Below are 230,686 nucleotides of genomic sequence, written 5' to 3' on the forward strand. Positions count from 1 at the left end.
GAGGCGGCGCGGGCTCGATCGGCATCGGCGCCTCGGCGCAGGGCACCGGCCTCGGCCTCTCGCTCATCTCCGGCGCCATCGCCAACGATACGGACGCGGTAGTCTCGGGCGGTACGCTCACCGCTTCGCGCGATGTCGCGATCGGCGCGCGCTCGGCCGGGCAGATCGTCACGGCCGCCGTCAGCGTCGGTGCCGGCGGCACGGTCGGCATCGCCGGCTCGATCGCCAATTCCGTCGCGGCCAACGATGCGCGAGCGCTCGTCAGCAATGCCGTCATCGAGGCCAACAACAACGTCCTCGTCCACGCGAGTAATGCCGATTCCATCCACACCGTCGCCGGCGCCGTCGGCGTCAGCCTCAAGGCGGCGGGCGTCGGGCTTTCGACCGTCGTCAACGTCGTGCGCGGCGAGACGATCGCGGCCGTGGACGGCGGCTCGGTGGTCGCACGCGGCGCCGGAGATGCGGCGACCGTCGACAACGGCAAGGTCGCCACGGCCTATGCGTTCAACCTGGAGAACTTCGCCAAGTCGGTGGTTCTGATCCCCGCGAACCTCACCAACGGCACGCGCCTCGTCAGCGGCCTTTCCGTCGGTGCGGTCTCGCAGCAGAAGGTCTCGTCCGCCTCGCTCGCTGTCGGCGTCGCCATCAATGCGGACACCATCGTCTCGGTCGCAGGCGCGGTCAGCCCCGTGGTCAACGTCCTGGGCGGCAAGACCGAGGCGCGGATCGACGGCGCCTCGATCAACACCGCCGGCGCCGACAACCGCGATGCGGACGTCGCTGTGACGGCATCCTCCAACACCTTCGCGCAGAACGCCGTGGTCGCTGCGGCGGGTGCCACCGGCGTTGCCGGTGCCGGCGCCTTCGTCTCCAACATCATGGAACGCGAAACCACGGCCGTCGTGCGCAATGCGGCCATCGGCGCGGCAGGCAGCGTCGGCGCCGTGGACGTCGTGTCGAACGCGGTGATGGACTCCTCGAACCTCGTCGCGGGCCTGTCGGTGGGTCTCGGCGCCGTCTCCGGCTCGATGATCGTCAACGTCTTCGACGCCGATACGACCGCGCAGCTGTCGGGCGGCAGTCTTACGGCACGCGCCCTGTCGGTGAAGGCGGACACCGATACCGGATATCTCGGCGTCGCGGGTTCCGGCGCGGGCGGCGCGCTGGCACTGGCCGGCGCGATGAACGTCTCGGTCAATCTCGGTTCCACCAAGGCGCTCGTCGGCGCCGGCAATGTTTCGACCTCTCTTCTTCTCTCCGAAGATCTGAAGGTCTCGGCTCGGGCCTTCGACGAGCAGTACGCGTCCGTGGTGGGCGGCGCGGTTTCGGCGGGCGGCGGCAGCGTTGCCGTCGCCGGCATGCTCAACTTCTCGGTCCTGCTTTCCGATACGATCGCCTCGGTGGATGGCGTCTCCGGATCCATGCGCAGCGTCGACGTCGACGCCACCCATTCGGTTCTCCTGATGCCGATCACCGGCGGCACGGGAATCTCGGTCGACGGCGTGGGCGTCGGCGCCGCCGCAAATGTCATGCTCACGAAATCGACCGTCGCGGCCGAAATCGTCAACAGCTCCTTTGCGACCACCGGGTCGGTCAAGGTCGCAGCGCTCGGCCAGCGGCAGATCGAGATGGTGACGGCGACGCTCGGCGGCGGCGCGGGCGCCGGCCTCGGCGCGTCGGTCGGTATCGTCGTTGCCGGCATCCGCATGTCGGCCGATGCCGAGAACGAGCTCGGAAGCACGCTTTCGGGCGCGAACCGGCAATCGAATCAAGATGTCGGAAGCTCGCAAGGTGCGGACTACGTCGCGCAGGGCGGCGGGACGATCGAGCCGGGATCGGGCAATGCGAACGCCAGCGGGCTGCGTCGGCAGAACGTCGTCACGAATGCGGTCGACAGCACCAAGCAGGACAAGGTCATCGCCCGGATCGAGGGCGGGTCGATCACCGGCGGCGTGACCACGGTGAACGCGGACTCGCGGATCAAGATCTCCAATTTCGCGCTCGGCGCGGGCATCGGCGGATCGGTCGCGGGCGGAGCGGCGCTCGGCTTCACCTTCGTCAACCAGCACGTCCAGGCAGGTGTCTCGGGCACGCACAGCTTCGGCTCGCTTTCCGTGGCGGCGCTCTCGAGCGGCATCAACGGCGCGACCAGCCGAAACCTTTCGGCCATCCAGAACCGCAAGGTCGAGGACGGCACGACTTCCGGCGGGCGCTCCATCGTCACCGACGGCGACATCAACGTCACCTCGATCGCGGGCGCGGGCTCGCTCGTCGGCGCCCTCGGCGCTGCGGTCGCGGTATCCTCGCTCGACAGCACGGTGAAGGCGAGCGTCGGCGGATCGGTGACCACCAATGGCCGGCTGGCGGTGAACACCGGCGATACGACTTCGGTGCGCTCGAACGCGATCGGCGTCGCGGTGGGTGTCCTGGGCGGCGGCATCGGCGTCTCGATCGCGGTCGCCGAGCGTGGCACGAACCTGACGTCGGAGATCAGCGATTCGAGCACGATCACGAACGCCTCCGGCGTCGAGGTCGGCGCGCTTTCGACCGGACGGGCCGAAACCCTCGCGGTTGCGGGCGGCGCCGGCCTGATTGGCGCGGGCGCGGGTGCGACGGCGACCTCTCTCGACGATACGAACGTGACGGCCCGGATCGGCGCCGGCGCGACGCTCTCCTCGATCAAGGCGGGCGGTGTCGCGGTCGCGGCCTCCGCAACGCCGACCGTGAAGGCGGAAACCTTCGGCGTCGCCATCGCCACGGGCGGTGCCGTCGGTGCATCGATCTCGGTGGCAGAGGCCAGCAACACGGTCACCGCGTCGATCGGGAGAGGCGCTACGATCCAGTCCCTCGGCAAGCTCTCGGTGACGGCGGACCTTTCGAGCCCGGCGGGAACCGGGATCTATGCCCGCTCCGTGGCGGGGTCCGGCGCTCTCTATCTGGCGGCCCAGGCGAGCGTCTCGCGCGCCCTCAGCACGGGCCGCGCCGGTGCCTCAATCCTGGACGGCGTCACGATCGATACGCGCACCCTGGCCGGCGGCGCGGAGACCGGTCGCGGCGACATCGAGGTCGCGGCCCGCAGCGCCACCCGTCAGCAGGCCGACACCACCGGTGTCGCAGTCTCGCTCGGCCTGTCCCTCGGCGCGACGGTTGCCGAGGCGAAGTCCGACGTCGAGACCCGCGCCTCCGTCGGGGCGAATTCCGACATCCGGGCCCGGAATCTGTCGATTTTCGCGACGGGAGACGATAGGAATGTCGCATCCGCCATCGCGGGCGGTGGAGGCCTCGTCTCGGGTTCTGCCGCGGTCGTTGTCACCGCCAACCGCTCGGTCGTGGAGGCGACTCTCGGAAGCGGTTCGGCCAGCGACAAGGTCTCCCTGACCGGCACTCTGTCCCTGAATGCCTCGCATCTTGCCGGTATCGGCGGCAGCGTCAGCAGCGTGAACGCCGGTGTCGTCGGGGCCAGCGGTGCCCGCGCCCAGCATTCCGTGTCGTCCACGGTCATCGCCGCGATCGCCGCCAATGCGGAGGTCGCCGCAGCCGATCTTGCCGTCTCGGCGATGAACCGCACCCACCGCCTGTTTGCGGGCGAGGCGGCGAACCAGATCAATTTCCAGACCGGACGGTCGTCCTTCAACGGCGACACCGCCGGCTGGAACCTCGATTCGGGATCGGGCGGCATTCTCAACCTGCCGGCCGGTGAGAGCCGGACGACGATCTCGCACACGACCCATGCGACGCTCGGCGACAATGCGCGCGTCACGCTCGACAAGCCAAGCGGCCGCTCCCTCGCGGCCGTCACCGCCGCCAACGAGATCGTCGTTCACGACAAGGTCCGCCTGGACTCGGGCGGCCTGATCGCGACGGCCGATACGCGCACCTATCTCGACGTGACCAAGAACGAGGCGAAGGTCGGTCTCGGCGCCGGAGCGAGGCTCGTTCTGCCGAACGGCAATGCGGCGCTCTCCGCCTACGACAACGCGCATCTCGACCTGCGGGCCGCGTCGACGACCTATGGCCTCGCCGGAGCGCCGACGGGCCACGCGCAGATCGACTATCGCCGGACAAACCTCGTCGATCTCGGCGAAAGCGCGCTCGTCGAGGCGAACAGCCGCAACGATATCCTCTCGGGCAATATCGCGATCGCAGCGGGCGCCTCGCTCGACGCCAATCTCGCCTCCACGCTCTCGCGTGTGTCGGCCCGTGCGACGGTGGACCTCTTCAACAAGACGGTCATCGCTATCCCGACCGTGCCGAACCCGCTCGTCGACATCTCCGGCAATTCGACGATCCGGATCGCCGATTCTGTGATCACCGACACCGGTGTGCGCGCCGCCGGCGACATCACCCTGACGGCCACGCGCGGGCTCGTCGATGCGAGCGCGGTCGGAACCGGCAAGGACATCTACCGCGAGAGCCTCGCCACCGTCGTGAACGGCGTCGCCTCGCTGTTCGGGGCCGACAACATCACCTTTGACTACAAGGGTGGCTCGGCGCGCGTCGCAGGCCTCGGACTGGCCCCGATCGATGGCGACGTCGTGACCGGTATCGCGCGCCGGAAGTCTCTGACGATCGACTACGCGACGAATGATGCGAACGCCCGGCCGATCAACGGCGCCGCGTGCCTCACCTCGATCAGCATCTGTCTCGCCCTCACGCCCGAGGGGTCGATCGGCTTCGCCGAGACGACCGGTCTGCCGCTCGGCACGACGATCGTCGATCGGCTGAAGGAACTGCGCGAACTCCTGTCGCAATACGGGTCGGACCCCGTCGCTTCGGCCGCCTATCGCGGCGAGATCAGCTTCCTCGAGAAGAAGCTGGTCGCCCTCGGTCTTTCGCGCGACGGTTCCAGCGGGTCCTATTCCGTACCGACGGTCTTCGACGAGAAGACCGCCGAACTCGAACTCGCGAGGCAAGCGCTCAACGGCATCGGCGGCGGCTTCGACACGAGCACCCGCACGGTGGTCACCAATTCGGGGAACGCCGCCACGGCCGGCACCACCATCGGAACCAGTGCTTCGACGGTCGAGACATCGGTTGCGAACGGCAAGGCGGCCGCGGACAGCATCCTTGCCGGCGCCTCGACCCTCAGCGGCTACGATACGGACGCAACCCGCGCGGCCAACGCTGCCGACGCTGCCGAAATCAACCGTCTGACAGGTGTCAATGCCGGGCTGGCGAGCGACATCGGCTCGGCCCGTCAGTCGCTGGCCTCTGCCCGGCAGGCGATCGCCGATGCCCGGACCGAGATCGAGGCACAGCAGAAGATCATCAGCGATACGCAGAAGGCGATCGGAGACCTGCCCTTCGGTTCAGCGGCTTCCGCGGTCTCCGCGCTGGAGGCGAAGATCGAGACGGCCCGTTCGGCGATCGTCACCTCGACGGCGACGATCGAGGCGCGCCTTGCCGACGCCGACACCCATGCCGCGACGATCGAGACGAAATCTGCGAGCGTCGCCTCGAACCTGCAGTCCATCCAGAGCCGCCAAGAATCCATCGTCGGACGCTCCAACAAGGGCACGACCGGCGATACGACGATCGTCGCGGCGATCGGCGGACAGCAGACGAACCTCGAGACGGCCCGCTCGAACGCCGCCACCTCGTCGGCGACGATCGCGACGAACGCGGGATCGATCGGCACGGCGCAGACGAATTCCAGCTCGGCCTTCAGTTCGGTGCAGGGCTACGCGACCTCGCGCACGACGCTCGCCTCGACCGTGCAGACGCTGGAGACCGGGTTCGCCAACAACGCCTACTCCAAGGTGAACCCGTCGGCGCCGACGACGAGCGCCGTCACCGTGGAGGACACGGTGGTCCGCCTCGGCGACATCAACGTCTTCGCCGATCAGGTCACCGGCAACGGACTTCTGTCCGCGCCCGGCGATGCCGCGATCAGCATCGTCAACAACACGGCCCACACGCTGAACGTCGGCAATCTGACCGTGGACTCGGAGTCCGGCGGAACGGTTCGCTACAACGGCGTCACCGTCAACGGCGCTGCCGACATCCAGCGGATCAATGTCGACAAGACCGCTCCGGTCGGCCTCACGGTCGTCAGCTCCACCACACAGGGCGTGTCGGTGCCGGCGATCACGATCCAGAGCAATTACAACGTCGACAGCGCCACCTATTACGATGCCAATGCCACGCAGCTCTGGCGCAGGACGGCGAATCCGGCACCCGATATCGTCGTCCTGAAGGACAAGGCGTTGTCGAACGTGCGCGGCGCCGTGCGCATCCTGTCGGAGGCCGGAAACGTCTATGTGCGCGGTTCGGACGATCCGAACTTCGTCTCGATCGCGGCGGGTTCGGTCGACATCACGGCCAAGAACGGCGACTACGTCCAGGGCTTCACCTACGGCTTCGAGCATGTCGGAGGCGATCCGGCCTATGGCAAACAGACGGGCATGGGCATCCTCGCGAACGGCGCGGTCAACATCAGCGCCCGCTACCTGAACATCAACTCGACCATCCAGAGCGGCATCGCCGATTGGGGCGTGACGATCCCGGCGGCACCGAAACTCACCGCGAGCGCGTCCACGCTCGGCGTCTCCGGGACCGTCATCACCTCGCTTCTCGATGCCTACAAGCGGGCGGTGGAGCAGGATCCGGCAACGGCGGTCGCAATCAGCGAACTCGAGACCGGTCTCTGGTTCGACGCGGCCGGCAATGGCGGGGCGGGTCGGCTTTCCTTCACGATCGACTATGCGAAGGGCAAGGGTCTCTCGGGCAAGTTCACCCTCGACGACACGGTGCTGAACATCCCCGCCACGATCGGTCGCCCCGGCAAGATCGAGGTCTCCTACGACACGGCGCTGGATCGCTACATCGTCGACGGCACCAATGTGCGCGGCGGCTTCATCCAGATCTTCGGCCAGATCATGAACACGTCGGGCACCAGCGGCGCGCTGAACGTCCTCGACGGCTACGGCCAGATCGCGATCAACAATCTGGGCTCGCGGGACGTCGTCATCGGCAAGCTCGATGCGGGCGAGGACCCGACCGGAACAGGCCGCGGCGTCGCTGGGCGGATCGAGCTCACCGACATCTACAGCGTCAGCACCGGCAATGCCGCGAAGCCGGTCACGGCGGTCCGTACCGTCTTCACCCGCGACAACGGCAAGGTTTCGAGCAAGCGCGAGGTCGGTTACCTGACGGCCACGGGCATCTTCGAGGTCGATGCCGGCGGTACGACCACCACCGTTCACGACGCCCGGATGGCCGGCTACGATCCCCAGACCGGCCTGCGCTACAACTGGACGACGGGCGTCGACAACTCGACCAAGGTGCGGACCCACTACAAGGGCACGGAATTCTTCGGAAATTCCGACTGGCGGACCGACCCGGATCTCGAGGTCGTCTCGCGCGACACCACCCAGCTCAGCTCCTATCGCCTGAAGGATGGAACCTACGTCTCGCTGAACACGGCGACGGGAGAGGTCCCCAAGACCTACAGCAACGGTGCGACGACGAGCGAGCTCGTCGACGACTGGCGCGACTGCAACTGGTGGACCCTTTGCATTGCGGCCGACTACAACTTCATCATCGAAGACGTCATCCCGACGAAGACGATCACGACCCATACGCTCAAGGCCGACAACCGCATCGCGGTGAACTTCATCGGCTACGACACCGGTTCGGTGACCGTCGCTTCCGGCGGCAGCGTCGTCCTCAATGGTGCGGTGAACAACAAGACCGGCTCGACCACCATCTCGTCGAGCGCAGGCTCGATCGTCCGGGAAGGCACGTCGCAGCGCATCTCGTCCAAGGACATCAGTCTTTCGGCAGCGGGTTCTGTCGGCGGTCTCGGGCTCGGTGAAGCCATCGCGGTCGACATGACCGGCGGCCTCAGCGGCTCGGCAGGAAACGGCAATTTCGTCGTCGACGCGAGTTCGGCGGTGGCGATCGGAACGATCACGGCTTCGGGCGATGCGCGCGATCTGAAGGGGCGCGTCGTTCTTAGTGCCTCCGGCTCGATCACCGGCAACTTGAACTCGAAGATCGAGGCGCCGCGCGTCGAACTGACGTCGCGCTACGGCTCCATCGGCTCCACGAGCAATCTTCTGACGGTCAATACGGGCTATGCCAACGGTTCGGGCGATCGCCCGTTCGGCGATCCGGCCAAGGGCGAGAACGTCAACGCCTATTACGGTCTCAAGGTCACGGCGGCAGGCGATATCGGCCTCCGGTCGACGTCGTGGAGCGGCAATGCGGACGGCTCCATGCTGGTCGACCGCGTGGTTTCGGGCGGTGGCAACGTCTCCCTGTCGACGCCGGGTGCGATCCTCGACAACAACCCGATCCAGTCGATCGACACCCGCACCTGGAACGAGCTCGTCTCCTACTGGAACTCGCTCGGGCTTCAGTCCGGTGCGGCGAACTCGGCAAAGGTCCAGGCCGTCATCGACGCCTTCCAGAACCAGATCACGTCGGAGAAGCTGATCTTCGATCAGTTGCAGGCGCGCACCGGCTCGGGCGTCTACGATCGGAACTTCGCGTTCGCGATGAACGCGGCGGAGCGCCAGGCCTTCGTCGCGACGCTGGGCCTGCCCGCAACGGCGACCACGGCCGAGATCGATGCGGCGGTGACCGCCTACGAGGCGCTGCAGACCGCGCGCTATCACGACTTCGAGGCCAAGCGGGCGACCCTCACCGGGACCTTCGGTGCCGATGGGAAATATACCGCCAGCAATGGCGAGATCGCCGCGAGAAGCCAGGGGGCCATCTGGACCGACCGCGAACTCGCCTTCTCGCTTTCGGCGGGCGCCCTGAAGACGATCACCGGTACCAATCCGGTGCTGAAGGCGCCCAACGTCTCGGGACGCACCGTCACGCTTTCGGCGGACAAAGGGCTCGGCGAAGTCGCCAGCACCGTCGTCATCCCGATCGACGTGCGCCCGCAGGATCTGACGGATGCGCAGAAGGTGGCTCTCGCCACGGCCGAGCGATCGGACTTCCTGCCCTATACCCAGGGCGGCCCGCTCCGCATCTCCTCGGTGCGGATGCTCAACGTCGACGCGCTCGATCGCCTGAACGTCGCGGTCTCGAGCGCCGGCACGAACGCCTCCATCGCCTCGCTCGGCGACATCCGGTTCGGCACGGTTTCGGTGACCGGCGAGCTGCGCGCCAAGGCGAGGGGATCGCTCGTGAACGCCCTGGGCGCGGACGCCCTGTCGGCGGGCTCCTACGTCCTCGAAGCGTCGAACGGCGGCATCGGCTGGAGCCGTGCGCTCGACGGAACGCTCGTTGCGGGCCAGTTGCGCCTGAAGCCGGTGAACACCACCGGCACCCCCGGCCAGTACCGGGGAGCGATCGTCGCCCGTGCCGCGGAATTGGTCGATCTCTCGGTCGAGGGCGACGCCAATATCGATACGGTCTATTCGCGCAAGGACGTTTCGATCGATGCGGACGGAGATATCCGCAACGCCAGCGGTGACCAGCTCATTAACATCCTCGCCGAGACCGTGACGCTGAAGGCGGACGGTTCGATCGGTTCGTCGACGAACCGCCTCAATATCGGCAACGGGCTGAACGGCGCGGTCTCCGCCGATGCCGGAGGATCGATCCATCTCTACGGGCCCGACGGCTACAAGCTGACGCTGGACAGCGTCATCGCGCGTGGTGGCGTGCTCGACGTCATGGCTGGACAGTTCGCGCCGAGCGAGCTCCTCGTCCGCGGCAGGCTCGATGCGGGGGCAAACGCAAATCTGACGGCCACGGGGCGCATCGCCTTCGGGGCGGGCGGGCTGCTGCGTTCCGGCGCTGGCGCGGTCCTGACGGGCGGCTCGCTGCGCATGATCGAGGGCTCCTCGGTCACGGCCGGAGGGCAGATCACCGTCGCGACGCAGGGCAATGCGCAGGTGACGGCGCTGACCTCGGCGCAATCAGCCCCGGACGCCATCCGCGTGACGGCTGGCGGGCGGATCCTCGCGGGCACCGGCCAGAACAGGGTCGACCTCAAGGCGAGCGCGCCGGGCGGTGGCGTCGTCCTTCAGGCCGGGCTCGGCATCGGCGACCGCGGCGTGTCGAACACCACGCTGGCCGACGAGACGGCGGCGAACGGCCCGAACCCGCTGCGCATCGACGCGGCCTCGCTCGATGCCGCAAGCGGCGGTGCCATCGCCGTCCGGATGCTGCGGGACGTGACCTCGTCCTCGATCCGGGCTGCCGGCGATATCGACCTTCTGGCCGATGCAGGTCTGCAGTCCGCTCTCCTGCGGTCGGCTCAGGGTTCCGTCCGCATTCTCGCCAAGGACGCCGCCACCATCGCACGCATCGAGGCGGCCGGCGCCGTCTCCTTCACCGGTGGTGCGACGGCGAGGATCGACACCGCCCTCTCGGGTGGCTCGCAGCAACTGATCGCGGAGAACGACCTCGCTTTCGGGTCGCTGCAGGCGACGGTCGGAGACATCGCCGCGACGTCGCGCACAGGTGCGATCGACGGCACTTCGGTCAAGGCCGGCGGCAGCGTGTCTGCCACGGCCAAGCGTTCCGTCACGGCGGACATGATCGATGCGGCTGCGAACGTCACGCTCACCGCCGGCCAGTCGATCGCGGTCCGCCAGACGACTGCCGGAGCGGGCGTCTCGGCGGATGCCGGGACGACCCTAACGGCTGGACGTATCGCCAGCGGGGCATCGCAGCGGCTGGTCGCGGTCGACGACCTCACCTTCGGCTCGCTCGACGCGAGAGCCGGCGATATCGCAGCGACCTCGCAGGCAGGTTCGGTGAAGGGCAGGGCGGTGACGTCGGGCGGCCGCTTTGCGGCAACCGCGAAGCGCTCCGTCCTCGTGGACACGATCGGCACCGGCACGAACGTTCTTCTCGGCGCGGGCGACGCCATCGACGTGCGCCAGATCGATGCCGGAACGAGTGTCGGGGCGGATGCCGGTACGGTGTTGACGCTCGGCCGCGTGATCAGCGGCGCCTCCCAGCTTCTGGGTGCGGTGGGCGACATCGCCTTCGGTGCGCTCGATGCGAAATCCGGCGTCATCGCCGCGACGTCGCGGACAGGTTCGGTCCAGGGCAGCTGGGCGGTGTCCGGCGGCCTCTTCGCCGCGAAGGCGAAGCGCTCGATCGTTCTGGACAGGATCGGCACCGGCACGAGCGTTTCGCTCGGTGCGGGCGAGGCGATCACGGTTCGCGAGACCGATGCCGGAACGAATGTCGCGGCGGATGCCGGGACGAGGTTGACGCTCGGCCGCGTCACCAGCGGCGCTTCGCAGGAGCTCGTCGCAGTGAACGACCTGGCCTTCGGAACGCTCGAGGCCAAGGCCGGCGATATCGCCGCGGCCTCGCGGGCGGGCTCGGTCGAGGGGCGGTCGGTGACGGCGGGCGGTTTCTTTGCCGCAAGTGCGAAGCGCGCGATCGCCGCGGATGCGATCGGCACCGGCACCAGCGTCTCGCTCGGTGCGGGCGAGGGGATCGCGGTCGGCAACACGGTGGCGGGCACGAGCCTGACCGCCGATGCCGGCTCGACACTCAGCGCCAGCCGGATCGTCAGCGGCGGTTCGCAGAGCCTGACGGCGAACGGCGATCTCGTCTTCGGCTTCCTGAAGTCGATCGGGATTTCGGCGGATGCGGGCGACATCGCCCTTCTGTCTCGCAACGGGGGCGTCTTCGGCGGCTCGACCGGAACCATCGATGCCGCTCGCGATCTCTCCGTCGAAGCGCGGCTCGGCCTGACATTCGAGAAGCTGACGGCCGGGCGTGACATGCGCATCCGGACAGGCGGCGACCTCAAGGGCCAGGACCTCGCGGTCGGCCGGACTCTTGACCTCTGGGTCGGGGGCACGAACGGCGTGAAACTGCGCAAGGTGACCGGCCGCGACCTCACCCTGTCGGTCGCGGGCCCGTTCACCGTCGAGACGGTCGCAACCGCGGACCGTGTCGGCTTCCACACGCCCGAACTGCAGATCGGAACGCTCCAGTATACGGGGAACACCGTACTCGGGCTCGACATCACGGGCTTCGAGGGCGCGATCGCCCGCTATGCGGCGCTCACCGTGGATGCGCCGGCGATCGCGATGAAGCAGCTCTTCGTCACCGACAGCCGCTTCCGCACGAACGCCTTCTCGGTCACGCTGGCCGACGGGCGCGTACCGGGCTCGATGGAATGGCTGACCCCGTGGCGGACGGTCTGGATGAACAATCGCTTCCAGCAGCCGACACTCAGCCACAACGTGCAGCTCTACAAGCCGAGCGGTTCCTTCGCCTTCGATCAGCTCGGCAATCGCACCGCGACCACATCCTACGTGGTTCGCTACGGCCTCGGTTCGAACATTCACCAATTGTTCAACGGCGAAGCCTACCTTGGGGCAAGCTTCATCCGTAACTTCGAGGCGGCAATGCAAGACCCGTCCAACGACTTGCCGGGTCTTGAGGGGCGGGAGCGTTCGCTCCTTGCTCCCAACTTCACAGCGATGATGAACCGCTTCCTGCGGACCGGCATGGGCTCGGTGACGAAGGCGCTCGAAGCGCCGGCGGTCAATCTCGGCGCCGGACCCGAAGAGGGCGAGAACGAGGCGGTTCTGGAAGAGGCGGCGCTGCGTTAGGCCGGGGGGCCTTCGCCTGCGGGAACGAAGCTTGGGGAAGCATGAGATGGTGCATGGGGGCATGAGGCGTCTGGCTTTGGGCCTGACGACGGGGACGGCGCTCGCGCTTTCCGGCGCGGCGATGGCCCAGCAGGTGCCGGCGCGCATCGATCCGGGCGCGATCCAGCAGCAGACGCTGGAGACACAGGGCCAGGCCTCGGCGCCGCTTTCCGTTCCGGGAAGCGAGACGGACGGTCTCGTCAGGCCGGAGGTTCCGCCCCCTCTCGTGTTCCCGGCGGGCGGACCGACCTTCCGTCTGAAGGCGGTGGAATTCGGGTCCTCGTCACTCCTGCCGCAGGCCGATCTCGACGCCATCGCGGCCCGCTATGTCGGACGCGACGTCGACCTGTCGCAGGTGCAGTCGATCGCCAACGAGGTGAACGCCCTCTACGCCGACCGCGGCTACGTGACGGCGAGCGCCATTCTGCCGGCGCAGGATCTTTCCTCGGGGCGGCTGCAGGTGCAGCTGGTGGAGGGACGCACCGGCAATGTCAGCTATGAGGGACGCCGCACGCTGCGCGAATCCTATCTGGCCGGTGTCGTCAGGCTTCCGCCGGACAGCGTCGTGGACGCCCCGGCGCTGACGCGCCAGGTCGACCGGTTCAACCGCACGAACGCCGCGCAGATCCAGGCATCGCTCGCACCGGGCGCAGGCTTCGGGCTGACCGACATCAACCTCGCGGTGATCGAACCGCCCCGCAACACGCTTCAGGTCTTTGCCGACAATCTCGGCGTCGAGACCGTGGGCGAATACGAGGGCGGCCTCCTCTACCAGAATTACGGGCTTCTCGGCCTCGACGATCGCCTCACGGCCTACGGCCTCTACGCGGAGGGCAACCTCTTCGGCAACGCCTCGTACAATCTGGCGGTCACGCCCTGGGGCACGCGCGTCGGCGTCAGCTATTCGCGATCGGCCATCCGGATCGTCGACGGGCCTTTCGTCGATCTCGACGTCGACGGCGAGTCGGAGGTGGTCTCCGCGAACCTCTCGCATCCCCTCTACAGTGCCGGGCCCTATCTGCTCCTCGGCAATCTCGCGACGTCCTACAGCCAGTCGCAGACCAATCAATCCGGCGTGCGCATCACCGACGACGAAACGGTGAAGGGCACGGCCGGCTTCTCGGCAAGCTATCTCGGGCAGATCTTCAGTCTCACTTTGTCCCCGACCCTTTCTCTCGCCAGGGCCGACATCAACATCACGGGCGAGGAACTCGAATACGAGCTCTTCCAGATCTCGGGCAGCGGTTCGGTGCGGCTCGACGAGGAGACGCTTCTCGTCGCGCGCGGCACGGGGCAGTATGCGAGCGCGCGGCTCCTTCCCGGCAGCGACCTCTTCCAGATCGGCGGCCCTGCCAGCGTGCGGGGCTATCCGTCGAGCGCCGCCTCGGGCGATTCGGGCTACTTCTACAATCTGGAACTCCATCGCAGCCTCGGCCGCTTCGTCGAGGGCCTCGAGGGCTTCGTCTTCATCGACAACGGCACGGTCTTCTCGGAATTCCCGGCGAGCCTCAGCCTCACATCCTTTGGGGCGGGCCTCAACTACAGCTGGAACGATCGCCTGCGGGCGGAAGTCTCCCTCGGCATTCCGATCGAGGATGCCGTCGCCGACCAGAGCGACCTCTCCATCTACGCCCGGCTCGTAGCCACGGTCTTCTGACAGCCACTCCGACCTGCCGGATGCACGAAACGATCATCGAAAGAGCGACATGTCCAAGACCACGACGACGAGCCCCGCCGACAATCCGCTGTTCTACGCCAATCCCGTGCCGCTCGACCGCGAGAAGCATCGCGAACTGAAGCTCGGATCGGGTGAGCCGGATTACGGCTATGCGAGAGGCGCGCATTTCATCCCGGCGCTGATCGACGAATTCTCGGCGGCCTCGCGCGAGATGCCGATCCTCTTCGTGCCGGGTGCGAAGGGGCCGACGGCCGTCTTCATGGTCGGGCTCGAAACGGGCCGCAGCCGCCTCGTGAAGGCCGATGGTTCCTGGGCGCGGCCCTATGTGCCGGCCTATCTGCGGCGCTATCCGTTCATCCTCGGGGAGGTGGAGGGCCAGGATCCGCTGGTGATGATCGACGAGGAGAATTCGGTTCTCTCGCTGACCGAGGGCGAGGCGCTGTTCGGCGAGGACGGCGAGCCGAGCGCGGCGCTGAACAACGCGATCGGCTTCACCAACGAGTTCTTCGCCGCCGGCAAGCGAACCGAGGCCTTCATCGAGCTTCTCACCTCGCTCGACCTCTTCCGTCAGATCACGATCGAGACACGCGCTGCGGGGGCTGAGGTCCAGACGATCCACGGCCTCCTCGCGGTCGACGAAGGCAAACTCTACGAACTGTCCGACGCCGATTTCCTGAAACTGCGCGACGAGCGCGTGCTCTCTCCGATCTTCGCGCACTTCTTCTCACTGACGCAGATCGATCGCCTGCGGGACGAGGTTCAGGCCTGACGGCGCAGAGCCCGGCGGGTCCTGTCCGAGACGGGAACGTCGGCCGATGCCGGACCGAGCGCCGCTCTCACAGCGGCGCATCCGGCATCGGCTGGCTATCGAACGCGCCTCGCACGGACTGGTCGAATTCGACGCACGCCCCTGTCATCAGGCCGGACTCGGCGGATGCGAGGAAGGCGATCGCGCGGGCGACCTCCTTCGGATCGACCAGCCTGCCGTTCGGCAGATGAGCGCCTGCGCGGTCGAGCCAGTCTTCGCCCGCCCCGTGATAGCGCTGCTGAATGGTCTTTTCGCCTTCACTCGCCATCCAGCCGATATTGAGCGCATTCACCCGGATCCGGTTGTTCAGGAGGGCATAGGCGGTGTTGCGCGTCAGCGTATCGAGGGCGCCTTTCGACGCGCAATAGGCCGCGATGAAAGGTTGGCCGGCATGCGAGGAAACCGACGAGACGTTGACGATCGACCCTTCGACCTTCGTCTCGCGCATCAGTTTCACGGCCTCCTGCATCAGGAAGAACGGCGCGCGGACATTGACCGCCATGATCCTGTCGAAGAGGTCCGGATCAGTGTCGAGGATGGTGCCGCGATCGGTGATTGCGGCGATATTGGCGAGTACGTCCACCCGGCCGAAGCGGTTCCTCGCGCAGGCGATCACGGACCGGCAGGCCCCCACATCGGCGAGATCGACCTCGACGAACGCGACCGGCGTCCTGAAATCGGCTTCGATGGCATCGGCGACCGCCGTCCCCTTCGCCGCATTGCGGCCGCAGATCACGAGCCCGGCGGCGCCGCGTTCGGCGAAGAGACGGGCGACCTCGGCGCCGAGCCCCTGCGTGCCGCCGGTGACGACGGCGATCGCCCCGTCCAGTCGTCCCATGTCCTGTCCTCCCGATTGATCGATGGGCCGGTCCCGCGTATCGAATGACGGCGGGGCCGGCGGTTCAGTAGAGTGGCTCGCCCTACGAGCGGCGGCGCTCGTCATAGGCCGCGATCGCCTCGGCGAAGGCTTCGGGCGCCATGCCTTCCGTGAGCGCCTCCAGCATCCGCTCGGCCTGGTTCTTCGGTGCGAGACCGCCCTTCGGCGGATCGCGGTCGAGATTGGTCGGGAAGGCATAGCCCTCGGCCGATGTGGCGACGGCGTTCCGCAGGTCGCGCTCGCTGGCACCGCCCTGTTTGGCCTCGATCAGCGCCGGATAGAGCGCGATGGCCATCCGCGAGCGATCGACCGTTTCCATGGCTCGCCCGAAGGCGGACGACACCTGGAGAAGGTTCGCCATGCGCCGGATGTCGGCGGAGCGATTGGTGCCCGCGCCGTGCATCAGGGCCGGGTTGAAGAAGACGGCGTCGCCCTTCTTCAGCGGCAGCTGCACGTGATGCTCGGCGAAATAATCCTGAAATTCCTTTCGGCCGAAGGCGAGATAGCCTTCGAAGAAGGTCTGCGAATAGGGCAGGAACAGCGTCGGCCCGCTCTCCAACGGCATGTCGCAATGGGCGACCGCGCCCTGCAGCGTCAGCACCGGTGAGATGGCGTGGATGTGGGAAGGGTAGGCCGTCATCTGCTCAGGCGTCATGAAGCCGAGATGATAGTCGCGATGCGGCGTCTGCGCGGCCCCGCCCGGGTTCACGCGGTTGATCTGCGCGGTCATCTGATAGCCTCGCCCGAGCCACGCCTCGGATGCCAGTGCGATTGCGTCCGAAGCGTAGTAGCGGGCGAAATTCGACGGGTCCGCGAGGCAGTGCTTTTCCACCGCGTTCCAGACCCGGTCGTTGGCGCCGGCCTTTGCGAAATGATCGCCGCCGCCCCCCGAGGTGCCTGCCTTCTCGTCCTCGATGATCCGATCGAAGATCGCCGTCGCCGCATCGAGCGCCTCGATGTCGGTGATGGCGCCGCGAATGACGAGAACGCCAGGCCCCGACATGAAGAGCTCGGCCCATTCGGCCATCAGCGTCTGACGCTCCTGCGCATCGCCTGCGGCGGCGCGGACGCGGTTTCCATCGTAGATCGGAATGTTCTTCGAGATCTCGGCGGCGTTCGGCCAGTCCTCTGCCTGCGTCGTGCGCGAGACCTCCCGTCGGAAGGTCTCGAAGCTGCCGCTGTCCGCGTCGAGCCAGATCCTGTTGCGGCGCTCGGCGCCCTTGGTCATCGCATCCATGTCTCGTCTTCCCGGTCTTGGTTTCCCTTCCGCAATCATCGCGCCTTTCCCCTCGGCGCGAAATCGGGCAAAACCCTCAGAAACACCTCAAGAGCGATGCTTGCCCATGCGCTGCCGGTTTCCCATGAAGGACGTCGCGTTTCAGTCGGGTCTGAGCCTCGCAACGGTCGACCGGGTCCTCAACGAGCGCCCGGGCGTGCGGGCGACGACGCGGGCGCGGGTCGCTGCCGCGGTCGAAGAGCTGGAGCGTCAGTACGGCGCGGCCGGGTTCGCCGGTCGACGGCTCGCGATCGACATCGTGATGGAGGCGCCGCGACGGTTCAGCGATGCGGTACGATCGGCCTTCGAGGCCGAGATGCCCGGCATGCGGCCGGCTTCGGTCGCCGCGCGCTACCACCTCGCCGAGCGGATGCGCGAGGGCGACCTCGCCTCGATCCTAACCGCAATTGCAAAGCGGGGCAGCCATGGGGTGCTTCTCAAGGCGCCCTCGACTCTCGCGACGGCCGAGCACGCGCATCGGCTCACCGCAGCCGGCATTCCGGTCGCAACCTATGTCACCGACATCGCGCCCGATTGTCGGATCGCCTATGTGGGCATGGACAACCGCATAGCCGGCGCCTCGGCGGCCCATCTGATGGGGCATATGCTGGGCGGCACGCCTGCGGGGGTCCTCCTCAACCTGTCGAGCGCGTCTTTTGCGGGCGAGACGGAGAGGGTCGCCGGCTTCCGCGATGTCCTCACCCGGCGCTTTCCGGCTCTTACCGTCGAAACGGTCTCGGAGGGCCACGGCGTCCACCGCGAGACGTTTCAACATGTCGTCGAAGCGCTATCGCGAAATCCGGCGCTGACGGCGGTCTATTCCGCAGGCGGCGCGAACGCGGCGATCCTCGAAGCCTTCGCCCACGAGCGTCGTCCGATCCGCGTCTTCGCCGCGCACGATCTCGACGCCGCCAACCGCAGGCTTCTGAAGGAGGGGCGTCTTACCTTCGTCATTCACCACGACTTCCGGCAGGACGCCCGCACCGCCTGCCAAGTGTTTCTCCATCACCACCGCATGCTCCCGACGCAATTCGCCGCCGCACCCTCGCAGATCTGCATCGCGACGCCCTACGACGTCTGAGCTCGAGGGACAGAGCGGCCGGTTCGTCGGACGTTTTGGGAAATGTGGAAGTCTAAGGGGAGGGCGACGCGTGAGGCGCTACCGCCGCGCCGGGTGTCTTTCGCCAAGATAAGGCCAACGACGGTCGTTCGAGCCATCCGATCCATCGGACGGGCACGAATGGAGTATCTGGAGTGCCGAATGGTATTTTGGAACGGCGCGCGCCTCAGGATAAAAATGGGTACTGGACCGTGGAGATCGCGCAGTGACGGCGATCTCTCTACAAGCCACTGATATCGCGGACTTTTCGGAAGAGCAGCTTCTCGAACCGAGACGACTGGCGAGAAATATGAACGTCGCGTTGCATTGCTCTTGGCAAACCATCAGCTCGGTGTGGCGGTAAATCGTGGCATGGCCCTACTCGGTGGTCCGGCGTGAAACTCGGTGCAGGGTGGGCCTGAAGCGCTCCCCGTTTTCCGACTGCCCGGCTGGAGACTGTCATGGGGGCGCTCGTCCGATTCACGCCACAATTCCCCGTAGCTTGATGCGCTATCGAACCGTGTCTCTTCAACCTGCTGGAGTAAGTGTCCCCTTCGATCGCCTTTTTGTGGACTGAAACACTCGACTTTCTTTTGGCGCGCGGCATGTCTGTTCGCGCTGGTAGCGCGACGGTCACCGGGACGTGCCAATCCGAGTCCCTCTTCACCCGTCCGGTCGACTTTCAGGCGAGAGGGGGAGTGGGAGAAAGCCGATGCTCAACGCGATCAAGAGCTTCTTCGAAAAGTCCGGGAAAATGCCGGCGGACATCAAGGCAGCGACCTGTGGGCTGACCGAGGCCGACAGGGCCGCTCTCCTTGAAGACATGCGCCATGCCGACGCTCTGGAGCCAGGGCTCGGGGAGGATCTCGCCCGATACATCATCACCGGGACGCCCGAGACCGTCATGCTTCGCCTGGAAGCTCATCTGAAGGCATCCCGCGAAGCGGTGTTGGAACGGATGGCCGCCGAGCCGTTTTTTTATGGTCCATACGACGCCTCGACTGCGGAAAAGCAGAGACTCGAAGCCATCTGGAAGCAACGCGTGGCACCCCGTGCCCACATGATGCTGACGCCCGAAGGCTGGGACGAGCCGGCGATTCTTCGCTTCGCCCAGATCGTTCTGAGCGTCGAGGCCCATCCTCGCTACCGCCATGGGTCGGGTGGAAAACTGCCTGATATCCTGAAAGGGTATTTCGAACTCGTCGACCGCTTTGCTGGCCAGAGCGACATGAGGGATCTGGTGACCGGCCGTTTCGCCAAAACCGGCCCGCTGACGGTGGAGCGGATGCTTGGCCTGATCGCTTGTTACGATTTGCCACCGGCTCGTTTCCTGGAAGTTCTCTACCCCGATGGCATGTATGAACGCTGGAGAGGGAAAAGCGTTTGGCTCGAACTTCCCGATCTCGTCGACGTTCTGCGGCGTCAGCCGGAGATCGTCGGAGAGGGACTGGCGTTTCTCGACGCGAAAGCCCGTCAGGATCTGATGCGCGAGGTGCTTCGGCTGGGTCTAGCCAGAGAGGGCGAGGGGAGCGAAGCCTATCGCGAGATCGCCTTCCAGATGGCCGGGGATGGATCGGCGGTCGTGCGGCAGGCCGCGGTCGCGGTTCTGCGGGAGATCGGTGTCGGACCGATCCGACATCGCATCGACGCGGCGCTCGCCGAGAAGAAACCGGCGGTCCGCAAGCCTGCGGTGATGCTTCTGGCGGCGCTCGGCACGGACGAGGCGCGCGACGTGCTCGCCGCCCACCAGCCGAACGAGACGTCGAAGCCACTGATCAAGGAGATCGAGACCGCGCTGGTGCTCCGCGAGACCCTGCAACCGGCGGGCGCGGCCGAGGCGAGCGAGCCTCCCGAAGACGGGCCGCAGGGATATCACACCTTCGACGGTCGGCTGATCGCCGCGCCTCCTGCCGAAGAGAGCGATGTGCCGTCGGTGCCAGCGGATCTGGAAGAGGAGTTTCGCACCGTCTTCGCAGATGCGGACGCTGCGGCACGGGCCGAGCACGATGCCCTTCCCCCGCCCGATCCGCAATCGAAGCACACAAGGAAACCCTACGAGTCGCCGTTCAAGGCAGAGGACCCGGCGCTGGTCATGACGATCCTGCGCGGTGGATCGATCGACGAGCGATCGAGGCGACATGTCCGCTATCTTCTCCAGGATCCGTTTAACTGGAACCTGTCGAAGTCCAGGAAGAACTACCAGCAAGCACTCCGGCGGATCTGGGCACGGCCCGACGTGTCACTCGAGGCGCTGACCCGGGTGGGGATCGTTACGAGCAACGATTATGACCACTACCAAACCCTCGTGCTCAGCTGGCTCTGTGAACATTATGCCAACTCGCAGGATCTTCTGGAGCGGGTCGAGCGTCTGAACCATGGGGCGGATCTTCGCCGGGTGTTCGCCGAGATCGAGCGACGTGGCATCAATATGCGGCAAGCCGTCGAGACCATCCTCGAAAAGGCATACATTCTCCATTCCGGCGATCAGCAGCTCGAAAACCCGACGATCTGGGCGGCCTTCATTCCCTATCTGGACATCCTGACGAAGCAGCTGGAACGCGGCAAGGCATCCCGATACGACGAGCGGTATGAGAGCAATACCCTTCGGCTTCTCGAGCTCTTCCCGGAATTGCCAGGGCGCCTGCTCGCGCCGGTCCTGTCGAGAGCCTTCGATTCCGATCGCCAGATCAAGGCGAGGGCGCGTCTGCTTCTGGGCCGATTGTCCGGTCTGACGCCGATCCTGGCGCGATCCCTGGCGGACGGCAAGGCCAAGATGCGGATGGACGTCGCACGCTGGCTCGGCGAGCGCGGCGAAACGGATGCGATCGAGCCGCTCAAGGTCGCGGTCGCCAAGGAAGCTGACGTATCGGCCAAAGCCGCGATGATCGCGGCGCTTGCCAGGCTCGGCTACGACATCTCGGAGTATTTCTCGCGAAACGCCCTGATCGAGGAGGCCGAGGCTGGCCTTGCCAAGACCAAGGTCGATTATTCCGAGCTTTTCGACGTCGACAATCTTCCCATACTGCACTGGGCCGATGGCGAAACGGTGGATCCGCTGGTGGTCAGATGGTGGTTCGCACGATCGCACAAGCTGAAGCAGCCCGGTGGCGACCCGCTCCTGCATATGGCGATGAAGCGGTTGCGGCGATCAGATGCGGAGGCCCTCGGCCGGAGCGTCTTCACGGCCTGGATCGCGTTCGACACGCAACGGGCGTCGGCCGAGGAGGCCGATGCCATCGCCGCGCGCGACGCGCCGCAGCGTGCCGCCTCCATGCAGCGCTATTACAAGGACTACACCGAAGCCGATGCCTATGCGCAGATCCGCAGCGAGGTGCTGAACAAGCTCGCCTTCTCCGCGCAGCCGCATCGCGGCTTGCTTGCCCTCACCCGCTTCATGCCGCCCGTCGAGATGGCGCGGATCGGACGCCGCTATCTGAAGGACTTCGGCAAGCGCTCCAATCAGGCCCGCTCGATCCTCGAGGCGATGGCGGCCAACCCCGAACCTGCGATCATCCAGGCCTTGCTCGACGTCTCCAAACGCCACCGCCAGCCGGGCGGACGGCGGCTCGCCGGCGAACTCGTCGACCGGATCGCCGAAGACAAGGAATGGACGCGCGAGGAACTGGCCGACCGGGTGGTGCCGACGGCCGGTGTCGACGAGACCGGCCGCCTCGATCTCAGCTTCGGGGAACGGGCCTATTTCGCTCAAGTGGTTCTGGACAAGAAGGCCGAACTTGCGCTCCAGCTCTTCAATCCCGAGGGCAAACCCGTCTCCTCCCTGCCGAGCATCAAGGCGTCCGATGCCCCGGCGCCAAAACCGCGCGGCGAGGGCGGCGGTCCGGATGGGGACGAGACCGAGGACGAGGCGACCCAATTGAAGGGCGCCAAGGCGACCCTGTCGGCATCGCGAAAGGAGCTGAAGGAGACCATCGTCAACCAGAAGGCCCGGCTGTTCGATGCCATGTGTGTGGAACGGCGCTGGCCGGTCCTGGATTTTCAGGCCTTCATCCTCGATCATCCGGTGCTGAAGCGCCTTGCCGAGCGTCTGGTCTTCGAGGGTCGCGACGCGAAAGGCGAGATCGTCGCCCTGTTCCGGCCGATGGAGGACGGCAGTCTGACCGATGTGGAGGACGAGCCGGTCGATCTTTCGGACTTCGCCGAGATTTCCATCGCCCATCGCATGACGGTGGGCGAGGCGGCGGCCAAGGCCTGGACGGAGCATTTCGACGATTACGAAGTCGTCCCGCTGTTTTCCCAATTCTCAAGGATTGCGCCGACATTCGAAGGCGAAGACGCCCATCGGACCGCGATCACCGATCGGCGCGGCCACATGATCGAGGCGTTGAAGCTGCGGTCGGTGGCCGACAAACTCGGCTGGCGGCGAGGATCGGTGGAAGATGGCGGTGCCTTCACCGTTTACGAGCGGCATTTTCCCGCGCGCAAGATGGCCGCTATCATCGACTTCTCCGGCGACTTCATCGGCACTGACGCGGACTTCGCACCCAATGCGGCGCTCGATCAGCTGAGATTCGTGCCGATGCGCGGCGAGGATGCTCTCGCCTATTCCAAGGAGATCGCCCTTGGCTCCGTCCCCAAAGTGATGTTGGCCGAAGCCCTCGGCGACTACCATGCCATGGCCGAAGCCGGGACCGGCTTCGACGCCGACTGGGAAAAGAAGGTCTGGTAACGAAATGAGCGTTTCGCCGAGCACCGACACCGTCACGCCGGGTCCGATCCGCTCTCCCGCCGAGACGCTGTTTGCGGAAGAGCTTGCCCGGCTGGAAGACAGCGACGAGGGCCGCCGCCCGCCCGGATGGCGCTTGTCGCCCAAGGCCGTGCGCGCGTTCGTGCTGGGCGATCCGGCGCGGTCGATCTCGCGGAAGTTCTTCGGCGACGACGCCCTGGTCGAGCGGGCGATCGTCTCGCTCATGGGCGAGCAGGGACTGATGCTGGTCGGCGAGCCCGGCACGGCGAAATCGATGCTGGGCGAGCTCTTCGCCTCGGCGATCTCCGGGGTCTCGGACCTGTTGATTCAGGGCTCGGCCTCCACCCCGGACGACGCCATCCGCTATGGCTGGAACTACGCGCTTTTGATCGCGGAGGGGCCGAGCCGCCGTGCGCTGATCCCATCGCCGGTCATGCAGGCGATGGAGGCCGGACAGATCGTCCGGGTGGAAGAGATCACCCGCTGTCCGCCGGAAATTCAGGACGGATTGATCTCGATCCTGTCGGAAAAGGTCGTGGCGATCCCCGAGCTCGGACGCAACGCCGCGATCCGCGCGGCGCCGGGCTTCAACGTCATCGGCACCGCGAACTTGCGGGATCGCGGCGTCAACGAAATGTCGAGCGCCATCAAGCGGCGGTTCAATTTCGAGACCGTCCGCCCGATCGCCGATCGCGATTATGAAATGCAGCTGATCCGCGAGCGTGTCGGCGCGCGCATGGCGGCGCAAGGCATCGAACCAAGGCTGGACGACCACGTCCTCGACGTCCTTGTCGGCGCCTTCAGCGAATTGCGCACCGGACGCACGAGCGAGGGCGTGACGATCGATCGGCCGGTCGCCGTCATGTCGACCGCCGAAGCCGTCAACGTCGCCCATTCGGCGAGCCTCGAGGCGGCATTCCTGTCGGACGGCCCGGTGACCGGCGGCCACATCGCCCGCCAGATGGTGGGCATCATCCTCAAGGACGACGACAACGACATCGCCCGGTTCCGCTCCTATGTGGATCACGTGGTGAAGGAGCGCGCCCGTGCCGACCCGGCATGGCGGGACTTTCACGAGGTCGCCCGGACCCTTGCGCGATAGGCTGGAGCCATGGCGAACGGCGTTCCAATCGAGGCGGTTGCGCCCGGCGGTTCGGACACTGAGCGTGAACGTCTGCGCGATTATGGCCTGCGGCTGGTCTCAGGGGCCGATGGCGTCCATCATTTCCCGATCCGGCATCACAGCCCGGCTTGCGCCCTGCATCTGAAACGGGCGCTGGCGGAGCTGCGGCCCGATGTGATCGTTCTCGAAATGCCGGCGGATTTCGGCGAGCTCGTACCGCTGCTTCTGAAGGCCGAAACCGTGCCGCCGGTGGCGATCGTCGCCGTCAGCGAGCGATCGGACAAATCGCGGGAGGCGGCCCTGACGCCATCCGTGCTCGGCTACTGGCCGATCTCGGCCTCCTCGCCGGAATGGGTGGCGATGAAGGCGGCGAAAGCGAGCGGGGCGCGGCTCGTCCTGGCCGATCTTGCCAGCGGCTGGCGCCTCGCCGACGAGGCGCTGTCACCCTCTGCCGAAGAACCGACCCAAGGCGACGACGAAGCGGGCGACGACGAAACGGGGGCGCCCGGATCGGAGTCGAAGACGCGGCTGGCGGGCGCGGCTGACCCCGGGGCCCCGACCGTCCTTACCGGTGACGGTCTTCTGAGCTATTCGGCCTATGCGGAAAGCCTCGTGCGGCGAACCGGGTCCCGGGATTTCAACGAAGTCTGGGACCGGCTGTTCGAGTCGCGGGCCGGCGAGGACGACTGGCGCGGGTTCTTTTCCGACGTCGGTGCCCATTGCCTGCTGTGCCGCGAAACGACTTCGCGGGCCGACATGGCCGAAGACGGAACGCTCTCCCGCGAGATCGCCATGCGCGCGGCGATCGCGGCGGCGAAGGCGGAGGCGGGCGGCGGCACGATCGCGGTGATCCTCGGCGGATTTCACACGCCGGCCATGCTCGATCCGCCCATCGAACCGGAACCAGCAGGTGATGGGCGTCCCACGATGCCCGCTCACGGCAGCCCGTCGCGCAGCTATCTCATTCGCTACAGCGAGGACATGCTCGACCGGCTGAACGGCTATGCCAGCGGAATGCCGAGCCCCGGCTATTACGCCCGGCTGATGGCGGCATCGGACACGAGCGCGAGCGAGGCCGGTGATCCTGCCGGCCAGCCCGCCGACGATGGCACGCCAGCGCGAAACCTTGCGGCCGAGACCCTTCTCGAACTCCGCCGATCCATCCGGGAGGCGCGGCAGGGCCAGGTCCCCGCCCTCCCTTCGGTGATCGAAGCGGTCCGTCATGCCGGTGATCTCGCGACGCTGCGCGGCCTTCCCGGTCCGGGGCGGATGGAGATCTTCGACGCCGCGCGCTCCTGCCTCGTCAAGGACGAGCTCCACCTCTTCGCCTCGCCCGTGCTCGCCCGTCTGCGGCAGATCATGGCCGGCGACAGTGTCGGCACCGTGCCGCGTGACAGCGGTGCGCCGCCGCTGGTGGCGGATTTCCGGCGGAGGGCCGCAGCCCTGCGCTTCTCGCTGGAATCGATCGGCGAGCGCAGCCGCGAACTCGATATTCACCGCAAGCCGCAACACCGGGCCGCAAGCCGCTTTCTCCACGCGGCAAAGCTCCTCGACACGGGCTTCGCACGCATCGACCGCAGCGCCTCGCTGAGGTCCGGCCCGGGCCGTCGTCCGGTGCTGACCGAAGTCTGGACCTATGCCTTCAAGCCATCCGTCGAGGCCCGGCTGACGGCGCTGGCCGGCATCGGCGACAGCCTCGAAACCGCCTGCCTCACCGTCCTTGCAAGGCGGATCGCCGCGCTGCGCGATGCCGGACGGGGCGACGATTGCGAGGCGGCAGCGGCGGTGCTCGTCGACGCCGCCAAGGCCGGGCTCATGGGAAAGAGCGCCGCGCTGGTGCCCCATATCGGCGAGGCGATCGCGTCCGACGCGGATTTCTGCCGCGTGGTCGGGGCTCTCCAGCGGCTGGAAGCGTTGTGGCGCGGCAGGCGGGTTCTCGGGCTGGAGCGCGAGGGCGCGCTCTTTCCGCTGGTCGCCTCGGCCTATCGCCGGGCGGTCGACCTGATGGCGGGGCTGACGGAGACCTCGCCCGAGCGCGCCGGAGAGATCGGCCGGGCACTTGCCGGGCTCTATCACCTCGTCGACCGTGTCGCCTCAGGCGGCGAAGGTGCCGGCGACCCAGGCGATACCAGGCCTACGCTGATCGATCCGTCGCTGTTCGACGAGCGCATTCGCACGCTCCACGGCGCCGACACCTCGCCCTATCTTGCCGGTGTCATCTCGGCGATCGCCCATCTTGCCGGCTGGGCCGAGCCCGAGGCCCTTGCCGAGACGATCCGGGCGGGGCTTGCCGCCGACACCTTCGACGGCGCCACACGCTGCGCCCCGCTTGCCGGCGCGATTGCCGTTTTGCCGGCGCTGCTGCGCCGGGCGGGCGGTGTGATCGACGTCGTGGATCAGCATTTCGAAAGCATCGACGAGGATCAATTCGTCGCCCTCCTGCCGGCCTTGCGCAGGACTTTCAGCGCCCTCGATCCGGACGAGGTCGATGCCTTGGCGGGACGTGTCGCGGAGATGAAGGCGCTGGGCGAGCCTCTCGACCTTGCGCCTTCGGAGATCGGCGAAGCCGAGATGCTGGCCAATACCCGCCGGGCCGCCGCGCTGGCAACGATCGTCGAGCGCCGCGGCCTCGGCGCGTGGCTGGACGGCGTAATACGGGCAGGAGAAGAGCGATGAGCAAGCCGGACGCGCCTGCCGAGAACGCCCCTCAGAGCCGCAGCCCCCGACGCTGGCGCCTTGCCCTCGGGCGCTTTGCCGAAAACCAGATGAGCGCCTGCATGGGGGATGGCGGCCCCTGTCTCGGCGGCGCTGATGCGCGCATGGACCGGGCGCTCGACCATGTCTATGGCCGCGCCTATCAAAAGCGCGGCCTCAGCCTCGATCTCGGCGCGGCCCGTCAGCGGCAGAAGCGCTCCGCCAGCCTCGATCCGACGGCGATGACACTGCCCGACTGGCTCGGCGAGATGCGGGACCTGTTCCCTCAATCGGTGCGCGAGGACGTTCAGGGGCATGCCGTCGGCGATTTCGGCATGCATGAGATCCTCGCCGACAAGACCGCGCTCGCCGAGTTGTCGCCCGATCCGCATCTCCTGGCAACGCTCCTGTCCCTGCGCGATCGCTCCGATCCGGCGGTGGCGAACCTCATCCGGCAGGTGGCGCGCCGTGTCGTCGACGATCTCCTCAAGCGGCTAAAAACCCGCACGACGCCGGCCCTGACCGGCAAGCGCAACCGTGTCACGGTGACCTCGCGCAAGGGCTCTGCCCGCGACATTGCCTGGAACGCCACGATCCGCGCCAATCTGCGCAACTGGGACACGGAGCGTCAAAGGCTGATCGTCGACAAGATCCGCTTTCACGGCCGCTCGCGCCGGCATCTCCAATGGGAGGTCGTCCTGTGCGTCGACCAGTCCGGCTCGATGGCACCCTCGCTGATCCACGCGGCCGTGATGGGCGCGATCTTCGCCGGCCTGCCGGGCATCAGCGTCCGCTTCGTCGTCTTCGACACGTCGATCGTGGATCTGTCGGACCAGATCGGCGATCCTGTGGATCTGCTTCTGTCGGTGCAGCTCGGCGGCGGCACCAATATCGGCAAGGCCGTGTCCTATTGCGAGGAAGAGCTCGTCAAGGTCCCGACACGCACCCTGTTCATCCTCGTCAGCGACTTCTACGAGGGCGGGCCTCCCGGCGCGCTGGTCGCGGCCGTCAAGCGGTTGGCCGAAGCCCGCGTCAGGATGCTCGGCGTCGCCGCCCTCGACGAAACCGGCCGCGCGGACTTCGATAAGGCCATGGCAGGGCGCCTCGCCGATGTGGGCATGCCGGTTTCGGCGGTGACGCCGGATCGTCTGGCCGACTGGGTGGGAGAGCAGCTGGCATGAGCGCCGGTCCGTCCCCGACCCATGCAGCGGACGCGCCTGCGACCGGCCTGACGACGCCGGCATCAGCCGTTCGCAGGGCCGCCGCCACCCTCGACGACACGATCCTCGAAGCGGCCGCATCCCGCGGGCTCGTGCGGCGGGCGGCACGGGACGCCGCGAGCGGCAAGAGCGAGATCACCGGCGAGGACGAGGCCGCCGTCAGCTTGAGGGTCGACGGCGAGACGGTGGTGCTGACGCCAGCCGGCCTCAAGGGCGCGACCTGCACCTGTCCGGCAACGTCTGTCTGCCGGCATGTCCTGACCGCGATCATCACCCTGCGGGATGGCGAGGCATCAGGCGAGACATCGGCAAAGGACGAAGCGTCGAAAGAGAGCGTCGCCGAGGAAACGCCGGGGCCGTCTGCCGCGACGCCGCCCTTTCAATGCACCCCCGCCGATGAGGCGGAAATGGCGCCAACGGATGCGCCCCGGCCGGGCGATCCGGACGTCCCGCCAGGCCGGACATCGGCGCCGGAGGGCGGCGGCGCAATCGCCGGCGAGATCGCCGCGGTCTCTTCGAGCGAGATGACCCGCGCCTTCGGCCGAGCGGCGCTGCGGGACGCCGAAGCCCTGTTGGCGGACCTGTCCTCTGCCGATGAGACCGTATCGGCGGAGCTGACGGCAACGAAGGCGGTGATCCATATTCCCGGCCATCCGCCCGTTCATTTCGTGCGCGGCGGCGGCGCTGCCGGGATGATCACCAAAGGCGCTCCGAATTCGGCCGAGGTGAAGACCCGCTTTGCGGCCGCCCTCCTCGGCGCAAGGCGGGTGCTCGCCGGCGAGGCTTTGGCGATACAGCCATCGGGCGACACGAAGCCGACCGACAGTCGGCGGCAGGGCGACGACGCGCGGCGCAGCGGCCAGACGGCCTTTCTCGCCGAGGTGCGCTCGACCCTTGAAGACTGCGCCCGCCAGGCGCTCGCGACGGGTCCCGAGGCGCTGCAGGACCGGTTGTTCGATCTGGCACTCTCCTCACGCGCCGATGCCCTGCCGCGTCTGTCCCGCCTCCTCCTCGAGATCGCCGGCACGATCGAGCGGAGGCGAGACCACGCCCCCGGCTACGAGCCGCTGGCGGCGCTTCGCACCATCGCCGAAGCGGCGGCGCTGACCGTCGCTCTCGGCGCCCGGCCCGACGATCCGGTCCTGCGCGGCGCGACCCGCACCGAACCCATCCCCCTCGGCCCGGTGACGCTTCTCGGCTGCGGACTGGAAATCTGGCGCATGCCGAGCGGCAGCCGGGGCGTGACCGCCCATTTTCGTCAGATCGTCACGAGGGTGGCAGGATCGGAGGCGCCCTTGGAGGACGGTGCGGGAGACCTCGCGCAAACCGGGGCAAGACCGCGCCTTCGCCGGATGCTGACCGCGACCCTTGCCCGGCCCGCCGGGCAGGACCCGAGCTTCGATCCAACCCGGGCGGCCAAGGAGAGCCCGGTCTTCGGCCACTCGCTGGAGCGTCTCGCCGGCTCGACCTTTAACCTGTCGGACGCTGCGGTCGGGCCGGAAGGACGGCTGTCGCTCGGCAAGGCGGCACGAGCGACGATCCTTGAGGAAAGCTGGACGGCAGCCGCGTGTGGTGCGGCAGGCGGGGTGGCCGAGACGGCGATGGGCGAGGGCCCCGACAGGGCTGGCGAAGGCCCGCTGACCTTCGCAGAGTGGCAGAACCGCCTGACCATGGAGGCCTTCGCCGACGATCCTCATGCGGGGACGGAGCTGATCGCCCTGTCCGGCTTTGCCGCGCCGTTTTTCGACCCGCTGGAGCAGACGGCGATCCTGCCTGCCCGCGACGCCGACGGCACATGGTCGGAACTCGCACTCGAAGGGTCGGGCGAACGGATCGCCGCGATCCTCGCACGGATCGAGGCGATCGGTGACATGGGCGCGCCCATCGTCCTAGCGGTCCTGCCTCGCAGGACGGGAGATCGGATCAGGCTGCGGCCGCTGGCCTATGCCGTGCTGCCGGGCGCGCCGCCCACCAAGCCGAAAGGCGTGTTGTCCGCTCTTGCCGGAAGTCTTCGCGGCCAGTGGTCCGCGCGGCAGGGCGCAATCGGTGCTCCTGCCCCAGAGGCCGAATCCCAAGCCGGCAGACTCGTCATCCTCGATCTCCTGCCCGATCTCCCTTGGCACTGGGCCGACGACGGAGCGCGCTCACCCCTTCATCCTGTGCGTCGGGGCAAAGGCGCAGATGAAGTCTCCGGAGCGGCCGAGGAGCGGGCGGCCGCGATGCGGTTTGTCCCGGCAGGCCGGGTTGCCAGTCTCTCGGATCGGCTGGTCGCGGCCGCCCTCGACGATGGTCTCGCGCTGAGCGAGCTCGGCGGCAAGATGCGGGACACGGCACGGCTCGCCAGGATGCGCCAGACCGCCCGGCGACTGGCGGATACAGGCCTTGCGCCACTGGGAACCGCGCTCGACGCACTTGCTGGAGCGAGTGACGCCGCCCGTGCGAACGCCCTCTTGCGCTTCGTCCATTTGGCGACGCTATACCAGACCCTCGATCCCCGCGTGCCGCTTCTCCAAGAGCGACGGGACGGCGCGCCGCGGGTGTGAGACCGTCCGTAAATGCACCCGCGATCGGGGACGCGCGTCCTTGGCGACGACTTGGCGAACAGCTTTCGCCGGCAATGGCTCGGGCAACAGATCACCTGAACCACTTCGAACGACGATCGCTCCCTCGGCTGCCGGCCGATTCCGCACGCAGATCCTCCGAACATCGCCCACGTCATGCGATGGGCTTGTCCTGCAACGCGGCGGAAAGGCGGAACTGTTGCAAAGCCGCGACTCTCGCGAAGAAAGCTTTTATCGATTCCGGCGAACGAGTGAGCGCTCACCTGACTCGGCGCTTCATCGACACTCCCGCCGGAAGCAAATGAAATCAGACGGTAAATATGATCGTCAGGATCCACTTTATCCCTCGCGGATGCCTGGAGCGGCGATCCCAGTCTTGAGCGCTTCCAATTCATTGCCGTTGCAGGCGAAATTCGTTCTGCTAGTCGAGCGGTATCGGCAGAAGCGGAGCGTCCCTGCAACCGTCGGAAAGAGTGCGTCCACCGTGCAAAACGATCGAACGAACAGGATAGGTCAAGTCGCACCCGGCGCGGTGGAGCGGTGCCGGCCGTTGATGCGTTCCGTTCGGCCTGACGGGATCGGCGCCGCCGGAAGCGGTTGCCGGACGCACGCCGCCCGGACCGAAACCTGCCGGAGGGGGACATGCCGGCGGTCCTGAACACGATCTTCCAGTTGCATCGGCGCTCCCTGCTATGGACCGTGATGAAGATCGTGCGCGATCATCAGACGGCCGAGGATCTGGCTCAGGAGACCTATCTGAAGGCGCATAGGACGCTTGAAACGCGCGCGATCGAGCATGTGGAGGGGTTCCTCTTCCAGACGGCGCGGAACCTCGCGCTGGATCATCAGCGACGCGCCAAGGTGCGGAACCGTTACGAAACCCGCGACGCGGTCCGCGAAGAGGTCGAGGCTGTCGCCTTGTCCGGTCGTTCGGTCGAAGACGACCTGATCGAGCGTCAGCGCCAGCAGGCATTGGAAGCGGCATTGGCGGACCTGCCCCTGCGGGCTCGAACCGCCTGGACGATGGCGCAGCTGGAAGGCCGGACCTATGCGGAGATCGCCGAGCATTTGGGCGTCGCGCGAAACACCGTCTATAACGACATCAAACGGGTGATGGGGCATTGCCAGGATGCGCTTGCGCGGCTCGATCGGGACTGAAACCCGAGAGAGCCGCCTGGCGAACCGGACAGCGTGCACCACGGAGTGGATCGGATCTGCTTCGACTGCCGTAACGGGCGGCGCAGCGAGAGTTTTTGTGACGGGCGGTCCCGTCGAACGTCTCACGAGTATGGGCATCCGAACAACGGAACGGCGGATCGACTAGGTGGGACAGAAACCGACCGAGGACTATGGATCGGATGGCGAATACGTCCATCCCGATGCCGCGACGGATCAGGCGCTCGACTGGTTCATGCGTCTTCAGGACGACCGCGACCCGGAAACCTTCGCGCAATTCGAAGCCTGGCGGCGCTCCGACCCGCGCTGTGAGGACGCTTATGCCCGGCTGTCCGCAATGCATGGGATGGAAGCGCTGCGCAGAGCGAGCGAAAGCGATGCGAGGCGGCTCGGATCGAGCGTCCCCGCGCCGGTCCTCGCCTTCGACGATCGCAGAAGGGCAAAGCCGAGATCGTGGAGACCGGCGATGGCAGGCCTTGCCGCCGTGCTGCTGGTCATGATCGGCTGGCAGTACGGCCCCGAGGCGGTCCTGCGGTGGCAATCGGACTACATGACCGCGGCGGGCCAGCGCGACACGATCACCCTTCCCGACGGCTCGACGGTAGCGATCAACACGTCGACGGCGATCGCGCTCGACTTCTCGGATGGCCGGCGCCACGTCTCGCTGCTCGAGGGCGAGGCGTTTTTCGACGTCGTGCATGATCCGGCCCACCCCTTCGTCGTCGATGGGCCGTTCGCTGAGGTCGAGGTCCTGGGAACGGCGTTCGGCGTGCGGACGGACAGCGAGCGCGATACCGTCGTGCTCGAGCGGGGAAGCGTCCTCGTCAGCCGCCGGGGCGAAGACGCGCTGCTCGAACCGGGACAGATGATCATGGCGAGCGCCGCCGGCCTGTCGGCCGTGGCCAGCGCCGATCTCGATCAGTCGCTCGCCTGGCGGGACGGGCGCATCGTGTTTCGGGACCGGCCGTTCGCGGCGGCTCTCGACGATCTGGAGAGGTACTACGGCGGGCGGGTCATGCTAATGACGGATCGGGCGTCCGGGCGCCTCGTCAGCGGGCATTATCGCATCGACGATCCGGACATCGCGATCCGCACTTTGGCGCGATCCGTCGGCATCGACGTGACCCGCTTTCCCGGTGGCATTCTAATCTTGCGCTAAAAACTCAACTTTTTTTGTGACGGCGCCGACCCTTCATCGTCCTTGTCATCGAGGGCCGAGTTTTCGCGCGGTGCGATGGCAGCCCTTCGTATCGGTTTGAGGGGCGTGGGACATGAGTGATCGGGGGATCGCGGAACGCAAGGGGATTTGGACGGCGAGCGCGGACCGGCGGACGAAACAAATCGCCGCGGTGCTTCTCGGCTCGACGATCGTCGCCCATGGCGCCCTCGGCATCCCGCTGATCGACCGCGCGAGCGCCCAGGAAGCGGCGCAGGCGGTGCGCTTTTCGATCCCGGCCCAGCCGCTTTCCTCCGCTGTCGATGCGTTCAGCCGCGCCACCGGCTGGCAGGTCGGCTACCCGTCCGATATTGCGCGATCGACCACCAGCCGCGCCGTGTCGGGCACGATGACGCCCGGTGAGGCTCTGCGGAGGATGGTCGCGGGCACGGAGGTCGGTGTGAGCGTCACCGGCCCGACGAGCGCGGCCCTCGTGAGTTCGGCTGCGGCGGAAGACGGCGCGATCGCCGAAGACGGCTCGGTGATGCTTGATATGGTCACGGTCGAAGGGCAGGGCGAGACGACCGAGGGGACCGGGGCCTATACGACGCCCCAAATGGGCACTGCGGTCGGTCTGCCGCTATCGATCAAGGAAACGCCCCAGTCCGTCAGCGTCGTCACCCGCCAGCGGCTGGAAGATCAACGGCTCGATTCCACTGCCGACGTTCTGAAGACGACGACCGGAATTCAGGTGCAGGAGTGGGACAGTCAGCGCACCGAGCCGTTCTCACGCGGCTTCTATCTCAACACGTTCCAGTATGACGGTGTCCCGGTGAACAATCTGGACGCCATGTATGGCGAGCACCGTTCCGACACCCTGCAATACGATCACGTCGAAGTGCTGCGCGGCGCTTCGGGTCTTCTGACAGGCACGGGCAATCCGTCGGGGGCCATCAACTTCGTTCGCAAGCACGCCGACAGTCGGGTCCTGACGGGTGAGGTCACCACGAGCTATGGTTCGTGGAACGACTTTCGGGAAACGCTCGATGTCACCACGCCGCTCAGTGGGGACGGCTCGGTACGCGGGCGCTTCATCGGGTCCTTTAACGATCGGGAGTCGTTCCGGGACCGCGAGGACTCCGCCAGCGGCCTCCTCTACGGCATCATCGATGCGGATCTGACACCGGACACGAGGTTGTCGGTGGGAGCGGAGCACCAACGTCGCGAGCTCAACGACAACATCTGGTCGGGCCTCCTTCCGTATTTCAGCGACGGGACGCGAACGGACTTCAGCCGCTCGTTCAACACCGCCCCCGACTGGGCATTCTGGGACACCGAGAACACGACCGTATTCGGCAGCCTGGAGCACAGGTTCGACAATGACTGGGTGGTCGATGTCGATGCCACCCATCTCATGCGCGAGGGCGAAGCCAAGCTTCTCTATGTCAGCGGACAGCCTGATCCCATCACCGGCGCCGGTGCAGAACCCTGGCCCGCCTGGTTCCATCACGAAGCGGCCCAGACGGTTCTCAGCGCGAAGATCACCGGCCCCTACGAACTCTTCGGCCGCCAGCACGAGTTCTTCTCGGGAGTTCTCTACGATCACACCCACGAGGACTACATCTATCACGGCGCCACGAACTTTGCCCCGATCGAGAGCATCTTCGATTGGTCGCCCGCCTCCTATCCCGAGCCCGAATGGGCGAAAGGTTCCCTGCGCGTTCAAAAGATCGAGCAAAAGGGTGCCTATGCAGCCACCCGTATCAGCCTCACCGACGCGCTGAACGTGATCGGCGGGCTTCGGTACACCCAATACGACACATGGCAGGACCGGCGCTCCGTCGTGAGCGAGCAATCCGATGGCAGGGCGACGCCCTATATCGGCGCCACCTACGACCTGAACGAAACCTATTCGCTCTATGCCAGCTATACGAGCGTCTTCCGCCTCCAGAATGAGCGCGACATCCGCGACGATTTTCTCGAACCTGTGACGGGCAGCAACACGGAGGCCGGCGTCAAGGGAAGCTGGTTCGACGAACGCCTGAACGCGTCCGTCGCCGTGTTCCGAACGCTGGAAGACAATGTCGCCATCGCCACTGGCGAGAGGATCCCGGGAACCACGCAATTCGCCTATCGCCCTGGACAAGGAATCGAGACCAAGGGCGTGGAAGGAGAGGTCTCCGGCGAGCTTCTGCCCGGCTGGAACCTGACGCTCGGAGGAACATATTTCGAAAGTCGAGATGGTGAAGGCGTGGAAGTCAACACGACCCTTCCACGCTCCATCGTTCGCCTTTTCACGACGTACACACCGGAAGGGAACTGGAGCAATCTCACCATCGGCGGGGGCGTGAACTGGCAGGGAGAGACCTATCTTCCGATCACGACCGCAGCCGGAACCTCCCGTCTCACGCAGTCGGATTACGCGACCGTCAGCCTGATGGCCCGCTACGACTTCAACGAAACCTTCTCCGGTCAGCTGAACGTGGAGAACCTTTTCGACAAGAAGTTCGTCCAGATCCTGGAAGGCGACGAGCAGATCAGCTTCGGCGCCCCTCGCAGGGCCTTGTTTCGCCTTTCGGCGAAGTTCTGAACGCGTGCCCGACCTTGTCCAAGATAAGCGCACGCGATCGATCCCATGCCCTCGCGGGATCGATCGCCGGGCTTTCATCGCGTCCCTGATCGCGACGCTCTCGATCGGGATGGCTCGAAATGCGGTCGCGGACGACGCCTTTCCGGTCACCATCGACCATGCCTTCGGCCGTACGACGATCGAGCGCGAGCCGGAACGGATCGTCACGTTGGGATGGGGCGGGGAGGATGCCGTCGTCGCGCTCGGGAAAGTCCCGGTCGCGATGACCTACTATCCCTATTGGCAAAGTGGCATCGCGGAATGGAACGAGCCGCGGATCGGCGCATCAAAACCAGTCCCGCTTGGCGGCATGATCGACTTCGAAATGGTCGCGCTTCTCAAGCCCGACCTGATTCTGGCGGTCTTTTCCGGTGTGGACGAACTGGCCTATCGAAGGCTGTCCCGGATCGCCCCAGTCGTCACGTTCGAGAAAGGGCCATGGCTCGCCGACTGGCGGGCCCAGATGCGCTTGGCCGGGCGGGCCTTGGGCCGGGCCGAGCTCGCGGCACAGCTGATCGCCAGAACCGAAGACGTGTTCCGGCAGCTTCGCCGATCATATCCCATCCTCCAGGGGCGCAGTGTCGCGTTCATGACGAACTTTCCCCTTCAAGCGGGGGTGGATGTTTATCTGAAAGGTGACAGGCGCCTTTCCGCCCTGGAAGAGCTCGGGCTCCTCGTGCCGCCAGCCATTCGGTCTCTCGGAAAGGCGGGAGGCGGTCGCTATTCCGTATCTCTCGGCATGGAGACCTTGCCGGATATCGATGCGGACGTCGTCGTCGCATGGTTCCAGCAGGGACTGGACATTGCGCTCATCCAGCAGCCGATTCTGAAAATGCTGCCGGCCATTCGCGAGAAGCGTGTCGTTACGCTCGATACGCCAGGGGAAATCTGGTCGGTCCTGGTGCCGACCGCGATCTCGATCGATCGACAGTTCCCGCATCTGGCTCAACGCATGGCCGAGGTTTTGGAGAATGCTCGGAAATGATGGCTGAACAAGACACGTCGCCCGGGAGAAACCATCCCGTCGTCACCGTTGCACCAGCCCTCTCGGGTTTGGCCGATCACGGCGACCATGACGCCTACATCGAGGACTACTTCTTCGCCACGGTTGTGTCGGCCTATCGCCTGACGCCCGCGACGATCCGGGTGGTTCTGCGGGTGGCGGGGCATGAGCGCTATGTGCCGAGCGGCCATCCGGACGAGTGGGTGCGGCTTGCCTTTCCCCCGGCTCCCGGCGAGGCGGTGACGTTGCCGGAATATCGCGAAGGGCGCTGGGGCCGGTTCGACGGATCAAAGCCCTGCCCGAGCCGGCCCTATACGGTGCGGCGCTGGAACGGGGCGACCGGCGAAATGATGGTGGACATGGTGGTCCACGAGGGCGGCGTCGCCGCAAGCTGGGCCATTGGCGCGAAGGCCGGCGACATCATCGGCATCTGCAACCCGGAAGGGCGGTTCTGGCTGCCCAAAGGCAGCCGCTGGCTCCTGATGCTCGTCGACATCACCGGCCTGCCTGCTGCGGCGCGCATCCTGGAGGAGCTTCCGCAAGGCTTTCGCGCCCTCGTCCATGTGGAGGTGCCGAGCCAGCAGGACATTCAGCTGCTGGCAAGCGGAGCGGATGCGTCCGTCATCTGGCATGTCTCCCACGGGCCCCGCCCCGGTCGCTCCAGCACCACCGAACTCCCCCGCATCGCGGCAGCGATCGACGCGCTGCCCGAGGGGCCGGGCTATGTCTGTATTGCCGGCGAGGCCAAGGCCGCGTCCGCCGCGCGCCGACACTTCCGCGACACGCTGGGGCAGCCCAGGACCCATATCGACGCGGTCGGCTACTGGATCGAGGGGCAGGCCCGCACATGAGGGCGTCGGCGGCGATGAGCACGAAGGAAGACGCTGCGCCTTCCGTCAGTGGAGCGTCGGAGCGGAGCGCGCCCGCCCCTGCGACCGGCATCCTGCGCAGCCGGCGCGTCCTGCTTCTGGCCGTCGGCCTCCTTCTTGTCGCCGCGTTGTCGCTCGCGAGCCTTCTCGTCGGGGCACGGCCGATCGCACCATCCGTGGCACTCCAGGCGCTCCTTCACTTCGACCCCACCTCGTTCGACCAGATCGTCATTCACGACTATCGCCTGCCGCGCACGGTTCTTTCGCTCCTCGTCGGGGCGGCCTTCGGCGTGTCGGGCGCACTCATCCAGTCCGCGACCCGAAACCCGCTCGCCGATCCCGGCATTCTCGGCGTCAACGCGGGCGCCGCCTTCGCGGTGACGCTCGCCGTCGGCCTCTTCGGCCTGCGCTCGGTCAAGGCGTATCTCTGGTTCGCCCTTGGGGGTGCCGCCCTCGTCACGCTGGCGGTCCATGCGCTCGGCACGGTGGGTCGAGGGGAAGCGGACCCGGTGCGGCTGGTGCTGGCCGGCACGGCCCTGTCGGCGGTTCTGGGCGGCATCGGCTCCGGCCTGACGCTTCTCGACCCGCAGGCCTTCGACGCGCTTCGCTCTTGGTCGATCGGCTCGGTGGCGGGCCGCGACATGGGTGTCGCCGTCACCGTCGCGCCCTTTGTCGGCTTGGGGCTCGCTTTCGCACTGCTTCTCGCCCGCCCGCTGAACGCCCTCGCGCTCGGGCAGGATCTGGCGGCGACCCTCGGGGCGAATGTCGCGCATGTGCGCCTTGGCGTGGTCGTGGCGGTGACGCTCCTGGCCGGGGCCGGCACGGCGGCGGCGGGACCCATCGGCTTTCTCGGCCTGATGGTGCCGCATGCCTTGCGCTGGCTCGTCGGGCCGGACCAGCGCTGGATCGTGGCGCTCACCGTCCTCTACGCCCCAACGCTGCTTCTCCTCGCCGACATCGTGGGGCGGCTCGTTCTGTTCCCGGGCGAACTGGAAGCCGGCATCGTCACCGCCTTGATCGGTGCCCCGGTGCTGATCGCGCTCGCGCGGCACCGACGGGCAAGCGGCCTGTGAGCGGCGGCATCGTGAAGGGCCGCGCCCTCGTTCTGCGCCTGGGCCGGGAGCGCGTCAGCCTGCGCTTCGAGAAACGGGGCCTTATCGTCGGCGGGGTCCTCGCGGCGCTCGGGCTTCTCCTCGCCGCCTTCGCGCTGACGTTCGGCACCTATCCGATCGTCGTGAGCGGCATCGTGCGAGCCCTTCTGGGGGGAGGTGACGAGATGGCGCGGACGATCGTCGTCGAATGGCGCCTGCCGCGCGTGGCGCTCGCCCTTCTTCTGGGCGCGGCGCTCGGCATGAGCGGTGCGATCTTCCAGTCGCTGACGCGCAACCCCTTGGGCTCGCCCGACGTCATCGGCTTCTCCGCCGGGTCCTATAGCGGGGCGCTTGTGGTGATCCTTCTCTTCGGGGGCGGATACGCCGAGACGGCTCTCGGCGCGCTTCTCGGCGGGCTCCTGACTGCCACGGCCGTCTACCTTCTGGCCTGGCGTGGCGGCATGCAGGGCTTTCGCCTCATCATCGTCGGCATCGGTGTCGCCGCCATGCTGTCGGCCTTGAACGCCTGGATGATCCGCGAGGCCGAGTTGCAGGTCGCCATGTCCGCCGCCGTCTGGGGCGCGGGCTCGCTCAACGGGTTGGGACCCGAGCAGCTCTGGCCGGTGGCCGTCACGCTGGGGCTTCTCCTTCCCCCGATCCTTCTCCTCGCTCCCGCCATGCGCCAGCTCGAACTCGGTGACGACGTGGCGCGTGCCACCGGCGTTCAGGCCGACCGCACCCGCCTGGGCCTGACCTTTCTCGGCGTCGCGCTCACCGCCCTTGCCACCGCCGCCGCAGGTCCGATCGCCTTCATCGCCCTGTGTGCGCCCCAGATCGCCCGGCGCCTTTCCGGGGCAGGTCATGTTGCACTCGTCCCCTCCGCCCTCGTCGGCGGCTTCCTTCTGCTTTCGGCCGACCTCGCGGCCCAGCACGCACTGCCCGTGCAGCTTCCTGCCGGCGTCATGACGGTGAGCCTCGGCGGCCTGTACTTCCTGTGGCTTCTCCTGCGCGAAGGGCGCCGATGAACGAATTCGCCCCCACCGGCCTTGCGGCCCGAGGCCTCACCTTGCGCTATGGCGAGCGTGTGATAGCCGAGCATCTCTCGCTCAGCCTTCCGAATGCCGGCTTCACCGCCATCGTCGGACCCAATGCCTGCGGCAAGTCCACGCTTCTGAGAGCCTTCGCCCGGCTTCTCCTTCCGCAGGCGGGCAGCGTCGTTCTGGACGGACGAAACATCGCCGCGCTGCCGGCCAAAGCGCTTGCCCGCCGCCTCGGCCTCCTGCCGCAGTCGGCTCTGCCCCCCGACGGCATCACCGTCGCCGATCTCGTGGCGCGCGGCCGCTACCCGCACCAAAGCTGGCTTCGGCAATGGTCGAGAGCCGACGAGGCGGCCATCGGCACAGCCATGCGGGCGACGGGCACCACTGACCTTGGCCATCGGCAGGTCGACGAACTTTCGGGCGGCCAGCGCCAGAGGGTCTGGCTCGCCATGGTGCTGGCGCAGGAAACCCCGATCCTGCTTCTCGACGAGCCGACCACCTTTCTCGACATCGCCCACCAGATCGAGCTCCTCGACCTCCTCGCCGATCTCAATGCGGAAGGGCGCACCGTGGTCGCCGTGCTGCACGACCTCAACCAGGCCGCCCGCTACGCATCGCATCTCGTCGCGATGAAAGACGGCGCGGTGGTCGCGGAAGGCCCGCCGGGCCGGATCGTCACGGCCGAACTCGTCGAGACCGTGTTCGGCCTGCCCTGCGTCGTCGTCGCCGATCCGGTCACGGGCACGCCGCTCGTCGTGCCGAAGGGGCGCAAGGCGTCGGTGATCGACGCGCCCCCTTCCGCAACGCCGGCATCGGTGCCGGCACCGGCGGATTCCTCATCCGCCGCAGGCCCCGCTGGCCCCTTGAACAGGCCCGGCTCGTCTTGTCTTGCCCGAAAGCCGCATCATGCCTGATCTCCTGCGGCGCTTTGCGTCCTATTACCGCCCGCATCGCCGCCTGTTCGCGCTCGATTTCTCCAGCGCGGTTGCCGCCGGCCTCCTGGAACTGGCCTTTCCGGTCGCGGTGACGCTGTTCATCGACCGCCTGCTTCCGACCCACCAGATCGGCATGATCGCGCTGGCCTCTCTTGGCCTGTTCCTCGTCTATCTGGTCAATTCCGGCCTCCAGGTCGTCGTCACCTATTGGGGCCACATGCTCGGGCTGCGCATCGAGACCGAGATGCGCCGCAAGGCCTTCGACCATCTGCAGACGCTCTCCTTCGGCTTCTTCGACGATCAGAAGACCGGCCATCTCGTCGCACGGCTCACCAAGGATCTGGAGGAGATCGGCGAGGTCGCCCATCACGGGCCGGAGGACCTGTTCATCGCCGTCATGACCCTCGTCGGCGCGCTCGCCCTGATGCTGTGGGTGCATGTGCCGCTGGCGCTCCTCACGGCCATCATCGTGCCCGTCACGGCGATCGTCACCACGGTCTATGGCCGCCGGATGACCGCCACCTGGCATGCGCTCTACGGCCGGGTCGGCGAGTTCAACGCACGGATCGAGGAGAATGTCGGCGGCATCCGCGTGGTGCAGGCCTTCACCAACGAGGACCACGAGCGGGCGCTGTTCGCCGAGAACAACCGCAACTATCTTATCACCAAGCTCGAAGCCTACCGCGTGATGGCGGCGTCCCTGTCGCTCTCCTACCTGTCGATGCGCTTCGTGCAGGTCGTCGTCATGCTGGCCGGGGCCTGGTTCGTGGTGCGGGGCGAGCTGACCGCCGGCGGCTTCGTCGGCTTCCTGCTTCTGGTCGGGGTGTTCTTCCGGCCGATCGACAAGATCAACGCGATCATCGAGACCTATCCGCGCGGCATTGCCGGCTTCCAGCGCTACACCGCCTTTCTGGATACGCGGCCGGACATCGCGGACCGCGAAGGCGCGCGCGATGCCGGGCGTTTGAAGGGCGAGGTCGCCTATTCCGGGGTGCGCTTCGGCTACGCGGCCGACAGACCGATCCTGAACGGTCTCGACCTTTGCGTGCGCGCCGGCGAGACCGTCGCCCTGGTCGGCCCGTCGGGTGCGGGCAAGACCACGATCTGCTCGCTGTTGCTGCGCTTCTACGAGGTGACGGGCGGCGCGATCACCGTGGACGGGATCGACATTCGCGACCTGACGCTGGCGTCGCTGCGATCCAATATCGGCATCGTCAGCCAGGACGTCTTCCTGTTTGCCGGCACGATCCGCGACAACATCGCCTATGGCCGGCTTGGCGCGAGCGACGCCGAGATCGCCGAGGCCGCCCGACGTGCCCGGCTGGACGGTGTGATCGCGGCGTTGCCCGACGGCTTCGACACGGTGATCGGCGAGCGCGGCGTCAAGCTCTCGGGCGGGCAGAAGCAGCGCCTCGCCATCGCCCGCATCTTCCTGAAGAACCCGCCGATCCTGATCCTCGACGAGGCGACCTCGGCGCTCGACACCGAGACCGAGCGCGCCATCCAGCGCTCGCTGGCCGATCTGTCCCAAGGCCGCACCACGCTGGTCATCGCGCATCGCCTCGCCACCATCGCCCATGCCGACCGCATCCTGGTGGTCGAGGACGGCCGCGTCACCGAAGAAGGCGGCCACGCCGACCTCCTGTCGCGCGAGGGCGGCCGCTACCGGCAGCTGCACGAGGCGCAGACCGGCGACGCTCCGCACCGGCTGGCGATCGCCAACGATACGATCGCCAACGACACGAAGGCCGAAGCGTCGCCAGCGACGCTTGCGGGGAAACAAGGAGGACCGAACCGATCCGGCTGACACGGCAATCCGAGATCGCCGTCGACCCGAGGGCGATCCGGCCCTTCCACGTCGTCACGCCGACACAGCCGGAACTCTTGCGCGGAGCCGAGGAAGACTACAACGAGGTCAGACGCCACAGCGCGATCGAGCATAAGACGCCGATCGAGCCGATGAAATGCTCAGGCGACGTGGTGTCGGCCAGACCTGCAACCCCTAAAAATTCTCCAGCCGGACGGACCAAAAAAGGGAAGCGCTTCAAAGGAGGGAACGACCAAAGTGCCCACTGGTATCAGGGAATGGCGCACCCGACAGGATTCGAACCTGTGACCTCTGCCTTCGGAGCGTGACTTCTTGTGTTTTCCCGAGATTTCCAGTGATCGCTCGACTATACCTAAATAGTTGATTTTCTTATCATATTGCTGTTTCTCTTGATTGTACGGCGGCGCGGTGATCGCCCGAGATTACCGCCCGCGTGCTACCCCGGCGCTACCCAGCGCGGTCAAGAGATGGCGAACGAGAAACTAACAAAGAAGGTGGTGGACGCGCTTCTCCCGCAGGCCAAAGACTATGTTGTCTGGTGCGGAAAGCTCCCCGGTTTCGGATGCCGCGTGCGCCCAACAGGGCATAAGACGTTCATCGTCATGTATCGCGTGGGCGGGCGGAACGCGACAACCAAGAAAGTCACCATCGGCACTTATGGCAAGATCACCGTCGAGCAGGCGCGAGATGACGCGAGCAAGGTGCTCGCCAAAGCCGAACTGGGTGAGGATGTCGCCGCCGAGCGCGCCCGCGTGAGGGCTGAAATGACCGTCTCGCAACTTTGCGACGAGTATCTTCGGGAAGGCGTGGACCACAAGAAGGCGTCCACCATCGAGAGCGACAAGAGCCGGATCGAAGCCCATATTCGGCCTCTCTTGGGCACCAAGCGGATCGGTGCGGTGACACGGGGCGATATCAGCAAGTTCCTGCGCGATGTGGCTTCGGGCAAGACGGCCCGTCCCAAGAAGCCGGGGAGGCGCGGCAGTGGCGTGAAGGGTGGCAGGGGAACCGCGACCCGCACCGTCCGCTTGCTCGGCGGCATGTTCACCTACGCCGTGCGGCGCGACTATCTCAAAGAGAACCCCTGCCGGAACGTGCTGCTCTACAAAGATCGCAAAGGCGAGCGCTTTATGACGACCGAGGAGTTTCGGCGGCTGGGCGAGACGCTGACGCTTGCCGAGACAGAGGGCCTGCCGTGGGCCTTCAACGAAGGCAAGAAGGCCAAGCACCGACCCGTCCGCCCGGAAAACCAGCGCGAGGTGTTTTCGCCACACGTCACCGCCGCGATCAAGCTCTTGATGCTAACGGGCTGCCGCTTGCGCGAAATCCTGCATCTGCGCTGGCAGGATATTGACTTCGAACGCGGCGTTCTGAACTTGCCGGACAGCAAGACCGGCCAGAAGAAGGTGCTGCTGGCCGGATCGGCCCTGGCGATCCTGTCGGACCTGCCACGCAGTGGCGTCTATGTCATTGCCGGAAACGACCCCGAGAAGCCGCGTGCTGATTTGCACCGGCCTTGGGCACGCATCATCAAGTACGCAGGACTTGATGGGTTACGCCTTCACGATCTGCGCCATTCCTACGCCTCTATCGGAGCGGCGAGCGGCATCGGACTGCCAGCGCTTGGAAAGCTGCTCGGTCATAACAATCCGTCCACAACGCAGCGCTATGCGCATCTTGCCGACGATCCGTTGCGGCGAGCATCGGAGGAGATTGCCGACACCATCGCTGCCGCTATCGGGAGTGTGGCCTCAGAGCAACGCGCGCAAATTTCTAAAGACGAAACATCGCCGCAGCTTGGGGGACAAACAGCGAACGCGGGTATATCCTAGAGCCGGGGAATGCCCGGCGATCTTTGGAACAGGAGAAAGCCGGGATGAAGTCCATCTACCTCAATCGCAAGCAGGCCGCCCATTACGTCACTGAAATGTGGGGCGTGCCGTGCTCCTACAAATGGCTGGCCAAGCTCGTTGTCGTCGGCGGCGGCCCGAGGCACTGGAAATGGGGACGGGCCGTTCGTTATCGTGCTGACGCACTGGACGCATGGGTGTTCGGTCGTATGACTGGCCCCTTCGCCTCCTCAAGCGAGGCTCACTTGCACCTTCGCTCTTTCTCTTACCTGAAAAGCAGCCAAGGCCTGCCGTTCGAGGAGGCCTAATAGATGCGCGAAGGAAAATTTTCTGAAGAAAATTAACTAGTTGACACCATGTGGGGGTCTGGTTTGTATTGGAGGGGCGAGGATGGCTCGCCCTTTCAACGCCAACTGAAAGGACCAATCCCATGGCCGACTTCGACACCGAAGACAACTTTATCCTCATCCCCGCCGTATCGGGCGGTGGCGCGCTGGTACGCCGCAGCCAGATCGCGGGCGGGCGCGCAAACGGCGCAGACGGCGCAATCGTCTATCTGGCGGCTGGGCCGAGCGTCTACACGACCGCGACGATTCCCCAGCTCGCGCGCTATCTCGGCGCAGAGGTTGCGGACATCCGCCGCGAGTAGCCAGCACCGCCATGCACCATCGGAGTTCCCCGATGGTGCATGGTCGCGCGGGAGGGCATGCCCGTGAAGGCCCGCAAAAACCCCACCGACGAACAACTTCTGCGGCGCATGCAGCATGAGCCTATCGCACCACATGATCCCCGTGCTCGCAATGATGCCTATTGGGCCTTGCGCCACCAAGGCTACCCCGCAGCGCTCGCCCGCCGCGCCCTTCGGAACACACCGCCGCGCTTCTACCGTGAAGAAGTGAAACTCTCGGGCGAGTATATTGACGACATCGATCCCGAGGACCTGCTGATCGTCCCGAAGGTGAATGTAGAGGTGCAAAAGCTCGCCGTTCTCGTGCGACCAGACCTCACCGAAGAGATCGCATTGAACGCACCGGCATGGGCAACCGAGTATACGATTTGGTCAGAGGCGATTTCGGGATTTGGCGTCCGAGTCCGGCCAACAGGCGTCAGAACATACGTCGTCATGTTTCGGATCGGTGGACGCGGCCCGCAAGGCAAGATCAGTCTCGGGAAGCCGGGCGTCCTATCCTTCGACCTCGCGAAGCGCATGGCACGTGAAGTCCGATTGGAAGCCTTGTCCGGAACCGATCCGCGGCCGATGCACAAAAGCGGCGAATTGCTGCGGCGCGCGAAATGAAAAGGGAGCCGTCTCGGCCCGGTTCCCCTTCGTTACCCCAGACGCTGCGAAACACCGCTGAAACGAGCGACCTTTGTTGTTGAGTACCCGTGAGTCTGCTGCCAGCGCCACGCCTGAAACAAAGAGATGAAACACGCGAGACAAATGAGAAATGCCAGCGAGACAGCATGAAACGGGTCATTGCCACCGTGGAATCGTGTTTTCGATATTTGCTGGCGACTCTGTATGTCTTTGCAGCGAAACGGATTGAGCCAGAGGGCTCCGTCCAAACGCTCTCTTCGCCGGGGTTGTAGCCGGGCTCAGTCATCGGGAAGAGTATAAGGGTAAAGCGCCGGCACCCCCCCCCTCTCCCCCTTACCATTTTCATAATGGTAACCAGAAAAAATCCAAGGAAATGATCAGTTTAGAGGACCAATAAAGATCGGAACAGGTGATCGAACACAAAGGACATGAAAACCCAGGTATCAGACAACGGGTCTTCTCACAGTGATATGCTGCTGAGAAGACCCTTTAATCAATCTCTAGGCCCTTCCCACTCTCCGGCTTCATACCGTCGCCAAAGCTCCCGCCGGACCCGATGCCACCTGCCTTGTTCGAAGGTCTCGGAGTAGCGCCAAGCTCGATCTTCCTCGATGAAGGCAATTTCCTCAGCACGCGGGCCATACTTGGCGACCAGATCGTCAGCCACGGCTTTGATATCACCTACGGGGATCAGCCGGGGCCGGATACTCAGCTCCCATGTGTGCCAGAGTAGCGTCCCCCAAATGGGCGAAGTGGCTATTCCGCCAACTATCCAGCCGGAAAGCTCCACCAGCAGCCCCGCACCATCGCAACTTATCTGAATTTAAGATACCTGAAAATCAGATATAGATGAAGACCCCATCTGGAATCAGGTGGGGTAATTCGTGGTCAAGACGCTTGGCACCGAGCGCCATAAGGCCCTGATCGCGCTGCTGATTGAGAAGCGCGAAGCGGCTGGACTGACGCAAAGCGACTTGGCTGCGAAGCTGGGCGAATATCAGTCGTTTGTTGCGCGCCTCGAAAGCGGGCAGCGGCGGGTGGATGTGGTGGAATTCTTGGAACTGGCGGAACTGCTCGGGTTCAACCCCGCGGACGCCATTCAAGCTCTTAGCAAGCATGGAAAACCGAGCTAGCGCACAGCGGTCGGAAGACAATTATTGAGTTGGGGGCAGACGTCATATGGACGACGCGTTGAACAAATGGGCCGCTGAGATCATCCGTCATGGTCTCTTCTCGGAAGAGGAGGTGACGGCGCTGCTTGGTCGCGTGGCCGAACGAGAAGCCAGAGGCAAGTCCACAGCCTACGTGACCTGCCTCGTGCGGGATAGGGAAGTCCAGCTCAAATCAGAGGAAGGCGTCAGGCAGTTGTGGCTTGCTCGCATCCTCGGCAAGTATGGCTATCCGGCGAAACGCGTCGCAGTCGAGTATCCCGTCACATTCGGACGCGACACCTCGAAGCGGGCGGACATTGTCATCTTCGACGCAGATCGTCCCACGGTTCCCTACATCATTGTCGAGGTGAAGCAGGGCAATCTGCGAGACGGTAAGGAACAACTCCGTTCCTATTGCCACGCTACCGGTGCGCCCTTGGCTCTTTGGAGCAACGGTGTTCTAGACGAAGTCTGGCACCGCAAGAACCCCAATTACTTCGTCCCGATCCACCACCTGCCCACTGTGACACAGACGATCGAGGACATCGTCAACGAGCCGTGGACCATTGCGACCCTCATTGAAAAAGAGGAGGAGCGCGACCGGGAGGGGTCCAAGGCTCGCTCACTTCGCGACCTGATCGTTGAACTGGAAAACGAGGTGCTGGCTAATGCTGGTGTGGACGTCTTCGAAGAGGTCTTCAAGCTCGTTTTCACCAAGCTTTACGACGAGATGGCCTGCCATCGGGGCAGCTACCCTTATCTGCGCTTCCGTAACAGCAATACGGCTGCGCAGCTCAAAGAGGCCATCCAGTCCCTGTTCAATGAAGCGAAGGCAAAATGGTCCGGCGTCTTCCTGGAGGACGAACGCATCCGGCTTTCAGCGGATCACCTTCAGGTCTGTGTCGGTTCGCTTGAGGAGTGGAAGCTGTTCAACTCCAACCTCGACGTGATCGATGATGCCTTTGAGTACCTGGTGAACAAGTCGTCGAAAGGCGAGAAGGGCCAGTATTTCACGCCGCGCTGGGTCATCGACATGTGCGTGAAGATGCTGAACCCGCAGGAAAGTGAAACCGTCATCGATACGGCTTGCGGCTCCGCAGGCTTCACGGTCCATGCCATGTTTCATGTCTGGCGTCAGATCATCAAGGAGATGGGCCTACCGGACTCGCATCTCTTCACGATGGATAAGAAGCCGGCGCGCTGCGAGGACTATGTACGCAGCAAAGTCTTCGCCACTGACTTTGACGAGAAGAGCGTTCGAGTAGCCCGATGCCTCAATCTCATTGCTGGCGACGGCGAAACCAACGTGCTGCACCTCAACACGCTCGACTGGACCAAGTGGAATGAAACAGTCAAACAGGACGAGTGGCAAGACACCTACAGCGAAGGCTGGACACGCTTCCGCAAGCTCAGGACCAGCAAGAAGGATTCCGACTACCGACACTTCAACTTCGACGTCCTGATGGCGAACCCGCCATTTGCGGGAGACATCAAGCAGAGCGACATGCTCGCATCCTATGACCTGGCGCATAACGCCAAGACCAACAAGATGGAAAAGGCCGTTGGTCGCGACCTTCTTTTTATTGAACGCAATCTTGATTTCATTCGGCCTGGCGGGCGAATGGCTATCGTGCTGCCGCAAGGCCGTTTCAACAATTCATCGGACCAACGCGTCCGCGAATTCATCATGGAGCGGTGCCGCGTTCTCGCGGTTGTCGGACTTCACCCGAACACCTTCAAGCCGCACACCAATACCAAGACGAGTGTTCTATTCGTTCAAAAGTGGAATGATAATCCCGCTGAAGGACCGCTATGTCCTCGGATATCCGACTATCGCATATTCTTTGCAACGCAGCAGGTAGAAAGCGTCAATAACAGTGGCGACAAAATATACGTTCGCAATGAAGACGGGAGCTTTAAGCGCGATGCGCATGGCCATTTCATTGTCTCACACGACCTCTTCAATCATGACGGCCTTACTCGTGACGGAATTGCCGAAGCGTTCATAGAATTCGCCCAAAAAGAGAAGCTGGCATTTGCGGAGAACATCGGCGTCGTGCAATCGGCCACCAGCGAGCCGCCGCCTAGCCAGGAAGACAACTCTCCGCGTGACAACGATCTTGGGGGCCTTTCGCTTTCATCGCTCTCGCTTGCGGATCTCTACCGAGAACAGCCACTAACATTTGTTGCCACGCTCTCTGATGTTGAGGCGGCAGAGCGGATGGACGCGCAGTATTTCCGACCATTGTTTTCGGAGATTGAACGGCGGATGAAGGCGGTAGGCAATGCCGTGCCGCTGGGTGACATACTCACCAAAAATGCAAGAGGCAAACAACCGATTTACGCAGAAGCTGGCCTACCAGTCATAAACTCCAAGCACGTCCGAACGAACAGAGTAATACTAGAGGACAATCGTACCGCAATTGAGCTTGGATCGCCTGTTGTGATTCAGCACGGTGATGTGTTGTTGAACGGAACGGGCGTTGGAACAATTGGACGAGTTGCACCATACCTGCATGACCAAAAGGCGCTACCGGATAACCATGTCACAGTGTTGCGGACGGATCGCGTCGACCCGATATTCCTCGCGGTTTTCCTGAACAGCGAGCTCGGTCAATGGCAGATCGAGAGGCACATCAAGGGCTCGTCTGGGCAGATTGAGCTGTATCCAGCAGATATAGCCCGCATCGTCATCTGGGATGCGCCGAAGGACGTCCAAATGAATGTTCGCGACGCCGTCCTCTCGGCTTTTCAGCAGGAGCAACGCGCCTTGAATCTGCTGGATGCCGCAAAGCACGCCGTTGAGATTGCGGTCGAGAGCGGTGAAGGCACAGCCATGGCCTATCTCGATCAGCAGGAGGGGGCCGAATAATGGCACTTCCTCCTCACGCCGTAGATTGGATGGGCCGCGCCGAAATTGACTACCTTGGCCCGTTCGTGAAAGCATGGGCGGCATTTAACGCATGGTATCGCCACGACAGCGGCGAGGCCCAGGAACGGGCAATGCTGAACTATGCCGTTTCTAATCACAACAGCCGCCTCCGACGCAGGGTATTGCCGCTCCTGCAGAATGGCAATGTGACGGCGGACTCCCAATCGTTGAAGCAAGCGATCAGCGACCTTCAGATAAAGCTGGACGCCATTCACTTCGAGGTCACCAGGAAGAACGGTGGCGTAGAACGCGTTTCGCTCCGGCAGGTGTGCATTCGCCCACGGCCAATTAACGTTGAGAGCCGCACGCGCAACAACCACCAATATCGGGTTCGAAAAATCGCAGGCGGTGACATCGAACTCACGGTTACCGCGACTGTGTCTGGCGTGGTCCGATTCCAGCATGTGCAGCCGAGCTATGCGCCCGAGGACGTATACGCCCAAGCAGGATTTCTTGCTTTATCGGGTGCGCAGCAGGTGACGCTTCGCGAGCTATATGAGGGCTGCAATCCACGCCCGATGGTTGACCTCGTTCAAGGTGGCGGGCCTGCGCTTCAGGCCGGGGCAATGGCATTCCAGTGCACCCAGGAAGACTTACTCGCGGGTCTCGTAGAGACTATCTACACGATGCGCAATGCGCTGCTTCATGGTGAAGTCGATCCGGACCCGCAGGTTCTTTCTTGTTATGAACCTGCATACCGTATCGTCATGCAATTCTTGAAATCTATTCAGTAGGGCTGTGCAGACGTGACGAAGTTGAAAGGCCCAAAGTTCATTCAGTATTTCCAACCCGTCATTGACGGATTGCGTGACCTTGGTTCATCGGCAAAGCCGCGTGAGGTCTACACCTGGATTGCCGAGCACCATCCCATTCCCAAGGAAGAGATCGAGAGCACGACCAAAGGCGGTCAGTCGAAATTCGAGAACAAAGTCGGGTGGGCGCGCTTCTATTTGGCCAAGGGTGGGCTGATCGACACCGAGCAACGCGGCGTGTGGGTGCTCACCGAGAAGGGGCGCAAGGCAAACCTCTCCCACGAGGAAGCATACAACCTCTTCAAGTCAATCCATGATGGCTTCCAGCGCGAGGATGGCCAGCCTGGCGAAGCAGAGACCGAAAAGACGGTCGACGAAGCCGACGCCAGCGCGCCGGATGAAAAGGCCTATCTCAACCAGGACGCTATCCAGGAAGAGCTTGTGCGCATCCTGCGCGGTATCACGGACAAGGGCTTTGAGGAGTTGTGCGCCCGCCTCCTTCGGCACATCGGCTTCGAGAATCTGAAGGTTACGGGCCAGACCGGCGACCATGGCATTGATGGCGAGGGGTTCCTGCTCATCAACCGGTTCGTCCGCATCAAGGTCATGTTCCAGTGCAAGCGTTACGCAGGCACGGTGCAGGTCAAGGAAATCCGCGACTTTCGAGGCGCGATCCAGGGCCGCGCCGAACGCGGCATCTTTCTGACGACAGGCACCTTCACGAAAGGCGCCCGCGAGGAAGCTGCGCGGGAGAATGCGACCGCGATTGAGCTGGTGGACATCGACCGACTGCTAGAACTGCTGATCGAGGAGGGGCTTGGCGTGCGCGAAACCAAGGCTCTGACGATAGATCGCGATTTCTTCTCGCCTTATCAGAAGGCGCTTTGATCTCGGCATGCAGATTCGAGACCTACCAGCGCCGGTCACCGCATCTAAGGCCGACTGGCTCGCCGGAACCACATGGCTGGGGTTCACGCCAACCGAGGGCGACCTAACCGCTCGCAACAAGTGTCAAAGCACGATCCAACGGCAGTTCGGCGGCGGCTACGTCATCGAGTACATTACTGAACAGTTCAGTGAGCCGAATCCAGGATTTGAGAATGACCCGGCATATCTCACCGAGCGGGAGGCTCATCGGGCTTTGGCCGGTCGGCTAATCGCCGTCCACAAGCTGCGCACGACGGCTCGCTCCCTTGAAACGATCCTCGGCGCAGAGGAATTCAAGCGGCTCCAGGACATGTGGGCGCAGGGCGGCAAACGGTATCGGTGGTCAGTCGCCTTTCCGATTGTGGAAAGCTACGAAATCGTCGGTCGCCCCAAGGCGAAGGACGTCTTGGGCGAAGCTGCCTATCGGCGACTTTACCAACGGTCATCGGCCACGCTTCGCACCCTCACCGATGAAGAAAGGCGGCTGATCGCTGACCTCGAACTGCACCAGATCGCAACGGCGAATTCATGGATCGGTATTGAGGACGAATTCAGGCTGGCCGAGGCCAGCGAGATCAATCCCGAAGTTGAACGAGCCATCGGCCGGGACCTTGCGGCGCTTGAAGGCATGGAAGCCGAGCGGCTGGCGAAGGTGAAGCGACGCGCAGCTTGGATTGCCGACCGGTTCATTCGAGAGAGGCAAAGGGCCGGGACGATCACTTGCGACGACTGCGCTTTTGATCCGAGAGACCTGGCGGCGGAATTGGGAGTGAAGCCGCGCGGCTTCTTGGATGTCCACCATAAGAACCCGTTGGACGAGGGAATTAGGTATACCACCACTGCAGACTTCGCGCTGCTTTGCCCAACCTGTCATCGCGTGGAGCATGTCAGACTTCGGAAATCGAAGCGCCAAGTCGCTTCCTGAGGGCGTTGGCCTTCTGCTCCAGCCCACCCAGGAAAGCACCCGTTCCCTTCCCTCGGGTCCGCCTTCTACAGCGCTATGTGGGGCGCGAAGGCGGCTCCGAGGAAAGCGAACTACCCTCAGCTCTCTATCTCTAACTCTCTATAGGGATGGAGCCAACGGCGTCGCGGCTGGCAGAAGCTGTGGAAAACGTCAGCAGGAATCGACCGGTGGAGCGTGCTACCCCGGTGCTACCCGAAGCATTTCAGGAGTTAGCGTCTAAGAGCTAACCCCTTGAAAACATTGGCGCACCCGACAGGATTCGAACCTGTGACCTCTGCCTTCGGAGGGCAGCGCTCTATCCAGCTGAGCTACGGGTGCCTGGGCGCGATGTCGTCGCGTGTTCGCAGCCATAGCGGATCGGGGATTGGGGGGCAAGGCATGAGTTGCGGGCAATTGCCTAAAGCTCGTCGGCCGTTGTTCGCAGGCGGGTAGAGGGCCCCTTATTCTTCCGCGTGAAGGGAGAGATCGGCGACATCGCGAGTGTCGAAATCGGGAGCCTGTTTGGGAACCGGTTTGGGCCGCGAAGGCCTGTCTCCTGGAGCTTCGGGCTTCAGGGACGCGACAGGCTCGGTCTGTTCGGCGATCGGGAAATGGTGGGCGGTGAGAGACTCGAACTCCCGACATCCTCGGTGTAAACGAGGCGCTCTACCAACTGAGCTAACCGCCCGCGCCTTTTCCTTAGGGGCTCGAGCTTTCGCGCGCAAGATCCCGGCCGGGATCGGCTTCGGATCGGCTTCGGATCGGTACGGAATGTTCGGAGCGCAGTGGGGTGGGGCAGGGCACGGCAGTGCGTCGGGCGCAGCGGGCGCCGGCTCGGCGGGTCTCGCCCGCCGCTTGCCGGGCGGGCGGGGTTTGTGGCTGCGGTTTAGGTCGTAAGGCCTTGCGCCCCTCGCTAGCCGCAACGCCGATCTTCAGGCGTGCGGTGCCGAGAGTTCGCGTCCGGCCTCGGTCAGATAGGGGGCGAAGAGGCTCATGATCTGGGCGGCGCCTTCGTCGATCTGCTCGCGCGTGGGTTCCTCGATGCCGTGTCGGCTTCGCAGGTGGTCGATCCAGTAGGTCGCGATGATCCAGGCATTGACGATCGTCCGGTCGATCCGCTCCTCGGGGATCGCGATCAGTCCCCCTCTCTCCATGTCGACGACGGCCTTTCGGGTGAGGAGAAGACCTTCGTCGCTGACCTCGCGCAGGCGCGAGCGAAGGGCGGGGGCGAGCCGGAAGACAGCCGCGCCGTCCCGGTAGAAGAAGCGCCATTCCCACATGATCCGGAACCAGCCGGTGAGATAGGCGCGGTAGCGCTCCACGGCCGCCTGGTCCTCCTGTGGAACGACGGCGGTGCGCAGAAGCTCGTCCGAGAAGCGGTCGAAGAGCGCCTCCAGCACGTCCTCCTTGCGCTTGAAGTGATAGTAGAGATTGCCCTCGTTGATCCCCAGGGAGCGGGCGATCTCGGCGGTCGTCACGCTGGCCGGTCCGCGCGCGTTGAAGAGTTCGCGGCAGACATCGAGGATCCGCTCCCGCGTCTTCGTTCGTGGGCGGGGCGTGGTCGCGCTTCGGCGAGGGGATGGGCGGGCAAGACTCATCGTTTCATTCTAGCGACTCGCGATCGCGGCGCTACCCGGCGCGGATAGGCAACGGGGACCCTAAGCGACGCGAGCACGAATTCCTTCAGGAACCGTTCGACGCGGTGGCCTTGACGAAAATAAGGTGTTCACCTTATTTTTTACGTCATCGACTGGGGAGTTCACCACCATGCCCGATCCGTCCGATGATCACGACCGGAACGAAGTGCCGAGAGTGCCCGGGGCGGGGCGCGCGCCCACCGCTTCGATCGATCTCGACGTGATCGTCATCGGCGCGGGGCTCTCCGGCATCTGCGCCGGTCACTACCTGCAAGAAAAATGCCCCGAGCTGCGCTACGCGATTCTCGAGGGCCGGGAGAGAATGGGCGGCACCTGGGATCTCTTCCGCTATCCCGGCATTCGCTCCGACAGCGATCTCTATACCTTCGGCTTTTCCTTCCGGCCCTGGACCGAGGACAAATCCATCGCCGACGGGGCGTCGATCCTTAACTACCTGAAAGAAACGGCGCGGGACGAGGGGATCGAGAACAAGATCCGCTTCGGCCACCGGGTCGTCGCCGCCTACTGGAACAGCCGAACGGCGCGCTGGCAGGTGGAGGTGGAGAGCGGTGAGGAGCGCCGGCGCAGCGTTCTCACATGCCGGTTCCTCTTCGCCTGCTCGGGCTATTACGATTACGCCACGGGGTACAAACCCGAGATCCCGGGTCTCGATACCTTCGCCGGGCCGGTGATTCATCCCCAGCACTGGCCGGCCGATCTCGATTATGCCGGCAAACGGGTGGTGGTCGTCGGCAGCGGGGCGACGGCCGTCACACTCGTTCCGGCGATGGCGCAGACGGCGGACAAGGTCGTCATGCTGCAGCGCTCGCCGTCCTACATCGTCTCGCTTCCGGCGAAGGACAGGACGGCTCTGGCGCTGAAGAAGCGCCTTCCGGCAAACCTCGCCCACCGCCTCGCGCGATGGAAGAACATCCTCGTTTCCATGGGGTTCTACCAGTTCGCGCGGCGACGTCCGCAGAAGATGAAGGAGTTCGTCATCTCGCGCGTGCGCCGCCAGCTCGGGCGGGACTATGATGTCGAAAAGCACTTCACGCCGCGCTACGATCCCTGGGACCAGCGGCTCTGCCTTGTGCCGAACGGCGACCTCTTCAAGGCGATCCGTTCGGGCCGGGCCGAAGTCGTGACGGGGACCATCCGGCAGGTGAGCGAGCGCGGGATCGACCTTGCCGACGGCACGCGGATCGAGGCCGATATCGTCGTGACCGCGACCGGGCTCAAACTTCAGATGCTGGGCGGAGCCCGGCTTTCCATCGACGGTGTGCCGGTCGATCCGGGCGAGGCCTTCATGTATCGCGGCATGATGCTGTCCGACGTGCCGAATTTCGCGATCTCGATCGGCTATACCAACGCATCCTGGACGCTGAAATGCGAGCTGACCGCGCTCTACGTCACGCGGCTACTTCAGAGGCTCGACGCGCGTGGCGACGACTGGTGCATGCCGAAACGGCAAAGCGATATGGGAGAGGCGCCGCTGATCGATTTCTCTTCGGGCTATATCGAGCGAAGCCGCGATCTTCTTCCGCGGCAGGGCGAGCATCGTCCCTGGCGCCTGCACCAGAACTACATCCTCGACTATCTCACGCTGGGCTGGGGGCGGACCGACGATGCGGCCATGCGGTTCGGGCGACGGGATGAGGACGGGAGAAAGGCGGCGTGATGGGTGACGATACCAAGACCGCGCGGGCGAAGGGGCCGATCATGTTCGCGGGGCGGACCGCGCTCGTCACGGGCGCGGCGAGCGGCATCGGACGTGCCATTGCCGTCTCGCTCGCAGAACGGGGCGCTGCGCTCGCGCTTGCCGATATCGACGAGGCGGGGCTTGCCGCGACGCGGGGCCTTCTGCGCCCTGGCACCCATGCGACGCTGCACCCGATCGATCTTGCCGACAAGGACGCGATCGCGGCGCTGCCGGGTGCCGTCATGGCGGAGCATCGTAGCGTGGATCTCCTCTTCAACGTCGCGGGCGTTGCCATCGGCGGCAGCTTCGAACAGGTGGACGCCAACGATTTCGACTGGCTGATGGAGATCAACTTCTTCGGCACCGTGCGCATGGTGCGCGCCTTCCTGCCCGTCCTCCGGCAGGCATCCGAGGCGCAGGTCGTGAATATTTCCAGCATCTACGGCATCATCTCGCCGCCGGGACAGGCGGCCTACAGTGCCAGCAAGTTCGCGGTGCGGGGCTTCTCGAATGCCCTGCGTCACGAATTGCGTCGCACCTCCATCGGCGTCAGCGTCGTCCATCCGGGCGGTGTCGCGACCGAGATCGCGAACAGCGCGCGGCTGCCGACCGGCGTGGACGAGGAGGAGACGGCCCGTCAGCTCGCCCGGATGAACCGGATGCTCAAGATGCCCGCGTCGAAAGCCGCAGAGATCATCGTCGAGGGGGTCGCGAAGCGCCGGTCGCGCATTCTCGTGGGAACGGATGCAAAGGTCGCCGCGGTGCTCGAGCGCCTCATGCCGGTTTCCTATATGAAGACGCTGGACTGGCTGATGAGGCGTGCCTCGTGACCTCCGTTCTCGCCGTTCTCCTCATCGTCATCTGTCTCCTGGTGCTTCTGGTGCTCGCATCGGCGCTCTGGACCGCGCGGATCGCTCGCCGGGTGGAGGCCGCCTTGCCGCCGCGCGGTCGGTTCCTCGAGATCGGTGGAGAGCGACTGCATTATCTGGAGAAGGGGGCCGGCCCTCCGATCGTTCTCGTTCACGGTCTCACCGGTCAGCTGGGCAATTTCGCCTATGCGCTGCTCGAACCGCTGGCGGTTCGTCATCGGGTCGTGCTGGTGGATCGGCCGGGCTCCGGTCACTCCACCCGCAAGGTCGATCGCAAGAGCGATCTCGCGCTTCAGGCCGGGATGATCGCGGAGATGATCGATCGGCTGGACCTCGGCCGGCCTCTGGTCGTCGGCCATTCCCTCGGAGGTGCCGTCGCTCTCGCTCTTGCGCTCGATCATCCGCGGAAGGTCTCGCGCCTCGCCCTGATCGCGCCGCTCACCCAGCCGACCCGCGAGGTGCCGTCCGTCTTCCGCCTGCTCACCGTACGGCCGCACTGGCTGCGCGTCGTGACCGCCTGGACGCTTGCGACCCCGCTCGCGATCCTGTCGCGGCGCAGCGTTCTCGAAACGGTCTTCGGACCGGATGAGGCACCGAAGGATTTCGGCCTTGCGGGCGGCGGGTTCTGGTCCCTGCGCCCGGCGAGCTTCATCGCGGGGTCCGAGGATCTTCATGCCGCCGCATCCGATATGGATGCGCTGCGGGAGCGTTATGATGCGCTGCAGGCCCCGGTCGACATCCTCTTCGGACGCGAGGATCGGATCCTCGATCCGGAGCGACATGGCCAGGCGTTTGTCGGGCAGGCCGCAAATGCCCGGCTCGAACTGATCGATGGCGGGCACATGCTTCCCGTCACGCGCGCGAGCGACGTCGCGGGTTTCATCGAACGTATCGCCGCGCTCCCACCGGTCGCGGACGCGCCCAAAGGTTCTGATCGATAGTCGGACGATTCGAGGGCCCGGCGCGACTGCCGCTCTCAGCGAGCGCCGCATTCGCCTTGTGCCACGACCTCGTAGCCGTCGCGCCGCGCCATGCAGGCATTGGAGAAGGTGCGCTCGTCATTGCCGGACCTTGCACAGACCGGGGCATATTCCATGGTGCACATCATCGCATCCGAAGGCGCGGACGGGGCTGCCGGCGGAGGCGCGGGCTCGACCGGAGCGCATGCGGCGATGAGCAATCCGGCTGAGCCCAACAGGGCGAGACGCAAAAGCATGGTGCCTCCTCGTTCGGGAAATCTGCCGAGCCGCCTCAACTCGGCTCGGATGCCGTGATCACGACGTCTGGCACCCTGCGATCGATGACAGGATACTCTACGATCCGGCCTCAAAGGCCCCTCGTCAGGACCTGCGGCCGAAGCGGAGATCCTGTTCGATCGAGAAGGGCGCGCCGAGGCGGATCTTGTAAATCTGATAGTTCTCCATGATGCGCTGCACATAGGAGCGGGTCTCGCCGAACGGAATGCGCTCGATCCAGTCGACGACCTCGTCGATCGATTTGCCACGCGGGTCTCCGAAGCGCTCGATCCACTGTTTGGCCCGGCGTGGACCCGCATTGTAGGCAGCGAAGGTGAGCACGTAGGAGCCACCGAAATCGGAGATCTGCTCGCCGAGGAAGCGGGCGCCGAGGGTCGCGTTGTAACCCGGATCGGCAAGGAGCCGGCCCTCGGAATAGGGAAGTCCCATGCGTCCGGCAACGGCCCTCGCCGTGCCCGGCATCAGCTGGAGAAGGCCCAGCGCGCCGGCGCCGGAGCGGGCTTTCGGGTTGAAGGCGCTCTCCTGCCGGGCGATCGAATAGGCGAGAGCCTTGCCGGCCGACGAGATGTTCGCGCTCGCCGGGATGACGCCGATCGGATAGGCGAGGGCGGGTGCGTCGACGCCGCGATAGCTCGCGAGCTTTCCGACGGTCAGCGACAGATTGTGGTTGCCGCGTCGCTCGGCCATCACGGCGAGGAGAGCGAGCTCGCCGGGACTGTCGAGTTCGCGCGCGAGGTCGCGGTAGAGGATGTCGGCACGCCAGTCCGACCCAATACCTTCCAGCCTGTGGATCGCCTGCACCGCCTCCCGGCTTTCGAATCGCTGGCGTTCGCTCCCCGAAGGATTGGGATAGGCGATCTGCCTCGGCGAATTGCCGAGCCGGGCCATCGCGAGCTGTCCGTAGAAGGTGGTCGAGTGCTTGGCGGCTTCGGCGAAATAGCCGCGCGCGTTGCCGCCACCGCCGGCTTCGGCCGCGCGGCCCAGCCAGTAATAGCCGCGCGAGAGGCTGATCGGCTTGGAAGAGACCTTCAGGATATTGGCGAAGTGGGCGTGGGCGGTGCGCGCGTCGCCGAGAAAGCGCAGGGCGATCCAGCCGCAGTGGAACTCGGCTTCCGCCCGCTCCACGTCGTCCTGCGCCGTGTGCCCGGCGGCCACCTGATAGGCGAGCTTTGGGTTGCCGAGGTCGAGAAGGTCGCGGGCGATGATGCGCCGCTCGTTCCACCAGGCATCGGGGTTGATGAGGACGCGCGGATCCTTCGGCGCGCGCAGGAGGAGGTTGGCGGCATCCGACACGCGCCCGGATTTGCGCATGTGCTCGACGAGCGCGAACTGGTAGCCGGTGGCGCGCTGGTCCGAGGGAACCTGATTGAGAAGCGCGCCCGCATTGCTCTCGCCGCGGATGGCGGCCGACCAGGCCCGGAAGAGCGAGCTGGCTTCGGCGAGATTGCGCACGCGGTCGGCATCGGAAATTCGGTCGCGGTAGAGGAGCGCCGCCATCCGGTGGCGGTGGTCGTCCCGCGTCAGGACCTGGGAGAAGTTCGAGAGAACGGCGCTCTCCATCGAACGATCGAGGGTCTCCTCGCGCCACATGGCGGAGATCAGCGCACGCGCCCGTGCGCCGTCGCCGGTCTGCAGATAGGCACGCGCGAGCGCCATCTTGCCTTCCGGGCTCTCGGGGGCACCGGCGGAGAAGGCGCGGATGACGTTTGCCGGCGGCTGCTTCTCGCGCCAGAGCGCCTTTTCGGAATTCTCGCGCAGGGTCTTCATGCCGGGCCAGCCGGCAAGTTCGGCGGAGGCTGCGGCGATCTCGTAGGACGGCACGTTGCTCGCGCCCGACAGGGCGATCGCCCAGGCGAGGATCTTGTGGTCGAGCGAGCCGCGGCGCATGCCCTCGCGGATGGCGCGGGCCTTGCTCTCGTTCCGGTCGGAAAGCGCCTGGAGCCCCTCCTTCAGCTCGCCGCGGATCGGCCGCACAGCCTCGGCCCTCGCACCGCCCGCTGCGAGCGATGCCGCAAAGGCGCCGGCCGTCACCGGAAGAGCGCTCGACGCGGTTCGGTTGATGAGGGGATTGGCCGGCGCGGTCACCTCGCGTCCGAACCGCCAGGGATCGACGGCGCTGTTCGATCCCTGCGCGAGGGTCGTGGAGCCCGTGGTGATGCGGTCCGTCTTGGCCGGACGATCGACCGGGATGGGCACGGACTGCGCGAAACCGGGGACCGTCGCCGTCACGAGAAGCGAGGCGGACAGAAGGAGGCTGATCTCAGACCTGGCGAAGAGCTTCATGGGGCGCAGTCGACCTTTCGTATCCATGTCTGCCGACGAGTTCCGGCAGGCGGCATCCGCGAGGGCATGGAACCGGCCGTCGGCGCATGCCTCTTCGGTCCATCCTGACCGGTGCTCGAATGGTTTCGGAACCTCTCACGACCACACTTAAGGACCGGTTACGACAATTGGGATAATCGGGTCGCAAGCCGCGTGCCGCAAGATGTCGGTCGAGGCAAGAAAACGTTTCCGTTCAGATGGATAGATGTCGAAGCCTGCGATGGTGACGGCAAGACACGGTTTCGTCACCCTTTCGCCCGCCGATCTCACGACCGCGTCAGACAAGCGGGCATTGGCATTTTGTCCTGCGAGAGTGTATCGGCGACGAACGAAAACGGATCGGCCTTCCGAAAGGGTCGAGAGGAGCCGTGACGATCGCGACAGCCGATCGCCGTTCCGGGGAGAGTGGAGAGACCATCATGTTCAAGGGATCGATGCCGGCGACCATCACGCCGTTCACCGAGGACCTTCAGGTCGACGAGGCGGGGTTCCGCGAGTTTGTCGAGTGGCAGATCGCGGAGGGCTCGTCAGGCCTCGTGCCCGTGGGTACGACCGGCGAGACGCCGACGCTGAGCCACGACGAGCACAAGCGGGTCATCGAGATCTGCATCGAGACGACGAAGGGCCGGGTTCCGATCATCGCGGGCGCCGGCTCCAACAACACGGCCGAAGCGATCGAGCTCGCGACCTTCGCGCAGAAGGCGGGCGCCGATGGCGTGCTCGTCGTCACGCCCTATTACAACAAGCCGAACCAGCGCGGCCTCTACGCCCATTTTGCCGCCGTCGCGAAGTCGGTCTCGATCCCGGTCATCATCTACAACATTCCGGGCCGCTCGATCATCGACATGACGCCGGAGACGATGGGGCGTCTTTCCTCCGACTTCTCCAATATCGTCGGCGTCAAGGATGCGACCGCGAAGATGGACCGCGTCTCGGAGCAGCGCCAGCATTGCGGCAAGGACTTCGTGCAGCTCTCCGGCGAGGACGTGACCGCGCTCGGCTTCAACGCCCATGGTGGTGTCGGCTGCATATCGGTGACGGCGAACGTCGCGCCGAAGCTCTGCGCCGAGATGCAGGCGGCCTGCGCGGCCGGGGACTTCGCCAAGGCCCTGGATTATCAGGACCGGCTGGCACCGCTCCACAAGGCGCTGTTCATCGAACCGAGCCCGGCCGGCGTCAAGTATGCGCTGTCGCGCATCGGCAAGTGCCGCAACCTGATGCGCTCGCCCATGGTGCCGGTGGAAGATGCGACAGCCGAGATCATCGACGCCGCTCTCGCCCATGCCGGCCTGACGAATTGAAAAGCTGCGGCCTCGGCCCAATCTCTCCTTCCTGATACCGAGGAGAGAGCCGGGGCCGAACGGCCTGCCGCATAGGGTGATATGGCCAAGAAAAAGAAGACGTCCGGAAGCAATGTGGCCGCGGAGAACCGCAAGGCCCGCTTCAACTATGCCATCATCGATACGCTCGAGGCCGGCCTTCAACTGACCGGCACCGAGGTGAAGTCCCTGCGCGACGGCAAGGCCTCCATCGCGGAAGCCTATGCGACGGAGGAAGAGGGCGAGCTCTGGCTCATCAACTCGAACCTGCCGGAATATCTTCAGGCCAATCGTTTCAACCACAATCCGAAGCGCCGCCGGAAGCTCCTCGTCCACAAGGCCCAGTTCAACCGGCTCGCGGGTGCCGTGCAACGGGACGGCATGACCCTCGTGCCGCTGAAGATCTATTTCAACGAAAAGGGCACGGCCAAGCTGGAACTCGCGCTCGCCAAGGGCAAGAACGCGCCCGACAAGCGCCAGACCATCAAGGAACGCGAGTGGAACCGCCAGAAGCAGCGGCTCATGAAGGACGCGTGAGCCGGAAGGCGACCTCTCAGCTGGCTGGATAGCTCGCGAAGATTTCCGAAGTCCCCTCCCGGCGGGCCAGCAAGACATCGAACGGCGTATCGCCGGTTCCCATTCCCGGCGCATCCTGCGGCATTCCGGGAACGGTGAGACCCAGGACATCGGGTCTCTCGGCGAGAAGCCGGTCGATATCGGCGGCAGGAACGTGGCCCTCGACGACATATCCCTCGATCAGTGCCGTATGGCAGGAGGAGAGTTCCGGCGTGAGGCCGGCCTCGATCTTCTTCGCGTTCAGTGTGGCAGCAGGCAGATAGTCGACCGTCGGCGCATAGCCGTTCTCCCGCAGGTGCTCGACCCAGGCCTTGCAGCAGCCGCAGCCGGGCGTTGCGAAGACCGCGATCGCCCGACCACGCGGACCTGCGAAAACGGCAGTGACGGGTGCGAGGGTCGAACCGACCAAGGCGGCGAGGCCGAGGCCGAAGGTCCGGCGGTCGATCGAATGTGGCGTCATGGTGCGGCTCCCGTTCTGGTGATGCGATGGCATTCCGGTCGTTCCTTGCGCCGCCGTCAAGCTGAGACCGCCTTCCGGCCGGCCTCCGGCGGACCCTTCGTGAAAGCGAGAATCAGCAGTCCTGTGAGGAAGAACGCGACGATCGCGCTCATGCCGATGCGAGCGGCCGTTACAGGGTCCGTTATGGTGGCCGCGAGAGCGGTGAGGGCCGCGACGCTCGCGGGAGCGAGGAAGCTCGTCGCCCGGCCGACCAGAGCGTAGAAGCCGAAATAGCGTCCCGCTTCGTCCGGCGTGACGCTTTCGGCGAGCCATGCGCGCGAAGAGGCCTGGACGGGGCCGAAGGCGAGCCCGACGAGGAGCCCCCAGAGGATGTAGATCTTCTCCGATGGCCTTGCGAAGAGCCCCGTTCCCTCGGCCGGCGCGAAGGGGACGAGGCCAAAAAGGGCGCCTTGCGGCCCGGTCGAGACGAGGCCGATCGTTGAGAGTGCGAGGGCGGCGACGGAGATGACGACGAGCCGCTTGGAGCCCAGGCGGGTCGCAAGGGCGCCCGCGAAGATGCATCCGGGGATCGCCGTGAGATTGAGGATCACGCCGAAGAGGCCGATCTCGATGATCGACCATCCGAACATGCCTGCCGCGAAAGCGCCGCCGAGGACGAGCAGCGCGTTGACGCCGTCCTGATAGATCATGCGCGCGATGAAGAATTTGAGGAGTTCGATCCGGCCTCGGATCTCGCGGGCGGTCGCCTTCAGGTCTCCGATCCCGGCTTTCACCGCGACGCGAAACGTCTGGCGCCGTGCGCGGTCCGGGACGAGGAGGAAGAGCGGCAGGACGAAGACGGCATACCAGAGCGCGGCGAGCGGTCCGGTCGCCCGCGCGCCTTCGCCGGCCGCAGGGTCGAGGCCGAAGAGCGGCGACAGGCCGAAGAGCGTCAGGCCCGTCTCGGGCGAGGCGGCGAGGAAGCCGAGCGCGAAGACGAGGAAGACGATGCCGCCGGCATAGCCGAGGCCCCAGGCCGTGTTGGAGACCCGGCCGATGCTGTCGCGGGCGACGAGACGCGGCAGCATCGCATCGTTGAAGACGATCGAGAACTCGGCGGCGATCTGGGCAAGCACGATCGCGACGACGACGGGAAAGAGAGGCGATCCGGGTTCGGCGACGAACCAGATGGCGACGAGGCTTGCGATCTGCACGCAGGCAAGGCCCGCGATCCAGGGCTTTCGCGGTCCCGCGCGATCGGCGATCGAGCCGAGGACCGGAGACCCGAGCGCGACGCAGATGCCGGCGAGGGTCGCGGCAAGGCTCCACGCGGTCTGGCCCGTTGCGGGATCGGAGGCGAGTTCGGAGACGAAATAGGGCCCGAAGACGAAGGTGATGACCACCGTGAAGAAGGGCTGGGCGGCGAAATCGAAGGACATCCATCCCCAGATGGCGGGGGATTTCAGCGGTCTGTTCCCGGGCTGGCCTTCGGTGCCGGCGGTCATGGACGCGTCTCCGTCTCGGAACTCATGAAGGACGGCCACTCCTACCAGCCGGCTCCCGCCTGTTCCAGTCCGACAGGTACCCGTCACTTGCCGATGCAGAATTCCGAGAAGATCACGTCGAGAAGATCCTCGACGCCGACCGCTCCCGTCAGCGCGCCGAGGCGAGTGGAGGCCCGGCGCAGGGTCTCGGCGCCGATCTCCGGAGGCAGCGTCTCCGCCTCCACGAATTCGCGCAGGATGCGGCTCGCATCGGCGAGAAGCTCGCGATGCCTGAGGCGCAGGGGGATCGCCGACGAAGGATCGCCCGCCGCCTCCCGCGCTCTCGCCGCGATCGCCTCGACGAGCGGCGCGATGCCGGCTCCGGTCTTCGCCGAAATCGCGAAATCGTAGCCGCCGTCCTCGAGGCGATGGCGCAGCGGATGTTCGCTCTCGCCGCCGGTCGCCATGTCGATCTTGGTGCGCACGGTGATGACGTTTCGCGCCGGCACGTCCTCGGCATCTTCGCCGAGGCCGGAGGCATGGCCCATGGAGCCGAAGGACGGGCGGACCGCGGCGAGGAGTGCCTTCACACGCGACAGAGGTCCCGGCGTGTTCGCGGGGTCTTCGAGGGCGAGAATGAGGTCGGCCTCGTCCATCGCCTTTCGCGCGCGCTCGATGCCGATCGCCTCGACCTCGTCGCCCGCCTCGCGGATGCCGGCGGTGTCCGACAGCACAACCGGAAGCCCGCCGAGATCGAGGGTCACCGAGATGACGTCGCGGGTCGTTCCCGGCACGTCGGTGACGATGGCGGCATCCCGGTCGGCCAGGGCGTTGAGAAGGCTCGACTTGCCGGCATTCGGCGCCCCGACGATCGCCACCTTGAAGCCTGATCGCAGGATCTCCCCGCGCTCGGCCCCGGCGAGATGAGCGTCGATATCCTCCCGGATCTCGTCGATCGAGCGGCGGACGCCCGCATCGACCCCATCGCCCACATCGCCTTCGTCGGCGAAGTCGAAGGAGGCCTCGATCATGGCGCGTGCCTGCGTCAGGCGATCCATCCAGGCTTCATAGGTGCCGCGCAGGGCGCCCTCCGCCTGGGCGAGCGCCGCCCGCCGCTGGCCCTCGGTCTCGGCCGCCAGAAGATCGGCGAGACCTTCCGCCTCCGTCAGGTCCATTCGTCCGTTCTCGAAGGCGCGGCGGGTGAATTCGCCGGCTTCGGCAAGGCGCACGTCCCCGATCGCGGTCGCACTTTTCAGAAAGGCAGCGACGACCGCTCGCCCGCCATGGAGATGGAACTCCGCGATGTCTTCGCCCGTGGCGGTTCGCGGCCCGTCGAAGAAGAGCGCGATGCCCCGGTCGATCGCCCGCCCTTCGCCGTCGCGAAAGGTGCGCAGGCTCGCTCGGCGCGGGGCCGGCAGGATGCCGGCCATGCGCTCCATCACGACAGCGGCCTTCGCGCCGCTCACCCTGACGACCGCGACGCCCGAGGGCAGGGAGCCGGACGAGAGGGCCGCGATCGTATCGGAATGCATGAAGAGGCCCTTGTCGGCGCGTGGAACGGGATATCGGGCGCAAGAGACCAGTTCGCGGCCGGGCATGCAAGGCTGATGGACAGGGCGTATGCCGGTGGCCGAGCGCCATGATTTGCTATTCACGACTTAAGAATTCCGCGTCCGCCTCTCGACAAGCGGCGTCCGGAAAGCAGCTGTGTGGGAAGAGGGATGAGACGTGCCGGCCGTCATGGGGCGGCGTTTTCGGAGACGACGATGAGCCAAACCGATCTGACCTGGGCCGTCCCGGTCATGCGGGCGGGATATGCCGGGCGCGGATTGACCTATCTGGCGGTCGCCGGATTCTCTCTCTACGCCATCTGGTGGGGCAGGGAGGCCGAAGGCACCCAGTCGGCTCTCGCCCGTCTGGAGACCTCGCCGGGCGGGACGCTCGTGCTGTTCCTCATCTTCATCGGTCTCTTCGCCTACGCGGTCTGGCGCCTGGTCGCGTCCTTCTACGACCTCGAATGTCGCGGCACGGGCCTGAAGGGGATCGCCGCGCGTCTGGCGATGGTCGTCACCGGCCTCATCCACCTCGCCCTCGGGGTCTTCGCCTTCTCGCTCCTGTTCCTCGGATCGGGCGGTTCGGGCGATGGCAGCACCACGCGCCAAATCGTGCGATGGATCTTCGGCGTGCCGGGCGGGCGCTATGTCGTCATGGCCGTGGGGGCGGTCATCGCCATTGCCGGCGTCTACTACGCCTATAAGGGATGGTCGGGAAAATATCGCGAGCATCTGCGGGCCAATCCCGCGACCCTCCGCTTCAACTTCGTTCTGCAGGCCGGTCTGATCGCGCAGGGGATCGTGATCTGCATCGTCGGCTTCCTCTTCTTCCATGCCGGCTGGACCTTCGATCCGAACGAGGCGGGGGGAACGAAGGAGGCGTTTTCCTGGCTGACGCGCCAGAGCTATGGCCGCGTTCTCGTCGGCGCGATCTGCGTCGGCCTTCTCGGCTTCGCGGTGTTCTGCTTCGTCAATGCCCGCTACCGCATCGTGCCGCGCGTCACCGGAGACGACGTCGAGACGATGGCCGCCAAGCTGCGGGCGATGGCAGGGAACTGACGGATCGAAGACCGTTATCTGCGCCGGCGGGTCGGCGCATGGAAGTCGGGTGGCTTACCGTGGATGAAGCGCAGGAAGGTCGCGAGCTCCGGCTGGTCACGAAGCGCGATCTCCTCGTCGGCCATGCGTGCCAGTTCGTGATTGGCGTAGGTCGCATGGATCGTCCGGTGGCAGATCGGGTGAACGGGCTCGGTAGTGCGCCCGCCGCGGCTCTTCGGCTTGGGATGATGCCATTCGACCCGGCGGCCGAGCGGCCTGTCGCAAAGCCAGCAGGTCCGCTCCTCCTCGCGTCGGGCGGGCGGTCCGGCGGCTTCGCGGTTGCTGAGGCGTCGTTTCGGCATCGTCCCGAGATATAGCGACCGGACCTCGTCTCATCGAGACGGACGGGCTGCGTCATGACGCGCGCGCGCCCTCGCTGCGGCTCTGTCAACGTCCCCCTGTCCGGGGCCGGCTCGCAGCCGCTCGCCTTGCGTGTGCCGGGCGCCCGTGAAAGGCTGGAGATCCCGATTCGCGCGATTATTCAGGAGATGATCGATGGCTGCCTTCGAGAGCTTCCTCAACACGATCAGCGGGATCATCTGGGGGCCAATCACCCTCGTCCTGCTTCTGGGAACCGGCCTCTATCTGACGATCGGCCTCAGGGCGCTGCCCTGGCGCCGGATCGGCACGGGTTTTTCGCTTCTCTGGTCCGGACGGGCGACGGATGCGAGCGCGAAGGGCGAGATCACGCCGTTCCAGGCCCTGTCCACCGCGCTTGCCGCGACGATCGGCACCGGAAACATCGCGGGCGTCGCGACCGCGATCACGCTGGGCGGTCCCGGCGCGATCTTCTGGATGTGGGTCACGGCGCTCGTGGGCATGGCGACGAAATACGCCGAAGCCGTGCTCGCGGTCCATTATCGGCGCGTCGACGAGAACGGCAACTATCTCGGCGGGCCGATGGTCTACATCCGCGACGGCCTTGGCGAGAAATGGGCCTGGCTCGCCTTCCTCTTCGCCCTTTTCGCAACCGTCGCCGCCTTCGGCATCGGCAATACGGTGCAGGCCAATTCCGTCGCCGATGCGATGCAGACCTCGTTCGGCGTGCCGGTCTGGATCACCGGCCTCGTACTCGCCGTCCTCGTCGGCGCAGTCGTCCTCGGCGGCATCAAGCGCATCGGCAGGGTCGCCGAGACGCTCGTTCCGCTGATGGCGGCGGTCTACGTGCTCGGCGCGCTCGCGATCATCCTCATCCATATCAACCAGTTGCCCGGCGCGTTCGCGATGATCTTTACGGATGCCTTCACCGGAACGGCGGCGACGGGCGGCTTCGCCGGCGCCGGGGTTCTCGCGGCCATCCGCTACGGCGTCGCGCGCGGCGTCTTCTCCAACGAGGCGGGCCTCGGTTCGGCCCCCATCGCCCATGCGGCGGCACAGACCAAGAATCCGTACCGTCAGGGTCTCGTTGCGATGCTCGGCACCTTCATCGATACGATCATCGTGTGCACCATGACGGCGCTCGTCATCATCATGAGCGGTCTGTGGACGAGCGGGCAGACCGGGGCAGGGCTCTCGGCCTCCGCCTTCACCCAGCAACTGCCCGGACCCGGTGGCTGGCTGGTGACCTTCGGGCTGATCGTCTTCGCCTTCACGACGCTCCTCGGCTGGTCCTATTACGGCGAGCGGACGGCCACCTACATCTTCGGTCCGAAGGTGGTGCTCCCGTTCCGCGTTGTCTGGGTCGTCGCGGTCTTCGTCGGGGCGATCGGCCAGCTCGGCATCGTTTGGCTCATCGCGGACGTGATGAACGGGCTGATGGCGCTGCCGAACCTCGTCGGGCTCGTCCTGCTCTCGCCGGTCGTCTTCAAGCTGACGAAGGAGGCGGTGGCGAAGGGGCGCTAAGTCCCGATCGTCAGTCGGAACGCGTCCGCCGCACTTCTCCCGCCGGGCGCCGGCTCCATATTCGGCTGCCCCGAAGCATCGTGAGACCGGATGGTCCTCGGGTCGGATCTCGGCCCGGGGCTCCGACGATGCTTCACCCGTAGCGGCGTTCAGACAGTGAGTGGCAATGGCGTTCCCGACCTTCGGCCAGAAGCGCAGGCGAAAGCGCAGATCCGAGAAAGCCAAGCGGTCCGAGGTGGGCGCACCCCCAGGTGAACTCGTCGCCGATCCGGAGGCGGAAGCCTCCACGCTTTCGGTGTTCGGGATCGGGAACGGGCGTCACGAGAGGATCGAGAATACCGACATCGAAACCGCGCTCGCCAAGCGGGAGGAATGGCCGCTCGTCTGGATCGATCTTTCAGGTTTGTCCGACATCGATCTGGTGCGCCGGATCGGCAGCGCCTTCGGTCTTCACGACCTTGCCCTCGAGGATGTCGTCAACACCGATCAGCGGCCCAAATGCGACGCCTACGAGAACCATACGTTCTTCGTCATGCGCATGATCGATACCGAAGGACGCTCGAAGCAGTTCTCCATGTTCTTCGGCGACGGGTTCGTCCTGTCCTTCCAGGAGTCCAAGGGCAGGGATTTCGAACAGGTCCGAAAGCGAATCGAGAAGGGCGCGCCCCGCCTCCATACCGGCCGTTCCGACTATCTCGCCTATGCGCTGATCGACACGGTGGTCGATACCTACTTCCTGGTGATGGATCCGCTGACGGAAAAGATCGATCGTCTGGAGGAAGAGATCTTCGAGGACGTGGACGTGGTCCAGGTGCCCGAACTTCACGCAATGCGGCGCGATCTCCTGCACATGAAGCGTCTGATCCGGCCGACCCGCGACGCTCTCAATGCGCTGATCCGTCTCGATCGGCCCTGGCTCTCGGAGGAGACGAAGGTTTACCTCGCCGACGTGCAGGACCATTGCGACCAGCTCATCGATATCGACGACACCTATCGCGACAATGCGAGCGGGTTGGTCGACCTGCACATGACGCTGACGGCCGCCAAGACGAACGAGGTGATCAACCTCCTGACCTTCGTCTCGGCCATCTTCATTCCTCTCGGCTTTCTCGCCGGCCTCTGGGGCATGAACTTCGATCCGACGATCTCCCCGTGGAACATGCCCCTGACCCAGTCGCCCTTCGGCTATCCGATCGCGCTCGGCATCATGCTGGTGATCGCCATCGGCCTGCTCGTCTATTTCAAGAAGAAGAAGTGGATCTGAGGCCATGCTGAAGGATCAGGCCCGCGAGGTGCTCGACGATCTCGCCCGCAAGTCCCGCGTTCAGATCGAGCCGAATGGCGAAGCGCAGACGCTTGCCCAGGCGCGGGCGATGACCGCTTCGATGGCGGACTATTCGGGCAGCGCGCCCGACAGCGTGATCTCCGAGGATATCGAGGTTCCCGGAGGCGACGGCGATATCCCCGTGCGCCTCTACCGGCCGGCTATGGTCGAGAGCGCGCGTCTCCTCGTCTGGTATCATGGCGGCGGCGCGATGGCGGGCTCGCTCGATGGTCACGACAAACCTTTGCGCCAGCTCTGTGCCGCGACCGGGCGGGTGATCGCCTCGGTCGGCTATCGCCTCGCGCCGGAGCATCCCTCTCCGGCGCCGCAGGACGACTGCATCGCGGCGACGCGCCACCTGATGGCGAAGGCGGGCGAATTGCGCTGCGAGCCATCCGGCATCGCGATCGGTGGCGACTCGATCGGCGGACTGCTGGCGGCCGTCACCGTTCTGGCGCTCCGACAGGATGATGCCGAACTGCCATCAGCTCTCGTCATGCTCTACCCGAACACCGATCTGCGGCCCGATCGCGATTGTCCCTCGCTTCGCGAGCAGTCCGGCCACGTGATGACCGAGGAGTCGCTGCTCTACGAAAACGGACTTTTCGTTCCCGAACCTCTCGATCGGTCCGATGCGAAGGTTTCGCCACATCTTGCACGCGATCTCTACGGCTTTCCCAGAACGCTGATCGTCACCTGCGAGCACGACCCCCTGCGCGACGAGGGCGAGGCTTTCGCGGGGCGCCTGGAAGAGTCGGGCTGCAGTGTGGAGCACGAGCGCCTCGACGGGATGATTCACGGCGTGCTGCAGATGGCGGGCTGGATCGACGAGGCGGCGAAGCTCCAGGCGAGGATCGCCGACTTTCTTTCCGCCTCACCGGCGAAAAGCGGGCACGACTGAACGGCCGTCTTCCGGCGGTTTCGTTCACGGGCTCCTCGTTCTTGACACGGTCCACCGCGTGGCCGAAGAGCGTTTCCGACGACGGCGGCCTCTCCTTCCGCAGGTTTCGCCAGGCCGTCCGCCCCGTCGCGGACCGGCCGGCTCCGCGACGATCGAGGCCGACGACCCTTGTAACGACCAGCATGGGGGCTCAGGCCTGATCGATGCCCGACCTTCTTCTCGAACTGCGCTCCGAAGAAATTCCCGCCCGCATGCAGCGCAAGGCGGCCGGCGATCTCAGGAAGCTCGTCACCGACGCGCTCGTCGAGGCGGGCCTGACCTATGAGGGCGCGCGCGAATACTGGACCCCGCGCCGGCTGACCCTCGATATCCGCGGTGTCGACGCGGCCTCCAAGACCGTGTCCGAGGAGCGCAAGGGGCCGCGGGTCGACGCGCCCGAAAAGGCGATCCAGGGCTTCCTGCGCGGTGCGGGCCTCTCCTCCATCGACGAGGCGACCATCCAGTCCGATCCGAAGAAGGGCGACTTCTACGTCGCGGTTCTGAGCCGCCCGGGCCGGCCAGCCGAGGAGATCGTCGCCGAGGTGATGCCCGGCATCATCCGCGACTTCCCCTGGCCGAAGAGCATGCGCTGGGGCGCGCAATCGCGCGAGCCCGGCTCGATGCGCTGGGTTCGGCCGCTGCAATCGATCCTCTGCACCTTCGGCCCCGAGACTGAGGAGCCCGTGGTCGTCGATTTCGAGGTCGCCGGCATCCGATCGGGCAATACGACCGTCGGTCACCGCTTCCACGCACCCGATCCCTTCACCGTGCGCCGTTTCGACGATTATGTTGACAAGCTGGAGCGCGCCTATGTCGTGCTCGATGCCGAGCGGCGCAAGGACATCATCCGGCATGACGCGGAGAACCGCGCCTTCGCGCTCGGTCTCGAAGTGGTGCCGGACGAGGGACTCCTCGAAGAGGTCTCCGGCCTCGTGGAATGGCCTGTAGTGCTCGTCGGACGGTTCGAGGAGACGTTCCTCCAGATCCCGCCGGAAGTGATCCAGCTGACGATCAAGGTGAACCAGAAATGCTTCGTCACCCGTCCGCAGGGTGGTGACGGCCGCCTGTCGAACACCTTCATCCTCGTCTCCAACATCGAGGCCAGCGATGGCGGCGAGGAGATCGTGCGCGGCAATGGCAAGGTCGTGCGCGCCCGTCTTTCGGACGCGCTCTACTTCTGGGAGACCGACCAGGCCGACCTGCCGGATCTGGGTGACCTCGGCCGCTCGGCGGAGGTATTCGGGCTCGATCTCGCAAAGCCGCTCGACCAGCGCATGGCAAAGCTCGACGCCCTCGGCGTCACCTTCCACGCCAAGCTCGGCACTCAAGGAGAGCGCGTGAAGCGCATTGCGGATCTGGCCGAGACGATCGCCGGCGAGATCGCGGGCCAGGTGACCGCCGATGGCGTCGCGGCATCCTCGTCCGAAAGCCATTCGCAGGAATTGAAGCGCGCCGTGCGCCGTGCCGCGCTCCTCGCAAAGGCCGATCTTCCGACCGAAGCGGTGGGCGAGTTTCCCGAGCTTCAGGGCTTCATGGGCCGCTACTATGCGCAGATCCAGGGCGAGCATCCCTCCGTCCAGACGGCGATCGAGGAGCATTACAAGCCGCTCGGGCCGAGCGATCAGGTGCCTCGCGATCCGGTGGCGATCGCGGTCGCGCTCGCCGACAAGCTCGACATGCTGAACGGGTTCTGGGCGATCGACGAGAAGCCGACCGGCTCCAAGGACCCCTATGCCCTGCGTCGTGCCGCGCTCGGCGTCATCCGCATTCTGGTCGAGAACCGTTTGGTCGTCTCGCTCTCCAAACTGGTGACGGATGCCGACCTTCTTTCCTTCCTGCACGACAGGCTGAAGGTTCAGCTTCGCGATTCCGGCGCGCGGCACGACCTCGTCGACGCAGTGCTTTCGGGTGAGGGCGGACAGGCCAACGACGATGTCCTCGATGTCTCCAACCGGGTGGAGGCGCTCGGCCAGTTCCTGGGGACCGAGGATGGCCAGAACCTTCTCGCCGGCTATCGCCGGGCTGCGAACATCCTTTCGGCCGAGGAGAAGAAGGGCACGCGGATCGCGGAGAAGGTCGATACCGATCTTGTCGCAAGCCAGGGCGAGCACGAGGAGAAGGTTCTCGCCGGCGCCATCGACCGGGCCGAGATCGAAATGACCGATGCCCTGTCGCGCCGCGACTACGGGCAGGCGATGGCCGGGCTTTCCCATCTGCGGGCTCCGGTGGACGCGTTCTTCGACAAGGTTCTCGTCAACGCCGAGAACGAGGACGTGCGGGCCAATCGCCTCGCGCTTCTCGCCCGCATCCGTTCGGCCTGCGCGAGGGTTGCCGACTTCTCGCGCATCGCCGGCTGAGACGAACAGGCTAAGCCCCCGCCGCCCGGCTGCGTCCGGCGGCGGGTCCGCCTCCGGCGTTCACGGAACCCGATCCGGCCCCCGACCGCTTATTGCCGGACCATCCACATTCTCCCGACATAAATTCGAGCCTCCGCCTCGACGCCGCCGCGATTGCCGCGTTGGTGGGAGGCAGGCTGGTCTGTCGAATCCTGACGCACAGAGAGTGGTGCGCGGGGGTTACAGGTGTAGCGGCCAAGACACGAATTGAGCCCGACGTAAGAAATCGTTGAGGATCGTTTCCTAGACCTTTCCGCAAATTGCAGGCGTTAACCTCCGTTTAACCAAATCCGAGCGATGGTCCATCCGAACCAAGTTCGAGAGGTTTTGGTAACCGATGGCCAAGCATGTCGCGGTATTGATGGGCGGTTTGTCGTCCGAGCGGCCGGTGAGCCTCAATTCCGGCAAGGCCTGCGCCGATGCGCTCGAGGCCGAGGGTTACGAAGTCTCCCGGGTCGACGTCGACCGCCGGATCGCCGAAACCCTTGCCGAATTGAAGCCCGATGTCGCCTTCAACGCGCTCCACGGGCCGTTCGGCGAGGACGGGCGTATCCAGGGCATCCTCGAATACCTGCAGATTCCCTACACCCATTCCGGCGTCGCGGCATCGGCGCTCGCCATGAACAAGCTGCTCGCCAAGACGGTCGCGAAGTCCGCGGGCGTTCCGGTGGCCCGGGGCCGCGTCATGAAGAGGCAGGCGATCGCGGACGTCCATCCGATCGCGCCCCCTTACGTGATCAAGCCGGTCGCGGAAGGGTCGAGCTTCGGCGTGCTGATCGTTCGCGAGAACCAGTCCCATCCGCCCCAGTCCCTGTCCTCGCCCGAATGGACATTCGGCGACGATCTCCTCATCGAGGAGTTCGTTCACGGGCGTGAGCTGACCTGCGCGGTGATGGGCGACGTCGCCCTCGACGTGTGCGAGATCACCACCGAGGGACATGCCTTCTACGACTACGATTCCAAATATTCCGACGGCGGTTCGGTGCATATCGTGCCGGCCGAGATCCCGGCCGATGTCGCGCGCAAGATCCAGGAATGGGCACTTGCCGCCCATCGCGCCATTGGCTGCCGCGGCGTGACCCGCTCGGATTTTCGATATGACGACCGCTTCGGTCCGAAAGGCGAGATCGCCTGGCTCGAGATCAACACCCAGCCAGGCATGACCGCGGTCTCCCTCGTTCCCGATATCGCGAAGCAGTCCGGCCACAGCTTCGGCGATCTGGTCCGCTGGATGGTGGAGGACGCCTCGTGCGAGCGCTGACATCCTCTTCGAAGCCCTTCGTCGCCACGGTCCGCAGGATCGGCGCGCGCATCGAGCAGTTCGGCGTTCGCCTGGGCGAGCGGCGTCTGCCGCGCTTCGGCGTCGTCGCCGGTGGTCTGCTTGCCGGAACGCTCGCCTATGGCGCGGTTCTCGGCGGCCACTCCACCGCCGTCGTCGATGCGGTCGCGGTCCCGCTCGGCTTCTCGATCGAGACCATCGACGTGTCGGGCAATTCCGAGACCTCCGAGATCGACATTCTCCAGACTCTCTGGTCGACGGGCGCGCAGACCGTCGTCAGCCTCGATCCGCAATTTGCCCAGGACAGCCTCGAGGCGATGCCGTGGATCGAGCGGGCCTCGGTCTCGAAATACTATCCCGATCGCGTCGGCATCGAGCTCATCGAATACCGGCCCTATGCGGTCTGGCAGCGCGGCGAGACCTTCACGATCATCGATCGCGAGGGAACGGCGATCGTTCCCTTCACGCCGGGCCGTTTCGACGTTCTGCCCGTGGTCGTCGGCGAGGGCGCCGACACCGCGGCGGCACGAATTCTCGACGAGATGGAAGAGTTTCCCGAGCTTCGCGCAAGCGTGACCGCATACGTTCGGGTCGGGGACAGGCGCTGGGATCTCGTCCTCGAAAACGGCGTCACGATCCGTCTGCCGGAGGATGACCCGATCAGAGCGTTGGCAGAGGTCGCGCGTATGGATCACGAACAGAACTTGCTGGAACGCGACATTCTCTCAGTCGACCTGCGTGTCGCCGATCGTGTCGTCGTCAAGCTGACGCCCGAAGCCCTCGAGCGGCGCGATGCCGCGCTGAAGGAGCGCAAGGCCATCCTCAAGCGCCAGTCCAAAGGCTGACCGGATCCATGAATTTCCTGTTCCGCAACTCCACCGACATGCCGCGCATGAACCCCTTGTCTCCGCGCCGCGCACAGATCGTCTCCGTGCTGGATATCGGCTCGGAGAAGATGTCCTGCATGATCGCGCGGCTGCGGCCCCGCCCCGAGGGCGAGGTGCTGCGTGACCGCACCCACACCGTCGAGGTTCTGGGCGTCGGCCATCAGCGCTCGCGCGGCGTGAAGTCCGGCACCGTCACGAATATTGAGGAAGCCGCGATTGCGATCCGCGCGACGGTCGAGGCGGCGGAGGCTGCGGCAGGCCTGTCGGTCGGCTCGCTCATCGTTTCGCTGACCGCCGGCCGGTTGAAGAGCTATCGCGGCAGCGCGAGCCTCAATCCGGTGACCGCGATCACCCAGTCCGACGTCGCCTTCGTCGAATCCCAGGCGGCCCGCATCCGCTTCGAGCCGAACCGCCTCGCGCTCCACTCCGTGCCCTTCGATCTGTCGATCGACGGCGAGGGCGGCATCGAGAATCCGGTCGGCATGACCGCCGGTACCCTCAGCGCCGACATGCACGTGCTGACGGCCGAGGAGACGCCGCTCCGCAATCTCGAGGCGGCGCTCAACGAGGCCCATATCGAGGTCGAGGCTTTCGTCGCCACGCCTTATGCCAGCGCCCTTGCCACACTCGTCGAGGACGAGGCCGCGATGGGCTCGGCCGCGATCGACATGGGCTCGGGCACGACGACGATCGCGATCTTCCACAATGGTCGCTTCGTCTATGCCGACCAGGTCGCGATCGGCGGCAGCCACATCACGATGGATCTCGCCCGTGGTCTGTCGATCCATCCGGCCGATGCCGAGCGCCTGAAGGTGGTCAACGCCTCGACGCTCCCGCATCTGGCCCACGAGGACGAGACCATCACGGTGCCCTCCCTCGGCGAGGCCGGCAATGACGAGAGCGTGACGGTCTCGCGCGCAACGGTCTGCAAGATCGTCAAGCCGCGGGTCGAGGAGATCCTGGAGCTCGTCCGCGACCGGCTGAATGCGTCCAATCTCGGCCATGTCATCGGCAAGCGCGTGGTGCTGACCGGCGGCGCGAGCCAGCTGTCCGGTCTTCCCGACACGGCCCGCGCGATTCTCCAGCGCAATGTGCGCCTCGGGCGTCCGGTGGGGATTTCCGGCCTTGCGACCGCGCACAAGTCGCCCGCCTTCTCGGCCGCCGTTGGCCTCCTGATCTATCCGCAGGTCGTCCACCGCGAGACGGTCGCCACGAGTTCCATCGCCCAGCGCATGTTCGACCAGTCCACGCGGGCCGGTCGGTTCGGCACCTGGCTGCGGCGAAGCATCTGAACACCGCCGCTTCTTCGGTCCTCCGACGAAGCGGCATTCGAGAAACGGCGCGTGCCGCGCGTCGCCCGATAACGACAGCATCATCCGGCCGCGCGGCAGAACGGCAACGGAACCTGGAGAGAGGATCAAGGCCATGAGTATCACCCTCAACAAGCCCGACATCACCGAGCTGAAGCCCCGTATCACCGTCTTCGGTGTCGGTGGCGGCGGTTGCAACGCGGTCAACAACATGATCAGCGCCGGCCTTGAAGGCGTCGAATTCGTCATCGCCAACACCGACGCGCAGGCGCTGCGCTCCTCCAAGGCCGAGCGGGTCGTCCAGATGGGCGTCGCCGTCACCGAAGGCCTCGGTGCAGGCTCCCAGCCGGAAGTCGGCCGCGCGGCCGCCGAAGAATCGATCGACGAGATCTGCGACCACCTGCTCGGCTCGCACATGTGCTTCGTGACCGCCGGCATGGGCGGCGGCACGGGCACCGGTGCTGCCCCGGTAGTTGCCCGCGCCGCGCGCGAAAAGGGCATCCTCACCGTCGGCGTCGTCACCAAGCCGTTCCACTTCGAGGGCCAGCGCCGTCTGCGCATCGCGGACCAGGGCATCGAGGAACTGCAGAAGAACGTCGATACCCTCATCGTCATTCCGAACCAGAACCTGTTCCGAATCGCCAACGACAAGACGACCTTCGCGGACGCCTTCGGCATGGCCGACCAGGTGCTCTATTCGGGCGTCGCCTGCATCACCGACCTGATGGTCAAGGAAGGCCTCATCAATCTCGACTTCGCCGACGTTCGTTCGGTGATGCGCGAGATGGGCAAGGCGATGATGGGCACCGGCGAAGCGTCCGGCGAGGGCCGTGCGCTCGCAGCCGCCGAGGCCGCGATCGCCAACCCGCTCCTCGACGAAACCTCGATGAAGGGCGCGCGCGGGCTGCTGATCTCCATCACCGGCGGACGCGATCTCACCCTCTTCGAGGTCGACGAAGCGGCCACCCGCATCCGCGAGGAAGTCGACAGCGACGCCAACATCATCCTCGGCGCGACCTTCGACGAAGCGCTCGAAGGCATCATCCGGGTCTCGGTCGTCGCCACCGGCATCGACAAGGCACTCGAGGAGAAGACGATCACGCGTTCGGAGCCCGCTCCGCGCCCGGCGGCGGCCGCCCCCCAGGTGCCGCACAAGCCGCAGGCCCAGGCCCCGGTCGCCGAGCAGCGCCGTCCCGAGCCGATCATGAGCGCCCCTCAGGCCCCGCGTGCGGCAGCTCCCCAGGCGCGCCCGCAGCCGAAGATGGACGCCCTCGACATGGATGACGACTTCACGGCGGCTCTCGCCGCCGAGATCGAGCAGGTCGAGCCGACGGCGAGCCGTCCCGTCACGCCGAGCGTGCCCCCGCGCATGCCGAGGATCGAGGACTTCCCGCCGGTCGTGAAGAACGAGATCGAGACGCGGTCCGCCCAGGCCGAGCACGCCGGCGAGGACAGGGGGCCGATGGGTCTTCTGCGCCGCCTGACGACCGGCCTGTCGCGCCGCGAGGAGGTCGAGGAGATGGCACCGGCCGAGCAGCGCCGTGCGGAAGCTCCGCGTCCGGCTCCGGCCCACGTCCCGGCGCCGTCGCAGCAGCCCGCCGCCCGTCGCCAGGCGGCGGACTCGGCGGCCCGTCCGACGAACCAGCCGCGTGGTCTTGCGGAAGACGATCATCTGGAGATCCCGGCCTTCCTGCGCCGCCAGGCCAATTAACACTCCGTCTATAGCAGACATGACACAGGGCCCGCTGCCGCAAGCAGCGGGCCCGTTTTCGTTAAGCCATTGGAAACCAAGGATTTCTAAACTTGATCCAAGCCATCGCGGTAACACGAAGTAAAGAAGCGTGATTTGGATATTGCGATGCACCGATTTAGGTAATTCTTACATGAAATCGGGATTGGCGAGGTATGGGGGTGCCGCGCCGCAGGGTCCGAGATTTCCGAGGGGAAATCCGCCGAGCCGATCGTGACGCGTTCACGCAGCGTCCGAAGGCTGGCAGGAAAGGTTGCCGCAAGTGTTGATGTACCAGCAGACGATCGCCGCCCAAATCGCTTTCGACGGAATAGGCGTCCATAGCGGCAGGCCGGTCTCGCTCGTCCTCGTTCCGGCCGAGGCCGATACGGGTATCGTGTTTCGACGTCGTTTGGATGACGGTTCCGTGCGCGACATCGAGGCGGTCTCCGCCAATGCCCCCTTCGGCGATCTGTCCACGGTGATCGGCAGTGCCGACGGCGTCACCATCGCTACCATCGAACACCTGATGGCTGCCCTCTATGCGGCCGGGATCGACAACGCGATCGTCGAGATCGATTCGGGCGAAACGCCGATCATGGACGGTTGTGCCGCCCAGTTCATGGTCGCGATCGACGAGACGGGTCTCGTCAGCCAGCCGGTCAAGCGTCGTTACATTCGCGTTCTGAAGACCGTTTCCGTCGAGCACAACGGCGCTCGCGCCGAATACCGCCCGCACAACACCACCCGCTTCGAGATCGAGATCGATTTCGACTGCGCGGCGATCGGCCGTCAGACCTATGCCGGCGATCTCACCGCCGAGCGGTTCAAGGGCGAACTCTCCAAGGCGCGCACCTTCGGTTTCATGAAGGATGTCGAGCGCCTCTGGGCCGCGGGCTTCGCGCTCGGCTCCTCGCTCGAGAACTCCGTGGTGATCGATGTCGACGGCGGCATCGTCAATCCCGACGGCCTTCGCTATCCCGACGAGTTCGTGCGTCACAAGGCGCTCGATGCGATCGGTGATCAGGCACTCGCCGGCGCGCGCATCCTGGGATGCTATGCCTCCCATCGTGGTGGTCACCGGCTGAACGCGATGGCGCTGCGTGCGCTGCTCGAGGATCGGTCCGCCTACGAGATCGTCGAGCTCCCGGCTCGCCGGACGGATCCCGTCCGCCATGCTCCGCTCGTGGCGGTCGCAGCACCGGCCTACGGCCCGCAGATGCTTTGATCGCCGGGCCTGCTTGACGCGCCCTCGTTCGCCAGCCACAAGCGTCGCACAATGCGGGCGTGTCACAAAAACGCCGCTTCCCGCCTGCCATAAGCACGCCTTGGGTTCACCAAGTTTTCCCGGTGAACGGGACGCGATGCGAAGGGCCGGGAAGATCGAAAAGGGGACGATCGGGGGATCATGACGGTTTTCGATGCGACTTTCCGCAAGATATCGCTCGCCGTAGCGCTGGCAGCCAGTCCCATGATCGTGGCCGGATGCGCGTCCGGCGGCGGATCGGACGTGGACGTTCTGGCGCTTGCGGCGCAGACCGAGCCTCCCGAGGTTCTCTACAATCAGGGTCTCGCCAATCTCGACGGCGGTCGTCTCAGCGAGGCCGCCGCGAAGTTCCAGGCGATCGACCGCCAGCATCCCTATTCGGAATGGGCGCGCAAGGCGCTCGTGATGCGAGCCTTCACGAGCTATCGCGGCGGCGAATACGAGGAGGCGATCAACTCCTCCAAGCGTTATCTCTCGCTCTATCCGGGTACGGAAGAAGCGGCCTACGCCCAGTACATTATCGGCCTCTCCTACTGGCGCCAGATCCCCGACATCACCCGCGACCAGACCGATGCAGGACGCACCGCCCAGGCGATGCGCGCGGTGGTCGAGGAATATCCGAACTCCCCTTACGTCGAGGATGCCCGCTCGAAGCTGCGCATCGCGCGCGACCAGCTGGCCGGCAAGGAGCTGCAGGTCGGACGCTACTATCAGGAGCGAGGCGAATACGCGGCCGCGATCAACCGGTTCAAGAACGTCGTCGACGTCTATCCGGAGAGCCGGCAGGTCGAAGAGGCGCTGGCCCGTCTGACCGAAAGCTATCTGGCGATGGGGCTCGTGCAGGAAGCCCGCGCTTCGGCTTCGGTGCTCGGTCAGAACTATCCCGACTCCCAGTGGTATCAGGACACCTACGCGCTTCTTCAGAACGCGGGCTGACCCTTCGATCCCGCTCCGGGCTCTTCATGACTGATCGATGCGAACGACCCGCCCCTCCGGCGGGTCGTTTTGTTTGCGCAGGATAGGCAAGCGCCGACCAGTGGCCTATCTAGGCGAAGGGCCGTTCCCTCGGTCTCCAAACCAATCGCATCTCCTTCCGCGCTGACATCACCCGGACATGCTCGTTCATCTCGCCATCCGCGATATCGTCCTCATCGAACGCCTGGATCTGTCCCTGCGCGAGGGGCTGGCGGTCCTGACCGGCGAGACCGGCGCCGGCAAGTCCATCATGCTCGACGCCCTGTCGCTCGCCCTGGGTGGTCGGGGAGACGGCTCTCTCGTGCGCCAGGGCGAGGAGCGCGGCGAAGTGACGGCGGTCTTCGATGTTGCGTCCGCGCACCCTGCGCGCGAGCTTCTGACCGAGAACGGCTACGACAACGACGGCGACGTCATTCTGCGCCGCATCCAGAACGCGGACGGCCGCACGCGGGTCTTCATCAACGACAGGCCAGCGAGCGTCGCGCTCATGCGCGAACTCGGTGAAGCGCTGGTCGAGATCCATGGGCAGCATGCGGACCGGGCTCTGGTGGATGCGGACGCTCATCGCGCGCTTCTCGACGCGTTCGGCGGGTTGCAGCCCATGGTGACGGAGGTCGGCGAGGCCTACCGCGCATGGCGCAAGACGAAGACCGCGCTCGACCAACATCTGAAGAAGGTCGAGGAGGCGGCGCGCGAAGCCGATTACCTGCGTTCGAGCGTGGAGGAACTCTCCGAGCTTTCTCCCGTCGAGGGCGAAGAGGAGGAACTGGCGGAAACGCGGGCCATCATGATGCGGTCCGAGAAAATCGCGACCGACGTCAATGATGCGAATGACGAACTTTCCGGCTCGTCCTCGCCGATGCCGGGTCTCGTCAATCTTCTGAAGCGCCTCGACCGCAAGCGGGACGAGGTGCCGGGTCTTCTCGACGAGGTGATCGAGAGGCTCGCGACCGGCGTCGATGCGATTTCCGATGCACAGATGGCGCTGGAAAAGGCGTTGCGGACGCTGGAATTCGATCCGAAGGCGCTGGAGGCGGCCGAAGAGCGGCTGTTTGCCCTGCGCGCCGCCAGCCGCAAGTTTTCCGTCGCGGTCGACGAACTGCCCGATCTTGCGGCAAAGATGGTCGCCGATCTCGCCGATCTCGATGCCGGCGAAGAGCGTGTCCGTCAGTTGGAGGCCGAGGTCGGCGAGCGCCGCCGCGTCTATGACGGGCTTGCCGCAACCCTTTCGGCCCGCCGGCACGAGACCGCCGCGACGCTGACCGATGCCGTGATGTCGGAACTGCCGGATCTCAAGCTCGAGCGGGCCGAGTTCATCGTCTCGATCGTCAGCAGCGGCGAGGCGGATCTCGGCTCGGCGGCCGGTATCGACGAGGTGGAATTCCACGTGCGCACCAATCCCGGCACGCGCGCCGGACCCATGATGCGGGTCGCATCCGGCGGCGAGCTGTCCCGGTTCCTGCTCGCCCTGAAGGTGGCGCTCGCCGATCGCGGCTCTGCGCCGACCCTGGTCTTCGACGAGATCGATACCGGCGTCGGCGGGGCGGTGGCCGACGCCATCGGCCGCAGGCTCGCGCGTCTTGCCAACGGCGTTCAGGTTCTGGCGGTGACCCATGCGCCGCAGGTCGCAGCACGAGCGGCCACCCATCTCCTGATCTCGAAGGCCGGCAATGCCGCCGAGGATCGGGTAGCGACGCGCGTCGTGGAGATCGACGGGGAGACCCGCAATGAAGAGATCGCGCGCATGCTCGCGGGCGAGACCGTGACCAAGGAGGCGAGGGCGGCCGCAGCGCGCCTCATCGGTCTCGAAACACCATGACGGACCGGCGAAAGCCGGTGGTCGTCGTCGGCGCCGGCCCGGTCGGTCTCGTTCTCGCCGCCGAACTGAGCCGCCGGGGCTTGCCGGTGCGGATCGTCGATGGTGCCCGGGGACCGGAGGACAGGGCTGCGGCGGAACACCTCCTTCTGCTGCCGCCGACCCTCGCGATCCTTAAGCCTTCGGGTCTCATCGAGAGGCTGATTGCCGAGGGGCAGACAATCGGGGCCGTGGCAATCGATAGGGATGGCCGGCGAGCCGGCACCCTGTCACTCAGCCATATGTGCGCGGCCTTTCCCTTCGCATTGTCCATCGACCGGGCGCGCGCCGAACGCGTCTTGATCGCCAGTCTCGAAGGGCGAGGCATCACCGTCGAATGGAACACCCGCCTCGTCGAACTCGGCGAGACCCATCGTCCGACCGCGATCCTCTCGACCGGCGAGCATGTGGACTCCGACGCGGTCGTCGGATGCGATGGCGGGGATTCGACGGTTCGCGATATCCTCGGACTGCCGTGGGTGGAGACGGGCCCCGCGATCGAATACGCGATGGCCGATGTCGAAATGCCTGCCGGCGCGAATGCGGAAGCCCTGACGCTCTCGCTTCGGAAATCCGGCGCGGCGCAATGGCTGGTTGAGACCGGACAGGGCCGCGCTCGCCTGATTGCGATCGCCAACGCGCATGACGAGCCCGCCTATGACATCGATGGTCTCGGGTCGCCTCTCGATGTCTCGTATTGTTCCTGCACTCCCCGGCATGCGGAACGGCTCGCACGGGGGCGCATCTTTTTTGCGGGAGGTGCCGGCCACGTCCATTCGCCGTTCGGTTTCGATGCGATCGGCTGCGGTATCGCCGACGCGGCCTGGCTCGCCTTCCTTCTCAAGACGGGCCGGGCGAGCGAATACGAGATGCAGCGGCTTCCGGCTATCAAGAGGGTTCAGAAGCGCAACAGGATGCTGGTGAGCCGGATTACGGGGCCGTCTTCCGCGATCGGGGTGCTCTTGCGCCTCGGCCTTCCGATGGCGGGTGCCGTTCCGGCGATCGGCAAACCTTTGCTTACCCGCCTGATCGGGACCGGCGAGCCCCAGCCGGAATGGCTGCGCGACGGCGCCTGATCTCGAAGCGCGGATGGGCCATAAAGAGCCTCGTCCGAATCGATGGTTCGGATGGCGGAACCGAAGGCGAGGACCGCTCTTTCGCAACCGACGACACTGGATGGGAACGGGACATGGTGGACAAACCGGTCGAAGATCTCGACGAGGCCGAGGCACGGGCCGAACTCGAACGTCTGGCAGGCGTGATTGCCCAGCATGATGCGGCCTATTACCAGAACGATGCGCCCACCGTCACCGATGCGGACTACGACGCGCTGCGCCGCCGAAATCTCGCGATCGAGGCGCGCTTCCCCAATCTCGTTCGCGAAGACTCGCCATCCGGCCGCGTCGGCGCCGCGCCCTCGACGACCTTCGCGAAAGTGCGCCACTCGGTGCCCATGCTCTCTCTCGACAACGCCTTCACCGAAGAGGACGTCGCGGATTTCGCAAGACGGGTGAGGCGGATGCTGAAGCTTTCCGAGAGCGACCGGCTCGGCATCACCGCAGAGCCGAAGATCGATGGACTGTCGCTCTCGCTTCGATACGAGAAGGGCAAGCTGAAAACGGCAGCGACGCGGGGCGACGGCACCGAGGGCGAGGATGTGACCGCGAATGCGAGGATGGTGGACGACATCCCCGTGACGATCGAGGACGCGCCGGACGTCTTCGAGGTGCGCGGCGAGGTCTACATGGCCCATGCCGATTTCGCCGCCCTGAACGCGCGACAGGAGGAGGCCGGCAAGCCGCGCTTCGCCAATCCACGCAATGCCGCGGCCGGCTCGCTTCGCCAGAAGGATGCGAGCGTCACCAAGTCCCGACCCTTGCGCTTCTTCGCCTATGCCTGGGGCGAGGCGAGCGAACTGCCGGGCAGGACGCAGACGGAGGTGGTGGAGGCCATCGGGCGCTTCGGGTTCCAGATCAATCCGCTGATGCAGCGCTTCGAGACGATCGACGGTCTGATAGAGCATTATCGCCAAATCGAGGAGAACCGGGCCGGCCTCGGCTACGATATCGACGGCGTCGTCTACAAGGTCGACGATCTCGAACTCCAGGCCGAACTCGGCTTCGTCTCGCGCTTTCCGCGCTGGGCCATCGCCCACAAGTTCGCCGCCGAACGGGCGACGACGGTGCTCCAGGGCATTGATGTCACGACCGGGCGCACGGGCGCGCTCAATCCCATCGCGCGGCTCGAACCCGTCACCGTCGGCGGCGTCGTCGTCTCGAACGCGACCCTTCACAACGAGGACTATATCGCCGGGATCGATGCGGACGGAGAGACCATACGTCCAAGCGGGCTCGATATCCGCATCGGGGATACGGTCGTCGTCCAACGCGCGGGGGATGTGATCCCGCAGATCGTCGATGTGGTCGCGGAGAAGCGGCCGGAGGGCGCGAAGCCGTTCGATTTTCCGACCCACTGCCCCGTCTGCGGCTCGAACGCGGTTCGCGAGATGAACCCGCGAACCCAGCGTCCGGACTCGAAGCGCCACTGCACGGCGGGACTGACCTGCCCGGCTCAGGGTCGCGAGGGCCTGAAACATCTCGTCTCGCGTCAGGCCTTCGATATCGACGGCCTCGGCGATACGCTCGTGGAAGCGCTTTTCGACGCCGGCCTCCTGCGCCAGCCTGCCGATATCTTCACGCTCGACTTCGAGGCGACGAAGAGTCTTCTCGAAGAGCGCGCGCTCGCGGCGCGCCGCGAGCGTGAAGCGGCGGAGGACGAGGCCGCGCGGGCGGAAGGGCGAGAGGTGAAGGAGCGAAAGGAGGAGCGCGCCTACGACTACACGAAGAGCACGCAGAACCTCTTCGCCGGGATCGATGCCCGCCGAAGCGTTCCCTTGGAGCGGTTCATCTTCGGCCTCGGCATCCCGAATGTCGGCGAGACCACCGCCAAGGCGCTCGCACGGCATTTCGACGATGTCGAAGGCCTGATCGAGGGAGTGGATGCGGCAGCGAAGGGCATGCCGGGCGATGCGTGGCTGGAGCTCTCGCAGTTGAAGGGTATCGGGGAGAAGAGCTTCGAGCAGTTGCTGAGCCTCGGCGAGGACAAGCTCGCCGATGAGACATACGATCCGACGCGGGACCCTCAGGCGGGACTGAACGTGACCCGCCGCAAGAGCCTGAAGGACCGGTTCGGCGAGCCGGCTGCGATCCGTGACGCGATCCGCGCTGGCAAAGAGGCCGCACCGAAGCCGGCCTATCTTGAGCTGACGGCCGATGGCGATATCGGCACGGTCGCGACACAGTCGCTCGTCAACTTCTTTGCCGAACAGCACAATCGCGAGGCGGTGAGCGCGCTTCTCGGCGCCGGCGTCTCGACCTTCAACGAACGCAGGGCGAAGGGGCCGGATGTGGACTCGCCCGTCGCAGGTCTGACCATCGTCTTCACCGGCTCCCTGGAGAAGATGACGCGAGAGGAGGCCCAGGAAATGGCGGAGGCTCTCGGCGCGAAGACCTCGGGCTCCGTATCCAGGAAAACCGATCTCGTGGTCGCGGGACCGGGCGCAGGCTCGAAGCTCAAAAAGGCGGCCGAACTCGGCATCGAGGTGATCGACGAGGCCGGCTGGTTCGCGCGGATCGGCCGTGATCTGCCCGCCTGATCGCTCGCCACGTTTCGTCTATCGCCCGCCGTCCGGATGGACCGATCGATTTCTCTCGAACGACATTCGCCGGGGCGGAGAACCGCACCCGGCGAAAGACATCAGATTTGAACCTGGCGGTTACCGGCAGAGCTGACGCGGACCGTGATAGGGCTGGAACGTTCCGCTCCGAGCGTCGAAAGAGCGGTAGCGGGCTGCGCAATAGCGGTACCACTCGCCGGTCCATGGCTGGATGCCGCCACCATAGGCGCCATAGGTACGAGCCGCCGGGCGAACCCGGTAGACGGGCCGAGGCTGGACGTAGCGCGGCTCCACATAGCGCGGCTGGCTGGCGATGGCGGCGCCGAGCCCGAGGCCCACGATCCCGCCGATGACGGCGGCCGCTGCGGCATTGCCGCGGTCGCGGCGATGGCCACGATAGTAGCGACGCTCCCCGCGATAACCGCGTCCATCGTAATAACGGCGTCCGCCGTAATAGTGCCGGCCTCCGCGATAGTACGGATCAGCCTTGGCGCTGGTGACGCCGATGCCCGGCACGGAGACGCCGGCGGGAAGGGTCGCTGGTGCGAGGGAAAAGGCGAGCGTGAGGGCGAGCGCCTTGATGCTGAGGGATTTGAAGAAGGACATGGGGGACATCCTTGTCGAGGGGAAAACCAGAGTTAATGCTTCGCTACCTGAACGGCCGGTGAACATTCACTGTCATATGTCGGTCTTATCGTCAGATGAGGAGGGGCGGGGTCCCGTCAAGGTTCGCGAACAAGCCGACCGCTGCTCCTCGCCCCCCGTTCTCGCGCCCTTGCGCAAAGGTGCTGGACGGATCGAACGATCACCCAATGTTGTTCACGCGGGGTCCCGTTGCGGGCCGACCGGACGAACGACGAAAGGGCATGATTCATGCGGCTGATCAGATATGGCGAAAAAGGGTCCGAGAAACCGGGCATCGTGGACGATGAGCACGTTCTTCGTGACCTTTCGGGCGAGATCGACGATATCGCCGGCGAGGTTTTGTCCCGCCGCGGACTGGAGCGGCTGGCCGCGATCGATCCGAAGAGCCTGCCCAAGATCGATCCGTCCCATCGCCTCGGCTGTCCGGTCGGGCGCGTCGGCCATTTCATCGCGATCGGCCAGAACTACGCCGAACATGCGAGCGAACTCGGCAACGACTTGCCGTCCGAACCCCTCGTCTTCTCCAAGGCGCCGTCCTCCATCTCCGGTCCGCACGACGATATTCCGATCCCGCCCGGCTCGACGAAGCTCGATTGGGAGGTGGAACTTGCGATCGTGATCGGGGAGCGTGCCTTCGCGATCGAGGAAAGCGAGGCCATGGATCATATCGCCGGCTTCTGCCTCTGCAACGACGTGTCCGAACGCGCCTTCCAGAAGGAGCGGGGCGGCCAGTTCATCAAGGGCAAGAGCGCGCCGGGCTTCGGCCCCCTCGGGCCATGGCTGGTGACGCCGGACCGTGTCGGCGACCCCCAAGCCCTGGATCTCTGGCTGAACGTCAATGGCGAGACCTGCCAGCGCGGCTCGACCAGCGACATGATCTTCTCGGTCAAGCATATCGTCGCCTATCTCTCGGACTTCATGCAGCTGGAGCCGGGCGACATCATCACCACGGGAACGCCGTCCGGCGTCGGAGCCGGCATGAAGCCGCCGAAGTTCCTGAAGGACGGGGACATCGTCACTCTCGGGATCGAGGGGCTCGGCGAGCAACGCCAGGTCGTGACGACCTACAGGAAGAATTGAGGCGAGCAGCACCCGCGAGGACGGGCGCCGGACCGCGCCGTCACCGGGCGGAGGCATGACCAACATGCCTCCGCAGAGGAACGATCCGGCATGCGGTCCTTCGGCCAAAACTCGGCTTCGCGCGCTGGACATGCGCCGGCTCTCTCCTATCCCTTCTTTCTAGATTCGACCTGCGGCGCCGCGGCAATCGCCGACGGCCCGACGAGACCAACAGCGAGCGGAACCATCGTCCATGTCAGACGCAAGACCGTCCGAAGCCAAGAAGAAGTCCGGCAAGAAGGCTGGAGCGATGAAGCCGCTGTCGGGCATCGACCCGGTCGCGCTCTCTCAAAATCGCGTGGTCATCGAGGCCGTCGAACCGATGATCGATGGTGGCCGCTTCGCGGTCAAACGCACCGAGAACGAGGATCTCGTGATCTCGGCGGACATCTTCTGCGACGGGCACGAGAAGATCGCGGCCGCCGTCGTCTACGGCGAAACCGGAGCCGATCGCTGGTCGGAGGAGCCGCTCGTCTTCGTCGACAACGATCGCTGGCAGGCTACGATCCGCTTCGCGCGTCCCGGCCCCTATCGATATTCGATCATCGCCTGGCGGGACGTCTATGCCACCTGGCGCGACGAGGCGAAGAAGAAGCTCGATGCCGGCAAGCTTACCGATCTCGAACTCACCGAGGGACGCGAACTCGTCGATGCGGCGCAGGAAGCCGATCGTGGCGGTTCGAAGGAGAAGAAGGCGCTCGCAAAGGTCTCCGAACGCCTGAAGAAGGCGGCCGAGCAGAAGGATGCGACCGCACAGTATTCGCTGCTGACGAGCGAGGAAACCATTGCGCTGCTCGATGTTGCGGGACACCGGACGAACCTCTCGCGTTTCGAGGTGGACGTGCCGGTCTGGGTCGACCGGACGGCGGCGGCCTTCTCTGCCTGGTACGAACTGTTCCCGCGTTCCCAGTCCGGCGATACGCAGCGCCACGGCACCTTCGACGATGTCATCCAGCGTCTGCCCGATATCCAGGAAATGGGCTTCGACGTCCTCTATTTTCCGCCGATCCATCCGATCGGAAAGACCAATCGGAAGGGCAAGAACAACACGCTGACGCCGGACGAGGGCGATCCGGGAAGTCCCTATGCCATCGGCTCGAAAGACGGTGGGCACAAGGCGCTGCACCCCGAACTCGGCGATTTCGACGACTTCGCACGGCTGATCGAGACCGCCGGCTCGCACGGGCTCGAGATCGCGATCGACTTCGCGATCCAGTGTTCGCCGGATCATCCGTGGATCAAGGAGCATCCCGAATGGTTCGACTGGCGGCCGGACGGCACCATCAAGTTCGCCGAGAACCCGCCGAAGAAATACGAGGACATCGTCAACGTTCACTTCTATCGCGGCGCCCTGCCGTCGCTCTGGTATGAACTGCGCGACACCTTCCTGTTCTGGCTCGACAAGGGCGTGCGCATCTTCCGTGTCGACAATCCCCACACCAAGGCGTTTCCGTTCTGGGAGTGGGTGATCGCGGAGGTGCGCAAGGTCGATCCGGGCGCGATCTTCCTCGCCGAGGCCTTCACCCGGCCGAAGGTGATGAAGCGGCTCGCCAAGGTCGGCTACAACCAGTCCTATTCCTACTTCACCTGGCGCAACGAGAAGGCGGAACTTGCCGAATATCTCACCGAGCTGACGACCGAGGAGTGCGCCGAATTCATGCGGCCGAACTTCTTCGTCAACACCCCCGATATCAACCCGGTCTATCTGCAGACGAGCGGCCGGCCGGGCTTCCGCACGCGGCTCGCGCTCGCCGCCACGCTCGGCGGCAATTACGGCGTCTATTCGGGCTTCGAACTCTGCGAATTCCTGCCGGTGCCGGGCAAGGAAGAATATCTGAACTCCGAGAAGTACGAGATCCGTGCCTTCGACTGGAAGGCGGACGGAAACATTCGCGAGGACATCGCCTTCTTCAACCGTCTTCGCAGGCGCGAGGCGGCGCTTCAGGACTTCCGCAGCCTCGCCTTCTTCAACTTCTGGAACGATCAGGTTCTCTATTACGGCAAGCGGACCGCCGACCGGTCGTCCTATCTCCTCTTCATGGTCAATCTCGATCCGCGGCACGCGCAAGGCGGTCACTTCGAGGTGCCGCTCTGGGAGTTCGGATTGGGCGACGACGCCTCGATCGAGGCCGAGAACCTCGTGAGCGGGCAGGCCATGACCTGGCACGGCAAAGTCCAGCATTGGTGGCTCGATCCGCAGCAATGTCCCTATGCGGTGTTCAAGCTGACCTTGCCGGCCACCTGAACGCTCGCCCTTGCGACCCCGAAAGCCAGAACGCTCAAGAACGCCCGAAGGCAGTAGAACGCGATGAACGAAATCGTCTCCCCCACCTCGCTCGATCCCTCGGGCGGAATCGATCTGGACGCTCCGGACTGGTACAAGGATGCAATCATCTACCAGCTCCACGTGAAGACCTTCGCCGACTCCAATAGCGACGGCATCGGCGATTTCGCGGGGCTCCTGTCCAAGCTCGATTACATTCAGGAACTCGGCGTCACGGCGATCTGGCTGTTGCCGTTCTATCCCTCGCCCCTGCGCGACGATGGCTACGACATCTCCGACTATCGCTCGGTCAATCCGTCTTACGGCAATATCGAGGATGTGGAGCGCCTGATCGAGGAGGCGCACAAGCGGGGCATGAAGATCATCACCGAGCTGGTGATCAACCACACCTCCGACCAGCATCCCTGGTTCCAGGCCGCCCGCAACGCGCCGAAGGGCTCGCCCGAGCGCGACTTCTACGTCTGGGCGGACGACGACAAGGGCTACGATCTCACCCGCATCATCTTCACCGATACCGAGACCTCGAACTGGACCTGGGACCCGGTCGCCAAGCAGTATTTCTGGCACCGCTTCTTCTCGCACCAGCCCGACCTCAACTTCGACAATCCGAAGGTGATGGAGGAGGTGCTCTCCGTGATGCACTTCTGGCTCGACAAGGGCGTGGACGGACTGCGCCTCGACGCGATCCCCTATCTCGTCGAGCGCGAGGGCACGAACAACGAGAACCTGCCCGAGACCCACGACGTCCTGAAGGCGATCCGGGCCGATCTCGACAAGCATTATCCCGACCGGATGCTGCTGGCGGAAGCCAATCAGTGGCCCGAGGACACGCGCCCCTATTTCGGCGATGGCGACGAATGCCACATGGCCTTCCACTTCCCGCTGATGCCACGCATGTACATGGCGGTCGCGCAGGAAGACCGGCATCCGATCACCGACATCATGCGGCAGACGCCGGAGATCCCGGAAAACTGCCAGTGGGCGATCTTCCTGCGTAATCATGACGAGCTGACCCTCGAAATGGTGACCGAGGAAGAGCGCGACTATCTCTGGTCGACCTATGCCGCGGACAACCGCGCCCGCATCAATCTCGGCATCCGCCGCAGGCTCGCGCCCCTGATGGGCAACGACCGCCGCAAGGTGGAGCTGCTGAACGCGCTTCTGATGTCGATGCCAGGCACGCCGACCGTCTATTACGGCGACGAGATCGGCATGGGCGACAACTACTATCTCGGCGACCGGGACGGCGTGCGCACGCCCATGCAGTGGTCCGCCGATCGCAATGGCGGCTTCTCGCGGGCCGACCCGCAACGGCTCTACCTGCCCGTCATCCAGGACGCGATCTACGGCTACCAGGCTCTGAACGTCGAGGCCCAGTCCACCAATTCGGCGTCCCAGCTGAACTGGATGCGCCGCCTGATCCAGGTTCGGCGCACCAAGGAGGCGTTCGGGCGCGGCACGATCGACTTCCTCTTGCCGTCCAACCGCAAGATCCTCGCCTACCTGCGTGAATACGGCGAGGAGAAGGTGCTGATCGTCGCCAACCTCTCCTCCTCGGCCCAGGCGGTGGAACTCGACCTGTCGGGCCATACGGGTGCGACGCCGGTCGAGATGCTGGGGCTCTCCGCTTTCCCGCAGATCGGCAATCTTCCCTATATGCTGACCCTGCCGGCCTACGGCTTCTTCTGGTTCGACCTGTCGGCATCGGGCAAGGGCCGCTCGGACGCGCCCGTACCGCTGCCGGCCTTCTCGACGCTCGTCTCGCCCGGCGACCTGAAGTCGACGATCGGCGGGCGCAATCTCACGGAGCTGAAGTCGGTCCTGCCCGAATTCGTGGGCAACCAGCGCTGGTTCGCGGCCAAGTCCGAGGCGCCGAAGGCGATCGACATGCAGGTGTTCGGTCCGCCGTCGCCAGGTGCGAAACGCCATCTGTTCACCGAGGTGAGGCTCGACGCTAAGGACGGCGAGCAGCGCTATCTCCTGCCGCTGTCGGTGGAATGGGGCGAGCACCATCTCAACGCCCATTCGCCAACGCTGCCCTACACGGTCTCGAAGATCCGTCAGGGGCCGCATATCGGCGCGCTGATCGACGGTGCACGCAGCGGCGAACTCGCCAAGCTCGTCGTGGCCCTGATCGCTGGCGGCAAGACCGTCGAACTCGATGCCGGCCGGCTCCAGGTAGAGGCCTCCGAGAGCGAGAAGGAGGCCCTTTCCGAGGCGCTTCTCGTCGATGCCGATGCGATCCGGGTTCTTTCGGGAGAGCAGTCGAACACGTCGGTCCTGATCGGCAGCACGGCGATCCTCAAATATTACCGGCGGCTTCGCGATGGCATCCAGCCGGAGCTGGAGGTGACGCGGTTCCTGACCGAAAAGACCGATTTCGATGCTGCGCCCGCGCTCTACGGGTCGATCGAGCTTATTCGTGAGGACGGCACGCAGACCGCGATCGCGGCCCTCTTCGAGCAGGTCCAGAACCAGGGCGATGCCTGGACCGTCATCGTCGACGCGCTCGCGCGTTACCTGCGCGACCATGCCTATCACCGTCCCGACGCGGAGACGGAGATCGCGGAAGACGAAGAGGGCAACGAGCGCCAGCTGATGATCCAGATCGATCCGGGCGAAGTGCTCGGTCGGCGCACCGGGGAGATGCACGCGGCGCTCGCCACGACGACCGGCGATGCGGCCTTCGATCCCGAACCGCTGGACGACGAGAGCTATATGAAGCTCGTCGGCGAAGCGAAGGCGGAAGCTGCCGATGCGCTCAAGGTTCTGCGCGATGCCCGCTCCAGCCTTCCAGCGGACGAGATCGACGCGGTCGACCGGCTCATCGGCTCGGAGAAGGACATCCTCACCTGGTTCGATCGCTTCGGCGGCCTGAAGGTGCGCACCAACAAGACGCGCATCCACGGCGACTATCACCTCGGTCAGGTTCTCGTCGCCAAGAACGACGTGGTCATCCTCGACTTCGAGGGCGAGCCGGGGCGCTCGCTCGAAGAGCGCCGCGAGAAGTTCTCCCCGCTTCGCGACGTCGCCGGCATGGTCCGTTCCTTCGACTATGCCGCGTTCGCCGCACGCGACCGCGCCGGTCCGGTGGACGAGCAGACCGCCGAGCGTCTGAGGGACATGTCCCTGTCCTGGCGCGACGAGGTGACGGACGCATTCCTCGCCAACTGGAGCAAGGCATCGGGCATTTCGCTTGAGGATGAAGGAACGGAACAACTCCTCGATCTCTTCGTCCTCCAGAAGGCGTTCTACGAACTGCGCTACGAGGCGGCCATGCGTCCGGCCTGGCTGTCGATACCGCTCCGCGGCATCATCGCGCTTCTCGAAAAAAGACAGGTTTTGAAATGAGCTCCATCAATCCGGCTTCCACGACAGAACACCGGCCTGACGAGAGCCAGGCCTGGGAAATCGGGCGCGGCGTGCATGGCGATCCGTTCGCCGTGCTCGGCAGGTTTTCGACGCAGGGCGGCGCGATCGTCCGCGTCTACAGGCCGGGTGCGGAAGGCGCGGCAGTGATCGACGGGTCGGGCAAGGAACTCGGCCCGCTTGAGCCTTTCGGACCCGAGGGCTTCTATTCCGGCTTCGTGCCCGGCCTCTCCGCAGGTGATCCCTACCGCTTGCGCTATGTCCATGGTGGCGAGACCTGGGAGGAGGAGGACCCCTACCGCTTCGGCCCGATCCTCGGCGAACAGGACCTGCATCTCATCGCCGAAGGAAACCACTACAAGCTCTACGAGAAGCTCGGCGCTCATCCCAAACATATGGACGGTGTTGAGGGAACCTCCTTTGCCGTCTGGGCTCCGAATGCGCGACGCGTTTCCGTCGTCGGCAACTTCAACTCCTGGGACGGACGGCGGGCGGTGATGCGCCGACGCCACGAATGCGGCGTCTGGGAGCTCTTCATCCCCCATATCGGCAAGGGCGAGGTCTACAAATACGAGGTCATCGGTGCCGATGGCACGATGCAGCCTCTCAAGGCCGATCCGGTCGGTTTCTATCAGGAGCAGGCGCCCTCGACGGCTTCGATCGTCTCCGGTCTCGTCGAGCATGACTGGAAGGATCAGGACTTCCAGTCCCACGCCGCGGACTGGCAGGATCGCGAGAAGCCGGTCTCGATCTACGAGGTGCATCTCGGCTCCTGGCAGCGCGGACCCGACAACACCTTCCTCACCTATGAGGAATTGGCGGAGAAGCTTGCGGCCTATGTGAACGAGATGGGCTTCTCCCATGTCGAACTCATGCCGATTTCCGAACATCCGTTCTACGGGTCCTGGGGCTACCAGCCCATCGGCATGTATGCACCGACCTCCCGTTACGGATCGCCCGAGGAATTCGCCGGTTTCGTCGATCTCATGCACCAGAAGGGGATCGGCGTTCTGGTGGATTGGGTTCCGGGGCATTTCCCGGTCGACACGCACGGACCCGGCCAGTTCGACGGGCAGGCGATCTACGAGCATCCCAATCCGAACCGGGGATTCCACAAGGACTGGAACACGCTGATCTACGATTACGGTCGGCCGGAGGTGAAGAACTATCTCGTGGCGAACGGCCTCTATTGGCTCGATCGGTTCCATGTCGACGGCCTGCGGATCGATGCCGTGGCCTCGATGCTCTATCTCGACTATTCGCGCAATCACGGCGAATGGGAGCCGAACATCCATGGCGGCCGGGAGAACCTCGAGGCCATCGCGTTCCTGAAGGACACCAACGAGCGCGTCGGAGAGTATTTCCCGAAGGCGACGACCCATGCCGAGGAGTCGACGGCGTTCCCGGACGTCTCGCGTCCGACCTATGCCGGCGGTCTCGGTTTCCACTTCAAGTGGAACATGGGCTGGATGCACGACACCCTGCATTACATGCAGGAGGACCCGATCAATCGGCGCTACCATCACCATCACATGACCTTCGGAATGGTCTATGCCTATTCCGAGAATTTCGTCCTTCCGATCAGCCACGACGAGGTGGTCTACGGAAAAGGCTCGATGCTCAACAAGATGCCGGGCGACGAATGGCAGAAGTTCGCCAATCTTCGCGCCTATTACGGCTTCATGTGGACTCATCCCGGCAAGAAACTGCTGTTCATGGGTCAGGAATTCGGTCAGTGGCGGGAATGGAACCACGACCAGTCCCTCGACTGGCACCTGCTCGACGAGGGCGAGGGGCGGCACGAAGGCCTTCGCCAGCTCGTGCGTGATCTGAACACGGCCTATCGCGAGATCCCGGCGCTGCACGAGCTGGACTGCGATCCGGCCGGCTTCGAATGGGTGGATACGGCCAACAACGAGCAGAGCGTGCTGGCCTATGCGCGAAAGGACCGGGAAGGACGCACCGTCCTCGTGGTCTGCAATTTCACGCCGGTGCCGCGCCACGAATATCGCGTCGGCGTTTCGAAGCCCGGCTTCTGGGCCGAGCGCCTGAACACCGATGCCGAAGTCTATGGCGGATCGAATGTCGGGAACATGGGAGGGAAAGAGGCCGAGGAGCATTCGGTCCACGGTCGTCCCTATTCGGTCTCGCTCAGTCTGCCGCCGCTTGCGACCATCGTGCTGGTGCATGAGGGCGAGGCGTAGGCGCAAGACTACCAGAAAATCGCGATCAGTATGAGAGCCGGTGTGCCGCCACGGTGCACCGGCTCTTTCCATTTCAAGACATGAGCGGAAGGCCTCTGGCCATCGCGGACGCAAAGGAGACGGCTTAGGATCGATCCTCGCGGGGCTCGCTCTCGGCTTCCTCGATCTCGATCGGACAGGGAACGCCCTCGCGTTCGCATTTGTGGCGATAGGTATAGGCCCAGAAGACCGGGTTGCGGCCGATCTCGTGGAGGCGCGCCATGAGGCCTTCGATGAAGGCCTTCTTCTGCCCGGCGCTGCCCGATTGCGGGAACATCTGCTTTTCGATCTTCGTCATCGAGCAGCCGATGCACCGGCCCTGCCGCTTGTATTTGCACACATCGATGCAGGGGCTCGGCGCGCGTGCCCACAATTCGGCTTCGGCTGCGGAAAGATCGTCACGGGAAGGCGATGTCGTCTGTTCGGTCACGGCTCATCCGTCGACTGCATGGTTGAAGGGGCATCGGAGGGCACTGCCATCCTCACGATTCTAGGCAGGCACCCGGCGAAACGACGGCCCGCTCTTCTCCGGTTCACATGGTATCGAACGATCCTGCGATCGAGAGCGACAAGACCCTTCGGCAGCCGAAACGGGAAGGAGATGAGCAGGCTATGGATCAAGCGGCTGCGGCCGGTTCGATCCCCAGCGTGCGGTGCAGATAGGCCTTGTTCTTCGTGAGATCGGCGATCGTGTATCGACCGAGCGTCGACAGGAAGGCTTCGAGCGCCTGACGAAGGGCGCTGTTCAGTTCGCAGCTGTAGATGAGCGGGCAGTCGGCTCCGGCTTCGAAGCATTCTGCCATGGTGAAGCTTTCCTCCGTCAACTCCACCACTTCGCGAAGGTTGATCTCGTCGGCGGCACGCCCGAGGCGAATACCGCCATTGCGACCCCTAACGGTCGAGACGAGACCTGCGGAAACCAGCGGCTGAAGGATCTTGAACATGAACGGCTCGGGCGCCGAATAGGCCTTCGCGACCTCGCCGAGCCGGCTCAGGCGATCTGGGTTCGCAGCCAGATACATCAGGATGCGGATCGCGTAATTGGTCTGGCGGGTGAGGCGCATGGACTGTCCTGATCAAACACGAGTTGCTTCGTCCAATTTAGAACCTCTCCAGACTGTTGGGAAGGGGCTCAAGGAGAAGTTCCCGTACGGGCCCCTTACCAAGGGCCCGAAGGGTTGCGTGTTCGCTGGCCGAAGCCCGGCGTATCGGGGGGCGACGAAGCCCCCGGACACGCCGGGTTGTTCTGGCGCCTTCGTGCAAAAGGCGTGGCCTTTCGCGTCAGTTGAGACCGTTTTCGGTCAGCCAGTCCTCCGCCACAGCGTCATAGCCCTCGTGCTGTGCGAGGCGGCCGTTCATTTCGACCAGATCTTCCGTCGTCAGCGCCTCGGAGACGGCATCGAGAGTGCTCGATATGTCGTCGGTCAGCTTGGCTTCGGCAATCAGCGGAACGATGTTCTGAGCCGAGAAGAGGTTCTTGTCGTCCTTCAGAACGACGAGATCATTTGCCGCGATCGCCGGATCGGTCGAGAAGAGATTGGCCGCCTGCACCTGTCCGTTGACGAGGGCCGAGAGAGTCAGCGGGCCGCCGACATCGAGCGGCTTCATCGACTTGAAGTCGATGCCGTAGACCTCGTTGAGACCGACGAGCCCTTCGTGACGCGTGCGCCATTCGGGTGCGGCGCCGACGACGATCTCGCCGCCGACCGGCGCGATGTCACCGATGGTTTCGAGACCATACTTCTCTGCAGTCTCGCGCGTCACCGCCAGCATGTCGCTGTTCTGGGCGTCCGATGCCTCGAGGATCGTGACGCCATCGGGCAGGGCCTCTTTCAGGGCCTCGAGCACCTCGTCCGGCGCATGGGCCGTCGACTCCTTGTTCAGATAGCTGAGGAGCGCGCCGGAATATTCGGGCAGGAGATCGATCGAGCCGTCGAGCAGGGCCGGGATATAGACCTCGCGGCTCCCGATATTGAGGCGCGTTGCGACGTCCATTCCCTTTGCCTGAAGCGCCTTGGCATAGATCGTCGCAAGGAGCTGGCTCTCCGGGAAATCGGCCGATCCGACGGTGACCGTCGCACTGCCGGAGGCATTGCCGGAGGTGCCGGACAGGGGGTCGGCCGTCGCCGAAAGCGAGGAGAAGGCGAGAAGTGAAAGCGCGAATGCGCCTGCGACCGTGGGCTTGAACATGGCTGGGCCTTTCGGAAAGAATCAGGATCGATTGGGCTTCAGAAGACGTCTGACGGTAGAGAACCGGTTTGTGCCGCGCCGAGTCAAACCTCGCGAGACGGTGGCGAATGCGACAAATTCGATCAGAAGATCGACGACGAGTGCGAGAAGGGCGACGAGGATCGCCCCTGCAGCCATCTGGCTGTAATCGTTCTGGGCCCTCCCATCGATGATGAGACGTCCGAGCCCGCCGAGCGAGACATAGGCCGCGATGGTCGCCGTCGAAATGACCTGCAATGTCGCGCCCCTGAGGCCTGAGAAGATCAGGGGCAGGGCGCAGGGAATCTCGACGCGAAGCAGAACCTGGAGCGGCGTGAACCCCATGCCTCGCGCCGCATCGACCGCCGCCCGGTTCGCATTCGCGACGCCCGAATAGGTGCCGGTCATGATCGGCGGCACGGCGAGAAGGATCAGCACCACGAGGCTGGGAACGATGAAGGCGAGATCGGATGCGAAGACCGGGGCGAAGAGGATGACGAGGAGGACGATCAGGCCGAGGCTCGGCAGGGCCCGCAGCACGTTGGCGGCGCCCGCGATGACGAATTCTCCCCGCCGCGTATGGCCGACATAAAGACCGATCGGAACCGCGATCGCGCTCGCCAGGAGAAGTGCCGCGAGCGTGTAGACGACATGCTGCCAGATCAGCGTCGGCGCGCCGTAGGGACCGGACCAGTTCGCCGGGTCGAGAAGCCATTCGAAGAGGATCATGCTGGGCGCCGCTCCCAGGGCGTCAGCTTGCGCGAGAGAAAGAGCACGAGGGCGTCGAGAGCGGCGGCAAGGGCGACGCTGAGAACGATGCCGGCGATGATCGGCGTCAGGAACTGAAGCTGCAGACCCTGGGTGAACAACGAACCCAGTTGCCGCGTGCCGACGAGCGCGGCGACCGACACGATGCTGATATTGGAGACGAGGGCGACGCGAAGACCACCTGCGATCACGGGGATCGCGAGGGGAAGTTCGACCGTCAGAAGTCGGCTCAACGGCCGATAGCCCATGGCGTTCGCCGCCTGCAAAGTCTCGCGCGGAACCGAGCCGAGCCCATCGCTGACGGTGCGCACGAGAAGGGCGAGGACATAAATCGTCAGCGCGACGACGACGTTGATCGGATCGAGGATCTGCGTTCCGAGGAACCAGGGCAGAAGCACGAACAGGGCAAGCGAGGGGATCGTGAAGAGCAGGCCGACGAGATTGAGCAGCGGACCGCGCCAGACCCCGCTTCTGTGCACCAGCCAGCCGAGGGGGAGCGCCAGGGCAAGGCCGATCGCGACGGGGACCGCAGAAAGCCAGAGATGGCGCACGAACAGATCGAAAATCATGTCCGATTCGCGCCAGAGCCAGTCGAAGTTCATGAATGCCGCTCCGCGCCCGTCCGGTGCAGCGGAGCGAGGATACCGCCGAGATCGCCGAGCGCGATCGTTCCGCGAAGCGTTCCGTCGGTGTTCGTCACCACGCCGCGTCCCGACGGTGAGCTGAGGGCCGCATCGAGGAGTTCGCGCATGCTCCCGTCCATGGGGGCAAGGGTGCTCGAAAGGTTGAGGTCGTCCTCGCGCACCGGGCCGCGCAGGCGCGCGATATCCGTCCAGCCGAGCGGGCGGTGCGCCGCGTCGCAGACGAGAACCCAGCCGTCGATCGCGGCCTCTGCTGCCTCGGCCGGACTGGCACCCAACTGAACGACCGGTTCGCTCGCCAGCTTCAGGCCGTTGTCGATCGGCGCGAAGCCCAGGTGACGATAGCCGCGATCCCGGCCCACGAAATCGGCGACGAAACCATCGGCCGGGCGAACCAGAAGTTCGCGAGGCGTCGCGACCTGGGCGAGTTCGCCGCCCTCCCGCATCACGGCGACCTGATCGCCGAGCTTCAGGGCTTCGTCGATATCGTGGGTCACCATGATGATCGTCTTGCCGATCTCGCGCTGCAGGCGCAGGAATTCGTCCTGGAGCTGGCCCCTGACGATCGGATCGACGGCGCTGAAGGGCTCGTCCATCAGCATGAATTTCGGGTCGGAGGCGAGGGCCCGCGCCACACCGACACGCTGCTGCTGGCCTCCGGACAGCTGCCAGGGATAGCGTTCGGCAAGGCTCGCCGAGAGGCCCACCTGCTCCAGGAGGTCGAGCGATTTTCGCCTGGCGGTCTTCCGGTCGATGCCGGCGAGACGTGCGGTCGTCGCAACGTTCTGCGCCACGGTCCGGTGGGGAAAGAGCCCGGCATGCTGAATGACGTAGCCGATGCGGCGGCGCAGCTGCGCCACGTTCATTCGATCGGTCGGCTCGCCGTCGAGGGTGATCGTCCCGGAACTCGGGGTCACGAGACGGTTGACCATTCGCAGGGAGGTCGTTTTGCCGCACCCGGACGGTCCGACGAGAACGGTCAGCTTGCCGGTCGGGGCGACGAGATCGAGGTTCCGAACGGCGGGCGCGCCATCATAGAGCTTCGTCACGCCCTGAAATTCGATCATTCCTGCGTCCTAACGTCTGGCCGATCGTCTTTGCCGCGAAGACCGAGACCGATATGTGCCGGGGAGGACAGCCGCTTCGGCTTTCGAACACCCGATGGATAGTACAATGCCGATCGTCTGGGCCGGCATCTTCCAGGAATGGTAAGCTTCCGACACCGGTTTTCCACCCTGCGATATGTCGAAGGCGGATGTTCCGGGTCCGGGAAGGGACGGAATCAGGACGCTGTGCGGATCTGGCCGACGAGATCGACGATCGCGGTCGGTCCGTAGGGCTTTGAGAGAAAGAGAGCGCCGGCCGGAAGCTCGTCGGCGGAGAAACGCTGATGGCCCGAGACCACCACGATGGCGATGCCCTGCCACTCCCGGTGGACGCGATGTGCGAGCTCCAGGCCGTCGATGGAGCCCGGCATGTAGACATCCGTCAGGAGAATGCCGACGCCGTCCGTCGCTTCGAGGACTGCGAGTGCCTGATCGGCATCGACCGCCTCGATCACGTCGTAGCCCGCGTCCTCCAGCGTTTCCACCACATCCATTCGCAAAAGAGGTTCATCCTCCACGACGAGAACGGTTTGCGGCTTCGCTGTCATACTGGCTGTCATGGGGCTTCGTTCGGATCTGGCTACGGTTTCGTCTGCGATCTGGTGGTCGCTTCGAGAACGTAGACGACGCCTTCACGCCGGTAGTCGATCGAAGCATGACCGTCGAAATAGGACGGAACCACCCGCGTGGTAAGTCTTGATCCGAAGCCGCTGCGTGACGGCGGGACGACAGGCGGTCCGCCGGTCTCGGTCCAGCGAAAACTCGGCGCTCCGACCTCGTTCAGCCACCACTCGAAACGAACATGTCCGCTCTCGCAGGACAGGGCACCGTGCTTGACGGCGTTCGTCGCAAGCTCATGGATCGCCAGCGAGAGGCCGAGCGCCTGTTGCGCGGAGAGGGGAAAGGATGAACCCTCCAGCGTGACCCGTCCACGCTCGTCGCAATGGGGCAGGAAGGCCGCCTCGGCCACCTTGCCGACATCCGCTTCTTCCCAGTTGCTGTCGGTGAGGGCGTCCTGGGCGCGGGCGAGGGCATCGATGCGCTGGGAGGCGAGACGGGCGCCGTCCTTTACGTCATGGGCATGGCGCAGGCTCTGCGTGACGACGGACTGCACCATCGCCAGCGTGTTCTTCATCCGGTGCGTGAGTTCGCGCTGGAGGACCCGCTGGCGCTTCTCGGCTTCCATCAGGGACGATAGCGCGCTGTTTGCCCGACTGACCTCATCGGCAAGCGCCTCGCGATGGCGAACCGCATCCGTGGTTTCGCGGACGATGTTCATCACGCCTGCGACATTGCCCGCATCGTCGAAGAGCGGGCTGTAGGAGAAGGTCCAGAAGGTTTCGACCGGATGGCCCGAGCGCACCAGGTGGAGCGGCAGATCCTCGAACCAGGTGCCGCGCCCCGCCAGCGCCTCCCCGACGATCGGCTCGACGTCCTCCCACACATCGCTCCAGATGTCCGCGAACGGTTGTCCGAGGACCTGCCGGTTTCGATCCTTCAGGATGGGCAGGTAGTCGTCGTTGTGAAACTGCAGAAGATCGGGTCCCCACCAGAAGCAGATCGGCTGCCGGGTGGCGAGCACCGTCCTCAGCGTGTTGACGAGCGCCATCGGCCAGGTCTCGATCGGACCGATGCTCGTCGCTTCCCAGTCGAAGGCCCGAATCTCATCGCCCATCGAGCCGCCGCCCTGAAGCCGGCACGGAGCGCTTGCTTCGGACGGGTGATCGGACAAACGAGTGTGTGGCATGCTCAGGCGGCTCCGGCGTCAATTCTGAAGACCGATCGACAGGAGCCGAAACAAGAAAGCGAACCCTCCGATCGCACCGGCCGGAATGGGCGAACACCCATACCGTTTCCTCGATCGTCCACAGACACCAAGGATAGCATGCCACAGCTCAACGCGACATCGCCGCAAGGGCGAGCGTGACGAAAAGGTCGGGTCCGAAGGCAAGTATCCACACTGAAGGCTGGCTTCATTTCGCGAGGTGTTCAGACGATAAAGGCATTCGTCATTCGACAGGAGATCGGAAAGCTTGTCGACGCCGTTGGTGTTGGTATTGAAGCACGACCGGCGCTTCTGCTCCGGAAAGTGCCGTGCGGTTGATCGTCGGCTTCGATTCCTCGCAAACCTTCCATCACATAGAACTGCTGGTTGGAAGCAGCCATCGACTTGGCTATCCAGTCGATGGATATGATAAAGCCGAGCGGAGATTAGAGTGCGATGAACGATCGTGGGGGAGCTTTGGCGCTGTCACCGAAGCTGGAGATCCTCGCCGCCCCCGGCGCCGCGAGGAAGGATCTGGACGAGGCTGCATCGCGTGTCATCGACCTCTTCCTCCAGCGCGAGGCGGAATTCGGCGTTCACCCCTCCGTAACCATTCATTACCCTGATCTGAAGGACACCTCGGCGCAGAGTTTCTTGGCTGATGCGGCCGACCACGTCTCCCGGCAAGCGGATGAGATGGCCCGGAATGGTCGGCCCGCCGAGCGCATCGTCGTCTTGACGACCTATGGCGACGTCGTTGCGCCTTCCTTCCAAGCTGCCGGCTACGCAATCATCCCAATCGACATGCCGGCTGGGCCGGATCATACCTGCGCCTTCGTGCTTGGTCCCGGTGAACCGTCCGAAGGGATGCGGACGCTCTATGTCGAGGCTGTGAACGAAGCCGACGAGAAGATCCGGCCGACCTTTATCCTGACGTTTAAGGACGAGACTGGCGACCTCCTGGCCGGGGCGTGCGGAACGATTCACGAGCGTGATGGGCGTCGCTATGCCTATCTCGCCACCTTGACGACGTCTGCCCGAGCCGACAAGGGCACAGGGACGATGCTTGCGGGCGAACTCATGCGGTTCCTTAGGGAAGCCGGGGTTTGCACCGTTCATCTGGGTACCCAGACAGCTGCCGCCTTCTATCGGAAAGTCGGGTTTGGCGTCGACCATCGCCTGGTTCGGGGAATGCGTACCCGCATGGTGGACAGGTGTGAGCTTCGAGACGATCTGGTCATGTTGTCGATGAAGCTCTGAACCTCGATGCACGTTGCGCAGGCCAGCTTTCTGCAACGAATGTGCTCATCAGCCGATTGATCGTCCGCCTTAACCTTTCGCGAACGCATTGTTTCTTGTCGGGCAAATCAGTTAGAAGTACGCGTTGACCGCCATACGGCGCACATCCGAGCAGAACTGCGCCTATGCCGACCTCCACCAAGTTCAATCGCGCGCTGCTCCACACGATAACGCTGCCCCTCGACGGTGTGCTCGGATACGCCGCGGTCGCATGTGCGGTCGGCAGCGTTGCGGTCCTGCGGCAGATGGCGGGGTTCGAACTTCTTCCCTACCTCTTCTTCATTCCCGTGATTCTGATCAGCTCCGTCTTCATCGGGTCGGCGGCCGGGGTTTTCGCTACGTTTCTGGCGACCGTCCTAGCCGGCTTCTCCATCTCGGAGGTGGGGAACCCGTTCATGCTCCGGGGTCAGCAATGGACGACGCAGTTTCTGTTCGTCGCGGTCAATCTCGGCATCGTCGCCTTCGGCGCGAACCTCAGGCGCTCCGTGCTGCAACTCGACGCGCTCTCCGAAGCGCGCCGCGATGCGCTGGAGCGCCTTGCGGCACAGACGGCCGAGCGTGACCGCCTGGCGACGATCGTCGAGCAGTCGAAGGATTTCATCGGTTATGCCGATCTCGATGGGCGGATCCAGTATGTGAACGAAGCGGGACGCCAGTTGATCGGGCTGGCGGACGATCCGAGGCAGACCGAGATCGCTCACCATCTTGTCGCCGACGATCGGAGCCGTCTTCATTCCGAGGTCCTTCCGACGGTCTCGAAGGAGGGATCCTGGGCGGGGGAAATGCGCTTCGAGCACGCCTCGGGCGAGGAACCCATCCCCGTTCGCTACAATCTCTTCATGCTGTTCGACACCAGCGGGGAGCCGGTCGGATACGGCACGGTGACGACGGACCTGCGCAAGGAGAAGGCGGCGGAGGCGCAGCGCGAGGCGCTGACCCGCGAACTCGCCCACCGGATGAAGAACACGCTCGCAATGGTCCAGGCGATCGCAGCCCAGACGCTGCGGACATCGAGCGACCTGCCTGCGGCCCGTGCGGCGATCTCTTCACGGCTGTCCGCGCTTTCGAGGGCGCAGGACATCCTGATGGAGACCAATTGGAAACATGCGGACATCCGCGGGGTCATCGATGCCGCGCTCGCTCCCCATCTGAACGGCGAGGGCCGGTTCACGTTGACCGGCCCCCATCTCGAACTCGACGCACCCCGGGCCCTCGGATTGTCGCTGGCAGTGCATGAACTCGCGACGAATGCGACGAAATATGGCGCACTTTCGAACGAGACGGGCCGCGTCCTGATCGAGTGGAGTTCGAAGGACCGGAGTTTCGACTTCGCCTGGACCGAACGGGGCGGCCCGGTCGTCGGTATGCCGGGAAGCAGCGGTTTCGGCTCCAAGCTTCTCGAACGGATCGTCGCCGCCTATTTCGAAGGCGCGACCTCAATCGATTTCGAACCGGACGGTGCCCGTTTCACCATCAAAGGCCGACTCGGCAAGATCTGAGCTGGCCTCTGCCGCACCGCGCCGGCATCAAGGGACGTCCGACACCGCAGGCCGTGAGCGGCCCGAAGGGTCGATGATTTCGGCTTGCATGCACCCCAGCCATAAGCCCAAGAGGACTGGCGACTGAAACCGGGGACGAGGGCGAAGACCATGACGATGACGACCTACCGACCGCGAGCGGTCCTCTTCGATCTCGACGGAACGCTCATCGATTCGATTCCCGATATCCAGGAGGCGCTCAACGACGCGCTCGCCGAGAGGGATATCGATCCCTTCGATCGAGCGAGCGTCCGCGTCATGGTCGGTGGCGGAACAGGCATCCTTCTCGAGCGCGCGCTCCTTCGCCGCGGCGTTTCGATCGAGGACACCGAGCGGGATCGCCTGGTGTCGCGCTTCCTCGAATTCTACGAGCCGAGAGCGAGCAGGCTGACCACTCTGCTTCCCGGTGCACCGGAGGCCCTTGCGGCCTGCCGGCGACGCGGCATGAAGGTCGGGCTCGTGACGAACAAGCCGGCAGCGCCTTCGCGGTCGATCCTCGAAGCGTTCGGCCTCCTCGCAGATTTCGACCTGATCGTCGGCGGCGATGCGGGGCCGGCGAAGAAACCCAACCCCGATCTTCTGCTCCATGCCGCCGAGCGCCTGGATCTGTCCGCCGGCTCCTGCCTCTTCGTCGGCGACAGCGAGAACGATGTCGAGGCGGCGAGGGGCGCCGATATGCCGGTCGCCGCCGTCGAGAACGGATATACGCAGCTTTCGATGGACGAAATGGCGCCGACCTATCGCCTGGCCTCGCTTCATGATCTGGACGCTTTGCTCGAAGCCCTGCCGCAGGTCTGATCCACGCCGCAGCCTGCTGCGGAAGATCGGTGACGGGTTCGAGGCGAAACGGCGGTGAGAGCCCGCGTTTTCGGAAACTTCCTCACCCGCCCTTGCAATGGCGGTTCGAAAGAATATGTCGAAATCATGATGCGGCGTTCGCACCGACGAGGATGGTGCGTGAAAGGACATCATGACGATGAACTATCGCTATGCGGAAAACGTCGTTCTTGCGGCCACGATCCTGGGCTGGGGTGCTGTCGTCACCGCCGCTTTGCTGAACTGAATCGAGCGGTTCGAATGTTGCGGCAGCGGACGCTCGTTCGTCATCGAGCGGGCCTGTCGGCTTGATGGGCTCCGAGCGCTGATGCATCGCGGCTCCTTATGGAGGCGGTTCTGTTCCGGTAAGGGCTGTCGCTTTTGCTCGGATTTGATTGTCGTTCGCTTGCTGCGTGCACCAATGGCGCGGAATGACTGCGTGAGGTCGAACAGCTGAGGCTGATGCGGTCTTCAGATCGGCTCAGGCCCGCTAGGCGCTCCAAGACACGACCGTTGTCGAGCGAGCCGTCGACCCTGCATGACCTCGCGATGGATGGGCGTCGATCCTGTGTGTTATCATCCGGGACCGAGCCGGACAGCGCTGCTGCCAAAAGCGAGAACTTTCGACGCAAAAAAGGCGCGGACGGCCGGGGTCCACGCCTTTCGGATTCAAATGGCACTGCGTCAGCCCCGATGCGCGTGAGCGCATCGAGAGGTCCGACTTCAGGCGCTTTCGAGATTGACCGCCTTCGGGCCTTTGCCGCGCTTGTCCGGCTCGGTTTCGAAGGACACCTTCTGGTTCTCTTCCAGTCCGGTCAGGCCAGAAGCCTGGACTGCGGAGATGTGAACGAAGATGTCAGCGCCACCGTTGTCGGGCTTGATGAAACCAAAGCCCTTTTCGGTGTTGAAGAATTTGACCGTGCCGGTCTGAGCCATTGTCGGAACCCTTGATCCTCAGCATTCGTAGTCGCCCAAAGGGCGGTGGCAGGCAAGTCTTGTACCAAGGAAGGAGCCTACGGATCGCGGCGGAGCCGCTCGGAAGAAGCGCTTCCGATGCGCATATCGTCCATACCTAGTGTTCGCGAAATTGCCCGAACACCATGGAGGATGCCTTGTGTGCAGCCTATTGGCAAGTGAAACTTTTCTATAATTGCACGCTCTCTATATGCTTCGCGCGTGAAACTTCCCGAAGGGAGCATGCAGACTTTCCATGTCGACGATTCTTGCCGGCTTCTCCGCATTTCCGGGAGCGCCTTTCAACCCCTGCGCCGATCTCGTGGAGAGTCTGAATAATGGACACGCTTCGGGCGGTCTCCTTCCCGTTCTCCTGCCGGTCGGGTGGGATGAGAGCTGGGCGACGCTGAAGTCGGCGATCGAGGCCGAAAGGCCGCGAAACGTCGTGATGTTCGGTCTCCATGCGAAGGCCGAACGGGTGCGGATCGAGCTCCGCGCCGCAAACAAGCGGGAACTTGGACGGGAGGATGCCTTCGGCCGGTTTCCTGCCGGGCCGAGCGTTACCGACGGGCCCGCGCATCTCGATGCGAAGCTTCCGTGGAATGGGATCGCGGCGCTTCTGCGCGAGGGCGAACTCGACTTCGAATGGTCCTGCGATGCGGGTGGCTATCTCTGCAACGACACGCTCTATCGGCTCTGCCGCAATGCCGGTGCGCTCGGCGTCGAGCGCTACGGCTTCGTCCATGTCCCGATGAGCGACGAGAGAATCGGCGACGTAGTGGCGAGCGGAGAAGAGTTGCCGGTGTGCTTCAACACGGTTCCGGCAGCCAAGCTGGTTCGCTTCGCACGCGGTCTCGCTTCCTATCTCGAGGCGAACTGACGCCTGGATGCGTTTCGGCCGCGAACGAGACGACCGGGGCGCAAGATGTTGTGGACGCTGAAGAAGCGGGGAACGGAACGCAACAAGATCTGTTATCGGATCAACGATCACGGAGACCGATATGTCCTTTTTCAGAACCAAGGCGACAGGCGCTGCCGCCGTCGCATTTTCCGCAGCTCTCGCATTGTCCACCGCCGCCGTCGCGCAGCAGGGTTTCGAGGAGCGGCCGTCTGATTTCAGTGCCGCGACCACGGTCGACAGGAGCATGGAGCGCGGCTCCGGCAGCCAGTTCTACGGCCTCCCGGGGGTCGACGTCTCGGATGGTGCCGGCCGCGTGGGTGTTCGCGGACCGGGCGGGTTGGAAAACAATGTCGGCGCCATCGGCATGGCGACGCCCTCGATTTCGAGTGAGAACCCGCTGCCGCTCCAGCGTGACGGGACGGCTGGTGGCGGCGGCTTCACCATCGGTCGTTACTGAGACCGGCGTGACGGATTTCGACGAAGAGGCGCTCGGCGCCGCGTACGAACGGGGTCTGAAGGCCGAAAAGTCAGACGACGTCGAGGCGGCCGCCGAGGCTTATCGCGAATGCCTTCGTCTCGATCCAGCCGATCATGTGGGCGCGACGATCAGGCTGGCGGGGCTCGGCCTGGTCGAGCCGCCCGCGAGCGTCGGGCACGCCTATGTGTCGACCCTGTTCGACCAGCATGCCGAGACCTTCGACGATATCCTCGTGCGGCAACTGCATTACCGGGTGCCGGAGATGGTCGGTGCCGTTCTGCGCCGCGACGGCCGGCGCTATGCGAACGTGCTCGACCTTGGATGCGGCACCGGACTGACCGGGGCTGAAATCGAGGATCTCGTCGATCATCTCACCGGTGTCGATCTCTCGGAGGAAATGGTCCGCGTCTCGGACGAACGCGCCGTCTACGACCGTCTTTTCGTCGCCGAGGCCGTCGATTTTCTGCGCCGTCACGAACCCGGAACGGTGTTCGATCTGATCGTCGCGACCGATGTCGTTCCCTATCTCGGCGCGCTCGAGCCTTTCCTGTCCGGGCTCTATGACCGGCTCGAAGGCGGGGGCAGGGCCATTTTCTCGACCGAGACGATGAGCGACGAAGCCTTGGCCGGGCGCCCCTATGCAGTCGGCCGCGATCAGCGCTTCCATCACGGTGAAAGCTATCTGCGCAATGCGCTGCTCGCCCAGGGTTTCGATGTCGATCACTTCGAAGAGATCGTGGTTCGGTTGCAGGAGGGCAAACCCGCGCCGGGCCATCTCGTCATGGTGTCCAAGCCTGTTTGAATTCGCATTTCTCCGGTCGAACCGACCATCACCTCACCAACCGAAGGCACATCATGACCTATGCGCTGACGATCGCCATGACCGCAATGCTTCTTCTTTCCGGCTGCTCGCAATCCAATTTCCGGGCGGCAACGGCTCTCAACAGCGACGAGACGCCGTCCGATGGCATCGTTCCCGGACAGGTGGCTGAATAGACGGATATCGTCATGCGTGGTTGTGCGGGACTGCGGCGATGAAAATCTCCGCGTAAGTCTCGCGGGTTAGGACTGGGCCGGGTTCATTCCGGCCCTTTTTCCTGTCCCGGGGTCCCTGCCATGCGTCGATCCGCACTTCGTTCTCTTCTGGTCGCAGCCGTCCTCGGCTGCAGCAGCGGCGGGTCTGATGCAGGCCCCGTCGCAGGATGGTCCGCCGGCCCGGACGCGGATGCGACCATGGCCGTCGGTCAGATCTTCAAGTGCGAGGGCGAGGACTGCGCCGGGGGATTTACATGCCTTCATGCCGCAGCGCCGCCGCGCCCGCCCGGCGCCAGATGGCTGAAGATCGAAGACGTGACGAGCGAGACGGTCTGGCCCTGGCTTGCGGTCGAAACCTGGCTCGGGACGAAGCTCAACGAGATCAGGCCCGGCACGGTGCCCGATCCATCCCTGCCGGTCGGACAATGGGCCTCGAAGGACGATCCGATCACCTTCGATCTCGATGGTGAGGGTTTCGCGCGCCGCGTCTACAGCCCCTATGTGAGGAACCGCGATCTTTCGGTTCCGATCTGGTTCTGGACGTCGAAGGGACGACTCTTCACCCTGTTCTGCGCGATCGAGAACGCGAGCCTTGCGGACGTTCGAGAACCGATCCACCGGCTGCTGTCCGACCTTCATGTCGGCGAGCCCGTTCGCGACGATATCCCGACGCGGTTCTGATCGGCTCTTCGCCGGGGTTCGCCGGGCGAGGGGAGATCGGGAACCTTGGCGGGCTCCACTCGTCTCCTCTCCAGATAAACCTCGTTCAAATGGAGCCCGACGATGCGCCTCTCAACGGTTCGTACCGCTTGCCTCGCCCTATCGGTGAGCTTGATCGCAGCCTCCGCGTCCAGCGCACAGGAGATGCTCAACAGCAGGGGCTATCCCGTCGTCGGTGTCAAGCTGTCGGAGCGGGAACTGGATCGGAGCCGGCCGGTGCGCCTCTCCGATGGGCGCGTGGTTCTGCGTCCGCGCAGCGCAGGTCTCCCGTTCCTCTTCGGCCTCGGCGATGCCTCCGGCGCCCCTTCGGGCCTGCCGACGGTGAACGGCGTCACGCCGTCCGTTGCCGCATCGACGCCCTCCGGCGGTCTCGTGCCCGGCCAGACGCCTCGCTGAAGGATCGCGTCGCCTACATCGGAGGCGTGTCGAGAGAGCGGCGTCTCCGGGCAAGACGCCGTTCCCTGAACCAGATCACGATGCCGGCGCCCGCGACGATGATCGCGCCACCGATCGTTCCGGCCTCAGGCCACTGACCGAAGACGAGAATGCTCGAAATCGTCATGTAGACGAGGAACACGTAGGTGAACGGGGTGAGGGCGGATGCATCCGCGTAGCGATGCGCCCTCGTCAGGAGTTCGTGGCCCGCCCAGCCGAAGCCCCCGATGCAGATCAGGATCGTCGTCGTCCACCAGTCTTCCGGAGTGATCCAGAGGTAGAGTGCGAACGGCGCGAGCACGAGCGTTCCCACCAGCCCGCTATAGAATTGCATCGTCTCCGGATGGACCGTCCCTGACAGCTTGCGAGTCAAAAGCGTGTAGAGGGCGACGAAGAACGCCCCGAGCAGCGCGATGAAGACCGCCCAGTGGAAATCTTCCTGCAGAGGATCGATGGCGACCACCACGCCGACGAAGCCGACGGCGATCGCGCCCCAGCGCCACGGCCCCACCTTCTCGCCGAGGATCGGCCATGAAAGCGCGCAGATGAAGATCGGCGCGGAGAACATGATGGTGGCCGTGAGCGTCAGCGGCAGATAGTAGAAAGCCGTGAAATTCGAGATCGTCGAAAGCATCAGGAACACGGCGCGTAGGATCACGAGACCCGAGTTCTCGGATCTGAACCGATCGGGATGCAGTCCATCTTTCGCGATGAGCCCGAAGGAAATCGCGAAATGCCCGAGATATCGCATGAACGCGACCTGGAGCGCCGGCAGGCCTGCGAGACCGAGCCATTTGGCGCTCGTATCGATGCCGCAGAAGCCGATATAGGCGACCAGCATCATCCCTATTCCCAGAGCGACCCTGTCTTCGTTCGCACGGGTTGCCAGTCCTGCCATTCATTCGCATCCCAGAGCATCGGACCGAAACCTGAAGACGGTCTTCGGACCATCCGACGCGTCGACCGGAAACCGGATCCCGTCGACAAGCATCGCTCGTCTACCGCATCGCTGCGCAGGCTGTCATCTCCGCCTCCGATCCGGACTTCATTCATCGAGCACGGGCTTTGCGGGAGCTGGCGTCTCGCTCCCATCCGAAAACGTTCTCCGCGAACTGAAACCATCGAGCCTCTCGCTCCTCTCGGAACGATTAGCCAGGCAGCGGAATAAGGTCCCATGCGCCGCCATTTTCGGGGTCGACCATACCAAAGCGCTTGGACGGCGAGGCTTATCACCTTCATGTGATTGTCGCGCCGGGCGAAACAGACAGTCAAGACAACGTGATGCAACGAAGTTTGCCGTCAAACGTCTTTCTTCTCGAAGATCGCGCTCGGTGAGACGGCAAGAGCCAACCGAGCGTCGGACGTACATCAAGATAGGACGTCTCTCCTCGATCCTGGTCGTTACCGGAGGGGAGTGAAAGGACAAAAAGACATGTTGAAGAATCTCACCATCGCCGCCCTGTTCACCGCCACTTCGGCTTTCGCTCTGCCCGCGATGGCGCAGACGACGACCGAGACCCAGACGATCGTTCCGGGCAGCGAAGCTCAGATCGATATGAACGAGTCGGCCACGCGTGAAGGTGTCGCTGCGGAGAGCACGGTCGACCTGAACCGTCCGGAAAATCCGGCTGCCGCACCTTCGGCCGACCAGATCGTGCCGGGCAGCAGCGCCGGGGTCCGCGCTCAGGAGGCCGAGACGCGCCAGTCCGTCGCCGAGGGCACCGAAGCCAACACCACGACCGATGCCGCGACCGGAGCGTCCGCCGATGCGCCGCTCGTCCCGGGCTCGGGTGCGACCTTCAGCGAGAGCACTGCGGTCGAGGGCCAGGCTGACGTCCTGCAGGATCAGGCAACGACGCCCGCCAGCCAGAACTAACAGTCGATCAATCGACACCACGGCGCTTCCGGACCTTGTCCGGAGGCGCTTTTTTTGTGCCCGGCGGGAGTATGCGACCAAAGTCGACCGCCTTGGACGCGACCGGGCCTGTGGAGGAGCTGAGACCGCGTTAGATAATGCCGTGTTCCAAGGAACAGGCTGTCGAGCGACAGGACAGAAACTAGGAGGAAATCATGAAGAAGACGGTTCAGATCTGCGTGCCCCTGGTCGGTGCGATGCTTCTGGCCTCTCCGGCATTCGCTCTGGAGGTCGTCGAGTCGAAGCAGGTCGACGCGACGCCGGAAAAGACATGGTCTGCGGTGGGAGATTTCTGCGCCATCGCCGAATGGCATCCGGCCGTGACGAAGTGCGAGGAGAGCGAGGCCGACGGAACCACTCAGCGTACGCTGACGCTCGACGGGGGCGGCGAACTGGTTGAGCAGCTCGTCGAGCGCGACGACGACGCGATGCGCTACACCTACAAGATCGTCAGCGGCCCGCTTCCGGTGAAGGATTATGAGTCCACCATCTCCGTGTCCGGCAACGACAACCTCTCGACGATCGCCTGGGAGGGCTCCTTCGACGCGGCTGACGGTGCATCGGATGCCGACGCGGAGAACGTCATTCGCGGCATCTACACTGCCGGTCTCGACGGCATCGCGAAGCGCGCAGCAGGCATGTGATCTGATCGATTCCGTCGCTCCGACGTGGAGTGACACAAGTTCATTCTCGACCCGCGCCGGTTCTTCCGCGCGGGTCTTTTCGTTTTGCTGGCGCGTTCGGCACTGGCCGGCTTCGGAGGTTCGGACCGAAATCGATCGAGTGCCGATAGTCTCGCCGGGTGAGTGGATGCGTCAGCGCGGGGGAAAACGGTCGAGGACCGTTCCGAAGCCCCGATCGAGCGGTATCGCGGAGTTCGGGAAGGCCGACCTCTCATCTGCGGAAACGAAGGCGATCGTTCCGGCGACCCGGTCGATCAACGCCGCAGTGAGAACCCGGCCGAACACGGCCGCCGTATCGATCGAGATGCGGTTCTCGGTCACGACCGGCCGTCCGCCCTTCTGAGGCCTATGCCCGTGAACGATCACGTGGCTGAGACGGCCTTCATGCTTCAGGAACGGTGCCCTGATCCATGCGCAATCGTGGTCCGTCTGCTCGAAGACGGATCTTCGCGGATCGATCCCGGCATGGACGAAGGCGAAATCACCTGCGATGATGATTGGATGCGCCGCCTCGATCAGCTCCAGATGGCCGGGCGACACCCGAAGGACGTGCTCGCGCGCAGCCAACCTGTCCCGGATCGACGCGACGTCGTAGCTGGAAAGCGTTTCGGAGCCTCCTTGGTCGAGCCAGTGCGCATAGTCGGCCTCGTCCATCTCGGCGGACAGAAATCGGCGAAACCAGAGATCGTGATTGCCGATGACGAGGCGCGATCCTTCGCGGCGGTTCAGCAAGTCGCAGGTTCTGTCCATCACGCCCCGGCTGTCGGGACCCCGATCGACGAGATCGCCGAGGATGTAGAACGCCGCGTCACCGAAGCCTTCGATCGCTGATACGCCGTCGATCAGTCGGTCGAAATGCCGGGACATGCCGTGAATGTCGGCGATCGCCACGATCCGGTTCGGCAGACCGCAGGCATCGAGGCTGACAGGGTATCTGCCAAGCATCGGAAAGAATTGGGTCTGTGGATCCATATGCGAGGGACGCCGTAAAGGCCGGAATGGTTCCCGAACATGCCGATCATCTCGGGCGCGGATCTGCGCCCGATCAGAATGCCCAGGTTCGCGACTTGGAGATCAGGAAGTCGCGGAACACCTTCAGCTTTGCCGAATTGCGCAATTCATCGGGATAGCAGAGGAAGGTGTCGAAGGTCGGCATCTCGATCTCGGGCAGGATCTGGACCAGCTTCGTGCGCTGGTCGATCATGTAGTCGGGCAGGAGCCCGAGGCCGATGCCGCTCTCGATCGCGGAGCGGATGGCAATGAGATTGTTGATCTGGAGGATCGGGGAGCGCGGCTGTCCCGTTTCCCTCCCAATGGTCTCCAGCGTGTTCAGATTGCGCAGATAGGGCGGAGCCGGTTCGCCGAAGGTGATGATCCGGTGCTGGTCCAGTTCCTCGATCGTCTGCGGTGTTCCGAACCGCGAGATGTAGCTCGGCGCAGCATAGACATGCAGGTGCACCGTGAAGAGCCGACGCTGGATGAGATCGGGCTGCTGCGGCTGGCGCAGGCGGATCGCGGCATCCGCCCGGCGCATAGTCAGGTCGATCTCCTCGTTATCGAACATCAGCTGCAGTTCGATCTCGGGATAGAGTTCGAGAAATTCCTTGGACCGCTCGGTCAGCCATCCCGACCCGAGACCCACCGTCGTCGTCACGCGCAGCTTGCCGCTGGGCTTCTCCTTGGTCTCGGTGAGTTGCATGCGCACGGCCTCGAGCCGCTGCAGAACGTCGTTCGCCGTTCCGAACAGCATCTCTCCCTGCTCCGAGAGCACGAGGCCACGGGCGTGGCGATGGAAGAGGGGAACGCCGACCTCGCCTTCAAGCGCCGCCACCTGACGGCTGATGGCCGACTGGCTCAATCCGAGGTATTCCGACGCGCGGGTGAAGGAACCGGCCTCGGCTGCTGCGTGGAAGATCCGCAGTTTGTCCCAGTCGAGGGCCATGATCCTGTTCCGCTCTGTTCCGCCTGGTTGATCCGTCAGTTAATGCTGCACTGCACAATGGCAAATCGCCGAGTCCGGGTCCAGCCTCATTCGGCGGCAGCGCGCACCGTTTCCATCGCCCGGGCCTGCAGCCAGCGTTCGGCATCGAGCGCCGCCATGCATCCCATTCCGGCGGCGGTCACCGCCTGGCGCCAGGTATCGTCGGCAACGTCGCCGGCGGCGTAGACACCTTCGATGGATGTGCGCACCGTGCCTGGCTCCACCCAGAGATAGCCCGAGGCCTTCTGCTTCAGCTTGCCCTCGAAGAGCTCGACGGCCGGCGAATGGCCGATCGCGATGAACACGCCGTCCGCGTTCATATCCTCGCTCTCGCCGGTCCGAGTATCCTTGATCCGCACACCGGTGACAGAGCGCATCGGCTTATCGACACCGAGGATCTCCTCGATCTCGCCGTTCCATCGCGTATGGATGTTTTCGGCCGCGAACAGGCGATCCTGGAGAATGCGCTCGGCGCGCAGTTCCTCACGGCGGTGGACGAGCGTGACGGACCGCGCGATGTTCGACAGGTAAAGGGCCTCCTCGACGGCCGTATTGCCGCCGCCGACCACCACCACGTCCTTGCCGCGATAGAAGAAGCCGTCGCAGGTGGCGCATGCGGACACGCCATAGCCCTGGAACTTCGCCTCGCTTTCGAGCCCGAGCCACTTGGCCTGGGCGCCCGTCGCGATGATCAGTGCGTCGCAGGTGAAGACATCGCCCGAATCGGCGGTAAGGCGGAAGGGCCGCTGGTCGAGATCGGCTTCCACGATCAGGTCGTTGACGATCTCGGCGCCGACATTCAGCGCCTGCGTCTTCATCTGCTCCATCATCCACGGTCCCTGCACCGGGTCCGCATAGCCGGGATAGTTCTCGACATCCGAGGTGATGGTCAGCTGCCCGCCTTCCTGCAGGCCGGCGATGATCAGCGGCTTCAGCATGGCGCGGGCGGCGTAGATCGCGGCGGTGTAACCGGCGGGGCCGGATCCGAGGATCAGAACTTCCGAGTGACGTGCGGCCATGGCGGCTCCTCTCGATTGGCTATCGGTCCACGCACCGCAAATGGCCCGCCCGGACGCTGGCTTCAATAAAGGAGCCGGCGAAGCCTCGCAACTTGAAGGGTTTGTTCGCCTCGAATGTGCTTTTCCGCGCACTGTTCAAGACGCACCAATGGGCCTATGGCGAGTGCCACCCGGGATCGGCGATCCGTTCGAGGTCGTCGCGTGCGCCGGATCTTCGAACGGATGCTCTACGGGACACTCTCGCCGTGATCAGGACAATCGCGAACGTCACTTCGAATTTCGGTCTGGTGCTCGCCGGCTCCATGCTGATCCCCGCTCTCGTCGACATTTCGGACAAGAATCAGGACTGGAAGGTCTTTGTCGGCTCCGGCATCCTCATCGCGATCATCTGCGCACTGATCTCCGCCGCCACCCATGGCGAGCGGCCGCGCTTCACCCAGCGGCTCGGCTTCCTGATCGTCACCTCGGTCTGGATCTTCGCCGCCGCTGTCGGCGCCATCCCGCTCTACGTCGCATCGGTCGAGGTGACCTATGCGGGCGCGTTCTTCGAGTCCATGTCGGGGCTGACGACCACGGGATCCACGGTGCTTTCCGGTCTCGACGCGATGCCGCGCGGCATTCTCCTGTGGCGCTCGCTTCTGCAATGGCTCGGCGGGATCGGAATCATCGGCATGGCGCTGCTGGTCCTGCCGGTTTTGCGCACCGGCGGCATGGCGATGTTCCACATGGAAAGCTCGGACAAGTCGGACAAGGTTCTGCCCCGCATCGGCCAACTCTCGGGCGGCATCGTCGCGGCCTATGTGGCGCTGACGCTGATGTGCACGGTGGTCTATGCCGGCCTCGGAATGAGCTTCTTCGACGCGATCAACCATGCGATGACGACGCTCTCCACGGGAGGCTTCTCCACGCACGATGCCTCCATGGGCTTCTTCGACGACGATCGCATTCTCGTTGCCTCCATCGTCTTCATGGTGCTCGGCTCCCTGCCGTTCGTTCTTTATATCCGCGCCTTCCTGCCGCGCCGGTTCCAGCTCTGGCACGATCCCCAGATCATGCTGTTCCTCTGCACCTGCGTCGTCCTCAGCGTCGCCATCGCCATCACGCGCCGGGTGATCAACGACACCTCCGTCGAAGAAGCCTTCGTCTCCTCGGCCTTCAACCTCGTCTCGGTCATCACGACGACGGGTTATGCCTCGGACGACTACACGCTTTGGTCCAATGCGGCGGTGGGACTGATCATCTTCGCGACCTTTCTCGGAGGCTGCGCGGGATCGACGGCAGGCGGCATCAAGGCGAACCGGCTCTACATCCTGTCCAAGCTGGTCGCCGCGAACTTCCGGCGCCTGGTGCGCCCCCATGCCGTCATCCGCCTGAACTACGGCGCAAGCCCGATCGCGCCGGAACAGGTGCAGACGATCACCATCTTCTTCTTCCTGTTCTTCGGAACCCTGATGGTCGGCACCGTGATCCTCAGCATCTTCGGGCTCGATTTCGACACCGCATTCTCCGGAACCCTCACAGCCCTCACCAATGTCGGACCCGGCATCGGACAGGTCATCGGTCCCGCCGGAAACTTCTCGACCCTGCCGGACGGAGCCCTTTGGGTTCTGTCGGCCACGATGCTTCTCGGCCGCCTCGAACTCGTGACCGTGCTGATCCTTCTCTTTCCGGCGACCTGGGCCGATTGAGGCTCGGTGCCTGCCCCGCATGCCGATGTCTTCCGCATGCAGCGCGGCAACATCTGCCGTCCTGCGTTCGAGCCAAGCGTTGCCGCGCCTTTCGACACTCGCTATCGAATGCTGTCGGGCGCTCGAACTAGCGTCGCCGGCGCAGCGGTCGCTCGCTCGACGCTATGACAAACGTGTTCGAGGGGGCGCCACATCTTCAGGACGATCGCCAATGTGACGTCGAGTTTCGGTCTGGCTCTTGCCGCCACGATGATGATTCCGGCCCTTGTCGACATCGCCGACAAGAACGACGACTGGAAGGTCTTCGTCGGTTCGGGTGCCCTGACCGCGATGGTCTGCGCTCTCGTCTATGTCGCCACGAGAGGCGATCGGCCTCGATTCACCCAACGCCTCGGCTTTCTGATCGTCACCTCGGTCTGGATCTTCGGAGCGGTGGTGGGCACGATCCCGCTCTATTTCGCCTCCTTCGAGCTGACGCTCGCCGGCGCCTTCTTCGAATCCATGTCGGGGATCACCGCGACCGGCTCGACCGTGATCTCGGGGCTCGACGCCCTGCCGCGCGGGATCCTGATGTGGCGCTCGCTGCTGCAATGGATCGGCGGCATCGGGATCATCGGCATGGCGCTGCTCATCCTCCCGGTTCTTCGCACCGGCGGCATCGCGCTCTATCAGATGGAAAGCTCCGACAAGTCGGACAAGGTTCTGCCACGGGTGAACCAGCTCTCCGGTGGTCTCGTCGCCGCCTATGTGGTGCTGACGGTGCTCTGTACCGTCGCCTATGCAGGGCTCGGAATGAGCTTCTTCGATGCGGTCAACCATGCGATGACGACCGTCGCGACGGCCGGCTATTCGACCCACGATCTTTCGATGGGCTATTTCGACGACAACCGCATCCTCGCGACGGCGACGCTCTTCATGATTCTCGGCGCGATGCCCTTCGTCATCTATATCAGGGCCTTCCTGCCGCGCCGGTTCCACCTGTGGCGCGATCCGCAGATCAAGCTGTTCCTCCTCACCTGCCTCGTCCTCAGCCTGACGATCGCGATCACCCGCAGGCTCATCAACGAGACCCCCTTCATCGAGGCCGTCGTCAGCTCCGCCTTCAACCTCGTCTCCATCATCACCACGACAGGTTATGCCTCGGAGGATTACACCCTCTGGTCGAATGCGGCGATCGGCGTGTTCTTTCTCGCCACCTTTCTCGGGGGCTGCGCCGGCTCGACCACCGGCGGCATCAAGGCGAACCGGCTCTACATTCTCTTCCAAATCGTCAAGGCGAACTTCCGGCGGCTGGTGCGGCCACATGCGGTCATCCGTCTGCGCTACGGCAATACCGACATCGCCCCGGAAGGCGTCCAGACCGTCACCATCTACTTCTTTCTCTTCTTCGGAACCCTGCTGCTGGGAACCGTGATCCTCACCATGCACGGTCTCGACCTCATCACGGCCTTTTCGGGAGCCTTGACCGCCATCGCCAATGTCGGGCCGGGTTTCGGTCAGGTGATCGGGCCTGCTGGCAACTTCTCCTCGCTGCCCGAAGGCGCTCTTTGGACGTTGTCGGCCATCATGCTGCTCGGACGGCTCGAACTGGTGACCGTGCTGATCCTCCTCTTCCCCGCCACCTGGAAGGACTGATCGGATCGTGATCGCAGCCTCCTACATCAATCTCGATCGCGCAGCCGAGCGACGGGCGTTCATGGAACGCCAGGCGCAGCGTGTCGGACTGAAGCTCGAACGGTTCCCGGCCGTGTCCGCGGACGATGTCGGCGAGGCACGCTTCGCCGCCTTGTCCAACCGCTGGGAGCGACCACTCGCCCGGGTGGAGATCGCGCTTCTTCTCTCCCATGCGAGCCTCTGGCGGAAAGCCGTCGAGACCGACGCGCCCCTCGCGGTCTTCGAGGACGACGCCCTGCTTTCGCCGCGGCTGCCGGAATTTCTCTCGCGCGATCTTCGAGGCTACGACCTGATCAACTTGGAATATTGCGGGCGCCGGAAATTCTTCCGTCGATATGCGGGCGCCGGCGATCTCATCGACGTGGTTCGCGACAAATCCGGATCGGGGGCCTATGTCGTCTCCCCGCAGGGCGCCGGAAAGCTCCTTGCGGCGCTCGAGACCGCATCGGGCCCTTCGGACGCCTTCATGTTTGCCTTCGGGCGGGTGGAGATCGCACAGGTAGAGCCGGCCCTCGCCATCCAGGCCGTCGTTCTCGAGGCCGAAGGGCGCGATCCCGGCATCGAGACGACGAGACAAATCCATCAGCCGCCCCCTGCCGCGATGAGCAAGCCGGAGAACTGGATCTTCGCCTGGCGCCGGTTCCTCACGCAGCTTCGGTTCGTTCCGCTGCATCTCGGGCGCGGAAGTTTCTATGAATTTCGCAAGCCGCGCATCGATCTGTCGGAATTTTCTGCCGACGAATGACGCACGGATGTCCGCTTTGTTCTGCGCAAGTCGGATCGGCGGGAGCGGCCCGTCAGCCGTTCAAGCTGCGGCCGGCCCAGATATCCTCATAGACGCCGATCAGCGCGTCGACCTCGCCCGAGAGCGGAAAGTGCCGGCTCACATGGGCGTGCGCCGCACGTCCGCATTCCTCCCGCATCGCTTCGTCGTCGAGGAACGGCCGCAGGCCGTCGACGATCGCGCCGATTCGGTCGCGCTCGACGAGCCTGCCCGTGCGGCCGTCGAGGATGAGTTCGGGGAAGGCGCCGACCCTTGTCGCGACGACGGGAACGGCGCTCGCCATCGCCTCGAGGGGCGTCAGTCCGAAACCTTCCCAGCGCTGGGGCGCGACGAAGAGGTCCAGCGCCCGGTACCATGGCGCGATGGCGTCGTGTTCTCCAACGAAGAGGATGCGATCGGAAAGCCCCGCTTCCGCGACCCGTCGCTTCAGCCCGGCGAGAAACGACCTGTGTTCCTCCGTGGCGCGCCCCGCGACGATGGCGTTCCAGCCGGGCCTGCCGGGAAGGAGGGAGATCATCGCATCGACGAAAAGATCGGTGCCCTTCTGGTGCCGGATGCGCCCGAAGCAGCCGACCGTCTTCATGTCCGGGTCGAGCCCGCATTGCGTCTTCGAGGCACGCCGATCGCCGGACGGGTGGAAGCGGTCGAGATCGATGCCGTGCCGGATGACCCGGTTCGGCACCTTGAGATAGGACGCCGTGAGATCGCTCGTCGCGACCACACCGTCCATCCGTGCGATCAGATGCCGGGTCCAAGCCGTATGCTCCCGTTGCGACGCCGAGGTGAAGACGAGGCGGATCGGCATTCGCAGGACATCGCGCATCACGATACCGGGCAGCATCTCGATGTTTCGGCGCGCATGCCAGATGCGGAACGGCTGCCCGACGGGCTTCGACCAGAAGCCGAGAAGCGAGGAAAAGGGAAGGCGGGGCACGTTTGCGGGAAGGACGTCCGGCCCCATGCTCGCGATCGAAAGCCGCCTTGCCATGATCGGCAGAAGCTGGACGATGGTCGAGGTGACGCCGGACAGGCGTTTCTTGAAATTCGGCGCGACGACGGCGACCTGACGCACGTTCGGGCGTTCCTGGCTCATGGGAGTGTCGATCCGTTCGGGTGCGCAGCCGCAGGCGATGAGCCGAAAGCGTGGATCACGCCTCCCGGCTCATCCCCCATGCGCGACATGCGGCCCGCTCCGGGCATCTGGACTATGCCGGGCGCGCCCATATCCCGCTTCCCTCGACGGCCGGTCTAGCGCCAGATGACTTCGAGGATCTCGTAGGATCTGGCGCCACCGGGGGCCGCGACCTCGACCGTATCGCCTTCCTGCTTGCCGATCAGGGCGCGCGCAATCGGCGAGGAGATCGAGATCCGGCCTTCCTTCACGTCGGCTTCCTGGTCTCCGACGATCTGGAACACGCGCTCTTCCTCGCTCTCGTCGTCGACGAGCTTCACCGTGGCGCCGAACTTGACCTTGTCGCCGGACATCTTGGCGACGTCGATCACCTCTGCGCGGGCCGTGTAGTCCTCGAGTTCGGAGATCCGGCCCTCATTGAGGCTCTGGCTCTCCTTGGCGGCATGATATTCGGCGTTCTCCGACAGATCGCCATGGGCGCGGGCCTCCGAGATCGCCTGGATGATCCGCGGCCGCTCCTCCTGCTGGCGGCGGCGCAGTTCCTCCTTCAGGGTCTCGAACCCGCGGGTCGTCATCGGGACCTTCTGCATGCTGGTCTCCACTTTCTCAAACGGCCGGCTTTAAAAGCTTCGGCGCGTCTTCTTATCGTTCGTGCCGGTGCCGGCCGGGTTGAGCGGCAGTTCCGGGAATACAAAGAGTTGCCGGACCCGGCGATCGCAATCACCCGGCAACCGGCCATCCTGTTCGACTAGGAAAGCTCACCAAGGCCTTGTCCGTGAAGGGCCTTCGCCTGATGCGTGTTCTCAGGATGCGGTAAAATACGATTGAAGCGGACGAACTTCAAGATTTCCCGTCTTGAGTGCACTGACCGCCCGCGAGGCCGCCTCCATGCCGGCAAGCGTCGTATAATACGGAAGCTTGTGGATGAGCGCGGCGCGGCGAAGCGAGAGCGAATCGGAGAGCGCCTTTGCCCCTTCGGTCGTGTTGAACACGATCTGGACCTGACGGTTGCGCATCGCGTCCTCGATATGCGGACGGCCTTCGAGCACCTTGTTCACCCGGACGGCCTCGATCCCGTTTTCGATGAGGAAGCGCTGCGTGCCGCCGGTCGCCATCACCGAGAAGCCCATCTCGCTCAGCCGGCGGATCGTCGGAAGCACACGCTCCTTGTCACTGTCCTTGACCGAAACGAAGACCGTGCCTTCGCGCGGAAGATCGACCCCCGCGCCGAGCTGGCTCTTGGCGAAGGCGAGGGCGTAGTCGTCCGCAAGGCCCATCACCTCGCCGGTCGAACGCATTTCCGGTCCGAGGAGAGTGTCGACGTTCTGGAACCGCGAGAAGGGGAACACCGCTTCCTTAACGGCGATATGCTTCAGCTTCGTCGGGTCGGGACGGTCGCCATAGGCAGCGAACGCCTCGTCCAGCGTCTCGCCGGCCATGACGCGCGCGGCGATCTTGGCGATCGGCCGGCCGATGGCCTTGGCGACGAAGGGCACCGTGCGCGACGCGCGCGGATTGACTTCGAGAACGAAGATCTCGTCGCCCTGAATGGCGAACTGGACGTTCATGAGGCCGCCGACCTTGAGCGCGATGGCCATGGCACGGGTCTGGCGCTCCAGTTCGTCGGTCGTCGCCTTCGACAGGGAGTGGACCGGCAGCGAACAGGCCGAGTCGCCCGAATGAATGCCAGCCTCCTCGATATGCTCCATGATGCCGGCGACATAGGTGGTCTCCCCGTCGCACAAGCAGTCGACATCCACCTCGATCGCATCCTTGAGATAGCCGTCGATGAGGACCGGGGACTTTCCGGACACGACGACCGCCTCGCGCATGTAGCGCTCGAACTGGTGATCGCCGCGCACGATCTCCATGGCCCGACCACCCAGCACGTAGGAGGGGCGGATGACGACCGGATAGCCGATCCGGTCGATGATCGCCTTGGCCTCCTCGAAGGAGCGGGCGATGCCGTTGTTCGGCTGCTTCAGTTCGAGCTTGTGGAGAAGCTGCTGGAACCGGTCCCGGTCCTCGGCAAGGTCGATCGCGTCCGGGGAGGTGCCGAGGATCGGGATGCCTGCGGCTTCCAGCGCCTCTGCGAGCTTGAGAGGCGTCTGGCCGCCGAACTGCACGATCACGCCGTGCAGCGTGCCCTTGGTCTGTTCGGCCCGCAGGATCTCGAGAACGTCCTCGGCGGTCAGCGGCTCGAAATAGAGCCGATCGGAGGTGTCGTAGTCGGTCGAGACCGTCTCCGGATTGCAGTTGATCATGATCGATTCGTAGCCGGCATCGGCGAGCGCGAAGGCCGCGTGGCAGCAGCAGTAATCGAACTCGATGCCCTGGCCGATCCGGTTCGGACCCCCGCCCAGAATGACGACCTTGCGCGCATCCGTGACCTCGGCCTCCGAGCGCGGAGCGCCCGCGAAGGGCCGTTCATAGGTCGAGTACATGTAGGGCGTCGGCGAGGCGAACTCGGCGGCGCAAGTGTCGATCCGCTTGAAGACGGGATGGACGGCAAGCGAGCGGCGCAGATCGGCGACTTCGATCTCCGAGATGCCGGCAAGGGTCGCAAGACGCGCGTCCGAGAAACCGGACGCCTTCAGGAAGCGCAGATTGTCCTCGTCCTGAGGCAGGCCGTGCTCGCGCACGCGCGCTTCCAGATCGATGATGGCGCGGATGCGCGCGAGGAACCAGCGATCGATCCGGCAGGCCGCGTGGATCTCCTCGTCGTCGAGGCCCATCCGCATCGCCTGGGCGACCATCAGCAGCCGGTCCGGTGTCGGCGTTCCGAGCGCGGCCCGGATGGCGTTGAGATCGTCGCCTTCTCCGGCGCCGGGGATCGCGATCTCGTCGAGACCCGTCAGGCCCGTCTCCAGGCCGCGAAGCGCCTTCTGCAGCGATTCGGCGAAGGTGCGGCCGATCGCCATGACCTCGCCGACCGACTTCATCGCAGTCGTGAGCGTCGGTTCGGCGCCCGGGAACTTCTCGAAGGCGAAGCGCGGGATCTTGGTGACGACGTAATCGATCGAGGGTTCGAAGGAGGCGGGCGTCGCGCCGCCGGTGATGTCGTTTTCGAGCTCGTCCAGCGTGTAGCCGACCGCAAGCTTGGCCGCGACCTTGGCGATGGGGAAGCCGGTCGCCTTGGAGGCGAGCGCGGAGGAGCGCGAGACGCGCGGGTTCATCTCGATGACGACCAGCCGGCCGTTCTCCGGATTCACGGCGAACTGGACGTTCGAGCCGCCGGTCTCCACCCCGATCTCGCGCAGAACCGCGATCGAGGCGTTGCGCATGATCTGGTATTCCTTGTCGGTCAGCGTGAGCGCCGGCGCGACGGTGATCGAATCGCCGGTATGGACGCCCATCGGATCGACGTTCTCGATCGAGCAGATGATGATGCAATTGTCCGCCCGGTCGCGGACCACCTCCATCTCGTATTCCTTCCAACCGAGAACGGACTCCTCGATCAGGACTTCCGTCGTGGGCGAGGCGTCGAGGCCGGTCTCGACGATCTCGAAGAATTCCTGGCGATTATAGGCGATACCGCCGCCGGTGCCGCCGAGGGTGAAGGAGGGACGGATGATCGCCGGCAGGCCCACTTCGTCGAGCGCCTGGGCGGCTGCCGCGAGCGCGTGGGTCATGTAGCGCTGCTTGCGATCCGAATTGCCGAGCTGCCAGGCCGTCTCCAGCTTGTCGAGTTCGGCGTTGCGCTCGTCCTCGTCGCTGAGGAGCGCACGGATCGCGGCCCGCCGCTCCTCGTGCGCCTTGCGGTCCTCGCCCTTCGGCCCGGCGGCATTGGCGAGAACGGAGCGCGGCGTCTCCAGCCCGATCTTCGCCATCGCCTCGCGGAAGAGGGCGCGGTCCTCGGCCTTGTCGATCGCCTCGGCATTGGCGCCGATCATCTCCACATTGTAGCGCTCGAGCGTTCCCATGCGCTGCAGCGAGAGGGCGGTGTTGAGGGCCGTCTGTCCGCCCATGGTGGGCAGCAGCGCGTCCGGCCGCTCCTTCTCGATGATCTTGGCGACAACTTCGGGCGTGATCGGCTCGATATAGGTGGCATCGGCGAGATCGGGATCGGTCATGATCGTCGCCGGGTTCGAGTTGACCAGGATGATCCGGAAGCCTTCCGCCTTCAGGGCCTTGCAGGCCTGGGTGCCCGAATAGTCGAATTCGCAGGCCTGCCCGATAATGATGGGCCCCGCGCCGATGATGAGGATCGATTTGATGTCGGTGCGTTTGGGCATGGCGTCTTCCGCTTCATCGTGTCGCGCAAAAAGCCTCACCGAAGGCTTGTCGAGCGCATCGGCGGGGTCGGGCGATATCTGGTCAGGCTGAGACCGCCTTATAGGGACAAGAGCTTTGCGGGGGAAGGGGGCAGGATCAGCTTTTGCCCAGCGTCGAGAAGCACCCCTCGATAGGCCATGATCGCCCCTTGATCCGGGCCATCTCTCGCCGATCGGCCCGCTATTGGAAGAGGCGGATGCCCTGCTCGTCGATCAGGCGCCGGGCTTTCTGCACCGCAGCTTCGCTCGCCGCGTCCTTGGACGGGAAGACATCGGCCCGGATCAGCCGATGGCTCCGTCGTTCGCCGTCGATCTCCCGCTCGATCAGGGCCGACAGGCGGAATTGTCCGTTCTCCGGCATCGGGGAGGGGATGATGGAAAAGCCCTCATAGGCGATCGGATCTCCCGTCGCTTCGGCGGGAGCCTCCGCCTTCGAGCCGTTGCCGAACAGGCGCTTGAGAAAAGACATGTCGCCTCCCTTTGCGAGCAGGATGTCGTGGGGCTGAGCGGCCCTCATCCGGACATATCGGTACCGATCGTCGTTCGACCAGTCGTCCGCCCCCAACCCTACCCGCCCGCAGGGCCGGTCGCTCTCATCGACGGAAACACGAAAAAGGCCGGCGACCCGAGGGTCGCCGGCCTGGACTGAAAGAGGTGTATCAGAGGTATCAGCTGTCGAGGAAGCTGCGCAGTTTGCGCGAGCGGCTCGGATGCTTGAGCTTGCGCAGCGCCTTGGCTTCGATCTGGCGAATGCGCTCGCGCGTCACCGAGAACTGCTGGCCGACCTCTTCGAGGGTGTGGTCGGTGTTCATGCCGATGCCGAAGCGCATGCGCAGAACGCGTTCCTCGCGCGGCGTGAGCGATGCGAGAACCCGGGTCGTCGTCTCGCGAAGATTGCCCTGGATGGCCGCGTCGATCGGGAGGATCGCGTTCTTGTCCTCGATGAAATCGCCGAGATGCGAATCCTCCTCGTCGCCCACCGGCGTTTCGAGGGAGATCGGCTCCTTGGCGATCTTCAGGACCTTGCGGACCTTTTCGAGCGGCATCGCGAGCTTCTCGGCCAGTTCTTCCGGGGTCGGCTCGCGGCCGATCTCGTGCAGCATCTGGCGCGAGGTGCGAACGATCTTGTTGATCGTCTCGATCATGTGCACCGGAATGCGGATGGTGCGCGCCTGATCGGCGATCGAACGGGTGATCGCCTGCCGAATCCACCACGTCGCATAGGTCGAGAACTTGTAGCCGCGGCGGTATTCGAACTTATCGACCGCCTTCATGAGGCCGATATTGCCTTCCTGGATGAGGTCCAGGAACTGAAGGCCGCGATTGGTGTATTTCTTCGCGATCGAGATGACGAGGCGCAGATTCGCCTCGACCATCTCCTTCTTGGCCTGACGGGCCTCGCGCTCACCCTTCTGCACCATGTGCACGATGCGGCGGAACTCGGTGATCTCGAGGCCGGTCTCGGTCGCCAGATGCTGGATCTCCGTGCGCAGACGCTGGATCTTCTCCTTGTCCTTCTGGACGAAGGAGAGCCAGCCCTTGCCGGACAGATTGGCGACGCGCCGCGTCCAGTTCGGATCGAGTTCCGAGCCCTGATATTCGCGCAGGAACTCGTCGCGCTTCACGCCGTGCGCCTCGCCGAGCCGCAGGAGCTTGCCCTCGTTGCCGACGAGCCGCTTGTTGATGTCGTAGAGCTGCTCGACGAGAGCATCGATGCGGTTCTGGTTGAGGGAGAGCCCCTTCACCGCCGCGACGAGATCCTCCTTCAGCTTGCGATAGGACTTCTCCTGCGAGGGCGAGAGGTCGCCGGAGGCCTGGAGACGGTTCTCGACCTGCTGGTCCTGAAGCTTGCGCAAGCGGAAATAGGTGTTGGCGATGAGGTCGAAGGTCTCCATGACCTTGGGCCGGATCTCCGCCTCCATGGCGGCGAGGGAGAGATTGTTCTCGTCGTCCTCGTCCTCGTCCTCTTCCTCGCTGCCCACGGGACGCGCTTCGCCCGGACGCGTCTCCTTCGGCGCTCCGGTCTCCGTTCCGTCCTCGTTCGTCTTCGCGGCGAGCGCCTTGGCCTCTGGCCCGGCATAGGTCGCCTCGAGGTCGACGATGTCGCGCAGGAGGATGTTGTCCTCGTTCAACTCGTCGCGCCAGATGATGATCGCCTGGAAGGTCAGCGGGCTCTCGCAGAGCCCCGCGATCATCGTCTCGCGGCCGGCCTCGATCCGCTTGGCGATCGCGATCTCGCCCTCGCGCGAGAGCAGTTCGACCGAGCCCATCTCGCGCAGATACATGCGGACGGGATCGTCGGTGCGATCGTTCGAGGTCTTCTTTTCTGTCGTGGCGAGCTGGGTCTTGCCGGTCTCGGTGATGTCCGTCGACGAGGACGAATTGGAATCGTCGTTGTCGTTATCGTTGTCGGACTCGCCTTCTTCGTCGTCCTCGACGACGTTGATGCCCATGTCGTTCAACATCGCCATCAGGTCCTCGACCTGATCGGAGGTGACGTCGTTCGAGGACAGCATCGAGTTGAGCTTGTCCATCGTCACGAAGCCGCGCTTCTTGGCGGCCTTGATCATCTTCTTGACGGCGTCATCCGAAAGGTCCAGCAAAGGCCCGTCGGTCGCGGCCTCGGCGCGCTCGTCCACCGGGGCTTCTTTTTCTTTGACCTTTGTCGCCATAGGCTTCATTCTCCGGTTTCGGGTGTCGCCACCCGCGTATTCAGTGCCGCTCCGGGGCGGCCGCCGGAGCCGCACCCTCTTGCAAGATCTATCGTGTCGTCCGAGTTCCCTCGGCGCCGTGCCGTCTGCCGATGTCCATTTCGGTGACACGCCGTCGCGTCTAAAGGGACTTGTCCATCACGTGAGCGTTATTCGGTGGTATATGTGCGCCGAGTCGCCGATTGGCAATGATTAAAACCCGTGACTTGCCGCGAGCATGTCCGTGCGAGCCGCCCGAAGAAACTCCGCGGCCGGCTGTGGCCTGTGTGACACGGGTTTCGTCAGCATCTACATGGTCTTGACGGCCCGGCCGGACAAGATGCCGAAGCCGTCCACCAGAGCTTCCACGGTTTCGAGCCTTTCGATCTCCGCCTTCACCGCCCTCATATGCTCGTAGGTGCCTTCCGTCGGCTCCTCTCCGAGCATCTGTTCGGCCTGCTTCAGTTCGCGAGACAACGCCTTGAAACGGTGCTGCAGGTTCAAGGCCTGGCGCAGGGCCTCCCTCGCATCGTCGGGCGCGGCGTCGGCGAGGACGGGCCACAGGCGCACCATCCGCGCCTTCGTCTCGTAGAGATCGAAGATGTCGATCGTGCCCGCCCGTTTCAATCCCTCCAGAATGAGTTCGCGGTCCTGGGGCGCGCTTTCGGCGTAGACGTCGAGAACCGATCCCCGCAGGCGTGCGAGATCGGGTGCCTCGATCTCCAGATCGGCGAAATAGTCGAAGGCCTCCTGCATCAGCGGCGGATGGTTCACGAAGCCGACGACGATGGCGATTTCGCGCAGGGACGGGGCCGGGCCGCCGGTCGGGCGCAGGAGGCTCGAGCGGGCGAGGCGCTCGGAGATCGAAGGGCGCATGCCGGCCCCGGAGGGATAGCGGCCGTCCGAGCCCTTGCCCCCGCGCCCGCCCGAACCGCCGCCCTGCTGGCCCCGCTGCGTCGATCCGCCACCGAAGAAGGCGAACAGACGTTGGCGCATGTCCTGGCCGTAATGGCGCCGCACGCTCTCGTCGCCGATCTGGCCGGTCAGCTGCTTGAGCCGGTGTTCGAGATCCGCGCGCGCTTCCGGCGTCTCGAAGGTCGAACCGGCGGTTTCGCGCGACCAGACCATGTCGGAGAGAGGCCGCGCCTGGGACAGGACGTCCCGGAAGGCGTCCGCTCCGCCTTCCTTGACGAGATCGTCCGGGTCCTTGCCTTCCGGCAGGAGCGCAAAGCGCAGCGATCGGCCGGGCTTCAGCATTGGCAGCGCGACTTCGGCGGCGCGATGAGCCGCCTTAAGGCCAGCGCTATCGCCGTCGAAGCAAAGCAACGGTTCGGGCGCCGTGCGCCAGAGGAGCTCGATCTGGTTCTCGGTCAACGCCGTGCCGAGGGGTGCGACGGCGTGGTCGAAGCCGGCCTGGGCGAGGGCGATGACATCCATATAGCCCTCGACCACGAGGAGGGTCTCAGCGCTCTTGGCCGCTCGCCTTGCGGCTGCCAGATTGTAGAGCATGGTCCCCTTGTGGAAGAGATCGGTCTCCGGCGAGTTCAGATATTTCGCCTGGGCCTGGGAGGACATCGCACGCCCGCCGAATGCGACACATCGTTCGGATGCGTCGAGAATCGGAAACATGATCCGGTCGCGGAACCGGTCGTAGGAAACGGCGATCTCCGGTCCATAGACGACGAGGCCTGCCGCCTCGATCTCGGCCTTGCCGACGCCTTTGGACGCCAGATGCTCCTTGAGCCGGTTGCGGCTGTCCGGTGCGTAGCCGAGGCCGAACCGCTTCTGGATGGACGGATTGAGACCGCGATCCCTGAGATAGCCCCGGGCTTTCGCCCCTTCGTTGTCCTGAAGCCGCTCGCGAAAGAATTCGGCCGCGAGGCGCAATGCGTCGAGAAGCGTCGCGCGCCGTTCCTGGCGTTGCTCGGCCTGCGGATCGCGCGCCGGCATGGCAAGGCCCGCCATCCCCGCCAAACGCTCCACCGCCTCGGGAAAGCTCACGCCCTCGTTCTCGATGAGGAACTTGAAGTGATCGCCCGATGCACCGCAGCCGAAGCAGTGATAGCGACCCTTATCGTCCTCGCAGTGGAAGGAAGGCGAATTCTCGCCATGGAACGGGCAGCAGGCCCAGTGATCCCCCTTGGCCGGTCGCGATTTGCGGCGATCCCACGTCACGCGTGGTCCTATGACTTCGGAGATCGGAACGCGGGCGCGGATATCGTCGAGAAAGGAAGGCGGAAATCGCATGATGCCTGTCTAATGCATTTCGGTGGATGGCAGGAGTCGCGGCAGCGAAATATGGTCTGCGATAAGCCTTTGGCGGACGCCTCGGTCAACGAGGCGGGCGGGGCGTTCGATGCTCGGGATCGATGTTTGACGGTGCAGAAGAGGGCCGATGTCTGCCATGCGTCGGCCGAATGATTGCGGGGAGGGGTGAATGTTGGGTCTCGAAAACCGGAGCATGGATCGGATCATCCCCGGACCAAGAGGATGTGAGCGGATGACAGGCATATACGGATCGAGGGGACCGGGTGCATGCTGAAGGCGATCACCCTTATTCTCCTCTGCCAGCTGATCGGCGAGAGCCTCGTTGCGGCATCGGGCCTGCCGGTGCCGGGGCCCGTCATCGGCATGGTGCTTCTCTTCCTCCTGTTCATGCTGCGCGGCGGCGTTCCGAAGCCTATCGCTTCCGTGGGTGACGGCCTTCTCAACAATCTCGCCGTCCTCTTCGTGCCGGCGGGCGTCGGCATCATGCAGCACACGGCGCGCTTCGGCTCCGAGGGGCTGCAACTCGGGGCGACCATCGTCCTCTCGACGTTGTTCACGATCGCGGTCACGGCGTGGGTGATGAAGGTTTTCATGACCGGGACGGCCCCTGAGGGCGAGGATGCAGCATCCGATGGCCGATGAACTCTCCGATATCTGGGTCTATCTCGCGGCAAGCCCGCTCCTTGCGCTGACCCTCACCCTCGTCGTCTACCAGTGCGTCCAGGCTATCTGGGACCGGATCGGCCGGCCGGCGCTTCTCAACCCCGTCCTCGTCTCCGTCGTCCTCATCGTCGCGGTGCTGATGGCGACCGGGACGTCTTACGATACCTATTTCGAGGGCGCCCAGTTCATCCATTTCCTTCTCGGGCCGGCGACCGTCGCGCTCGCCATTCCGCTCTATCGTCAGTTCGAGCGGATCAAGGCGAACGGTCTCGCAATCGCCGCGAGCCTCGGTGTCGGGTCCCTGACGGGTATCTTCAGCGGCCTTGGATGCGCCTGGCTCTTCGGGATCGACCAGACCAGTTTCGTGTCGATCGCGCCGAAATCGGTGACCGCGCCCGTCGCCATGGGCATCGTCGATCGGATCGGCGGGCTTCCCTCGCTCACGGCCGTCATCGTGATCGTGACCGGCATCGTCGGCGCCGCTCTTGGGCCGGCTCTGCTCGACCGGATCGGCGTCAGGGCAGCGCCGGCGCGCGGCATGGGAATGGGGGTCGGATCGCACGGGATCGGAACCGCGCGGGCGCTTCAGGAAAGCGAGGCGGCGGGTGCCTTTTCAGGGCTCGCAATGGGTCTCAACGCACTGGCGACGGCCATTCTCGTGCCGGTCGTCTTCGCCGTGCTGTTCTGATTGTTGGGGAGCTTCGGAGCGATCTAGCGCAGCATGCCCTTCACCACGGTCGATGCCTTGGTGAAATCCATCTGGCCCGGATAGCGCTGCTTCAGAGTGTTCATGCATCGGCCCACATCGCGCAGACCCTTGGCGTCGACGTCCTCGACCGCAGACTTACACGCCTGGTGCATGGCCGTCTCGTCGAGCTGCTTGGGCAGGAACTCGTCGATCACACCGATCTCTTCGCGCTCCTGCTCGGCGAGCTCGAGCCGGCCGGTCTCTTCGAATTCGCGGGCGGACTCGACGCGCTGCTGGCGCATGGTGAGGAGAATGTTGAGAATATCGGACCGATCGACCGGATCGCGTCCCGCCTCCCGGTTGGCGACATCGCGATCCTGAACGGCAGCCTTGATGAGGCGCAGGATGCAGACACGGGTCTTGTCGCCCTTGTCCTGAGCCTTGGTCAACGCTTCGGAGATCGTTTCGCGCATAGCGCAGGTCACTTTCGAGAGGATCGGATCGGCTGCGCCGACGGCACGCCTGATGCGACAAGACGGATGGATGTTACGACTTGGAGGGTCGAATGCAATGGCTCGGGCGCTGGCGCCCCGCATGCCCTCGTCATATGTTGCTTCAGCGCACGGGTTTCCACGGTTACCGTTAACGCGGGATCGCTGCATGCGGCGATTTTGGTGGATCGCCCGGCCTTCGATGCTTGCGATCCGTCGCGGCCGGCCTATAGAGAGGTCCGCGAAACGACGCAAGCCCATTGCGCCGCGTGTCGGCATGGGGTGCGGCCAATGGCCCGCCTCCGCTAGGGAGCCCCGGTGCCGAACCGCATGACGCAGAAACAGTGATACGGACAGCGAAAGAAGGAGACCCGACGATGAGCGAGGGATGGACGAAGCGCGTGCCTACCGGGCTCCTGGTCCTGGCCGATGGAACGGTCATCGAGGGTTTCGGGCTTGGCGCCGAGGGAGCGGTCGAAGGCGAGGTCTGCTTCAACACGGCTCTGACCGGCTATCAGGAGATCCTGACGGACCCGTCCTATGCCGACCAGATCGTCACCTTCACCTTTCCGCATATCGGAAATGTCGGCGCGAACGACGAGGATCGCGAAGATTTCTCGCCCCTCGGCAATGCCGGTGCCGTCGGTGCGATCCTGCGCGCCGAAGTGACGGAGCCTTCGAACTATCGCTCGACCGGCCATCTCGATGGCTGGCTGAAGTCGCGGGGCATCGTCGCCCTGAGCGGTATCGATACCCGGGCCCTGACGGTTCTCGTGCGCGAGAAGGGCATGCCGAACGCCGTCATCGCCCATGATCGCGAAGGCCGGTTCGATGTCGAGGCGCTGAAGAAGCGGGCGGCCGAGTGGGCGGGGATCGACGGCGCGGACATCGCCCAGTTCGTCGCGACCAAGGATCAGGCGACCTGGACGGAACGTCCTTGGGCCTGGGGCGAGGCGGCGGTCGCGGACGACGCCGTTCGCTACAGGATCGTCGCGATCGATTACGGGGCGAAGCGCAGTATCTTCCGGCTTCTGGCAGGGCACGGCGCCGAGGTGGTCGTCGTGCCGCCGAAAACCAGCGCCGAGGACATCATCGCCATGCAGCCGGACGGCGTCTTCCTCTCCAACGGACCGGGCGATCCGGCCGCGACGGGCGTCTATGCGGTGCCGCAGATCGCCCGGCTCGTGGAGGAAGGCCTGCCCCTCTTCGGCATCTGCCTCGGCCATCAGCTTCTGGCGCTGGCGCTCGGCGGCAAGACCGCGAAAATGCATCAGGGTCATCACGGCGCGAACCATCCCGTGAAGGACTATACGACCGGCAAGGTCGAGATCGTGTCCATGAACCACGGGTTCGCGGTTGCGGCCGACAGCCTGCCCGAAGGCGTGGTCGAGACCCATCGCTCCCTGTTCGACGGCTCCAATTGCGGGCTTCGGCTCTCGGACAAGCCGGTCTTCTCGGTCCAGCATCACCCCGAGGCATCGCCCGGCCCGCAGGACTCCCACTACCTCTTCCAGCGGTTCTTCGATCTGATCGACAGCCATAAGGCGGGTCGTCAGGCCGCTTGAACCACGGCGTCTTCGGGCGGTCTGCAGGCGGTCGGAGCAGACATCAGACAAAACGAAAGGCGCGCCGGGCTGCGGCGCGCCTTTCTTATTTTGCGGAGGTCGGGCCAGCTCCTCGATGGCGCCGGCAGTCTTCGCCCTCTTATTCGGCGGCGGCGAACTGGTTCATGGTGTTGTCCTTGCCGCTCGCCTTCAGGGCGGCATCGCCGGCGAAGTACTCCTTGTGGTCGTCGCCGATATCGGAGCCGGCCATGTTCTGATGCTTCACGCAGGCGATACCCTGGCGGATCTCCTCGCGCTGCACCGTCTTGACGTAGCCGAGCATGGCTTCGTCGCCGAAATAGCGCTTGGCGAGATTGTCCGTCGACAGCGCGGCCGTATGGTAGGTCGGCAGCGTGATGAGGTGGTGGAAGATGCCTGCCTCGCGGGAGGCGTCCGCCTGGAAGCTGCGGATCTGCCGATCCGCCTCGACGCCGAGTTCGGTCTCGTCGTACTGGCTCGACATCAGCTTGGCCGTGTCATAGGCGCTGAGATCGCGGCCTTCGTTCTGCCAGGTCTCGTAGACGTGCTGGCGGAACTTCAGCGTCCAGTTGAAGGACGGCGAGTTGTTGTAGACGAGCTTGGCGTTGGGCATGACCTCCCGGATGCGGCGAACCATGCCGCCGATCTGTTCCACATGCGGCTTCTCGGTCTCGATCCAGAGAAGGTCGGCGCCGTTCTGCAGCGAGGTGATCCCGTCGAGAACGCAGCGGTCCTCACCGGTGCCCGGCCGGAACTGGTAAAGGTTCGAGGGCAGGCGCTTGGGCCGCATCAGCTTGCCGTCGCGCTTGATGACCACGTCGGAGCTGTTCAGATCCTCGACGGAAACCTCCTCGCAATCGAGGAAGGAATTGTACTGATCGCCGAGATCGCCGGGCCGTGCCGAATAGGCGATTTCCTTGGTGAGGCCGGCGCCGAGCGAGTCCGTGCGGGCGACCACGATGCCGTCGTCGACGCCCATTTCGAGGAAGGCGTAGCGCAGGGCGCGGATCTTGTGGATGAAGGCCTCGTGCGGAACCGTGACCTTGCCGTCCTGATGGCCGCACTGCTTCTCGTCGGAAACCTGGTTCTCGATCTGGAGCGCGCATGCGCCTGCCTCGATCATCTTCTTGGCGAGAAGATAGGTCGCTTCGGCATTGCCGAAGCCGGCATCGATGTCCGCGATGATCGGAACGACATGGGTCTCGTGATTGTCGATCTCGTTCTGGATGCGCTGGGCCTTGACCTCGTCGCCCGCCTCGCGGGCCGCATCGAGCTCGCGGAACAGCATGCCGAGTTCGCGGGCGTCCGCCTGGCGCAGGAAGGTGTAGAGCTCCTCGATCAGCGCCGGAACCGACGTCTTCTCGTGCATCGACTGGTCCGGCAGGGGGCCGAACTCGGAGCGGAGCGCGGCGACCATCCAGCCCGAGAGGTAGAGATAGCGGCGCTTCGTCGAGCCGAAGTGCTTCTTGATGGAGATCATCTTCTGCTGGCCGATGAAGCCGTGCCAGCAGCCGAGCGACTGGGTGTACTGGGAGGGATCGGCGTCATAGGCCGCCATGTCCTCGCGCATGATCTTCGCAGTGTACTTCGCGATATCGAGCCCGGTCTTGAACTTGTTCTGGGCGCGCATGCGGGCGACGGCCTCGGGCTCGATATCGCCCCAGGAATCGAACTTCCGCTTCAGCTCCATGATGTGATGGATATCGTCGTTATAGCTGCTCATTGTGAAACCCTCTGCGTCCCGCGTGTGTCACGCTTTGTAAAAGATCCGGTGGCCCGTCCGCTTCGCAACCTGTCGCCGCGAAGCGCTTCGAGCGGCGTGTGACAAGAGTTACAGCGGAATCGGCAGAGCAACAAAGCGCGTTGCGCTCGGAAGCGAGGGATTTCGAGTTAGGCTGTGAACTTCCGTACATCTGGTTGTGCGTGTCTGTAAATTTTTGACACACACAAACGGGAGCTTCCGATCGGGGAATTCGGTCGGGAGGCGCGAAGGTCGCACCGGTCTTCGCGGTCCGATCGGTCGCGCTATGTCGGGCTTTTTCCCGGATCGCGCGGATGGCGGCCGGCAGGCACGGATCGAGTGGAATGAGCGGCAAAAGAGTTCTGACGGAACCGGAGATCGAAACCGTGTTCAGGCGGCTGTCCGAAGCCATGCCCGGACGGACCGTGACGGCCAAGGGGCCGAAGGATCAGCCCGATCCCTTCCGTTCGGTCGTCTCCTGCATTCTCTCGGCCCAGAGCCGGGACGCCAATACCCGCAAGGCCGTCGACCAGCTTTTCGCGCTCGGCCGCACGCCCGATCAGATCCTCGCGCTGCCGGAGGACGAGATCGCAGCCGCGATCAAACCCTGCGGCCTCTACAACATGAAGACGAAGTCGCTGAAGAAGTTGTGCGCGGTGCTGATCGAAGAGCATGACCGCAAGGTGCCGCAGACGCGGGAGGGGCTGATGGACCTTCCGGGTGTCGGCCGCAAATGCGCCGACATCGTCATGAGCTTCACCTTCGATGCCGATGTCATCGCCGTCGACACCCATGTCCACCGGGTCTGCAACAGGATCGGGCTCACGGATGCGAAGACGGCCGACCAGACCGCGCGGCAGATCGAGGAGAACGCGCCGGAATGGGCCATGCGAGACGGCCATTTCTGGCTGATCCAGTTCGGCAAGGCGGTCTGCGTGTCTCGCAAGCCGAAATGCGGGACCTGCCCGGTGAACGATCTCTGCCTCTTCTATTCGGCGACCGCTGCGGCGTGAGCCGCGCTCAGTCGCTCGGAAGGGTGCCGAGAAGCGCCTGCGCCTTCGCGCGGCCCTTGCGGGCGAACCAGTGAATGCCGGAGACGAGGAAGCCGTTCTCCACCCAGCCTTCGTCCACGGCCCGGATCAGTTCCTCCACCGGCGCGAGGATCGGGTGGATGTCCTCGTCCTCGTCCTCCCTGCCGGCATGGGACTGCAACTGGTTGGGATCGACGATCGCCAGGAAGACGTGGGCGTGCTCGGTGGTGAGGCCGGGCGTGCTCAGGAACGAATAGCACTGAGAGAGGGTAAGGGCGTCGAGGCCTGTCTCTTCCTTCAACTCGCGGGCCGCGGCGGCGTCGATGGCTTCTCCATCGTCGACGAGGCCGGCCGGAAACTCGACGGCCGCAGCCCTGCCGACCGCGATTGCCGCGCCGATCCGGAACTGGCGGATCACGACGATGGAGTCGCTTTTCGGATCGTAGGGGATGACGATCGCCACATCGCCCGTCTCGAGGAAGTCCCGGCTGATGTTCTCGGCGCGGCTCCCATCGAAGCGCTCGTGGTTGAGGACGGCGCGCGTGAAGGGCCAGAAGGCGTCGGCGAGACGCTCCTTGCTGTCGATCTCGAAGGCGAGCGTCTGGTCTGCGAGCTGATCGCGGAAGGAATGGCTCATTGGGATATCACTCCGCTTGCCGTGGCCTCGATATCGAAGGCCGCGGCCATCAGGGCCTTGGTGTAGTCGGTCTTGGGGGCGTCGAAGATCTCGTCGGCGGTTCCGCGTTCGACGACCTTTCCATTGCGCATGACGATGACTTCATTGGCCAATGCGCGCACCACCTTCAGATCGTGACTGATGAAGAGATAGGCCAGATCGTGCTTCTTCTGCAGATCGCGCAGAAGGTCGACCACCTGGGCCTGGACGCTCATATCGAGCGCACTCGTCGGTTCATCCAGCATCACGAAGCGGGGATTGAGAACCATCGCACGGGCGATCGCGATGCGCTGGCGCTGGCCGCCGGAGAACTCGTGCGGGAAGCGGAACCGCGTTGCCGGATCGAGACCGGTTTCACCGAGCGCCTGGACGACGCGGGCATCGCGTTCGTCGGCACTGAGGTTCGGCGCGTGGATCTTCAGGCCCTCGGAGATGATGTCAGCGATCGGCATTCGCGGCGAGAGCGAGCCGAACGGGTCTTGAAACACGATCTGAAGTCTCTCGCGTAACGACCTCATCTCCTTGAAGGATTTCTCGTCGATGCGCTCGCCTTCGAAGAGGATCTCGCCCTTGGAGGAAATCATCCTCATCAAAGCGAGGCCGAGCGTCGTCTTGCCCGAACCCGACTCGCCGACGACGCCGACGGTCTGGCCGGCGCGGACCGTGAGGTCGATCCCGTCGACGGCCTTCACATGATCGGTGGTCTTGCGGAAGAAGCCGGTCTTGATCGGGAACCAGACCTTCACGTCGCGTGCTTCCATGACCTTCGCCGCGTTGAGATTGGCGGCCGGCGGCCGGCCCTTCGGCTCGGCTGCGAGAAGATGGCGGGTGTATTCGTGGCGGGGAGCCTCGAAGATCCGCGCGGTCGGACCCTCCTCCACGATCTCCCCTTTGGTCATCACGCAGACCCGATCGGCGATCTTGCGGACGATGCCGAGGTCGTGGGTGATGAACAGCATCGCCATGCCGTTCTCGCGCTGGAGCTTTGCGAGGAGTTCCAGGATCTGCGCCTGCACCGTGACGTCGAGAGCGGTGGTCGGCTCGTCGGCGATCAGGAGATCGGGTTCGTTGGCGAGCGCCATGGCGATCATGACGCGCTGGCGCTGGCCGCCCGAGAGCTGGTGAGGATAGGCGCCGAGCCGCTTTTCCGGGTCGCGGATGCCGACCTCGCGAAGGAGTTCGAGCGTGCGCGTGCGGGCGGCCTGATCACGCATGCCGCGATGGACCTTCAGGACTTCCGTCACCTGCCGCTCGATCGTGTGAAGCGGATTGAGGGAGCTCATCGGCTCCTGGAAGATGACCGAAATCCGGTTGCCGCGCGTCTTGCGCAGATCGGCGTCGGAGGCGGTCAGGAGATCCTGACCGTCGAAGTTAATGGCACCGCCCGGATGGCTCGCCGCCGGATAAGGCAGGAGTTTCAGGATCGACATCGCCGAGACCGATTTGCCCGATCCCGACTCGCCAACGAGGGCGAGCGTTTCGCCGGGAGCGATGGTGAAGGATATGCCGCGCACGGCGAGCTGGACCTTGCCGCCCTGCTTGAAGGCGACCTGAAGATTGTCGACCGAAAGGATCGGCTTGTCGGCCTTGGCCGTCATCTCGCTCACTGGCTCATTCTCCGGTCCCGGTCGCCTCATGCTCGCGCCGTGCTGCCGAGAGCGGGACGTTCGTCGTGGTCGTGGTCGTGGTCGTGGTCGTGGTCGTGCTTGTGCCCGCGGCTCGCTGCGGCGGATCGGTGGGCCCCTGCCTTCGGAGCCCCGTCAGCGCACTCGCCATATTCGATCTCGACCGTCGCATGGGCGATCGCGAAGCGTTCGAGCAGTTCCGCCTTGATGCGGCGCGTCACGGCGGGGCCGTCCGCGCCATCATGAATGCAGGCATGCAGCGTCGCCATCGGCCGCTCCGGTGTCATCGACCAGAGATGGACGTGATGGACCTCCCGCAGTCCGTCGACGCTGGAGACGACTTCGGTTCGCAGGCGTTCGATATCGATATGGGTCGGCGCGCCCTCGAGGAGAACGTGTCCGGCATCGCGAACGAGCCGGAACGCGGAAACGAGGATGATCGCCGAGACGAGCACCGACAGGATCGGATCGATCGGCGTCCAGCCGGTCCACAGGATGATGACGGCGGCGATGATCGCCGCGACCGAGCCGAGAAGGTCTCCGAGAACGTGCAGCACCGCGCCGCGAATGTTCAGATTGTCCTTGTCCGCACCGTGAAGGATCGCGAAGACGGCGATGTTCACGACGAGCCCGGCGATGGCGACGACGAGCATCGTGCCGCCGAGGACCTCGCCGGGCGAGATCAATCGGTGGATCGCTTCATAGGTGATGAAGCCGGCGATGGCGAAGAGGGTGAGGCCGTTCACGAAGGCGACGAGCACCTCGAACCGATCGTAGCCATAGGTACGCGCCGCATCTCCCGGCTTGCGCGACAGACGGAAGGCGAACCAGCTGAGCGCGAGCGCCGCGAAATCCGTCAGCATGTGGGCGGCGTCCGCGAGAAGCGCGAGCGAGCCCGAGATGATGCCGCCGGCAACCTCGGCGAGCATGAATGTGCCGGTCAGGATCGCGGCGATGGCGATCCGCTTCTCGTTCGCGCCGTGGGCATGGCCGCGAAATCCATGGGCGTGGTCGTGCCCATGGTCGTGGCCATGACCGTGCTGGTGGTCATGCTCGCCGTGCGGATGGTGATGCCGGTCGTTCATGGGCGTTGTCCTTGGATCGTCCCGCTCGCCTATCCGAAGCTCTTGCGAGGATCGAAGGCGTCACGCACCGCTTCGCCGATGAAGACGAGGAGCGAGAGCATCAGGCTGATGACGAAGAAGCCCGAAAAGCCGAGCCAGGGCGCCTGCAGGTTGTTCTTGCCCTGGGCGAGAAGTTCGCCGAGCGAGGGCGATCCCGGCGGGAGGCCGAAGCCGAGGAAGTCGAGCGAGGTGAGCGTGGTGATCGAGCCGTTCAGGATGAACGGCAGGAAGGTCAGGGTCGCCACCATCGCGTTCGGCAGGAGGTGGCGCCACATGATGGTGAGATCGCCGACGCCGAGGGCGCGTGCGGCACTCACATATTCGAAGTTGCGCGCCCGCAGGAATTCCGCCCGCACGACGCCGACGAAGGCGACCCAGGAGAACAGGAGCATGATGCCGAGCAGGATCCAGAAGCCCGGGGGCAGGATCGCGGCGATGATGAGGAGCAGATAGAGAACCGGGATAGAGGACCAGATCTCGATGAAGCGCTGGAAGATGAGATCCGTCCAGCCCCCGAAATAGCCCTGCACGGCTCCCGCGCCGACGCCGATGACGGCCGAGGCCGCGGTGAGGATCAGGCCGAACATGACGGAGATCCTGAAGCCGTAGATCAGACGCGCGACGACGTCGCGGCCCTGATCGTCCGTGCCCAGCCAGTTCATGTTGCCGAAGGTGCAGTTCTTGTCGTTCGCCCCGTCCGGATAACGCGAGCAGGCCTCGTCCCGGCTCATGGTCCAGCTCGGTGGCGAGGGAGCGGGTGAGGGGATCTCGTTGTTGACGGTCTGGTAGGAGTATCGGATCGGCGGCCAGATCGCCCAGCCATTGGCGTCGATCTCGTCCTGAACGAACGGATCGCGGTAGTTGGTCACCGGCAGGAAGCCGCCGAAGACCTCTTCGGGATAATCGACGACGATCGGATAGTAGAACTCGTCATTGTAGGAGACGAGGAGCGGCTTGTCGTTGGCGATGAGCTCTGCGAAGCTCGTCAGCACGAACAGGACCAGGAAGATCCAGAGCGACCAGTATCCGCGTCGGTTCGCCGTGAAGTTCTGCCAGCGGCGCTTGTTGAGCGGCGACAGTCTCGGCCGTTTCACGAATTGGGATTCGGGCGCCATCTGGGCGATGCCGCTCGTCTCCTCGCGGGCGATGTCGGCGGCCCGTTCGCTCTCGTATTCCCTTGCCTTGGAGGGGTCGTTCCTCAGGCGGTCCTTCTGCGCATCGTCCATCGATCAGACCTCCCGACTTTCGAAGTCGATGCGCGGATCGATCCAGGTATAAGTGAGATCCGAGATCAGCGTCGTCACGAGCCCGATCAGGGAGAAGATATAGAGCGTGCCGAAGACGACCGGATAGTCGCGCTGATAGATCGACTGGAAACCGAGATAGCCGAGGCCGTCGAGCGAAAAGATCGTCTCGATCAGCAGCGAGCCCGAGAAGAAGGCGGCGATGAAGGCCCCCGGGAAACCGGCGACGATGATCAGCATCGCATTGCGGAAGACGTGACCGTAGAGCACGCGCCGCTCGCTGAGACCCTTGGCCCTCGCGGTCGTCACGTATTGCTTGCGGATCTCGTCGAGGAAGGAGTTCTTCGTCAGCAGCGTCGTCGTCGCGAAGGCCGAGAGGGAGAGGGCGATCAGCGGCAGGGTCAGGTGCCAGAAATAATCGGGTACGGTCCGTGTGACGCAGAGCCCGGCATCGAAGGCGTTCGACCAGGGGGCGCACCAGTTTCCGTTCACATCGTCCGACAGGAGACCGCGTAGCGGGAACCAATCGAAGAAGGAGCCGCCGGCGAAGAGGACGATGAGGAGAACGGCGAAGAGGAAGCCCGGGATCGCATAGGCGACGATGACGATGCCGGAGGTCCACACGTCGAAACTCGACCCGTCGTGCAGAGCCTTGCGGATGCCGAGCGGGATCGAGATCAGATAGGACAGAAGCGTGATCCAGAGGCCGAGCGAGATCGAAACCGGCATCTTCTCGAGAATCAGATCCCAGACCGAGATCGACCGGAAATAGCTCTCGCCGAAATCGAAGCGGGCGAAATCCCACAACATGGTTCCGAAGCGTTCCAGGGGCGGTTTGTCGAAACCGAACTGCTCCTCGAGCCGCTGGATGAATTCGGGATCGAGCCCCTGCGCGCCGCGATAGCTCGAAGCCTCGCCTCCTTGCGAGCCGCCCGAGAAATCGCTTCCGCCACCGCCGGAGACGCGATCGGCTGCGTTGCCGGCTTCTCCCTGAAGCGTCGCGAGCACCTGTTCTACCGGCCCGCCGGGTGCGAACTGGATGACGATGAACGAGATCGCCATGATCCCGACGAGGGTCGGGATCATCAAGAGCAGTCTTCGGAAGATATAGGCGCCCATTCGGGGGTCCGTCTCCTGGAATGTGAGGGCCGGCGGGCGGCTGCGGTTCCGCCGCGCTGCGCGGCGCCGGGATGCCGGCTCCGGTCGGCACGGCCAATCTAGCAGCCGGGCCCGGCAGGGCAAAACCACCGAGAGCTTGGCGGACAGCCCCGCGAAAGCATCGCTTATGGGCGATCAGGCCCGCCCGAGCGCTTTCGCCTTTTCCGGGTCGAGCCACCAGAGGCTTTCGATCGGCCAACCGTAATCGGGCTTCTGCTCGGCAAAGCCGAACATGTCCCAATAGGCGAGGCGATGGGAGCCGGCCGTAATATTGGGCAGCCAATCGAGGCGCCAGCGAAGGACCCGGTCGAGCGCCCTGAGGACCGTGACGAGTTCCTCGCGCGACTGGACCTGCGACACCTTGGCGATGAGACTGTCCACCGCCTCGCTCTTCATGCCGGGATAGTTGCGGCCGCCGGGCCGGTCCACTGTCTCGGAGCCGAAAAGGGTTGCGAGGCCCTCGCTGGTCGGCGTCGGCGACATCCCGAAGGCGGCCAGCACCATGTCGAACTCGAACGCGTTGATGCGGCGCTGATACTGGGCTCCGTCGACGAGACGGATCGATGCGTCGACGCCGATCCGCCGAAGCGTCTCCATGAATTTCGAGTAGACGCGTTCCTGCTCGGCGCCGAAGGTCAGGAATTCCAGCCGGAACACCTCGCCCTGCGCATTCTGCATGCGCCCGTTCGTGAAGGTCCAGCCCGCCTTGCCGAACAGTTCGATCGCCCGGCGCAGCGCGCGCCGATCGAGCCCCGAACCGTCGCTGACGGGCTGCACCCACACCTCGCCGAACACCTCGTCCGGCACCTTGCCGCGAAGCGGCTCGAGCAGCGCAAGTTCCGCCTCGCCGGGTTCGCCTTCGGCCACGAATTCCGAACCCTGAAACGGCGATGGGGAATGGGTGCGCAAACCGAAGAGAAGATTCGCATTCGCCCATTCGAAGTCGAAACAGGTGTTGATCGCATGGCGCACATTGGCGTCGGCGAACCGGCTTCGACGCTGGTTGAGCGCCCAGCACTGGAATTTCGGTTGCTTCTCGGGCGGGAACTCCCGCTGGATCACCTCGCCCCGGCGAACGGCGGGGAAGGAATATCCGGTCGCCCAGTCCTTGGTGGTGAACTCCTCGCGCACATGGATCAGACCCTTGCGAAAGGCTTCGAATGCGGGCTGGCGATCCCGGAAGAAATCGATGCGGAGCGTCTGGAAATGATTGAGACCTTTCGCGAAACCGAGGTCCTTCGCCCAGTAGTCGGCCCGCTTCTCGTATTCGATGAAGGTGTTGAAGTCGTAGCGGCCGACCTCGTACTGGCCGGACCCGGGAATCACCTCGTCGGTCAGGCGTTCGAGATCGCGGTCCGCGAAGAAGGCGTGCGGCACGATGGGGATGCCGAGCGCCGACAGCGCATCCCGGTAGTTCTGGTTCGCCGACATGACGAGCCGGACCGTGCCGGCATCTATCGCCTCCACTCGCTCCACATTGGCGAGTGCCACGACGAGGCTCGGATGGCCCTTCTGCTTGAACGTCTCGTAGGAGAACACGACGTCGTCCGCCGTCACCTGCGCGCCGGTCGAGAAGCGGGCCTGCGGGCGCAACTCGAAGGTGAAGGTGAGCCGATCCTCCGAAACGGAGACGGTCTCGGCGAGCGCGCAATAGCTCGAATCCGGCTCGTCGAGCGAACCGGTCATCAGGGAATCGTAGAGGAATTCGATGCGCGGCGGCGCATTGCCCTGGAGTACGAAAGTGTTCAGCGTATCGAAGGCGACCGGCGACTGGTTCAGGATCCAGTTCGGAACCGCGAAGTTCAGCTGCCCGCCCTGATGGGCATCCACATTGGCATAGCGGAATTGGGAAAAGCCGGCCTGGTAGGCAAGCTCGCCGAAGGACGAGAGGCCATGCAGCGGCGTTCCGGTTCGGATATCGGCAAGCGCCTCGCGAAGCGGCAGGGCGAGGCCGGCGGCTGCGCCGAAGACAAGCTTGCCGAAGCCGCGGCGGCTCAGCGTGGACAGGGCGGTTCCCATCAATTGCCCGCCGACGGTGCGCCGGCCTCGCTCTCGGCCGCCTTCGTCCACCAAGAGAAAGGATCGATCCCCGAATAGGCCGGGCCGTTCTCGGGCATCCCGAACTTGTCCCAATAGGCGAGCCAGTCCTCGGTCTTGTTCCACTGAGGCACGACGTAATACTCCCACAGCATCACGCGATCCATCGCCCGTGTCGCTGCCACCAAGTCTTCCCGGTTTTCGGCATAGACGATCGCGTCGATGAGCTTGTCGACGACCGGGTTCTCGACGCCGGCATAATTCCGGCTTCCGGGCGTTTCGGCGGCCTGGGTCGAGAAGAAGTCGCGCTGCTCGTTGCCGGGCGAGAGCGATTGCGGATAGTAGCGCATTCCAACCATTTCGAAGTCGAAATTGCGCAGGCGCTCCACATACTGGTTCGTGTCCACGATCCGGATGTTCACGTCGATGCCGAGACGGCGCAGGTCGCGTGCATAGGGCTCGAGCGTCCGCGTATCGCGCGGATCGCTGCCCAGCATCTCGATCGAGAACTGCTCGCCCGTCGAGGCGTCGACAAGGCGATTGCCGCGCAGCTCGTAGCCGGCCTTCCGGAAGAGATCCAGAGCTTCGCGCAGATAGGTCCGCGCGGCGGACCGGTCGGAATAGTCCGGGAGCGTGAACTCCTCGGTGAACACTTCTTCCGGGATCTCGGCGCGCATCGGTTCGAGAAGCTTCAACTCGCGCTCGCTCGGCAGACCGGTGGCCGCGAGTTCGCTGTTGTCGAAATAGCTCGTCTGACGCTTGTAGAGATCGTAGAAGAGCGTCCGGTTCATTTCCTGGAAGTTGTAGACGAGGGTCAGAGCCTTGCGAACGTCGCGGTCCTCGAACTTGTCGAGTCGGTTGTTCAGCACATAGGCCTGCATGGAGGCGACCTGTCCGTCGGGCACCTCCGTCTTGACGACCTGACCGTTCTGGGCTGCCGGGAAGTCATAGCCCTCCGCCCATTGCTGGGAGGAGTTCTCCAGCCGATAGTCTTCGAGCCCGCCCTTTTTGAACCCTTCCCAGGCCGCGTTCTGATCACGGAAATAGGTGTAGTGGATGCGCCCGAAATTGTAGCGGCCGACGCGGGTCGCTTTGTCCCAGCCCCAATAGTCCGGCACCCGCTCCCAATCCATCGATTGCCCGATCTGGAAACCGGCGATGCGATAGGGGCCGGAGCCAAGCGGCGGCACGGTGGTGGGCTGGCTGATGTCGCGCTTGTTGCCGTTCTCGTCCGTGCCTTCCCAGTAGTGTTTCGGCAGGACCGTCAGGTCGCCGACGATCTGCGGGAGTTCGCGGTTCCCGGTCTGGTCGAAGGTGAAGGTGACCTCGCGATCACCCGTCTTCTCCGCCTTGACGATGTTGCGATAGTAGGCGTTCCACTGGGGATGAAGCTCCTTCAGCGTCTCGAAGCTCCAGATGACGTCCTCGGCCGTGATCGGCTCACCGTCATGCCATCTGGCATCGGGGTCGAGACGATAGGTGGCCGAGGAGAAGTCCGGCGGATAGGTCATCGCTTCCGCGATCATTGCATGGGACGTCGAGGGCTCGTCCGGCGACTGCTCGAAGAGGGTGTCGTAGAGGAGGCCCCCGCCGAAATTCGGCAGGCCGGCGGCCGGCGTGCCCCGCACGATGAAGGGATTGAAGCTGTCGAAGGTCCCGATCGCGATCTGGTTGAGGGTGCCGCCGACCGGCGCATCGGGATTGACGTAGTCGTAATGCTTGAAATCGTCGGGATATTTCGATGTGCCGATGAGCGAAACGGAGCTGTGCCACTCGCCGGCCCGCGCCGCCATCTCCGACGTCTCGCCGCTGGCCGCATCCGTGGCCTGCGAGGACGCCGCGTCTTGCGGAGCAGGCTGCGCCTCGGGCGCCGACCGAGCGTCGGCGCTGCCTTGCATCCGGTTCGCTTCGTCCATGCCCGTTTGGCCGTCGGGCTGCGCATTCGAGGGCTGGGCCCCTCCGCTCGATCCCTCAGTCTGCGCCGAAAGGGGACTGGCTGCAAGAACGAGAGCGGATGCGGCCGTAAGGAGAGTGGTGCGGATCGAAAGCTTGAAGGCCAAAGGCATTTCCTTGCGCATGACGGGTGCGATCGGGACGGTTCTCGCCTGAACTTATGCCCTTCCTGAGACGGGAATGTCACGTGACCAAACGGTCATGTGAGAAGGGCTTCGTGCTTCGTCTCTCTTCAAGAACCAAACGAAAAAGCCCCGGCGCTCGCGCGCCGGGGCTTGGATGTGTTCGGGATCGGAAGATTTACTTCTGCGATCCGTCCTCGTTGAACTGGTTGAGGTAGGCGATCACGTTGTCGATGTCTTCCTGGCTCTTCAGACCGGCGAACGCCATCTTCGTGCCGGACACGGTGCCGCGGGGGTCGGCAAGCCATTCGCTCATCAGCTCGTGGGTCCACTGGTCCTTGTCCGCCGCCCATTCGGTGAAGGCGGCAGAGAAGGAGTAGCCTTCGACGGCGGCGGGCTTCTCCGACAGGACGCCGTTCAGTTCGGGACCGATGCCGTTGCCGGCACCTTCGCCGACCTTGTGGCAGGCCTGACAACGGCGGAAGATGTTGGCGCCTGCCTCCGGATCGCCCGAGACGGCGACGACGTCCCCGCCCGCAGCCGCGGCCTGATCGTCCGAACCCGTGGCGCTTTCGGCGGCGCCATCGGCTGCGGGCGCATCCTGTTCCTGAACCTCGTTGGCGCGCGTCTCAGGCTGATTCTCGTCGCTGAGGACGGGAGCCTGATCCTGGCCGGGCATGGCCGAGCCCGTGTCGGGATCGGTCGTCCCGGGGGCCTGCGGATTGGAGGCCTCGTCGCTCGCGCTCATATTGGACGTCGTGCCCGGGTTCTGGGTGTCTCCCGCCCCGGCTTCGGCGACGGCCTCGCCTTCGGCAGGCGCTTCCGGCAGCGGAGCCGGATTTTCCGCGAGCGAGCGAAGGTAGAGAATCGTGTCGGCACGGTCCTGCGGATCGCGGATGCCCGCAAAGCCCATCTTCGTTCCGCTGATGTAGCTCTTGGGGTTCTCGAGGAAGTGGTCGAGGTGCTCGTAATCCCAGACGACCGAACCGCCTTCGGAGAAGTCGGCCATCGCGCTCGAATAGTCGAAGCCTTCGTGGCTCGCGATCGGACGGTCGACGACGCCCCAGAGGCCAGGGCCTGTCTGGTTGGCGCCATCCGGGTCCGCGGAATGACAGGCGCTGCACTTGCGGAAATCGCTCGCGCCGGCTTCGAGATTGGCGTTCTGCAGCCGCGCGGCGATCGGTGCGACGGCCTCTGCTTCGGCTCCACCCTCTCCGCCCTCGCCCGATTCGGCGACAACGATCTCGTAGCCCGGCGTTTCAGGTTTTTCCGGGTGGAAGATACCTTCAGCAACCAAGCTTCCGCCGAACATCAGGAAGATCGTACCCAGCACGGCGCCGGAAATCTTGTTGAATTGCCACGAGTTCATTGGCGGGACATTCCCTCCTCATACGACCGGGTTGAGATCCGGCGTCAGTCCACGAAAGTGTCGCGGAACCTATGGGTTTTGCTTACCGCAGGCAACAGCGTTATGACGCGCCCGCACAAGACCTTTTGTCACCGCGACGGCCATCCATCAAGCCGAAGAAGCTTACCGTTCCGTTCGTTCCGGCAACTTCACGAGCAGGCAGAGACCGCATGAACACACTCGTCATCATCCCAGCGCGCATCGGCTCCACGCGTCTGCCCCGCAAGGCGCTCGCAACGATTGCCGGGAAGGCCATGGTGGTCCAGGTCGCAGAGCGCGCGAGGGAAGCCGATATCGGCCGGATCGCGATCGCCACGGACGACCGCGAGATCGCGAAGGTCGTGACGGAGGCGGGCTTCGAGGCGGTGATGACGAGCCCCGATCATCCGTCCGGTTCCGACCGGATTCATGAGGCTCTGCGTCATCTCGACCCGGCCGGCGACGTCGACACGATCGTCAACCTGCAGGGCGACCTGCCGACCATCGATCCCGCTCTCGTGCGCGCCGTCGTCGAGCCGTTCGAGGATCGCGATTGCGAGATCGCGACCCTCGGCGTCGAGATCGAGGACGAGGCGGAGGCGCGCGATCCCGACGTCGTGAAGATCGTGGGGACGCCGATCACCGACACGCGGTTGCGCGCTCTCTACTTCACCCGTGCAACCGCGCCCTACGGAGACGGGCCGCTCTATCACCACGTGGGGATCTACGCCTATCGCCGCTCGAGTCTCGCCCGCTTCATCGCGCTCGGCGCCTCCACGCTCGAACGGCGCGAGAAGCTGGAGCAGCTGCGCGCGATCGAGGCCGGTATGCGGATCGACGTCGAACTGGTGAAGACCCTGCCCCTCGGCGTCGACGCTCCCCAGCATCTGGAGCGGGCGCGCGCGATCCTGGAGGCCGGAGCATGAGCGCGGACAAGCCCATCATCGCATTCCAGGGCGAGCGCGGCGCCAATTCCGACATGGCCTGCGAGACCGTCTACGGCGATACGATGACGCCGCTGCCGTGCCCCACTTTCGACGACGCCTTCGCGGTAGTGAAGAACGGCGAGGCGGAGCGCGCGATGATCCCCATCGAGAACACGCTCGCCGGACGCGTCGCCGATATCCACCATCTGATGCCGAATTCCGGCCTGAGGATCATCGGCGAGCATTTCATGCCGATCCATTTCCAGCTGATGGCTCTTCCCGGCGTATCGCGCAACGAGATCACCGCCGTGAAAAGCCATATCCACGCCCTCGGCCAATGTCGGAACTACCTGCGGCGCAACGGATGGAAGCCGCTCAATGCCGGCGACACGGCGGGGGCCGCGCGCGAGGTCCGCGATCTGCAGAACCGGGCCCATGCAGCGCTCGCGCCCGAACTTGCTGCGGGCTATTACGGGCTCGAGATCCTCGAGCGCAATGTCGAGGACTCGGCCGACAACGTGACCCGGTTCGTCATTCTGGAGCGTCCCGGCGCCGGGGACGACCCCCGCGCCGGCTGGGCGGACGCCTCGAAGACCTGCGTGACCACCTTCATCTTCGAGGTCCGCAATATCCCGGCGGCCCTCTACAAGGCCCTCGGCGGATTTGCGACGAACGGCCTCAACATGACCAAGCTCGAAAGCTACCAGCTCGGCGGTAAGTTCGTGGCGACGCAATTTTATGCGGATGTCGAGGGGCATCCCGATCACGACAATCTGGCGCTCGCTCTGGAGGAACTCCGGTTCTTCACCGAGAAGGTCGAAATTCTGGGTGTCTACGAGGCGTCGGCCGATCGCAGAAGCATGAGCTGATCGGCGGTCACGAAGCGGGAGACGTCTTTGCTCCCGATCAGGCAAGTCTCCGACGTCGAAGACCGGAGGCGCGATCGTCCGTGTCCGGTCTTAAGATGCCGGACATCCGCAGGAAGAGAAACAGCGATGACCATCACGTCCAGCGACAGTCCCTATCGATCGAGGCCGGTCTTCGCAGTTGCCCCTATGATTGACTGGACGGATCGGCATTGTCGCTTCTTTCACCGTCAGCTCTCGGCGCATGCGCTGCTCTATACCGAGATGGTGGTCGCCGATGCGATCATTCACGGGCCTCGCGATCGACTTCTGGCCTTCGACGAGGCCGAGCATCCCGTCGCCCTGCAGGTGGGCGGCTCGGACCCGCGCAAGCTCGCCGAAGCCGTTCGGATCGCCAGATCCTACGGGTACGACGAGTTCGGCCTCAATGTCGGCTGTCCCTCGGACCGGGTCCAGTCCGGCACCTTCGGCGCCTGCCTCATGCGCGAGCCCGGCCTCGTGGGCGACTGTCTCGCGGCCATGGTCGAGGCGGCGGACGGGGTCCCGGTCACGGTGAAGTGCCGTCTCGGCGTCGACGAACAGGATATCGAGCCGGCTCTCGACGATCTTGCGGATGCAGCCGTCGGGGCAGGGGTCGAGGCGATCTGGGTGCATGCCCGGAAGGCCTGGCTGAAGGGTCTCAGCCCCAAGGAGAACCGGGACATCCCGCCTCTCGACTATGACAGGGTCGGGCGGCTGAAGGCGCGGCTGCCTTCGGTTTTCGTCGGTCTCAACGGCGGTATCGGCTCGCTCGAGGAGGGGCGGGTTGCCATGGAGACCGGCGGGCTCGACGGCATCATGATGGGCCGAGCGGCCTATCAGACGCCGGATGTCCTTACCGATGTCGATCATGTCTTCTACCGCGCGGACCCGCGCCGATTCGATCATGGCGCACTCATCGCGACCATGGAGCGCTATGCCGCGCACCATATCGAAAACGGCGGGAAGCTGAACCAGGTGACGCGGCACATGATCGGCCTCTTCAACGGCCTGCCCGGCGCACGGCGCTGGCGGCAGATCCTCTCAACGCGATCCACGGATGCCGATGCGCATCCCGGCGTGATCGGCGAGGCCTTCGCGGAGATCCGGTTGCCTGCCGAGTTGTCCGCCGCCTGAGAGGAACGAGGCGGGACGCTCCGCCTCGGCCTGAGGCTTGAGCGAGGGGTCCGGAACCATCTTCGGTGTGCGCGGCGGAAGACCATGCATGTTGCGCGTTTTCCGTCTATAGCGCTGGCATGTTCCAGACGGTCGACCTTCACACCATCCTCGTCGTCGGCGGCGCGCTTGCCCTGGCATCGGGTCTCGCCGGTTTTCTCGCCGGGCTCTTCGGCATTGGCGGCGGGGCGATCTATGTGCCCGTCCTCTACCAGACCTATCAGTGGATCGGCATCTCGGAAGCCGTGGCGATGCATGTGGCGGTGGGGACGTCGATCGCGATCATCGTGCCGACCTCCCTGCGATCTTTGTTCGCTCACATGAAACATGATGCGGTCGACCGGCGCCTCCTGAAGGAGTGGTGCATCGCCGTCCCCGCCGGGTCGGTGACCGGGGCGTTCCTCGCCGCGAGCGCCTCGTCCACGACGCTGCGCGCGGTCTTCGCGGCGCTGGCCCTCGCGATCGGACTGAAGCTCCTCTTCGGTCGCATCGAATGGACGCTCGGGCGCGACCTGCCCGGCCTTGCCGGGCGCTCGATCGCTGGCGTGCTGATCGGGTTTCTGTCGGCCCTGATCGGCATCGGCGGCGGCGTTCTCAACAACACCTTCATGACCCTCTGGGGCCGGCCGATGATCCAGGCGGTGGCGACCAGCGCCGGCGTCGGCGCCCTTATCGCGGTGCCCGGTGTGGTGACCTATGTGGTCGGCGGCTGGAACGATCCGCTGCTTCCGCCCTACAGCCTCGGCTATGTCAGCCTTGCGACCGTCGCGCTGATCGCTCCGCTCTCCCTGATCGCCGTCCCGCTGGGCGCAGGGCTCGCCCACAGGCTTTCGCGCCGGCGGCTCGAGATCGGTTTCGGGATCTTCCTGATGATCGTCGCGGCCCGCTTCGCCTACAGCCTTGTCTGACGCGAACGCCGTCCCTTCAGCGTTCCCGGATCGTCATCGGAAGTCCGTCTTCCGGCTGGATCGTGATGCGCTGGATCACCGAAGGCTGCTTGGAGCCGGCGAACTCGAACCTCAGGGAGCGCATGAGGATCGCGAGCGCGATCACGGCTTCCTGAAGGGCGAAGCTCGCGCCGATGCAGATCCGGGGTCCGACGCCGAAGGGAAGATACTGGTAGCGGTCGAGCTTCTCGCGATTCTCGGGCATGAATCGATCGGGGATGAAGTGATCGGGCCGGTCCCAGAGCATTTCGTGGCGATGGATCAGCCAGGGCATGACGAGCACCGTCGAGCCGGCGGGGATCTCAAGATCGCCAATCCGGTCGGGCCTAAGCGCGGTGCGATTGAGGGAGGCGGCAGGCGGATAGAGCCGCATTGATTCCTCGAACACCGCACGGGTGCGCGGCAGGGCATCGAGATACTGGCTCGGATGATCGAGGGTGGGCAGCACCCTGTCGATCTCCTCCTCCACCTTGCGCAATTCGTCGGGTGCCTGGCTCAGGAGGTAGAACGTCCAGGCGAGGGAGCGCGCGGTGGTCTCGTGACCCGCACCGATGAAGGTGATGATGTTGTCCTCGATCTCGTCCCGCGAAAGCCCGTCGGCCTTCAGCAGGAGCGTCAGGAGGTCGGGCGGAACGCCGTTCGGGTCCTTCTCCATCTGCCGCTGCCGCTTGACGATCGTCTCGGCGATCATCGAGCGGAAATACAGCATCGACTTGCGGCCCCTGAGCCGCCGGATCCGCGGCAGGAAGTCCGGTGCACCGAGAAGGTCGAGCGGGTCGACGCGTCCCATCGAACCGAGAAACTGGGCGGTCGAGCGGGCGAACTCGTTCGGTTCGGACTCGATATCGTCCGAGAACAAGGTCGCCTGGAGGATGTCGAAGGTGAGGAGGGTCGTCTCGTGACTGATGTCGACGGTCTGGCCGGCCATGCCGCGAAGCCGTTCGGCCGCGTTTTCGCACCGGGCCGCCATGGGCTCGGTGAAGCCGGCGATGTGTCTCGGCGTGAAGACCGGGGCGATGGCTTTGCGCGTCCGGCGCCAGAGTTGCCCCTCGGCAGTTAGGAGCCCGTCGCGCAGGAGCGGGCGCAGGAGTCGCTGGCGCAGCGGCTGCATGACGTAGTTCTTCGGGTTCTCGACATGGACATGCCGCACCGCCCTCGGCTCGTTGAGGACGATGTTCGGAACGCCGAGCCACTTCCCGACGACATAGGGCTCTTTGAAAGCGCGCGTCCCCCAGATCTCGATCGGATTTCGTGTCGCCGTCCTGATGAAGCCGAAGAAACTCAGCGGCTCGGAATGGGGCACGGGCGCCGGTGCCCGAAAGGGGCGCGGCGGCATCGCGGCAGCGTCGGTCGAAGGCATGGCATTTGACATCGGGGGATCGTCGATCGTTGTTGCGCGGCCCAAGATATGGGGGCACGCGACGCATGCGTCGAGCGAGACAGAGGGACGCGCCCGGCGCAGGGGCTTTCGAACGGTATAGCCGCCTATCGTGTTGCGGACCCGGCTTTGCATAATTCCTTGCCCGCCGGGCTGGAAGCGCGCCCCGAGACACTCAATTACCCTTCTCCATGAAGGGGCGTTCATCGAACGCTTCCATCGGCGCGGGTGCGCGTTGAGCGAGCTCGCGACACCGCCGAGTTGTGAAGGGCACGATTGGTCATATGACTTCAGAACCGAACGCTTTCGCTTTCGACACCTCCTGGGGGCCGAGGCTGATTTCGAACGGGGCCGAGTTCCGGCTTTGGGCGCCGTCCGCGCCGTCGATCGAACTGGCTGTCGGCGACGAGGACGCGAAACCGGCCGAATTCCTGCAGATGACGAAGGACGAGGCCGGCTGGTGGCGGATTGAGACGGACCGGGTGAAGGTCGGCGGAACATACGGTTTCCGGCTGAAGGACGGTCTGATCGTTCCCGATCCGGCCTCGCGGCGGCAGGCGGGAGACGTCCATTCCCTCTCCGTTCTGACCGATCCGAAGGCCTATCGCTGGACGACGCCGAACTGGAACGGGCGGCCGTGGGAGGAGACCGTCTTCTACGAACTGCACACCGGCACGTTCACGCCCGACGGCACGTTCGAGGGGATCGAGGAGAAGCTCGATTTCCTCGTTGCGACCGGTCTTACGGCGATCGAGATCATGCCGGTCGCGCAGTTCATGGGCGATCGCGGCTGGGGCTATGACGGTGTCCTGCTCTACTGCCCGCATCGCGCCTATGGTGGCGACGAGGGGCTGAAGCGCCTCATCGACGCCGCCCATTCGCGCGGCCTCAGCGTCTTCCTCGACGTCGTCTACAACCACTTCGGCCCGGACGGGAATTATCTGGGCGCCTTCGCACCGGAATTCTTCCACGAGGATATCCATACGCCCTGGGGCCCCGCCATCGCCTATGACGAGACGCCGGTTCGTCAGTTCATGATCGAGAACGCCCTCTACTGGCTGGAGGAGTTCCGCTTCGACGGCCTGCGGCTCGACGCGATCGACTCCATTCAGGACACGACCGATACGCCGCTCGTGAAGGAGCTGGCGAGCGCGGTCCGAAAGACGTTCCCCGGCCGCCACGTGCACCTGACCACCGAGGACGACCGGAACATCACTTGGCACGTGGAGCGCGGCGAGACCGATCAGCCGCTGCTCGTCTCCGGCGAATGGAACGACGATTTCCATCACACGATCCACGTGCTCGCCACCCAGGAGGAGGAGGCCTATTACGGCGATTACAACCGTAGCAGCGTCTCACAACTGGCGAAGTCCCTCGCGACCGGCTTCGTCTACCAGGGCGAGCACTCGCCGGTGCGCGACAAGAAGGTCGGGAGCCCCTCGGACCATCTGCCGCCGACGGCCTTCGTCAACTTCATTCAGAACCACGATCAGATCGGAAACCGGGCCTTCGGCGAGCGTCTGACCGATCTCGCCTCGCGCCGCGTCCTCGAATGCGCGCAGGCGATCCTGTGCCTGTCGCCCCAGATCCCGCTTCTCTACATGGGCGAGGAATGGGGCGAGACACATCCCTTCTGCTTCTTCACCGACTTTCACGGCGAGCTCGGAGATGCGGTCCGCGAGGGTCGTCGATCGGAATTCAGCAAGTTCAAGGCGTTCAGGAGCGAGCGCCTGCGCGAACTGATCCCGGACCCGAACGCCGAGGCGACCTTCCGGGTGTCCACGCTCGACTGGGCCGTTCTCGAGCGCCCCAATCGCGAGATGCGGCACTCGCAGGTGACCGAGCTCCTCAAGAAGCGGCAGGAGATCGTGGTTCCGCTGCTCAAGCACGTGCCGAAGAACTGCGGCGCCTATCAGGTGGCCGAAAACGGGCATGCCTTCGTCGTCGCCTGGACCCTTCAGGACGGAAAGGTCCTGCATCTCTTCGCAAATCTCGGAGACGACCCCTGGTCCCTGCCGGGCAATTTAAACGCAGAGGACCTTGCCGCAGGCGAACTCGTTCATTCGTATCAGGGAGATGCGGATGAAAGCCTTCTCAAAGGCACGCTCCCCGGCTCTTCGGTCGTGTTCCGGATGGGCGACCGGATGCTCGTGAAGGGGGATCTGTGATGGCTGCCTCCCTCGACGCATTGGCCGAAAGCCACGGGATCCAGATCGTCTATCGCTCCGAGATGGGGGAGACCCGGGAGCTGTCCGACGAAACCAAGGCGGATCTTCTAAAAGTTCTGTCCGTCGATCCGGAAAGCGGAAGCGAGGGGCGGTTCGGAGAGGCCGCGCAGGAGCCCTCGAAGACCTGTCCGCTGCCGGCCGTCGTCACCGATCGGCGCCATTGGGGCGTCGCCTGCCAGCTCTACGGTCTGCGGTCGCATCGCAGTCTCGGCATGGGAGATTTCGAGGATCTCGGCCGGTTCGCGGTTCTCGCGGCAGGGCTCGGGGCGTCCTTCGTGGGGGTCAATCCGCTTCACGCGCTGTTCATGGCCGATGGCGGGCGGTATTCGCCCTATTCCCCCTCGAGCCGCCGCTTCAACAATCCGCTCTATCTCGCCGTCGACGAGATCCAGGGCGGACCCGAAGCGATCGCCGAACTGAAGTCGGAAGCCCCCGATCTCTTTAGGGGTCTCAACGGCGAACTCGTCGACTACCCGGCAGTCAGCCGGGTGAAGAATCGGCTCCTGCGCGCGGTCTTCGAGAACCGGTGCGAGGATATCCGCGCCTCCCAGGCCTTCGAGCGTTTCGTGTCGACCGGAGGCGCTGCGCTGCATGCCTTCGCCCTGTTCGAGGCGATCTCCGCCCATGAAGTCGCATCGGGGGGACCTGCGGGCTGGCATGGCTGGCGGGAGGCGCTCAAGGACCGGAACAGCGCGGAGGTCGTGGCCTTCGAGGACGAGCACGACCGCGAGATCCTGTTTCACAAGTGGCTGCAGTTCGAGGCGGACGAGCAGATCGCCAGCGTTCAGGCGAGGGCGAAATCGGCCGGCATGGCGATCGGGCTCTATCTCGACCTCGCGGTCGGGGTCGCTCCGGACGGCGCCGAGACCTGGGCCGACCCGGCGCTCACCGTCGCCTCGGCGCGGGTCGGATCGCCGCCGGACATGTTCAACTCCTCGGGCCAGGACTGGGGCCTCGCGCCCCTCTCGCCGACCGCCCTCGCGGAGCGTGACTACCGGCCGCTGCGCCAGGCCTTTTCCCAGTTGACGCTCCATGCCGGCGCCGCGCGGATCGATCACGCCATGGGGCTCGCGCGCCTGTGGTGGATACCCGAGGGCAAGCCGTCCTCCAAGGGAGGCTATGTCCGCTATCCCCTCGGCGACATGATCGATGCCGTCGCCCAGGCCTCGAGCGACAACCACTGCCTCGTCATCGGGGAGGATCTCGGCACGGTGCCCGAGGGGTTCCGCGACCAGATGGAGGCGGCGAACATCCTCTCCTATCGCGTTCTCTATTTCGAGAAGCGGAACGAGGATTTCATCCTGCCCTCCGCCTATCCGCGCCTCGCGCTCGCCTGCGTGTCGACCCACGACCTCGCGCCGCTCGCCGGCTGGTGGCAGGGCACGGACATCAAGCTGCGACAGGAGGCCGGCACCCAGAACGAGGAGGCGACGGCTCGCGATCTGGACGGACGCCGCGAAGAGCGGATCGACCTTCTGGTGGCGCTGCGGAAGGCGAGCCTGATCCCCGGCGACTACGAACGGATGCTCAACGGCGAGGAGCCGCTTTCCGGCGAGCTCAGCCAGACGCTCAGCGAAGCCGTTCATCGCTTCGTCGCCCGCTCCGGCTCGCTGCTCTTTGCGGTGCAGCTCGAGGACATGCTCGGTGCGACCCACCAGCCGAACCTCCCCGGGACGACGGATCAATACCCGAACTGGCGCATCCGGCAGGATGTCGCTCTCGAAGACCTCGAAGATCATCAGCGCTTCCAGAGCATGGCTCGGGCAATGCGCGAAGAAAGGCCGAACCATTCATGAGCTCGCCGCTCGTCGCCACATACCGCCTGCAGTTTCGTGAAGGCACCGATTTCGCCCAGGCGCGGGACCTTGCGCCCTATTGGAAGCGCCTCGGGATCAGCCATCTCTACGCCTCGCCGATCTTCGAGGCCTCGGAGGGGTCGACCCACGGCTACGACGTGACCGACTACAACACCCTCGAGGAAGAGCTCGGCGGCATCAACGGCTTCACGGAGATGTCGAATGCGCTCTCGTCCAACAATATCGGACTGATCCTCGACTTCGTTCCCAACCATATGGGCGTCTCGCCGCGCAATCTTTGGTGGGAGGACGTTCTGACATGGGGCGAGGAAAGCCGTTACGCCTACACCTTCGATATCGCCTGGGAAGCGCGCCGCATTCTCGTTCCGGTCCTCGGAAAACCTTACGGCGATGCCCTCGATGCGGGAGACCTGACGGTCGTTCTGGACGAGGCGACACCCTCGCTGCGCTTCGATGCGGCCGGATACGGCCTTCCGATCGATCCGAGAACCTACGGACACGTCTTCGGCCTGATCGATCATGAGGAACGCGATCGTCTGGTCAGGCGGTTCTCGGTATCCACGCCCCCGGAAGCGGATGAGCTTCGGGAGCGCCTGGGCGAACATCTTCAGGATCCGGAGTTCCGGAGCGCCCTCGAACGGGCGGTGGCCGCGATCAACTCGGACAAGGATGCGCTGCACGCGCTGCACGAGGCCCAGGCTTGGCGGCTCGCCTGGTGGCGGACCGCGCGCGAACGCCTGACCTATCGGCGCTTCTTCGAGATCGCCGATCTCATCGGTGTGCGCCAGGAAATGCGCCGGGTCTTCAGCGAGAGCCATCAGCTCATCATCCGGCTCGCCCGCGAACGCCGGATCGACGGCATCCGCATCGACCATGTGGACGGTCTGGCCGATCCCAAGACCTATCTCGACGATCTGACCCAGGCCTTCAAGGCGGTACGCCGCCAGCCGGCCGTCTATGTGGAGAAGATCCTCACCGGCGAGGAGCGGCTGCGCACCTCGTGGAAGATCGAGGGGACGACGGGCTACGAATTCATCACCGCGCTTTCCGGGCTCTATGTCGATAGCGCGCGCGAAGCGGGCATGACCGAGGCCTATCAGACCTTCCTCGGGCGCAACGAGAGCCTGCGCTCCATGATTCTCGCCGAGAAGCGCTCGATCTTCCAGCGCAATCTCGCCGGCGAGCTGTCCGTCTTGACCGGCCTCGCGATGGATGTCGCCTCCCGGGGCCTCTCCACCCGTGATTTCGGCCGCGACACGATCGCGCGCTCGATCGTCGAAGTCGCCGCCGCCTTGCCAGTCTACCGCACCTACGGCTCGGTCGACGGTGTTCCGAACCGGGATGTGGCGATCATCGACGATTCGGTCGACCTCGCGCTCAATCGCCGCGAGGTGGAGGCCGACGAGCCGATCCAGTTCATCGGCCGACTTCTGAAGCTCGATTTCGAGGATGGCGCGGACGTCGCGGGCGCTCTCAACTTCACCCGCCGGTTCCAGCAGACGACGGGCGCGGTGATGGCCAAGGCCGTCGAGGATACGGTCTTCTATCGCTACAACCGGTTGATCGCGCTGAACGAGGTCGGCGGCGAGCCGGACGAATACGGCTCGAGCGTCGAGGCCTTCCACGAGGCCATGCGCATCAGGCTCGAGGATCAACCCTTCGGGCTTCTTGCGACCACCACCCACGACACCAAGCGCGGCGAGGATGCGAGGGCGCGCATCTACACGCTCTCCGAGGCACCGGGGCGCTGGCGCGGGTTCGTTTCCAGCTTCGCCGCCATGATGACGGAATGGCGCAAGGACGTCGAACCCGGCCTGTTTTCCCCCGATCCGGCAACGGAATGGGGCCTCTATCAATCCCTCCTGGGTGTCCTGCCTGCCGATTTCGATCCTGCCGATGCCGGACAGTGCGAGGACATCGCAGAGCGCCTTAAGGGATTTGCCGAAAAGGCCGTCCGCGAAGCGAAGCTCCATACGAGCTGGACCGCGCCGGCCGAGAAGTACGAGCGTGCGCTCGATGCCTTCGTCCACGCGATGGTCGATCCGAAGAACGAGCTGATCGGAGAATTCTGGACGCGCGTTCAGCCCTTCGTCCTCGCCGGCGCCCTCAACTCGCTCTCGCAGACCGTGATCAAGCTGACGGCCCCGGGCGTTCCCGATATCTACCAGGGCACCGAGTTCTACGACTATTCCCTCGTCGATCCGGACAATCGCCGGCCCGTCGATTTCGATGCGCGGATCGCCGCGGCGGCTGCGGGAGACGATCCCGCTCAGCTTCTGGCCGACTGGCGGTCCGGGCAGTTGAAGGCGCGTCTGACGATGGCGGGCCTGCGCATGCGCCAGAATGCCCCGCTTCTCTACACCTCGGGCCGTTACGAGGCGCTCACGATCAGCGGGCCGGCTTCGGGATGGCTGGTCGCCTTCGCGCGGATCGGTGAGAACGGAGAGGCCGCTCTGACCGTCGCGCCCCGGATGGCTCTTTCGCTTCTCGACGGACGCGAAGACCTCGCCATTCCCGCCAGCCGCTGGCAGGAGACGTTCGTCGATCTGCCCGAGGAACTCGCCGGAAAGACGTTCCGCGATGCGGTTACGGGCCGCGAGTTTACCGGTGGAGCGCACAAGGTCGCCGACCTTCTCGCCGTTCTGCCGGTCGCGATGCTGGCGGCGCAGTAGGATCGCACGACGACCTTCGGAACCGCCACGAGCCGTCGGCGCGAGAGCGCCGGCGGCTCGCGCGTTTCGACAGAAAGCGCGCAGACCGGCCGTCTATTCCGCGGGCGCCTGCTCGGCCAGCCATTGTTGATCCACGCTCGGCAACGGGTCGTCGTGGATCGCCGCCTCGAAGGCTCGCAGGCGTTTGTGGATGGAAAGCAGTTCGACGATCGTCGTCCAGGAGTTGACCAGATACTGGAACGATTCGCGCACCTGGCCGAAGGCGTTCAGGATCTGCTGGAAGATGCCGAGGGTGATCGTACCGGCGACGATGGTCGGCGCGAGGATCAGGAAGGGGAAGATGTTGTCGGTCTGGATGTAGCCGATCCGGGCGACGTTGAAATACATGTAGTGGAAGTAGAGGCGGAAATAGTTGCGGCGGACATCGGCGTAGAGTTCGCGCACCTCCGGCGGCTGCGCGCGCGCCTCGTCGTCCTCGCCGTAGACGAGTTCCTTTCGGTAGGCCGCCTCGACCCTCTGGTTGCGGAATTCGAGGCCCGGCAGCCTGATGCCGACGAGTGCCAGGAACGCCGTTCCGAAGGCGGACCAGAGAACGGCCGCGATGACGAGCGGGTAGGGCACGGCTCCGACGAGCGGCAGTTCGGTGATGTTGGCGGACAGAACCAGAAGCACCGGAAGGAAAGCGATCAGCGTCATCACCGCCTCGATCAGGTTGACGCCGAGGCTCTCGGTGATCGTGGCGAAGCGCATCGTATCCTCCTGGATACGCTGGGATGCGCCCTCGATCGAACGCAGCTTCTGCCACCAGCTCATATAGTAGTCGTTCATCGCTGTGCGCCACCGGAAGACGTAGTGGCTGATGAAGAAGCGCGTGAGGACGCCGACTGCGACGGCGACGAAGGCGATGCCCGCGAAGGAAGCGAGAGAGCCGTAGAACTCGCCGAGCGTCACCTCCCGTGTCTGGGCGAGGGCGGCCTGAATGAGATCGTAGAACGGGCCGTACCAGGCATTGACGGCGACCGAGACCTGCACCTGAAAATAGGTGACGAAGATGATCAGCGCCGAGCCGAGGATCGACCAGGGCGCCCAGGGCTGGCGCTCCTTCGCCATCCAGAAGGCGGCGAACAGGCCGACCATGACCGCATAGTAGAGATAGAACCAGAGAAAGTCGTTCGACCAGAAGAGCGACACGCCGATGATCGGTTCCTCGCCCATGGGCGGGCGCGGAAGGCCGAACCATGCGCCGGTCTCGTCCATGAAACCGTACCAGAGGCCGATCGAGAACGCGCTCCAGAGGAGCGCGGAGATGAAGAATGGCTTCGGATTTGGAAAGAAGGAAACGAACAAGGGTCGAACGAACCTCAAGGGTCCGGTGCCGGGCGGGCGGGACCGGACGGATTGCGTTTGCGCAAATGTCTATCGCGGATCGCGATGGGCCGCGATTAAATTACCGGTAAGCTTCCGGACTAGGGCAAGCCTGTATGCGGCGATCGGGGACCTGTGCGGCAGGGCTCAGAGCTTGCGAAGTGCGACCTGCTCGATGAGATGGTCGGGACCCTTCTTCAGGATCAGATCGGCGCGCGGTCTGGTCGGAAGGATGTTTTCGTGAAGATTGACCGCGTTGATCTGCGACCAGAGATCTTCGGCGATCCTCAGGGCTTCCGCATCGCTGATCTTCGAGTAGCGGTGGAAGAAGGAATCGGTCTGCTTGAACGCGGTATCGCGCAGGCGCATGAACCGTTCGATATACCAGCGATAGAGATCGGGCTCTTCGGCGTCGATATAGATCGAATAGTCGAAGAAGTCCGAGACGAAGGGAACCGCCCGGCCGTCCGGCGGCATCTTCTGGACCTGAAGGACGTTCAAGCCTTCGAAGATGAGTATGTCCGGGCGGTCGATGACGACCCGTTCGCCGGCCATGACGTCGTAGTAGAAATGGGAATAGACCGGCGCGCTGACGCGGGCCGCGCCCGCCTTCACGTCCGACAGAAATCGGAGGATCGCGCCGACATCGTAGCTCTCGGGAAACCCCTTGCGGCGCATCAGCCCCTTCTCGTCGAGAACAGCGTTCGGATAGAGGAACCCGTCGGTCGTCAGAAGCGCCACTTTCGGCGAGGACGGCCAGCGCTGGAGGAGAAGCTGGAGAAGGCGCGCGGTCGTCGATTTTCCGACGGCCACCGAACCGGCGATGCCGATCACGAACGGCGTCTTGTGGCCGGCGCTGCGGCCGGAGAGAAAGCGCTGGCGCTGGCTGAAGAGAACCTGCGTCGCTTCCACATGCGCCGAGAGCAGGCGGGAAAGAGCCAGATAGATCCGCGCCACCTCGTCGAGATCGACGGGGTCGTTCATGGAGCGGATGCGTTCCAGTTCGCCGGCGCCGAGGGTGAGGGGCGTGTCGGCCCGAAACTCCGCCCATTCGTCCGCGGAGAAGATCCGATAGGGAGAGAACGGCGTCGGGGCGAGCTGGTCCATCCGTCTGGTCACCCGGCCGGAGTACCGTCCATGCCGCGGGACGCCTTTTCCGCAAGCCCGGTGGTCGCCGTCCGGCGCCCGAGTTCCGATAGGACGTCACTGACTGGAACGCCGCGAAGTGCCAGAGCCACGAGGAGATGGTAGAGAAGGTCCGCGCTTTCGGAGGCGACGCGGCTTTCGTCCTCGCCGACGAGCGCGATCACCGTCTCGATCGATTCCTCGCCGAGCTTCTTGGCGACGTGGGAGACGCCCTTTTCCCTCAGCTTCGCCGTGTAGGACTCCTCGCTCGAGGCCTTCATCCGTTCGGCGATGATGGTCTCGAGGTCGGAAAGGGTGAAATCTGTCATCGCAACGTCAAACCGGTTTTCGCGAATCATGCCGCATGCGCTGGAATATCGGCTGGATCGAGACGCATGGGAACCCCGGCCGCGGCCATGTAGGCCTTGGCCTGCGCGATCGTATAGGTCCCGAAATGGAAGATCGAGGCCGCGAGCACCGCTCCCGCGCCGCCCTTCGCGATCCCGTCGACCAGATGATCGAGCGTGCCGACGCCGCCCGATGCGATGACCGGCACGGCCACCGCGTCGCTGACCGCCCGGGTGAGCTCGATGTCGAACCCGGCCTTCGTGCCGTCGCGATCCATCGAGGTGAGGAGAATTTCCCCGGCTCCGAGCGAGACCACCTTGCGGGCGAACTCGACTGCGTCGATCCCCGTTTCGCGCCGGCCGCCATGGGTGAAGATCTCCCAGCGCGGGCTCTCCCCCTCGGTGCCGACGCGCCGCGCGTCGATCGCGACGACGATGCACTGATCGCCGAACTTGTCGGCCGCCTCGGCGACGAATTCCGGGCGGGCGACCGCCGCCGTGTTGATCGAGACCTTGTCGGCACCGGCGAGAAGCAGCGTGCGGACATCCTGCACCGTGCGAACGCCGCCGCCGACCGTCACCGGCATGAAGCACTGCTCGGCCGTCCGGCGAACCACGTCGACGATCGTCTCCCGCTCGTCCGAGGAGGCCGTGATGTCGAGAAAGCAGAGTTCGTCGGCGCCCGCCGCGTCATAGGCGCGAGCCGCCTCCACCGGATCGCCCGCATCCACGAGCCCTTCGAAGTTGACCCCCTTGACGACGCGGCCGTCCTTGACGTCGAGGCACGGAATGATGCGGGCTTTGAGGGTCACCTTGGGTCTCGCTTCGTCGTTCGTGGGGGCTGCATGCAGGTTTGATCGTGCGGGTTTATGTGATCGGCCGGGAGCTGTGCGCAAGGAGCCGGCTTCCTCAGGAAGCCCGAACGCGACCGACACCTAGAATCCTGCGGTCAAAGGGATCAGGCGCCGTCGGTCAGCCTTGCGAATCTTCGCCGCTCAGAACCCGCAGCGCTTCGTGGGGATCGATCCGTCCGTCATAGAGAGCCCGCCCCGAGATCGCGCCTTCGAGCCTTGCTGCGTCGGGCATGGTCAGACGCACGACGTCCGCGATCGAGGCAAGGCCCCCCGAGGCGATCACCGGGATCGAGATCGCTTCCGCGAGGTCGATGGTCGAGGGCCAGTTGATGCCCGCGAGGACCCCGTCGCGGTCGATATCTGTATAGATGACCGCCGCGACGCCGGCATTCTCGAATCGCCGGGCGAGGTCGACGGCGGTGAGTTCGGAGGTCTCCGCCCAGCCTTCCACGGCGACCTTGCCGCCTTTGGCGTCGATGCCCACCGCGATGCGCCCCGGAAAGCGCTTCGCGGCCTGCCTGACAAGATCGGGATCGCGCACGGCGACGGTTCCGAGAATGACCCGCGACAGACCCCGCTCGAGCCAGCGTTCGATATCGGCCATGGTGCGGATGCCACCGCCGAGCTGCACGTTCATCTCGCCGCCGACCGCATCCATGATCCGATCGACCGCCTCGCCGTTCACCGCCTCGCCCTTGAAGGCGCCGTTGAGGTCAACGACGTGGAGATGGGTGAAGCCGGCATCGCGGAACTCGCGCGCCTGCGCGGCCGGGTCCGCGTTGTAGACCGTCGCCTGATCCATGAGGCCGAGCTTGAGGCGCACGCAGGCGCCGTCCTTCAAGTCGATGGCGGGAAAGAGAATAGGCATGAGAACCTCGACGGACGGGTCAGATGATCTGGAAGACGGCGAGCAGGATGAGCGTCAACAGGACGGAAACGAGGATCGATCCGATACATCCCATCCGGCTCGAGAAGAAGACGAACACCTCAGGGCTTCCATTGCAGGAAGTTGGCGATCAGTTTGAGGCCGAGCGTCTGGCTCTTTTCGGGATGGAACTGGGTACCGGCGGCATTGCCGTTCGCGACCATGGCTGTCACCCGGCCGCCGTAATCGGTGGTCGCAACGAGCTCCTCCTCCCTCGCGGCCGCGAGGTGGTAGGAGTGGACGAAATAGGCGTGCAGCCCGTCCGGCCCCGTCTCGATACCCTCGAGCAGCGCATGCGGGGTGACGATGTCGAGCGTGTTCCAGCCGATCTGCGGGATCTTCAGGGCGTCGTCCTTCGGCGCAATGCGCACCACGTCGCCGCCGACCCAACCGAGCCCCGGCGTCTCGGCCTTTTCAAGCCCGCGTTCGGCCATGAGCTGCATGCCGACGCAGATCCCGAGAAACGGGCGGGCCTTCGCCTCCACCGCCTCGCGCAGCGCATCGACCATGCCGGGCAGGGCATTGAGACCGGCCCGGCAATCAGCATAGGCGCCGACCCCCGGCAGGACGATCCGATCGGCCTTCGATACGAGATGCGGATCGTCCGTGAGGCAGATTTCGGCATTCGCGCCGCTCTCGCGCGCCGCGCGCTCGAAGGCATTGGTGACGGATCTGAGATTGCCGGACCCGTAATCGATGATGGTGACTGTCTGCATTCGGCTTTCCGTCGAAGAATTGGACCGGCCCGTCACGGGGTCGCCCGTGTTCCCGCGCGCACGGACCATGGCATCTGAACGCGCGGCCGCAACGGCCGTTCGGTGCGTTGCGGCTCGGTGGGAGATGCCGCGGCCTCCGCCTCGTAATAACGCAGTTCGGCTTCCGATCGCGACCCGGCCTGAAAGACGGCGGCGAGCCGCCAGCCTTTCCGCAGTCGTTTGTCGATCAGGAGATTGCGACCTTCGAGGCCGACCAGCAGCGCGAGAAGAAACTGGGCGACGCTGGAGACGAGGCCGAGACCCTGCCACCAGCCGATCGCCATGAAGGCGATGTCCAGCACGAGAACGGCGATCCCCGCGAGCCAGAGGCGATGCCAGAACAGCCAGAAGATCAGAAAGAGGAAGGCGAGGGGCGCAAAGGCGTCCTTCACGAACATCGCTTCTGCGCTCTTGATCCCGCTGTCATCCGAAGGGGGTTCGAGGACCACCCATCTCTTCACCGACATGAGATCTGCCCGCCGCTTCCCGGTGCCGCGATCCATGCGGAGGTCATGCGAGCATTCCCTTGGTGGAGGGGATCAGGTCCGCCTGCCGGGGATCGATCGAAATCGCTTCGCCGAGAACGCGCGCCACCGCCTTGAAACAGGTCTCGGCGATGTGGTGCGAGTTCGCGCCGTAGAGATTGGTGATGTGCAGGGTCAGCCCGCCATTCTGCGCGAAGGCCTGGAAGAATTCGCGGACGAGTTCGGTATCGAACCCGCCGATCTTGGCGCGGGTGAATTCGGCGGAGAAGACCAGGAACGGACGGCCCGAGACGTCGATGGCGGCCCGTGTCAGGCATTCGTCCATCGCAAGGTCGAGCGAGGCGTAGCGACGGATCCCCTTGCGCTCGCCCAGTGCCTGCCGAATCGCCTGACCGAGCGCGATCCCGGTATCCTCGACGGTGTGATGGTCGTCGATGTGCAGGTCGCCCTCGGTGCGGATCGTCATGTCGATCAGGGAGTGGCGGGCGAGCTGGTCCAGCATGTGGTCGAAGAAGCCGACGCCGGTCGATATGTCCGCGATGCCGGAGCCGTCGAGATCGACCTTCACCTCGATCTTCGTTTCCTTGGTCCGCCGCGTGATGGTCGCGTCGCGCCGTCCCCCGATTGTCGTCATTCGTCTGAGCTCCGATCGACCCTGTTGGAGCGTGCTCTAGCATCGCCGCGGGCCAAGCGGCAAACGGGCAGGGCGCATTGGCCTTCCTTCGCCCACCCAACCACCCTATGGGGTTTCGTACGACAGGCGGGCGAAGAGCGCGCGGAACAGAGCGGGGGTCGAGATGCCGAATCCGACGGCGAACACGGAACGCAAGAATTGGGGACCCGTCCGCAGCAAGCTCGAACGGCTGATCGAGCGTGGCGAGATCGAGCCGGATCCGGCCCAGAAGATTCTCGCCGGACGGCTGGACAGGCTCGATGGCGACCTCTCCAACAGGTCCGTCGCCAAGAAGTCGAGCGCGCTGGGCTGGCTGTTCGGCAAGAAGGGCAAGCCCGAGCCGGTGAAGGGACTTTACGTCTACGGCTCGGTCGGACGCGGCAAGACCATGCTGATGGACATGTTCTACCGGCAGAGTTCGGTCTCGAAGAAGAGGCGCGTCCACTTCCACGCCTTCATGGGCGACGTGCACGAACGGATCGGTGCCCACCGGGACAAGGTTCGCGACGGGACCGCCTCCGAGGACGATCCGATGCCTCCGGTCGCCCGTCAGATCGCCGAGGAGAGCCTGCTTCTGTGTTTCGACGAGTTCACCGTGACGGATGTCGCCGACGCGCTGATCCTGTCGCGCCTGTTCGAAGCGCTCTTCGCCGAGGGTGTCGTGCTCGTCGCGACGTCCAATGTCGCGCCCGACGATCTCTACAAGGACGGCCTCAATCGCGGCCTGTTCCTTCCCTTCGTCGAGAAGCTGAAGGCCGAGGTCGAAGTTCTCGCCCTCGACAGCGGCGAGGACTATCGTCTCGCGGCCATCGGAACAGAGGATCTCTATATCACGCCGCTGGACGAGAACGCCGCCTCTCGCGTCGACAAGGTCTGGGACGCGCTTCTCTCGGGCGAGAAGGAACATACCGCCTCCCTCTCGGTGAAGGGACGCACCATCCCCGTGCCGCGTGCGGGCAACGGGGCCGCTCGGTTCGCCTATGGCGACCTCCTGCAGAAACCGCTCGGCGCGCAGGACTTCATCGGTCTGGCCCGCAGGTTCCACACGGTCGTCCTCGAAGGCGTGCCCGCTCTCGGCCCGGCCGAACGAAACGAGGCCAAGCGGCTGATCAATCTCGTCGATACGCTCTACGATGCAGGGCGCCGACTGGTCATCTCGGCGGAGGTTCCTGCCAAGGATCTCTACAGCGCCCCCTCTGGCACGGAAAAGTTCGAGTTCGAGCGCACCGTCTCGCGGCTGTTCGAGATGCGCGGCGACGATTACATGTCTGCGTCCGAGGACGACCGTCCGGTGGGGAGCGACGCTGTTCGGTAACGACCCTGTATTTCCGGCGCCGGACGAGCGGTCGATTTCGGTCATCCGCGACCGCCTGGCGGCCGGGGCCGAACCGGTTTTCCGCATCGCGGCAAGAAACTTGTCCACCGCCGGAATTCTAACCGTTTAAATCGGAATTGGGCCTTCCGGGGCCTGTTGCGCCCGTTTCGACACCGGGCTATCCGAACACCAGAACCGCGAAAACCGCCTTACGATCGGCGGGTTTGGGCGTCGAGCCGTGCGTCAGGCCGCACTGCACCATCGCGCTGTCCCCGATCGTTCAGACGGGACCCGGCCACGCCAACGGATCGGTGGCGGACGGGCGGGATCGCTTTTCCAGAAGAGAGGCGCAACGACCGGACGGTCGCGTCTCGAGATCGAGAGGAATACCAGGTGGCCCGCAATAAAATCGCATTGATCGGTTCCGGCATGATTGGCGGAACGCTCGCCCATCTCGCAGGCATCAAGGATCTCGGTGACGTCGTCCTGTTCGACATCGCCGAGGGAACGCCCCAGGGCAAGGCGCTGGACATCGCCGAGTCGGCTCCCGTCGACGGCTTCGACGGCGCGTTTTCCGGCGCCAACGATTATGCCGCGATCGAAGGTGCCGATGTCTGCATCGTGACCGCCGGTGTCGCTCGCAAGCCGGGCATGAGCCGCGACGATCTTCTCGGCATCAACCTGAAGGTCATGGAGCAGGTCGGAGCCGGCATCGCGAAATATGCGCCGAACGCGTTCGTCATCTGCATCACCAACCCGCTGGACGCGATGGTCTGGGCTCTGCAGAAGTTCTCGGGTCTGCCGACCAACAAGGTCGTCGGGATGGCCGGCGTGCTCGACTCGGCCCGTTTCCGCCATTTCCTCGCCTCCGAGTTCAAGGTCTCGGTCGAGGACGTCACAGCCTTCGTGCTCGGCGGCCACGGCGATACGATGGTTCCGCTCGCCCGCTATTCGACGGTCGCGGGAATTCCGCTGACCGATCTCGTCAAGATGGGCTGGTGCACCGAGGAGCGTCTCGGAGAGATCATCCAGCGCACCCGTGACGGCGGCGCCGAGATCGTCGGCCTCCTGAAGACCGGTTCGGCCTATTACGCGCCGGCTGCCTCGGCGATCCAGATGGCCGAATCCTATCTGAAGGACAAGAAGCGCGTTCTTCCCTGCGCCGCGGCGCTCAAGGGCGAATACGGGCTCGACGACATGTATGTGGGCGTGCCCTGCGTCATCGGCGAAGGCGGTGTGGAGCGCGTGATCGAAATCGATCTCGACGGCGACGAGAAGAGCCAGTTCGACAAGTCGGTCGACAGCGTGAAGGGCCTGATGGACGCCTGCCGCAAGATCCAGCCGAGCCTCGGCTGAACCACGAAAATTCCGACCGGGCGCGCGCAAGCGGCGCCCGGTTTTTTATGAGCCTCTCGTTTCAGGCAAAGGGCACCCCATGAACATTCACGAATATCAGGCCAAGCAGGTCCTCAAGGGCTTCGGCGCACCCGTGGCAGAAGGCGTCGCGATCACCTCCGTCGAGGAAGCCGAGGGTGCGGCCAGGCAGCTTCCCGGCCCGCTCTACGTGGTCAAGAGCCAGATCCATGCCGGCGGACGCGGCAAGGGCAAGTTTAAGGAACTCGGTCCGGACGCCAAGGGCGGCGTGCGCCTGGCCAAGTCCGTCGAAGAGGCGGTCGCCCACGCCAAGGAAATGCTCGGCAACACGCTCGTCACCAAGCAGACCGGCGATGCAGGCAAGCAGGTGAACCGCCTCTATATCGAGGACGGCGCGGATATCGACCGCGAACTCTATCTCTCCCTGCTGGTCGACCGCGCGGTGGGCAAGGTGGCCTTCGTCGTCTCGACCGAGGGCGGCATGGACATCGAGACCGTGGCCGAGGAGACGCCGGACAAGATCGTCAACGTGCCGATCGATCCGGTTCAGGGTGTGACGGAAGCCGACGCGAAGGCTCTCTGCGATGCGCTGAAGCTCGAGGGCGAGGCGCGTTCGGACGGCATGTCCCTGTTCCCGATTCTCTACAAGGCGTTCATGGACAAGGACATGAGCCTTCTGGAGATCAATCCGCTGATCGTCATGGAGAACGGGCGGCTCCGGGTTCTCGACGCCAAGGTCTCGTTCGACGGCAATGCGCTTTTCCGTCACGACGACATCAAGGCGCTGCGCGACGAGACCGAAGAGGATGCCAAGGAGATCGAGGCGTCCAAATACGATCTCGCCTATGTGGCACTCGACGGGACGATCGGCTGCATGGTGAACGGCGCCGGCCTTGCCATGGCGACGATGGACATCATCAAGCTCTACGGCAAGGAGCCCGCGAACTTCCTGGACGTGGGCGGCGGCGCCACCACCGAGAAGGTCACTGCGGCCTTCAAGATCATCACGGCCGATCCGAACGTCAAAGGCATCCTCGTCAACATCTTTGGCGGCATCATGCGCTGCGACGTCATCGCCGAGGGTGTGGTGACGGCCGTGAAGGATGTCGGTCTGAAGGTTCCGCTCGTCGTCCGCCTGGAAGGCACGAACGTCGAGAAGGGCAAGGCGATTCTCGACCAGTCTGGCCTCGACATCACGGCCGCGGACGATCTCGACGACGCGGCCAAGAAGATCGTCGCCGCGGTCGGATAATGATCGTTGTCCGTTCCTGGTGAACGGACGGCATACGGCATTGCCGAAGATTACGGGCCGCTTTCCCTGACGGGAAGCGGCCCGACTGCGTCTTTGGGACAGGGGACCGATGGCGGGACCGGAACGCCCGTCGAACCGGGGCTCGGCCCTATCTCGGCGGTAACCCTTCGGACCGAACGGGCCGGCTTTCAGGTGCTCGCAATGGGTTGACGCAGAGGCGCTGAATCGTTAAGTACCCGCCAACAAAGCCGATGTGAGGCCGAATCTTTCCGTAGACGACCCGTCCGGAAGCCAAGGGTGCCTCAAACAAGGTTCATTGTTCACGGGACTTAAAATCTCCGGCTCATGATCGTCTCACGGTTCGAGGTGATCCTCTGGTTTCAAACCGAGCGCCTTTCCGACCTATTCGGAAGACCGGCTGCTCGGTTTCGCGCATGACGATGGCGAACATCGTCATGCCGCTTCAGGTTTGGTTCGTTCCGGCAAGCGGAACGATAAGAGAATTAAGGGGAAGGTTGGAATGCCGACCATCAACCAGCTGATCCGTAAGCCGCGCGTGCGGCCTGCCGAGCGTAACACGGTGCCGGCGCTCGAAGCCAATCCGCAGAAGCGCGGCGTGTGCACCCGCGTTTACACCACGACCCCGAAGAAGCCGAACTCGGCGCTTCGTAAGGTCGCCAAGGTCCGTCTCGTCAATGGCTACGAAGTCATCGGCTACATCCCGGGCGAGGGGCATAACCTTCAGGAGCACTCGGTCGTCATGATCCGTGGTGGCCGCGTGAAGGATTTGCCGGGCGTCCGCTATCACATCATCCGCGGTGTTCTGGACACGCAGGGCGTCAAGAACCGCAAGCAGCGCCGGTCGAAGTACGGCGCGAAGCGTCCGAAATAATCCGCGCAATAGAAGAAGACGAAGAGCTGCCGAATGTCACGCCGCCACGCTGCTGAAAAACGAGAGATCAACCCGGACCCGAAGTTCGGCGATCTCGTCGTCTCCAAGTTCATGAACGCCGTCATGTATGACGGCAAGAAGTCGGTCGCCGAGCGCATCGTCTACGGCGCCTTCGATACCGTTCAGGAAAAGACCCGCCAGGAGCCGGTCGCGATCTTCCATCAGGCGCTCGAGAACATCGCGCCGCATGTGGAAGTTCGTTCGCGCCGCGTCGGTGGTGCGACCTACCAGGTTCCCGTCGACGTCCGTCCGGAGCGCCGTCAGGCGCTTGCCATTCGCTGGCTCATCACGGCCGCCCGCAAGCGCAACGAGACGACCATGGTCGATCGTCTGTCGGGTGAGCTGATGGATGCCGCTAACAATCGCGGTACCGCCGTGAAGAAGCGCGAAGACACGCATCGCATGGCCGATGCGAACCGCGCGTTCTCGCATTACCGCTGGTAATTCTAGCTTCGAATTAGAGAGACGAGCCACATGGCACGCGAGTATAAAATCGAAGACTATCGTAACTTCGGCATCATGGCCCACATCGATGCCGGCAAGACGACCACGACCGAGCGTATCCTTTTCTACACCGGCAAGTCCCACAAGATCGGCGAAGTCCATGACGGCGCCGCCACGATGGACTGGATGGAGCAGGAGCAGGAGCGCGGCATCACGATCACGTCGGCTGCGACGACCACCTTCTGGGAAGGTCGCGACGGCAAGAAGCGTCGCTTCAACATCATCGACACCCCCGGCCACGTCGACTTCACGATCGAAGTCGAGCGTTCGCTTCGCGTGCTCGACGGTGCGATCGCGCTTCTCGACGCCAATGCCGGTGTCGAGCCGCAGACCGAGACCGTCTGGCGCCAGGCCGACAAGTACGAAGTTCCGCGGATGATCTTCGTCAACAAGATGGACAAGATCGGCGCCGACTTCTATCGCTGCGTCGAGATGATCAAGTCGCGCCTCGGCGCGCGTCCGATCGTCATCCAGCTCCCGATCGGTGCGGAGAACGAGCTCAAAGGCGTCGTCGACCTGATCGAGATGAAGGCCTATGTCTGGCGCGACGAGACCCTCGGCGCCCAGTGGGACGTTCTCGACATCCCTGAGGACATGCAGGCCCAGGCCGAAGAATACCGCGAAGCCATGATCGAAGCTGCCGTCGAGATCGACGAAGGCGCGACGGAGCGGTATCTCGAAGGCGAGATGCCGTCGAACGAAGAGATCCGCAAGCTGATCCGCAAGGGCACCTGCGATGTCTGGTTCACGCCGGTTCTCTGCGGCTCGGCCTTCAAGAACAAGGGCGTGCAGCCCCTTCTCGACGCCGTCGTCGACTTCCTGCCGTCGCCGATCGAGGTCAAGGCGATCCGCGGTATCGATCCGAAGACGGAAGAGGAGATGATCCGCAAGTCGTCCGACGACGAGCCGCTCTCCATGCTCGCCTTCAAGATCATGAACGATCCGTTCGTCGGCTCGCTCACCTTCGCGCGCATCTACTCGGGCGTCCTCACCAAGGGCACGTCCCTTCAGAACACCGTCAAGGAGAAGAAGGAACGCGTCGGCCGCATGCTGCAGATGCATTCCAACTCTCGTTCGGACATCGAAGAGGCCTATGCCGGCGACATCGTGGCTCTGGCCGGTCTCAAGGACACGACCACGGGCGATACGCTCTGCGATCCGCTGAAGCCGGTCATCCTGGAGCGCATGGAATTCCCCGATCCGGTCATCGAGATCGCGATCGAGCCGAAGACCAAGGCCGACCAGGAAAAGATGGGCCTCGCGCTCAACCGTCTGGCCGCCGAGGATCCGTCCTTCCGTGTCAAGACCGACGAAGAGTCGGGTCAGACGATCATCGCCGGCATGGGCGAGCTTCACCTCGACATTCTCGTCGATCGCATGAAGCGCGAGTTCAAGGTCGAGGCGAATATCGGTGCGCCGCAGGTGGCCTATCGCGAGACGATCTCGCGTCCGGCCGATGTCGACTACACCCATAAGAAGCAGACGGGTGGCACGGGCCAGTTCGCTCGCGTCAAGCTGTCCTTCGCTCCGGCGGAGCTCGGCGAAGGTTTCGCCTTCGAGTCGAAGATCGTTGGCGGTGCGGTGCCCAAGGAGTACATCCCGGGCGTCGAGAAGGGCATCATGTCGGTCATGGGCGCAGGCCCGATCGCCGGCTTTCCGATGGTCGACATCAAGGCTGAGCTGACGGACGGCGCCTTCCACGACGTCGACTCCTCGGTTCTCGCCTTCGAGATCGCGGCCCGTGCGGCATTCCGCGAGGCCATCCAGAAGGCGGGTCCCCGTCTTCTCGAGCCGATCATGAAGGTCGAAGTCGTCACCCCGGAAGACTACATGGGCGACGTCATCGGCGATCTGAACTCGCGGCGTGGCCAGATCCAGGGCACCGAGAACCGCGGCATCGTCCAGGTCGTCAACGCCTTCGTCCCGCTCGCGAACATGTTCGGTTACGTGAACACGCTCCGGTCCATGTCCCAGGGTCGCGCTCAGTACACGATGCTGTTCGATCACTACGAGCAGGTTCCGAACCAGGTCGCCGACGAGATCCAGAAGAAGTACGCCTGATCTCTCGCACCGAACAATCCGGCTCGTGACGAGCCAAGTCATTAAGTGAATGGAGTGCCAGAATGGCCAAGAGTAAATTCGAGCGCAACAAGCCGCATGTGAACATCGGCACGATCGGTCACGTCGACCACGGCAAGACGTCCCTGACGGCGGCGATCACGAAGTTCTTCGGCGAATTCCGCGCCTATGACCAGATCGATGCGGCGCCGGAAGAGAAGGCACGCGGCATCACGATCTCGACGGCTCACGTCGAGTACGAGACGGAAGCGCGCCACTACGCCCACGTCGATTGCCCGGGCCATGCCGACTACGTGAAGAACATGATCACGGGTGCGGCGCAGATGGACGGCGCGATCCTGGTCTGCTCGGCGGCCGACGGCCCGATGCCGCAGACCCGCGAGCACATTCTTCTCGCCCGCCAGGTCGGCGTGCCGGCGATCGTCGTGTTCCTCAACAAGGTCGACCAGGTCGACGACGAGGAGCTCCTCGAGCTGGTCGAGCTCGAAGTTCGCGAGCTTCTGTCGTCCTACGAGTTCCCGGGCGACGACATTCCGATCGTCAAGGGCTCGGCTCTGGCCGCTCTCGAGGACTCCAACAAGGAGATCGGCGAGAACGCGGTTCGCGAGCTGATGAAGGAAGTCGACGCCTACATCCCGACGCCGGCGCGTCCGATCGACCAGCCGTTCCTGATGCCGATCGAGGACGTGTTCTCGATTTCGGGTCGCGGCACGGTCGTGACGGGCCGCGTCGAGCGCGGTGTCGTGAAGGTCGGTGAGGAAGTCGAGATCGTCGGCATCAAGGACACCCGCAAGACCACGGTCACGGGCGTCGAGATGTTCCGCAAGCTGCTCGACCAGGGCCAGGCCGGCGACAATATCGGCGCGCTGATCCGCGGTGTCGATCGTGAGGGCGTGGAGCGCGGCCAGGTGCTGTGCAAGCCGGGTACGGTGAAGCCGCACACGAAGTTCAAGGCCGAAGCCTACATCCTGACCAAGGATGAGGGTGGCCGTCACACGCCGTTCTTCACGAACTACCGTCCGCAGTTCTACTTCCGCACGACGGACGTGACGGGCGTGTGCACGCTTCCCGAAGGCACCGAGATGGTGATGCCGGGCGACAACGTTGCGATGGACGTGACGCTGATCGTTCCGATCGCGATGGAAGAGAAGCTGCGCTTCGCGATCCGCGAAGGCGGCCGCACCGTCGGCGCCGGCATCGTCGCCGCGATCGTCGAGTAATCTTCGAAATGTTGGGCGCGCCCCGGCCATAGCGGGGCGCGTTTTTTCTTGGCTTTCCTGCGGGAAGGCAGGCGGTGTGGCCACCGCCATTCGAATGGCTGACAAGAAGACAAAACGATCGGAAAGCGCCGGTGACCCGGAAGGCTCCGACAGAGGACGAATGACATGAACGGCCAGAACATCCGTATCCGCCTCAAGGCGTTCGATCACCGGGTTCTCGACGCTTCCACGCGCGAGATCGTCTCGACCGCCAAGCGGACCGGCGCGAACGTGCGCGGGCCGATCCCGCTGCCGACGCGGATCGAAAAATTCACCGTGAACCGCTCGCCGCACATCGACAAGAAGTCGCGCGAGCAGTTCGAAATGCGCACCCACAAGCGTTTGCTCGACATCGTCGACCCGACGCCGCAGACGGTTGATGCGCTGATGAAGCTCGACCTCGCCGCCGGCGTCGATGTCGAGATCAAGCTCTGATTCGAGCGGGGAAGGAATGAGACCCATGCGTTCAGGAGTGATCGCTCAGAAGGTCGGGATGACCCGCATCTATAACGATGCAGGTGAGCACGTCCCGGTCACCGTCCTCAAGGTCGAGAACCTGCAGGTCGTCGGTCAGCGGACCCAGGACAAGAACGGCTATACCGCCGTTCAGGTCGGGGCTGGCCTCGCCAAGGTGAAGAACACCTCGAAGGCCATGCGCGGCGTGTTCGCGCAGGCTCAGGTCGAGCCCAAGCGGAAGCTCGTCGAGTTCCGCGTGTCCGAAGACAACATGATCGATGTCGGTGCCGAAATCACTGCCGATCATTTCGTCGAGGGCCAGATGGTCGACGTGACCGGCACGTCAATCGGTAAGGGCTTCGCCGGCGCCATGAAGCGTCACAACTTCGGTGGCATGCGCGCCACCCACGGCGTGTCCGTTTCGCACCGTGCCCACGGCTCCACCGGTCAGAACCAGGATCCGGGCAAGGTGTTCAAGGGCAAGCGCATGGCCGGCCACATGGGCCAGGTCCGTGTCACGACGCAGAACCTCCAGATCGTGCGCACCGACGCCGACAAGGGCCTGATCCTCGTTCGTGGCGCGGTTCCGGGCTCGAAGGGCGGCTGGATCGAAATCCGCGATGCCGTTAAGGCATCCTTGCCTGAGAACGCGCCGAAGCCCGCCGCCCTGCGTGCGACTGCCGGCAACGGCGCCGCCGCCGAAGAGTCCGCGGCGAATGCCGAGGGAGCCGAATAATGGACGTCACTATCAAGACCCTCGACGGCGCCGATAACGGCACCGTCACGCTGAACGAGGCGATCTTCGGCCTCGAGCCCCGCGAGGACATCCTTCACCGGATGGTGCGCTACCAGCTGGCCAAGCGTCAGCAGGGCACGCATTCGACGCTCGGCCGCTCCGACGTCGCCCGCACCGGCGCCAAGATGTACCGCCAGAAGGGCACGGGCCGCGCGCGTCACTCGACCGCCAAGGCTCCGCAGTTCCGTGGCGGTGGTATCGCGCACGGCCCGACGCCGCGCAGCCATGCGATCGACCTTCCGAAGAAGGTCCGGGCGCTCGCGCTCAAGCATGCGCTTTCGGCCAAGGCCAAGTCCGGGACGATCATCGTCGTCGACGACCTCAAGTCGGCCGATGGCAAGACCCAGGGCATGGTGAAGAGCTTCATCGATCTCGGCATCGAGAACGCGCTCGTCATCGGCGGCAAGGAACTCGATCAGAACTTCGCCCGCGCATCGCGCAACATCGCGAAGATCGACGTCCTGCCGGTCCAGGGCATCAATGTTTACGACATCCTTCGTCGCCAGACGCTCGTTCTTTCGAAGTCCGCCGTCGAAGCTCTCGAGGAGCGTTTCAAATGAGCGATGTCCGCCACTACGACGTCATCACCTCGCCGGTGATCACCGAGAAGTCGACGCTCCTGTCGGAAAACAACCAGGTCGTCTTCAACGTCCCGAAGACCGCGACCAAGCCGCAGATCAAGGCGGCCGTCGAGGCTCTGTTCGAGGTGAAGGTCGAAGCCGTGAACACGATGATCCGCAAGGGCAAAGTGAAGCGCTTCAAGGGCCGCGTCGGACGACAGAGCGATCAGAAGAAAGCCGTCGTGACCCTGGCCGAAGGTCAGTCCATCGACGTCTCGACCGGTCTTTGAGACGGTAAGACCGGAGGAAGCACATTATGGCACTGAAGAATTTCAAACCGAACACGCCGGGCCAGCGCCAGCTGGTCATCGTGGATCGCTCTGGTCTTTGGAAGGGCAAGCCGGTCAAGCATCTGACCGAAGGCCTGACCTCCAAGGGCGGCCGCAACAACACCGGTCGGATCACCGCCCGCTATCAGGGCGGCGGTCACAAGCGGACCTACCGCAAGATCGATTTCAAGCGCCGCAAGCTCGACATGACCGCAACGGTCGAGCGCCTCGAATACGATCCGAACCGCACGGCCTTCATCGCGCTCATCCGCTATGAGGACGGCGAGGTTTCCTACATCCTGGCGCCGCAGCGTCTGGCGGCTGGCGATCAGGTCGTTTCGGGCAAGTCGGGCATCGACGTGAAGCCGGGCAATGCGATGCCGCTCTCGGCGATGCCGGTCGGCACGATCGTCCACAATGTCGAGATGAAGCCGGAGAAGGGCGGTCAGATCGCCCGTTCGGCTGGCGCCTATGCCCAGCTCGTCGGTCGTGACCCGTCCATGGCGATCCTTCGCCTCAATTCGGGCGAGCAGCGCCTCGTTCCCTCGTCCTGCTTTGCGACGGTCGGTGCGGTCTCCAATCCGGACCACTCCAATATCAGCCTCGGCAAGGCCGGTCGCAAGCGCTGGCTTGGCAAGCGCCCGCATGTTCGCGGCGTCGTCATGAATCCGGTTGATCACCCGCATGGTGGTGGTGAAGGCCGGACCTCCGGTGGTCGTCACCCGGTTTCGCCCTGGGGCAAGCCGACGAAGGGCAAGCGGACGCGTTCGAACAAGGCGACCGACAAGTTCATCATGCGTTCGCGCCACCAGCGGAAGAAGTAAGGGAATTTACATATGACACGTTCCGTCTGGAAAGGCCCGTTCGTCGACGGCTACCTCCTGAAGAAGGCCGAGAAATCTCGCGAGAGCGGCCGCAACGACGTCATCAAGATCTGGAGCCGTCGCTCCACGATTCTGCCGCAGTTCGTCGGACTTACGTTCGGCGTCTACAACGGTAACAAGCACATCCCGGTTTCGGTGAACGAGGACATGGTCGGCCACAAGTTCGGCGAGTTCTCCCCGACGCGGACCTATTACGGCCACGGCGCCGACAAGAAGGCGAAGAGGAAGTAAATCATGGGCAAGGCGAAAGCTGAGCGTCAGCTCAAGGACAACGAGGCGAGAGCCGTTGCCCGCTCGATCCGCGTCAGTCCCCAGAAGCTCAACCTCGTCGCGGCGCTGATCCGCGGCAAGAAGGTGAACCGGGCCCTCGCGGATCTCGAATTCTCGCGCAAGCGCATTTCCGATACGGTCAAGAAGACCCTTGAAAGTGCGATCGCGAACGCCGAAAACAACCACGACCTCGATGTCGATTCGCTGATCGTCGCCGAGGCCTATGTCGGCAAATCGATCACGATGAAGCGCTTTCATGCCCGTGGCCGCGGTCGCGCCAGCCGGGTTGAAAAGCCGTTCTCCCATCTGACGATCGTCGTCCGTGAGGTTGAAGAACTCGAGGAGGCCGCGTAATGGGTCAGAAAATCAACCCGACCGGCTTCCGGCTCGGGATCAACCGTACCTGGGACAGCCGCTGGTTCGCGGCTGGCCGTGAATATGGGTCGCTGCTGCATGAGGATCTGAAGATCCGCAAGTTCCTGCTTGAAGAGCTCAAGCAGGCTGCGGTCTCGAAGATCGTCATCGAGCGTCCGCACAAGAAGTGCCGCATCTCGATCCACTCGGCCCGCCCGGGTATCGTGATCGGCAAGAAGGGCGCCGACATCGAGAAGCTTCGCAAGAAGCTGTCCTCGATGACGAACGCCGAGACGCACATCAACATCGTCGAGGTGCGCAAGCCCGAGACCGATGCCACGCTGGTCGCTCAGTCGATCGCCCAGCAGCTGGAGCGCCGCGTTGCGTTCCGCCGCGCCATGAAGCGGGCCGTTCAGTCGGCCATGCGTCTTGGCGCTGAAGGCATCCGCATCAATTGCGGCGGTCGTCTCGGCGGCGCCGAGATCGCCCGGACCGAATGGTACCGCGAGGGACGCGTTCCCCTGCATACCCTTCGCGCCGACGTCGACTATGGAACCGCCGAGGCCGAGACGGCCTACGGCATCTGCGGCGTCAAGGTCTGGATCTTCAAGGGCGAGATCCTCGAGCACGATCCGATGGCGTCTGAGCGTCGTCAGGTCGAAGGCGAATCGCAGGGCGGTGGCAACCGTCGTCGCGAACACGCCTAAGCGACTAGCATTCGGAGATTAGAAGATGCTGCAGCCAAAGCGCACGAAATACCGGAAGGCGTTCAAGGGCCGCATCCATGGAAACGCCAAGGGCGGGACCGCACTGAATTTCGGTGCGTTCGGCCTCAAGGCGGTGGATCCGGAGCGTGTCACCGCACGCCAGATCGAGGCGGCCCGCCGCGCGATCACCCGTCACATGAAGCGCCAGGGCCGCGTGTGGATCCGGATCTTCCCGGATCTGCCCGTGACGTCCAAGCCGACCGAAGTCCGTATGGGTAAGGGCAAAGGTTCCGTCGATTACTGGGCGGCCCGGGTTCATCCCGGCCGTATCATGTTCGAAATCGACGGCGTCGACGAGCTCATTGCCCGTGAGGCGCTGCGCCTGGGAGCTGCGAAGCTTCCCGTCCGCACGCGCTTCATCCAGCGTATCGCCGAGTAAGGAGAGTTTGACGTGAAAGCTTCCGACGTCAGATCGATGACCCAGGACGAACTCACCGACGAGCTCGTAAAGCTGAAGAAAGAGCAGTTCAACCTGCGTTTCCAGCGTGCCACGGGTCAGCTCGAAAACACCGCCCGCGTGCGTCAGATCCGTCGCGACATCGCGCGGATCAAGACCATCTCCGCCCAGAAGGCGGCTGGGGCTCAGGCCTGAGGACCACTATGCCGAAACGAATTCTACAGGGAACCGTCGTTTCCGATAAGAACGACAAGACGATCGTCGTCCTGGTGGAGCGCCGCTTCACCCACGCTCTCTTCAAGAAGACCGTGCGTCGGACCAAGCGCTACAAGGCGCACGACGAGAACAACCAGTTCAAGGTCGGCGACCGCGTTTCGATCCAGGAAACTCGTCCGCTCTCGCGCGACAAGAACTGGATCGTGGTCACCGAGGATACCGCTGTCGCGGGTTGAGTAATGTTCCGGGAGTGGCGCCGATCACGGCGTTCCCGGCAGTAGCTTATAAGGCGAGCTGACATGATTCAGATGCAAACAAACTTGGACGTGGCCGATAATTCGGGCGCCCGCCGCGTTATGTGCATCAAAGTTCTGGGCGGTTCCAAGCGCAAGTATGCTTCCGTGGGCGACATCATCGTCGTCTCCATCAAGGAAGCCATTCCGCGTGGACGCGTCAAGAAGGGCGATGTGGCAAAGGCGGTCGTGGTACGCACGGCCAAGGACATCCGTCGCGCCGACGGAACGGTGATTCGTTTCGACACGAACGCCGCCGTCCTGATCAACAACAACAAAGAGCCCATCGGCACGCGCATCTTTGGCCCGGTTCCTCGCGAACTGCGCGCCAAGAACCATATGCGTATCGTGTCCTTGGCACCTGAAGTTCTTTAAGGGGAGCGGACGATGAACAGACTCCGTAAGGGCGACACCGTCGTCGTGCTCGCCGGCAAGGACAAGGGCCGGTCGGGCGAAATCGTGCAGATGATGCCGAAGGATGAAAAGGCGCTCGTGCGCGGCGTGAACATGGTGAAGCGTCACCAGCGCCAGACGCAGAACACCGAAGCCGGCATCATCAACAAGGAAGCGCCGATCCATCTGTCGAACCTCGCTCTCGCCGATCCGAAGGACGGCAAGGCGACTCGCGTCGGGATCAAGGTCAAGGACGATGGCAAGAAGGTCCGCTTCGCCAAGCGTTCGGGAGAAGAGATCAATGGCTGAAGCCGCGTCCTCCTATGAGCCGCGCCTGAAGGGCGTCTACCGCGACGAGATCCGTGGCAAGCTGCAGGAGCAGTTTTCCTACAAGAACCCCATGCAGGTTCCCCGGATCGAGAAGGTCGTGATCAATATGGGCGTCGGCGAAGCGACCGGTGACTCCAAGAAGCCTTCGAACGCTGCGGAATCGCTCGCTTTGATCGCGGGCCAGAAACCTGTTATCACCCGGGCCACGAAGTCGATCGCCGGCTTCAAGGTGCGTGAAGGCATGCCGATCGGCACGAAGGTCACGCTCCGCAAGGACCGCATGTACGAATTCATCGATCGTCTCGTGCAGATCGCTCTGCCGCGCGTTCGTGACTTCCGCGGTCTCAACCCGAAAAGCTTCGATGGCAATGGCAACTTCGCCATGGGCATCAAGGAACACATCGTTTTCCCCGAGATCAACTACGACAAGGTCGATCAGATGTGGGGAATGGACATCATCGTTTGCACGACGGCGACCACCGACGAGGAAGCACGCGCTCTTCTGACCGCGTTCAACTTCCCCTTCCGCCAGTAACGGCATTCGAGAAAGGATCATATCATGGCCAAAAAAGGCATGATCGAGCAGAACAAGCATCGCCAGGAAATGGTCGCGAAGTACGCGGCCAAGCGCGCTGCTCTGAAGGCGATCACGAAGAACGCCGATGCGCCGATGGAAGAGCGGTTCAAGGCACAGCTGGAACTCGCCGACCTGCCGCGCAACTCGTCGAAGGTTCGCATCCGCAACCGTTGCGAGGTCTCCGGCCGTCCGCGGGCCTACTACCGCAAGCTCAAGATGAGCCGTATCGCGCTTCGTGAACTCGGCAACAACGGCCAGATCCCCGGCCTCGTCAAGTCAAGCTGGTAAGGAGAGCCTCTCATGCAGTTGTCCGATCCGCTTGGCGATATGCTGACCCGCATCCGCAATGCGCTCATGCGCAACAAGACGAGCGTTTCCACGCCGGCTTCCAAGCTGCGTGGCCGCGTTCTGGATGTCCTCAAGGAAGAGGGTTACATCCGCGGCTACACGGTGACCGAGCACGGCACCGGCAAGACCGAGTTCGATATCGAACTAAAGTATTACGAGGGCGCGCCGGTCATCCGCGAGATCGCCCGCGTCTCCAAGCCTGGCCGTCGCGTCTACGTTTCGGCCAAGACCATTCCGCAGGTTGCGAACGGCCTCGGTGTCACCGTGCTCTCGACGCCCAAGGGCGTGATGGCCGATCATGCCGCGCGCGAGCAGAACGTGGGCGGTGAGGTTCTCTGCCAGGTCCTCTAAGGATCACCGGCTAGAGACGTCACAGAGCAAACGGACAGGGTTTCGAATATGTCTCGTATTGGTAAGAAGCCGGTCGCTGTGCCCAATGGCGTGACTGCCTCGGTCGAGGGGCAGACGGTCAAGGCGAAGGGACCGAAGGGCGAACTGTCGTTCGTCGTGAACGACGAGGTTCTCGTCAAGATGGAAGATGGCGCGATCAAGGTGGATCCGCGCGATCAGTCCAAGGAAGCACGGTCGAAGTGGGGCATGAGCCGCACGATGATCCAGAACATCATGACCGGTGTCGTCGCGGGCTTCGAGAAGAAGCTCGAGATCTCGGGCGTCGGTTACCGCGCGGCGAAGCAGGGCAACAACCTGCAGCTCTCGCTCGGTTTCTCGCATGAAGTCGTCTACCAGACGCCGTCCGGTATCGACATCACCGTTCCGAAGCCGACCGAGATCATCGTCACCGGCATCGACAAGCAGCGCGTCGGACAGGTCGCTTCCGAGATCCGCGAATACAGACCGCCGGAGCCCTACAAGGGCAAGGGCGTGAAGTATGCCGGCGAGAAGATCGTCCGCAAGGAAGGCAAGAAGAAGTAAGGTCATGGCTAGCACGAAAGATACAATGCGTCGCCGGGCCGAGCGCATCCGTCGCGCCGTCAAGAAGGTCGCGAACGGTCGTCCGCGTCTCTCGGTTCATCGCTCTTCCAAGCACATCTATGCGCAGATCATCGACGACAGCGTCGGACGGACGCTGGCTTCGGCCTCTTCGCTCGATGCCAAGCTCAAGGGTGATCTGAAGACCGGTGCCGATGTGGAGGCCGCTGCCGCCGTTGGCAAGCTGGTCGCCGAGCGGGCGAAGGAAGCCGGCGTCTCCGACGTCGTCTTCGACCGCGGCTCCTTCATCTATCACGGCCGCGTCAAGGCGGTCGCAGAGGGCGCCCGCGAAGGCGGCCTCAACTTCTGATCTTCCGTTAACCGGTACCTTCGTGTATCGGGAAACTGCAAGACTGACGGAACGGGCGGCCCGATCGGCGCCCGTTCTTTTCGCAATGACGCCTCCGGAAAAAAACAAGGACTAGGATATGGCGCCTCGCAACGATCGCAGAGACGAACAGGATGATGGTTTCGTCGACAAGCTCGTTCACATCAATCGCGTCGCCAAGGTGGTGAAGGGTGGACGCCGGTTCGGCTTCGCCGCTCTCGTCGTCGTCGGCGACCTCAAGGGCCGCGTCGGCTTTGGCCACGGCAAGGCTCGGGAAGTTCCCGAAGCCATCCGCAAGGCGACGGAAGCCGCCAAGCGCGATCTCATCTTCGTTCCGCTGCGCGACGGCCGCACGCTGCATCACGACGTGCACGGCCGTCACGGCGCCGGCAAGGTTCTGATGCGGACGGCCGAGGCCGGAACCGGCATCATCGCCGGTGGTCCGATGCGCGCCGTCTTCGAAGCGGTCGGCATGCACGACGTCGTTGCGAAGTCGCTCGGTTCGTCGAACCCCTACAACATGGTCCGCGCGACCTTCGAGGGCCTGAAGGCCGCCACGCACCCCAAGGACGTCGCTGCCAAGCGCGGAATTAAATATTCCGAGCTGCAGGCGCGCCGCCAGGCTGCCACCGGCCATCACAACCAGGCTGAAGCGTCGGAGGAAGCCGCTGACGCCGCTTGAGGCGTAAGCGGTTATCCGATCAGAGGAGAACACTTCGATGGCTGACAAGACTGTGACGGTCGTTCAGACGGGTAGCCCCATCCGTCGCGCCAAGGATCAGCGGCAGACCCTCGTGGGTCTCGGGCTCAACAAGCTGCATCGGCAGCGGACGCTCGAGGACACGCCTGCGGTTCGCGGCATGATCGCCAAGGTCGCCCACCTGGTTCAGGTGGTCGAGAAGGCTTGATTTCGCTGGCGGACGGGGTTTCCTCGTCCGCCCCGCTCATTTCAGCGCGGTGTCCAGGCCCTGCGTCGCTCGATTTGCGGACGCGCCGGGGACCGCTGGAGAGATACTATGAAACTCAACGAACTGTCCGACAACGAAGGCGCGACCCACGCCCGCAAGCGTGTCGGTCGTGGCATCGGGTCCGGCTCCGGCAAGACCGGCGGTCGCGGCGTCAAGGGTCAGAAGTCCCGTTCGGGTGTCGCGATCAACGGCTACGAGGGCGGACAGATGCCGCTTTATCGTCGTCTTCCGAAGCGCGGCTTCACGAATATCTTCGCGAAGAACTTCACCACGATTTCGGTCGGCCGCCTGCAGCAGGCGATCGATGCTGGGCGTCTCGATGCTTCCAGCGAGATCGACGTTGCGGCGCTGATCGCCGCCGGCATCGTACGCCGCGCCAAGGACGGCGTTCGCGTGCTGGGTGACGGCGAAGTGACGTCGAAGGTCACGCTCAACGTCGCCGGCGCCTCGAAGTCGGCCGTGGAGAAGATCGAAAAGGCAGGCGGGTCGATCAAGACCGCCTGATATCGTCGATTTTCGGCGGGCCGTTTCCGGTCCGCCCGATCGGTCTGAGCCTTTCCAGCCCGTTCCGTCCGGTCCCTCGGTCGGGACGGGCTTTTTTGATCGTAGGTCGCGTCCAGGCAGCCTTGCTTGCGTCCCATTCGTCACCGGCTTATGTGTCGACGAACCTGGCGCGGCATCTGACTCGCGACGGCGCGAGCGCGCCCGTATCCGTACGGTTCCGGGCAGGAATTCTTGGAGAACGCCCATATGGCATCGGCAGCGGAACAACTTGCCGCCAATCTGAATTTCTCCGCCTTTTCGAAGGCCGAGGATCTCAAGAAGCGTATCTGGTTCACCCTCGGCGCACTGATCGTCTACCGGCTCGGGACATATATCCCGATGCCCGGCATCGATCCTGACGCGCTGTCGCAGGCGTTCCAGCAGCAGTCGAGCGGTATCCTCGGCCTCTTCAACATGTTCTCCGGCGGTGCCGTCGGGCGCATGGCGATCTTTGCGCTCGGGATCATGCCCTATATCTCGGCCTCGATCATTATTCAGCTGATGACGTCCGTCGTCCCGTCGCTCGAAGCCCTGAAGAAGGAAGGCGAGCAAGGCCGGAAGGTCATCAATCAGTATACCCGCTACGGCACGGTTCTCCTTGCCATGGTGCAGGCCTACGGGATCGCCGCGGGCCTCCAGACCCAGACTGGAATCGTCGTCGATCCGGGCTGGTTCTTTACGGTCTCGGCCGTGATCACGCTCGTCGGCGGCACGATGTTCCTGATGTGGCTCGGTGAGCAGATCACCTCGCGCGGCATCGGCAACGGCATCTCGCTCATCATCTTCGCCGGTATCGTGGCACACCTGCCTTCGGCACTCGCGAACCTGCTCGAACTCGGCCGCACCGGCTCGCTCTCGACGGCCGTGATCATCATCGTCATCGCGCTGGCGATCGGTACGGTCGCGATGATCGTGTTCTTCGAGCGCGCCCAGCGCCGCCTGCTGATCCAGTACCCGAAGCGCCAGGTCGGCAATCGCATGTTCCAGGGAGATACCTCCCACCTGCCGCTGAAGCTCAATACCGCCGGTGTCATTCCGCCGATCTTTGCGTCCTCGCTTCTGCTGCTGCCGGTGACGATCGCCAATTTCGCGCAGACCGACGAACTGCCTGACTGGGCGACGTCGATCGTCGCATCCCTCGGTCACGGCCAGCCGCTCTACATGATCTTCTATGCGGGGCTGATCGCCTTCTTTGCCTTCTTTTACACGGCCGTCGTGTTCAGCCCGAAGGACACGGCCGACAACCTGAAGAAGCATGGCGGTTTCATTCCGGGCATCCGTCCGGGCGAGCGGACGGCGGACCATATCGATTACGTCCTGACCCGTATCACGGTGGTCGGCGCGATCTATCTCGTCCTCGTCTGTCTATTGCCCGAATTTCTCATATCGGCGGCCGGTGTTCCGTTCTATCTCGGCGGTACGTCGCTGCTGATCGTCGTCAGTGTCACGATGGACACGGTCGCGCAGGTTCAAGGACACCTTCTGGCCCATCAGTATGAGGGCCTGATCAAGAAGTCCAAACTCAGAGGGGGAAAACGAGGCCGATGAGACTGATACTGTTAGGGCCGCCGGGTGCGGGCAAGGGAACCCAGGCCAAGCGTCTCGTCGAACAGCATGGTGTGCCGCAGCTCTCGACCGGGGACATGCTCCGGTCGGCCGTTGCGAACCAGACGGATGTCGGCAAGCGGGCGAAATCCATCATGGATGCCGGCGAGCTCGTTCCGGACGAAGTGGTGAACCAGATCGTCTCCGATCGGATCGAGGAGCCCGATTGCGCGAACGGCTTCATTCTCGATGGTTTTCCGCGGACGCTGAAGCAGGCTGATGCCCTCGCGGAGATCCTCGAGGGGAAGGGACTGAACCTTGACCGGGTCGTCGAGATGCAGGTCGACGACGACGCGCTCGTTCATCGCATCACGGGTCGCTTCACCTGCAAAAGCTGCGGTGCGCTCTACCACGAGACGGACATGCCGCCCCAGAAGGAGGGCGTCTGTGACGTCTGCGGGTCGACGGAGTTCGTTCGCCGGGAGGACGACAACGAGCAGACGGTCCGCAAGCGGCTGCGTGCCTATTACAAGGACACATCTCCGCTGATCGGATATTACCATGCCAAGGGGAGCCTCGCGCGCGTCGACGGCATGAAGGAGATCGACACGGTGACCCGGTCGATCGAGGCAGCCATCAAGGGCTGAAAAGACCTGCGAGACGAGGCACTGCGGGTGGCACGGTTTCGTCTTCGCTTGACTTGTCAAGCGGTGTTTTCTATAGCGTGGGCCATCCGCGAATCCGTTGCGATCGATGGAGGCTCTGCTCAATCGGGTCGAGCCGCATCGGTCGCTTTTGGTCGTAGCCATCATGTTCGATGGACCGGCCGCAAACCCAGAATTTTAGGAGTAAGGACGTGGCACGTATCGCTGGCGTCAATATCCCGACGAGCAAACGCGCGGTCATCGCGCTTCAGTACATCCATGGCATCGGCCCGGCCCTCGCCAAGCAGATCATGCAGCGCGCGAACCTCACCGAGGATCGCCGCGTCAACGACCTGACGGATGCCGAAGTTCTCCAGATCCGCGAGATCATCGATCGCGACTTCCAGGTCGAGGGTGACCTTCGTCGTGAAACCTCGATGAACATCAAGCGCCTGATGGACCTCGGCTGCTATCGCGGCCTGCGTCATCGCCGCTCGCTGCCGGTCCGCGGTCAGCGCACGCACACCAATGCCCGCACCCGCAAGGGTCCGGCCAAGGCGATCGCCGGCAAGAAGAAGTAACGGCGCCGGGCGCAAGGCCCGGTGTCTCGATCGGGGCCGTGGGGCAGGGCGCTTAGCCTCGCCCATCACCCGTATCTGGTGGAGCCGCTGGTATCACGGCGGTGCTGAGATCCTAGAAAGTTAGAAAATGGCCAAAGAACAACGCGTTCGCCGCCGCGAGCGGAAGAACATTTCCGCAGGCGTCGCCCACGTCAATTCGACCTTCAACAACACGCTGATCACGATCACGGATGCTCAGGGAAACACGATTTCCTGGTCCTCCGCCGGCGCACAGGGTTTCAAGGGTTCGCGCAAGTCGACCCCGTTCGCCGCGCAGATCGCAGCCGAAGATTGCGCCAAAAAGGCGCAGGAGCACGGCATGCGCACGCTGGAAGTCGAGGTCTGCGGACCCGGTTCCGGACGTGAGTCCGCCCTTCGCGCCCTCCAGGCTGCCGGCTTCACGATCACCTCGATCCGCGACGTGACCCCGATCCCGCACAACGGTGTTCGGCCGCGCAAGAAGCGCCGCGTCTAATAGCCTGTTCGGCCCGCGCGAATGGTGCGGGTCCCGCTGTTTCGTCGTCGCGCCGTAGCCCCACCGGGTCGCGGCGCTTCGACGTGTCAGAACCCATCGCCACGAATGGATGGTGGCGAGGAAACTGAAAGGCATCCACATGATTGCTAGCAACTGGCAAGACCTCTCCAAGCCGAACCAGGTCGTGTTCAAGGGCAGCGGGCGCACCAAGGCCTCGCTGACCGCCGAACCGCTGGAGCGCGGCTTCGGGCTGACGCTGGGCAACGCCCTGCGCCGAGTCCTCCTGTCGTCGCTTCAGGGCGCCGCGGTCACCGCCGTCCAGATCGATGGCGTTCTCCACGAATTCTCCTCGATCCCGGGTGTTCGCGAGGATGTGACGGACATCGTCCTCAACATCAAGGAAATCAACATCGGCATGCAGGGCGAAGGCCCGAAGCGGATGGTGGTTCGCAAGCAGGGACCGGGCGTCGTTCGCGCCGGCGACATTCAGACCGTCGGCGACATCGAGATCCTGAACCCGGATCACGAGATCTGCACCCTCGACGAGGGCGCCGAGATCCGCATGGAATTCACGGTCAACACCGGCAAGGGCTACATCCCGGCCGACCAGAACCGGGCCGAAGACGCCCCGATCGGACTGATCCCGATCGACGCGCTGTTCTCGCCGGTGAAGAAAGTGTCCTACAAGGTCGAGAACACCCGCGAGGGGCAGGATCTCAACAAGGACAAGCTCACCATGCAGATCGAGACCGATGGTTCGATCTCCGGTGAGGATGCCGTCGCCTATGCGGCGCGCATCATTCAGGACCAGCTTTCGGTGTTCGTCAACTTCGAGGAGCCGCAGCGCGACCAGCGCGGCATGGCGATCGGCGTCGGTGTCTCCGGTGGTGCGACGGCCGAAGAGCCGATGCAGGAGCTCTCCTTCAACCCGGCGCTTCTCAAGAAGGTCGACGAGCTCGAGCTCTCGGTCCGCTCGGCGAATTGCCTGAAGAACGACAACATCGTCTATATCGGCGATCTCATCCAGAAGACCGAGGCGGAGATGCTTCGCACGCCGAATTTCGGCCGCAAGTCGCTGAACGAGATCAAGGAAGTTCTGGCGTCCATGGGCCTCCATCTCGGAATGGAAGTGCAGGCCTGGCCGCCCGAGAACATCGACGATCTGGCCAAGCGCTACGAAGATCAGTACTGAGCATCATACTCGGTGCGGAGGTCTTCGGACCTCGAGCGAGAAGGGCGCCGGCGGTCTCCGCCGGTGTCATGCAGAGAGAATGATTCAAAGGAACGGCGACACGTCGCTCGCGGCGTGGACGCAAAGATCCCGACCTTCAGCCGAGACATGGGTCTCGAGCTGACTCTTGATTCAAGGAAACCCAAACCATGCGTCACGGCAATCACGGCCGCAAACTCAATCGGACCGCCAGCCATCGCAAGGCGATGTTCAAGAACATGGCGACGGCGCTCATCACCCACGAGCAGATCGTCACCACCCTGCCGAAGGCCAAGGAACTGCGTCCGATCGTCGAGAAGCTCATCACGCTCGGCAAGCGCGGCGACCTGCATGCACGCCGGCAGGCCTTCGCCAAGCTTCGCGACGAATCGGCGGTCGCCAAGCTGTTCGACGCCCTGTCCAGCCGCTATGCCGAGCGCCAGGGCGGCTATACCCGCGTTCTGAAGGCCGGCTTCCGCTACGGCGACAACGCGCCGATGGCCGTGATCGAACTGGTCGACCGCGATCCCGAAGCCCGTGGCGCCCCCGACCGCGCCCGCCTCGAAGCCGAGGAGAAGGCAGAGAACGAAGCAGCCTGATCACGGCCGTTCGCGTTCGATAGCAGATGAGGAAAGGGGCCCGAGCGGCCCCTTTTTCGTGTCCGTCGGAAAGGCGGCGCTCCGGCATAAGGGCGTTCCAGACATCTGCGTCGATGACACGTGCGGTCCGCCAGCCCGGCTTCGGGTGCGCCGTACTCGTCGACCTGACGATATTATTTCGCGTCCGGCTGTGATGAGGAGTGGTGACCGGGGTCACTCTCCGAACGACGATATAAAAAGCACGTCGAATCTCAACCCGGCGATCTTGCCGATCTCCGATCTGTCAGCGAAGCGATGAGTGGAACCGTCGTGCAGGCGGCAACGTCGATAGCGGGACTGTATAACGATGAACGGCCGGTGAAGCGGACCTGCTATTCGAACCGTCCGCTTGCCAGCGCACATCTCGATCAGTCGCAGACTGCGACAGAGGCAATAGTGGCGGATGGGGTGGGATTCGAACCCACGGTACGGTCTCCCGCACGCCGGTTTTCAAGACCGGTTCCTTAAACCACTCGGACACCCATCCGTGCCTTGATTTGGTTCGCTCTTCCGGTTGATGCGCGGCGTGAAAACAGCCGGTGTCACCGAATTGCGACCGAATGGTCATGAGGCAGGCTTTAGCGCTTGACGAAGCAGCCGGTCAACCTGGGGAACGGCGTCTTGCTGCACTCCCGATGACGTCGGCGTTGAGAGGTCGAGTGCCGTCGCCTGCGAGAGTTCACGAGCCTGTCACGCGCTGTTCGCTTGAGGGACGAGCCGTCTGCGACGAGGCCGAAACGAGTGGCAGGATTTCCATCTGACTGCTCGCCACCGAATTCTCAGATCTTTGCCGTCGAAACGGCTCGTCTTGCGGAGGCTGCGGGCTGGGATGCCCGTGGCGTCAGCGCCGGAACAGGCAGACGATCTGATCGTCGACCTGCCGGATGCTCGCTTCGATCCCGAAGATCTCTCCGATGATCGTCTCCGTCACGACGTCCTCGACGCGACCTTCGACGGCGACGCGTCCATTTTTCATCGCGACGATGCGGTCGGCATAGGCGGCGGCGAAGTTGATGTCGTGGAGGACGACGACGATCGTCTTGCCGAGTTCGTCGGCGGCGCGGCGAACGAGGCGCATCATCGCGACCGCATGGCGGATGTCGAGATTGTTCAGCGGCTCGTCGAGAAGGATGGTCTGGGTGTCCTGAGCAAGCACCATGGCGACGAAGGCGCGCTGGCGCTGGCCGCCCGAGAGCTCGTCGAGATAGCGCTCGGCGAAATCCTGAAGCCCGAGGAAGCCGATCGCCTCTTCCACCATCGCGCGATCTTCTCCCGTCAGCCGCCCGCGCGAATGGGGAAAGCGGCCGAAGCCGACGAGATCGCGCACGGTCAGGCGCGCGACGATCTGATTGTCCTGGCGCAGAACCGCGAGCTTGAGGGCCAGCGCATCGCTCGGTGCCTTGGCGACGTCCATTCCGCAGACATGGGCGGTTCCGGTATCGATCGACAGAAGACGCGCGATCATCGAGAGGAATGTCGACTTGCCCGCCCCGTTCGGGCCGATGATCGCCGTGACCTCGGCGGCCGGTAGCGAAAGGGTCACGCCGTCGACCACGACCGTGTCGCCATATCGTTTGGAAAGAGCGTTGGTTTCGATCATGCGGTTCCGCGCTTCAGAAGGAGGACGAGGAAGACGATGCCGCCAATGAACTCGACGACCATGCCGAGGACGGCGTCGAAGCCGAGGACCCGTTCGAGGATCGTCTGGCCGGCAACGAGGGCGATCGCGGCGAGGAGGCTTGCCGCGAGGATCGTCGCGGCATGTTCGCGCGAGCCGACGAGAACCCGGGCGAGGCTCGCCACGAGCAGTCCGAAGAAGGCGACGGGGCCGACGAGGGCCGTGGAGACCGCGACGAAGGAGGCGACGATCCCGAGGACGATCAGCACCATGCGCCGATGCTCGATGCCGAGAGAGATCGCCGGCTCGCGACCGAGGGCGAGAACGTCGAGGACGGGAAGCATCCGGATGACGGCGAGCGTCACGACGGCGATGACGATCGCCGAGATCCCGAGAAGGGTGGTGTCGACGGAATTGAAGCTCGCGAACAACCGGTCCTGAACGACGACGAACTCAGTCGGATCGATCAGTCGCTGCATGAGGCCGGAGACGCTGCGAAAGAGAACGCCAAGGATCACGCCGGAAAGGAGAAGGCGATGGATGTCCCGAGCACCGGTCGACAGGAGCGTTCCGTAGAGAAGGCTCGCAAAGCCGATGAGGGTGATCGTCTCCACGGTGAAAAGAAGCTTCGGGTCGAGTGCCGCGGCGAATGCCGCGCCAGCGAAGAAGACGAGAACCGTCTGAATCAGGCCGTAGAAGGCGTCGAACCCCATGATCGAGGGTGTGAGAATGCGGTTGGCGGAGATCGTCTGAAACAGGATGGTCGAGACCGCGATCGCATGGCCGACGAGAAGCATCGCGGCAAGCTTGGCGCCCCGGAACGGGAGGACGAAGCCCCAGGCGCCGCGCGCATCGATCGTCATGAAGAGGACGCAGGAGACGAGAGCCAGCGCGCCGAGACCTGCGAGGATTACGCCGTTTTCTCGGATCGCACTGCGGCGCGGTTTGGACGGCGGGGCGATGGGCCGTGCCGCTGCACGCCGCTCATCGAGCCGGAGGGCGTCATCCATGGGCGGGCCTGCGGCGGAAGAGGAGCGTCAGGAAGACGACGGCGCCGAGAACGCCCATGGTCGTCCCCACGGGGATCTCGTAGGGCATGCGGATGACGCGTCCGAGAATGTCGCAGGCAAGCACGAGGGCGGCACCGCCCAGCAACACATAGGGGATGGTCTGCCTGCCGTTGTCGCCGGCCAGCATGGAGACGATGTTCGGGACGACAAGGCCGACGAATGGAATGACGCCGACCGAGACGATGGTGACCGCGGAGACGAGGGACACGATGACGAGGCCGATCGCGACGGTGACGCCATAGGGCACGCCGAGCCCCACCGCCACGTCGCGCCCGAGGCCTGCAAGCGTGAAGCGGTCGGCGGCGAGGATCGCGAGTGCGGTGAGCCCGAGGGCGAGCCAGAGAAGTTCGTAGCGTCCGGCGAGCACCATCGAGAAGTCGCCCGTCAGCCAGGAGCCAAGGGACTGCATCAGATCGAAGCGATAGGCGAGGAAGTTGACGAAGGCGCCGATGATGCCGGACAGGATGAGGCCGATCAGTGGCACGAGAAGGCCGGACCTCAGTCGCAACCGATGGATGATCGCCATGAAGAGGGCGGCGCCCGCGAGGCCGAACAGGGCTGCGACGAGCATCTTCGCGAAGATCGGAAGACCGGGGGCCAGAAGCGTGACGGTCAGCATTCCGAGGGCGGCGGACTCGCTGACGCCGATCGTCGAGGGTTCGACAAAGCGGTTCGAGCTCAGCATCTGCATGATGAGGCCGGCAACGGCGAGGCCGGCTCCCGCAAGGAGTGTGGCGAAGGTGCGCGGGAAGCGGCTGACGAAGAGAAGGCGGAGGTCCTCTGCGGTTAACCCACCCGTTGCGAGCGAGACCGGCGAAAGATCGCCGGCTCCGATCATCAGGCTTGCGATGGACAAGGCGGCGACGGCAAGACTTGCCGTCGCCAGGATCGAGCGATTCGTCATGAAACTGAGGCGATCCCTTCTGATGACCGGGCGGCGCTCTCTCCACGAGAACCTCCCGAACGAGCCCGACTTAAGAGCCGTTCTTCGACAGCGCTTCGCTGATCTGATCGACGCTCGCCTGCATGGACTGGAGACCCGAGGCGGCGAGATACCAGAGCGCGGGGTCGAGATAGACGACCCGGTCGTTGCGCCATGCTTTGGTGCCGTGCACGAGTTCGTTGTCGAGAAGAGAAGCGGCCGAGCCGCGCCCGATGGCTGCGTCCCGGTCGATGACGAAGATCCAGTCGGGATCGATCTTGGCGATATACTCGAAGGAGACGGCCTCGCCATGATTGCCGGTGTCGAGACCCGTATCGGCCGGTTCGATACCGTAGCCGGAGTGGAGGACGCCGAAGCGTGACCCAGGTCCGAAGGCGCTGACCCGGTTTCCTGTCGTGAGGAGAATCAGCCCTTTGCCGGCGCCTGCGGCTTTCGCCTTCAGGTCTTCGATCGACGATTTGAGTGCGGCGATCTTCGCATCGGCCTCGTCCGCCTTGTCGAAGATGCTGCCGAGAGCGTGGGCTCGGTCGAAAGCGTTCTGCAGGAAGTCTTCGTTGTCGACCGACATGTCGATGGTCGGTGCGATCTGCGACAGGGCTTCGCTCTGGGTGCGCGAACGCCCGCCGACGACGACGAGATCCGGCTGGAGGGCATTCACGGCCTCGAAATCGGGCTCGAACAGGGTGCCCACCTTGGCGTAGTCCGCGCCGGCGAACTTTTCGAGATAGTTCGGATAGACCGCCGTCGGAACGCCGTCGATCTCGACGCCGAGGGCGTCGAGCGTGTCGATGGCCGCGAGATCGTAGACGGCGATCGTCTCCGGGTTTGCGGGAACGCTCTTCTCCCCCTGATCGGTGGCGACGGTGATGGTCGAGCCATCCTGGGCGAGAGTCGGAAGAATTCCGGTCCAGGACAGGATCGTCGCCGAGAGGGCGAGCGAGAGTGCCGAACTAAAAATAGTGCGGCGGCGGAAGATCGTTGGCATGGGCAGGTCCTGTGAAATCTGACGGCCGACTTGCTGTGGACCGCATGATGGAACTTGATGATAATTGTCAAGAATTTTGGGAGTGGGTTCGTAAGGCGAGCGGACGATCCGGGGCATCGTCGTTGGAGGAAGCAGCCCCGGCTCGCGGTAAGTCACGCAACGCTTCGGATGTCAGAACGAAGCCTTGATGCTCGCCCAGAACCTGCGGCCTTCGACGACCTTGGCGTAGTTGTCCGGCTCGATCTCCTTGTCGAAGAGATTGTAGACGGCCGCGTTCACCGTCACGTTCTGGGAGATCTCGTAGGTGGTGCCCAGATCGGCGGTAAAATAATCGGGATACTTCCGGGCGACGATGTCGCCATCGCGGAAGACGGGCTCACCTGCCGATCCGATCCGCAAGCCGGCATTCGTTTCTTCGCCGTAATAGAAGCCGGCGGCGTAGACCGAGAGCCCGGCGACGGGGGTGAACCAGTCGGCCCGAATATTGGCTTGGTGCTCGGGCGTCCGGGCGAGCGCGAAGCCGGCATAGTCGCCGGTCTTCTGCTCGGAATCGGTATAGGTGTAGTTGGCGAGGAGGCTGACGCTGTCGATCGGGTCCCATCCAGCCGTCAGTTCGACACCCCGAATCCGGGCCTCGTCCACATTGTAGAAGCTGAAGAGGGTGTAGTTCGGATCCTCGGCCCACCGGGCGAAGTTGCCGTTCTCGTCGAAGACGCGATCGGACTGGATCTTGTCTTCGAACTCGGTCCAGAACGCCGTCGCCCCGAAGCGCACTCCGGCATAGCTGTCATAGAGGGCGGAGACCTCGTAGTTCACGGAGGTTTCCGGGTCGAGATCCTGGTTGGCGAGGATCACGCCGCATGGGCTGCTGCGAGACGGAAGCGCGCTCGCCGGGCCGTAGAAGCAGCCGCCACCGCCGGTCGTATAGGCATAGCCCTCCGCGATCTGGCGGATCTCCGGGGCCTTGTAGCCAGTCGACACACCGCCCTTGAACGTCCAGTTGTCGAGTGGCTGCCAGACGCCGTAGAGGCGCGGTGACCAGTTGTCGTCGTAGACCTCGTGGTGGTTGTAGCGCAGACCGCCGGTGAGCGCGAAGGTCTCCGTCATCTGCCACTCGTTCTCGGCAAACAGCGAGAACTGGTCGACCGAGAAGCGTTCGGTCTGTCCTGTTCGCCGGCCCGGATTCTGATCCTCGAGGTCCGCGGCGATATACTGGCCACCGGTCGACAATGTCTGGGTGCCGAAGAACTCGAAGGGCGTGACCACTTTGGCGTCGACCGTCGTATTGGCGATCTCCGGTTCGCGCAGATCGGCGATGTAACGGCCGAGGCGGTCTGCGCTCTCGATCTTGCGGCGTCCCACCTCATGCTGGACCGAAGCGGTGGCCGACCCCCATTCGTACTGGCCCTCATAGGCGAGCTTGCCGTGCTCGCGCTCGTATGTGCGGCGCTGGTCGGAGCTTCGCGGATCGGGGACGACGGTCCGGCCGACGGTCCTTTCCGTTTCGACCGAGGTGACGCCGCCTTCCAGAAGAACGGAATGGATATCGTTCGGCGTCCAGACGAGGCGGCTGGTGATGTCGCCTTCCTCCTCCCCGCCGATGCCTTCGTAGAACCGGTCCTCCTCGCGCTTGAACCCGCGGCCATAGACCTGGAGGCCGAGGACGTCGGAGACGAGCGGTGTTCCGGCGTAGAACCGGGCCTGGCCGGAATGACCGTAACGGTCGTGTTCCTGCGCCGTGCCTTCGAGGGTCACGGACCCGGTCAACCGCTCGGGCACCTTGCGGGTGATGATGTTGATGACGCCGCCGACGGCTTCGGAGCCGTAGAGGGTGGAGGCCGGACCGCGCAGAACCTCGATCCGCTCGATGGCCTCGAGGGGCGGAATGAAGTCCTGCTCGTAGCCGGATGCACCGTTCGGGCGAGCCTCCCGCGTGTTCTGGCGCACCCCATCTACGAGGATGAGGGTGTAGGCTCCCGGCAGGCCGCGGATATAGATGTCCTCTTCGTTCGCGGGGCCGGTGACGGCGACACCCTGGACGCTGCGCAGCGCATCGGTGAGGTCGCGGAACCGGCCGGTTTCGAGCTGCTCGCGAGGAATGACCGAGATCGAGGCCGGAGCATCGGCGACATTCTGCTCGAAGCCCGAGGCGGTGACGACCACCTGATCGAGCGCGACGGAACCGGGAACCGATGGGGCGACGACGGAAGGCTCTGCAGCGGCCGCGAGCGTCGTTCGAGGACCAGCCGCGACGGTCGGGGAGGGCGTGCCGCCCGCGCTCGCCGGGGCCTCGTCCGTCGTGCCCGATTCGAACTGGGACAGATCGATGACCTCTCCAGCCCCATCCTGTGCCCATGCGCCAGAAGGCGTGAGCGTCAGGCAGGACACCGTGACCAGCAGGGTGCCGATCGGGGTCCGCCGGTTTCGGCAGGTGAGGCGGGGGCTATTCATGTTCGGAACTCCGGCTGGGTCGGTCGCTTGGTGTCTGGACCTTGCGGCTACCTCCGATAACAGGACTGTAAGAGTCAAGTTATGTCTGGCGATCTTACGACCACTCACCCGAACCGTTGCAAGCATGCCGATAGTCTAGAATGCCTCGAATGCGGTAGCGGGAATGGTGGCGAGAAACGGCGCGTCCTGTCGCTCTCGAGACCGATTGCGACATCCGTCAAACATGGCTAACAAGATCATGTTTTAATCCTGGTCTTGCTCTCGCTGGGAGAAGCGTGTCCGAAGGGAGAGTCTCATGACGGCGTCCACGACGATCTTTCGCACCGAGCAGGCGGCCCGCTACCGGGCGGCGCTCGCCAAGCATTTCAGCCACAAGATCGCGGTCCGGGAAACCGAAACCGAGGCGGTGTTTCCGTTCGCCGCCGGCACGGGCCGGGCCGAGATCGTCCCCGAGGGTCTGGCGCTCTTCGCCGATGCCGACAGCGAGGAGGAACGCCGCGGCGTCGAGCAGGTGCTTGAGAGCCACCTGCAGCGCTTCGCCTTCCGCGAAGAGTTTCCGCCCCTCGTCTGGTCGTCCGCGACCTGAAGCATTCGGGATCTCGCACCGGAGGGCGAAGGCGGCTCGCCTGCGGGGACCGCGGAAGTCAGACCACCTTGAGCCGCGCCGCCGAACGGATCAGCCCGCGCGCGACGGAATCGGCGGCCTCGCGATCCAGCGGGCGGCCGAGCAGATAACCCTGTGCCGTGCCGCAGCCGAACTCCAGAAGGCTCTGAAGCTGGCTCTCCTGTTCGACGCCCTCTGCCGTCGTATCGATTTGAAGCTCGCGCGCCATTGAGACAACGGCCCGCACGATGGCGGCGGCACCCGGATCGCTCTGCGATGCGGCAATGAAGCTTCGGTCGATTTTGATGCGATCGATCTTGAACTCCCGCAGATGGGCAAGGGACGAATAACCCGTACCGAAATCGTCCATCGCGATCCGCACGCCGAGGGCGCGCAGACTCGTGAGCGTCAGGGCGATCTGCGCGCTGTTCTCCACCATCGCCGTCTCCGTGATCTCGATCTCGATCCGCTTCGGGGACAGGCTGTATTTCGCGAGGGTCTGCGCGAGCTGCGAGACGAGCGCTGCCGAACGCAACTGGACCGCCGAGACGTTGATCGACATGTAGATGTGCTCCGGCCAGGCAGCGGCCTGCCGGCATGCGGCATCGATCACCCAGGCACCGATCGAGGTGATCAGCCCGCAACTTTCCGCGACGGGGATGAACTCGGCCGGTGAGACCATGCCGCGGCGCGGGTGGCGCCATCGTAGAAGCGCCTCGAAGCCGGTCAGCGTCCGGTCCGGCAGGCTGTAGAGAGGCTGGTACCAGAGTTCGAGCTGATCGGCGGCGAGAGCTTCGGACAGATCCTGTTCGAGGAAACGCTTCTTGGCTTCTTCCTCCAGCATCCCGTCGCGGTAGACCTCGAACCGGTTCCTGCCTCCCTTCTTGGCGGCATAAAGGGCGAGATCCGCCTTCTGCTGGACGATCGACATATCGTCGCTCGGTTCGGCCGTGGCGATCCCGATGCTGCACCCGGTCGCCAAGACGTGCGAATTGATCTCGAACGGGATGGCGATGGACGCGGTGATGTCGCCCGCCAGCGCGATCGCTCGCTCGCGCGGCGCCGATGTGAGCACCGCCAGTTCGTCCCCGCCAAGCCGGAACGCCTGTTCCGTCGACTGGAGAAGAAACGTAATGCGGGCCGTGACCTGCTTCAGAAGCTCGTCGCCCACGGCATGGCCCAAGCGGTCGTTGACGCTCTTGAAGTGATCGAGGTCGATCATCAGCATCGAGACCCGGCCCTGCGCCAGCAGTTCCTCCATCGACTGGGCGAACATCCTGCGGTTTTTCAGGCCGGTCAGCGCATCGTGAAACGCCATATGGACGATCGTCTTCTGCCCGTTGCGGGCTTCCGTCACGTCCTCATAGGTCAGGATCGCGCCTCCCCGGGCGACGGGCTGGCAGGTGACCGCGAGAATGGTGCCGTCGTCCAGGCAGTGTTCGACCCGGGTCGGCGAGGACGAGCGCATCCAGAGGAGATGATTGTCGAAAACACGCTCGATGCGCTCGCTATTCCATCCGAGTTTCCGGCCGATGACTGCGAGATAGCTCTGAAGCGTCATGCCGATCGTGAGCTCGTCCTTCTCCAGGTGAAACAGGGCATGAACGCGCTCGTTGACGAGCGTGACTATGCCGCTGGGAGAGAGCATCGTCAGTCCGTTCGACATGTTGGCGAGCGCGTCGGACGCGGTCGCGCGCGCCTTCGTATCGATGAAGCTGCTCGCAAACCCCGCTCCGATAATGAACAGGCTAACACAGGCGATCGCGAAGGCGAGGGCGCTCAGGGCCTCGGGATCGGAATAGGAGCCGTCGATCCGCATCGGCGATACGCGAAACGCGGTCATGCCGGTGAAGTGAAGACCGACGATGGCGAGAAAGAAGAGAGAGGTCGCCAGATGGGGACCGATCCGCTCGTGCCCGCCACGCAAGGCCGCATGGAAGCTCGCGGCGGAAAGAGCACAGGCGACGAAGATGGAGGCGGCCAGGAACGACTCGTCCCAGCTCACGATGCCCTGGACGCGATAGGCGATCATCCCCGTATAGTGCATGACTACGATGGAGAGCCCGACGACCGCGCCTCCGATCGCCGGTGCGTTCGGCTGCTTGAGCGTGGCGATGAGGATGCCGACCCCGGAGCCCACCATGGCCACAAGCAGGGAAATGATCGTCAGCACCGGATCGAAGCCGATCGGAAGACCGGGATCGTAGCCGAGCATCGCAACGAAATGCGTGCACCAGATCGAAGCGCCGGTCACGAAAGCCGAGAGGACCACCCACGCCAATCGTTCCAGCGAGTCGGCGGCTGCGGCACGCAGGAACAGGCGCACCATCGCCCAGGATCCGGAGCCGCAGATGACGGCAGCCATGAGAACGAGCCAGAGATTGTGTTGCGTCAAGATGCAACCGATGACCGTCATCATGGTGAGGCAGCAAGTCCTGTCCGAGGTCGCAGGCGCAGTCGAATTCGACTGCGACACGAAACATTCGCGATCCTTGCTAACCCACCACCTGTTAGGGCTCGATTAAGAAGCAGTGGCCAAACCGATCGATCTGATCGATTTGCCTGTGCGGAGATCGATCCCGATTCACGCTCGAAGGACTCGATCCGGACCGAGGCGCGACGTTCGATCTTCGCTCACGCGTCGCCGGCATCTCGATGACGTGGATCCGCTTTCCCGGCGATCGTGCAGCGTCCTCAAGCCTTGAAACGCCTGTCCAAATCGTAAGGTAGACATTCATTTTCGGTTCACGGCGTGGGCGCGATAACCGGGGCGTGCAACACCTGCACCTTCAGGAGACGCCCATGAACAAGTCCGTCCTTATCGCCACCGCCTTGCTCCTGGCATCCAGCGCGGGCCTTGCCCAAGCTCAGCCCGGGAGCGGCACCATGACGAGCCCGTCGCCAAGAGCCGAAACGTTCGGCGGCAATCTGGTTCTCGCCGATGCCCGTTCCCGCCATGCCGCGCCCAAGCACTGGGCGAAAGGCCAGCGCCTGGACAATCGCTATCGGAACAACAGGATCGGCAACCACAAGCGCCTCGGTTTGCGTGCGCCCGGCCGGGGCCACCACTGGGTCCGCGTCGGCAGTCAGTATCTCCTGATCAACGACGCGTCCGGCCGTATCGCCGGAATCATGAGAGCCCGCTGAGGCGGCGTTCCGAACTGTCCTCTTCCCTTTTCCACAGGTCCCCCAGTCCCGCGCCAAGCGCCGGGTTCGGACATACATGTCAAATGGAGACGAACATGAAGATCATTCAGCGTATCGCCCTGTCCGCGGTCATCCTCTCGGCTGGTGCCGCCGGCATTGCTCATGCGCAGAGCGACGCGACATCGCCTGCTGCCCAGACGATGCAGAACGCAGAGGCGGCGCCCCGTGACGACATGCGCAAGGGGCGTGACCGGACCGTCGCTCAGGAGGATTTCGGGGCTCGCCAGCTCGATCGCCTGAAGGCCGCCGATGCCGACGGCAACGGCGAACTGTCCACGGCGGAGCTGGAGGACATGGTCCTTAAGCAGATGGTCGAGCGGCGTGCGCAGCGCATGACGAAGCGCCTCGACGCCAATGGCGATGGTACGGTGACGCTGGCGGAGGTCGAAGACCGCCAGGCCAAGCGCTTCGCCTTCCTCGATCGGAACGGAGACGGAAAGCTCGAGCGCTCGGAAATGCGCCGCGGACATGGTGGGCACAAGAACGGCTCGCACAGGCAGCACGGTCCGCGCGGCCACGACGCTCGCTGATCGCCGCGAGGCATCAGTAAGCCGATCGCGCCAAGCAAAAGACCCGTCCGCTGTCGATGGCAGCGGACGGGTTATCGTGTGTTCAAAAGGTCCGCCCGCAGGCGAGCCTGTAGCCGCGTTCTCACAGTGCGTTTCGCGCGAGAACGCCGAGCCTCGGACAGGCCTCGGCACGTATCACCATGCCTCGACCGACACCGGGCCGCTGCTCCTTACCGGTTGCGGCCGGCGGCCTGCTCCTCGCAGGATCGACCGTCACCCGAAACGAAGATCTGGACCGGCTGGCCCTCGTCTTCGCCGATATCCAGGCACGTCTCGGAGGTGCAGAGCCGCCAGCCGCTGCCCGTCGCGCCCGACGACCCGAGGACGAGTTCGGGCAAGGGGGGAAGGGAGGGCTGGTAGATCCAGCCCTTTGGCGTCATCTTCGCCCCGTCCGGAACGTCGATGCCTGCCCCCGAACCCTCGACCGATGCGGAGACCGCCTTCAGGCGATCTCCCTCGATGCGCCATTCCTCCGTCCAGGTGGTCTTCTCGACGGAGTGCGTCCAGGAAAGGGAGAACCCCGGTGCGGCGAGTGAGGCGATGAGCGCCGCCTGGACGATGCAGATGGTCACTGGACCTGCCGCGAACCGTCGTCGCGCGAGACCGAGGCGGCCGCGCCCTTCCGGAAGAAGACGACGAAACCGAAGAACGCGACGACCGCGAAGCCGAGAGCGTCCGTCATCGGCAGCGCCGCGATCAGGAGGAAGGCGGCAGCCATCCCGATCGCTCTTTCCACGAGGGAGAGGGGGCGATGCAGGTAGCCGATGACGGTGGCACCCCAGAGCGCGATCGCGAGGACGCATTTCAGGACGATGTAGACGACCGCCGGGATGTAGCCGATCTCCATGGCGAGCGGGCCGCCGTCCTGCAGCATCAGCGCCGGCGTATAGACGGCCATGAAGGGGATGACGAAACCGGCGGCGGCGATCTTGACCGCCGTCAGCGAGATCTTCAGCCCGCTTTCCTTCGCGATCGGCGCTGCCGCGAAGCAGGCCAGGGCGACCGGCGGGGTCAGATCGGCGAGGATGCCGAAGTAGAACACGAACATGTGGCTGACGACCAGCGGCACGCCGAGTTCCAGAAGCGCCGGGCCGGCGATCGAGGAGGTGATGATGTAGTTCGGAACCGTCGGGATCCCCATGCCGAGAAGGAGGCAGGTGATCATCGTCAGGACCAGCGACAGGAAGAGGTTCGATTCGCCGACCGAGACGATGAACTGGCCGAAGGTGTTGGCCATGCCCGTGAGGGTCATGGTGCCGACGATGATGCCGACGATGGCGCATGCGATACCGACCGGCAGGGCCGTCTTCGCACCGTCCGCGAGGCTTTCGACCGACAGGCGCAGCGTGTCCCGACCGTGCCGGAAGAACACGTTGAGGAAGACGAGGCCGACGATGGCACCGACGGCCACCGGGTTGCCGAATTCGAGCACACCGCCGGCGACGAGCCCCAGGACGACCCAGAACACGATCCGGATGACCTGGGACGGCAGGTTGAGGGCGATCGATCCGCCGAGGATGAGCATCGCCGTCAGCACGAGGCCGATGGAGCCTGCGTAGAGCGGCGTATACCCGCTGAAGAGAAGAGCGATCAGTGCTGCGAGTGGCAGGAGAAGGAACCACTGGTTCTTCAAAGCCGTCACGACGCTCGGCAGCTCGTCTTTCGGAAGACCCGTCAGCCCGCGCTTGCCGGCTTCCAGATGGACCATCCAGAAAGCGGAGACGAAGTAGAGCGTCGCGGGAATGATCGCCGCCTTGACGATCTCGATATAAGGCACGTTCAGGGTCTCGGCCATGATGAAGGCCACGGCACCCATGACCGGCGGCATGATCTGCGCGCCCATCGAAGCGGTCGCCTCGACGCCGCCGGCAAAGGCCGGGCGATAGCCGAAGCGTTTCATCAGCGGGATCGTGAACTGGCCGGTGGTCACCACGTTGGCGACGCCCGAGCCGGAGATCGTTCCCATGAGACCCGACGAGATGACGGCGACCTTCGCGGCACCGCCCTGGGTATGGCCGACGAGGCCGATCGAGACGTCGGTGAAGAGCTTGATCATGCCGGCACGCTCGAGAAACGAGCCGAACAGGATGAAGAGGAAGATGTAGGTCGACGAAACAAGGGTCGGGATGCCGTAGATGCCCTCGGTGCCGTAGGCCATATGGTCGATGACCTGCTCGGAGTCGTAGCCGCGATGATTGAGCGGCGAGGGCAGATATTCGCCGAACAGGCAATAGGCGAGGAAGATGCCGCAGATAATCGGCAGGGCCGGGCCCATAACCACCCAGGCGGCGATAAAGAGCGTTGCGAGCGCGATGACGCCGAAGACGAGATCGACGCTATTCGGATCGCCGGCGCGAAGGATGAGGGGCGTGTATTCGACATATTGATAGATCGCGACCGAGAAACCGGCGGCTGCGATGAGATAGGCGAGGGCCTTCATGACCGGCCCGGCATTGCGGCTCATGGCGATCAGCGGGAAGGCCAGTGCGATCAGGAAGCCCACATGGGTCGCGCGGACGATGATGCTGGGCAACGCGACGAGATGCAGTGCCGTGACGATCTGGAACGTGGAGAAGGCGACGGCCACCCAGAACAGGAAGCGACCCTCCCGCGTGACGCCGAACCCGCCGGCGAGCGGATCGTGGAAGTCCGCCGGCTTGGCCGTCGGCTCCACGGCTTTCGAAATGGACGTGTCTTGCATCCTCGCTTCTTCTCCTCCCGATTGTCGTTGATTGGCCCTTGCGTCGGGTGCGACCCGATCCGGGCGGCCAGAAGCCCGCTTCATCGCAAAATCCGTCCGCTCGCTTCGCGGTGTCGGATATCCAGGTGCCTAAGCGCCGCGAGCGGCTGGCGCCCGCCTGCCCGTCCTCAAAACAGGCGATGGAGAGGGCTCGAGCCCTCTCCATCCTTTATCGCATTACTGAGCGCCCGCTTCCTTGTAGTAGCGCTCGGCGCCCGGATGCAGCGGGATCGGCAGGTCCTTGCTGGCCGTCTTGACGTCGATCGCCTTGGCAGCGTTATGGGCGGCCACCATCACGTCGAGATGGGTGAAGAGCTGCTTCGTCATCTCGTAGGCTTCCTCGTCGCCGACTTCGTCGTGAGTGACGAGGAGGTTCGGGATCGAGACGGTGGCGACCGTCGCATCCTGGCCGTCATAGGTGCCTGCCGGAATTTCAGCCGTCTGGTATGGAGCCGGCAGCTTCGCGGCGACGTCGTTCGGGATCTCGACGATCGAGATCGGCAGGGACGCGGCCAGATCCTTGATGAAGGCGACGCCGAGACCGGAGGACTGGAGCGTGGCGTCGAGCTGGCGGTTCTTGATGAGTTCGGCCGACTCTGCGTAAGGCAGGTACTCGACTTCGGCGAAGTCGTCATAGCTCATGCCGGCCGCAGCGAGGATCGCACGGGCATTCAGCTCGGTGCCGGACTTCGGCGCGCCGACCGAGACCCGCTTGCCCTTGAGATCGGCGAGCGTCTTCACGCCGGAATCGGCCGAGGCGACGATCTGGATGAAGTTCGGATAGACCGAGCCGATCGCACGCAGATCGGTGAGGGGCTCCGGGAAGCCCGCTTCCGCATCGCCCTGATAGGCGAGCGCGACGGAATCGCCGAGCGCGAAGGCGATCTCGCCGCGATGCTGGTGGAGAAGGTTGAGGTTCTCGACCGAAGCCTTGGTCGACTGAACCTGAACACGGACGCCGTCCATGTTCTCGCCGTAGATTTCGGAGAGCGCGACACCGAGCGGATAATAGACGCCGGACGTGCCGCCCGTCAGGACGTTGATGAATTCCTGCGCCTTTGCGCCCTGAGTGGCGCCCAGCGCCAGGGCAGCGCCGACGACCATGCCGGCACAGCGCTTGAACGTGACAAGCTTCATGAAATCCTCCCTGGATTACGTATTTCGACACCGTCCCTCCGACGGCGTGAATAGCTCGCAGCAAGACGCGTGCCACTTCAAGACCAGGGCGTCGCAAAAAGGCGGGAGAAGCGAATTCCCGGCGCTGCGGCAAGGCTGCGAGGCCTGATTTCTTAACGATCCGTGGACGCGGCTTTAGATCGGCGCAGGACCGGACGGTTCCACCCTGGCAGGGTGCGCCGCAGCAAGTCTGGCCGCTTTGGGCGGATTCTTGCCATCGCCGATTTGCCCCTTGGCAATATTCCGCCATTCATGCCGCCCGATGTCACGCCCGGAGTCCTCCACGCCTCGCGCTTTCGATCCGGCGACTTTCCAGGCTCTTGCATCGGCATCGGATCTTCGAGGCGACCTCAGTGGCCGCTGCGCGGGTCGCGCAGATTGTAGCGCGCGATTTTTTCGCTGAGCGTTCGGCGCGGCAGCCCGAGACGCTCGGCGGCGAGCGTCGCCGAGCCGTCCGATGCATCGAGGGCGCGGCGAATGAGATCGGCCTCGAAGGCGGCGACCTGACTGGGAAGGTCTGCGAAACCGCCGGGAGCCGAGCTCGCCGCACCGGCGCCGTTCAGCCCGAGCGCATAGCGTTCGGCCTCGATCTTCAGTTCGCGCACGTTTCCCGCGAAGGGGCGCGTCGCCAGATCGGAGAGAACGCCATGGGAGGGGGGAGCGACATTGATCCCGAAACGCCGGGCCGCCCGCTCCACGAACAGGGTGAAGAGAAGCGAGACGTCGCCTGCCCGTTCCGCCAGGCGAGGCAAGCGGAGTTCGACCGTCGACAGGCGGTAGTAGAGATCGGGCCGGAACCGGCCGGCCTCGCTTTCGATCTTCAGGTCTCGCTTGGTGGCGGCGACCACCCTGATGTCGATCGGCCGCGACTTGTTCGAGCCGAGACGCTCGACTTCGCGTTCCTGCAGAACGCGCAGGATCTTGGCCTGCAGATTGAGCGGCATCGACTCGATCTCGTCGAGAAACAGGGTGCCGCCATCGGCATATTCGACCTTCCCCTCCCGCTCGCCCTTGGCATCGGTGAAGGCCCCGGCGGCGTGGCCGAACATCTCGCTCTCGAAGATGGTTTCGGGAACCGCTGCGCAATTGACGGCGACGAAACGATGCGGTGCGCGGCGGCTGAAATCGTGGAGTGCCCGCGCGACAACCTCCTTGCCCGTCCCCGTTTCGCCGTGAACCAGGATGTCGACATCGAAATTTGCCAGTTGAAGGATCTTCGCCCGTATCTCCCGCATCTGCCGGGACGCGCCGACGAGTCTCGAATCCAGTTCCGCCGACCCGTCCAGTTCGGCGCGCAGGCGGCTGATTTCGCGGCGCAGGCGCCGCTCCTCGATCGCCCGGTCGAGAACGGCAACGAGATGATCCGCATCGTAGGGCTTTTCGAGAAAATCGTGCGCCCCGTGCCGCATCGCCTGAACGGCATGGGCGACATCGCCATGGGCCGTGAGGAGGATGACCGGCAGGCGCCTGTCTTTGGCCGTGATCGCCTTCAGCAGCTCCATGCCGTCGAGATGGGGCATTCTGAGATCGCTGACGACGCAATCGACGGCGTCGGGATCGAGCGATGCGATCGCCTTGCGCGGATCGGTGAAGCTCGACACCGCAAAGCCGCTGACGCCGAGCCATTCCGACGCCGCATCGACGAGTTCGGGCTCGTCGTCGACGAGAAGAACGTGTCCGCGCTCGCTCATGCGCTCTCCAAATGAGGCGTTACCGCTCCGGCGACCACCGGAAGCCTGACGCTCGCCCGCGTTCCGCCCCCATCCCGAGACGAGAAGGTGAGGGCACCGCCATGGTCTTCGAGGATGGTGTTGGAGATGGCAAGACCGAGGCCGAGGCCTTCGCCGGTGATCTTGGTGGTGAAGAAGGGCTCGCCGAGCCGCTCTTGCACCGCCTCGTCGATCCCGCAACCCTCGTCGTCCACATGGATCGTCACGAAACCATCCGAGATGTCGGACCTGATCGTGATCTGAGCGCCTGCCGCCTGGCGTGTCGCATCGATGCCGTTGACGATGAGATTGATGAAGACCTGTTCGAGGCGCACGGCGACGCCGCGGGTGAGCGGAAGTCCGCTCGGCAGCTCGGACAAGAGCCGAACGCCGGCCTCGCGTGCCCTCGGCGCGGCGATGACGAGAGCTGCGTCCAGCGCTTCGTTCAGATCGACATCGGCCGTGTCTCGGCCATCCCGCCGGCCGGCGAAGGAGCGCAGATGGTGCATGGTGCGGCGCATGCGCCCGAGGAGATCGCGCATGGACGAGACATTGCGCACGATCTCCTCGCGCCCGGACTGGCGCCCGTAATGATCGACCGTCGCAAGGCGGCTTTCGAGAGCCGAGAGCGGCTGGCCGATCTCGTGGACGATGGCCGCCGACATGCGGCCGAGGGCTGCGAGCCTTTCGGAGTGGATGAGGCTGTCATGGGTCGCGCGCAATTCGGCCTCGGTGCGCCGCCGCATTTCCACCTCGGAGGCGAGATCGCGCGTGCGCTCGGCGACGCGCTCCTCGAGCACGCGGGTTTCCCGAAGCTTCATCGCGATCATGCTGCGCCGCTGTTTCACGACGATGGCGCCGACCAGAAGGAGGAGGGCGCAGAGAACGCTCGCCACCGCGACGAGCTGGGCAAAGCCGCGCGGACCCGAAAGAGGGAGCGTGGCGAAAAGCTGCCAATCGTCGATTGCGCTCCTCGAGAACGCAAAGAGAAGGTCGGTCGCGGCATCCGCGCTGAACGCAGGCAAGTCCGGCATGGCGGGCCGATCGAGAGGACGCGCCTGGCTGCCGAGAAGCGGTGGCCTTTCGAGAACATCGGTGCCCGCATAGCGGCGTTCACGACCGAGTATCTGGCCCGTGCCGTCTCTCGGCGGAAACAGGAAGCGGTATCGCCACTGGGGAAGGCCGGTCAGAAAGACGACGCCTTCGCCATCGGCGACGCCGACAGCCTGGCCTGCCCGTGCCCAGGTCGTCTCGAGCGGACTCATATCCACCTTGGTCGCCACGACGCCGAGTATGCGGCCGTCCTTCTCGACCCTCGACGCCACGAAATAGCCTGGCTTGCCTGTGGTGACGCCGACGCCGTAATAGCGCCCCTCGCCGAACGCCATGGCCTTCAGGAAATACGGGCGGAAATCGTAGCGGCCTCCGATGAAGCTTTCCGGTTCGCCTGCCCGACTTCCGGAAACCGTCAGCCCGGTCGTGTCCATGAGGTAGACCTGTTCGGCGCCGGCGAGATCGCCGACCGTCTTGAGATAGGCGTCGGCACGGGAGCGAGCCTCCGCTGTCCCGGCGGTCAACGCTTGGGCGATGCGCGGGTCCTGCGCGACGATCGCCGAAAGCGCGCGGAAGCGGTCCACCTCCGTTTCCACGGCCCGGCGAACGATCTGCAGGCGATCGGCGAGGAGAGACCGCCCATCCTCCATGGCCGAGCGGAACGCCAATGTCTCGGCGCCCCAATAGACCAGGGCGATGAACGGCAGGAGAGCGAGGATCGCCAACCGGGTCTCGATCCGACCGAACCCACGCAATTTCGGCTTCAAGGCAGCCATCGCCGGAGACGTCTGATCCCGATCCTCTCCCCTATCCGAATTGTAGGAGGTCCGGCCGGCGGCGGGCCGGATGGCCGCGACGACAACCCACGACAAAAGGCCCATGCCGCGAGAGTGACCGGGCGTGCGTCGATCGCTGGGTCGTGGACCGGACGGTGCATGATGGCTTGGTGCATCCGTGAAGAACTCGTCGACTGTCTCAAGCATCTCCTATTCTTACAAGCTACCATCACGGTCCTGAACTGAATACCTGTGGGCCATGCGGTCTCGCGGAGTGCAGGCCGGATGTCCGGTTCCTCGCGGCGATCGTCTCGCCTGATGCCAGCACGAGGGTGTGGGGCCTTCTACTCGGTCCTCAGTCACTTGCCGATCGCAAGCCCTTGTCACGGTTTTCGGAGTTGCGACGACGCAGGGCAAGGTTTGCACACTCGTTCCGAAGAATTTCGGAATATCGTTAAGGCAGTCTAACGGGTTCAAAGACGCCCGAAACCCTGGTTTCGCCATTGATCAGCGGAGGAAGGTTAAAGTTTTCGTTAAACACGAGAAAACAACGAGGCGTTGCAAGTCGCCAAGTTGTTTGCCCGAATTCGTTCTCTGTAGTAGCAATCTCGATACCGCTGAGGCATCCGTTGTGCCTCGTCTTCTTCATGGACGCGGATGGGGTTCTCGTTATGGTTCAGTCGGCGAATGCGCGGAACGGTGCGGTGAGCGGCAGCTGGAGCCCGCTGATGGACTGGCCGATCATGGCGATCCACTCGATCGTCATGCAGGATGGCCGGGTGCTCACCTTCGGAACCGATATCGAGGGCGCGCAGGGCGCGACCATGTATCACGCCATCTACGATCCGCTGACCGGCGAGCATCAGCTGCTCGATCACCACACGCACACCCCGACCGACATCTTCTGCTCGGCGGCGCTCATCATCCCGGGCTCCGACCGCATCCTGATGGCCGGCGGCGATGCGCGTCCTCTCGGCTATACCAACGGCCCGGTGAACGACAGCAACATCTTCTATGGCGGCATGGGCCATATGATGAGCGATCCGAGCGGCGATATGTCGACGCCCCGATGGTATCCGAGCCAGGTGTCCCTGAACGATGGCCGCATTCTCGTCATCGGCGGGACGGGCAGCACCGACGGCGTCCCGGAGATCTACACGCCCGGCATGGGCTGGCACCGCCTCGAAGGCGCCGCCGATGCCGACATGATCCAGCGCTCCGGCGGTGACGTCTACGGCTCCGACGTCGTCACGACCTATTATCCCCGCATCTTCACCCATACCGATGGCTCCGTCTTCTATTTCGCCAACGGGCTCGGGCCGAACGGCACCCATGATCTGGTGCGGCTGGATCCGGGCGGCGCAGGCAGCGTCACGATCATCGGCCAGCTGCCCTTCGTGCCGGACTGGGAGGCCCCGACCGTGATGTACCAGCCCGACAAGGTGCTGGTTCACGACTATGCCAATGGTCTCTGGACGATCGACATGACGGGGGCCGCACCCGTGATCACGCGCGTGGCGGAACTGGAATCCAGCCGCAGCTGGTCGAACATGACCGTGATGGCGGATGGCCGCATTCTCATCAATGGCGGCTCCTCCACCGGTTTCACCGAGCAGGGTGCCGTCCTCACCGCACTCGTTTGGGACCCCGAGACGAACCAGCTGACCGAAGTCGGCGACGAGGCCCATGCGCGGCTCTATCATTCGAGCAGCGTTCTCCTCGTCGACGGCACGATCCTGTCGTCCGGCGGCGGCGCTTCGACGCTCTCCGAACACGATTATCTCGACGCCCAGATCTATCGCCCCGATTATCTCTTCAACGCGGACGGCAGTGTCGCGGAACGCCCGATCCTGAGCGCGGCCACCGACCGCGTCTCCCATGACGGACAGTTCGAGATCTCTGTCGGCGACCCTTCATCGATCTCCAAGATCACGTTCGTGAAGTCCGGAGCTGCGACTCACAGCTTCAACATGGAAACGCGCGTGCTGACGCTCGACTACACGGTCAGGCCCGACGGCAAGATCGTCGTCGAGATGCCGGGGGTCGGGGCGGGAGCGACGCCTGGTTCCTGGATGCTGTTCGTCTGGGACAAGAACGGCACGCCCTCGATCGCCGAGATGATCGCGGTGGACCCGATCTATGCCAATGGAGAGGCTCTCGACGCTAACAGTCTTCTCCTCAACGGTGCGCTGGAGACGGCCATCGATCCGGTGCAGTCCGGTTACACCGATTTCCTGTTCGGATGGACCATCGAGGGCGACACCGTCACGGTGCTCGGACGCGATCAGGTGCCCTACGATCTGCCCGGAGAAGGCGCCGTCGCGCTCGACGCGAACGACGGCACGCTGAACCAGAGGATCGATACGCGCGCGGGCCAGATCTACAGGCTCGAACTCGATCTCGGCACGCTCTCGGCCGGCAGCCGGACGGCGTTCGAAGTGCTTTGGAACGGCGACGTCGTCGCCCGCGTCGCCGCGCCGGCGACCGGTTCGGAGCGTCTGGCGGTGACGATGACCGGGACGGGCAATGCCGATAAGCTCACTTTGCGCTCGCGCGGAGAGGCGGTCGTCGTCGACGCGGTGACGCTTGTGGCGACGGATACGGCCATCGCCGCAAAGCCGTTCGCAGCCATTCCGAGCGTCGATCTCCTTCCGAATTTCGACAAGGTCATCCAGGCCGATGGCAGCGGCCGGCCGAGCTTCGGAACGCGCCTGGACGATCGCCATGTCGGCACCGCGGGAGACGACGTCTTTGCGAGCAGCCGAGGGAACGATCGCTATGAAGGCGGCGCCGGGGGATACGATCAGGTCGACTTCTCGGGCTCGCCGGCCGACTACACCTTCACGCGCAACGCCGATGGCAGCGTGACCGTGAAGAGCATGATCGAAGGCACCGATCGGCTCGTCGATATCGACGGGATCTGGTTCCAGGGCTCACAGACATGGTCCTGGCTCGCCGATCTCGCGGGCCCCGTGCCGACCCAGCCGGTGACGGTCGATCCAACCCCCGTCGATCCCGTGCCGGGCGTCAACGTCATCCGTGCGTCGGCCGCCGGCGGCTATATTGAGGGAACGGCCGGCAGCGATCACTTCATCGGCGGTGCCGGCAACGACACCTTCCGGGGCGGCGCGGGCGACGACCGCATGGAAGGCGGCGAGGGATACAACCAGTCCGACTACGACGGGAATGCGTCGGACTACGTCGTCCTGCGCGCCGCCGACGACAGCGTCACCGTCCGCGACAAGGCGACGGGAGCGACCGATACTCTGATCGACATCGACGGCCTGTGGTTCGGCGGCGAGGCCAAATGGTATGCGGTCGGCGATCTCGCTCTGCCGGCCCCGACCCAGCCGGTGCCGGTCGATCCGACCCCCGTCGACCCCGTTCCGGGCGTCAACGTCATCCGTGCGTCGGCCGCCGGCGGCTATATCGAGGGAACGGCCGGCAACGATCACTTCATCGGCGGAGCCGGCAACGACACCTTCCGGGGCGGCGCGGGCGACGACCGCATGGAAGGCGGCGAGGGATACAACCAGTCCGACTACGACGGGAATGCGTCGGACTACGTCGTCCTGCGCGCCGCCGACGACAGCGTCACCGTTCGCGACAAGGCGACGGGAGCGACCGACACGCTGATCGACATCGACGGCCTGTGGTTCGGCGGCGAAGCCAAATGGTATGCGGTCGGCGATCTGGCCACCGCAGCACCGGGAGGCGGCGTTGCCGATCCGGCCCCCGTCGTCATCCGCGCTTCCGAGGCCGGCGGTTACCTCGTCGGAACCGATGGCGACGACCACTTCATCAGCGCCGGCGGCAATAACAGCTTCTACGGCGGCACGGGCGACGATCGCTACGAGGGCGGTGCCGCCTACGATCAGGTCGATTACGATGGGCGCATCGCGGACTACGACTTCCAGCGGAGCGAAGACGGCCGCGTGATCGTGACCAGTGAAACCTACGGGACCGATACGCTCGTCGACATCGACGGACTCTGGTTCCGCGGCGAGGCCGCGTGGTACGCGATCGACGACGCGGTGTCGCAGGATCTGACGTCCCCGGCGCCGGACGTCATGCCGGACCACGTGCACTGAAGCATCGATCGAGGATGCGAATGCCGTGCGGTGCCGATCCGTCTCGAGGGCACGGTCCGCGATCTTCGGACCCGGTCTCGACATAAGGCCCGAGATCGCCGATCCGTAGGCGATGGCCAGGCGGACGGCCGTGTCGTTTGCGGCATGCGATACGGTGATTAAGGTAGTGCGGCGCCTCGGCACCGCTTGACGGGAGAGGCGATCCGCAGAACTGTGACCTGCATGACCGATCACGCCAGGACGCCTTCGCCCGATATCGAGATCCGCCTTCTCCGTCTCGGCGAAGCCGGGGAACTCGCGCCTCTCCTTGCAGCCTACAATCGCTCGCTGTTCCGCGACGATATCGGCGCGCCCGACACGGCTTATGCCGAGCAATTGCTTCAGGACCGCACCGCCGAGGTTCTAGGCGCGCGCCTCGACGGCGAGCTCGTCGGCTTCATCGTCTTCTACGATATTCCCGATCTCTGGACCGGAATGCGATCCGGTCTCGCCGACCATATCTACGTCGCGCAGGAGCATCGCCGGAAGGGTATCGCCAAGGCGATGATCGACCTTCTGGGCGAGGAAGCCGATCCGAGGGGGTGGTCGAAACTGGTGCTGCACGCGCCGCGCAACCCGGATGCCGGTCGCCAGCTCTATGAGCGCGTGGCGGCTCCCGCCGACTGGAAGAGCTTCGTCGTCCGCTTCTCGGACCGCAGCCTTCCGCCGCACTGATTCGGTCGACGGGCCGGAGCCTCCCGATCGGTGTGGACGGCCGGCTGCGACTTCTTCGACGTGAAACGATTGAAACCGGATAATCCTTCTGCGCGCCTCGCGCACGGCCTGGAAAACTTGCTTTCCGGCTCGCCTTGCTTCTTCTAGAAGCGATCTAGACAACCGCGAGGGCTTTGCGCGAATGGTGCCGTGCACCATAACCCTGAAGCCGCGTATCCACGAAGACGGAAAGGACACCGATGTCCGATTTGAAGTCCAGGCGTCCCCTGTCGCCGCATCTGTCGATCTATCGATTCCGCCCGACCATGGCGATGTCGATCCTCCATCGCATCACCGGCGGCGCTCTCTATTTCGGGACGATCCTCGTGGTCTGGTGGCTCGCAGCCGCAGCGAGCGGACCCGAGGCCTATGAATCGGCGACGTCGTTCTTCGGAAACTTCCTGATTCAGATCGTGCTCATCGGCTATACCTGGGCGCTCATCCATCACGCCCTCGGCGGCATTCGTCACTTCATCTGGGACACCGGCCACGGGCTCTCGAAGGAGACGTCGACGAAGTTCGCTCAGGCGACCATCGCCGGCTCCCTCGCCATCACCGTGCTCCTGTGGCTCGGCATCTGGATCTTCGCGTAAAGGACAACGGCCCCATGAGAGATATGCGCACACCGCTGAGCCGCGTTCGCGGCAAGGGTTCCGCCCATGGTGGAACCGAACATTTCTGGCAGCAGCGACTGACGGCGATTTCGAACCTCGTGCTCATCACGATCTTCCTCTTCGTCGTGATCTCGCTGTCCACCGGCGACTATGCGTCGGTCCGCGCCGCCTTCGCCAATCCGGTCATCGGCGTCGGCGCCGCCCTCGTCATCGTCTCGGCCTGCGTCCATATGCGGCTTGGCATGCAGACGATCATCGAAGATTACATGCACGGGCCTGCCAAATGGCCCCTGACGATCGGCAACGTGTTCTTCGCCTGCCTGATCGCGGGCGTCGGGCTCTATGCGATCGTCAAAATGAGCTTTGGAGGCTGACTTTCATGGCGACAAACGGAACGAACGGGCAGCCCCATCGCGAGGCGCCGAAGCAGAACGGCAAGGCTTACGAATATGTCGATCACGAATTCGACGTGGTCGTCGTCGGCGCCGGTGGTTCGGGGCTGAGGGCAACCCTCGGCATGGCCGAGCAGGGACTGCGCACGGCCTGCATCACCAAGGTTTTCCCGACGCGCTCGCATACGGTTGCGGCGCAGGGCGGCATCGCCGCGTCGCTGAAGAACATGACGCCGGATAGCTGGCAGTGGCACCTCTACGATACGCTCAAGGGTTCCGACTGGCTCGGCGACGTGGACGCCATGCAGTATCTCGCCATGGAAGCGCCCAAGGCCGTCTATGAGCTGGAGCATTACGGCGTTCCGTTCTCGCGCACCGAAGACGGGCTGATCTATCAGCGCCCCTTCGGCGGTCACATGCAGAACTTCGGCGAAGGCCCTCCGGTGCAGCGCACCTGCGCCGCCGCCGACCGGACGGGCCACGCCATTCTCCACACCCTCTACGGCCAGTCGCTGAAGAACCACGCCCAGTTCTTCATCGAGTATTTCGCCATCGATCTCATCATGTCCGACGACGGCCGTTGCACCGGCGTGGTGGCGTGGGATCTCGATGACGGCAAGATCCATCGCTTCTCCGCGAAGATGGTGGTTCTGGCGACGGGCGGCTACGGCCGCGCCTACTTCTCCGCGACTTCGGCGCATACCTGCACCGGCGACGGCGGCGGAATGGTCGCGCGGGCCGGTCTGCCGCTCCAGGACATGGAATTCGTCCAGTTCCACCCGACCGGCATCTACGGTGCCGGCTGCCTCATCACCGAGGGCGTCCGGGGCGAGGGCGGCTATCTCGTCAATTCGGAAGGCGAGCGCTTCATGGAGCGCTATGCGCCCTCGGCAAAGGATCTGGCCTCGCGCGACGTGGTCTCGCGTTGCATGACCATGGAGATCCGCGAGGGCAGAGGCGTGGGCAAGGAGAAGGATCACATCTATCTCCACCTCGACCATCTCGATCCGAAGATCCTGCACGAGCGCCTGCCGGGCATCTCGGAGAGTGCCAAGATCTTCGCGGGCGTGGACGTCACGCGCGAGCCGATCCCGGTGCTGCCGACGGTCCATTACAATATGGGCGGGATCCCGACGAATTATCACGGCGAGGTGCTGAACCCGACCGCCGACAATCCCGACGCCATCGTGCCGGGTCTGATGGCCGTCGGCGAGGCGGGCTGTGCCTCGGTGCACGGCGCCAACCGGCTGGGCTCGAACTCGCTTATCGATCTCGTGGTGTTCGGCCGTGCGGCAGCCATCCGCGCCGGCTCGGTCATCGATCGCGATGCCGCAAATCCCGGCGTGAACTACGCGGCCTGCGACAAGATTATGGCGCGCTTCGACAAGGTGCGCCACGCCAACGGCTCCAATCCGACGGCGGCGGTGCGCGAGCGCATGCAGAAGGCGATGCAGGAGGATGCGGCCGTCTTCCGCACCCAGGAAACCCTCGCCCAGGGCTGCGAGCGCGTCTCGGCGATCTGGGACGAACTGTCCGATCTGAAGGTGAACGATCGCTCGATGATCTGGAACTCCGATCTCGTGGAGACGCTCGAGCTCGAAAACCTCATGGCGAACGCGATCACGACCGTCTATTCGGCCGAGGCTCGCAAGGAAAGCCGTGGTGCCCATGCCCGCGAGGACTTCACCGAGCGCCTGGATGCTGATTGGCGTGTCCACTCGCTGGCGACGGTCGACGAAGCCGGCAAGGTCACGCTGACCTATCGCCCGGTCCACACCGAGTTCATCGCCGAGGGCATGCCCGAGGAGAAGATGGCGCCCAAGAAGCGCGTCTACTGATCGCGCCGATCGACTGGATGCGCAGCTGCGTTCCGCTGCATCGAAACGACTGACTGCAAAGCCCGCCCTGTTTCGGCGGGCTTTTTCGTTATGGCGTCCGATGCGGTGTCCGGGGTGAAATTCGCCGGGGGAGAAATCCGACCTGCGACTTATGAGCCAGTGCGGAACCGGTACCGGGCGGTGTAGATTTCGCAGATGGTGGCACGGTAAACGCCGGTGGTCGAGCGCCCGTTCGCTCGGCCGTCAATGTTCTTGGGAGACGACATGCACGATCGAAAAGCACCAAAACGCACTGCTCTGGCTCTGGGCATGGCGCTTGGTCTCGCCTTTTCAGGCACCGCATACGCGCAGCAGGACGGGACTTCGGGCGGAACGACCAACGAGCCTGCCGCGTCGAGCAGCGAGGCGGGTGCGGCCGCGAGCAGCGCCACGGGTTCGTCCTCTTCCACGCCGGACGGGCAGCCGAGCAATCAGGTTGGTGAGAAGTTCGAACTGCCGCGCTATTCGGAGGAGAATCAGACCGAACTGATCTCGGGCCTCTGCGCCATCCAGCTGAAGAACATGAGCAGGGAGGCCTGTTCCTGCCTCGCCGATGCCTCGCTCGAGGCACTTTCCGATCCCCAGCGCGATTATCTCATCGCATCGGTGGTCGCGCCTCCGGTCGCGGACCGGATGCTTTCCGACGGACGTGTCGGCGACCCCGATCAGGCGAAGATCTTCGGGTTCCTGCAGACCTATTCGGAATCCTGCCGAACCGCAGCGGCCGGATCTTCGGGAAGCGCGCCATCGCCCGAGCCGCAGACGGACAACCTGCCGGAAACGCCGGGCGTGCCGGCTCAGTCGGATGGGGCGTCCTCCAATTCGTCGAACCCCTCGAACTGATCGAAGCGGACATCACTCGTCCAAACGACAAAGGCCGGCCCCTCGGGCCGGCCTTTGTCGTCATAGTGAGCTGCGAAGTGAAGACGGTGCCTGCGCCTCGCCTCAACCGATCCCGTTGATCACGTCCTTCGTGTCCTGAATGGTCTGAAGATTGTGACGCATCACGGTCGGCTGTTCCGCCATGGTGAAGGTCATCGGGTCGCGTCCGAGCGCGCGGATCTCCTGCTCGATCGCCGCACGGGTCTGCTCGCAATTCGCATAGGCGAGATTGGCGGCGACGGCGTCGTCGAAGGAGTTCGGGGCGACTTTCATCGACTCGTCGTAATTGCAGAACGCATCGGCGCGGAGCGCCTGTTCGAAGGTCGACGAAATCGGCTGACCGAGTTCGGCTTCGATCGCCGACTTCCGGGCATTGTAGTTCTTCAGATAGATCTGAGACATCGCCAGCCTGCACTGGGCGTAGACCAGTTCGCCGGGCTTCAGGAGAAGGCTCTTGCAGTGAGCGTCTTCCTGATAGGCCGTGGGGCTGATGGCCTCGGCAATCGATTCGTTGCCATCCGCCATGCAGCCCGCAAGGAGGCTTGCGGCAAGAACCGGGACCAAAGCTCCCAAAACACGCATCGGTGATAGCCTTCCAAACTGAGCTTTCGCGCACGCCCTGATGGTCTGCGACCGGGAACGCTCTCGAACATCGTTAATGGACCGAAAATCCTAAAATCCGGCAAAGCTAAGGCTGTTCGATGACAGAGCGGATCGCGGCCCCTTCAGTGTTGCAGCGATCCCGCACGAGATCTCGACCCGGAGATCCGTGATACGACCGGCCTGAAGAGGCGTTCACCGCTCGGGCAGGCCGTTTTCTCGCGCTCGACCGGGCAAAGGCGATCGGACCGAAGCGGAGCGGGTCTTCTCCGCCGAGTCCGCTCCGGTCCGTTCGATTCAAGCTACTTCAGACGCTCGGCGTGCCAGTTCAGGTGATCGTTCATGAAGGTCGAGATGAAGTAGTAGCTGTGATCATAGCCCGGCTGCATGCGGAGCGTCAGATCGATCCCCGCGTCCTGGCAGGCCGTTTCCAGGAGCTGCGGCTTCAACTGCTCCGCAAGGAAATTGTCGGCCTCGCCCTGATCGACCAGCAGGGCGTCGACCCGTGCGCCGTCCTCGATCAGCGCCACCGCGTCATGCTTGCGCCACTCGGCCCTGTCGTCTCCCAGATAGCCGGGCAGAGCCTTGTGGCCCCATGGCACCTGGCTCGGCGCAACGATCGGAGCGAATGCCGAGACGGCCTTGAAGCGGTCCGGGAAGGTCAGGCCGATGGTCAAAGCACCATGCCCGCCCATGGAATGGCCCATGATCGACTGGCGGTCCATATCGGCCGGGAAGTTCTCCGCGATCAGCGCGGGGAGCTCTTCGGTCACATAGCTCCACATGCGGTAGTGTTTGGCGAAAGGCTCCTGCGTCGCATCGACGTAGAAGCCGGCGCCCAGCCCGAAGTCGTAGGCCTTCTCCGCATCGTCGGCGACGTCCTCGCCACGCGGGCTGGTATCGGGCGCAACGAAGATCAGGCCGAGTTCGGCGCAGCGCCGACGAAACTCGCCCTTTTCCGTCACATTGGCATGGGTGCAGGTGAGGCCCGACAGATACCAGACGACGGGAAGCTTCGCGCCTTCATCGTGGGGCGGCACGAAGACCGAGAAGGTCATGTCGGTGCCGGTCTGCCTGGACGCGTGCTTGTAGACGCCCTGCGTGCCGCCATGGGCCGTGTTCTTGGAAACGGTTTCCATCACTCTGGTCTCCCTGTCTGTCAATCGTGCCTGATCGCGCGAGCCGCAGACTTCAGTGCTCGCGCGATGCGGTTCGTGTCATGTCGATGTGAGCAATGCCGTCTTCGTCATAGGGCGCCGATGCGGCCTCGAACCCGTGTGCGGCATAGAAACTGCGCAGATGAGACTGCGCCGACACGATCAGGTCCCGGCGCGTGAAACGCCGGGCCGCGTAACGCAGGGCTTCAGCCATCATCTCATGGCCCAAGCCGCGACCCCGATGGGCTTTTGCCGTCACGATGCGCCCGATCCGGATCGCCTCATGGGTTTCGACAACGCGCAGGCAGCCCGCGAGTTCGTCGCCGATCATCAGGCGCAGGTGGATCGCCTGCGGGTCCATCCCATCGATTTCCGCGAAGGCGCAGGTCTGTTCGACGACGAAGACGAGGCTGCGCAGGCGCAGGAGATCGTGGATCTCCCGCGCCGACAGCTCTTCGAACGTGCTCCACCGGAATTCCGCTTCCGGCTCCTCGTGCGGAGCGTCGAAATCCTCGCTCAATAGACGACGACGGAGCGGATGGACTTGCCCTCATGCATGAGGTCGAAGCCCTTGTTGATCTCCTCGAGGCTGAGGGTATGGGTGATCATCGGATCGATCTGGATCTTGCCGTCCATATACCAGTCGACGATCTTCGGCGTGTCGGTGCGGCCGCGCGCGCCGCCGAAGGCCGAGCCCTTCCAGACGCGCCCGGTGACGAGCTGGAACGGCCGGGTGGAGATTTCCTTGCCGGCTTCCGCCACGCCGATGACGACCGAGACGCCCCAGCCGCGATGGCAGGCTTCCAGCGCCTGGCGCATGACCATGGTGTTGCCGGTGCAATCGAAGGTGTAGTCCGCGCCGCCGCCCGTCAGTTCGACGAGATGAGCGACGATGTCGCCGTCGATCTCCTTCGGATTGACGAAATGCGTCATTCCGAACCGCTCGCCCCATTCCTTCTTGTCGTTGTTGAGGTCGACGCCGATGATCTTGTCGGCACCGACGAGCCGGGCGCCCTGGATGACGTTGAGGCCGATGCCGCCGAGGCCGAAGACGACGACGTTCGAGCCGGGCTCGACCTTGGCCGTGTTGACGACGGCGCCGACACCGGTGGTCACGCCGCAGCCGCAATAGCAGCTCGTCTTGAAGGGCGCGTCGTTGCGGATCTTCGCGACCGCGATCTCGGGCAGGACCGTGAAGTTCGAGAAGGTGGAGCAGCCCATATAGTGGTAGATCGGCTGGCCCTTGTAGGAGAAACGCGAGGTGCCGTCCGGCATCACGCCCTTGCCTTGCGTCGCGCGGATGGCGGTGCAGAGATTGGTCTTGCCGGAAAGGCAGGACTTACACTGGCGGCATTCCGGCGTGTAAAGCGGGATGACATGGTCGCCCGGCTTCACATAGGTGACGCCCTTCCCGACCTCGCGGACGATGCCGGCGCCCTCGTGTCCGAGAACCGAGGGGAAGAGGCCTTCAGAATCGAGGCCGTCCAGGGTGTAGGCGTCGGTGTGGCAGATGCCCGTCGCCATGATCTCGACGAGGACCTCTCCTTCCTTCGGACCTTCGAGGTCGAGTTCCACGATCTCGAGCGGTTTCTTGGCCTCGAATGCGACGGCGGCTCTGGTTTTCATCGATCTTCTGTCCTTTGGATGCGAACTGGCCGCGGTGGTAACCGTTTGCACGCGTCTTGCAAATCCCCGGAAGGGCCGCGAGGGGCGATGATGCGCTTCGAACGACCCGGCGGGTGCCTTTGCGTCAGCGGACATGTTCGTGCCGAGGGCGAAGGATCGGAACCGGCATCCGGTCCGAAGCCGGTTCGGGTTCTCGGCACCTGTCCGATCCGAGGGATCGCGCGCTGACAGGGCTCCTCTGTCGATACGGCCCTAGCCGTGTCATTCGGGCCACACATGCGGGTGCTCGCGAGGAGACCGAGGGTCTAGAAACTTCGTCGTTCACGTCCGGCGCGCGAGTGGTAGAGTGAGATGCCGGTGCGATCGCCGGTCATTCGGATGGGAGATCGATCCATGAAGTTCGGAATGCGCAAGCCGTCGATCCGCAAGAGTATCGCCGCGCGCACCTCGCCCGCCCGGTATGTTCGCCACAATCTCGGTGTGAAGGCACCCCGCGGATGGGGGTGGCTGACGGATCCGAAACGCGCGCTCTATAACCGGATCTACAATCGGACCACGTTCAGTTTCTGGTCTCTTCTGCGAAAGCTCATCAAGTAGAGGACCGAAATCCGGCATCGATCCCGGGCGCGGGCACGAATGCGCTCGCGTCGTGCGGGCATCCGGCATGTAACCGTGTGTTAACCTCGTCGATTTACTGTCCCTGTTAAGGCTAACGGATGCACTCAGCCCGCCGTGGCCGTTGACGCGGGGATAATCGCAATGAAAAAAATCCTTCTGACCACCGTCGCGGCTTTGGGTGCCATGACGATCGCCCAGGGTTCGGCCCAGGCTGCGGACATCATCGAGGAGCCGATCTACGTCGCTCCCGCACCGGTGCCCGTGCCTGTCTCGACCGCTGGCTGGTATATTCGCGGTGACGTCGGATATGCCTTCAGCGAGACGACGCATGGGCGCTACAATGCACCGGTCCATTACGTCCATCCCGACGACTATCATCTGCCGCATCCGCCGCAGAAGTTCTTCGCCCAGTCCTACACCTACGACACGGTCGACGTGGACGACGCCTTCATCGTCGGCGGTGGTGTCGGTTACCGGTTCAACGAATTCGCACGCATGGATTTCACGGCTGACTATCTGAGCCGCGACCTGCGCGGTTCCTCGAACTGCGTCGACCTGCCGTCCGATCTCTGCCGCTATGACGACACGTCGAAGACCAATGTCTGGCTTCTGATGGCCAATGCCCATGCCGATCTCGGCACCTACGGCATGTTCACTCCGTATGTCACGGGCAGCATCGGTGCCGCCCATGTCGCCTATGACGACCTGAAGAACACGTTCAAATGCGGCGGCGGCTTCGAAGCCAGCATCTGCGACGAGACCCGGACCCATGAAGGCAAGTCGAGCTGGCGCTTCGCCTACGGCCTCGGCGCCGGCGTGAGCTTCGATCTCACTTCCTCCCTCAAGCTCGATGCCGGCTACAAGTGGACCCATGTCCGCGGCGGCGACGCGTTCGGCTACGATCCGGACGATATCGCTCTCGGCTTCACGGGTGTTCAGGGCCGCGACGACGGCTTCGACATCCATACCGTCCGGGCGGGCGTGCGTTACGAGTTCGGTGGTGGCGGCTTCGGCAAGGCGCCGGTGCCGGTCGCCTTCGCGGAACCTGCACCGCTCTACGCCGAGCCGGCTCCGATCCAGGAAATCGCCGTCTACAAGTAATCCGCTGTCCGAAGCGCAGTTGTGAAGAAAGGCCCCGGTTCGAAAGAGCCGGGGCTTCTTTCGTTCGTGCAAGGTCGCGGGGGCCGCGAAGCGCCGGACATCCTCAGGGCGTCCGAACCCGGTTCCTGCCGGATGGCGAACATCGAACGCGATCGCAGGCCCCCCGCCTTCGAGAGGCGCCGCTCCCGCTTGCCTTAACCCTTCGGCCCGCCGCAGGTTAAAGAACAGGGTTAATCACCTCTTAACGTTTTTCACTCATCGTCGTCTTCGAACGCTGCTCGAACAAGCGGCGAGCCAACTTCCTATTGAGGTCGATCGACATGACGATGAGCTCGAAACTCGGTCTCGCGATGCTCGCGGGCGTATCGCTCTTCCCGCTCTCATCCGCAGTCGCGGCGGACCTTCCGCCCATCTATGCGACGCCCGCCTACGAGACGGCGATCTACGACACGGCCCCGGAACTTCAGCCCGTCGAGATCGGCAATGGCTGGTATCTGAGAGGCGATGTCGGCTACGGCTTCAACGGCGATCTCGACGCGTCCTATCGCGAGCGGCGGCCTGACTTCGTCCGCTACCCGAACGGGTTCCGGGATGGATTCTCGCGCTTCCAGTACGACAGCTTCGACGCCGGGCACGATGGTTTCCGCCTGGACGACAACGCCGAGTTCGGCGTCGGCATGGGCTACCAGTTCACCAACTGGCTTCGCGGCGATCTGACCGCGCGCTACTACAAGCTGGATGTGAGCGGCCACGACCGCACCGAAGCCTGCTTCGACGGCGCGGCTGCGCAGGCGAAGTTCTTCAATACCGAGTTCAACCCCGCTCTCCTCGATTGCGGATCCGAATTCTCGAGCGATGCCGATGCCATCGAACTCATGGCGAACGCCTATGTGGACCTCGGAACCATCGCGGGCTTCACGCCCTATGTCGGCGGCGGCGTGGGTGCGGTTCAGGTGCGGTACGACGATTTCGTCGGCTCGTCCGTCTGCTCCTATGACGGCGGTGCCTGCGTGCCGAACCTCTACACCTACAATGCGCGATACGAAGGCGGCGACGACTGGCGATTCGCTTATTCGCTCATGGCCGGCATCTCCTACGACATCAGCGAGAACCTCAAGCTCGATGCCGGTTACCGTTATACCGATATCGCAGGCGGCACGATGTTCGAATCCACCAATCCGGGCGTCGTCGGATCGAGCGCGGAAGACGACGGCTTCGCCCGCCATACGATCCAGGCCGGCGTCCGTTATTCGCTCTGGTAGGCGAGGGCGACGGGCCTCGGCGAATCGGGGCCCGCTTCGTGAACGAGCGGATCGCGCCGCGCTCGGGTGATGCCGGGCCGGCGCGAACGAACTTTATAAGTTCGGCTCACCTGCTTGACCTTCTCGAGCGAACGTCATATCGCCGCCAGTGGGACACGCCTCCCCAACGAGGCGCGCCTATCTGAGAGGGTAGTCAAGATATGACAACGCATGCGAAGCCGGATCTGCGTCCGGCCAATCCCCGTTTCTCTTCCGGCCCCTGCACGAAGCGGCCGGGCTGGAGCCTGGAAGCGCTCCAGGACGCGGCCATCGGCCGGTCCCACCGCGCCAAGATCGGCAAGAACAAGCTGGCCCAGGCGATCGAAGAGACCCGCGAACTTCTTCGCGTTCCTGCCGACTATCGTATCGGTATCGTTCCGGCCTCCGACACCGGCGCCGTCGAAATGGCGATGTGGTCGCTTCTGGGCGAGCGCGGCTGCGACGTGGTGGCCTGGGAGTCCTTCGGCTCCGGCTGGGTGACCGATGCGGTCAAGCAACTCAAGCTCTCCGATGTCCGCAAGTTCGAAGCGGGTTACGGCGAGATCGTCGATTTCTCCAAGGTCCATTTCGATCGCGACGTGGTGTTCACCTGGAACGGCACCACCTCGGGCGTGAAGATGCCGAACGGAGACATGATCCCCGCCGATCGCGCAGGGCTTACCATCTGCGATGCGACCTCCGCGGCCTTCGCGCAGGATCTTCCCTGGGACAAGCTCGATGTCGTGACCTTCTCCTGGCAGAAGGTCATGGGCGGGGAAGCCGCTCACGGCATGCTCATCCTGTCGCCGCGCGCCGTGGAGAGGCTCGAAAGCTACACGCCGTCCTGGCCTCTGCCGAAGATCTTCCGCATGACAAAGGGCGGCAAGCTGATCGAGGGCATCTTCAAGGGCGAGACCATCAATACGCCTTCGATGCTCTGCGTCGAGGACTATCTGGACGCTCTCGCATGGGGCAAGAGCCTCGGTGGTCTCGATGCGTTGAAGGCGCGCGCCGATGCCAATCTGAAGGCCGTCGCGGACTATGTCGAAGCGAACGCGTTCGTCGACTTCCTCGCCCGCGACGAAGCGATCCGCTCGAACACCTCGGTCTGCCTGTCCTTCACCGACGCCGAGGTTTCGGCGCTTTCGGCCGATGATCAGGCCGCGTTCGCGAAGGGCGTCACGAAGCTCCTCGAGGAAGAGGGCGTGGCTCTCGATGTCGGCTCCTATCGCGATGCGCCTCCGGGCCTGCGGATCTGGTGCGGCGCGACCGTCGAGACGGCCGATGTCGAGGCCCTGATGCCCTGGATCGGCTGGGCCTTCGAAACCCAGAAGGCCAAGCTCAAGACGGCCTGAAACGGCTCGTCTCAAGCTTGAACGGTTCCGGCCATCGAAGGCCGGAACCGTCACCGGCACCGCTGCCGAACCCGGCCATTCGCCTCGGACGAGAGATTATCCGCCACGCGCGGGGCTCGGCCGAGGTCGCGGGTCAGGCCAACACGATCCCGATCTTCCCATTTTTCGAGCGCGCCGTGAGCGGCAGCGCCTCATCCTCGCGAACAGGACACCATCCCATGGCACCCCGCGTACTCGTTTCCGACAAGCTTTCCGAAACCGCCGTCCAGATCTTCCGCGATCGCGGCGTCGAGGTCGATTTCCAGCCGAACCTCGGAAAGGACAAGGACAAGCTTCTCGAGGTCATCGATCAGTATGACGGCCTCGCCATCCGCTCGGCGACGAAGGTCACCGAGAAGATCATCGCGGCCGCGAGCCGGCTGAAGGTCGTCGGCCGCGCGGGCATCGGCGTCGACAATGTCGACATCCCGGCCGCCTCCAAGAAGGGCATCATCGTGATGAATACGCCTTTCGGCAATTCGATCACGACGGCCGAGCACGCCATCGCGATGATCTTCGCCGTCGCCCGCCAGATCCCGGCCGCCGATGCCTCGACCCAGGCCGGTAAGTGGGAGAAGAGCCGCTTCATGGGCGTCGAAGTCACGGGCAAGACCCTCGGCGTCGTCGGTTGCGGCAATATCGGCTCGATCGTCGCCCAGCGCGGCGTGGGCCTTCGGATGCGCGTCATCGCCTTCGATCCGTTCCTCTCCCAGGAACGGGCGACGCAACTCGGGATCGAAAAGGTCGAGCTGGATGATCTCTTCAAGCGCGCAGACTTCATCACGCTGCACACGCCGATGACCGACAAGACGCGCGGCATGATCAACAAGGATGCGCTCGCGCAGATGAAGGACGGCGTTCGCATCGTCAACTGCGCGCGCGGCGGCCTCATCGTCGAGGCCGATCTCGCCGAAGCGTTGAAGTCCGGCAAGGTCGCCGGTGCGGGAATCGACGTGTTCGAGACCGAGCCGGCCACCGAGTCACCGCTCTTCGGCATCGAGAACGTCGTCTGCACGCCGCATCTGGGCGCTTCGACCACCGAGGCGCAGGAGAATGTGGCGCTTCAGGTAGCGGAGCAGATGGCCGACTATCTGACGCGCGGCGCCGTCTCGAACGCGATCAACATGCCGTCGATCACCGCCGAGGAAGCCCCGATCCTGACGCCGTTCGTGAAACTTGCCGAATGCCTCGGGGCGTTTGCTGGACAGGTGACGGAAGAGGCGATCAGCTCCGTCGAGATCGTCTATGACGGACTTGTCTCGGATATGAACACCAAGGCGCTCACGAGCGCGGTTCTCGCCGGTCTGATCCGCAGTCAGGTGGCCGACGTCAACATGGTCTCTGCGCCGATCATGGCGCGCGAGCGCGGGATCCAGATCACCGAGGCCAAGCGAGACAAGTCGGGGGTGTTCGACAGCTTCATCAAGCTCACGGTCGTCACCGAGAAGCAGACCCGCTCGGTCGCCGGCACCGTCTTCTCCGATGGCAAGCCGCGCTTCATCCAGATCAAGGGCATCAATATCGATGCCGAGATCGGCGAGCACATGGTCTATACGACCAATAACGACGCGCCCGGCATCATCGGTCTTCTCGGAACGGTCTTCGGCAAGGCGGGTGTCAACATCGCGAACTTCCAGCTTGGCCGTAACCGCCCGGGCGGCGACGCGATCGCGCTTCTCTACGTGGACTCGCCGGTCAGCAACGAGGTTCTCGACGAGGTGCGGGCGCACAAGGAGATCCTGTCCGCCAAGCCGTTGAAGTTCGACATTCCGCCGGTCGCCTGATCGGCGCGCGTCGAACTCTATCGATATCCTGACGAAACAGCCGGCGCGGGGAACCGCGCCGGCTGTCGCATGTCTGGGGGAGGGCGATCTCGCGGCGGCGCGGTCGTGGAGCCGCACTTGTAGCGTGACATCAGACCGCTTGCAGGAAACTCTCGAGGACGCGCTTCTGGCCGGCCTTGTCGAAGTCGACCGTCAGCTTGTTCCCATCGACGAGTGCGACGGTGCCATTACCGAATTTCAGGTGAAACACCCGATCGCCCACCGAGAACGGGCTCTCGTGATCGGCGACCGATTTGGCGACGAGCTCGCCCTCGATCTCGCGCGGTCCGCCGCGCTTGGCGGACGAATAGAGCCCGAGACCTGCGCGCGGCGGCTGGTTGTGACCTCGGCCCGCACGGCCGCCCGATGCCTCGCCGCCCTCATAGGTGATCTCGCGCGTTCGCCCGCCGGTCCATCCCGCAGTCCCGTTGCCACCATCTTCCTTCGCGGCCTGGGCCCGCCGCCAGCCGGGTGTCCTGTAGGCCCCCTCGTTGAAGGCGGCCGCTCCGTCCCAGCGCGAAGCCCCGTAATTGCCGAAGCCGCCGGCGCCATATCCGCCATAGGAGGTGTTCGCCTCCATCACGTCCACATGGGCTTCGGGAAGTTCGTCGAGAAAACGCGATGGGATCGTGGTCTGCCACAATCCGTGAATGCGGCGGTTGGAGACGAACCAGATCTTCACCCGCCGCTTTCCGCGCGTGATGCCGACATAGGCGAGGCGCCGCTCCTCCTCGAGGCCCGAGCGGCCGCCTTCGTCGAGCGAGCGCTGATGGGGAAAGAGACCTTCCTCCCAACCCGGCAGGAAGACCGTCTCGAATTCGAGACCCTTCGCCGAATGAAGCGTCATGATGGAGACCGCATCCATTTCCGCATTCTGCTCGGCATCCATCACGAGCGCGACGTGTTCGAGGAAGGAGGGAAGGGACTCGTACTCTTCCATGGAGCGGATGAGCTCCTTCAGGTTCTCGAGCCGGCCCGGCGCTTCGGCCGACCGATCATTCTGCCACATCTCGCTATAGCCGGACTCCTCGAGGATCTGTTCGGCAAGCTCGGTGTGCTTGGTGGTTCCGAGAAGTTCGGACCAGCGCATGAAATCGGCGACCACGCGGCGCAGCGTGTTGCGGGGCTTCGGCTTCAGCTCCTCCGTCTCGACGATCTGCCGTGCCGCCGCGATCAGCGGAACGCCCTTGGCGCGGGCATAGTCGTGGAGAAGGCGGATGGTCGCGTCGCCGAGGCCGCGCTTGGGCGTGTTGACGATGCGCTCGAAGGCGAGGTCGTCGGCGGGTTGGCAAACGCAGCGGAAATAGGCGAGGGCGTCGCGGATCTCGAGCCGTTCGTAGAAGCGGGGTCCACCGATGACGCGGTAGTTCAGCCCCATGGTGACGAACCGGTCCTCAAAAGTGCGCATCTGGAAGGATGCGCGAACGAGGATCGCCATATCGTTGAGATTGTGGTTTTCCCGGCGCTGGAGATCCTCGATCGCCTCGCCGACCGCGCGCGCTTCCTCCTCCGAATCCCAGCCGGCATTCACCTCCACTTTCGGATCGTCCGGATTGGGGTGATCGGTGAAGAGCGTCTTGCCGAGACGATCCTCGTTATGTCCGATGAGGTGCGAGGCGGCCCCGAGAATGTGGCCGGTCGAGCGGTAATTGCGCTCCAGGCGAATGACGGTGGCGCCCGGGAAATCCTTGTCGAAGCGCAGGATGTTGTCGACTTCCGCCCCGCGCCATCCATAGATCGATTGGTCGTCGTCGCCGACGCAGCAGATGTTGACCGCCTGGCGCTCGCCGTCCCGTTCCGGCCGCTGGGCAAGCAGCCGCAGCCAGAGATACTGGGCGACGTTCGTATCCTGATACTCGTCCACCAGAATGTAGCGGAAGCGCTGGTGATACTCCGCAAGAATGTCCGGATGGTGCCGGAAGATCGCGATCGGGTGCATCAGAAGGTCGCCGAAATCGCATGCGTTGAGGCTCTTCAGCCGGTCCTGATAGGCCTGATAGAGCTCGCGGCCTTTGCCGTTTCCGAAGGCGCGTGCGTCGCCCTCGGCGATGTTGCGCGGCTCCAGCCCCTTGTTCTTCCAGCCGTCCAGCATGTTGGCGAAGGTGCGCGCAGGCCAGCGCTTGTCGTCGAGGTTCTCGGCCTGGATCAGCTGCTTGATGAGACGGATCTGGTCGTCCGTATCGAGAATCGTAAAGTTCGATTTCAGCCCGACGAGCTCGGCGTGCTTGCGCAGCATCTTCACGCCGATCGAGTGGAAGGTGCCGAGCCAGGGCATGCCTTCGACCTGACCGCCGACGAGCATGCCGATCCGCACCTTCATCTCGCGGGCCGCCTTGTTGGTGAAGGTGACGGCGAGGATCTGGCTGGGCCAGGCCTTGCCGGTCGCGAGAATATGGGCGATCCGCGTCGTCAGGACGCGCGTCTTGCCCGTGCCGGCGCCTGCCAGGACGAGAACGGGGCCCTCCGTCGTCTCGACGGCTGCCCGCTGTTCGGGATTGAGTCCGCTCACATAGTCCGGGGCGCTCGCGCCTCTTGCCGCCATGGCGCGGGCCGCGATGCCGCCGGCCCTCGGGCCGGTCTTCGATTCGTCACGATCGGTCATGAGGGGTAATTAGTCGCCATGGAACGAGAACACTAGGGCAACGCGAGGGTCTGCCCGTGCGTCGTTTTCCCATGCCGCTATGCGATGAAATCGGTGAGGCCCCGCGACAGGGGGCAATGGTAAGCGTTCGGGGAGCAGTCGTTGCCTTCAAGCGCTTTCATCTGAAGGCCTCAGTCTTTATATATTAGGCATCGTAGAAGGCGATTCATCGCCCGGGCGCGCATCGTCCGAGGGTCAGTGCGCCCATCGAGGAATACAAGGAACATCATGTCCGCAGCCAACGATCTGTCCGCCGGCCTGCCCGCCGAATATGGCGCCGACTCCATCAAGGTTCTGAAGGGCCTCGATGCGGTGCGCAAACGGCCCGGCATGTATATCGGCGATACCGACGACGGATCCGGTCTGCACCACATGGTCTACGAGGTCGTGGACAACGCCATCGACGAGGCGCTGGCCGGCCATGCCGATTTCGTCACCGTGACCCTCAATGCCGACGGGTCGTGCTCCGTTTCGGACAACGGGCGTGGGATCCCGACCGGCATCCATTCGGGCGAGGGCGTTTCGGCGGCGGAGGTCATCATGACCCAGCTGCACGCTGGCGGAAAATTCGACCAGAATTCCTATAAGGTCTCGGGTGGTCTGCACGGCGTTGGCGTCTCGGTCGTCAATGCGCTTTCGGTCTGGCTCCGGCTGAAGATCAGGCAGAAGGGCCAGGTCTTCGCCATGTCCTTCAGCCACGGCGTCGCCGACGGCCCGCTTGCCGTCGTGGGCGATTCGGAAGGCAAGACCGGAACCGAGATCACCTTCATGCCCTCCATGGACACGTTCCAGGGT

Annotated in this window: 188 protein-coding genes and 3 tRNA genes (2 of these 191 cut by a window edge); 124 read left to right on the top strand and 67 right to left on the bottom strand. The window is 64.4% G+C overall.

Going from position 1 to position 230,686, the window contains the following annotated elements; all coding sequences use genetic code 11:
- From DYI37_RS00480 to DYI37_RS00490, 3 genes are all read left to right on the top strand, one after another.
- Positions 1–12,551 carry the 3' portion of a leukotoxin LktA family filamentous adhesin gene (locus tag DYI37_RS00480; protein WP_116681244.1) on the top strand. It extends 6,166 nt beyond the left edge of the window, so the window shows 12,551 of its 18,717 coding nt (coding positions 6,167–18,717); the start codon falls outside the window, past its left edge; it ends in the stop codon at positions 12,549–12,551.
- 61 nt (positions 12,552–12,612) lie between these two features.
- The gene (locus DYI37_RS00485) at positions 12,613–14,247 is read left to right on the top strand and encodes a ShlB/FhaC/HecB family hemolysin secretion/activation protein (RefSeq protein ID WP_158555046.1); all 1,635 of its coding nucleotides are present in this window, start codon (positions 12,613–12,615) and stop codon (positions 14,245–14,247) included.
- Between the two features lie 49 nt (positions 14,248–14,296).
- A complete protein-coding gene (locus DYI37_RS00490) occupies positions 14,297–15,037 on the top strand; it encodes a SapC family protein (RefSeq protein ID WP_116681246.1) in 741 nt (246 codons plus the stop codon).
- A gap of 67 nt (positions 15,038–15,104) precedes the next feature.
- On the opposite strand, the gene DYI37_RS00495 is transcribed toward DYI37_RS00490, so the two are convergent.
- The gene (locus DYI37_RS00495; protein ID WP_116681247.1) at positions 15,105–15,914 is read right to left on the bottom strand and encodes an SDR family oxidoreductase; all 810 of its coding nucleotides are present in this window, start codon (positions 15,912–15,914) and stop codon (positions 15,105–15,107) included.
- Positions 15,915–15,996: 82 nt separating this feature from the next.
- Positions 15,997–17,190, bottom strand: a complete 1,194-nt coding sequence (locus tag DYI37_RS00500) for a phytanoyl-CoA dioxygenase family protein (protein WP_116681248.1) — start codon at positions 17,188–17,190, stop codon at positions 15,997–15,999.
- 124 nt (positions 17,191–17,314) lie between these two features.
- Here DYI37_RS00500 and DYI37_RS00505 point away from each other — a divergent pair, with 124 nt between their 5' ends.
- The 24 genes from DYI37_RS00505 (at position 17,315) to DYI37_RS00625 (ending at position 52,213) form a co-directional block, all read left to right on the top strand.
- Positions 17,315–18,310: a substrate-binding domain-containing protein gene (locus DYI37_RS00505; RefSeq protein WP_245413712.1), complete on the top strand. Its 996-nt coding sequence runs from the start codon at positions 17,315–17,317 to the stop codon at positions 18,308–18,310.
- Between the two features lie 730 nt (positions 18,311–19,040).
- Positions 19,041–23,015: a DUF4132 domain-containing protein gene (locus tag DYI37_RS00510; RefSeq protein WP_116681250.1), complete on the top strand. Its 3,975-nt coding sequence runs from the start codon at positions 19,041–19,043 to the stop codon at positions 23,013–23,015.
- A gap of 4 nt (positions 23,016–23,019) precedes the next feature.
- Positions 23,020–24,135, top strand: a complete 1,116-nt coding sequence (locus DYI37_RS00515; RefSeq protein ID WP_199520047.1) for an AAA family ATPase — start codon at positions 23,020–23,022, stop codon at positions 24,133–24,135.
- A gap of 9 nt (positions 24,136–24,144) precedes the next feature.
- Positions 24,145–26,832 (top strand): DUF5682 family protein, encoded by a 2,688-nt coding sequence (locus tag DYI37_RS00520; RefSeq protein WP_116681252.1) that lies wholly within the window; start codon positions 24,145–24,147, stop codon positions 26,830–26,832.
- Positions 26,829–28,031 carry a VWA domain-containing protein gene (locus DYI37_RS00525; protein WP_116681253.1) on the top strand — a complete coding sequence of 401 codons (1,203 nt, stop codon included), beginning with the start codon at positions 26,829–26,831 and terminating at the stop codon, positions 28,029–28,031. Before DYI37_RS00520 ends, DYI37_RS00525 begins: the two co-directional genes overlap by 4 nt.
- Positions 28,028–30,613 (top strand): hypothetical protein, encoded by a 2,586-nt coding sequence (locus DYI37_RS00530; protein WP_116681254.1) that lies wholly within the window; start codon positions 28,028–28,030, stop codon positions 30,611–30,613. Before DYI37_RS00525 ends, DYI37_RS00530 begins: the two co-directional genes overlap by 4 nt.
- Before the next feature lie 660 nt (positions 30,614–31,273).
- Complete coding sequence (locus DYI37_RS00535) at positions 31,274–31,789, top strand: RNA polymerase sigma factor (RefSeq protein WP_116681255.1); 516 nt, start codon at positions 31,274–31,276, stop codon at positions 31,787–31,789.
- A gap of 166 nt (positions 31,790–31,955) precedes the next feature.
- Positions 31,956–32,966 carry a FecR family protein gene (locus DYI37_RS00540; protein ID WP_245413713.1) on the top strand — a complete coding sequence of 337 codons (1,011 nt, stop codon included), beginning with the start codon at positions 31,956–31,958 and terminating at the stop codon, positions 32,964–32,966.
- Between the two features lie 112 nt (positions 32,967–33,078).
- Entirely contained in the window at positions 33,079–35,553 is a 2,475-nt protein-coding gene (locus DYI37_RS00545; protein ID WP_147307838.1) for a TonB-dependent siderophore receptor, read from the top strand.
- Between the two features lie 109 nt (positions 35,554–35,662).
- A complete protein-coding gene (locus tag DYI37_RS00550; protein WP_147307839.1) occupies positions 35,663–36,577 on the top strand; it encodes an iron-siderophore ABC transporter substrate-binding protein in 915 nt (304 codons plus the stop codon).
- Positions 36,574–37,446, top strand: coding sequence for a siderophore-interacting protein (locus DYI37_RS00555; RefSeq protein ID WP_245413714.1), 873 nt, complete (start codon positions 36,574–36,576; stop codon positions 37,444–37,446). The genes DYI37_RS00550 and DYI37_RS00555 overlap by 4 nt, the downstream gene beginning before the upstream one ends.
- 14 nt (positions 37,447–37,460) lie before the next feature.
- On the top strand, positions 37,461–38,537 hold the full coding sequence (locus DYI37_RS00560) for a FecCD family ABC transporter permease (protein WP_116681771.1): 1,077 nt from the start codon (positions 37,461–37,463) through the stop codon (positions 38,535–38,537).
- Entirely contained in the window at positions 38,534–39,580 is a 1,047-nt protein-coding gene (locus tag DYI37_RS00565; protein WP_245413715.1) for a FecCD family ABC transporter permease, read from the top strand. Before DYI37_RS00560 ends, DYI37_RS00565 begins: the two co-directional genes overlap by 4 nt.
- A complete protein-coding gene (locus DYI37_RS00570; protein ID WP_116681259.1) occupies positions 39,577–40,509 on the top strand; it encodes an ABC transporter ATP-binding protein in 933 nt (310 codons plus the stop codon). Before DYI37_RS00565 ends, DYI37_RS00570 begins: the two co-directional genes overlap by 4 nt.
- Positions 40,502–42,337, top strand: coding sequence for an ABC transporter ATP-binding protein (locus DYI37_RS00575; protein ID WP_116681260.1), 1,836 nt, complete (start codon positions 40,502–40,504; stop codon positions 42,335–42,337). The genes DYI37_RS00570 and DYI37_RS00575 overlap by 8 nt, the downstream gene beginning before the upstream one ends.
- Before the next feature lie 488 nt (positions 42,338–42,825).
- Positions 42,826–44,190, top strand: coding sequence for a tyrosine-type recombinase/integrase (locus DYI37_RS00580; RefSeq protein ID WP_116681261.1), 1,365 nt, complete (start codon positions 42,826–42,828; stop codon positions 44,188–44,190).
- A gap of 44 nt (positions 44,191–44,234) precedes the next feature.
- The gene (locus DYI37_RS00585; RefSeq protein ID WP_116681262.1) at positions 44,235–44,516 is read left to right on the top strand and encodes a DNA-binding protein; all 282 of its coding nucleotides are present in this window, start codon (positions 44,235–44,237) and stop codon (positions 44,514–44,516) included.
- 122 nt (positions 44,517–44,638) lie between these two features.
- On the top strand, positions 44,639–44,857 hold the full coding sequence (locus tag DYI37_RS00590) for a hypothetical protein (RefSeq protein WP_116681263.1): 219 nt from the start codon (positions 44,639–44,641) through the stop codon (positions 44,855–44,857).
- A gap of 63 nt (positions 44,858–44,920) precedes the next feature.
- The gene (locus DYI37_RS00595; RefSeq protein WP_158555047.1) at positions 44,921–45,505 is read left to right on the top strand and encodes an Arm DNA-binding domain-containing protein; all 585 of its coding nucleotides are present in this window, start codon (positions 44,921–44,923) and stop codon (positions 45,503–45,505) included.
- Positions 45,506–46,410: 905 nt separating this feature from the next.
- The gene (locus DYI37_RS00600; RefSeq protein WP_116681265.1) at positions 46,411–46,659 is read left to right on the top strand and encodes a helix-turn-helix domain-containing protein; all 249 of its coding nucleotides are present in this window, start codon (positions 46,411–46,413) and stop codon (positions 46,657–46,659) included.
- Positions 46,660–46,705: 46 nt separating this feature from the next.
- On the top strand, positions 46,706–49,549 hold the full coding sequence (locus DYI37_RS00605; RefSeq protein ID WP_199520048.1) for an N-6 DNA methylase: 2,844 nt from the start codon (positions 46,706–46,708) through the stop codon (positions 49,547–49,549).
- Positions 49,549–50,343: a hypothetical protein gene (locus DYI37_RS00615; RefSeq protein WP_116681266.1), complete on the top strand. Its 795-nt coding sequence runs from the start codon at positions 49,549–49,551 to the stop codon at positions 50,341–50,343. Before DYI37_RS00605 ends, DYI37_RS00615 begins: the two co-directional genes overlap by 1 nt.
- Before the next feature lie 12 nt (positions 50,344–50,355).
- Positions 50,356–51,249, top strand: coding sequence for a restriction endonuclease (locus tag DYI37_RS00620; RefSeq protein WP_116681267.1), 894 nt, complete (start codon positions 50,356–50,358; stop codon positions 51,247–51,249).
- A 7-nt stretch (positions 51,250–51,256) separates the two neighbouring features.
- Entirely contained in the window at positions 51,257–52,213 is a 957-nt protein-coding gene (locus tag DYI37_RS00625; RefSeq protein ID WP_116681268.1) for an HNH endonuclease, read from the top strand.
- A 280-nt stretch (positions 52,214–52,493) separates the two neighbouring features.
- Here the strand turns inward: DYI37_RS00625 and DYI37_RS00630 are convergent.
- From DYI37_RS00630 to DYI37_RS00640, 3 genes are all read right to left on the bottom strand, one after another.
- A tRNA-Arg gene (locus DYI37_RS00630) sits at positions 52,494–52,570 on the bottom strand.
- A 273-nt stretch (positions 52,571–52,843) separates the two neighbouring features.
- Positions 52,844–52,919, bottom strand: a tRNA-Val gene (locus DYI37_RS00635).
- 244 nt (positions 52,920–53,163) lie between these two features.
- On the bottom strand, positions 53,164–53,829 hold the full coding sequence (locus tag DYI37_RS00640) for a TetR/AcrR family transcriptional regulator (RefSeq protein ID WP_116681269.1): 666 nt from the start codon (positions 53,827–53,829) through the stop codon (positions 53,164–53,166).
- Positions 53,830–53,998: 169 nt separating this feature from the next.
- On the opposite strand from DYI37_RS00640, the gene DYI37_RS00645 reads away from it, so the two are divergent.
- The 3 genes from DYI37_RS00645 to DYI37_RS00655 are packed head-to-tail and all read left to right on the top strand — an operon-like array spanning position 53,999 to position 57,377.
- Positions 53,999–55,546, top strand: coding sequence for a flavin-containing monooxygenase (locus DYI37_RS00645; protein WP_116681270.1), 1,548 nt, complete (start codon positions 53,999–54,001; stop codon positions 55,544–55,546).
- Entirely contained in the window at positions 55,546–56,397 is an 852-nt protein-coding gene (locus DYI37_RS00650; protein ID WP_245413716.1) for an SDR family NAD(P)-dependent oxidoreductase, read from the top strand. Before DYI37_RS00645 ends, DYI37_RS00650 begins: the two co-directional genes overlap by 1 nt.
- The gene (locus tag DYI37_RS00655) at positions 56,394–57,377 is read left to right on the top strand and encodes an alpha/beta fold hydrolase (RefSeq protein ID WP_158555048.1); all 984 of its coding nucleotides are present in this window, start codon (positions 56,394–56,396) and stop codon (positions 57,375–57,377) included. Before DYI37_RS00650 ends, DYI37_RS00655 begins: the two co-directional genes overlap by 4 nt.
- A 35-nt stretch (positions 57,378–57,412) precedes the next feature.
- On the opposite strand, the gene DYI37_RS20505 is transcribed toward DYI37_RS00655, so the two are convergent.
- Together DYI37_RS20505 and DYI37_RS00665 are read right to left on the bottom strand one after the other, a co-directional pair.
- On the bottom strand, positions 57,413–57,652 hold the full coding sequence (locus DYI37_RS20505; RefSeq protein ID WP_116681272.1) for a Kazal-type serine protease inhibitor family protein: 240 nt from the start codon (positions 57,650–57,652) through the stop codon (positions 57,413–57,415).
- A 124-nt stretch (positions 57,653–57,776) separates the two neighbouring features.
- Entirely contained in the window at positions 57,777–59,975 is a 2,199-nt protein-coding gene (locus tag DYI37_RS00665; RefSeq protein ID WP_116681273.1) for a lytic transglycosylase domain-containing protein, read from the bottom strand.
- Positions 59,976–60,433: 458 nt separating this feature from the next.
- On the opposite strand from DYI37_RS00665, the gene dapA reads away from it, so the two are divergent.
- Both dapA and smpB read left to right on the top strand, forming a co-directional pair.
- Positions 60,434–61,315, top strand: a complete 882-nt coding sequence (gene dapA / locus DYI37_RS00670; RefSeq protein WP_116681773.1) for a 4-hydroxy-tetrahydrodipicolinate synthase — start codon at positions 60,434–60,436, stop codon at positions 61,313–61,315.
- Between the two features lie 81 nt (positions 61,316–61,396).
- Positions 61,397–61,870, top strand: coding sequence for an SsrA-binding protein SmpB (gene smpB / locus DYI37_RS00675; protein WP_116681274.1), 474 nt, complete (start codon positions 61,397–61,399; stop codon positions 61,868–61,870).
- A gap of 16 nt (positions 61,871–61,886) precedes the next feature.
- Here smpB and DYI37_RS00680 read toward each other — a convergent pair whose 3' ends face one another.
- The 3 genes from DYI37_RS00680 to mnmE all read right to left on the bottom strand — a co-directional run bounded on the left by DYI37_RS00680 (position 61,887) and on the right by mnmE (position 65,364).
- Positions 61,887–62,369: a DUF411 domain-containing protein gene (locus DYI37_RS00680; RefSeq protein WP_116681774.1), complete on the bottom strand. Its 483-nt coding sequence runs from the start codon at positions 62,367–62,369 to the stop codon at positions 61,887–61,889.
- Between the two features lie 56 nt (positions 62,370–62,425).
- The gene (locus tag DYI37_RS00685; RefSeq protein ID WP_116681275.1) at positions 62,426–63,853 is read right to left on the bottom strand and encodes an MFS transporter; all 1,428 of its coding nucleotides are present in this window, start codon (positions 63,851–63,853) and stop codon (positions 62,426–62,428) included.
- Positions 63,854–63,936: 83 nt separating this feature from the next.
- A complete protein-coding gene (gene mnmE, locus DYI37_RS00690) occupies positions 63,937–65,364 on the bottom strand; it encodes a tRNA uridine-5-carboxymethylaminomethyl(34) synthesis GTPase MnmE (protein ID WP_116681775.1) in 1,428 nt (475 codons plus the stop codon).
- Between the two features lie 234 nt (positions 65,365–65,598).
- On the opposite strand from mnmE, the gene DYI37_RS00695 reads away from it, so the two are divergent.
- On the top strand, positions 65,599–66,444 hold the full coding sequence (locus tag DYI37_RS00695; RefSeq protein WP_116681776.1) for a DUF1206 domain-containing protein: 846 nt from the start codon (positions 65,599–65,601) through the stop codon (positions 66,442–66,444).
- Between the two features lie 14 nt (positions 66,445–66,458).
- On the opposite strand, the gene DYI37_RS00700 is transcribed toward DYI37_RS00695, so the two are convergent.
- Positions 66,459–66,785, bottom strand: coding sequence for an HNH endonuclease (locus tag DYI37_RS00700; protein ID WP_116681276.1), 327 nt, complete (start codon positions 66,783–66,785; stop codon positions 66,459–66,461).
- A 193-nt stretch (positions 66,786–66,978) separates the two neighbouring features.
- Here DYI37_RS00700 and DYI37_RS00705 point away from each other — a divergent pair, with 193 nt between their 5' ends.
- The 13 genes from DYI37_RS00705 (at position 66,979) to ligA (ending at position 85,942) form a co-directional block, all read left to right on the top strand.
- On the top strand, positions 66,979–68,325 hold the full coding sequence (locus DYI37_RS00705) for an alanine/glycine:cation symporter family protein (protein ID WP_116681277.1): 1,347 nt from the start codon (positions 66,979–66,981) through the stop codon (positions 68,323–68,325).
- 166 nt (positions 68,326–68,491) lie between these two features.
- Positions 68,492–69,589 (top strand): magnesium/cobalt transporter CorA, encoded by a 1,098-nt coding sequence (gene corA, locus DYI37_RS00710; RefSeq protein ID WP_116681278.1) that lies wholly within the window; start codon positions 68,492–68,494, stop codon positions 69,587–69,589.
- Between the two features lie 4 nt (positions 69,590–69,593).
- On the top strand, positions 69,594–70,550 hold the full coding sequence (locus DYI37_RS00715; protein WP_116681279.1) for an alpha/beta hydrolase: 957 nt from the start codon (positions 69,594–69,596) through the stop codon (positions 70,548–70,550).
- Positions 70,551–70,753: 203 nt separating this feature from the next.
- The gene (gene glyS / locus DYI37_RS00720) at positions 70,754–72,946 is read left to right on the top strand and encodes a glycine--tRNA ligase subunit beta (protein ID WP_116681280.1); all 2,193 of its coding nucleotides are present in this window, start codon (positions 70,754–70,756) and stop codon (positions 72,944–72,946) included.
- A gap of 376 nt (positions 72,947–73,322) precedes the next feature.
- On the top strand, positions 73,323–74,246 hold the full coding sequence (locus tag DYI37_RS00725) for a D-alanine--D-alanine ligase (RefSeq protein ID WP_116681281.1): 924 nt from the start codon (positions 73,323–73,325) through the stop codon (positions 74,244–74,246).
- Positions 74,234–75,109, top strand: coding sequence for a cell division protein FtsQ/DivIB (locus DYI37_RS00730; RefSeq protein WP_116681282.1), 876 nt, complete (start codon positions 74,234–74,236; stop codon positions 75,107–75,109). The genes DYI37_RS00725 and DYI37_RS00730 overlap by 13 nt, the downstream gene beginning before the upstream one ends.
- Before the next feature lie 8 nt (positions 75,110–75,117).
- The gene (gene ftsA / locus DYI37_RS00735) at positions 75,118–76,443 is read left to right on the top strand and encodes a cell division protein FtsA (protein WP_116681283.1); all 1,326 of its coding nucleotides are present in this window, start codon (positions 75,118–75,120) and stop codon (positions 76,441–76,443) included.
- 133 nt (positions 76,444–76,576) lie between these two features.
- Complete coding sequence (gene ftsZ / locus DYI37_RS00740) at positions 76,577–78,172, top strand: cell division protein FtsZ (protein WP_116681284.1); 1,596 nt, start codon at positions 76,577–76,579, stop codon at positions 78,170–78,172.
- Positions 78,173–78,479: 307 nt separating this feature from the next.
- Complete coding sequence (gene lpxC / locus DYI37_RS00745) at positions 78,480–79,418, top strand: UDP-3-O-acyl-N-acetylglucosamine deacetylase (protein WP_116681285.1); 939 nt, start codon at positions 78,480–78,482, stop codon at positions 79,416–79,418.
- A 180-nt stretch (positions 79,419–79,598) separates the two neighbouring features.
- On the top strand, positions 79,599–80,393 hold the full coding sequence (locus DYI37_RS00750; protein ID WP_116681286.1) for an outer membrane protein assembly factor BamD: 795 nt from the start codon (positions 79,599–79,601) through the stop codon (positions 80,391–80,393).
- Positions 80,394–80,571: 178 nt separating this feature from the next.
- Positions 80,572–82,251 (top strand): DNA repair protein RecN, encoded by a 1,680-nt coding sequence (gene recN, locus DYI37_RS00755; RefSeq protein WP_116681287.1) that lies wholly within the window; start codon positions 80,572–80,574, stop codon positions 82,249–82,251.
- Entirely contained in the window at positions 82,248–83,363 is a 1,116-nt protein-coding gene (locus tag DYI37_RS00760) for an FAD-dependent oxidoreductase (protein ID WP_116681288.1), read from the top strand. Before recN ends, DYI37_RS00760 begins: the two co-directional genes overlap by 4 nt.
- Positions 83,364–83,476: 113 nt before the next feature.
- Positions 83,477–85,942 (top strand): NAD-dependent DNA ligase LigA, encoded by a 2,466-nt coding sequence (gene ligA / locus DYI37_RS00765; RefSeq protein ID WP_116681777.1) that lies wholly within the window; start codon positions 83,477–83,479, stop codon positions 85,940–85,942.
- 120 nt (positions 85,943–86,062) lie between these two features.
- Here the strand turns inward: ligA and DYI37_RS00770 are convergent, their stop codons facing one another.
- Positions 86,063–86,569 (bottom strand): BA14K family protein, encoded by a 507-nt coding sequence (locus tag DYI37_RS00770; protein ID WP_116681289.1) that lies wholly within the window; start codon positions 86,567–86,569, stop codon positions 86,063–86,065.
- A gap of 267 nt (positions 86,570–86,836) precedes the next feature.
- Here DYI37_RS00770 and DYI37_RS00775 point away from each other — a divergent pair, with 267 nt between their 5' ends.
- From DYI37_RS00775 to glgB, 4 genes are all read left to right on the top strand, one after another.
- Complete coding sequence (locus DYI37_RS00775; RefSeq protein ID WP_116681290.1) at positions 86,837–87,688, top strand: fumarylacetoacetate hydrolase family protein; 852 nt, start codon at positions 86,837–86,839, stop codon at positions 87,686–87,688.
- Between the two features lie 232 nt (positions 87,689–87,920).
- Positions 87,921–89,972 carry an alpha-1,4-glucan--maltose-1-phosphate maltosyltransferase gene (locus DYI37_RS00780; RefSeq protein ID WP_116681291.1) on the top strand — a complete coding sequence of 684 codons (2,052 nt, stop codon included), beginning with the start codon at positions 87,921–87,923 and terminating at the stop codon, positions 89,970–89,972.
- Positions 89,973–90,035: 63 nt separating this feature from the next.
- Complete coding sequence (gene treS, locus DYI37_RS00785; protein WP_116681292.1) at positions 90,036–93,362, top strand: maltose alpha-D-glucosyltransferase; 3,327 nt, start codon at positions 90,036–90,038, stop codon at positions 93,360–93,362.
- Positions 93,359–95,584 (top strand): 1,4-alpha-glucan branching protein GlgB, encoded by a 2,226-nt coding sequence (gene glgB, locus DYI37_RS00790; protein ID WP_116681293.1) that lies wholly within the window; start codon positions 93,359–93,361, stop codon positions 95,582–95,584. Before treS ends, glgB begins: the two co-directional genes overlap by 4 nt.
- 124 nt (positions 95,585–95,708) lie before the next feature.
- On the opposite strand, the gene DYI37_RS00795 is transcribed toward glgB, so the two are convergent.
- The 8 genes from DYI37_RS00795 to DYI37_RS00830 all read right to left on the bottom strand — a co-directional run bounded on the left by DYI37_RS00795 (position 95,709) and on the right by DYI37_RS00830 (position 102,021).
- On the bottom strand, positions 95,709–96,053 hold the full coding sequence (locus DYI37_RS00795) for a DUF1289 domain-containing protein (RefSeq protein WP_199520049.1): 345 nt from the start codon (positions 96,051–96,053) through the stop codon (positions 95,709–95,711).
- 187 nt (positions 96,054–96,240) lie between these two features.
- Entirely contained in the window at positions 96,241–96,687 is a 447-nt protein-coding gene (gene rirA / locus DYI37_RS00800) for an iron-responsive transcriptional regulator RirA (protein ID WP_116681294.1), read from the bottom strand.
- Between the two features lie 217 nt (positions 96,688–96,904).
- The gene (locus tag DYI37_RS00805; protein WP_116681295.1) at positions 96,905–97,813 is read right to left on the bottom strand and encodes an ABC transporter substrate-binding protein; all 909 of its coding nucleotides are present in this window, start codon (positions 97,811–97,813) and stop codon (positions 96,905–96,907) included.
- Between the two features lie 21 nt (positions 97,814–97,834).
- Positions 97,835–98,560, bottom strand: a complete 726-nt coding sequence (locus DYI37_RS00810; protein ID WP_116681296.1) for an ABC transporter permease — start codon at positions 98,558–98,560, stop codon at positions 97,835–97,837.
- Positions 98,557–99,201, bottom strand: a complete 645-nt coding sequence (locus tag DYI37_RS00815; protein WP_116681297.1) for an ABC transporter permease — start codon at positions 99,199–99,201, stop codon at positions 98,557–98,559. Before DYI37_RS00815 ends, DYI37_RS00810 begins: the two co-directional genes overlap by 4 nt.
- Positions 99,198–100,307, bottom strand: a complete 1,110-nt coding sequence (locus DYI37_RS00820) for an ABC transporter ATP-binding protein (protein ID WP_116681298.1) — start codon at positions 100,305–100,307, stop codon at positions 99,198–99,200. Before DYI37_RS00820 ends, DYI37_RS00815 begins: the two co-directional genes overlap by 4 nt.
- Before the next feature lie 215 nt (positions 100,308–100,522).
- Complete coding sequence (locus tag DYI37_RS00825) at positions 100,523–100,906, bottom strand: response regulator (RefSeq protein ID WP_245413717.1); 384 nt, start codon at positions 100,904–100,906, stop codon at positions 100,523–100,525.
- A 20-nt stretch (positions 100,907–100,926) separates the two neighbouring features.
- Positions 100,927–102,021, bottom strand: coding sequence for a sensor histidine kinase (locus tag DYI37_RS00830; RefSeq protein ID WP_245413718.1), 1,095 nt, complete (start codon positions 102,019–102,021; stop codon positions 100,927–100,929).
- A 546-nt stretch (positions 102,022–102,567) separates the two neighbouring features.
- Between DYI37_RS00830 and DYI37_RS00835 the strand changes: the two genes are divergently transcribed.
- From DYI37_RS00835 to gph, 3 genes are all read left to right on the top strand, one after another.
- A complete protein-coding gene (locus DYI37_RS00835; RefSeq protein WP_116681300.1) occupies positions 102,568–103,371 on the top strand; it encodes a GNAT family N-acetyltransferase in 804 nt (267 codons plus the stop codon).
- Positions 103,372–103,535: 164 nt separating this feature from the next.
- Positions 103,536–104,909 (top strand): sensor histidine kinase, encoded by a 1,374-nt coding sequence (locus DYI37_RS00840; RefSeq protein WP_116681301.1) that lies wholly within the window; start codon positions 103,536–103,538, stop codon positions 104,907–104,909.
- Between the two features lie 156 nt (positions 104,910–105,065).
- On the top strand, positions 105,066–105,746 hold the full coding sequence (gene gph, locus DYI37_RS00845; protein WP_199520050.1) for a phosphoglycolate phosphatase: 681 nt from the start codon (positions 105,066–105,068) through the stop codon (positions 105,744–105,746).
- Positions 105,747–106,487: 741 nt separating this feature from the next.
- Here the strand turns inward: gph and DYI37_RS00850 are convergent.
- Positions 106,488–106,700: a cold-shock protein gene (locus tag DYI37_RS00850; protein ID WP_116681303.1), complete on the bottom strand. Its 213-nt coding sequence runs from the start codon at positions 106,698–106,700 to the stop codon at positions 106,488–106,490.
- 274 nt (positions 106,701–106,974) lie between these two features.
- Between DYI37_RS00850 and DYI37_RS00855 the strand changes: the two genes are divergently transcribed.
- The 6 genes from DYI37_RS00855 to DYI37_RS00870 all read left to right on the top strand — a co-directional run bounded on the left by DYI37_RS00855 (position 106,975) and on the right by DYI37_RS00870 (position 110,248).
- Complete coding sequence (locus DYI37_RS00855; RefSeq protein ID WP_116681304.1) at positions 106,975–107,598, top strand: pyroglutamyl-peptidase I family protein; 624 nt, start codon at positions 106,975–106,977, stop codon at positions 107,596–107,598.
- Between the two features lie 121 nt (positions 107,599–107,719).
- A complete protein-coding gene (locus DYI37_RS19725; RefSeq protein ID WP_147307840.1) occupies positions 107,720–108,076 on the top strand; it encodes a hypothetical protein in 357 nt (118 codons plus the stop codon).
- Between the two features lie 7 nt (positions 108,077–108,083).
- Positions 108,084–108,899 (top strand): class I SAM-dependent DNA methyltransferase, encoded by an 816-nt coding sequence (locus DYI37_RS00860; RefSeq protein ID WP_245413719.1) that lies wholly within the window; start codon positions 108,084–108,086, stop codon positions 108,897–108,899.
- 53 nt (positions 108,900–108,952) lie between these two features.
- Entirely contained in the window at positions 108,953–109,093 is a 141-nt protein-coding gene (locus DYI37_RS19860) for a hypothetical protein (RefSeq protein WP_158555049.1), read from the top strand.
- Positions 109,094–109,330: 237 nt separating this feature from the next.
- Positions 109,331–109,813, top strand: a complete 483-nt coding sequence (locus tag DYI37_RS00865; RefSeq protein WP_116681306.1) for a hypothetical protein — start codon at positions 109,331–109,333, stop codon at positions 109,811–109,813.
- A 183-nt stretch (positions 109,814–109,996) separates the two neighbouring features.
- Positions 109,997–110,248 carry a hypothetical protein gene (locus tag DYI37_RS00870; protein ID WP_116681307.1) on the top strand — a complete coding sequence of 84 codons (252 nt, stop codon included), beginning with the start codon at positions 109,997–109,999 and terminating at the stop codon, positions 110,246–110,248.
- Between the two features lie 13 nt (positions 110,249–110,261).
- Here DYI37_RS00870 and DYI37_RS00875 read toward each other — a convergent pair whose 3' ends face one another.
- Positions 110,262–111,185 carry a DMT family transporter gene (locus DYI37_RS00875; RefSeq protein ID WP_116681308.1) on the bottom strand — a complete coding sequence of 308 codons (924 nt, stop codon included), beginning with the start codon at positions 111,183–111,185 and terminating at the stop codon, positions 110,262–110,264.
- A gap of 534 nt (positions 111,186–111,719) precedes the next feature.
- On the opposite strand from DYI37_RS00875, the gene DYI37_RS00880 reads away from it, so the two are divergent.
- Together DYI37_RS00880 and DYI37_RS00885 are read left to right on the top strand one after the other, a co-directional pair.
- Positions 111,720–112,163, top strand: coding sequence for a hypothetical protein (locus tag DYI37_RS00880; protein ID WP_116681309.1), 444 nt, complete (start codon positions 111,720–111,722; stop codon positions 112,161–112,163).
- A 194-nt stretch (positions 112,164–112,357) separates the two neighbouring features.
- On the top strand, positions 112,358–112,846 hold the full coding sequence (locus DYI37_RS00885; RefSeq protein WP_116681310.1) for an SRPBCC family protein: 489 nt from the start codon (positions 112,358–112,360) through the stop codon (positions 112,844–112,846).
- 171 nt (positions 112,847–113,017) lie between these two features.
- Here DYI37_RS00885 and DYI37_RS00890 read toward each other — a convergent pair whose 3' ends face one another.
- The 3 genes from DYI37_RS00890 to trxB all read right to left on the bottom strand — a co-directional run bounded on the left by DYI37_RS00890 (position 113,018) and on the right by trxB (position 115,885).
- Positions 113,018–113,830, bottom strand: coding sequence for a metallophosphoesterase (locus tag DYI37_RS00890; protein ID WP_158555050.1), 813 nt, complete (start codon positions 113,828–113,830; stop codon positions 113,018–113,020).
- A 100-nt stretch (positions 113,831–113,930) separates the two neighbouring features.
- Positions 113,931–114,827, bottom strand: coding sequence for a LysR family transcriptional regulator (locus DYI37_RS00895; RefSeq protein WP_116681312.1), 897 nt, complete (start codon positions 114,825–114,827; stop codon positions 113,931–113,933).
- A gap of 86 nt (positions 114,828–114,913) precedes the next feature.
- Positions 114,914–115,885, bottom strand: a complete 972-nt coding sequence (gene trxB / locus DYI37_RS00900; protein ID WP_116681313.1) for a thioredoxin-disulfide reductase — start codon at positions 115,883–115,885, stop codon at positions 114,914–114,916.
- A 302-nt stretch (positions 115,886–116,187) separates the two neighbouring features.
- Between trxB and DYI37_RS00905 the strand changes: the two genes are divergently transcribed.
- The 3 genes from DYI37_RS00905 to DYI37_RS00915 all read left to right on the top strand — a co-directional run bounded on the left by DYI37_RS00905 (position 116,188) and on the right by DYI37_RS00915 (position 119,992).
- Positions 116,188–117,573, top strand: a complete 1,386-nt coding sequence (locus DYI37_RS00905; RefSeq protein WP_116681780.1) for a TrkH family potassium uptake protein — start codon at positions 116,188–116,190, stop codon at positions 117,571–117,573.
- A gap of 249 nt (positions 117,574–117,822) precedes the next feature.
- Positions 117,823–119,208, top strand: coding sequence for a TrkH family potassium uptake protein (locus DYI37_RS00910; protein WP_116681781.1), 1,386 nt, complete (start codon positions 117,823–117,825; stop codon positions 119,206–119,208).
- 7 nt (positions 119,209–119,215) lie between these two features.
- Positions 119,216–119,992 carry a glycosyltransferase family 25 protein gene (locus DYI37_RS00915; RefSeq protein WP_116681314.1) on the top strand — a complete coding sequence of 259 codons (777 nt, stop codon included), beginning with the start codon at positions 119,216–119,218 and terminating at the stop codon, positions 119,990–119,992.
- Between the two features lie 52 nt (positions 119,993–120,044).
- Here the strand turns inward: DYI37_RS00915 and DYI37_RS00920 are convergent, their stop codons facing one another.
- The 6 genes from DYI37_RS00920 to dnaG all read right to left on the bottom strand — a co-directional run bounded on the left by DYI37_RS00920 (position 120,045) and on the right by dnaG (position 130,374).
- A complete protein-coding gene (locus DYI37_RS00920) occupies positions 120,045–121,124 on the bottom strand; it encodes a glycosyltransferase family 4 protein (RefSeq protein ID WP_116681315.1) in 1,080 nt (359 codons plus the stop codon).
- 155 nt (positions 121,125–121,279) lie between these two features.
- Positions 121,280–121,753 (bottom strand): transcription elongation factor GreA, encoded by a 474-nt coding sequence (gene greA, locus DYI37_RS00925; protein WP_116681316.1) that lies wholly within the window; start codon positions 121,751–121,753, stop codon positions 121,280–121,282.
- Between the two features lie 213 nt (positions 121,754–121,966).
- Positions 121,967–125,398, bottom strand: coding sequence for a carbamoyl-phosphate synthase large subunit (carB, locus tag DYI37_RS00930; RefSeq protein ID WP_116681317.1), 3,432 nt, complete (start codon positions 125,396–125,398; stop codon positions 121,967–121,969).
- A 220-nt stretch (positions 125,399–125,618) separates the two neighbouring features.
- A complete protein-coding gene (locus DYI37_RS00935; RefSeq protein WP_116681782.1) occupies positions 125,619–125,906 on the bottom strand; it encodes an HlyU family transcriptional regulator in 288 nt (95 codons plus the stop codon).
- A 199-nt stretch (positions 125,907–126,105) separates the two neighbouring features.
- The gene (rpoD, locus tag DYI37_RS00940) at positions 126,106–128,109 is read right to left on the bottom strand and encodes an RNA polymerase sigma factor RpoD (RefSeq protein ID WP_116681318.1); all 2,004 of its coding nucleotides are present in this window, start codon (positions 128,107–128,109) and stop codon (positions 126,106–126,108) included.
- A gap of 327 nt (positions 128,110–128,436) precedes the next feature.
- Entirely contained in the window at positions 128,437–130,374 is a 1,938-nt protein-coding gene (dnaG, locus tag DYI37_RS00945) for a DNA primase (protein ID WP_116681319.1), read from the bottom strand.
- Positions 130,375–130,662: 288 nt separating this feature from the next.
- Between dnaG and DYI37_RS00950 the strand changes: the two genes are divergently transcribed.
- Together DYI37_RS00950 and DYI37_RS00955 are read left to right on the top strand one after the other, a co-directional pair.
- Positions 130,663–131,037: a CidA/LrgA family protein gene (locus tag DYI37_RS00950; protein WP_116681320.1), complete on the top strand. Its 375-nt coding sequence runs from the start codon at positions 130,663–130,665 to the stop codon at positions 131,035–131,037.
- Positions 131,027–131,746 (top strand): LrgB family protein, encoded by a 720-nt coding sequence (locus DYI37_RS00955; RefSeq protein WP_116681321.1) that lies wholly within the window; start codon positions 131,027–131,029, stop codon positions 131,744–131,746. The genes DYI37_RS00950 and DYI37_RS00955 overlap by 11 nt, the downstream gene beginning before the upstream one ends.
- A gap of 23 nt (positions 131,747–131,769) precedes the next feature.
- Here DYI37_RS00955 and DYI37_RS00960 read toward each other — a convergent pair whose 3' ends face one another.
- Positions 131,770–132,219 (bottom strand): GatB/YqeY domain-containing protein, encoded by a 450-nt coding sequence (locus tag DYI37_RS00960; protein ID WP_116681322.1) that lies wholly within the window; start codon positions 132,217–132,219, stop codon positions 131,770–131,772.
- A gap of 395 nt (positions 132,220–132,614) precedes the next feature.
- Between DYI37_RS00960 and carA the strand changes: the two genes are divergently transcribed.
- On the top strand, positions 132,615–133,802 hold the full coding sequence (gene carA, locus DYI37_RS00965; protein WP_116681323.1) for a glutamine-hydrolyzing carbamoyl-phosphate synthase small subunit: 1,188 nt from the start codon (positions 132,615–132,617) through the stop codon (positions 133,800–133,802).
- 139 nt (positions 133,803–133,941) lie between these two features.
- On the opposite strand, the gene DYI37_RS00970 is transcribed toward carA, so the two are convergent.
- The gene (locus tag DYI37_RS00970; RefSeq protein ID WP_116681324.1) at positions 133,942–135,543 is read right to left on the bottom strand and encodes an isocitrate lyase; all 1,602 of its coding nucleotides are present in this window, start codon (positions 135,541–135,543) and stop codon (positions 133,942–133,944) included.
- Between the two features lie 362 nt (positions 135,544–135,905).
- Between DYI37_RS00970 and DYI37_RS00975 the strand changes: the two genes are divergently transcribed.
- A complete protein-coding gene (locus tag DYI37_RS00975; protein WP_116681325.1) occupies positions 135,906–136,574 on the top strand; it encodes an endonuclease III domain-containing protein in 669 nt (222 codons plus the stop codon).
- Between the two features lie 7 nt (positions 136,575–136,581).
- Here DYI37_RS00975 and DYI37_RS00980 read toward each other — a convergent pair whose 3' ends face one another.
- The 8 genes from DYI37_RS00980 to DYI37_RS01015 all read right to left on the bottom strand — a co-directional run bounded on the left by DYI37_RS00980 (position 136,582) and on the right by DYI37_RS01015 (position 147,900).
- A complete protein-coding gene (locus DYI37_RS00980) occupies positions 136,582–137,229 on the bottom strand; it encodes an NUDIX domain-containing protein (protein ID WP_116681326.1) in 648 nt (215 codons plus the stop codon).
- Positions 137,226–138,866, bottom strand: coding sequence for an ABC transporter ATP-binding protein (locus tag DYI37_RS00985; RefSeq protein ID WP_116681327.1), 1,641 nt, complete (start codon positions 138,864–138,866; stop codon positions 137,226–137,228). Before DYI37_RS00985 ends, DYI37_RS00980 begins: the two co-directional genes overlap by 4 nt.
- A gap of 35 nt (positions 138,867–138,901) precedes the next feature.
- Positions 138,902–139,978 carry a cation diffusion facilitator family transporter gene (locus DYI37_RS00990; protein ID WP_116681328.1) on the bottom strand — a complete coding sequence of 359 codons (1,077 nt, stop codon included), beginning with the start codon at positions 139,976–139,978 and terminating at the stop codon, positions 138,902–138,904.
- A 29-nt stretch (positions 139,979–140,007) separates the two neighbouring features.
- Complete coding sequence (locus DYI37_RS00995) at positions 140,008–141,132, bottom strand: ABC transporter permease (RefSeq protein ID WP_116681783.1); 1,125 nt, start codon at positions 141,130–141,132, stop codon at positions 140,008–140,010.
- A gap of 114 nt (positions 141,133–141,246) precedes the next feature.
- On the bottom strand, positions 141,247–142,380 hold the full coding sequence (locus DYI37_RS01000; RefSeq protein ID WP_116681329.1) for a microcin C ABC transporter permease YejB: 1,134 nt from the start codon (positions 142,378–142,380) through the stop codon (positions 141,247–141,249).
- Positions 142,381–142,554: 174 nt separating this feature from the next.
- Positions 142,555–144,438 (bottom strand): extracellular solute-binding protein, encoded by a 1,884-nt coding sequence (locus tag DYI37_RS01005; RefSeq protein WP_116681330.1) that lies wholly within the window; start codon positions 144,436–144,438, stop codon positions 142,555–142,557.
- Positions 144,438–146,249, bottom strand: a complete 1,812-nt coding sequence (locus tag DYI37_RS01010) for an extracellular solute-binding protein (RefSeq protein WP_425365019.1) — start codon at positions 146,247–146,249, stop codon at positions 144,438–144,440. The genes DYI37_RS01005 and DYI37_RS01010 overlap by 1 nt, the downstream gene beginning before the upstream one ends.
- A 460-nt stretch (positions 146,250–146,709) precedes the next feature.
- Positions 146,710–147,900, bottom strand: a complete 1,191-nt coding sequence (locus DYI37_RS01015; RefSeq protein WP_116681331.1) for a c-type cytochrome — start codon at positions 147,898–147,900, stop codon at positions 146,710–146,712.
- Positions 147,901–148,109: 209 nt separating this feature from the next.
- Here DYI37_RS01015 and DYI37_RS01020 point away from each other — a divergent pair, with 209 nt between their 5' ends.
- The 4 genes from DYI37_RS01020 (at position 148,110) to DYI37_RS01035 (ending at position 151,812) form a co-directional block, all read left to right on the top strand.
- A complete protein-coding gene (locus DYI37_RS01020) occupies positions 148,110–148,844 on the top strand; it encodes a 3-deoxy-manno-octulosonate cytidylyltransferase (protein WP_116681332.1) in 735 nt (244 codons plus the stop codon).
- Entirely contained in the window at positions 148,841–149,713 is an 873-nt protein-coding gene (locus tag DYI37_RS01025) for a prephenate dehydratase (protein WP_116681333.1), read from the top strand. Before DYI37_RS01020 ends, DYI37_RS01025 begins: the two co-directional genes overlap by 4 nt.
- Positions 149,714–149,839: 126 nt before the next feature.
- On the top strand, positions 149,840–150,865 hold the full coding sequence (gene dusA, locus DYI37_RS01030) for a tRNA dihydrouridine(20/20a) synthase DusA (RefSeq protein ID WP_116681334.1): 1,026 nt from the start codon (positions 149,840–149,842) through the stop codon (positions 150,863–150,865).
- 119 nt (positions 150,866–150,984) lie between these two features.
- On the top strand, positions 150,985–151,812 hold the full coding sequence (locus DYI37_RS01035; RefSeq protein WP_116681335.1) for a sulfite exporter TauE/SafE family protein: 828 nt from the start codon (positions 150,985–150,987) through the stop codon (positions 151,810–151,812).
- Positions 151,813–151,828: 16 nt separating this feature from the next.
- Here DYI37_RS01035 and DYI37_RS01040 read toward each other — a convergent pair whose 3' ends face one another.
- Positions 151,829–153,223, bottom strand: coding sequence for a cytochrome P450 (locus tag DYI37_RS01040; protein WP_116681336.1), 1,395 nt, complete (start codon positions 153,221–153,223; stop codon positions 151,829–151,831).
- Between the two features lie 290 nt (positions 153,224–153,513).
- Here DYI37_RS01040 and treZ point away from each other — a divergent pair, with 290 nt between their 5' ends.
- From treZ to treY, 3 genes are read left to right on the top strand one after another with little or no spacing between them, the layout of a single operon-like run.
- A complete protein-coding gene (treZ, locus tag DYI37_RS01045) occupies positions 153,514–155,397 on the top strand; it encodes a malto-oligosyltrehalose trehalohydrolase (protein ID WP_116681337.1) in 1,884 nt (627 codons plus the stop codon).
- Positions 155,397–157,253, top strand: coding sequence for a 4-alpha-glucanotransferase (gene malQ, locus DYI37_RS01050; RefSeq protein WP_116681338.1), 1,857 nt, complete (start codon positions 155,397–155,399; stop codon positions 157,251–157,253). Before treZ ends, malQ begins: the two co-directional genes overlap by 1 nt.
- Complete coding sequence (treY, locus tag DYI37_RS01055; RefSeq protein ID WP_116681339.1) at positions 157,250–159,946, top strand: malto-oligosyltrehalose synthase; 2,697 nt, start codon at positions 157,250–157,252, stop codon at positions 159,944–159,946. Before malQ ends, treY begins: the two co-directional genes overlap by 4 nt.
- A gap of 93 nt (positions 159,947–160,039) precedes the next feature.
- Here the strand turns inward: treY and sbmA are convergent, their stop codons facing one another.
- The 8 genes from sbmA to hisB form a co-directional block, all read right to left on the bottom strand.
- A complete protein-coding gene (gene sbmA / locus DYI37_RS01060) occupies positions 160,040–161,293 on the bottom strand; it encodes a peptide antibiotic transporter SbmA (RefSeq protein ID WP_116681340.1) in 1,254 nt (417 codons plus the stop codon).
- A 165-nt stretch (positions 161,294–161,458) separates the two neighbouring features.
- Positions 161,459–162,418: a type I pantothenate kinase gene (gene coaA / locus DYI37_RS01065; protein WP_116681341.1), complete on the bottom strand. Its 960-nt coding sequence runs from the start codon at positions 162,416–162,418 to the stop codon at positions 161,459–161,461.
- A gap of 8 nt (positions 162,419–162,426) precedes the next feature.
- Positions 162,427–162,765, bottom strand: a complete 339-nt coding sequence (locus tag DYI37_RS01070) for a phosphoribosyl-ATP diphosphatase (protein ID WP_116681785.1) — start codon at positions 162,763–162,765, stop codon at positions 162,427–162,429.
- 26 nt (positions 162,766–162,791) lie between these two features.
- Positions 162,792–163,595, bottom strand: a complete 804-nt coding sequence (gene hisF / locus DYI37_RS01075; RefSeq protein WP_116681342.1) for an imidazole glycerol phosphate synthase subunit HisF — start codon at positions 163,593–163,595, stop codon at positions 162,792–162,794.
- A gap of 160 nt (positions 163,596–163,755) precedes the next feature.
- A complete protein-coding gene (hisA, locus tag DYI37_RS01080; RefSeq protein ID WP_116681343.1) occupies positions 163,756–164,505 on the bottom strand; it encodes a 1-(5-phosphoribosyl)-5-[(5-phosphoribosylamino)methylideneamino]imidazole-4-carboxamide isomerase in 750 nt (249 codons plus the stop codon).
- Between the two features lie 119 nt (positions 164,506–164,624).
- Positions 164,625–165,278 (bottom strand): imidazole glycerol phosphate synthase subunit HisH, encoded by a 654-nt coding sequence (hisH, locus tag DYI37_RS01085; protein WP_116681786.1) that lies wholly within the window; start codon positions 165,276–165,278, stop codon positions 164,625–164,627.
- 32 nt (positions 165,279–165,310) lie between these two features.
- Entirely contained in the window at positions 165,311–165,784 is a 474-nt protein-coding gene (locus tag DYI37_RS01090; protein WP_158555051.1) for a DUF2628 domain-containing protein, read from the bottom strand.
- A gap of 43 nt (positions 165,785–165,827) precedes the next feature.
- Entirely contained in the window at positions 165,828–166,436 is a 609-nt protein-coding gene (gene hisB / locus DYI37_RS01095; protein ID WP_116681345.1) for an imidazoleglycerol-phosphate dehydratase HisB, read from the bottom strand.
- 163 nt (positions 166,437–166,599) lie between these two features.
- On the opposite strand from hisB, the gene zapE reads away from it, so the two are divergent.
- The 34 genes from zapE to rplQ all read left to right on the top strand — a co-directional run bounded on the left by zapE (position 166,600) and on the right by rplQ (position 190,102).
- The gene (zapE, locus tag DYI37_RS01100) at positions 166,600–167,790 is read left to right on the top strand and encodes a cell division protein ZapE (protein ID WP_116681346.1); all 1,191 of its coding nucleotides are present in this window, start codon (positions 166,600–166,602) and stop codon (positions 167,788–167,790) included.
- Between the two features lie 393 nt (positions 167,791–168,183).
- Positions 168,184–169,146, top strand: a complete 963-nt coding sequence (gene mdh / locus DYI37_RS01105; RefSeq protein WP_116681347.1) for a malate dehydrogenase — start codon at positions 168,184–168,186, stop codon at positions 169,144–169,146.
- A gap of 79 nt (positions 169,147–169,225) precedes the next feature.
- Positions 169,226–170,416, top strand: a complete 1,191-nt coding sequence (gene sucC / locus DYI37_RS01110; protein WP_116681348.1) for an ADP-forming succinate--CoA ligase subunit beta — start codon at positions 169,226–169,228, stop codon at positions 170,414–170,416.
- A 520-nt stretch (positions 170,417–170,936) separates the two neighbouring features.
- A complete protein-coding gene (rpsL, locus tag DYI37_RS01115) occupies positions 170,937–171,308 on the top strand; it encodes a 30S ribosomal protein S12 (protein ID WP_116681349.1) in 372 nt (123 codons plus the stop codon).
- Between the two features lie 33 nt (positions 171,309–171,341).
- Positions 171,342–171,812, top strand: a complete 471-nt coding sequence (gene rpsG / locus DYI37_RS01120; RefSeq protein ID WP_116681350.1) for a 30S ribosomal protein S7 — start codon at positions 171,342–171,344, stop codon at positions 171,810–171,812.
- 30 nt (positions 171,813–171,842) lie between these two features.
- Positions 171,843–173,933 carry an elongation factor G gene (gene fusA / locus DYI37_RS01125; protein ID WP_116681351.1) on the top strand — a complete coding sequence of 697 codons (2,091 nt, stop codon included), beginning with the start codon at positions 171,843–171,845 and terminating at the stop codon, positions 173,931–173,933.
- 62 nt (positions 173,934–173,995) lie between these two features.
- Positions 173,996–175,171, top strand: coding sequence for an elongation factor Tu (gene tuf / locus DYI37_RS01130; RefSeq protein WP_116681352.1), 1,176 nt, complete (start codon positions 173,996–173,998; stop codon positions 175,169–175,171).
- A 165-nt stretch (positions 175,172–175,336) separates the two neighbouring features.
- Positions 175,337–175,645, top strand: coding sequence for a 30S ribosomal protein S10 (gene rpsJ, locus DYI37_RS01135; RefSeq protein ID WP_007066362.1), 309 nt, complete (start codon positions 175,337–175,339; stop codon positions 175,643–175,645).
- A gap of 25 nt (positions 175,646–175,670) precedes the next feature.
- On the top strand, positions 175,671–176,402 hold the full coding sequence (gene rplC, locus DYI37_RS01140) for a 50S ribosomal protein L3 (protein WP_116681353.1): 732 nt from the start codon (positions 175,671–175,673) through the stop codon (positions 176,400–176,402).
- Positions 176,402–177,022, top strand: a complete 621-nt coding sequence (gene rplD / locus DYI37_RS01145; RefSeq protein ID WP_116681354.1) for a 50S ribosomal protein L4 — start codon at positions 176,402–176,404, stop codon at positions 177,020–177,022. The genes rplC and rplD overlap by 1 nt, the downstream gene beginning before the upstream one ends.
- A complete protein-coding gene (locus tag DYI37_RS01150) occupies positions 177,019–177,312 on the top strand; it encodes a 50S ribosomal protein L23 (protein WP_116681355.1) in 294 nt (97 codons plus the stop codon). Before rplD ends, DYI37_RS01150 begins: the two co-directional genes overlap by 4 nt.
- 26 nt (positions 177,313–177,338) lie before the next feature.
- Positions 177,339–178,175: a 50S ribosomal protein L2 gene (gene rplB, locus DYI37_RS01155; protein WP_116681356.1), complete on the top strand. Its 837-nt coding sequence runs from the start codon at positions 177,339–177,341 to the stop codon at positions 178,173–178,175.
- A 12-nt stretch (positions 178,176–178,187) separates the two neighbouring features.
- On the top strand, positions 178,188–178,466 hold the full coding sequence (gene rpsS / locus DYI37_RS01160; RefSeq protein WP_116681357.1) for a 30S ribosomal protein S19: 279 nt from the start codon (positions 178,188–178,190) through the stop codon (positions 178,464–178,466).
- A gap of 3 nt (positions 178,467–178,469) precedes the next feature.
- Positions 178,470–178,859, top strand: a complete 390-nt coding sequence (gene rplV, locus DYI37_RS01165) for a 50S ribosomal protein L22 (protein ID WP_116681358.1) — start codon at positions 178,470–178,472, stop codon at positions 178,857–178,859.
- Positions 178,859–179,566, top strand: a complete 708-nt coding sequence (gene rpsC, locus DYI37_RS01170) for a 30S ribosomal protein S3 (protein WP_116681359.1) — start codon at positions 178,859–178,861, stop codon at positions 179,564–179,566. The genes rplV and rpsC overlap by 1 nt, the downstream gene beginning before the upstream one ends.
- Before the next feature lie 25 nt (positions 179,567–179,591).
- Positions 179,592–180,005 carry a 50S ribosomal protein L16 gene (gene rplP / locus DYI37_RS01175; protein WP_116681360.1) on the top strand — a complete coding sequence of 138 codons (414 nt, stop codon included), beginning with the start codon at positions 179,592–179,594 and terminating at the stop codon, positions 180,003–180,005.
- A gap of 12 nt (positions 180,006–180,017) precedes the next feature.
- Positions 180,018–180,218 (top strand): 50S ribosomal protein L29, encoded by a 201-nt coding sequence (gene rpmC / locus DYI37_RS01180; RefSeq protein WP_116681361.1) that lies wholly within the window; start codon positions 180,018–180,020, stop codon positions 180,216–180,218.
- Positions 180,219–180,226: 8 nt separating this feature from the next.
- A complete protein-coding gene (rpsQ, locus tag DYI37_RS01185; RefSeq protein ID WP_116681362.1) occupies positions 180,227–180,475 on the top strand; it encodes a 30S ribosomal protein S17 in 249 nt (82 codons plus the stop codon).
- A gap of 63 nt (positions 180,476–180,538) precedes the next feature.
- Positions 180,539–180,907: a 50S ribosomal protein L14 gene (gene rplN / locus DYI37_RS01190; protein WP_116681363.1), complete on the top strand. Its 369-nt coding sequence runs from the start codon at positions 180,539–180,541 to the stop codon at positions 180,905–180,907.
- Between the two features lie 12 nt (positions 180,908–180,919).
- Positions 180,920–181,234 carry a 50S ribosomal protein L24 gene (rplX, locus tag DYI37_RS01195; protein ID WP_116681364.1) on the top strand — a complete coding sequence of 105 codons (315 nt, stop codon included), beginning with the start codon at positions 180,920–180,922 and terminating at the stop codon, positions 181,232–181,234.
- Positions 181,227–181,790, top strand: a complete 564-nt coding sequence (gene rplE / locus DYI37_RS01200; RefSeq protein ID WP_199520051.1) for a 50S ribosomal protein L5 — start codon at positions 181,227–181,229, stop codon at positions 181,788–181,790. Before rplX ends, rplE begins: the two co-directional genes overlap by 8 nt.
- A gap of 24 nt (positions 181,791–181,814) precedes the next feature.
- Complete coding sequence (gene rpsN / locus DYI37_RS01205; RefSeq protein WP_116681366.1) at positions 181,815–182,120, top strand: 30S ribosomal protein S14; 306 nt, start codon at positions 181,815–181,817, stop codon at positions 182,118–182,120.
- Between the two features lie 12 nt (positions 182,121–182,132).
- Positions 182,133–182,531: a 30S ribosomal protein S8 gene (gene rpsH / locus DYI37_RS01210; protein ID WP_116681367.1), complete on the top strand. Its 399-nt coding sequence runs from the start codon at positions 182,133–182,135 to the stop codon at positions 182,529–182,531.
- Between the two features lie 48 nt (positions 182,532–182,579).
- Entirely contained in the window at positions 182,580–183,113 is a 534-nt protein-coding gene (rplF, locus tag DYI37_RS01215; RefSeq protein WP_116681368.1) for a 50S ribosomal protein L6, read from the top strand.
- A gap of 4 nt (positions 183,114–183,117) precedes the next feature.
- Positions 183,118–183,480: a 50S ribosomal protein L18 gene (gene rplR / locus DYI37_RS01220; protein ID WP_116681369.1), complete on the top strand. Its 363-nt coding sequence runs from the start codon at positions 183,118–183,120 to the stop codon at positions 183,478–183,480.
- Between the two features lie 118 nt (positions 183,481–183,598).
- Complete coding sequence (gene rpsE / locus DYI37_RS01225; RefSeq protein ID WP_116681370.1) at positions 183,599–184,180, top strand: 30S ribosomal protein S5; 582 nt, start codon at positions 183,599–183,601, stop codon at positions 184,178–184,180.
- A gap of 37 nt (positions 184,181–184,217) precedes the next feature.
- On the top strand, positions 184,218–184,406 hold the full coding sequence (gene rpmD / locus DYI37_RS01230) for a 50S ribosomal protein L30 (protein ID WP_116681371.1): 189 nt from the start codon (positions 184,218–184,220) through the stop codon (positions 184,404–184,406).
- A 108-nt stretch (positions 184,407–184,514) separates the two neighbouring features.
- Positions 184,515–184,970, top strand: coding sequence for a 50S ribosomal protein L15 (gene rplO, locus DYI37_RS01235; RefSeq protein ID WP_116681372.1), 456 nt, complete (start codon positions 184,515–184,517; stop codon positions 184,968–184,970).
- 246 nt (positions 184,971–185,216) lie between these two features.
- A complete protein-coding gene (gene secY, locus DYI37_RS01240; RefSeq protein WP_116681373.1) occupies positions 185,217–186,557 on the top strand; it encodes a preprotein translocase subunit SecY in 1,341 nt (446 codons plus the stop codon).
- A complete protein-coding gene (locus DYI37_RS01245) occupies positions 186,554–187,201 on the top strand; it encodes an adenylate kinase (RefSeq protein ID WP_116681374.1) in 648 nt (215 codons plus the stop codon). The genes secY and DYI37_RS01245 overlap by 4 nt, the downstream gene beginning before the upstream one ends.
- Before the next feature lie 209 nt (positions 187,202–187,410).
- Positions 187,411–187,779 carry a 30S ribosomal protein S13 gene (rpsM, locus tag DYI37_RS01250; RefSeq protein ID WP_116681375.1) on the top strand — a complete coding sequence of 123 codons (369 nt, stop codon included), beginning with the start codon at positions 187,411–187,413 and terminating at the stop codon, positions 187,777–187,779.
- Positions 187,780–187,906: 127 nt separating this feature from the next.
- Positions 187,907–188,293: a 30S ribosomal protein S11 gene (gene rpsK / locus DYI37_RS01255; protein ID WP_116681376.1), complete on the top strand. Its 387-nt coding sequence runs from the start codon at positions 187,907–187,909 to the stop codon at positions 188,291–188,293.
- Between the two features lie 139 nt (positions 188,294–188,432).
- Positions 188,433–189,485, top strand: a complete 1,053-nt coding sequence (locus DYI37_RS01260; RefSeq protein WP_116681377.1) for a DNA-directed RNA polymerase subunit alpha — start codon at positions 188,433–188,435, stop codon at positions 189,483–189,485.
- Between the two features lie 188 nt (positions 189,486–189,673).
- Positions 189,674–190,102 (top strand): 50S ribosomal protein L17, encoded by a 429-nt coding sequence (rplQ, locus tag DYI37_RS01265; RefSeq protein ID WP_116681378.1) that lies wholly within the window; start codon positions 189,674–189,676, stop codon positions 190,100–190,102.
- A gap of 436 nt (positions 190,103–190,538) precedes the next feature.
- On the opposite strand, the gene DYI37_RS01270 is transcribed toward rplQ, so the two are convergent.
- From DYI37_RS01270 to DYI37_RS01295, 6 genes are all read right to left on the bottom strand, one after another.
- A tRNA-Ser gene (locus DYI37_RS01270) sits at positions 190,539–190,628 on the bottom strand.
- A gap of 354 nt (positions 190,629–190,982) precedes the next feature.
- The gene (locus DYI37_RS01275; RefSeq protein ID WP_116681379.1) at positions 190,983–191,741 is read right to left on the bottom strand and encodes an iron ABC transporter ATP-binding protein; all 759 of its coding nucleotides are present in this window, start codon (positions 191,739–191,741) and stop codon (positions 190,983–190,985) included.
- A complete protein-coding gene (locus DYI37_RS01280; protein ID WP_116681380.1) occupies positions 191,738–192,769 on the bottom strand; it encodes an iron chelate uptake ABC transporter family permease subunit in 1,032 nt (343 codons plus the stop codon). Before DYI37_RS01280 ends, DYI37_RS01275 begins: the two co-directional genes overlap by 4 nt.
- Positions 192,762–193,733 carry an ABC transporter permease gene (locus tag DYI37_RS01285; RefSeq protein WP_116681381.1) on the bottom strand — a complete coding sequence of 324 codons (972 nt, stop codon included), beginning with the start codon at positions 193,731–193,733 and terminating at the stop codon, positions 192,762–192,764. The genes DYI37_RS01280 and DYI37_RS01285 overlap by 8 nt, the downstream gene beginning before the upstream one ends.
- A gap of 70 nt (positions 193,734–193,803) precedes the next feature.
- Positions 193,804–194,757: a siderophore ABC transporter substrate-binding protein gene (locus DYI37_RS01290; RefSeq protein WP_116681382.1), complete on the bottom strand. Its 954-nt coding sequence runs from the start codon at positions 194,755–194,757 to the stop codon at positions 193,804–193,806.
- Between the two features lie 171 nt (positions 194,758–194,928).
- The gene (locus tag DYI37_RS01295; protein ID WP_116681383.1) at positions 194,929–197,208 is read right to left on the bottom strand and encodes a TonB-dependent receptor domain-containing protein; all 2,280 of its coding nucleotides are present in this window, start codon (positions 197,206–197,208) and stop codon (positions 194,929–194,931) included.
- 295 nt (positions 197,209–197,503) lie between these two features.
- On the opposite strand from DYI37_RS01295, the gene DYI37_RS01300 reads away from it, so the two are divergent.
- The gene (locus tag DYI37_RS01300) at positions 197,504–197,794 is read left to right on the top strand and encodes a DUF2218 domain-containing protein (protein WP_116681384.1); all 291 of its coding nucleotides are present in this window, start codon (positions 197,504–197,506) and stop codon (positions 197,792–197,794) included.
- Between the two features lie 58 nt (positions 197,795–197,852).
- On the opposite strand, the gene DYI37_RS01305 is transcribed toward DYI37_RS01300, so the two are convergent.
- Positions 197,853–200,207 carry a bifunctional diguanylate cyclase/phosphodiesterase gene (locus DYI37_RS01305; protein WP_158555052.1) on the bottom strand — a complete coding sequence of 785 codons (2,355 nt, stop codon included), beginning with the start codon at positions 200,205–200,207 and terminating at the stop codon, positions 197,853–197,855.
- 407 nt (positions 200,208–200,614) lie between these two features.
- Here DYI37_RS01305 and DYI37_RS01310 point away from each other — a divergent pair, with 407 nt between their 5' ends.
- Positions 200,615–200,959 (top strand): RcnB family protein, encoded by a 345-nt coding sequence (locus tag DYI37_RS01310; protein ID WP_116681386.1) that lies wholly within the window; start codon positions 200,615–200,617, stop codon positions 200,957–200,959.
- 95 nt (positions 200,960–201,054) lie between these two features.
- On the top strand, positions 201,055–201,549 hold the full coding sequence (locus tag DYI37_RS01315) for an EF-hand domain-containing protein (RefSeq protein ID WP_245413721.1): 495 nt from the start codon (positions 201,055–201,057) through the stop codon (positions 201,547–201,549).
- Positions 201,550–201,758: 209 nt separating this feature from the next.
- Here the strand turns inward: DYI37_RS01315 and DYI37_RS01320 are convergent, their stop codons facing one another.
- The 5 genes from DYI37_RS01320 to DYI37_RS01340 all read right to left on the bottom strand — a co-directional run bounded on the left by DYI37_RS01320 (position 201,759) and on the right by DYI37_RS01340 (position 209,042).
- Entirely contained in the window at positions 201,759–202,160 is a 402-nt protein-coding gene (locus tag DYI37_RS01320; protein ID WP_116681387.1) for a DUF1850 domain-containing protein, read from the bottom strand.
- Positions 202,157–204,289 (bottom strand): TRAP transporter permease, encoded by a 2,133-nt coding sequence (locus tag DYI37_RS01325; protein ID WP_116681388.1) that lies wholly within the window; start codon positions 204,287–204,289, stop codon positions 202,157–202,159. Before DYI37_RS01325 ends, DYI37_RS01320 begins: the two co-directional genes overlap by 4 nt.
- Positions 204,290–204,505: 216 nt before the next feature.
- Positions 204,506–205,465 (bottom strand): TAXI family TRAP transporter solute-binding subunit, encoded by a 960-nt coding sequence (locus tag DYI37_RS01330; RefSeq protein ID WP_116681389.1) that lies wholly within the window; start codon positions 205,463–205,465, stop codon positions 204,506–204,508.
- A 389-nt stretch (positions 205,466–205,854) separates the two neighbouring features.
- Complete coding sequence (locus DYI37_RS01335; RefSeq protein WP_116681390.1) at positions 205,855–207,195, bottom strand: sigma-54-dependent transcriptional regulator; 1,341 nt, start codon at positions 207,193–207,195, stop codon at positions 205,855–205,857.
- Positions 207,192–209,042, bottom strand: a complete 1,851-nt coding sequence (locus DYI37_RS01340; protein ID WP_158555053.1) for a sensor histidine kinase — start codon at positions 209,040–209,042, stop codon at positions 207,192–207,194. Before DYI37_RS01340 ends, DYI37_RS01335 begins: the two co-directional genes overlap by 4 nt.
- A 704-nt stretch (positions 209,043–209,746) precedes the next feature.
- Here DYI37_RS01340 and DYI37_RS01345 point away from each other — a divergent pair.
- The 6 genes from DYI37_RS01345 (at position 209,747) to DYI37_RS01370 (ending at position 217,612) form a co-directional block, all read left to right on the top strand.
- On the top strand, positions 209,747–213,133 hold the full coding sequence (locus DYI37_RS01345; RefSeq protein ID WP_158555054.1) for a galactose oxidase-like domain-containing protein: 3,387 nt from the start codon (positions 209,747–209,749) through the stop codon (positions 213,131–213,133).
- 222 nt (positions 213,134–213,355) lie between these two features.
- Complete coding sequence (locus tag DYI37_RS01350) at positions 213,356–213,847, top strand: GNAT family N-acetyltransferase (RefSeq protein WP_116681393.1); 492 nt, start codon at positions 213,356–213,358, stop codon at positions 213,845–213,847.
- Between the two features lie 239 nt (positions 213,848–214,086).
- Entirely contained in the window at positions 214,087–214,479 is a 393-nt protein-coding gene (gene sdhC / locus DYI37_RS01355) for a succinate dehydrogenase, cytochrome b556 subunit (RefSeq protein ID WP_116681394.1), read from the top strand.
- Between the two features lie 14 nt (positions 214,480–214,493).
- Positions 214,494–214,874 carry a succinate dehydrogenase, hydrophobic membrane anchor protein gene (gene sdhD, locus DYI37_RS01360; protein WP_116681395.1) on the top strand — a complete coding sequence of 127 codons (381 nt, stop codon included), beginning with the start codon at positions 214,494–214,496 and terminating at the stop codon, positions 214,872–214,874.
- Positions 214,875–214,879: 5 nt separating this feature from the next.
- Positions 214,880–216,730, top strand: coding sequence for a succinate dehydrogenase flavoprotein subunit (sdhA, locus tag DYI37_RS01365; RefSeq protein ID WP_116681396.1), 1,851 nt, complete (start codon positions 214,880–214,882; stop codon positions 216,728–216,730).
- A gap of 264 nt (positions 216,731–216,994) precedes the next feature.
- Positions 216,995–217,612 carry a hypothetical protein gene (locus DYI37_RS01370; protein WP_147307841.1) on the top strand — a complete coding sequence of 206 codons (618 nt, stop codon included), beginning with the start codon at positions 216,995–216,997 and terminating at the stop codon, positions 217,610–217,612.
- Positions 217,613–217,714: 102 nt separating this feature from the next.
- Here DYI37_RS01370 and DYI37_RS01375 read toward each other — a convergent pair whose 3' ends face one another.
- From DYI37_RS01375 to DYI37_RS01390, 4 genes are all read right to left on the bottom strand, one after another.
- Positions 217,715–218,233 carry a hypothetical protein gene (locus tag DYI37_RS01375; RefSeq protein ID WP_116681398.1) on the bottom strand — a complete coding sequence of 173 codons (519 nt, stop codon included), beginning with the start codon at positions 218,231–218,233 and terminating at the stop codon, positions 217,715–217,717.
- Positions 218,234–218,553: 320 nt separating this feature from the next.
- Positions 218,554–219,390 carry an S-formylglutathione hydrolase gene (fghA, locus tag DYI37_RS01380; RefSeq protein WP_116681399.1) on the bottom strand — a complete coding sequence of 279 codons (837 nt, stop codon included), beginning with the start codon at positions 219,388–219,390 and terminating at the stop codon, positions 218,554–218,556.
- 52 nt (positions 219,391–219,442) lie between these two features.
- On the bottom strand, positions 219,443–219,928 hold the full coding sequence (locus DYI37_RS01385; protein WP_116681400.1) for a GNAT family N-acetyltransferase: 486 nt from the start codon (positions 219,926–219,928) through the stop codon (positions 219,443–219,445).
- A complete protein-coding gene (locus tag DYI37_RS01390; RefSeq protein ID WP_116681401.1) occupies positions 219,925–221,034 on the bottom strand; it encodes an S-(hydroxymethyl)glutathione dehydrogenase/class III alcohol dehydrogenase in 1,110 nt (369 codons plus the stop codon). The genes DYI37_RS01385 and DYI37_RS01390 overlap by 4 nt, the downstream gene beginning before the upstream one ends.
- Before the next feature lie 393 nt (positions 221,035–221,427).
- Between DYI37_RS01390 and DYI37_RS01395 the strand changes: the two genes are divergently transcribed.
- The 5 genes from DYI37_RS01395 to serA all read left to right on the top strand — a co-directional run bounded on the left by DYI37_RS01395 (position 221,428) and on the right by serA (position 227,211).
- A complete protein-coding gene (locus DYI37_RS01395; RefSeq protein ID WP_116681402.1) occupies positions 221,428–221,631 on the top strand; it encodes a hypothetical protein in 204 nt (67 codons plus the stop codon).
- Between the two features lie 162 nt (positions 221,632–221,793).
- Complete coding sequence (locus tag DYI37_RS01400) at positions 221,794–222,753, top strand: outer membrane protein (RefSeq protein WP_245413722.1); 960 nt, start codon at positions 221,794–221,796, stop codon at positions 222,751–222,753.
- Positions 222,754–223,079: 326 nt separating this feature from the next.
- Positions 223,080–224,015 carry an outer membrane protein gene (locus tag DYI37_RS01405; RefSeq protein WP_245413723.1) on the top strand — a complete coding sequence of 312 codons (936 nt, stop codon included), beginning with the start codon at positions 223,080–223,082 and terminating at the stop codon, positions 224,013–224,015.
- A gap of 200 nt (positions 224,016–224,215) precedes the next feature.
- Positions 224,216–225,388, top strand: coding sequence for a phosphoserine transaminase (locus DYI37_RS01410; protein ID WP_116681403.1), 1,173 nt, complete (start codon positions 224,216–224,218; stop codon positions 225,386–225,388).
- Positions 225,389–225,606: 218 nt separating this feature from the next.
- On the top strand, positions 225,607–227,211 hold the full coding sequence (gene serA / locus DYI37_RS01415) for a phosphoglycerate dehydrogenase (protein ID WP_116681404.1): 1,605 nt from the start codon (positions 225,607–225,609) through the stop codon (positions 227,209–227,211).
- A gap of 130 nt (positions 227,212–227,341) precedes the next feature.
- Here serA and DYI37_RS01420 read toward each other — a convergent pair whose 3' ends face one another.
- Positions 227,342–229,852, bottom strand: coding sequence for an ATP-dependent helicase (locus DYI37_RS01420; protein WP_116681405.1), 2,511 nt, complete (start codon positions 229,850–229,852; stop codon positions 227,342–227,344).
- 267 nt (positions 229,853–230,119) lie between these two features.
- Between DYI37_RS01420 and gyrB the strand changes: the two genes are divergently transcribed.
- Positions 230,120–230,686, top strand: the 5' portion of a protein-coding gene (gene gyrB / locus DYI37_RS01425; protein WP_116681406.1) for a DNA topoisomerase (ATP-hydrolyzing) subunit B. It continues 1,872 nt past the right edge of the window; 567 of the gene's 2,439 nt are visible here — the first part of the coding sequence; the start codon lies at positions 230,120–230,122; its stop codon lies beyond the right edge, outside the window.

The organism is Fulvimarina endophytica, from assembly GCF_003403015.1.
Classification (GTDB): Bacteria; Pseudomonadota; Alphaproteobacteria; order Rhizobiales; family Rhizobiaceae; genus Fulvimarina; species Fulvimarina endophytica.

Excerpts from the sequence above, each read along its gene's own strand:
- DYI37_RS00485 (WP_158555046.1), top strand. The coding sequence starts at position 12,613 with ATGAGGCGTCTGGCTTTGGGCCTGACGACGGGGACGGCGCTCGCGCTT.
- DYI37_RS00490 (WP_116681246.1), top strand. The coding sequence starts at position 14,297 with ATGTCCAAGACCACGACGACGAGCCCCGCCGACAATCCGCTGTTCTAC.
- DYI37_RS00495 (WP_116681247.1), bottom strand. The coding sequence starts at position 15,914 with ATGGGACGACTGGACGGGGCGATCGCCGTCGTCACCGGCGGCACGCAG.
- DYI37_RS00500 (WP_116681248.1), bottom strand. The coding sequence starts at position 17,190 with ATGGATGCGATGACCAAGGGCGCCGAGCGCCGCAACAGGATCTGGCTC.
- DYI37_RS00505 (WP_245413712.1), top strand. The coding sequence starts at position 17,315 with ATGAAGGACGTCGCGTTTCAGTCGGGTCTGAGCCTCGCAACGGTCGAC.
- DYI37_RS00510 (WP_116681250.1), top strand. The coding sequence starts at position 19,041 with ATGCTCAACGCGATCAAGAGCTTCTTCGAAAAGTCCGGGAAAATGCCG.
- DYI37_RS00515 (WP_199520047.1), top strand. The coding sequence starts at position 23,020 with ATGAGCGTTTCGCCGAGCACCGACACCGTCACGCCGGGTCCGATCCGC.
- DYI37_RS00520 (WP_116681252.1), top strand. The coding sequence starts at position 24,145 with ATGGCGAACGGCGTTCCAATCGAGGCGGTTGCGCCCGGCGGTTCGGAC.
- DYI37_RS00525 (WP_116681253.1), top strand. The coding sequence starts at position 26,829 with ATGAGCAAGCCGGACGCGCCTGCCGAGAACGCCCCTCAGAGCCGCAGC.
- DYI37_RS00530 (WP_116681254.1), top strand. The coding sequence starts at position 28,028 with ATGAGCGCCGGTCCGTCCCCGACCCATGCAGCGGACGCGCCTGCGACC.
- DYI37_RS00535 (WP_116681255.1), top strand. The coding sequence starts at position 31,274 with ATGCCGGCGGTCCTGAACACGATCTTCCAGTTGCATCGGCGCTCCCTG.
- DYI37_RS00545 (WP_147307838.1), top strand. The coding sequence starts at position 33,079 with ATGAGTGATCGGGGGATCGCGGAACGCAAGGGGATTTGGACGGCGAGC.
- DYI37_RS00550 (WP_147307839.1), top strand. The coding sequence starts at position 35,663 with ATGGCTCGAAATGCGGTCGCGGACGACGCCTTTCCGGTCACCATCGAC.
- DYI37_RS00555 (WP_245413714.1), top strand. The coding sequence starts at position 36,574 with ATGATGGCTGAACAAGACACGTCGCCCGGGAGAAACCATCCCGTCGTC.
- DYI37_RS00560 (WP_116681771.1), top strand. The coding sequence starts at position 37,461 with ATGAGCACGAAGGAAGACGCTGCGCCTTCCGTCAGTGGAGCGTCGGAG.
- DYI37_RS00570 (WP_116681259.1), top strand. The coding sequence starts at position 39,577 with ATGAACGAATTCGCCCCCACCGGCCTTGCGGCCCGAGGCCTCACCTTG.
- DYI37_RS00575 (WP_116681260.1), top strand. The coding sequence starts at position 40,502 with ATGCCTGATCTCCTGCGGCGCTTTGCGTCCTATTACCGCCCGCATCGC.
- DYI37_RS00580 (WP_116681261.1), top strand. The coding sequence starts at position 42,826 with ATGGCGAACGAGAAACTAACAAAGAAGGTGGTGGACGCGCTTCTCCCG.
- DYI37_RS00585 (WP_116681262.1), top strand. The coding sequence starts at position 44,235 with ATGAAGTCCATCTACCTCAATCGCAAGCAGGCCGCCCATTACGTCACT.
- DYI37_RS00590 (WP_116681263.1), top strand. The coding sequence starts at position 44,639 with ATGGCCGACTTCGACACCGAAGACAACTTTATCCTCATCCCCGCCGTA.
- DYI37_RS00605 (WP_199520048.1), top strand. The coding sequence starts at position 46,706 with ATGGACGACGCGTTGAACAAATGGGCCGCTGAGATCATCCGTCATGGT.
- DYI37_RS00615 (WP_116681266.1), top strand. The coding sequence starts at position 49,549 with ATGGCACTTCCTCCTCACGCCGTAGATTGGATGGGCCGCGCCGAAATT.
- DYI37_RS00625 (WP_116681268.1), top strand. The coding sequence starts at position 51,257 with ATGCAGATTCGAGACCTACCAGCGCCGGTCACCGCATCTAAGGCCGAC.
- DYI37_RS00640 (WP_116681269.1), bottom strand. The coding sequence starts at position 53,829 with ATGAGTCTTGCCCGCCCATCCCCTCGCCGAAGCGCGACCACGCCCCGC.
- DYI37_RS00645 (WP_116681270.1), top strand. The coding sequence starts at position 53,999 with ATGCCCGATCCGTCCGATGATCACGACCGGAACGAAGTGCCGAGAGTG.
- DYI37_RS00650 (WP_245413716.1), top strand. The coding sequence starts at position 55,546 with ATGGGTGACGATACCAAGACCGCGCGGGCGAAGGGGCCGATCATGTTC.
- DYI37_RS20505 (WP_116681272.1), bottom strand. The coding sequence starts at position 57,652 with ATGCTTTTGCGTCTCGCCCTGTTGGGCTCAGCCGGATTGCTCATCGCC.
- DYI37_RS00665 (WP_116681273.1), bottom strand. The coding sequence starts at position 59,975 with ATGAAGCTCTTCGCCAGGTCTGAGATCAGCCTCCTTCTGTCCGCCTCG.
- dapA (WP_116681773.1), top strand. The coding sequence starts at position 60,434 with ATGTTCAAGGGATCGATGCCGGCGACCATCACGCCGTTCACCGAGGAC.
- smpB (WP_116681274.1), top strand. The coding sequence starts at position 61,397 with ATGGCCAAGAAAAAGAAGACGTCCGGAAGCAATGTGGCCGCGGAGAAC.
- DYI37_RS00680 (WP_116681774.1), bottom strand. The coding sequence starts at position 62,369 with ATGACGCCACATTCGATCGACCGCCGGACCTTCGGCCTCGGCCTCGCC.
- DYI37_RS00685 (WP_116681275.1), bottom strand. The coding sequence starts at position 63,853 with ATGACCGCCGGCACCGAAGGCCAGCCCGGGAACAGACCGCTGAAATCC.
- mnmE (WP_116681775.1), bottom strand. The coding sequence starts at position 65,364 with ATGCATTCCGATACGATCGCGGCCCTCTCGTCCGGCTCCCTGCCCTCG.
- DYI37_RS00695 (WP_116681776.1), top strand. The coding sequence starts at position 65,599 with ATGAGCCAAACCGATCTGACCTGGGCCGTCCCGGTCATGCGGGCGGGA.
- DYI37_RS00700 (WP_116681276.1), bottom strand. The coding sequence starts at position 66,785 with ATGCCGAAACGACGCCTCAGCAACCGCGAAGCCGCCGGACCGCCCGCC.
- DYI37_RS00705 (WP_116681277.1), top strand. The coding sequence starts at position 66,979 with ATGGCTGCCTTCGAGAGCTTCCTCAACACGATCAGCGGGATCATCTGG.
- corA (WP_116681278.1), top strand. The coding sequence starts at position 68,492 with ATGGCGTTCCCGACCTTCGGCCAGAAGCGCAGGCGAAAGCGCAGATCC.
- DYI37_RS00715 (WP_116681279.1), top strand. The coding sequence starts at position 69,594 with ATGCTGAAGGATCAGGCCCGCGAGGTGCTCGACGATCTCGCCCGCAAG.
- glyS (WP_116681280.1), top strand. The coding sequence starts at position 70,754 with ATGCCCGACCTTCTTCTCGAACTGCGCTCCGAAGAAATTCCCGCCCGC.
- DYI37_RS00725 (WP_116681281.1), top strand. The coding sequence starts at position 73,323 with ATGGCCAAGCATGTCGCGGTATTGATGGGCGGTTTGTCGTCCGAGCGG.
- ftsA (WP_116681283.1), top strand. The coding sequence starts at position 75,118 with ATGAATTTCCTGTTCCGCAACTCCACCGACATGCCGCGCATGAACCCC.
- ftsZ (WP_116681284.1), top strand. The coding sequence starts at position 76,577 with ATGAGTATCACCCTCAACAAGCCCGACATCACCGAGCTGAAGCCCCGT.
- lpxC (WP_116681285.1), top strand. The coding sequence starts at position 78,480 with ATGTACCAGCAGACGATCGCCGCCCAAATCGCTTTCGACGGAATAGGC.
- DYI37_RS00750 (WP_116681286.1), top strand. The coding sequence starts at position 79,599 with ATGACGGTTTTCGATGCGACTTTCCGCAAGATATCGCTCGCCGTAGCG.
- recN (WP_116681287.1), top strand. The coding sequence starts at position 80,572 with ATGCTCGTTCATCTCGCCATCCGCGATATCGTCCTCATCGAACGCCTG.
- DYI37_RS00760 (WP_116681288.1), top strand. The coding sequence starts at position 82,248 with ATGACGGACCGGCGAAAGCCGGTGGTCGTCGTCGGCGCCGGCCCGGTC.
- ligA (WP_116681777.1), top strand. The coding sequence starts at position 83,477 with ATGGTGGACAAACCGGTCGAAGATCTCGACGAGGCCGAGGCACGGGCC.
- DYI37_RS00770 (WP_116681289.1), bottom strand. The coding sequence starts at position 86,569 with ATGTCCTTCTTCAAATCCCTCAGCATCAAGGCGCTCGCCCTCACGCTC.
- DYI37_RS00775 (WP_116681290.1), top strand. The coding sequence starts at position 86,837 with ATGCGGCTGATCAGATATGGCGAAAAAGGGTCCGAGAAACCGGGCATC.
- DYI37_RS00780 (WP_116681291.1), top strand. The coding sequence starts at position 87,921 with ATGTCAGACGCAAGACCGTCCGAAGCCAAGAAGAAGTCCGGCAAGAAG.
- treS (WP_116681292.1), top strand. The coding sequence starts at position 90,036 with ATGAACGAAATCGTCTCCCCCACCTCGCTCGATCCCTCGGGCGGAATC.
- glgB (WP_116681293.1), top strand. The coding sequence starts at position 93,359 with ATGAGCTCCATCAATCCGGCTTCCACGACAGAACACCGGCCTGACGAG.
- rirA (WP_116681294.1), bottom strand. The coding sequence starts at position 96,687 with ATGCGCCTCACCCGCCAGACCAATTACGCGATCCGCATCCTGATGTAT.
- DYI37_RS00805 (WP_116681295.1), bottom strand. The coding sequence starts at position 97,813 with ATGTTCAAGCCCACGGTCGCAGGCGCATTCGCGCTTTCACTTCTCGCC.
- DYI37_RS00810 (WP_116681296.1), bottom strand. The coding sequence starts at position 98,560 with ATGATCCTCTTCGAATGGCTTCTCGACCCGGCGAACTGGTCCGGTCCC.
- DYI37_RS00815 (WP_116681297.1), bottom strand. The coding sequence starts at position 99,201 with ATGAACTTCGACTGGCTCTGGCGCGAATCGGACATGATTTTCGATCTG.
- DYI37_RS00820 (WP_116681298.1), bottom strand. The coding sequence starts at position 100,307 with ATGATCGAATTTCAGGGCGTGACGAAGCTCTATGATGGCGCGCCCGCC.
- DYI37_RS00825 (WP_245413717.1), bottom strand. The coding sequence starts at position 100,906 with ATGACAGCCAGTATGACAGCGAAGCCGCAAACCGTTCTCGTCGTGGAG.
- DYI37_RS00830 (WP_245413718.1), bottom strand. The coding sequence starts at position 102,021 with ATGGGCGATGAGATTCGGGCCTTCGACTGGGAAGCGACGAGCATCGGT.
- DYI37_RS00835 (WP_116681300.1), top strand. The coding sequence starts at position 102,568 with ATGAACGATCGTGGGGGAGCTTTGGCGCTGTCACCGAAGCTGGAGATC.
- DYI37_RS00840 (WP_116681301.1), top strand. The coding sequence starts at position 103,536 with ATGCCGACCTCCACCAAGTTCAATCGCGCGCTGCTCCACACGATAACG.
- gph (WP_199520050.1), top strand. The coding sequence starts at position 105,066 with ATGACGACCTACCGACCGCGAGCGGTCCTCTTCGATCTCGACGGAACG.
- DYI37_RS00850 (WP_116681303.1), bottom strand. The coding sequence starts at position 106,700 with ATGGCTCAGACCGGCACGGTCAAATTCTTCAACACCGAAAAGGGCTTT.
- DYI37_RS00855 (WP_116681304.1), top strand. The coding sequence starts at position 106,975 with ATGTCGACGATTCTTGCCGGCTTCTCCGCATTTCCGGGAGCGCCTTTC.
- DYI37_RS19725 (WP_147307840.1), top strand. The coding sequence starts at position 107,720 with ATGTCCTTTTTCAGAACCAAGGCGACAGGCGCTGCCGCCGTCGCATTT.
- DYI37_RS19860 (WP_158555049.1), top strand. The coding sequence starts at position 108,953 with ATGACCTATGCGCTGACGATCGCCATGACCGCAATGCTTCTTCTTTCC.
- DYI37_RS00865 (WP_116681306.1), top strand. The coding sequence starts at position 109,331 with ATGGCCGTCGGTCAGATCTTCAAGTGCGAGGGCGAGGACTGCGCCGGG.
- DYI37_RS00870 (WP_116681307.1), top strand. The coding sequence starts at position 109,997 with ATGCTCAACAGCAGGGGCTATCCCGTCGTCGGTGTCAAGCTGTCGGAG.
- DYI37_RS00875 (WP_116681308.1), bottom strand. The coding sequence starts at position 111,185 with ATGGCAGGACTGGCAACCCGTGCGAACGAAGACAGGGTCGCTCTGGGA.
- DYI37_RS00880 (WP_116681309.1), top strand. The coding sequence starts at position 111,720 with ATGTTGAAGAATCTCACCATCGCCGCCCTGTTCACCGCCACTTCGGCT.
- DYI37_RS00885 (WP_116681310.1), top strand. The coding sequence starts at position 112,358 with ATGAAGAAGACGGTTCAGATCTGCGTGCCCCTGGTCGGTGCGATGCTT.
- DYI37_RS00890 (WP_158555050.1), bottom strand. The coding sequence starts at position 113,830 with ATGCTTGGCAGATACCCTGTCAGCCTCGATGCCTGCGGTCTGCCGAAC.
- DYI37_RS00895 (WP_116681312.1), bottom strand. The coding sequence starts at position 114,827 with ATGGCCCTCGACTGGGACAAACTGCGGATCTTCCACGCAGCAGCCGAG.
- trxB (WP_116681313.1), bottom strand. The coding sequence starts at position 115,885 with ATGGCCGCACGTCACTCGGAAGTTCTGATCCTCGGATCCGGCCCCGCC.
- DYI37_RS00905 (WP_116681780.1), top strand. The coding sequence starts at position 116,188 with ATGCTGATCCCCGCTCTCGTCGACATTTCGGACAAGAATCAGGACTGG.
- DYI37_RS00910 (WP_116681781.1), top strand. The coding sequence starts at position 117,823 with ATGATGATTCCGGCCCTTGTCGACATCGCCGACAAGAACGACGACTGG.
- DYI37_RS00920 (WP_116681315.1), bottom strand. The coding sequence starts at position 121,124 with ATGAGCCAGGAACGCCCGAACGTGCGTCAGGTCGCCGTCGTCGCGCCG.
- greA (WP_116681316.1), bottom strand. The coding sequence starts at position 121,753 with ATGCAGAAGGTCCCGATGACGACCCGCGGGTTCGAGACCCTGAAGGAG.
- carB (WP_116681317.1), bottom strand. The coding sequence starts at position 125,398 with ATGCCCAAACGCACCGACATCAAATCGATCCTCATCATCGGCGCGGGG.
- DYI37_RS00935 (WP_116681782.1), bottom strand. The coding sequence starts at position 125,906 with ATGTCTTTTCTCAAGCGCCTGTTCGGCAACGGCTCGAAGGCGGAGGCT.
- rpoD (WP_116681318.1), bottom strand. The coding sequence starts at position 128,109 with ATGGCGACAAAGGTCAAAGAAAAAGAAGCCCCGGTGGACGAGCGCGCC.
- dnaG (WP_116681319.1), bottom strand. The coding sequence starts at position 130,374 with ATGCGATTTCCGCCTTCCTTTCTCGACGATATCCGCGCCCGCGTTCCG.
- DYI37_RS00950 (WP_116681320.1), top strand. The coding sequence starts at position 130,663 with ATGCTGAAGGCGATCACCCTTATTCTCCTCTGCCAGCTGATCGGCGAG.
- DYI37_RS00955 (WP_116681321.1), top strand. The coding sequence starts at position 131,027 with ATGGCCGATGAACTCTCCGATATCTGGGTCTATCTCGCGGCAAGCCCG.
- DYI37_RS00960 (WP_116681322.1), bottom strand. The coding sequence starts at position 132,219 with ATGCGCGAAACGATCTCCGAAGCGTTGACCAAGGCTCAGGACAAGGGC.
- carA (WP_116681323.1), top strand. The coding sequence starts at position 132,615 with ATGAGCGAGGGATGGACGAAGCGCGTGCCTACCGGGCTCCTGGTCCTG.
- DYI37_RS00970 (WP_116681324.1), bottom strand. The coding sequence starts at position 135,543 with ATGAGCAGCTATAACGACGATATCCATCACATCATGGAGCTGAAGCGG.
- DYI37_RS00975 (WP_116681325.1), top strand. The coding sequence starts at position 135,906 with ATGAGCGGCAAAAGAGTTCTGACGGAACCGGAGATCGAAACCGTGTTC.
- DYI37_RS00980 (WP_116681326.1), bottom strand. The coding sequence starts at position 137,229 with ATGAGCCATTCCTTCCGCGATCAGCTCGCAGACCAGACGCTCGCCTTC.
- DYI37_RS00985 (WP_116681327.1), bottom strand. The coding sequence starts at position 138,866 with ATGACGGCCAAGGCCGACAAGCCGATCCTTTCGGTCGACAATCTTCAG.
- DYI37_RS00990 (WP_116681328.1), bottom strand. The coding sequence starts at position 139,978 with ATGAACGACCGGCATCACCATCCGCACGGCGAGCATGACCACCAGCAC.
- DYI37_RS00995 (WP_116681783.1), bottom strand. The coding sequence starts at position 141,132 with ATGGCGCCCGAATCCCAATTCGTGAAACGGCCGAGACTGTCGCCGCTC.
- DYI37_RS01000 (WP_116681329.1), bottom strand. The coding sequence starts at position 142,380 with ATGGGCGCCTATATCTTCCGAAGACTGCTCTTGATGATCCCGACCCTC.
- DYI37_RS01005 (WP_116681330.1), bottom strand. The coding sequence starts at position 144,438 with ATGGGAACCGCCCTGTCCACGCTGAGCCGCCGCGGCTTCGGCAAGCTT.
- DYI37_RS01010 (WP_425365019.1), bottom strand. The coding sequence starts at position 146,249 with ATGGCGGCGCGGGCCGGCGAGTGGCACAGCTCCGTTTCGCTCATCGGC.
- DYI37_RS01015 (WP_116681331.1), bottom strand. The coding sequence starts at position 147,900 with ATGAACTCGTGGCAATTCAACAAGATTTCCGGCGCCGTGCTGGGTACG.
- DYI37_RS01020 (WP_116681332.1), top strand. The coding sequence starts at position 148,110 with ATGAACACACTCGTCATCATCCCAGCGCGCATCGGCTCCACGCGTCTG.
- DYI37_RS01025 (WP_116681333.1), top strand. The coding sequence starts at position 148,841 with ATGAGCGCGGACAAGCCCATCATCGCATTCCAGGGCGAGCGCGGCGCC.
- dusA (WP_116681334.1), top strand. The coding sequence starts at position 149,840 with ATGACCATCACGTCCAGCGACAGTCCCTATCGATCGAGGCCGGTCTTC.
- DYI37_RS01035 (WP_116681335.1), top strand. The coding sequence starts at position 150,985 with ATGTTCCAGACGGTCGACCTTCACACCATCCTCGTCGTCGGCGGCGCG.
- DYI37_RS01040 (WP_116681336.1), bottom strand. The coding sequence starts at position 153,223 with ATGTCAAATGCCATGCCTTCGACCGACGCTGCCGCGATGCCGCCGCGC.
- treZ (WP_116681337.1), top strand. The coding sequence starts at position 153,514 with ATGACTTCAGAACCGAACGCTTTCGCTTTCGACACCTCCTGGGGGCCG.
- malQ (WP_116681338.1), top strand. The coding sequence starts at position 155,397 with ATGGCTGCCTCCCTCGACGCATTGGCCGAAAGCCACGGGATCCAGATC.
- treY (WP_116681339.1), top strand. The coding sequence starts at position 157,250 with ATGAGCTCGCCGCTCGTCGCCACATACCGCCTGCAGTTTCGTGAAGGC.
- coaA (WP_116681341.1), bottom strand. The coding sequence starts at position 162,418 with ATGGACCAGCTCGCCCCGACGCCGTTCTCTCCCTATCGGATCTTCTCC.
- DYI37_RS01070 (WP_116681785.1), bottom strand. The coding sequence starts at position 162,765 with ATGACAGATTTCACCCTTTCCGACCTCGAGACCATCATCGCCGAACGG.
- hisA (WP_116681343.1), bottom strand. The coding sequence starts at position 164,505 with ATGCCTATTCTCTTTCCCGCCATCGACTTGAAGGACGGCGCCTGCGTG.
- hisH (WP_116681786.1), bottom strand. The coding sequence starts at position 165,278 with ATGCAGACAGTCACCATCATCGATTACGGGTCCGGCAATCTCAGATCC.
- DYI37_RS01090 (WP_158555051.1), bottom strand. The coding sequence starts at position 165,784 with ATGTCGGTGAAGAGATGGGTGGTCCTCGAACCCCCTTCGGATGACAGC.
- hisB (WP_116681345.1), bottom strand. The coding sequence starts at position 166,436 with ATGACGACAATCGGGGGACGGCGCGACGCGACCATCACGCGGCGGACC.
- zapE (WP_116681346.1), top strand. The coding sequence starts at position 166,600 with ATGCCGAATCCGACGGCGAACACGGAACGCAAGAATTGGGGACCCGTC.
- sucC (WP_116681348.1), top strand. The coding sequence starts at position 169,226 with ATGAACATTCACGAATATCAGGCCAAGCAGGTCCTCAAGGGCTTCGGC.
- rpsL (WP_116681349.1), top strand. The coding sequence starts at position 170,937 with ATGCCGACCATCAACCAGCTGATCCGTAAGCCGCGCGTGCGGCCTGCC.
- rpsG (WP_116681350.1), top strand. The coding sequence starts at position 171,342 with ATGTCACGCCGCCACGCTGCTGAAAAACGAGAGATCAACCCGGACCCG.
- fusA (WP_116681351.1), top strand. The coding sequence starts at position 171,843 with ATGGCACGCGAGTATAAAATCGAAGACTATCGTAACTTCGGCATCATG.
- tuf (WP_116681352.1), top strand. The coding sequence starts at position 173,996 with ATGGCCAAGAGTAAATTCGAGCGCAACAAGCCGCATGTGAACATCGGC.
- rpsJ (WP_007066362.1), top strand. The coding sequence starts at position 175,337 with ATGAACGGCCAGAACATCCGTATCCGCCTCAAGGCGTTCGATCACCGG.
- rplC (WP_116681353.1), top strand. The coding sequence starts at position 175,671 with ATGCGTTCAGGAGTGATCGCTCAGAAGGTCGGGATGACCCGCATCTAT.
- rplD (WP_116681354.1), top strand. The coding sequence starts at position 176,402 with ATGGACGTCACTATCAAGACCCTCGACGGCGCCGATAACGGCACCGTC.
- DYI37_RS01150 (WP_116681355.1), top strand. The coding sequence starts at position 177,019 with ATGAGCGATGTCCGCCACTACGACGTCATCACCTCGCCGGTGATCACC.
- rplB (WP_116681356.1), top strand. The coding sequence starts at position 177,339 with ATGGCACTGAAGAATTTCAAACCGAACACGCCGGGCCAGCGCCAGCTG.
- rpsS (WP_116681357.1), top strand. The coding sequence starts at position 178,188 with ATGACACGTTCCGTCTGGAAAGGCCCGTTCGTCGACGGCTACCTCCTG.
- rplV (WP_116681358.1), top strand. The coding sequence starts at position 178,470 with ATGGGCAAGGCGAAAGCTGAGCGTCAGCTCAAGGACAACGAGGCGAGA.
- rpsC (WP_116681359.1), top strand. The coding sequence starts at position 178,859 with ATGGGTCAGAAAATCAACCCGACCGGCTTCCGGCTCGGGATCAACCGT.
- rplP (WP_116681360.1), top strand. The coding sequence starts at position 179,592 with ATGCTGCAGCCAAAGCGCACGAAATACCGGAAGGCGTTCAAGGGCCGC.
- rpsQ (WP_116681362.1), top strand. The coding sequence starts at position 180,227 with ATGCCGAAACGAATTCTACAGGGAACCGTCGTTTCCGATAAGAACGAC.
- rplN (WP_116681363.1), top strand. The coding sequence starts at position 180,539 with ATGATTCAGATGCAAACAAACTTGGACGTGGCCGATAATTCGGGCGCC.
- rplX (WP_116681364.1), top strand. The coding sequence starts at position 180,920 with ATGAACAGACTCCGTAAGGGCGACACCGTCGTCGTGCTCGCCGGCAAG.
- rplE (WP_199520051.1), top strand. The coding sequence starts at position 181,227 with ATGGCTGAAGCCGCGTCCTCCTATGAGCCGCGCCTGAAGGGCGTCTAC.
- rpsN (WP_116681366.1), top strand. The coding sequence starts at position 181,815 with ATGGCCAAAAAAGGCATGATCGAGCAGAACAAGCATCGCCAGGAAATG.
- rpsH (WP_116681367.1), top strand. The coding sequence starts at position 182,133 with ATGCAGTTGTCCGATCCGCTTGGCGATATGCTGACCCGCATCCGCAAT.
- rplF (WP_116681368.1), top strand. The coding sequence starts at position 182,580 with ATGTCTCGTATTGGTAAGAAGCCGGTCGCTGTGCCCAATGGCGTGACT.
- rplR (WP_116681369.1), top strand. The coding sequence starts at position 183,118 with ATGGCTAGCACGAAAGATACAATGCGTCGCCGGGCCGAGCGCATCCGT.
- rpsE (WP_116681370.1), top strand. The coding sequence starts at position 183,599 with ATGGCGCCTCGCAACGATCGCAGAGACGAACAGGATGATGGTTTCGTC.
- rpmD (WP_116681371.1), top strand. The coding sequence starts at position 184,218 with ATGGCTGACAAGACTGTGACGGTCGTTCAGACGGGTAGCCCCATCCGT.
- rplO (WP_116681372.1), top strand. The coding sequence starts at position 184,515 with ATGAAACTCAACGAACTGTCCGACAACGAAGGCGCGACCCACGCCCGC.
- secY (WP_116681373.1), top strand. The coding sequence starts at position 185,217 with ATGGCATCGGCAGCGGAACAACTTGCCGCCAATCTGAATTTCTCCGCC.
- DYI37_RS01245 (WP_116681374.1), top strand. The coding sequence starts at position 186,554 with ATGAGACTGATACTGTTAGGGCCGCCGGGTGCGGGCAAGGGAACCCAG.
- rpsK (WP_116681376.1), top strand. The coding sequence starts at position 187,907 with ATGGCCAAAGAACAACGCGTTCGCCGCCGCGAGCGGAAGAACATTTCC.
- DYI37_RS01260 (WP_116681377.1), top strand. The coding sequence starts at position 188,433 with ATGATTGCTAGCAACTGGCAAGACCTCTCCAAGCCGAACCAGGTCGTG.
- rplQ (WP_116681378.1), top strand. The coding sequence starts at position 189,674 with ATGCGTCACGGCAATCACGGCCGCAAACTCAATCGGACCGCCAGCCAT.
- DYI37_RS01275 (WP_116681379.1), bottom strand. The coding sequence starts at position 191,741 with ATGATCGAAACCAACGCTCTTTCCAAACGATATGGCGACACGGTCGTG.
- DYI37_RS01280 (WP_116681380.1), bottom strand. The coding sequence starts at position 192,769 with ATGGATGACGCCCTCCGGCTCGATGAGCGGCGTGCAGCGGCACGGCCC.
- DYI37_RS01285 (WP_116681381.1), bottom strand. The coding sequence starts at position 193,733 with ATGACGAATCGCTCGATCCTGGCGACGGCAAGTCTTGCCGTCGCCGCC.
- DYI37_RS01290 (WP_116681382.1), bottom strand. The coding sequence starts at position 194,757 with ATGCCAACGATCTTCCGCCGCCGCACTATTTTTAGTTCGGCACTCTCG.
- DYI37_RS01295 (WP_116681383.1), bottom strand. The coding sequence starts at position 197,208 with ATGAATAGCCCCCGCCTCACCTGCCGAAACCGGCGGACCCCGATCGGC.
- DYI37_RS01300 (WP_116681384.1), top strand. The coding sequence starts at position 197,504 with ATGACGGCGTCCACGACGATCTTTCGCACCGAGCAGGCGGCCCGCTAC.
- DYI37_RS01310 (WP_116681386.1), top strand. The coding sequence starts at position 200,615 with ATGAACAAGTCCGTCCTTATCGCCACCGCCTTGCTCCTGGCATCCAGC.
- DYI37_RS01315 (WP_245413721.1), top strand. The coding sequence starts at position 201,055 with ATGAAGATCATTCAGCGTATCGCCCTGTCCGCGGTCATCCTCTCGGCT.
- DYI37_RS01325 (WP_116681388.1), bottom strand. The coding sequence starts at position 204,289 with ATGCAAGACACGTCCATTTCGAAAGCCGTGGAGCCGACGGCCAAGCCG.
- DYI37_RS01330 (WP_116681389.1), bottom strand. The coding sequence starts at position 205,465 with ATGAAGCTTGTCACGTTCAAGCGCTGTGCCGGCATGGTCGTCGGCGCT.
- DYI37_RS01335 (WP_116681390.1), bottom strand. The coding sequence starts at position 207,195 with ATGAGCGAGCGCGGACACGTTCTTCTCGTCGACGACGAGCCCGAACTC.
- DYI37_RS01340 (WP_158555053.1), bottom strand. The coding sequence starts at position 209,042 with ATGGCTGCCTTGAAGCCGAAATTGCGTGGGTTCGGTCGGATCGAGACC.
- DYI37_RS01350 (WP_116681393.1), top strand. The coding sequence starts at position 213,356 with ATGACCGATCACGCCAGGACGCCTTCGCCCGATATCGAGATCCGCCTT.
- sdhC (WP_116681394.1), top strand. The coding sequence starts at position 214,087 with ATGTCCGATTTGAAGTCCAGGCGTCCCCTGTCGCCGCATCTGTCGATC.
- sdhD (WP_116681395.1), top strand. The coding sequence starts at position 214,494 with ATGAGAGATATGCGCACACCGCTGAGCCGCGTTCGCGGCAAGGGTTCC.
- sdhA (WP_116681396.1), top strand. The coding sequence starts at position 214,880 with ATGGCGACAAACGGAACGAACGGGCAGCCCCATCGCGAGGCGCCGAAG.
- DYI37_RS01370 (WP_147307841.1), top strand. The coding sequence starts at position 216,995 with ATGCACGATCGAAAAGCACCAAAACGCACTGCTCTGGCTCTGGGCATG.
- DYI37_RS01375 (WP_116681398.1), bottom strand. The coding sequence starts at position 218,233 with ATGCGTGTTTTGGGAGCTTTGGTCCCGGTTCTTGCCGCAAGCCTCCTT.
- fghA (WP_116681399.1), bottom strand. The coding sequence starts at position 219,390 with ATGGAAACCGTTTCCAAGAACACGGCCCATGGCGGCACGCAGGGCGTC.
- DYI37_RS01390 (WP_116681401.1), bottom strand. The coding sequence starts at position 221,034 with ATGAAAACCAGAGCCGCCGTCGCATTCGAGGCCAAGAAACCGCTCGAG.
- DYI37_RS01395 (WP_116681402.1), top strand. The coding sequence starts at position 221,428 with ATGAAGTTCGGAATGCGCAAGCCGTCGATCCGCAAGAGTATCGCCGCG.
- DYI37_RS01400 (WP_245413722.1), top strand. The coding sequence starts at position 221,794 with ATGAAAAAAATCCTTCTGACCACCGTCGCGGCTTTGGGTGCCATGACG.
- DYI37_RS01405 (WP_245413723.1), top strand. The coding sequence starts at position 223,080 with ATGAGCTCGAAACTCGGTCTCGCGATGCTCGCGGGCGTATCGCTCTTC.
- DYI37_RS01410 (WP_116681403.1), top strand. The coding sequence starts at position 224,216 with ATGACAACGCATGCGAAGCCGGATCTGCGTCCGGCCAATCCCCGTTTC.
- serA (WP_116681404.1), top strand. The coding sequence starts at position 225,607 with ATGGCACCCCGCGTACTCGTTTCCGACAAGCTTTCCGAAACCGCCGTC.
- DYI37_RS01420 (WP_116681405.1), bottom strand. The coding sequence starts at position 229,852 with ATGACCGATCGTGACGAATCGAAGACCGGCCCGAGGGCCGGCGGCATC.